Below are 230,686 nucleotides of genomic sequence, written 5' to 3'. Positions count from 1 at the left end.
TTGGTGCTGGTACGGCTGGAATCGGTATCGCAGATCAAGTTAGAGATGCGATGGTTCGCGCCGGATTATCAGATGAAGAATCACATAATCGTTTCTGGTGTATTGACCGTAACGGATTAGTTACAGATAACATGGAAGATCTTCTTGATTTCCAAATTCCATATGCAAGAAAAGAAGCAGAAGTAAGTGAGTGGAAAGAAAATGATATAATCGGACTTGCTGAAGTTGTGAAACATGTACAACCGACAATTTTAATTGGTACATCTACTGTTGCAGGCGCATTTAAAGAAGAGATTATTAAAGAAATGGCTTCTCACGTAGAAAGACCAATCATTTTACCAATGTCGAATCCGACGCCACTTGCTGAAGCAAAACCAGCAGATTTAATTGAATGGACAGAGGGAAGAGCATTAGTTGCAACAGGAAGTCCATTTGAACCAGTTACATATAACGGTGTAACGTATGTAATTGGACAATCAAATAACGCACTTATTTTCCCTGGACTGGGTCTTGGTACAATTGTTGTTCGTGCAAGCGTCATGACGGATGGAATGTTCGCAGCAGCAGCTGAAGCGGTTGCAAGCATGGTAGATACAAGTCAGCCAGGAGCACCTATCTTACCAGAAGTCGAAGAGTTACGTAATATCTCGGAAATGGTTGCGATTGAAGTAGCGAAAGTTGCAGTTGCAGAAGGTGTTGCTAGAGTGAAATTAAGTGATAATGATATCAAGATTGCAGTGAAAGAAGCAATATGGGAACCAGAGTATCGCCAAATAAAAGCGGTAGAAAAGGTTAGAATATAGAAATAAAGCCCGTTTATCATAATAAACGGGCTTTCACTTTTACTATTGAAAAAAAGTATAGGAAGTGGCACTTTTGAATTGGAATCAATTATGGAAGAAAGATATATCCCTTTTAATTATACTAATGGTTGTTGTTCCAATTGCTGGAGAGCTTAATTTTCATCCTTTTAACGATACGTTTCGCGTTAGCTTTGGGACGCCGCTTTTCTTCTTTTTATTACTCTTTTTAAGAAGAATTCCAGCAGCAGCTGCAGGCATTCTTGTCGGTATATGTGTTGTTTTATTCCGTGTATGTCTTGACTGGGTATTGCAAGGTTCATTTCATATGACAGAATCATTTTATTTGCGTTATCCTGTGTTTTTTTATTATTTTATTTATGGAAGTCTTTTTTCACTTTGTAGGGTGAATAAGTTTCATCAGAGACCAATCGTTATTGGATGCCTTGGAATTACAATTGAAATTATTGCAAGTATGTCAGAGCTAGCGATTTATCATATGGTAGTGCTCGGTACAACAATAACAGTTTCTGAAGTGAATAAACTTATCATTATTGCTATTTTCCGCAGTTTCTTTGCGCTTGGCTTTTTAAATATGATGAATTTATATGAAACGAAATTAAAAGAATCACAAGTTCGAAAAGAAAATGAAAAAATGTTAATGCACTTGTCCAATTTATATGTAGAATCTGTTCATTTGAAAAAAACGTTACAAAATGCAGAATTGATTACACAAGAAGCATATCAACTATATCGAAATTTACAAGCGAACGATGCCTCAAATAGTAAAATAGCATTGAAAATAGCAGGAGAAGTGCACGAAATAAAAAAAGATAATCAAAGGATTTTTGCAGGATTATCTAAACTGTTATTAGATAAAAATGTGGCTGAGTATGTAGAAGGACATGAGCTTACAGAAATGATTGTAAGAATAAATGAAAAGTATGCTGAAATGCTAGAGAAAGATATACGTTTTTCTAAACATATAGAAGGTGAGCACGCTGCATATCACGTGTATACAGTGCTATCAATCTTTAATAACTTAGTTGCTAATGCAGTAGAGGCAATTGAAGATAGAGGTCTTATTCGTATTAAGTTATATAAACGAGAGCAACATGTAATCTTTGAAGTAATTGACGATGGCCCTGGTATTGCACAAAAGTATAAGAAATTAGTATTTAAGCCCGGGTTTACTTCAAAGTATGATCAAATGGGAACACCGTCCACAGGAATCGGACTTTCTTACATACACGAAATGGTAACAGAGCTCGGCGGAGAAGTAAGGTTAGAAGACAATGAAACTGGAAAAGGGTGTAAGTTTATCGTTTGTTTACCGGAGTGCAGTTTAAAGCGGGAAGGGGAATAGATTTGTTTTATTATATTGTAGATGATGATGAAGTTTTCCGTTCGATGCTTTCGCAAATTATTGAGGATGGCGATCTAGGGGAAGTAATTGGAGAATCGGAAGATGGAGCGTATATTGAAGCAGAACAGCTAAATTATAAAAAAGTAGATATTTTATTTATTGATTTACTCATGCCAATGAGAGATGGCATTGAAACAGTTCGCCATATAGCACCTTCATACAATGGGAAAATTATTATGATTTCTCAAGTTGAATCGAAACAGCTCATTGGTGAGGCGTATACACTTGGTGTGGAGTATTATATCACGAAACCACTAAACAAAATTGAAGTTGAATCTGTCGTACGAAAAGTAATGGAACGGATTCGCTTGGAGCGTTCCATACATGATATTCAAAAATCATTGAATAACGTGTTTCAGTGGGAGCAGCCGCAAATGCGCAATGAACCGGTGCAAGAAGGGAAAAAGATATCAGATTCAGGACGCTTTTTACTATCTGAACTCGGTATTGCGGGAGAGAATGGCAGTAAAGATTTACTTAGTATGCTGGAATATTTATATGGACAAGAAAAGGCGCAAACATTTGAATTTGGATTTCCTGCGTTAAAAGATATCTTTCACCAAATAACATTAAAAAAATTAGATCATATAGCTTCGGATGCAGATATAGATAAGGAGAGAAAAGCATCTGAACAACGTGTAAGAAGAGCGATTTATCAATCATTGAATCATTTAGCTTCCCTCGGACTAACAGACTTTTCAAATCCGAAATTTGAAAGTTATGCTCCGAAGTTTTTTGATTTCACTGTAGTTAGAAAACGAATGACAGAAATGACAAAGGATGAAATAGCAACTTCTGGCCATATACGAATTAATACGAAAAAATTTATTCAAGTGTTGTATTTTGAGGCGAAACGGCTGATGGAGATAGAGTGAAAAGGTGCTTATAAATAGGCATCTTTTTTTGTTAAATCAACATTTTATATTTTCTCGTGGAGCATGTAAAATGTTAAGTAAGAGAAAATGGTTTTACATTAAGGAAGTGTCAAAACAATGAGTTTTACATTAAATAAATCGATTATAAAAGAAGTATGCGGAGAGACCTCATATAAAAGAGGGGAAGCTTATTATAAATCAAATAAAGTAATCGTGAATCATTATGATGAAACGAAAGAAATTTGCGAAGCGACGGTAAAAGGGAACGAAGATTTTCATGTTACAGTAGAAAAAGCTCAAAAAGGTGATGTAGTTGCGAGATGTAGTTGCCCTTCGTTAGCGTCTCTTCAAACTTACTGTCAACATGTTGCAGCCGTATTAATACAAATCAATTATAATCAGCAAACGGGTGGCATGCTCCCTGCTAGTAGTGAAAATATGAGCGGAAATGATCAATTAACGAATGGGATGTTTCAGTTGTTTGCAGACAAACCACTGAAGCCCAAAAGTAAACAACACCGTTTTGATACACGTGAAATATTAGATGTTGCGTTTATATGTTCACCAGTAGCGACGAAAAGTGGTGGGGCTCTTCTTGGAATTCAGTTAAAACTTGCGAAAACATATTTTATAAATCATATTAGAGAATTTCTTTCTAAAGTGGAGAAGAGAGAGACTTTTCATTGTTCTAATGAATTTACATATACACCAGATGTACATAGTTTCAGGCAAGAAACGGATGCGGTTATTCAGCAGCTGATTAAAATGTATCATAATGAAAAAATGTATGAAGATGCGTTAGAAGTACACGCGAAACAAGATGAAAGTATGATATTTATACCGCCAGCTTCATGGAAAGACATGCTCTCTTCACTTTCTAAAGTTGAGTATGTACAGCTGAAACAAAATGAACAACAGTTTCAGGGATTACAAGTTTCAAACGGTTTATTGCCATTACATTTTGAGTTTACGAAAGGAAATAATGGCGGATTTACACTTCATATAGACGGCCTAAATCGTGTTCAAGTTATGGAAATGTATAACAACGCTCTTTACGATGGGAAATTATATCATTTACCTATGGAAGATTGTATGCGACTTATTGAATTGCAAAAGATGATGAATCGCTCAAATAGCAATCAGTTTTATATTCCTGAAAGTAAGATGGAACATTTCGTAGCGAAAGTTGTGCCAGGATTAATGAAACTTGGAACAGTACGCATTGATGAAGTGATATCAGATCGTGTTGAAACGCCGTCGCTAAAAGCAAAACTGTATTTAGATCGTGTGAAAAATCGTTTGTTAGCAGGTCTTGAATTCCATTATGGAAACGTCATGATTAATCCGCTAGAAGAAGACGGGCAGCCGTCAGTTTTTAATCGTGATGAGAAAAAGGAAAAAGAGATTTTAGACGTTATGAGTGAAAGTGCCTTCGCGAAAACAGAAGGTGGTTACTTTATGCATAATGAAGAGGCTGAGTATAACTTTTTATATCACGTCGTTCCAACGTTAAAAGGCTTAGTTGATATTTACGCGACGACAGCAATTAAATTACGTATTCATAAAGGGGATACAGCTCCTCTTATTAGAGTAAGAAGAAAAGAAAGAATTGATTGGTTGTCATTTCGTTTTGATATAAAAGGAATACCGGAAGCTGAAATTAAAGGTGTATTAGCGGCTCTTGAAGAGAAACGTAAATATTATCGATTAGCGAATGGTTCGTTATTATCACTGGAGAGTAAAGAGTTTAATGAAATTAATCAGTTTGTAAAAGAATCAGGTATTCGGAAAGAATTTTTACATGGGGAAGAAGTGAATGTTCCACTTATTCGGAGTGTAAAATGGATGAACGGACTTCATGAAGGAAACGTTTTAAGTTTAGACGAGTCTGTTCAAGAGTTAGTTGAAAGCATTCAAAATCCGAAAAAATTAAAGTTTACAGTGCCGCAAACTTTACATGCTGTAATGAGAGAGTATCAAATATACGGATTCGAGTGGATGAAAACACTCGCCTATTACCGTTTTGGCGGTATTTTAGCAGATGATATGGGACTTGGAAAAACGTTGCAAAGTATTGCTTATATAGATTCTGTGTTGCCTGAAATTCGAGAGAAGAAGCTGCCCATATTAGTCGTTTCACCGTCATCACTTGTTTATAACTGGCTTAGTGAATTGAAAAAATTTGCCCCGCATATTAGAGCGGTTATTGCCGATGGAAATCAAGCAGAGCGCCGAAAAATATTAAAAGGTATAACAGAATTTGATGTCGTAATTACGTCATATCCATTACTGAGAAGAGATATAAAATCGTATGCGAGGCCATTTCATACGCTATTTCTTGATGAAGCACAGGCATTTAAAAACCCTACAACACAAACTGCAAGAGCAGTGAAAACGATTCAAGCTGAATATCGTTTCGGATTAACAGGGACACCTGTAGAAAATTCATTAGAAGAGCTATGGTCTATCTTTCATGTCGTATTCCCGGAATTATTACCAGGAAGAAAAGAGTTCGGTGATTTAAGACGTGAAGATATAGCGAAGCGAGTGAAACCATTCGTATTAAGGCGATTAAAAGGGGACGTATTACAGGAGCTTCCTGATAAAATAGAGCATATACAGTCATCGGAGTTATTACCCGATCAAAAAAGTCTCTATGCTGCTTATCTAGCCAAGTTAAGAGAAGAAACGTTAAAACATTTAGATAAAGATACGTTACGCAAAAATAAAATTAGAGTTTTAGCGGGATTAACAAGATTACGCCAAATTTGTTGTCACCCTGCTTTGTTTGTTGATGATTATAAGGGCAGTTCAGCTAAATTTGAACAACTGTTAGAGATTTTAGAGGAATGTAGAAGTACAGGGAAGAGAATTCTTATCTTTTCTCAATTCACGAAGATGCTTTCCATTATTGGCCGTGAGTTAAATCGTCAAGCAATTCCATACTTTTATTTAGACGGAAATACCCCTTCGCAAGAACGTGTAGAGCTATGTGATCGGTTTAACGAAGGCGAAGGAGACCTATTTCTCATTTCTTTAAAAGCTGGTGGTACAGGCCTTAACTTAACGGGTGCCGATACAGTTATATTGTACGATTTATGGTGGAATCCAGCTGTTGAACAACAAGCAGCAGATAGAGCATATCGAATGGGACAAAAAAATACGGTACAAGTTATTAAATTAGTGGCTCACGGCACAATTGAGGAAAAGATGCATGAACTGCAAGAGAGTAAGAAAAATTTAATCGCTGAAGTGATTGAGCCGGGAGAAGAGAAATTATCTTCTATTACGGAGGAAGAAATACGAGATATTCTAATGATTTAATATGAAAAAGCTATGCTTTCAAATTTATGAGAGCATAGCTTTTTGTTGTAATAATAATATTTTGTTTTGAACAAAGTAAAGAAATAAGACACTATTTATTTTACTTCTTTGTACCTTTACTTTTGTATGGCTTTGCAGCTGCCTTTTTCTTTGCACTTGATTGCCAACGATTCCATCCTTTACTTCCTGTACCTTGTCCTACACCTTTTTTCGGTTTTGCTTTCGTTTTGCTCATATGATCACTCCGTTATATAAAAATCTTATTTGATAATAGTCAATGATTTAGAAAATACTCTTTATAAATGACTATGATTACTTTAAGTAAAAATAAACTGCTTGAATGTTATAGTATAACATGAATTTGCAAGTAAACTGAAAGGAATTACAAAGAAAATGAAAATAATACGAAATACTGCGGATTCTATATTTCGAACGATTACATTACTTGTTGTGTATATGTTAGTCTCGGTTAGTGAAACATTTTGGGGATTGACAAGGCAAAAGAAGTAAAGAGGGTATATTGGAAACAATCAATAAAGCCGTAAAATAAAGAATTGAAAAATATTTTAAAACTTTTTGTTGACTTTCTTTATTTTTTGTATAGAATAATCATTAATAAAATGTTTCAGAGATGTGACAACAAAACGACTATGAAAGGACGAGTAGTAGTAGGATGTAGTCTAAGCGAGTCAGGGGTGGTGCGAGCCTGATACGAAGCCTATTATGAAGAACCTCCTGGAGTTGCTAACCGAAATCCTTTATAGGAAAGTAGACTTAGCCGGGAACTTCGCCGTTACAAGAAGAACAGTATCGAGATATTTCATCTCCGTACTGTATAAGTGAGCAACCTCTGTTGCTAATTTGGGTGGTACCGCGGAACCAAAGCCTTTCGTCCCAGTTTTTTGGGAAAGAAGGGCTTTTTTTGTTGGCTTCTTTTCACAACATCCAAACATTTTAGGAGGAAACCACCATGTATCAATCATTAATGACAGTAAGAGAGACTCAAATCGCAATTAAGGAAGTTAAAACATTTTTCGAGGATCAATTAGCAAAACGCCTTGAACTATTCCGTGTATCTGCACCATTATTCGTAACGAAAAAATCAGGATTAAATGATCACTTAAACGGTGTAGAACGTCCAATTGAATTTGATATGTTACATTCAGGAGAAGAATTAGAAATTGTGCATTCACTAGCGAAGTGGAAAAGATTCGCATTACATGAATACGGATATGAAGCTGGTGAAGGTTTATATACAAACATGAACGCAATTCGTCGTGATGAGGAACTTGATGAAACACATTCCATTTACGTTGACCAATGGGATTGGGAAAAAATTGTTCAAAAAGAATGGCGCACTGTAGACTACTTGCAAGAAACAGTACAAACAATTTATGGAATATTCAAAGATTTAGAAGATCACTTGTTTGAAAAATATCCGTTCCTTGGAAAGTATTTACCAGAAGAAGTTGTTTTCATCACTTCCCAAGAACTAGAAGATAAATATCCAGAATTGACACCGAAAGATCGTGAACATGCAATTGCAAAAGAACACGGTGCAGTCTTTATTATAGGGATTGGTGATGCACTTCGTTCAGGTGAAAAGCATGACGGACGCGCAGCTGATTACGATGATTGGAAATTAAACGGTGATATTTTATTCTGGCACCCAGTACTACAATCTTCATTCGAATTATCATCAATGGGAATTCGTGTTGATAGTAAATCACTTGATGAACAGTTAACGAAAACGGGTGAAGATTTCAAACGTGAGTATGATTTCCATAAAGGGATATTAGAAGACGTACTACCATTAACAATTGGCGGTGGTATCGGACAATCAAGAATGTGCATGTACTTCCTACGTAAAGCACATATTGGTGAAGTTCAATCTTCTGTATGGCCTGACGATTTACGTGAAGCTTGCAAGAAAGAAAACATTCATCTGTTTTAATAGAATTATGAGGGAGAGTAGCTCAGGGATAGAGCTATCCTCCCTTTTTTGTTGTGTAAACGAGTGGTTTACAGAGAGTTTTACTAATGGTTTCTTTCATTTATATCTCTTTTTATGTAATAATTTGTTAAAGGAGGGGACGTTATGAGCATAGGAGAACAGCTGAAAAAATTACGAGAACTAAAGGGGTTTTCGCAAGAGGATGTTGCTAAAAAGATTGGTGTGACGAGGCAAGCAGTGTATAAGTGGGAAAATGATAAAAGCTTTCCGGATATTGAAAATTTGATTTTATTGAGCGAAATGTATAATGTTACGCTTGATGAATTAATAAAAGGTAATCAAGATTTAAAAGAAAAAATACATATTGATGAAGAAGATGAGGATTTTGAGAAAGAGAATGAATTTGGTTTTTATATTGGATGTGGTTTGCTAATTGTGAGTGCTTTCATTGATTATGAAGGAATGCAAGAGATCTTATTAGGAATTTCACTATTCATGATGGTTTTTTACACTGACATGAAGAAAGTTATTTTGAATGAGTTCCGATCGTTTTTTAATAGAAAAGATATATATGATAAGAAGTGAGAAGAGTCCGTTATATTTCCTAGGAAAGGGTATAACAAGTAATTGAATTGTTTTATAATGATTTTGGGATGTTGATAGTATGTTAAAAAGTTCAAACAAGCATAACCCCGTTCTAAAGCTAGGACGGGGTTAAAAATCTAAGTTTTATTCAACAATAGTGCTCTTTTTATTGAATAAGAATTTTCTTCAAATATTTTCACTTCAGTAAAGGTTTTTTATAAAACATCACCTACTTATTTGTTACCGAGTTCTTCCGCTAAACCGATTAAAATTCCTTCGGTTCCACGAATGTAGCAGAGTCGATACGAGTTCTCATACTGAACTACTTCGCCAACGAGCTCTGCACCATGCTTAGTAAGTCTGGATACCATTTCATCAATGTCTTCAACGGTGAACATGACGCGCAGATAACCGAGGGCGTTTACAGGAGCTGCCCGGTGATCTGCTATAGTAGGTGGGGTGAGAAATCGCGAAAGTTCAATTCGGCTGTGACCATCTGGCGTAACCATCATAGCAATCTCTACGCACTGGGAACCGAGTCCTGTTACGCGACCAGCCCATTCACCTTCAACAGTAGCTCGCCCTTCGAGATTCAAGCCAATCTCCTCGAAGAAAGAGATTGCGTTATCAAGGGATTCTACAACGATGCTGACATTGTCCATTCGTAGTAATCTGTTGTTTGTCATAGTCTTTATCTCCTTATATGTATAAATTTATTATCTAATTATCCTTATAATTATACTAAAATCTCTTCTAAACAAAAAACACCTTGTCACAGTGTAGGAAAATGTGACAAGGTGTTTTCGGGTATAGTATATAACACCTTGTTAACGAACAACACTTCCTAAATCCTCTACTATTGAAATATGCGCGAACTTTATTTCGTGAATGCTATCATTTCAAGAATTTGATAATGTAGTTGCTATTCGATAAAATAACTTCGAGTTTCCCACAAAATATTCCTATCCTGTACGCAAATGGCTCGATTGTTGTAAATAACTTTCTTGTCACTCTATACAAAGCAAACAGCTTTCTATTTATATAGGAAGGAAATAGATTAATATGGGTTTGTAAGCTGTAATCCAAATGTAAAATTAACTCATCTGAACCAAAGGCTCAACTTTCGCCATAAATGATTGATGCAGTGCCTCCACACCTGTTACTAAATGAAGGCGGTCAATAACGACAGACACTTTAATTTCTGATGTACTTACCATTTTAATATGAATATTTTCTTCTTTTAAAGTAGTGAACATATTCGCAGCGACACCTGGGTTAGATACCATACCTGATCCTACAATTGATACTTTTGCTAAATGATTTTCATATTCTACAGATTCATAGTGTAGTGTTTCTTGATTTTGTTCCAATACCTCTAAAGTTTCTCTTAAATCATTAGAGTGGATTGAGAAGGAGAGGTGAACAGTTCCTTCATTTGTAATACTTTGAATGATGATATCTACATTAATATGTGCCGCTGCTAATGTAGAGAAAACTGTTGAAAGTGCACCTTGTTCCAATCCTTTCATTGTGACGCGTGTAATATTATCTTCAAATGCAATACCTTTAACGATTGATTGTTGTTCCATGTTACATTCTCCTTTTACAATTGTTCCGTTTTCTTGTTCCATACTTGAGCGAACTTCTAAAACGACATTATGATTTTTAGCAAACTCAACCGCACGCGGGTGTAATACACCAGCACCGAGGTTTGCAAGTTCTAACATTTCGTCATAAGAAATTTCATCTAATTTATAAGCGTCTTTTACAACTCGTGGGTCCGTCGTGTATACGCCTGTCACATCCGTGTAAATATCACATTTTTTTGCTTTCAGTGCAGCGGTTAATGCAACAGCAGTTGTATCAGAGCCACCGCGTCCAAGTGTTGTAATTTCATGTTCTTCACTGACTCCTTGGAACCCAGCTATAATAACAATCGTGCCTTCGGCAAGATAAGATTGAATACGATCTGTATGAATGTCAGTAATCCGTGCATTACTATGTACAGATTCTGTCGTAATACCAGCTTGCCATCCTGTTAATGAAATTGCATGATAGCCTTTTGCTTGCAGTGCCATCGTTAATAATGAAATAGTTACTTGTTCTCCTGTAGATAGAAGCATATCCATTTCACGTTTACTTGGATTTTCTGTAATAGCGTTAGCGAGTGCGACAAGTTCATCCGTGCTTTTTCCCATTGCTGAAACGACAGAGACAATGCTATGACCTCGTTCATATTCTTCAATAATTAAATTTGCTACATGTTGAATGCGTTCGACGCTTCCGACAGAAGTGCCACCAAATTTTTGAACAATTGTTTCCATTACAAATTCCTTCTTTCGTCTATTTTTAAGAATAGATTAGGAAATATATAAATCCCAATACTCCTGTAGTTACCAGAAAGACAAACAAAAAACACCATCTCAAATAAGTGAGGATGGTGCTGTTACAGGAAAAGGGAAACAGAAAACGGAGCTAATAAAAAAACCGCCAAAAAAGGAATATCATAAAAAATGATATCTCTTTTTTGTAGATAGCTCTTCATACGTACACGTCTGTACATATGACAGTTCTGTTTCTATTCGAAAACAGCCCCAATTGATAAATGCAGAGAAATTTATCAATTTCGGCAATACTTCCTTTCATCTAAGTTCATAGACATCTCTGTGTCTCCATTAGACTACTCATAAGTATCGCAACCTCTATCTCACGTTTTAGGCGAGAGTGTTTGATTTATGAAGTTGTTGGTAACATTTGTTTTATAATAATTTAAATTTTTCGGGGAATCAAGTGTTTTATATATATTTTAAAAATTCTTTCTTTTTTTATGGGGAAGTTTGTGAAAAATGTAGCAAAATAAATTCATTGCATGTACATTAAATTTATAGTGCATTGGAGGTGGAAGAATGAAGAGGGAAAAGCCTATTTATGTTTCGGCAGAAATGAACACAACAATGGAGAAATTATGGGAATATACGCAGGAACCAGATATACATACAGAGTGGGATGCCCGCTTTACTGAAATTTCTTATTTAGAGAAAAAAGAAGGAGAACCACAGAAGTTTTTATATAAAACAAAGATCGGATTTGGACTTGAAATAGCTGGAGAAGGGGAATCAATAGGTGAGATAAGAAAAGAAACGGGTGAAAGAATTTCTTCTTTAAAATTTTGGACAGATAGTAAATTATCTCTTATTCAAATAGGGCGTGGTTATTGGAAGTATACACCGACCGAAGAACACATTCATTTTGAGACGCAATATGATTATGATACGAGGTTTGGTCGTATAGGGAGTGTAATAGATTCCTATATGTTTCGTCCGTTATTAGGTTGGGCGACAGCTTGGAGTTTTGATGCTTTAAAATTATGGTTAGAAAAGGGACTTCATCCTAGATTACTAATTAGAAAAACAATGACATATTGGCTCGTATGTTTTTTATTTGCTTTTGTATGGATGTATCAAGGGATAGTGCCGAAACTAGTTTTTACTCATTCAGAAGAAGTAAAGATGCTATCTGTGATGATTGGTTCAACTGAACATAGTATTTTTGTACTTAAAATAATTGGATTGCTAGAAATTATTTTTGGTGTCATATGGCTGTTGCCATTTCCAAAACAAAAAGTATTTATCGTACATATTTTTATGTTAATAGCCTTAATGATAGCGGCAGGATTTACGAATATCGTAAGCTTTACAGAGCCGTTTAATCCAATTACATTAAATATCCTACTGATAGGGTTATCGATTGTTGGTTATATAAATAGTTTTAATTTACCAAGTGCAAAAAATTGCAAGAGGACGAGAAAGGGATAATGTATGGCTAATATTTATGAGAGATTACTAGGAGATACTTATAAAAAACTTCATCCAGAATTACAGAAGCGGTATGCGATTACAGAAGATAATAGTTTCACAGGGGAAGGAAAGATGGATGAAATTTATGGAGGCTCTTTTTTCGTAAAATTAATATTAAAAATTGCATCGAAATTCCGTATGTTTTTCTCTGAGCGGGGGAAGGAAGTGCCATTTACAATACATAATACTGCTGAGCGAGATGAACATGGACATGAACTTGTGCGGTGGAATCGTACTTTTTATTTTCACAATAAGAAAAGATATTTTAATGCCGTTATGCAGTTGGATGAAGAGAATAATGAAATTGTGGATTGTTTTGGTGAACCGCACATACTTGTTTCTACATTGAATTTTCATATTGATGAGGTGGGGGCAATGCATATTTCTTCAAAGAAACAATGGTTTTTTATGTTTGGAAGAAAAATACCGTTACCTAGATTTTTATACGGAGAGGCAAAAATTGTAGAAAGTTATGATGAAACACTACAATGTTTTCGAATTCATGTACAAGTACGTAATCCGTTAATCGGTTCATTATTTTCATATAAGGGAACATTTGTGGAAAGGAAATAAATAGAATGAAAAATATAATAGTTGGGCTTGCTTGTTATATTATTTTTCTAATATGTGAGTGGTCAAATGTAAACCCAGTTGAAGCAATTATTTTATTATCTATTTTGTTATTTATACCGATGTCATTTTGCATTATTGATAAGAAAACAAGAAATGGATCGTATGTATTCTTTTATAAATTTGTATCGCTTTTATTTCCAATCGCAGCAATTAGTGCAATGCTAGCTTTCGTAACAAATCACTATTTCTTTGCACTACTTTGGTTTGTATATACAGGAATTGTTGCGTTATTTGGTGCAAGTAGATTGCTAGAAAGAGGATGGAAACCGTTAGAAGAGACGGCTATCGATAGTGCGTTTATGTATTTGTTTTTAGGTGGTTTTTGGTTTTTTGCTTCAGTAGCAAAGCTTTCCATTATGGACTTTAGTTCTGATATTGTTTTGCTTACCGCTGCACATTTTCATTATTCGGCATTTTTATTGCCGTTATCAGCTGGTTTAATTGGGAGAAAAAGAGAAAAGAGAAGTAAAGTGTATGATGCTATTATGTTTATCATCGTCATTTCACCTATGACAGTTGCAATAGGAATTACATACTCAAGGGTATTTGAATTTTTTGCAGTGTTCCTATATTTATGTGCGATTTATAGTTATGGTATTTATGTTTGGCGCACGAAATTTAATGCTATTAGTGCAAAGATTCTCCTAATCATATCGTCTAGTACACTCATGGTAACAATTATGTTTTCACTTATATATTCGTATGGGAATTTGACACATGTAATGACGATTACAATTGCTCAAATGGTTTGGATTCACGGTGTTGTCAATGGAATTGGAGTAGCGTTACCAGCATTTGTCGGTTGGATGATTGAAAAGAATGCTCCGAATTATAAATATTACGGGAAACCAATGAGCAGGTTAAGAGGAAATGCGACAGTTGGGGAAGCGTTTTTATATAACAGACATTTAATAGATAGCAAGGAATACAAAGGTTTAGTTGATAAAATGAATGATTTTCATAGTGAGGTATTTGACACGAAGAAGATTCCTTTAAGTATTATTCGATTTTATGAAAATACAAAAGAGTATGAGTTACAATCGCATATTAAATGGAATCGTTGGTTCCGCCCGCTTGCATTTTGCTATGAGAAAATCAGTAAACGTATCGAACAAATACATTTAGGAATGGGCGGCAAGTGGGAAACGATGCATGGCTCTATCGTTGGGATAATAGATGAGAAGGATGGAAGAGAGGATGTAAGGGCTTGGCTAAGAAAAAATGAAGCAGGAGAATCTATTTTTTTAGCTCTTTACTCAAAACATACACATGAGAATGAGACATACATGAATATCGGATTACCTTTACCATATTCGAATATGACAGGGGTTTTGAAATTATGTAATAAGAGTAATGATTTAATCATTACTAGTAAGCTGAGAAGAAATGGTAAGGGAGATGAGGGGATATATTTACATACGCGTTTCTTTACAATACGTTTACCGTTAGCAGAGACTTTTGTTATTAAAGAGGGCACGAATCACATATTAGAAGCTAATCATAGAATGTGGATATTTGGAGTTAAGTTTTTAGAAATTGATTATGAGATTAAGAAAATAGAAGGGAAGTAAGAAAAGCTTGGAGAGATTCCAAGCTTTTTTACGTATGCGTAATTGTCATAGCAACTTGTTTATCCAAGTCTCGGTCCCAAACACGTTGAATTTCAAACGTACCTTTTTCAAAAAATAATGGGAATCTTTCTTTAAACCAATCTTGCATAGGAAGATTTAATGCTGTATCGATTGGTACCCATAATAATTCGCCCTCTGGAGGGTCCATAAGAAGTTCGCCTTCAAATGAATCTGTCCAATAGTTGAATACCATATATCGAACATTTCCCTTCGGATTTACATATTCGTCTAATCCCTTGAAAGTCAAATTAGAAACGTGCAGTCCAGTCTCCTCTTTCGCTTCTCGTATAGCAGCTTGTAATATGCTTTCTGGGAAATCTACTTTTCCGCCAGGAGCTATGTAGCCAGGAAAACCTCGATGATCGGGGCGTTTTATAAGTAAAACTTCATTATTTCGCTGGATCATACACATTGTATAGATGCGGTGCTCGATGTTATGTGAATTTAGAGGCATAATATTGTATTCTCCTTTATATTTATTTTGATAAATTTACCATAACATAATGGTTTCTTATATAATTGAAAAAGAATATTAGAAATTTTTAGTGAAATATTATAAAGTCTATAATCATTTGAAAAGAGGAGAGAGAAATGCAAGGGGAAGTACAAAGAGAAAAAGCTTTGGGGTATGTTGGTAAATTATTGTTGCCAGTTAAAGCGTCACGACATTTTAAGTTTTTGTGGATTGGGCAATTACTTTCGACTTTAGGGAGTTCTATAACGATGGTTATTTTGCCAGTCGTTGTGTATTCATTGACTGGTTCAACAGTTGTAATGGGGATGACAATGGCAATGTACATGCTACCTAATATTCTTGCTTTACCGTTTGCGGGTTTAGTTGTAGATCGAATTGACCGAGTAAAATTAATGTTATTTACAGACATAATCCGCTGTATATTAATGCTATTACTTGCAACACTTATATTTATGGATGTTTTAACAATTCCATTTCTATACGTACTAGTGGCATTATATGGGCTTATGGAAGGCATATTTCAGCCAGCGTATTCAGCTGTAAGAGCAAAAGTATTTGTGCCAGAAATTCGAAACGCAGCTAATGCATTAACACAAATGAGTAATCAAGGTATTCGATTAATTGGACCGGCTCTTGGAGGATTGATCGTTTCAGTTGCATCTGCCGGAATAGGATTTGGACTAGATGCAGTAACGTATTTGTTATCATTTTTTTGTTTATTATTTTTAAGAGAAATAAAGTTTAAAAAAGTAAGACCCATTGAAAAGAGTAAGGTCAATTACAAACAAGAGTTTATGGAAGGTGTTTTCGTTTTAAAAAATCATCCGTGGCTATGGGTTACAATTTTAGTCTTTTCTTTCATAAATATTTGTTATGCGGGAATTATCGTCGTATTAATTCCATGGTTATTTAATGTTCATCATCATTTTGAAGCATACGTGTATGGATTAGGAATGGCATCTTCTGGTGTTGGAGCTGTAATTGCCGCGCTAATATTTGGTGGGAGGGAACGGTGGCATAAACGGGGATTACTTGCCTATGGTGGTGTTTTAATAAGTGGTTGTGCGCTTTTAATAATGCCATTTATTGCTTGGGCACCTGCTTTAATTGGATTAATGGCAATTGAAGGGTTCGGTATGATGATATTTGGACTCATTTGGGAAACAAGTTTACAAGAGCTTGTACCAGAAGAAGCATTTGGAAGAGTGGCAAGCCTTGATATGTTAGGTTCATTTGCTTTATTGCCACTAGGTTATGTGGTTGTAGGCTGGTTAGCTACTGTCATAGGTGGCGAGATAACGATTATAACACTAGCTATTTTAGTACTTGTAACAATTGGAATAGCATTGTCTGTACCAAGTATTCGTCGGTTCGATTGATTATGTAAGAAAAAAGGGGATATGGTATATGAATATAGAAAACCTACATGATTTACTAGTAGATGAGTTGGGATCTAAATATATTTTAGGAGAAAAGGTATTTGAAGCAAAAAATTTCACAGTCTATATCGCTACCCATAGAGGAAATAAGCTAACATATAATCAACTAGTATTGATAAAGAATCTTTGTAACGAAAAGCCTACCGTACATATTTGGGACAAGAAAATTAGTACGGTAGCAACAAAAATGGAAATCACAAAAGAAGTGACAGAAGCGATACAAGCTGGTTTTAAAAAGCAAGAGTAAGCCCTGATCAAATTAGGGCTTACTCTTCATTAAACACAAATGTTTGTTTCATTTTTTCACTCTCATTTACCGGATGGCCATTATACGAGAAATTCTTTTCTTCCCAAGTAATGACGACTTTGAAATTATGGCTGTTAAAGTCTAATGGGAATACCATGTAGTCAGAGCCTGTATGACTTTTAGAAACGTTTCTATTAGGTGTCGTAGGTTTAACAGTAGCTTTAGAGGTAGGATGGTTATCAAGTATTTCTACAGATACGTTTGATACATCATGACCGATGTTTTTTACGAGTAAACTGTACGTATCAAATACACCTTGTTTTGGCTGGATTGCTTGCTTGTTTGAGTTATGAGATTTATCAATTTCAATATACCATTGTTTAGACTGTGAAGAAATTGGTAGTGATGGAAATGTATAAGCACTAGCATGCATCGGTAGTGCTACACAGATAAGTACAAAGAGAGAAAATATTTTTCGTTTCATCTTTAGAGAACTCCCATTCTGTAACGGATTTATTTATTATTATCTTCTTTTTATGAGAGGGTATACCATAATTCAATTGTAAAAAATATAGTCTCTCTTAGTGAATAAGATGGAGGGATTTCTCTTGGGCTAAATAATCGACTGTAACAATTGCGTGATGGATTGGAGCGGTGTATTTATTCATAAAAGGAAAAGTGGATGTAGTTTCCTTAATTCCCGCGATATTTATGACGCTCATGACAGTAGTTTACATTTTAAATGCAAAAATTGGTTTTAATATTTCGCTATATATAACTTATATTGTGGATGCGGTTATTACTGTTATTTTAATTGCTATATTCTTTATGAAAGCTGCGTAGAGATTTTTCTACACAGTTTTTTACAATATGAAAAAATTACCAAAAGTATGTTAAGATAATATTGTCATACAACAAGGGGGAATTGTTTTATGGAAAATGGACATCTTGCTAAAGTAGATTTAATGAAAAGAATAGAATCGAAATCTAAGTATAATAAGAAACTTGAAAAATACCAAAGACGTTTATTAGCACTGCAGCAAATTGTAAAAGAAGAAAAAATTGCAGTTATGCTCGTTATGGAAGGTTGGGATGCGGCTGGAAAAGGCGGAGCGATTAAGCGAGTGACGGAACACCTCGATCCGCGTGGGTTCCAAGTAGATCCAATTGGAGCACCAGCGCCTCATGAAAAACGGTACCATTACTTGCAACGTTTCTGGCGGAAACTACCTCAGTACGGGCAAATTACTATTTTTGATCGCTCATGGTACGGCCGTGTGTTAGTTGAGCGTGTTGAAGGCTTTGCTACAGAGGAAGAGTGGACGAGAGCGTATGATGAGATTAATGACTTTGAAAAACTACTAACAGATGATCATTATATAATCGGGAAGTTCTTCTATCATATTAGTAAAGATGAGCAATTAAAGAGGTTTAAAGATAGAGAGAACAATCCTTTGAAACGATGGAAAATTACAGAGGAAGATTGGCGTAACCGTGAAAAATGGGACGAGTATGTTGAAGCAATGGAAGACATGTTTGAAAAAACAAATAAGCCAAATGCGAAATGGGAAATTATTGCGAGTAATGATAAATTATACGCTCGATTGAAAACGTTGAAAGTGATTATTTCATTAATTGAGGATTATCTCTTAGAACATAATATAGAATTACCTTCGTATTATTATGAGATGAAAGAAGGTAAGACAGAAGGCTTTGAAGCTAATCAAGGTGTAGTTGTAAAATAGTATAAGGTTTGTATATGAAATATAAAGTAGAGATACCCTGTAATGTTGGGAACCCCTCGGTAATAGGCCAAATGTAAACCGTGGGGTTCTTTACATGTATAAATGAATTTCAGCATTTTAAATTTGGGGATATTGTTGTTCTATAGTACATTAACAAGAGATATTAGTTTTATAGAGAGGGTGAGAAAATGATAGATACAGCAGATGCTTCAACAAGTAATCAAACATACACAGCAGAAGACCAACAAAAATTATACAAACGAACATTACTAATCGTCAGCATCTCACAAATGTTCGGCGGTGCGGGATTAGCTGCTGGAATTACAGTAGGTGCACTTCTTGCACAGCAAATGCTTGGGACAGATGCATATGCAGGATTGCCAGCTGCTATGTTTACAATGGGATCTGCGGTAGCGGCTTTCTTTGTTGGGAAATTATCGCAAAAACATGGTCGCCGTATAGGGCTTGCAACAGGTTTTATAGTAGGTGGGCTAGGTGCTATTGGAGTTGTGGGGGCAGCTTTAACAAATAGTATTATTCTTTTACTAGTTTCTTTACTTATATATGGTGCGGGCACAGCTACGAATTTACAAGCCCGTTATGCTGGAACGGATTTAGCGAATAAAAAGCAAAGAGCAACTGCTATTAGTATTACGATGGTAATGACGACTTTTGGTGCAGTTGCAGGTCCGAATTTAGTAGGGGTAATGGGGAGGTTTGCTCATTCAATTGGAATTCCTGAACTTGCTGGTCCGTTCATATTATCAGCAGCGGCATTTATATTGGCGGGTCTTGTCCTTTTTGTTATGCTTCGTCCAGATCCATTAATTGTTGCTAATATGATAGAAATATATAAACAAGAGCATACATATAAAGGGCAAACAGTAACAGAAGAAGCGGCAGAAAACAAGCGAGGAATTACTGTTGGAGCTATCGTAATGATACTTACGCAAATCGTGATGGTTGCAATTATGACGATGACGCCAGTTCATATGGGACATCACGGTCATGGTTTAAGTGCAGTAGGACTTGTAATTGGTTTTCATGTAGGTGCAATGTATCTTCCATCTCTCGTTACGGGAATGTTAATTGATAAAATTGGCAGAACTACGATGAGTATAGCTGGTGGAGTAATTTTACTAGCAGCAGGTATAATAGCTGCAATAGCGCCGAGTGATTCTTTAATACTATTAATTGTTGCTTTGTCTTTACTTGGATTAGGATGGAACCTCGGTTTAATCAGTGGTACTGCTCAAATTGTTGATGCAACTATACCTTCCACACGTGCAAAAACACAAGGAAAGATCGATGTGTTTATTGCGCTAGCTGGAGCTTCAGGTGGAGCGATGTCAGGAATGGTAGTGGCGAATTCGAGCTATGCGGCATTGTCGTTAGTGGGAGGAGTGTTAGCTTTCATGCTCATTCCTGTTGTGATATGGTCTCGAAAAGGAGAAAGAAATTAAAGAGAGGTTCTAGTTACTGACTAGAACCTCTTTTCATACTTTTAACTTAAATCCCACTCCACAATAAGACCTAAATGTGTGAGGCCACCACCAAATCCGTACAGTAAAAGTGTGTCTCCGTTATTTAATTTTCCTTCTTTTCTAGCTAAATCTAGAGCAAGTGGAATAGAAGCTGAAGATGTATTCCCCATGTATTTTACACTCATCAAAGTTTTTGAAATTGGAATTTCGGTTTTCTCACAAATAGATTCAATCATTCGTAAGTTAACACTGTGAGGTACGAACCAGTCTATATCATCTATTTGCATATGTGCGGTATGTAATAGTTCTTTTATACCTGCTGGTACCGTGCGTGTTGCCCATTTATATACTTCTCTTCCGTTTTGCACGATTTTTTCATTTGTTTGCAGTGGTGTGTCATTCATAGTAGTAGATAAGTTTGTTCTGTATAGGTGAATGCCGCCGTCACCGTTTGTTCCCATGTGAGAAGCGATAAAGCTTGGTTTGTTTTCATCTTTTTCTAATAAAATAGCTCCAGCGCCATCACCGAACAGAATACAAGTCGTTCTATCGGTGTAATCAGTAACTTTTGATAATGTCTCTGACGCTACGACAAGTATTTTTTTATGTGATCCAGAAGTGATTAAGCTATTAGCTACATGTAGTCCATATGTGAAACCAGCGCAAGTCGCATTTAAATCAAATGCTATTGTATGAGGTATGTTGAAATATTGTTGTATTTGACACGCGACACTAGGAAATACATAGTCAGCGGTTGTTGTAGCGACGATGATACAGTCGATATCTTCTAAGTTCTTTTTAAATGTTGTACATAAATTTTCAATTGCTTTAATGGCTAAGTGTGAGGAGTATTCTTCTTCGCTAGCGATTCTTCTTTCCTTCATTCCTGTTCTTTGTACAATCCATTCATCATTCGTATTGATCATTTTTTCTAAATCGTTATTAGACAATATTTGATCTGGAACATAAGTACCGATTGCAGTAATACGAGATTTAGAATGCATAGGAACATCTCCTAACTTATTTTTATAACTTGATACTAATATCAGGTTATAAAAATGTCAATAAAGACTTTTATTGTATTGAAACTAGAATCTTAATTTACTATGAAGGAATTTGGTGAGTGGTGTAAAAATAGTATACGAGAAGTTTTAAAAATTGATAATGAAGAGAGTTGGGCTCTTTGAAAAGAATTTTGTATATATTTCCTGTTGTCATTATTTGCAGCTTTATTCTTATTGTTTTAGCAGAGAAGTCTTACGCTTGTGAGTGTATGAAAGCATCACCAGAAGAGAGGTTACAAAAAACTAATGTAGTGTTTGAAGGTAAGGTGTTAGAAGTTCAAGAGAAAGATGGGGAAATGAAAACATTATTTGAAGTGAAGAAAATTTGGAAAGGGACAAGCTCTTCGCAAATTATTATATATACAAGTTTTGGTAGCTGTACATTTCGTTTTGCAGAGGGAGGAGAATATTTAGTCTTTTCTTCTTATAGAGGGGAGGGAAAATTAGAGACATCTATTTGTAGTGGAACACAGAGATTAGATGAGGCAGAGCTGAAGAGAAAAGCCTTAAGTCATATTGCAAAAGAGTCAGCTCCAACGAAGAAAGTGGATTTAAAAGGTGAGATGGTGAACGGTTTAAGTTGGTGGCAAGTTGCTGTTATTTCTATAGGTGTGTTATTGATTATTGCAGTTGTTATTTTTATTGTAAGAAAAACGCGCAAAAAATGACGCTTAAAGTAAAAATATAAAGAATTTCTTTAGCATGAGATAGGTTGTTAAATCTTGTGAAAGCGAATTACTTATGCTACACTTTATGTAACTTAAAATGAACGGAGGGGCTTCCTTTGATCTTAATCAGATTACGTCTCAATACTTTGTGCCAATAATTGAATAGCGCTCAAAGGCTCTGTCTGTGTACAGAGTGAACGGGATTGGTCTGCCTATTTTAAAGGAACCCTTTATTAAGCTTATATGTGAAAAAGAGGGAGGGACGAATACGCCCTCTTTTTGTTTTGCCTTTATAAATAGAATGGGATCGTATAGGTGAACACTTATTGTGGATACGTATATGATTTTGGGACTTTTTGACTATGAAGTAGGAGGAAAATATAACTTTCTCCTGTTTCTTTGGTGAACCCTTATCCGTTTACGAAAACACAGGCAGCGACCTGTGTTTTTTATTTTACGTAATCGAAATGGAGGAATAAATATATGGAAGAATTATTACAAAGAGCAGTTTTAGTTGGAGTAAATTTAGGTAAGGAAGATGATTTTGCTTATTCGATGGAAGAGTTAACAAATCTTGCAGAAGCTTGTGATGTAGAGGTAATTGGGCAAGTGACGCAAAATTTACAACGAGTTAATCCATCCCATTATATTGGAAAAGGAAAAATTGAAGAAGTAGCAGCCTATGTAAATGAAGTAGATGCGAATATGGTAATCTTTAATGACGAATTATCTCCTTCACAAATTCGAAATTTAGAGGCGGATTTAGATTGTAAAGTTATTGATCGTACCATATTAATTTTAGATATTTTTGCGCAACGTGCGAAGACGAAAGAAGCGCAGTTGCAAGTAGAGGTAGCGCATCTTCAGTATATGATGCCTCGTTTAATCGGTCTTCGTGAATCATTAGGAAGACAGAGTGGCGGCGTTGGTACGAAAAATAAAGGTGTCGGTGAGAAGAAATTAGAATTAGACCGTCGTAAAATTGAAGAGCAGATTTCAGTTTTAAATAAGGATTTAGAGGCACTTGTTGCGCAGCGTCAAACACAGCGAAAGCAACGTAAGAAAAATGAAGTACCAGTTGTAGCATTAGTAGGTTATACGAACGCAGGAAAGTCAACGACGATGAATGCGATGCTTGAAATTTATAATGGTACAGAAGAAAAACAAGTATTTGAAAAAGATATGTTATTCGCGACGTTAGAAACATCTGTACGAAATATTGATTTGCCAGATAACAAATCATTCTTATTAACAGATACTGTTGGGTTTGTAAGTAAATTACCGCATCATCTTGTAAAAGCATTCCGTTCAACATTGGAAGAGGTAGCGGAAGCAGACTTACTTATTCATGTTGTAGATTACGCAAATCCAAATTATGAACAGTTAATTGATATTACAAATGAAACGTTAAAGAAAATTGGAGTAGAAAATATTCCAACAATCTATGCTTATAATAAATCAGATATGGTAGATGTTGAAATTCCGAAAGTGCAAGAAGACCGCGTTTATTTATCAGCGAAGAAACATGTTGGAATTGAAGAACTTGTAGAAATGATTCGCTCACACATCTATAAAGAGTATACGAAGTGTGAAATGTTAATTCCGTATGATCAAGGACAGGTAGTTTCTTATTTTAATAATCATGCGCACGTTCTATCTACGAGTTATGAAAACGAAGGTACGAAACTAGAAGTAGAATGTAAGACGAGCGATTACGAGAAGTATAAGCGTTTTGCAATTTAATAAAAAAGGCGATCCTAATATGCTTTAGGATCGCCTTTTTCTTATTCTGTAATAGAGGCCCATTTATAAGAATAAATTCCTGCAAATGGACGAACAACAACATCTTTTACTGTTGGACGTTCTAAATATACAAGTCCTGATTGGAAGATTGGAGCGATAGCTGCATCATCTTCAAGTAAGATTTTCTCTGCATCTTGGAACGCTTTCCAACGTGCTGGTAAGTCTGTTACTAAAGTAGAGCTCGTTTTCTCAATTAATTCGTCGTATTGTTTGTTTGAGTAACTCATCTTATTAAACGGTCCGTCTGTGACGAACATATTTAAAAATGTTGTAGGATCAGGATAATCCGGTCCCCAAGTGGAAAGTGAAATTTCAAAATCGCCATTTCCTTCACGATCTAAAAATGCCTTTACTGGAAGGGGTTGTAATGTGATTTTTAGTCCAGGTAAGTTTTTCTCTAGTTCACCTTTTAAAAACTCACTAATTTTTTTATCGTTAGATTCATCAGTTGTTATGATTGAAAGAGAAGTGTTTTGTAAGTTTGTTTCTTTTTTCGCAGTTTCCCATAGTGCCTTAGCTTCTTTCACATTTGTTTCTACTTTTACATTACTTGTACTGCGAAAATCTTTATTATCAGGTCCTTTTACGAATCCTTTCGGAACGAATGCATTCGCAGGGATAGAACCATTATTTAAAATCGTTGTTGCGATTCCCTGTTTATCAAAAGCAAGCGAAATAGCTTTTCGAGCGTTTTTGTTTGCTAATAAAGGATTCTTTTGGCTAAATCGGAAAAATGTCACGGAAGGACGTTCCATTTTCTTTAAGCTCGGATCTTTTTGATATTTATCAACAAACTCTGAATTAATCGTAATTCGGTCTACTTGTTTACTTTCAAATAAATTAACAGCTGTTGAAGTATCTTTTACGATATTTACATTAATTTCATTTAATTTCACATTTTTATTATCCCAGTAGTTCGGGTTTTTTGTCATTTTATAACTTGTATCATGTTTCCATTCACTTAATTGGAAAGGTCCGTTATAAACTACATTTGCAGCTTCAAGTCCGTAATTTTTCCCTTGTGCTTCTACAACCTTTTTGTTTTGAGGATAAAATGTTGCAAATCCCATTAAACCTAAAAAGTATGGAACAGGGTGTTCTAACTGTACTTCTAATGTTTTATCGTCAATTGCTTTTACACCAAATGAGTCAATTGGCAATTCTTTTTTATTTATTTTTTCTGCGTTTTTAATATCGAACATAATATGTGCGTATTCAGAAGCAGTCTCTGGATTTACGGCACGTTTCCATGCATATTCAAAATCATGAGCAGTTACTGGATCGCCATTTGACCATTTTGAATCGTGTAATGTAAATGTATATGTTTTTCCGTCTTCGCTCAGTTTGTATGATTCAGCTGCTGCAGGACCAGGTTTATTGTCAGGCCCAGGCATATATAATCCTTCCATTACGTTGTTTAAAGCAGCGTAAGAAAACCCATCGGTTGCGATAGATGAATCAAGTGTAGAAATTTCCCCAGCTTCTACAATGTTTAATACTTGTTTTGAAGATTCTTTTTTCTTTTCTCCGGTAGTTGCTGACTCTTGTTTTTGGCCACATGCTGTTAAAAACATAGATAATGTGATTGAGAGTGCAACGATTCCTTTTGTTTTTTTCTTCATAGTTGTCATCCTTTCCTTCATCTCTGCCTTAGTATAAAAGAAAATATAGAAAATTTCTATAAATAAATCCGATAAAACATATAGAGAAAATATATTATGTAAAAAGTGATATTTCTGGAAAAAGAAATGAAACCAGTATAGAATAGAAATGTTTCAAAAGTCAGAATTTATTACACCTGCTGTAATAAATATATATTTTGTACAGGAAGGAGAAATACACATATGCAGGCAGTTTCGCAAAAAAACACAGTAGAAACACCGACAATATACCGAATACTATTTGCGATTAGTTTCGGTCACTTTTTAAATGACTCGATGCAGGCAGTCGTGCCGGCATTGTTTCCTATTTTGGAAAAAACGATGAATTTATCCTATATGCAAGTAGGGTGGATTGCGTTTGCATTAAATATGACGTCATCGATTATGCAGCCGGTTTTTGGTATGTATTCAGATAAGAAGCCATCACCATTTTTATTACCGCTCGGTATGTTTTCGAGTATGCTTGGGATGATTGGACTTGCATTTGCACCGAACTTTATTATTGTTATTATTTCTGTTTTATTTATCGGATTAGGTTCCGCAGTCTTTCATCCAGAAGGTGCTCGTGTTGCTTATATGGCGTCCGGTGCAAAGCGAGGTTTAGCGCAAGCGATTTATCAAGTAGGAGGAAATACAGGGAACTCCTTAGCTCCTATTTTTACAGCGTTAATTTTCGTTCCGCTCGGCCAAATTGGTTCTTTAGGTTTTACCGCATTTGCAGCGGTAGGAATTGTGTTATTAATTTTCGTATCAAATTGGTATAGGAATGAATTAGCAACTGGCGCTGTGAGAAGAAAAAAGAGGGCTGCGCTTGAGGCAGAAAATGCGATTGTCAGTACACATATTAAATTTGTTATATTACTTCTTGTTTTTCTTACTTTTGTACGATCTTGGTACGGTGCTGGTATCGGGAATTTCTATCAATTTTACTTAATTGAGCATTACGGTTTATCTATAAAAAATGCCCAGTATTTCGTATTCGCATTTATGATTGCTGGTGTATTAGGAACTTTCTTTGGTGGTCCACTGGCAGATCGATTTGGAAAGAAAACAATTATTGTATTTTCAATGCTAGGTTCGGCGCCACTTGCACTTTTGCTACCTCACGTGTCGCTCGTGTGGGTTGTACCGTTATTTTTATGTATCGGTTTTATTAGTTCAAGTAGTTTTAGTGTAATTGTTGTTTATGCGCAAGAGCTTGTTCCTGGAAAAGTAGGAATGGTATCGGGATTAATTGTAGGGCTTGCGTTTGGACTCGGAGCTTTAGGATCTGTAGTCCTTGGGAAATTGGCTGATATATATAGTCTACAATTCATTATGTTACTATGTAGTTGTCTACCATTAATTGGACTTACTTCTTGGTTATTACCAAGTGATAAGAAAACGATAGAATAGGGGATGCGCTATGAAATTATGTGAAAACGTAACAGAATTAATAGGGGATACACCTGTCGTCCGATTATCTAAATTTATTCCAGAAGACGCAGCAGATGTGTATGTAAAACTGGAAATGTTTAATCCGTCACGCAGCGTGAAAGATCGTGCTGCCTATAATTTACTGCACGTTGCAGAAGAGAATGGTCTCATCAAACCAGGAGATACAATTATTGAACCGACAAGTGGAAATACAGGAATAGGCTTAGCGATGAATGCAGCTGCTAAAGGGTATAAAGCGATTTTAATTATGCCAGATAATATGTCAAAAGAGCGTATAAATTTATTGAAAGCATACGGAGCAGAAGTAGTTTTAACACCAGCAGAACAAAGAATGCCAGGAGCGATTGCGAAGGCATTAGAACTGCAAAAGCAAATTCCAAATAGTTTTATTCCGCAACAATTCGAAAACCCAGCAAACCCGAATATTCATCGTTATACAACTGCACTTGAAATTTATGAACAAATGGATGGAGAGCTTGATGCATTCGTAGCAACGGCGGGAACAGGCGGAACGATTACTGGGACTGGTGAAACGTTAAAAGAGAAACTACCAAACTTATATATTGCAGTAGTAGAACCGAAAGGATCTCCCGTTTTATCAGGTGGTGTTCCAGGTCCTCATAAACTAGTAGGAACAAGTCCAGGGTTTATCCCGAAAAACTTAAATACAGAAGTGTATAACGAAATTATTCAAATTGCAGACGAAGAGGCTTTAACGACAATGAGAAACTTAGCTAGGCAAGAAGGTTTATTAGTAGGGCCATCTTCTGGAGCTTCTGTTTATGCAGCGATTATGATTGCAAAACGATTAGGCGCTGGTAAAAAAGTTTTATGTATTGCACCTGATACAGGTGAGCGTTATTTAAGTATGGGATTATTTGAATGAAAATGATAGAAACACCTTAATAGTGAAATTGTCACGATTAAGGTGTTTGTTTTAGGTTGGAGAGAGGGGAGAATGACAATGAAACTATTAAAACCAACACATGAATATAGTGAACAAATTTTGGAGTACCGGGAGGCATTTTTAAATGCTGAGGAACAACCACATGGTAGTAGTTCTTTACAAAATTTTGATTCTCTCGATGAATGGTTTGAAAAAGTGAGTATACAAGAAGTGGGAGAAAACTTACAAGCTAATCGAGTACCATCTAGCCAATTTTTAAGTTTTGAAAAAGGGGAACTTATAGGTTTTGTGAATATTAGACATCGATTAAACGAAGAATTATTGTGGGAAAGTGGTCATATTGGATATAGTGTCCATCCGAATAAACGTCGCCAAGGTTACGCGACAAAACAATTAAAACTCGCATTAGATGAAGCGCAAAAGTTAGGGTTGCAGAAAGTGTTAATAACTTGTGATAAAGTTAATATCGCTTCGGCTAAAACGATTCAAAAAGTTGGCGGCGTGTTAGAAAATGAAGTAGTTTCTTCTCATACTGGTGAAATTATTCAGCGTTATTGGGTAGAAATATGATTTAGTGAAACTTTGAAAAGGAAATATAATGCGTAATATCGAAATAGATAAATGGAAAAAATAAGGGTGTACTGCAATTTTAGGGGGAAATGAAGTGGGATTAAAAGAGAAAGCGATAGAAATGTCGGAGATTTATAGGCAAAATCCGAAAGTGGAGGCTATTATTTTAGCAGGTTCAGTAGCTAGAAAGTTAGAAGATGAACATTCAGATATAGAATTACATATTTTATGGTCAGCACCATTAGAGGATGAGGATCGTAAAGGGCCTATTAACCATATTGGTGGAACAATTTTGTCCTATCATCCTTACGAGGAAGAAGAATGGTCGGAAACATATTTGACGAAAGAGGGAATTAAATTAGAGATTAGTAACTTTTTAACAGAAACAGTAGAGAAAGTGATTTCGGATGTGGTGGATCAATATGATATAAGTTATGAAAAACAATGTATCGTATCATCCGTTCATGATGGTGTTAGTTTGTATGGAGAAGAGAAAGTGAATGAATTAAAAGATAGAGTGGTAGCGTATCCAGAAGATTTAGTGAAACGGATGATTTCAGAAAATCTTTGGTTAAGCAATCGCTGGCATAATCGAGAGGCTCTTTTAAAACGAAAAGATTGGCTTATGCTATATGATGTTATGTGTGAAGTACAAAGGAATATATTTGGGATCTTATTTGGTCTGAATAAAATGTATGTACATCACCCAGCATTTAAATGGATGCCGAATAATGTGGAACAAATGAGTATTAAGCCAGAAAACCTATACGAGAGAATGGCGAATACGCTAATAGGGAAACCGGAGTATAGTGTACAGGAGTTAGAAGTGTTAATCGAAGAACTATTACATTTAGTAGAACACCATGTTCCAGAATTAAATATTGCTGAACAACAAAAACGTATTCAATATGCGAAGTGAAAAACGAAGAGATGTAACAAGGGGTTACATCTCTTCGTTTTTATTTCACTAATTTTCCTAGTAATGGTAATCGTTGAATCCTATCACCGAGAATATGTGAAGCAAGTCCGCTCGTAAGGACGAATAAAAGGTAAACAAGTCCTCCTGCAGCGCCACATATAAATACAATGAGAAGTGATTCGATATAAGATTGTCCAGGAATTAACCATTTTAAAATCGTTTTTAAAGCAATTACAACAGCAGACATTGCAGCGGAGTAAATCGTAATAAGAAGTACTGTTTTTGCAGTCTCACCCATTTTGAATTTCGCAAACTTAACGATGCAGTACAACATAATAACATTGGAAACGAGGTATCCAAGAATGGTTCCAAGTACAGCACCGTGTCCGCCAAACAAATGTAAGAGTGGTGTATTTACTAAAACTTTAACGAGAATACCGACTGAGAATGCAATCATCGTTTTTCTTTGATAATCGATTCCTTGTAATATAGCTGCTGAAACTGTGAAAATAGCACTTAATATAGCAGAAGGTGCAAATGAAATTAAATACTGTGATCCATCAAGTGCAATTTTAGGGTCTACATAAACCATGCGGAATGCATCGTAAGCGATGCTAGCAAGACCGAATGCAGCTGGGATAGTGAAGAATAATAAGACTTGAAATATCTTTGAAATTTGTTCTTGTAATTCTTCTAGTTTCCCGCTTGTATAAGATTTCGTTATTGCTGGAATGATCGTTAATGAGAATCCAGTTGCAAGTGAAGCTGGAATCATAATTAACTTTTGGGCATAGTTCGTTATATAAGCGAAAACTGCATTCGCTGTTTCTAAAGGCTCTCCCATTGCTCTAAGGACATCAGCTACAGTGTATTGATCTACTAACGTGTAAAGCGGAATTGCAATACCGACAAATACAATTGGGATTGCATATCGAAGTAGTTCTATATAAATATTTTTTAATGGGATATTCGATGCTCTTGACTTTAATTCTCCTTCGGGAGGCTTTAATCGGTTATATTTTTTCCAGTACATCATTAAAATCGAAACGCTGGCAAGCGCTCCGATAACAGCTCCAAACGTAGCAACTGCAACAGAAGAGGCTACGGAACCTCCTAATAGTTTTGAGACGATGAAGCTACCAACTAAAATGAAAACAACGCGCGCAATTTGTTCTACGACTTGAGAAACAGCACTTGGTTTCATATGTTGAAATCCTTGGAAATAACCACGTGTAACACTCATAGCTGGTACGATAATAAGTGCAAAACTTAATGCTCGCATCGTAAGTGTTACGTCAGCGATAAATTGTGGATCTGGCGTTTTCGAGCGAATAATAAATTGTGATATGTATGGTGCTCCAATAAATAAAATTAAAAATCCTAAAAAGCCCATAAACAACATTAATTTTACGCTAGAGTTGTATAATTTTTTGCTTGTACTATAATCACCAAGCGCATTATGCTTTGCAACGAATTTGGAAACGGCAATAGGGATACCGGCAGTTGAAAAGCTTAATAAAATACCGTACCAAGAGTATGCATATCCATATAAAGCGACCCCTTGTGTTCCCACTAATAGTTGAAAAGGGAAGAAGTATATAAAACCTAATATACGTGAAATCATTGTCGCGCCGCTTAATAAAGCAGTTCCTTTTAAAACTTTTGAAGTAGACAAAATTCTTTCCTCCTACTCGTGCTGTCTTGCATTTGCCCCGCATTAACGGGCAGTAAGACCCCCATCTCAAAATTCAGCGGAAGCAAAGAAGTTAGGTGGGGATCGGGCTGCCCGTAAAAGCCCGATTGGTGAAGGCTAATAATCAGTGGGGATGAACAAAACCCCCACTGATTAAAGTTTCACTTTATCGTATACTACTATAAACCTGTTCGAGAAGTTAATACAGTATAAACCATAAATGTTCTAATACTATTCATTTAAAAGTCATATTTTACATTTTTAAATAGAATGTAATACATAAAAATTCAAAATATAAGTTGACACTATTTTTAATGTGTGATAAAAATGATAGTAATCAATTCGGAAAATAATATTTGGGCAATGAAAGGGTATAGTAGTGAATATCTCCCTATTTCAGAGAGCTGATGGTTGGTGTGAATCAGTATATAGATTATTCATGAAGTTCGTCCTGGAGCATCTTTCATAAATCTCACATTATGAGGAAATGAAAGACGGTAGTTTATACCGTTATCAAATAAAGTGGTGAAGATTGTTTCACAACTAGGGTGGTACCGCGATATTTATCGTCCCTACGTATTTACGTAGGGACGTTTTTTATTTAGGTCTTACTTTGTTGTGGCTTCATAACTAGGGTGGTACCGCGATAATTTATCGTCCCTACGTATTTGCGTAGGGACGTTTTTTATTTAGGTCCTAACTTTGGTGTATCTTCATAACTAGGGTGGTACCGCGATATTTTTGTCGTCCCTACGTATTTACGTAGGGGCGTTTTTTATTACTAGGGAGGACGTGAGCGTATTAGAAAAGAGTATTGATAGAACAATATAAATACTGAACTGAAACAAAGAAAAAGAGACAGAGAGGAGATTAACAAATGAATTCACAGCAATGGACATCGAAATTAGGTTTCGTATTAGCTGCAGCAGGTTCAGCAATTGGTCTTGGGGCGATTTGGAAATTCCCATATATGGCCGGCATCGGAGGAGGCGGGGCGTTCTTCCTTATTTTCATCGGTTTCACATTATTAATTGGTTTACCGCTATTATTAGCTGAATTCGTAATCGGAAGAAGTACACAAAAAGAGGCTGTTGATGCATATAGAGAAATCGCACCAAAAACATTATGGCCATGGTTAGGGAAATTAGGGATTGTAACTTGTTTCATATTACTTTCTTTCTACAGTGTTGTAGGGGGATGGATTTTATTATACTTATGGAATGCAATTACAGGTAGACTATGGGAAGGAAATGGCTCATACGAAGCTACGTTTGGTGAAATCATTTCCAATCCGTATTTAGCAGTTGGCTCGCAGCTATTATTCATCCTTATTACTATTTTTATCGTAAGTAAAGGTGTACAAAATGGTGTTGAAAAAGTAAATAAATATTTCATGCCAGCATTATTCGTTTTATTCTTTGTATTAATCGTTCGTGCACTTACGTTAGATGGTGCTGGAGAAGGCGTTCGTTTCTTCTTACAACCTGATTTCTCAAACGTAACATCAGAAATCATTTTATATGCAATGGGGCAATCGTTCTTCTCATTATCTGTCGGTGTAGCCGTTATGGTAACGTATAGCTCATACTTACCGAAAGAGGAAAGTTTACCGCGTTCAGCATTTTCTATCGTAGCTTTAACTCTGGTAATTACATTGCTTGCAGGGCTTGCAATTTTCCCAGTAGTGTTCGCATTTGGGATGGAACCATCTCAAGGACCGGGGCTATTATTTATCGTACTGCCAGCTATTTTCAGTAAAATGGCATTCGGGAAATTATTCTTCATCGTTTTCTTATTACTATTCTTCTTTGCGACTATTACATCGGCAATTTCGATGTTAGAAATTAGCGTTGCATCTTTAACTGCAAAAGGTAAAGGGAAACGTGAAAAAATGGCTTTAATCGTAGGGTTATTAATCTTCGTTGTGGGAGTACCATCAGCATTATCATTTGGTATATTAGGTGATTTGAAAATTTTCGGAAAGACAATCTTTGATTTAGCGGACTATGCAGTGAGTAACGTACTAATGCCACTTGGTGTTTTATTAGTTTCTATCTTTGTTCCTTTAAAAATGAAGAAAGATGTATTAATGAAAGAGCTTGGTGTAAGTAAAAATAAAGGCTATAAACTGTTCGTATTATGGTTATTCTTACTTCGCTTTATCGCACCAATCGCGATTATTATCGTATTCTTAAATGTACTTGGCATTATTTAAAAAGAAAGGTAGCGTATCGCTCTATGATACGCTACCTTTTTACTTTGCTCTTTTTTGCAGTTCGTTTACTGTTACGAACTGATAGCCCTTCTTAGATAATGAGTCTAAAATACCTTCAATGGTCTGTAAATTTTCATTAGACTCATCATACATAGAGTGCAGTAAAATGATAGAACCTGGTTTTACACTTTTATTAACATACTCAATTTTATCAGCAGCAGATTTATAAAAAGTATCAGGTTCAAGATCCCATGTGATTGTTTCGATATTGTTTTTATTTAAATAATAGGGCAGACCAATTAGCTTTTTCCCGTTAGGTGGTCTAAAATCAATTTCGCCTGTATATCCTGTTTGGCGGATTAATGAATTCGTTTTTTCAATTTCTTCTTTAATAAAAGAAGGTGTTTTAAAAACCATTCTGTTATGAGAATATGTATGATTTCCAAGTTGGTGTCCAGAGTGTGCGATAGCTTCTCCTAACGATAGATTTTTCTCTAATTCATTTCCGATTAAAAAGAAAGTAGCTTTTGCATTGTATTTATCTAGTAGCGGTAATATTTGTTTTACATTGCTAGTAGGGCCATCATCAAAAGTTAAAGCTATCACTTTTTCATCTGTTTCTACTCGGTTTGTTAAATCTCCAAACAATTGAAAACTTCTTGCGTTCATCAATTTGTATGTTCCGAATAATGCTACAGTAATAATGAATAATGTAACGATTGTAATGATTATTTTCTTTTTCATAAAGCAACCTCACTATACTTTTGGATTGGACTAAAAAGTATTATATCAAACTAAGTAATTTCATGCTTTAAAAAGGATGTGGATGCAAGGGGAAGGAATTTATCATATAATAAAATGCAAAAGGTATATTAGGAGGTGTTTATATGGCGATTATAATTCAATTGCCAGACACTGCAGCGTCTCATGCAAAGCCAAGTATGGAAATGGCGATACTTTGCGTGAGGTAGATAAGTAATATACAATCGCCTAAATGAACTTGTATCATTTTTTATATTTGGCTTTGCACCTTATTGAAATGAACCATAAAAAATAAGGGGCGAGCAGAAATGAAATACGTTAAAGCTGCGACGGTTTTACCAGAAAGTTTAATTATTGAAATTCAAAAGTATATACAAGGTGAAACAATTTACATTCCAAAACAAGAAACGAAACATTATAAATGGGGTACACGATCTGGAGGAAGAAAACAACTAGATGAAAGAAATAAAGCGATTAAAGAAGCGTTTAAAAGTGGGATTTCCGTTCATCAACTTGCAGAGGAGTATTTTCTATCCGGAGAAACGATTAAAAAGATAGTGTATTCTAAATGAAGATAAAAGAGTCTAGTTCAAATATTATTTTGAACTAGACTCTTTTTGTTTTGTGAATATTGGATATATTGCGTATGGATGGGGAAGATAATAGAAAAAATGTGCCGTTTTTTTACTAAATAGAATATTTGAGTGAAAAGCAGAAAGGTGACCATCTATGAATCATATTGGACAAATAACGATAGAGCTTTTAATTGGTTTTTTTGTTCTATTAATTGCTACGAAAATATTAGGAAAAACACAAATATCTCAGCTGACGCCATTTGATTTTATTTCTGCTATTGTTCTTGGTGAGCTTGTTGGAAATTCAATATATGATCCTAAAATTAAAGTGTGGTCTATTTTATATTCAGTATTTGTTTGGGTAATTTTAATTTATACAATAGAAGTTATCACACAAAAAATAAGAGGAACAAGAAGGTTTTTTGAAGGGTATCCTTCTATTATTATTCGTAATGGAAAGATTGATCGTGAACAATTAAGTGTAAATCATTTGGACATTAACCAATTACAACAAATGCTAAGACAACAAAAAGATATATTTTCAATCCGAGAAGTGGAGTATATGATTTTGGAACCTAATGGGAACATAAGCGTTCTGAAAAAGAGCAAGTATGAATCACCGACTATAAATGATTTAAGTTTGAAACATAAGCCTGTATACTTACCAATTTCATTAATTAGTGATGGAAAAGTAGTGAAAGATAATTTGAGGGAAGCAGGATTTGATGAAGGATGGCTTTATAAACAAATAAAACAAAAAGGGATTACTAAATTTGAAGACGTATTATATGCAGAATGGAAGACAGATGATGGCTTCTTTTGTCAGGAAATGAAGCGGTAGAGAATAATCGATGTATGTAATATTCGTTTCTAATTTATCTTTTACATATCAAAAAGCTGAATCATTGTATACAATAAAACTAGATCAACAATTTGTATGGAGTGATAAAGATGGAAGCTTTTATTAGAAGTGATCAATATAATTTTATAAAGTCACAAGCCTATATTTTAGCAAACGGGCATGCAACGGCAAATGATAGAGGTGTAATTCAAGCGTTAAAATCACTAGCGATTGAAAAGATAATACATGTATTTGAGAATTTAACGGATGAACAAAAAGAGTTAATGGATACGGTATTAACAGTTCAAAATAGAGAAGATGCAGAATCGTTTTTAATGAAAATAAATCCGTATGTCATTCCATTTCAGGAAGTTACAGCACAAACATTAAAAAAATTATTTCCTAAAGCGAAAAAGTTAAAACTGCCTGATATGGAAGAACTGGATATGAAAGAATTATCTTATTTAAGTTGGATTGATAAGGGATCAAGCAGGAAATTTATTATAGCAAAAAATGATAAAAATAAGTTTGTTGGTCTGCAAGGAACGTTCCAAAGTTTAAATAAAAAAAGCATTTGTTCATTATGTCATGGACATGAAGAAGTAGGGATGTTTTTAGTTGAAATTAAAGGTGATGTACAAGGAACTTTCGTTAAAAAGGGAAACTATATTTGCAAAGATGGTGTAGCTTGTAATCAGAATATGAAATCACTTGATAAATTGAACGATTTTATTGAACGATTGAAGAAATAAAGAAAAAACCTCTAGTATTGAAACTGGAGGTTTTTATTTTTTGAAGAAGTAATAATAGGCTTCTTTTATAGTTGTAAATTTATAAAAAAAATCGGGTCATTTATAATGAAATTAGATAAAAATATCTATTTGGATACAGTTACTTATATGCAAGGAGGTAAAACATGAATTACGAAGAGATATTAAAAGTGAAACGGTGGCCTAAAGGTACGATAGCGGCAGGTCGTGGTCATACAGTTGCTCTTAAATCGGATGGCACAGTTGTGGCAGTAGGGCGAAATAAAGAAGGAGAATGCAATGTAAGCCGTTGGTGTGATATTGAAGCAGTCGCAGCGGGCAATGTTCATATGGCGACGAACACGGGTAATGCCCATACAATCGCTCTGAAAAGTGATAATACTGTGGAAGCGGTGGGGTGGAATAAGCATGATCAATGTGATGTAAACGAATGGCATAATATTGTATCGGTTGCGACAGGGTGGCGTCGTACCCTTGGCCTTAAACCGGATGGTACGGTAATAGCGGTGGGCCGAAATAAAGAAGGAGAATGCAATGTAAGCAGCTGGCGTGATATTGTGGCGGTCACGGCAGGTGACTGGCATACAGTCGGTCTTAAATTGGACGGCACAGTGACCACAGTGGGGAATAATCGATATGGACAATGCAATGTAAGTGACTGGAGTGGTATGGTGGCATTGGCGGCAGGTTATCTTCATACTGTAGGTCTAAAATCGGATGGAACGGTGATGGCTGTTGGTAATAATAAACATGGCCAATGTGATGCAAGCAGCTGGCGTGATATTGTGGAAATAGCGGCAGGGAGTAAGCATACAGTCGGTCTGAAATCAGATGGTACTGTAGTGGCAATGGGTTCGAATGAGTATGGTCAATGTAATGTAAGCGATTGGAGTGATATTGTAGCGATAGCGGCTGGTTGTGCGCATACAGTCGGTCTGAAATCAGATGGCACCGTTGTGGCAGTAGGTGATAATACATACGGTCAATGCAATGTAAGCAGTTGGCACAATATCCGATTGCCCGGTAATTAGTTTTTAATAATGATTTTTTGATATGGAATGAAAATGGTTGTTTTACAATAAATCACTAGTAATATTATTCTATTTTAGGAGTAATTATGGAATAGGATATGTAGATAAGGATCCCTTTTAAAAAGAGGGTCTAAATGGAATTTTTGAACAAGCTTTATTTCAAAGCTACAGTAGAAGAGATAAATAAAGCATAGGAGAGCTGAAGAAATGCTTAAAAAGTTTTTGCTTTCTTTACCGGATGTTTTACTTGTATGCGTTGTTCTCTACATAACATACACAACTACTTTTAGTTTTGGACAGACGTTAGTAATTTCAATTGCAATCGGAATCATTGGTGGTCTTGCTATAAGAATTTTTACGGATTTATTCACATTCATCAAGTGGACAATTAAACAAAGGAAGTCTTGACTATGTTTAATTGCTACTAGGAGGGGATGAAATGAGTAAGAAAAAGAATAGAGTAAAAAACGAGATAGTACTTTGGACATTAACAGCTGTTGTTTTTATCATTGTATGGTACTTTTATCAAAAATAAAAACGCATCGTACTAAAAAAGCACGATGCGTTTTTATTATTTCTTTTGCCAATTTTCTTTTATAAAATCTTCACGGCCAGATTCTTTTTGCTCAGTAGCATATTTCTCTGGGTTCTTTTTATAAAAATGTTGATGGTATTCTTCAGCCTCATAAAAAGGTGCAGCCGGGCGAATTTCAGTTACGATTGGCTCTTTAAACATACCGCTTTCTGCAAGAGCTTGTTTTGATTTTTCAGCAAGCTCTTTTTGCGTTTTATTGTGATAAAAAATAGCAGTGCGATAAGAGGGACCGCGGTCAAAGAATTGTCCGCCATCATCAGTTGGATCGATTTGTGGCCAATATAAATCTAGTAATTTTTCATATGGAAAAATAGAAGGATCGAATGTAATTTGTACAACTTCTAAATGACCAGATGTACCAGCTTTTACTTGTTCATATGTTGGGTTTTCTACATGACCACCTGCATAGCCAGAAAGTACTTTATGAATACCAGGAAGTTCATCAAATGGCTTTACCATGCACCAAAAGCAACCGCCTGCGAAGGTTGCGAGTTCGTATGTTTTTTCGGACATTGTTGTAATCCTCCTAAATATATATGTTTTATATAGTATTATACAAAAATTTTTATTGCGCAATAAAAAAGATTCAAAAATATATGTATTATTAAAAATATTTTCTGAAAACATGTTGACAATGAAAAGAACAACGTCCTATAATACGTTTAACAAATAAAAGTTAATTGAGAATTTTCTAACTTTATATGTTGTATATGCAAAGAAGAGGAAAGTAGATGATTATGATCGTTTCAGAGAGCTACTCCAAGGCTGCGAGAGTAGTAACAATCGAATCATTGAAGATCACCTCGGAGCATCGCTTGCGAAAGGGAAACTGAGTAGAGGGCGGCGGCATCGTCTCCGGTAAAAGGACGGGGGTCTAATTGGACCTACAAAGCTTATATTTCGTGAGAAGTATAAGGAAGCTGAGTGGTACCGCGAAACTCTCGCCTCAGCAATCAAAGCTACTAAATTGTAGTAGTTGATTGCTGAGGCGAGAGTTTTTATTTTAAAAAATAAAATAAGAGAATGCGTAGAAGAGGAGAGTAAATGATAAAAATTGTTTCAGAGAGCTGCCTAGAAGCTGTGAGGGTGGTAACAATTTCATCATTGAAGATCACCTCGGAGTACTACTTTTGAAAACTAGTAAAAAGTAGCGGAGTTGTTTCCGATAGAAAAACAAAAAGTCTAATTGGACTTGCAGAGCTTATATTTCGTGAGAAGTGTAAGGAAGCTGAGTGGTACCGCGATTCCCTCGTCTCAGCAATGGATTGCTACAAGTGTGTAAGTGATCGATTGTTGAGACGAGTATATTTTTAAGGTTTATATACTGAATATTCTGTTAAAAATACTCATCTCAGCAATCGATATAGAAATAGATTGCAAAAATAGAGAGAAAAAAAGAGGAGCGATGTGAGATGGGAAACCAGTACATTTACATGAATGGGGAATTTGTAGAAAAAGAAAAGGCAGTTGTTTCAGTATATGATCACGGTTTTTTATACGGAGATGGTGTATTTGAAGGGATTCGTAGTTACGGTGGAAATGTATTTTGTTTAAAAGAACATGTAAAACGATTATATGAATCGGCAAAATCTATTTTACTTACAATCCCGCTGACGGTTGAAGAAATGGAAGAAGCAGTTTTACAAACATTGCAAAAAAACGAGTATGCGGATGCCTACATACGATTAATTGTTTCAAGAGGAAAAGGTGACTTAGGGCTTGATCCTAGAAGTTGTGTGAAACCGAGCGTTATTATCATTGCAGAACAATTAAAGTTATTCCCACAGGAATTTTATGATAATGGACTAAGCGTTGTATCTGTTGCATCGAGACGTAATACGCCAGATGCACTAGATCCACGTATTAAGTCAATGAACTACTTAAATAACGTACTTGTAAAAATTGAAGCCGCACAAGCAGGAGTGCTAGAGGCACTTATGTTAAATCAACAAGGATATGTTTGTGAAGGATCTGGAGATAATGTTTTCATTGTGAAAGATGGAAAAGTGTTAACACCTCCTTCTTATTTAGGAGCGCTAGAAGGTATTACGAGAAATAGTGTTATCGAGCTATGTGAGCGACTTAATATTCCGTGTGAGGAAAGGCCATTTACTCGCCATGACGTATATGTAGCAGATGAAGTATTTTTAACGGGAACGGCAGCAGAATTAATTCCAGTTGTAAAAGTTGATTCAAGAGAAATTGGAGATGGGAAACCAGGAAGTGTAACGAAACAATTGACAGAGGAATTTAAAAAGTTAACGAGAGAAAGAGGAGTACGTGTTCCAGGACTGGCGGAGAGCTTACTGTAGGGAGAGGAGTTAAGTAAAATGGAGCAGCATACAACATGTGAGAAATTGCATTGTGAAGAAGTGACAGGTGCCGGACACGTTATTCAATGTTTGAAAAAATTAGGTGTAACGACTGTTTTCGGTTATCCGGGCGGAGCGATTTTGCCGGTATACGATGCGTTATACGGAAGTGGTTTGAAGCACGTATTAACTCGTCATGAACAAGCTGCTATTCATGCGGCAGAAGGATATGCAAGAGCTTCTGGAAAGGTCGGGGTAGTCTTTGCTACCTCTGGACCAGGGGCGACAAATTTAGTTACGGGTTTAGCAGATGCTTATATGGATTCGATTCCTTTAGTTGTTATTACAGGGCAAGTTGCAAAACCTCTCATCGGAAAAGACGGATTTCAAGAAGCAGATGTTGTCGGGATTACAGTACCTGTTACGAAGCATAATTATCAAGTTCGTGATGTGAATCATTTATCACGCATTGTACAAGAAGCTTTTTACATCGCCGAAAGCGGGCGACCAGGACCAGTATTAATTGATATTCCAAAAGATGTTCAAAATGAAAATGTAACAAGTTTTTATAAGGAAGTAATTGAGATTCCAGGATACAAACTAGAGCCTATGCCAGACAGTATGAAGCTTAGAGAGGTAGCTAAAGCCATTTCAAAAGCAAGACGTCCACTTCTTTATATCGGAGGAGGTGTCATTCATGCAGGCGGCTCTGAAGAACTCATTCAGTTTGCGAAGGAGAATCGTATTCCTGTCGTTTCCACTTTAATGGGACTTGGTGCATATCCACCGGGAGACTCGTTATTTTTAGGAATGCTCGGCATGCATGGAACGTATGCTGCAAATATGGCAGTAACAGAATGTGATTTACTACTCGCGTTAGGTGTTCGCTTCGATGATCGTGTAACAGGAAAATTAGAACTCTTTTCTCCGCATTCGAAAAAGGTACATATTGATATAGATCCGTCTGAGTTTCATAAAAATGTAACTGTGGAGTATCCGGTTGTTGGAGATGTGAAAAAAGCGTTACATATGTTGTTACATATGCCGACTGATACACAAACAAATGAATGGCTTACGAAAATAGAGGAATGGAAGGAGGAATATCCTCTTTCCTACAATCAAACAGAATGTGAGTTAAAACCACAGCATGTTATTAGCCTAGTAAGTGAATTAACGAATGGTGAAGCGATTGTTACGACAGAAGTAGGACAGCATCAAATGTGGGCTGCGCATTTTTATAAAGCGAAAAACCCAAGGACTTTTCTAACGTCAGGTGGATTAGGGACGATGGGATTTGGCTTCCCGGCGGCAGTTGGTGCTCAGCTTGCGAAAGAAGAAGAACTCGTCATTTGTATTGCAGGTGATGCTTCTTTTCAAATGAACATTCAAGAATTACAAACAGTTGCTGAAAATAATATCCCTGTAAAAGTATTTATTATAAATAACAAATTTTTAGGGATGGTAAGGCAATGGCAGGAAATGTTTTATGAAAATCGGTTATCAGAATCAAAAATTGGATCGCCAGATTTTGTGAAAGTGGCAGAAGCTTATGGAGTGAAGGGGTTAAGAGCAACAAATTCAACAGAGGCGAAACAAGTGATGTTAGAAGCATTTGCTCATAAAGGTCCTGTTGTAGTTGATTTTTGTGTAGAAGAAGGTGAAAACGTATTTCCGATGGTTCCGCCAAACAAAGGGAATAACGAAATGATTATGAAGAGGTGGGAAGAATGAGTCATACTTTTTCACTCGTTATTCATAACGAGCCAAGTGTCTTATTACGTATAAGTGGGATCTTTGCTCGGCGTGGTTATTATATCTCTTCTTTACATTTAAACGAAAGAGATACTAATGGCGTTTCTGAAATGAAACTCACAGCAGTTTGTACTGAAAATGAAGCGAGATTACTTGTTGGTCAGTTAAAAAAATTAATTGATGTACTGCAAGTAAATAAACTATAAGGAGTGAATGGATATGAAAACGTATTATGAGAAAGATGCAAATGTAGAGTTATTACAAGGGAAAACAGTTGCAGTAATTGGTTATGGATCTCAAGGTCATGCACAGGCACAAAATTTACGTGATTCTGGTGTGGAAGTAGTAGTTGGTGTTCGACATGGTAAGTCTTTTGAAGTAGCAAAAGCGGATGGGTTTGAAGTAATGTCTGTTTCAGAAGCAGTTCGAACCGCGCAAGTTGTACAAATGTTATTGCCAGATGAACAGCAAGCACATGTGTATAAAGCAGAAGTAGAAGAGAACCTCCGTGAAGGACAAATGTTACTTTTCTCACATGGATTTAATATTCACTTCGGACAAATTAATCCGCCAAGTTACGTAGATGTAGCAATGGTCGCACCAAAAAGTCCAGGTCATCTCGTTCGTCGTGTATTCCAAGAAGGAAATGGTGTTCCGGCATTAGTAGCAGTACATCAAGATGCAACGGGAACGGCATTAAGTGTAGCACTAGCGTATGCAAAAGGTGTAGGCTGTACACGCGCAGGTGTAATTGAAACGACTTTCCAAGAAGAGACAGAAACAGATTTGTTTGGTGAGCAAGCGGTGCTTTGCGGCGGGGTAACTGCACTTGTGAAAGCTGGTTTTGAAACATTAACAGAAGGCGGATATCGTCCTGAAATTGCATATTTTGAATGTTTGCATGAATTAAAGTTAATTGTTGATTTAATGTACGAAGGTGGTTTAACGAATATGCGCCATTCTATTTCCGATACGGCTGAGTTTGGAGATTATGTAACAGGATCGAGAATTGTTACAGATGAAACGAAGAAAGAGATGAAACGAGTACTTACAGAAATTCAGCAAGGTGAATTCGCGAAGAAATGGATTTTAGAAAATCAAGCTGGGCGTCCAACATATAATGCCATGAAAAAAGCAGAGCAAAATCATCAGTTAGAAAAAGTAGGAGCAGAGCTTCGTGAAATGATGAGCTGGATTCATGCACCGAAAGAATTGGTGAAGAAATAGAGTAAGAGATTATAAGTGAAAAATACGTAAGAGGGGATTTGACAAGATGAGAAGTGACATGATTAAAAAAGGTTTTGATAAAGCGCCGCATCGTAGTTTATTAAAAGCAACTGGTTTAAAAGATGAAGATTTTGATAAACCGTTTATAGCTATCTGTAATTCTTTTATTGAAATTATTCCAGGTCATAAGCACTTAAATGAGTTTGGGAAACTTGTTAAAGAAGCAGTTCGTGCAGCAGGTATGGTTCCGTTTGAATTCAATACAATTGGAGTAGATGACGGTATTGCGATGGGACATATTGGTATGCGTTATTCGCTTCCGAGTCGTGAAATCATTGCAGATTCAGTAGAAACAGTTGTAAATGCACATTGGTTTGACGGTATGATTTGTATTCCAAACTGTGACAAAATTACACCTGGTATGATGATGGCTGCACTTCGTATTAATATTCCAACTGTATTCGTTTCAGGTGGCCCGATGGCAGCTGGAAAAACATCTAAAGGAGAAGTTGTCGATTTAAGTTCTGTTTTCGAAGGAGTAGGAGCTTATCAATCTGGTAAAATTTCAGAAGAAGAATTAAAGGATATTGAAGATCATGGTTGTCCATCTTGTGGTTCTTGTTCCGGTATGTTTACAGCGAACTCTATGAACTGTTTATGTGAAGTGTTAGGGCTAGCTCTTCCTGGTAACGGGAGTATTTTAGCCATCGATCCAAGACGCGAAGAATTAATTAAACAAGCAGCAGAGAAATTGAAAATTTTAGTTGAAAGAGATATTAAACCACGAGACATTGTAACAGAAGAAGCAATTGATGATGCGTTCGCGCTTGATATGGCGATGGGTGGTTCGACAAATACAGTGTTGCATACATTGGCACTCGCACATGAGGCCGGACTAGATTACGATATGAGCCGTATTGATGCCGTTTCAAGACGTGTACCACATTTATGTAAAGTAAGCCCTGCTTCCAATTGGCATATGGAAGATATTGATCGAGCAGGCGGGATTAGTGCCATTTTGAAAGAGATGAGCCGAAAAGAAGGGGTACTTCATTTAGACCGAATTACTGCTACTGGGCAGACGTTAAGAGAAAACATTGCTCATGCAGAGATTAAAGACAAGGAAGTTATTCATTCTCTCGAAAACCCTCATAGTGAAGAAGGTGGATTACGTATATTAAAAGGAAACCTTGCGAAAGATGGAGCAGTTATTAAAAGCGGGGCAACCGAAGTAAAACGATTTGAAGGGCCATGCGTTATTTTTAATTCACAAGATGAGGCGCTTGCGGGAATCATGCTTGGGAAAGTGAAAAAAGGAGATGTAGTTGTCATTCGTTATGAAGGACCAAGAGGCGGCCCTGGTATGCCGGAAATGTTAGCACCAACGTCAGCGATTGCAGGTATGGGATTAGGTGCAGATGTTGCACTATTAACGGATGGACGTTTTTCTGGTGCTTCACGTGGTATTTCAGTAGGGCATATTTCGCCAGAAGCAGCTGCGGGCGGAACGATTGCACTTCTTGAACAAGGGGATATTGTTTGTATCGATGTTGAGGAAAGATTGTTAGAAGTAAGAGTTAGTGATGAAGAATTAGATAAACGTAAAAAAGAATGGAAACGACCAGAACCGAAAGTGAAAACGGGCTGGCTTGGGCGTTATGCACAGATGGTAACATCGGCGAATACAGGTGCAGTTCTAAAAATCCCGAATTTTGATTGAGCCAATTTAAAAGAGATAAGGATGATATGAAATGGTGCAGAAGGTAAAGGAGAGAGTGAAAATTGAAGATATCTTAATGGCCCATAATTGCATGAAAGATATCGTTATTAAAACACCGTTACAACGTGATACAGTGCTATCTGAGAAATATAGTTGTGACGTTTATGTGAAACGAGAAGACTTACAATTGATTCGCTCTTTCAAAATTCGTGGTGCTTACAATTTGATTCAAAGTTTACAGAAAGAACAATTACAAAATGGTGTTGTTTGTGCAAGCGCTGGTAATCATGCACAAGGAGTCGCTTATACGTGTAATTTATTGAAGATTCCGTCAAAAATCTTCATGCCAACAACGACACCTAAACAAAAAGTATCGCAAGTACAATTTTTTGGTGGCGATTTTGCGGAAATTGTATTAGTTGGTGATACATTTGATAGCTCGTTCCAAGAAGCACAGCGCTATTGTGAGGAAAGTAGAATGACGTTCGTTCATCCGTTTGATGATCCGTATGTAATTGCCGGCCAAGGGACAGTGGCTGTTGAAATTATGCATGATATGGAAAAATCAGTTGATTATATCTTTACAGCAATCGGCGGTGGTGGGTTAGCATCTGGTGTTGGTACATATGTAAAAGGTGTTAGCCCTGCTACAAAGGTCATTGGCGTAGAGCCAATGGGAGCTGCATCTATGAAAGAAGCTTTTCTTCAAAATGAAAATGTTGCATTAGAAAAGATTGATAGTTTTGTGGATGGGGCAGCTGTTAAAAAGGTAGGGAAGTTAACGTTTGAAACTTGTAGAGATGTCATTGATGATATTGTTTTAGTGCCAGAAGGGAAGGTCTGTACGACGATTTTAGAATTGTATAAGAAAAATGCAATTGTAGCTGAACCAGCTGGTGCACTATCTATTGCAGCGCTTGACCTTTACAGAGATGAAATAAAAGGGAAAACAGTTGTATGTACGCTAAGTGGTGGAAATAATGATATTGATAGAATGCAAGAAATGAAAGAACGTTCTCTTATTTACGAAGGGTTAAAGCATTATTTCATCATTGAATTCCCGCAGCGTTCGGGAGCGCTAAGAGAATTTCTTGATAAAGGATTAGGGCCAGAAGATGATATTACTCGCTTTGAGTATATCAAGAAACATAATAAGGAAAATGGTCCAGCATTAGTCGGAGTAGAGTTAAAACATAAAGAAGATTATGAGCAATTAATTACTCGTTTTAAAGAAAATAATATTCAATTTGTGGAGCTTAATAAAAACCCTGTTTTGTTTGATCTGCTTATTTAATAGAAGGAAAGAGTTAGTATCCAAATAAAAAAGATAGATACAAGCGGGGAAATATAACGCTTGTTCTATCTTTTTTATATTTAAACTAAATACTCACCATATTCAAGCAGTAGAAAGCTAGATAACCAAAAGAGTATCGCAATACGAATGATTACATACATAGTAAATTCAAAGGTAGTAAGCTTTCGTTCACGTTTTATTTTTTTTAGAAGTCTAACAGAAAAAAATGAACATAAAAGTAGAACGGCTATAGATATTTTATAAATATTCTCTAACAAACTTACATTTTCTAATAAGTCTTTCAGCATGTTCATCACCTATTCTGTAAAGTATGTTACAGAGAAATAGATCTTGCGTTGTCTAGTTCCGTTTGTTTTTTATGTTCCCTGTATCATCAATTTCTACATCATTTGAAATTGTTTGTAAATATTGTAGAGCTTTTTTCTTTTCTTCCTCATTTACAGGGGAAACTTGGTTGTTGCGAATGATGTAAGGGTTGAATGACATTTGGACATCCTTTCCTTTAAAAGTTAAAGTTAATACGCCAGTTTCGGCGCTTTTCCCATTCACATAACTTGGGAATAAAAAGTTACCTAATGAATAAGCGATAGGAACTTTATTATAATACTCAAATCCTTGTAACCAATGCGGGTGACTCCCGACAATCGCGTCAGCTCCTGCTTCAACCATTTTAGGTACATATTGTTTTTGGTATTCTACCGGACGATTTGATTTTTCAACGCCCCAATGCATATAGACGATTAAATAGTCTGCATCTCGTTTTTGCTCTTTAATTGTTTTTGTTACAAGATTTAAATCATATCCGTTCGCAACACCAGGTTTATTGTCACCAGCTACCCAATTCGTATCAGGCATAAATCGAACGAAGGAAAGAAATTTGAACTTTTTCCCTTTTACGGTCATTTCTCGTGCGGTATATGCATCTTTTGCATTTTTTCCGGCTCCAATGTAAGGGAACTTTAATTTTTCCACATGAGAGATTGTGTCTAATAATCCCTCTTGCCCGTAATCAAGTGTATGGTTATTCCCGATATTTACGATGTCATATCCAGTATTTTTAATGGCTTGAAGCGTGGATGGATCACTTTTAATCCAAAACAGTTGTCCAGGAGTTTTCTTTTCTCTCGTTGTAAATGCCGACTCTAAATTAACGAAAGAAATATCAGCTTTTGTTATTTCTTCTTTTACATGTTGGAATGGATAATCAGCTCCGTTTTTTTCAATGACCGGACGTAATTGCCAATCGAACATTGTATCACCAGAGAAGGTGAGGGTAATTTCCGGGTCTTCTATTTTCTTTTCAATTTTTGAAGCGGTTTTACTAGATTTATTTTGCAAATCGGGTTTGTCTTTCGCCTTTGAAGTAAAAGAGTAGTTAATTAATACAACAATTGGTGTAATGCAAAAGGCTATTAACAGAAATCGTTTTAGTAAAGTTTTCATAAATACCTTCCCTTTTGAGTTTATCCCGCAATTAGTGGGCAGTAAAACTCGCGCTAATTAAAGTTTCATTTTATGTATAGCTACAAAAAATTGCGGCTTATGTAGTGGAAAACATTTGTTAATATTCTCAATATTAAGTTAACATATAGGTAACCTGTAAATCAATGAATAAACCAAAATATAGAAATAAAGAATTCGAAGGGTGAAGAATAAGAAATGGTTATATTAGGAGCAGTTGTAAATGGGGTTTGTATTATATTTGGTACTTTACTAGGTAAATTATTTAGTAGGATTTCAGAGAGTATGAAGGGAACAATTATGCATGCAATCGGTTTAGCAGTTACTGTACTTGGACTTCAAATGGCATTGAAAAGTGAAAATTTTCTTGTTGTCATTTTAAGTTTAGTGATTGGTACCGTAATTGGGGAGTGGCTACAACTAGAGGGAAAGTTAAAACTGTTAGGAGATTGGCTAGAAAATAAAGTTGGATCGAAAGGGAAAGGGAGCATTTCAGAAGGTTTTGTAACAGCTACACTTATTTTTGCAATTGGTGCGATGGGGATACTTGGTGCACTCGACAGTGGTATTCGCGGAAATCATGATATTTTATTTACAAAGGCGATTATCGATGGATTTATTTCTATTATATTAACGACAACTTTAGGAATTGGTGTAGTGTTTTCAGCAATTCCAGTTATTTTATACGAAGGCGGTATTGCTGTTTTTGCAACACAAATTAATAGTTTGGTCCCGAAAGCATTAATGAATCAATTTATAGTGGAAATGACAGCGACAGGTGGTATTATGATAGCCGCTATTGGATTGAATTTACTTGGTATTATTAAAATTAAGGTGGCAAATTTACTGCCAGGTATATTGGTAGTTGGTATAATTGTTTCACTTATTTACGGTTACGGTTTAATAGTAAAGTAATAGGGGGTGGAGATACATATGGAGGAATTTCAATTTACGAAACGTGTTCATAACATAATGCATATTGCAGCAGAAGAGGCAGAAAGTAATATTATTCAACCAACTCATCTGTTTATCGGCATGTGTAAAGAAGGTACGGGAGTATGTAGCGAGTTGCATATGTATTTGTTTCGTAACGTGGGTACGGATTTTTTAGAAAAACTTTCATTACGAAAACAAGATGATTTGACGGATCAAGAGTATGAAAAAATAGGACAATATAAGGTATCTTATAAGGTGCTAGAAATTTTACAAATAGCGAAGAAACGTATGGAGCGTTTTCGGCAAGTAATAATAAATGAAGGGCATGTTATAGATGCACTATTTCGCGCGGATACGTTTATTGGAAATGCACAAATACAAAAAGATATATTACGTATTATAGCTGAGCCAAGAGATTTAGCGGTTGATCTAAAATGTTTTGTTCCTACTTATGAAGATATACCTTGTACTATTAGAAAGGCTAACCTTTCTGATTTTGAAAAATTAGCAAGTTTTGTTAATGAGGAATTTGGTGAACGTTGGTTACGTTCAATAGAATATGGATTTCGTACATATAAAGAAAATGTACCTATTTACATAGCAGAAAGAGAAGAAGTGATAGTAGGTTTTGCTTGTTATGATGTAGTGAGAGGAAAGAAAGGATTGTTTGGTCCAATGGGTACAGCAAAACAAAATCGTGTGAAAGGTGTAGGGAGGCAATTGTTACATCGCTGTTTACATAGTATGAAGCAAGATGGATATGAATACGCAATTATTGGACAAGCAGGTCCGGTTGAGTTTTATGAGCGATGTTGTAATGCGCGTTTAATACCAATAATGGATAATTAACCAACTTCATTTAGGTGGAGTTGGTTTTATTATGAAAACAATGTGGAAATGTAGTGATTTTTACTAGAAAATAGCGGGTTTTGTAGTAAATCTTACAAATAAAGCAAATTACTAAACTTTTTAGAAGAAAGGGTGTAGAATGGGTATCTAAAGAAAGAAGGTGTGAAAATGGCCAGCTGGAAACGAAATTTGATGATTTGTTGGCTAGGTTGTTTTACCACTGCAGCCGGTATGAGTTTAGTAATTCCTTTTTTATCTTTTTATATTGAGGAATTAGGAGTAACTGGCACTTCAAGTATTGCACAGTGGTCGGGACTTGCATTTGGTGTAACATTTTTAATGGGTGCGATCGTATCACCAATATGGGGAAAGCTTGGTGATATACATGGACGGAAATTGATGCTGATTCGTGCGAGCCTTGGTATGGCGATTATTATGACGCTTATGGGATTTGTAACGGACGTGTATCAACTAGTCGCACTAAGATTTTTGATGGGAGCAGTATCTGGTTTCCTTTCAACCGCGATGACATTTATTGCAGCAGAAACTCCGAAAGAGCATTCAGGTTGGGCAATTTCCACAATTTCAACTGGGGGCGTGAGCGGTTCTTTACTTGGCCCTTTACTTGGAGGATATTTATCAGAATTAATTGGGATGCGCCATGTTTTTCTTGTTACAGGAGCTTTTTTATTCCTTTCCTTTCTCATCGTTTTTTTCTTCCTACATGAAGAGAATCACTCCGCTCAAGCAAAAAAAGTACAACCGAAAAAAGTATGGACGATGGTTCCAGCCAAGCATTTAATTATTAGTTTATTTGTAACAACATTTATTATTCAACTTGCGAACATGTCAATTCAACCTATTATTACATTGTATGTAAAGAATTTAGAAGGACAAGGAACAGCTCATATTGAAATGATTGCAGGCGCAGTTATGTCAGCGACAGGGTTAGCAGTTATTTTGGCAGCACCAAGACTAGGAAGATTATCAGATCAAATCGGTCCTCAAAAAACGTTAGTTGTAGCGTTGTTTGCTGCAGGAATTATTTTTATCCCGCAAGCATTTGTAACCTCAGCTTGGCAACTATTAATTCTTCGGTTTTTATTAGGTATCGCACAAGCAGGATTATTACCTTCTGTACAAACTCTACTAAAACAACATACACCAACCCCTGTGACAGGACGAATATTTGGATATAATCAATCTTTTCAGTTTTTAGGAAATATGATTGGACCAGTACTTGGTGGACAAATTGCAGCACATGCGGGCTTCCAATATGTTTTCTTCTCTACTTCATCATTATTATTTATTGCGTGCATTTGGGTTTATTTTCATAATAAGAACGAAGAGGTATCAGAGAAACGACATTTGGAAGTTAGTTAACTAAGTGAATAAAAAAGAAAAAGGATGAAGCAACGATTGCTTCATCCTTTTCTTTAAAATTGAAGACAAAGATAGCTTAATGTACCCATCTCGTAACTGCGGTGAATGACTTCACCGTTATTTTCACCGCTTCCCATAGCGATAAATAAAGGTACGAAATGCTCTGCTCTTGGTACTGCTAATTGTGCATGAGGCGCATTGTTCTCCCAATTAAATAAAGCATCTTTATTAGTAGTCTGCATATGTTTAATAATCCAATCATCAAATTCAATTGCCCATTGTTCGGGTGTCGTTTGATTCCATTTCAAAGCTCGTAAGTTATGAACAGTAACACCGCTACCGATTATTAAAATATCTTCTTGTCCAAGCCCTTTAAGTGCTTCTCCAATCTTAAATTGCTCTTTTGCAGGAAGGAATGGATTGACTGAAATTTGGACGACAGGAATATTTGCTTCTGGATACATGCGGTGCAGAAGAGTCCATGAGCCATGATCTAAACCTCTCGTCATATTATGATGGACTGGAATACCTTTGTTTTTAAATTTTGTTTCTAACATAGATGCAATGTTAGAAGAACCTTTCGCACGATATTTGATTTCGTATAATTCAGGAGGAAAACCTCCAAAATCATAAATTGTTTCATATTCGTTATCTGATGAAGAAATCGTTAATGCTTCACTTTCCCAATGAGCAGTGAAAATAACAATCGCTTTCGGTTTATATGTTTCTCCAAGTGTTTTTAAAAACCTTGTATAGTCTGTATCTTGAATAGCAAGCATCGGTGATCCGTGTGCTAAAAATAATGATGGCATCATAATAGAAACCTCCCAAAAAATATAGTAATTACTTTATGTAAGTAACTATATAATTTTATTTCGAATTCGTCAACATAATAGTTATTGAGCTAATTGGAAAAGTGCGGTATTTGTCATAATGAAAGCAATTGCATATAATACATAATAAGAATAATGAATGGATATTCATTTTTTGATATACATAATAGAGTTGGGGGCTGACGAAATGAACGTACAGGAAAGTTTCGTTACGGCATTGGATGGATCGGAAATTTATTTACGTAAGTGGCTACCAGAAAGAGATCCGAGAGGGATTATTCAAATTGCACATGGTATGACAGAACATGCAGGTGTTTATACAGACTTTATTGCTGCGTTATTAGAAGCAGGATATGGTGTTTATGCGCATGATCATAAAGGTCATGGGAAAACAGTGAAAAGAGAAGAAGATTATGGTCATTTTGAACCAAATGTAGGTTGGAATGAGGCTGTGTCTGATGTTATTTTTGTATCAGAAACGATAAGAAAAGAACAGACATGCCCATTGTTTTTACTTGGACATAGTATGGGTTCTTTTTTATCAAGACGTGCTGTACAACTTAAAGGTGAATTATATGATGGATTCCTTATTTCAGGAACTGGTGGAAATCCAGGGCTTTTAGGAAGTATCGGTCATAAAGTAGCGACAATTGAAATGAAATTACGCGGGGAAAAAACGAAAAGTCCGATGCTAAACTTTTTATCTTTCGGAAACTTCAATTCACACTTTAAACCAAATCGTACAAAATTTGATTGGTTATCTTCAGATAATAATCAGGTTGATAAATATATTGCGGATCCGTTATGTGGATTCATTTGTACGACGAGTTTTTATCGAGAACTATTTTCTGGTGTATTAGAAGTAAATAAACTAGAAGAATACAAGAAAACGCCAAAAACCCTTCCGATACATATATTCTCTGGAGACCGTGATCCTGTTGGAGATATGGGAAAAGGTGTAAAAGAAGTATACGAAAACTATAAAAAATGTGGTGTGAAAGACGTGACACTACGTTTATATGAAAATGGAAGACATGAAATGTTCCATGAAGTAAATAGAGATGAAGTATTTCAAGATTTGATTTCTTGGTTAGATGGGCATATTGTATGAGAAGAAACCTCACTTTTTTCAAGTGAGGTTTCTTTGAGGAAATGGAGGAATGGTTATGAGTGAATTTGTAAATAAAGAGTATACAGAAATAGATTTTCAACATGATTTGATTAAAGAAGAGGAATTGAAAAATTGTACTTTCATAAAATGCCGTTTTAGAGGGATAGATGCATCAGAAGTTTCTACTGAAAATTGTAATTTCATAGAATGTGATTTTACCGGTGCTCTTTTTAACGCTTCTATCCATCAAGGAACTACATTTGCAAATTGTAAGTTTGTTGGTGCGAATTTATTCGTATCGAAGTTTGAAGAATGTAAAATGACTGGCTCTGATTTTGAAGAAGCGAATTTAGACGGAATAACTATAATATCGGGCGATTGGTCATATACGAATCTAAGGTTCGCGAACTTAAGTAAACAAATGTTAAAAGGTATACGTTTAATTGAAGCTGACCTATATGAATGTAATTTAGAAAAAGCAGATTTACGTGAAGCGGATTTAACGGGCGCACAATTAGGCAAGGTAAAACTTAGCGGTGCAGATTTAAGAGGAGCTGTAGTTGATAGAGTTGATTTTACAAGTTTCGATTTAAAAAATGTAAAATTAGATATAGCGCAGGCAGTTGCAGTAGCAAGATGCTATGGGGCGAAGGTGAATTAAATTGTTTGTAAAACCGTTCAAATTGTTGAACGGTTTTACAGATCATAATAGTAGTATAATAGTAAATGAGGTGTTAATAATATGGAAGATAAAACATTAGGTATACTACTAGATGTTGTTGGTGAATTGTTTTCAGATGAAATATCAATCGCCGTTTCGAATACGAAAGAATATATTTATTATCGGCCAAGTAAACGAATTGATTTAAAGATTAGCGCTGGGGATCCTATTAAGGAAGGGACGATTGCTCATAAAGCAATGGTAACGAAGCAAAAGACCTCTGAGTTTATTAACCGGGATGTTTTCGGTATTCCTTATCATGGAATGGCCGTACCATTTTCAAATAATGAAAAGATTGAAGGTTGCGTGACGGCAATTTATCCCGCTTTAACGGATGGTAAGTCAGTCGTTACTTTAAAAACAACAGACGGATGGGTTCCGGTTCCTTTTTCAAAAGTCATGTATTTAGAGGCGAAAGATAAAAAAACGTATGTGAATGCAGAAGAGTTAACAGGAACACATAAGTACTCGCTACAAGAATTCGAATACTTGCTTCCGAAAGATTCATTTATTAGATGCCACCGTGCCTTTATTGTAAATGTAAATCATATTAAAGCGATATATCCTGATACGCACTCTACTTTTGTACTTTCGATGGATAACGGAGAGAGGGTACCAGTTAGTCAATCATACGCTAGTTATTTTCGCAAACTTCTAGGGTTCTAGATTATTCTGCTTTAGAACCTAGATTCGCTGTTTTATCTGAATTTTCGGCATTGTATACTGAAATCCCTATTTAGATACTGTTAAAGTGTAAAATAATTATGAATATTCACAGGGAGAGGGATTACATATGGAGAATAATTTAGATAGAATTAGGGATCAACGTCTGAAAGATCGCGTAGTTACACCTGAAGAAGCAGCTTCATGGATTGAAAGTGGAATGACCTTAGGCTTAAGTGGGTTTACACGTGCAGGTGATGTGAAAGCAGTCCCATTTGCGCTTGTAAACCGAGTTAAGAATGATAAATCTTTTAAAGTGAATGTTTATACTGGTGCCTCTTTAGGTTCTGATGTAGATAAATTATTTGCGGAAGCAGGAATTTTAGGGAAAAGGTTACCTTTCCAAGCTGATGCGACTATGCGAAAAGGAATTAATAATGGAGACTTTTTATTTGTGGATCAGCACTTGTCTCATACAGCAGAGTTACTCCGTGCTGACGTTATGGATATAGATGTCGCTATTTTGGAAGCGGTTGCGATTACTGAAGATGGAATGATTATTCCAACCACTTCAATTGGAAATTCTTTGGCGTTTTCTTTAAATGCTAAGTCCATCATTATTGAAATGAATATGGCTCAATCCGCGCAACTAGAGGGGCTACATGATTTATATGAACCAGGTAAACAAGGGGAACGACTTCCAATTCCGCTCGTAAAAACGGACGATCGAATTGGCTCAATCGGTATCCCAATTGATGCTGAAAAAGTGAAGGGAATTGTGTTTACGAACCAACTAGATTCGCCATCGACGATTGTTCCTCCGGATGAAGAAACTGTTATTATGGCACAGCATTTAATAGAGTTCCTTCGAAAAGAAGTCGAAGTAGGGCGATTAACCAATCGCTTAGCGCCGTTACAGTCGGGAATTGGTTCAGTGGCCAATGCAGTTCTACATGGAATGTTAGATTCGGAGTTTGAAGATTTAGAAGTGTATTCTGAGGTTTTACAGGATGCAGTCTTTGATCTTATGGATGCTGGGAAAGTCAATTTTGCTTCCTGCTGCTCGATCACACTCTCAGAAGAGAAAATGCAACAAGTATTTTCTAACTTTGAAAAATATCGTGACAAATTAATGATGCGCCCGCAAGAGATTTCTAATCATCCTGAAATCATTCGTCGCCTTGGATTAATCTCAATTAATACTGCTTTAGAATTAGATATATACGGAAATGTGAATTCTACTCACGTTTTAGGTACAAAAATGATGAATGGTATTGGTGGTTCTGGTGATTTTGCGAGAAATGCACGTCTAGCTATCTTTGTTACGAAATCGATTGCGAAAGGTGGTAACATTTCAAGTATCGTTCCTTTCGTCTCTCATGTAGACCATACGGAACACGATGTAGATGTTATCGTCACTGAACAAGGGTACGCTGATTTAAGAGGACTGGCACCAAGAGAAAGAGTGGAACTGATTATTGAGAACTGCGCACATCCAATGTATCGTGACCAGTTACGAGCTTATTTCGAAGAAGCAAAAACAAGAGGTGGACAAACCCCTCATATTTTAGAAAAAGCTTTTTCTTGGCATACGAATTATGCTAAAAATGGAACGATGCTTGAAGCGGTAGTGGAAACTGTATAGGTGTGTATCGTAAGAAATAGTAAAACGAATGATTGAGTTTGAAGATTAGACTTTCGAAAAAGGGAACGCCAACTTTCAGGGATGGCGTTCTTTTCTTTTGAAAAATTGTTACCTATATGAAGAATTATAAAAGTAATCTCTTATTTATGGAAATAAGAGGTTTTTTAAATTACTTTTCGAATCAGTTTAATAGTTTACATATGAAAGTGAGGAGAAAGAATCATGAAGATAAGAAAAGCGGTATTAAGAGAAGCAAATGAATTAAGTGAACTTGCACTACACTCAAAAGCAACGTGGAACTATAGTGAAGAATTCATACTTGCTTGTAAGGAAGATTTAACAATTACAGAAGAGTACATAAAAAATAATTTTGTATATGTTTTAGAAAACGATAATACGAAGATTGGATTTTTCTCATTTTTACGAAATGATAAAGCTCTCGATTTCCTATACATTCATCCTCGTTACAAAGGGAAAGGCTACGGGAAAATACTTTGGGAGTATGTAATAGAAAAAGCAAATGAATTAGGTTTAAAAAGCTTTACGATTGATAGTGATCCGAATGCAAAAGGATATTACCTGAAGATGGGAGCAAAGTTAATAGGAGAGACACCATCAACGGTTTTAAAGGATCGTTTATTACCTCTTTTGCAATATGATGTGTAAAACTATTAATAGTAGGGGAAGCTGAGAATGGATAATATAAAGCGAAAAAGAATATATGAAGCACTAATCAAATCGTGGTCGATTGAAACAAGTTCAAAGTGGACGATTGAAAATCCAGCAAAGGGACAATGTGGTGTTACAGCTCTAGTCGTTCAAGACATATACGGAGGAGAAATTAAAAAGACAAAAGTAAGAGAGGTGTGGCACTTTTATAACTTTATAGATGGACAGCACTTTGATTTTACAGAGGCTCAATTCAATGAAAACCTGAATTATATGGATGTGGAATCAAATCGAGAAGAAGCATTTGCAGATACAAATGAAAAACAATATAGCATTTTGAAGGAAAAGATAATGAAAGAATTTAAATTATCTTTTGACTCTTAATCTTTAATAAGTTACTATAATGGTGGTAACTTATTAAAGGGAACTTCATAGAGTTGAAAGGGGAAATACTTTTGAAAACAACTTATGTAAACGCTACAATCGTAACGATGAATGAACAAAACGAAGTGATAGAAAATGGATATATCATTGTAGAAAATGATCAAATTATAGATGTAAAGAGCGGAGAGTTCGCTAATGATTTTGAAGTAGATGAAGTAATTGACATGAAAGGAAAGTGGGTTTTACCAGGGCTTGTAAATACACATACACACGTTGTAATGAGTCTCTTAAGAGGTATTGGCGATGATATGTTATTACAACCATGGCTGGAGACGAGAATTTGGCCACTTGAAAGTCAGTTTACTCCAGAACTTGCGGTCGCTAGTACGGAATTAGGATTACTTGAAATGGTGAAAAGTGGTACAACATCATTCTCTGATATGTTTAATCCAATTGGAGTAGATCAAGATGCAATTATGGAAACGGTATCAAAGAGTGGAATGCGAGCTGCTGTTTCAAGAACTTTATTTAGCTTCGGAACGAAGGACGATGAGAAGAAAGCGATTGAAGAAGCTGAAAAATATGTGAAGCGTTACTATAACGAAAGTGGTATGTTAACTACGATGGTTGCGCCGCATAGTCCATATACATGTTCTACAGAACTGTTAGAAGAGTGTGCTCGTATTGCAGTAGAAAATCAAACGATGGTTCATATTCATCTTTCGGAAACAGAGCGTGAAGTACGTGATATTGAAACACAGTACGGAAAACGTCCAGTAGAATATGCAGCAAGTTGCGGTTTATTTAAACGCCCAACAGTTATTGCACACGGTGTAGTATTAAATGAAAATGAGCGTGCATTTTTAGCAGAACATGATGTTCGAGTAGCACATAACCCGAATAGTAATTTAAAACTAGGATCGGGTATAGCGAATGTAAAAGCGATGCTAGAAGCAGGAATGAAAGTTGGAATTGCAACAGATAGTGTGGCATCTAACAACAATTTAGATATGTTTGAAGAAATGCGTATAGCAACATTATTACAAAAAGGTATTCATCAAGATGCAACAGCGTTACCAGTTGAAACAGCACTTACACTTGCAACTAAAGGAGCTGCTGAAGTAATCGGCATGAAACAAACAGGATCAATTGAGGTTGGAAAGTGTGCTGATTTTATTACGATTGATCCGTCTAATAAGCCGCATTTACAACCAGCAGATGAAGTGTTATCACACCTTGTATATGCTGCTAGTGGAAAAGATATAAGTGATGTAATTATTAACGGAAAACGTGTCGTTTGGAATGGCGAATGTAAAACGTTAGATGAAGAGCGTATTATATTTGAAGCAAGTCGTTATAAACGAGGTTTGCAAAGATAGGTATTTTTAGGCTGTGGAGAAAGTCTTCTCCACAGCCTGTTTTTGTGTCTGAACCTTTTTTATGTGTCGACATTGATAAAAAGAGGGAAAGGATAGATTTTTTATCAGTGTTGATTAATAAAACAGAAGAGAATGATTTAGATAAAATCACTAGTTTCAAAAAATCCTTCACGTAATAATGATTATATGAAGGATTTTGATGTTTCTTATTTTTTTGTCTCGTTGACCCATTTAATAATGTCCCGGATGACGTACTCAGGAACATTAGCAGGGATTTCATATTCACTAGGAAGACTTAATTCCCCATCACCCTCCGTGAAGAAATGATTCAATTTTGGGTATTCATTGAACTGAACATTCCTGCGGTTTGAAAGCCCTTCCTGCCATTTTGTATATTCATTTTTTACTGTTACTTGATAATCCCGTGCTCCTTGCAGAATCAGTAAAGGCTCTTTTCGTGATCTTGCCTCTTCAACTGGACGCCACCTTGAAACATCATACATAAAATGAGGCGACCCAAAATTGTAGCCAGCTGGAGGATGGTCAGGATTGAAAGTAGGATCTTGGATAAAAGCGGCCTGTCTTTTTAGTTCATCGATTACTTCCTTTGGCGCCCCTAGGTATTGATTCTGATCAATGGCAATGTCAGTCAATGGGCGTGCAGGTGGTGCGAGTAAGATACTTCCTCTAACAAGTGAGGAAGGTGATTTGCTCAGTATACGCGGCATTGTGCCAGCTCCTAGACTATGTCCAAGAATGAAAATATTATTTGGATCAATGCCTTCCTGCTGCGCCGCTGATTTTGCTGCATATATGGCATCATCTGTAGTATCACGGTCTAACGTAACAGGTTCTGCACTCATCTTTAATGCGTGTTCTAAGGTGCGTTTTTCATAGCGCAACACTGCAATTCCGTTGGACGAAAGGCCCACCGCAAGGTCTCGTAAGATTTTTGTTCCCAGATATGTACTATCGCGATCATGGATGCCAGCACCATGAACAAGAACAACTACGGGTACCTTTTCACCAGGCTTATGTTTCGGAACTGTTAATGTGGCTGGTAACGGATAGGTAGAATTTCCAATGACGATTTCACGTTCTTGATAGGAAGCAGGTTGATCATATCTAGGATGCGGGATAATATAAGATTCCGGAGGCGTCCTTACCCCAACCTCATCTACTTTCCCGCCAGGTGTGAATTTAAGGAGTAACGGTATGGTAGTTCCTTCGATAGTTCCTGAAATTTCCACCGTCTGATGGACCAAGTTTCGTTCTTTTATCACGGGGGTTCCCATGCTTTTTATCCCGCTCCAGTCACTTTGTGTCCACCAGTTTTGTAATGTGTTTGCTGTAAACTTGGATTGAAAAGCAGCAGACGTCAACTGAAGTGCCTCTGGGTACTTACCTTGCTGGAGATATTCAAGGAATAATGATGTACGCTCCGTTAAAGAGACTTGTTTCTTTTCTACAGATGGTTTCTCACGTGTATCTGCGTGAATAGCTGTTGTAAGCGGAAAAGATGAAATGCCTAAAGAAAAGAGTAGGGTAAAGGAAAGTACGGATTTTTGTATTTTATTTTTTTTATTCATGTTTTAACCTCCAATATGTAATGGTAAAAAAACAGGTAGGATAAATTAAGGTTCTGTTGTAACAACCATCTAAATCATTGATATGTCATCTAAAACCAACAGTCCTGGTTTTGTCGTAATCGCTCTGGCAACTCCTAACCTCTCTCTCTTTCTTTCTTCACTTTATATTTTGACTATACGAAACAAAGTTCTCGTTTTTCTTACTTGATCCTTACAAAATCCTTAAGTGTATAAGATTTGTAAAATATCACTTCCTACTTGACCTGGATTCGAAAAAACAAAGTGGCATTGCTGAATGGAGATACGAAGATATCCCAACCAAACTGTACCCTATACGCCTATTCAGTTAGTTATGGGGGAATTTACATGAAACAGAAGAAAAGTTAAAACAAAAAGGGAGGTATGCAATAAGAGATTTTTTATAAACACTTGAGCGAACAGCGCAGATTATACATGCAATCTTTAGCTATCCTTTTTAAAAGGGTAGCTTTTTTTTGAACGAATAAATATTCAAAAGAATGTCGCATCTTTCTGTTCATATTTCTGCTATAATATATAACGCTTTATAATATTTTATACTTAAGGAGAACAATTCATGAAGCGAAAAAAGAGCCATTTAATGGTAATGGCACTTGTTACAACTTTATTATTAACAGCTTGTAATAATAAAGCGAATAAAAGTGACACAGAGGCAAAAAAACAAGTATTAAATGTAACAGTATCAGAAGAAATTCCTTCTCTTGATACTGCGAAAACGATGGATGGCACATCAGCGCATGTTATGCAAAACATATTTGAAGGGTTGTATGTATTAGATGATCAAGATCAGCCTATTCCAGCGGTAGCAAAATCGTTTCAAAGAAGTGAAGATGGTAAAAAATATACATTTGATTTGCGTAAAGATGCAAAATGGTCAAATGGAGACAGTGTGACAGCAAATGATTTTATGTTTGCATGGAAACGTGCAATTAACGCTGAAACAACGTCTCAATATGCGTCCATGCTCTTTTACGTGAAAAACGCGAAAGAGATAAATAAGGGAACAATGCCTCTTGATGCACTTGGGGTTAAAGTTATAAATGATTATAAATTAGAAGTGGAACTAGAGCAGCCAATTCCTTACTTTTTACAGCTGTTAGCATTACCTATTTACTTACCACAGCATGAATCATTTTTGAAGGAACAAGGAAAGAATTATGCATTGGAACCTAGTAATCTCATATATAATGGTCCATTTGTATTAGAGAAATGGAAGCATGAACAAGAGTTTCAATTAAAGAAGAATGCTACATATTGGGATCAAAAGAAAGTGAAATTAGACGAAATAAACTTTCAAATTGTAAAGGATACAATGACGGTTGTTAATTTATACGAAGCTGGTGATTTGGACCGGGTGCCTATTAATTCTCAATTTGTAGACAAGTATAAAGGGAATAAGGAGTTACATATGTCGAGCGATCCTGGAATTGCTATGCTACGTTTTAATGAAAAAAATAATGCATTAGCAAATAAAAAGGTGCGTCAATCTATTTCATTCGCGTTAAATAAAGAGGATTTCGTTGCTCACTTTATTAATAATGGGGCAAAACCTGCAAGTGGGCTTGTACCAGCTGGTCATGTAAACGAAGAGACGGGTAAAGATTTTAGAAAAGAAAACGGAGATCTTTCTTCATATGATTTGCAAAATGCGAAAAAGATTTGGGAAGAAGCGAAAAAAGAGCTTGGAGTAGAGCAAGTAAACCTTGAGTTTTTAACGTTTGAACAAGATAATGCAAAACGTATGGCAGAATATATAAAAGGTGACTTAGAAAAGCATTTGCAAGGATTAACGATACAAATAAAACAACAGCCATTTAAGCAAAAATTACAGTTAGAACAAACCGGAGATTACGATATATCTATGGCAAATTGGGGACCGGACTTTAAAGACCCAATTAGTTATTTAGAACTATTTACGACGGGTAATCCGAATAACAAAATGAATTACTCTAACCTTCACTACGATGAATTAATAAAGAGAGCGAAAAGTGATCTAGTACTAAATCAGAAGAAAAGGTGGGAAGCATTGCAAGAGGCCGAGCGTATTCTGTTAGAGGATGCTGCGGTCGCACCACTTTATCAAATGGGCTCAGCTTACGTACAAAAGGATTATGTAAAAGGAATTGAAAAGCATCAATTTGGTGGTATTTATACTTATAAGAATGCTTATGTCGCTAATGAATAAATACAAAAAACCTTACTTTTTAAAAGTAAGGTTTTTTTCATAGGGCAGGGACATCTTTTGGTGGTGTTCCCAGCATATGAAGAAGAGAAATGAAAAATTGTAGTTACGCATTCATAAGAAGTTGCAACAAATAAGATTGAGCAATTTATTTAAGTAAAAAAGAATAGAAATATAGCATATATGGAATAAGGGAATGCAGTACAGATCAGCATACAAGCATTCTCTTGCTGTAACTATGTTTGTTTTTGAATTATATAAAAAATATTAGATTATATATTTTGTCATTGGTATACTTAAAAGGTAATTGAGGTATTAAGATGAATTGATAGAAATGTTTGTGTAGAATTATTTGAGTATTATAAAAAAAGAGGGACTTAAGTGTTTGATTGGAACGGGGCTTTTTCTATATGAATGAATTGTTATGTATAATACTTGGGGGAAATTAATTTGGGAATCTCAGGGGATCTTTTGAAGCTAGAAAAAGCAGAGTCAAATTTCATGTACCATTAGGTCCTGGTGTAGGTTTTGGGGGGATTTGGTTTAGAAGTTAATGTTAAGGAATAAAGGGGATAATTAGTATGAATAAGAAAGTAAAAAGATTTAAATATTTTATGGTTGTATTAGCCTGTATTGCAATTTTTGGTACAGTTTTACCTAATGCATTAGATCCAAATGAAACATTAGCAGGTAACATCTCAGTTGCAGTTTTTGGTACAATGGGTACTTGTTTATTATTTTCTATTACTTATTTTATTATAAAAACAGCTATTTTAAGAGGTGGGAAATAAGATGGTACAAAATTTAAATTTAGAATTTTAATTCATATACATAAAAAAGGAGAATTTCTATGAAATTACTACGTTTATTTATGATTCTTACTCTTGTTGTATTGTTAAGCGCATGCAACACAGCAACACAAGTCACAAAGGTTCAAAAAAATGGCGAAACGACTTTGAAAATTGGTTCTCTGCAAGGGTATTACGATGTACAAACGCTTAAAGCTGAAAAAGGAAATGTGGAAATCCCTTATGAAGCAGCCGTTGAAGAAGGTACGATTTTATTGCAAGTTACAAAAGATGATAAGGTTATTTATGAAGAAGAAGTCACTTCTCAAAAAGAAGGTCTGCTTTCTTTTGAAGCGTCCAAATCCGGATCATATGATTTAATCGTACGCGTGAAGGGTGAAAAAGAGAAAGCAAAAGAAATTCAAATACATACTAAGCTATGAAAAAAAGGCAAGTGGAATGCAACCGCTTGCCTTTTCCATTGATTCTGTCACAACATATGTTCATTAATTTATGAAGTGATCCGCTGAGTCCTGATGTCTATTCCGCCGAAATTCCTGATGAAGTTAAAATAAGAGATGAACAAAAGAATATGTTACAAACTTGGTATGTTAGTAAGGAAATAGATAACTCTCTTTTACATGATAAAAAGACTGGGTTTGATGCATTTGTATTTGAAAGAGATGTAGATGGTAAAAAGCAAGCAGTAGCATTTAGGGGGACATAGGGTGATGATCTTTTGGGAGAAGGTGCCCCAGCCCTTACTACAAATATTGATTATATGGGGGTAAATAAGTTGAAAAACATTGAAATTCTAAATACATACATCGAAGGGTTTTCTGATGCTCACCCTACGTGGTTAAAGTATCTAATCGAGGCAGAGGAGATACATCAAAACTATGAGAATGTACAGGTACTTGGTGCATTAAAAACAGACGCGGTGTTGTACTATGTACACCGTACGCTGCAAGTGTTAGATGGATTGTCTTTAGATGAAGAAGCGTATCGCATTATTGAAAAGGTACTAACGTATAGTGAGCTTGCAAAGGTAGGCTCTTTAAAACAGCGGGAGCAATGGAAGAAAAACGGGATCAATCTATTGGTACATAACGAGGGTTCTGCTGATATCTTTAGTGATATTCAGTTTATCGAACGTATAGAGACAAACTTAAACGCTACTGAGTATTTGTTTGTTCGAGATTTAATTAGAACACATGGATTAATCGGGCAGTATATCCGCGGGGAGGCTCGTTTGGACTCTCATATTGATTTAATTAACACATATAAAGAAGAATACGGAGACGTTAGGTTAAAGGAGATTTTATACTTTCTTAACCAATGTATTATTGAGGGCGTATCAAAATCTTTGTGGAGTGAAGTAAAGAACGATGTGAAGATTACAATTGATGGGCTATTTGATGGGTATGTGGAGCCGTTTACTTCTCGTATACATAGACTCACGCCAAAACATAAGGAGTCAGTATTTGAAAAAGATATAATTATGGGGAGCGAGAAGAGTGACGTTCAAACGTTCTTATCTGATAAGGATTTGTGGTATGTAGAACCGTCTATGCATGCTCTTAGCTTCGAGGATATTTGGACAGTTTTTGTTATGTTAAAGAACGAGATAGGAACTAGAAAGGTTCAACATATCCATTTCGAGAAATTGATGCAGCAGTTGCACTATGATTTCAAAGGTGAGAAGAAGGACAATGTGTATCGTAAGCGGGTTATTGAGAAGTATCTACGGGAGTACCGTGAGAACGAGAAGCCGAATACAACGCATGTTTCTTTTGAGATGAAAGTCGATAAAGATATGAAGACGGCGTATGTGTCGTTTCAATTTTCTGCTGTAGGTGAGGCGTTAATCACCTTCTGTGTAGAGGCAGAAAAGATAGATATGATGCATGCTCGAGCAAATGTACTGCTCTTTGATTTCTTCGGGTTACGAAAGGACGCATATGATAGATTCCATAACGAAGAAGTGTATTTGGAACATATGAATAGTTCGGCTGATGATAAACGAATTATTCTTGATTATATAAAGGGAGATACGGTTGTAGATGTTGGAGCTGGTGGTGGTGTTATGCTAGACATGATTGAAGAAGAGACCGAAAATAAACGAATCTACGGTATCGATATTTCCGAAAACGTGATTGATACGTTGAAAAAGAAGAAACAGGACGAAGGTCGTTCTTGGGACGTCATTAAAGGGGATGCAATCAACTTAGGTAGCTCGTTTGATAAAGAATCGGTTGATACGATTGTATATTCTTCTATCCTTCATGAACTGTTCTCTTATATCGAGTATGAAGGGAAGAAATTCAATCATGAAGTAATTAAAAAGGGGCTACAGAGTGCTTACGAAGTGTTAAAGCCAGGAGGTCGTATTATCATTCGTGATGGCATCATGAGCGAAGATAAAACGTTAATGCGTGTGATTCATTTTAAAGATGCAGGCGGAATGAAGTTCTTAGAGCAGTATGTCCGTGAATTTAAGGGGCGTATAATCCAGTATGAGGTACTTGCAGATAATATAGTCAAAATGCCTGTTAACGATGCGATGGAGTTCTTATATACGTATACATGGGGCGAGGATTCTTTCGTTCACGAGGTGCAAGAGCAGTTTGGAATCTTTGCGCCAAACGACTATAAGGATTTCGTAAAGGGTATCTTTGGGGATAAAGTAAACATCATTCAAGCTATGAACTATTTACAGGATGGATATACACAACATCTTAGCGAGAAAATCGAGTTTAAAGATGAGTCTGGGAATGCGGTTGCGCTACCGGATAGTACGTTCTTTATGGTTTTAGAAAAGAGGTAATGATGTTGAAAATTTTTAAAAATACAATTTTATTTGCTTTGTGTTTAGTAATTCTTAGTGGTTGTTTTACAAGAGAGGGAACTATTGTTGGGGGTAAAGTTCATGGTTCTTCAGATAGTGTATCTGGTAGTATATCTGGGGATTATAGAAAATTTACCGGATCAGCAACTCAAGATAGGAAAGTTAAAAAAGGTGAGAATTGGATATTTTCTTTTGATGATAAAACTAAAAAAGGAACTATAATTGCTTATGTTGTGGATTCAAATGATAATACAATACTAGAGTTTAATAGTGGCGAAGGCGAAAAAAATATTAAAGTACCTAAGGATGATACATATAAGGTTAAAATTAAAACGGAAGAACATGGTGGGGAATTTCGAATATCATGGAAAAAAGAAAAATAGTTTTGAAGTTGTATTATGGTGGAATATATATTGACATTCCACTCCTAAAGAGGCAAGCTGACTAACGTCAGTGGGATTCTTCCTACCGAAGGAAAAGTCCATTTTTGGTATTGCTGGCGTGCAATATTACGGTGTGCCATCACCAGTATTTTCGAAAAACCTACGCTAAAAGTATGCAGGATTTTATAGAGTTTTTCAGTTAATCCAGTAACAAACGAGAACCCACACTATAATAGAAATGTATAAAAAATTGCATGGATTGATAGAAAGAGGTAGATTCTTTATGAGAGTAGGGATCTGCTTTTTCCTTGCTACTGATAAGTGGAATTATGGTAACTAAAACAGCACCCAACCTTATTTAAATTAGATAAGTTTAGGTGCTGTTTTTAATTACGAACGTTTCGTTTAATAAACTTCAAAATTCCTTTTGAGAGGAGAATAATACTTACTATCCAAGTGATTCCTGATAAGGCCAATTGAGGTGAATTTTCCTCTGATGCCATAGGGTAATTAGAAAAGTTAGGTCCAATTAGAAGGTTTATCAAAAGGAATAAACTTAAAGCAAGTGTTAAGAAGTGTGCAATAAATCAGATGATATTTTTTTGTACTTAATGAGCCAATAAATGAGAAGTATTAAAGAAACTATAATTACAAGACAGGAACCTGTAACTAAATATCCTCTAATCTCTTGTTCCATTGGCATATACATATTGATCACCCATTTCATCTAAGCGTCTATATCTATTTTTAGTATGGGTCATTATTACTTTGGATAGTCCTTAGAGTAATATGAATTACTTCGAATCAGTTGTATATCAATGAGATGTTTGTTTTTGTTCATGTAGTTTTTAGATTCTTTATTTATAGTGTTTTGAATGAATACTTTTCTAGTCATTTTTGAGGGGAATGGGTAAGTTGTGATAAAGTCAATAAAATGAAAGTAAACTAATATTGAAAAGTTTACTTTCATTTTAGAAGAGACTATTCCCTGTTTTCACCCCAGCTATTGCATTTACACTTAAAAACAAGGGGGGAAGACCTGGATGGGTAATTAATACAAAAAGATGAAAATCCCTACAGTCTGTTTTTGACCAAGGGCAATTCTTTTTTTATTTTAGGAAATTTTCAGGTTTGATGAATTCCTATCACTCTTTATTTTTTATGACATTAGGAGAGGCTAGCCCCTCGCTCCACATTTTCAACGTACAATGAAATTCAACAATTACTAGCTAATTCTTAAACCTTTATCCTTATTTACCAACTAGTTTATGCTTTTTTCAAACTTTGCAACAGAACCTACCCTTTACTATTTCTATAGTCTTACTCAAATAAACGATATTCCGTAAAGTTTTGATGGTGATGGGCGGGCCCACACTTAAAATTTTTTAAACTTAATTGGACTTACCATTAAGAGAGCGAGGATTAATGTAATCCATGCATTGCTATATGAAAACAACCCCATACCAGCTAATGGTAATCCAGCAGCTGGAATAGGTAATCCCTTAAAATATCCAATGGTTGGTTTAACACTAAATTTAGCTAATCTTAAAGCACCCATCGTTGGGAAAAGGACAAATGCCAAAGAAGTTAAAATAGATGGTGTTGCTATCGAATGAAATAAAAGTGCAGGAGCAACTCCGAAACTAACAATATCAGCTAAGGAATCCAATTCTACACCAAACTCACTGTTCACTTTTAATTTTCTCGCAATCCTTCCATCAAGAAAATCAAAAACAGCTGAAAAGAAAATGAAAATGGAGGCTACTTCCAAATAGTCATTCATATTCATGGTAATTGAAAAAACACCGCACAATAAATTTCCGATCGTAAATAAATTCGGTACAGCTTTTACCATTTGATTGAACAAGGTTGTCCCCCCTAAGTAGATTAAACTTCACATCTATGTAGCATTTTCTATATATTCTTCCGCTATTCTTAAAAATATATGACCACTGTATGCTAAGTAAATTTCGACAAGAGAAAAGCCGATTTACTGTCCGTTATGTTGGTTTATAAAAATGTTTGATCATTATCGGTACACATTGTTGAACATTAGCACCTGATAGTTGAAGTTTCGTGGAGTTTTTCCTTAATAAAATGAAAACTAATTGTCGCTTTGATCGCACGAAGGAAATGGTCTTGTGGAACGAACTCTTCTACAGAAACGGATACACGCTCATCACGATGTTTTTAAAGCACCCATCATAAAAAATCTCTCTTTGTCCTCTTTTTTATCAGTGTTGACACATGAAAAGACTTTCTCCACAGCCTGAAAAAAACCTTACTTTTAAAAGTAAGGTTTTTTTACACATAAATTCTATTAAACTGATTTTAATAAAGAATAATAATTCGTGTCATAGGGAATATCATCTTGATACATATAATTTTTTAGAACTCCTTCTTTTTCAAACCCTAATTTTAATAGCACTTTATTTGACGCCTCATTTTCAAGGAAGACAATTGCTCCGATACGCTTTAAATGAAGTGTATGGAAGCCGTAAGATATAACTTCAGAAACTGCCTCAGTAGCATATCCATTTCCCCAGTGTTCAGGGAAAAAGGCATAACTTAAATTGGCTCGTTTATGCTCAGAAGACCAATCGTGAAAACCGATGGTACCAATGAGTTCTTTCTTATCTTTTAATTCGATTCCCCACTTTATACCGCTTCTTGTATTGTAACTCAACTTAAAGTTAGTAAGGATTTGTTTCACTTGATCAACATCTTGTAATGGTTTTTGGCCATAATAGCGCAGTACATCAGTATTAGAAAAGCATTGTAGTATACTCGGTGCATCTTCTTCGGTAAGTTCTCTTAAAATGAGTCGATCGGTTTTCAATATAGGAAACATACTTTCACTCCATTTCTTCTGAAACTAGAATGTGTTGTTATTATATAATGTAATCTGAAAATAAAGATTATTCAAGAGGGAAGTATGGTTTTGATTTGTGATAAAATTGATTGTGGAATATATTTCAAAAAGAGGTTTGTATATGGAGAAAAATTCAATTTTAATTGTAGATGATGATCAAGATATTGTTCGATTTGTTAACGCGAATTTAATGCAAGAAGGTTTTAAAGTTTTTAGTGCTCATAACGGGGAAGAGGCTTTAGAAATAATAAATAATAACAGTATTAAACTTGCTATTTTGGATATTATGATGCCACAAATGGATGGTATAGAATTGTGTAGAAGGATTAGAGAGAAACATAGTTTACCAATTATGTTTTTAAGCGCAAAATCATCAGATGTAGATAAGGTAATTGGATTTAGTACTGGAGCAGATGATTATATTGTGAAACCGTTCAGTACAATTGAATTTATAGCAAGAGTGAAAGCTCAATTAAGAAGGTATACATATTTCAATCAAAATGCTGTCCAAGTAATAAAAAAGATAATAAACATTAGAGGTTTAGAAATAGATGAAGTGTCGAGAACAGTGATGTTATATGGAGAAATAATCAACCTTACGAAAACTGAATATGATATTTTGTACTTAATGGCAGGTGCAAAGAATCGTGTGTTTACTATTGAAGAAATATATGAGAGCGTTTGGAAAGAAAGAGCCTATGAAAGTAATAATACAGTAATGGTTCATATCGCAAGATTAAGAAATAAAATTGAAGAGAATCAAAAAGAACCGAAGTTTATTCAAAATGTTTGGGGAGTCGGATATAAAATTGAAGATTAAATCATTACAAGGCATTAGAGCTAAGTTTTTTATCGCATTCATATGTAGCATCTTGTTAGCAACTTTAAGTATAATAGCGTTTCAAATGTTAATTGGAAATATGTATAGTCATGTTACTGCATTAGAAGAAAAATATTCATTTTTATATTTTATAGTTTTTTTAATTTTTATTACAACATACTTTGCATTCATGACAAAAACAATGATGAAAAGATTGTCTGAAATTAACAAGAACGTGAAGGAAATAAGTAATGGTAATTTTGAAATACATATACCTATTTTAAAAAACGATGAGATTGGTGAATTAGCCACGAATGTTAATTGGATGGCCAAAAGTTTAAAAGAGTCTATCGAGAATGAAAAAAAATCGCAGGAAATGAAAAATGAAATGATTAGTAATATTTCTCATGATTTACGAACTCCTGTAACATCGCTAATCGGTTACACGGATCTGTTAGGAGATAAGCTTCATTCAAATGGAGAAGAATGTGAACAGTATGTAAGTATATTAAAGCGAAAAAGTTATGAATTAAAAAATCAAGTAGATGATTTATTAGAATATTGTCAAATAAATTATAGAGAGATTGAATTACATAAAAGTGTAGTAAATATGAAAGCGTTCATTGAACAAATCATGATTGATTTTGTACCACAACTAGATGATGCCGATATGAGCTTTTGTATTAAAGGTGATAAGGATTTACATGTGGAAATGGATGTAGCGCTTATGGTAAGGCTATTCGAAAATGTAATTAGTAATAGTATTATGTACGGGAAAGACGGAAAGGAGATTTTAATTCAAGTTTTTAAAAGAGACATGAACGTTAAAATAGAAATTAAAAATTTTGGACAATGCATTCCGGATGAGAACCTTCCTTACGTTTTTGAGAAGTTTTATCGTGGTGAAAAATCACGTAACTCTCATACGGGTGGAAAAGGAATGGGACTTGCAATTGCGAGAAGTATAGCTGAGCTTCATAGAGGAGATATTACTGTGCGTAGTAATGATAAAGAAACAGTTTTCACTATCGTTTTACCGCAGTATAAAGAAATGTAAGAAAGTCGTAAGTATTTCTTTTTTATGTCGTAATGTTCACTTCGTATCATGTAGAACAAAGATATGAGAGTGGGGATACAACATGTGGAAGAAATATGTATTAGTAATTTTAGTTGCATTTTTAATTATAAGTTGGAGTGTAGTTTATTTAGTTAATGGTGTTATATCAGTCATTGTTTGGTGGAGTATACAAGCCTTTAGCGTAGTATCAATCTTTATTTCGATAGGGTCAGTATTACTATTTGTGTGGAAAGTTATTTTCAGAAAGCGAATAGATAGAACACTACTCTTCATAGTTCTTTTCTCTATAATTGGAGCTTGGCCTTTAGGGTGGTTTGCTAACATAGGCGGACTTGCTTACCCAGCAGATGTACAGACTATGAGTCCTAAAATAGTCGTTCGTTTTCCCTTAAATGAACGAGCACTAGTAGGATGGGGTGGTGATCGGGTAGAAACGAACTATCACGTTATAAAACCGAATGAACGATGGGCATATGATATTCTTATCCCGCCTGCTGAAGTGAAAAGTAGTAAGTTAGGTGACTATGGAATATATGGAGCGAAAGTAATGGCACCAGCTTCTGGAACAGTTGTATCTATCAATAAGGATGAAAAAGATGTAGTTCCGGGATCGGATGATTTTCAGTCAATGGCGGGGAATCATATTTATTTACGACTAGATGAAACAGGGACATTTTTGATGCTTGCCCATTTAAAGAAAGGATCAATTAATGTGAGGGAAGGGCAACATGTAAATGAAGGAGAGGTTCTTGCTCAAGTCGGTAACTCAGGGAGTTCAAGTGAGCCCCATTTACATATTCATCATCAAAGGCAGGATCCATCCAAGGTGAGTATATTTCTTTCGGAAGGATTACCACTTTACTTTCGAACTGAAAAAGGTGCGATAATGCCAGAAAGAGGTACATACATAGGTGGTAATTAGAAGAGAATTACTTCGCCAAAAAAGGTATTCCATTTTTATTGGAATACCTTTTTTCATTACCCTACAAATGTTTGATACAGTAAGAAAATATTTAAAATGATAACGAGTGCAGCGATTATCCAAGCGATAAAAGTTGTTATACGGTGGTTAACGAGTGCACCCATAATTTTTTTACTGCTTGTAAACATAATAAGTGGTACTAACGCAAAAGCAATACCGAATGATAAGACAACTTGGCTCATAACGAGAGCGTAAGTTGGGTTTACACCTAAAGCGATAATAACTAATGGTGGAATCATTGTAATAAATCGGCGTAAATATAACGGAATATGCATTCGAATGAATCCTTGCATGATAATGTCACCAGACATTGTCCCGACTGAAGAGCTAGATAAACCTGCTGATAAAAGTCCGATTCCAAATAAAGCAGCGGATGCAGGACCGACTAAGTTACTAAATTGGTTAAAAGCAACATCAAGATCTTCAACATGCAAGCCGTTTTTAAAGAATAGTGCAGCAGCAACAATTAACATACTTGCATTAATTGCTCCAGCGATAACCATTGCGATAATGATATCAATAAATTCGAAGCGGAAAATCTTTTTCTTTTGTTCATCATTTGTTCCGACTACACGGCGCTGCGTTAAGGCGGAATGTAGATATATTGCATGTGGCATAACGGTTGCGCCTAAAATACCAGCTGCTAATAAGATACTATCCACGCCTTGGAATTTTGGAATAAATAGACCTGAAAGTAAAGGGCTTAATTCTGGTTTTGCGTAGAAGACTTGTACACCAAAAGCGATAACAACGATAAAAATCATTCCTGTTATAATAGCTTCTAATGGACGGAAGCCTCTGCGTTGAAATTCAAGAATAATAAATGATCCAGCAGCTGTAATTAAAGCGGCTGGTAACATTGGAATCCCGAACAATAAGTACAATCCGAGTGCCGCTCCAATAAATTCAGCTAAATCAGTCGCCATAATAACGAGCTCCCCTTGAATCCATAAACCGATGGAAACAGGTTTTGGGAAGTTTTCTCGAGCGATTTCAGGAAGGTTTTTACCTGTAGCAATTCCTAATTTAGCGGATAAAGTTTGGATTAATACCGCCATTAAATTAGAAGCAAGAATTACCCAGAGTAATAAATATCCATATTGTGATCCAGCTGCAATATTTGTCGCGAAATTGCCAGGATCAATATAAGCGACTGAAGCGATAAAAGCTGGGCCTAAGAATGGTAATAGTCTTTTTAAGCCTTTCGTTTGTCCACTTAATGCTAAATGCGCTGATTGAACAGTTGTACTTTGAGAAGGGACTTGTTCATCTTTTGATATATCTTTATTCATAGTAGTTTTCCCCTTTAAAATGTTAACTTGATGAAATTATTGTATTTATTCTTGCTCATTATTTCAATACATTTAAATGTATTAGTTGATAATTTTATTTGAACATAAATGTTTCCTTAGTGCAAATTATATGCCTTTACACAATAAATGGTGTGGTGTTATGAAAAATTGGGAGTTTATGGTGTGATGACGTGGGGAAACATAATGAATTAAAGGGCTATTTTTGAAATTTATGTGAACATAAAGCCTATAATACAGTATATTAATTGATGGAAATGGATTTGTATGATATATAATATATTGGGATTACAACATAACCATAGTGTTTTGATGTGTAATCTTGTTTTTTATTTTTGTTAACTTATAGAAAATAGTATAAAGAGAAGAAAATGGGATGCATAAAACTTTGGATACATTTTCTTATTATATATGTTTTGATATGAACGTTAACTTATACATGATTTTAAAAATTAGATAGGTGGTAGAAATACATTGGCAACTACAAAACCATACAGAGTATTACTATATTACATGTACACAACAATTGAAAACCCTGAAGAATTCGCTGCAGAGCATTTAGCATTTTGTAATTCACTTGAATTAAAAGGAAGAATCCTTGTAGCTAAAGAAGGAATTAACGGAACTTGTTCTGGAACTGTAGAACAAACAGAGAAATACATGGAAGCAATGAACAACGATCCACGCTTTGACGGTATCGTATTTAAAATAGATGAAGAAGAAGGGCACGCATTCAAGAAAATGCACGTGCGTCCTCGTCCAGAGTTAGTTACACTTCGTCTAGAAGATGACATTAACCCACACGAAATAACTGGAAAGTATTTAGAGCCAAAAGATTTTTATGAAGCAATGAAACAAGAAGATACAGTTATTATTGATGCACGAAATGATTATGAGTTTGATTTAGGACACTTCAAAGGTGCAATTAAACCAGATATCGAATCATTCCGTGAATTACCAGATTGGATTAGAGAAAACAAAGAAACACTTGAAGGTAAAAAGATTTTAACGTACTGCACAGGTGGAATTCGTTGTGAGAAATTCTCTGGTTGGTTAGTTCGTGAAGGGTATGAAGATGTAAGTCAGCTTCACGGCGGAATTGTAACGTACGGAAAAGATCCAGAAGTACAAGGCGAGCTTTGGGATGGACAATGTTACGTGTTTGATGAGCGTATTGCTGTACCAGTAAACCAAAAAGAACATGTTATTGTTGGTAAAGATCACTTTACAGGTGAACCTTGTGAGCGCTATGTAAACTGTTCAAATCCAGAATGTAACAAGAAAATTTTATGTTCGGAAGAAAACGAAGCGAAATACTTACGTGCATGTTCTCATGAATGTCGTGTAAGCCCACGTAACCGCTACGTAGTACAACATGAATTAACTGAAGAACAAGTAGCTGCTGCATTAGAACAAATCGAAGCAGGGAAGTAAGCTGAACTTGTGTAATAAAAAAGGGTACTCCAAACGTCATTTTGGAGTACCCTTTTGATATTATCCGGTTCTGTCTTTTGTCGTTTTTTTGTCGGTAAGTCGATATATTCGAAAAATCGCCGATAAAAATTTCAGTAAATGAGAATAATCTTTTTAATGTTTATCATCTTTCTCTTTCACAGCAGAAAGCACAGTTTGTTTTACCCATGCTTTTCTTCGTTTATGTTGTAGACTCCATTGGTATAAACTTTGTGCTCCTAAAATAAGTGAAATGACTATACCGCTTATTGCTATTAAAAGTGCGAAAAATTCAAGTGGCGATGATATTTTGTTTGAATCGGTGTTTCTTAAGAGGTCAATCATAGTAAACCCTAACATTTGGCCTACTACAGAGTAGAGCGTTAAAATTAATAGTAAAAGGCTATCTTTTTTAGAAGCGACATTTTCTTGATATTTAAACAAACTATCAAGATTTTGTTTTGCATTCAAATATAGTACCTCAATGTTAAATAACTTTCTTAAGCGGAAGAAAATATCTTCACTCTGTGATTGGGATACTAACTCTAAAGAGAAGTAATTCGCTGTAAATGAATTAATTGAATAAATTAATTTCTCTATTTCATTTGTATCTTGTTCAATATTTAACTCGGCATAAGCGTTTGCCATTTTTAATAAAACAACTTTATGAAATAGATTTAATAACAAAGCGTAATAAAACTCCCCGTACATTTGACTAGCAAGTTTAGCGAATTCGCGTTCACCTTCGTTTGTTATACATGTGAAAATATGTTCTTCCATAATAAAGTAGCGATTAGGAGCCCATCTTTGATAAGAATGTTTTGTTAAATAATCTTGAATATAAGGAACATTATTTGCGCTAATATAGGGCTTGCCATCGTCTGTTAATCCGGAAAGACTGGAAGCTCGGTATACATCAACTACATGAAGGTCAGACTCTTTGTTTATGGATAATAAAGTTTGTACATACATTCGTTGATCTTCAAAGAATGGGAATGTTTGAAAGTAAGAGCTCCGCAATCTCTTTTTCTCAAAGAAGTCTGTTAAGCCATGAAATAAATCGCCGAATATAAGCTTCTCTACTTGTGAATATTGTTTTCCATTACATTCAATACAAATAGTCTCGTTTGTATCATTTTTAGTTTCAAGTACACGGAAGCGGGCGGCGAATTCGATTGCTTCTGATAATGTCATGTTTGGATCGGTTTCTACTTCTGTCCGAATTGTTAAGAAGCCAAGTTCATAAGGACAGAGTGTTACGTCAATAGAGTGTATCTTGAAGGGGACGGAAATAAGATTTGTTGTTAAGTGTCCAGTTAAGTTAAGGTCTTTAGAATAGCGTTGTAATCCTTTTTGATGCTCTGAGTGAGGAAATAGAATTTTATTTGTAAATGAAAGATAGTATGCTTCCATATTTTGATGTGAAACTTGAAATTTTCCGTAGTATGTATTTTCATTTTCAAGATGATCGAGTCGAAAAGGGCGAAAATCATTTTTCTGTAAGAAAGGGAACATATTTTGTTCATATCCAGTTTTAAAAGAAAACGGGAATATAAATTGAAATATAGCTGTTGCTACATCTTTTTCCTCGATTGTTTGTATTGCCTCCATTTACATTGTTTCCTTTCCATATATGCTATAAAAACAACATGCCCAAATTCATTTGAAAATAACCACTGTTTTATAATCGATTAAGAATGAAAATTCAGCTTATTTAGTAGGGGACATGTATAATGTTATGTATACTAAAAGTTATAAAACTGTATTTTGAAAAGGGGGATGTTGTATGCGTATTTTAGTATTAGGGGCTGGTGGCGTCGGAGGTTTTTTTGGAGGTCGATTAGTAGAAAAGGGAGAAGATGTTACGTTCCTTGTTCGTAGTAAACGGAAAAAACAATTGGAGGAAAGAGGACTTGTAATCCGAAGTGTTAACGGGGATTTTTCCTTCCAACCGAAATTAATAACGAAAGAAGATCGAACTGCTCCATTTGATGTCATTTTATTTTCAACAAAAGCGTATCACTTAAACGAGGCAATTCAAGATTTGAAGCCCTATGTTAGCGAAAAAACTGTCATCATTCCATTGTTAAATGGTATCGCTCATTTATCACAATTACAAAAGGAATTTGGTGTGGAAAAAGTAATTGGTGGTTTATGCTTTATCGAGACGACGTTAAACGATCAAGGAGAAATTGTACAAACGAGTGCTGCCAACAGACTTCTGTTTGGAGAAATCAAGCTTCAAGGTTCAGAGAGAATAAAGCATATTTCTAAAGCATTTGCAGGTACGAAATCTAGTTTTGTTTTAAGTGAAAATATTACGCAAGATATGTGGCATAAATATTTATTTATTACTGTAATGTCGGGTGTGACGACATTAATGCGTGCACCAATAGGACCGATTCGTGAAAGTGAAGGTGGACACGAATTTATCCGAAACTTATTTGAAGAATGTGTGCAAATCATGAGGTCTATGAAAGCTCCAGTTAAGGATGGTATTGCCCAGGAACATATGAAAACAATTGATAAAATTTCGTATGATATGAAGTCATCAATGCAGCGTGATATGGAAAAAGGTTCGTCCATTGAAGGGAAGCACTTACAAGGATACTTACTAGATGTAGCAGAACAATTTTCTATAGAAGCACCATTATTAGGAGCAGTATATCAAAATTTGAAAGTGTATGAAGAAATGACCTTTAACAGATCAGAAATAGAATTGGATGTATGAAAAAATAAAAAAGAAAGCAATATATAAGTGTATTGCTTTCTTTTTTTATGACAAATTATTTATTTCTTTTCGTTCTATCTGTCAAATTTATTTCCTGTTCACGTTTACCGTATAATTGATTAATTTCATTTGCTAACGCATCTAAATAGGAATCGGAAAAAATAGGCTTCTTTTCTTTAGACATATGGGTCTCCTTTATCGATTTTTTAGTATTCATTATGTATATTTACCGGCGGATTATGCGCAATCATTTTAAATTTTTTCTTTTTCAAAATTTTTGTTTACATTTTGAAAATAAAGGAGTATTATAATCCACAGTTTCAATTTTCTAAATCGCTGAAACCGCATGGTACGGGGGACCCGTTCTTACGGATTAGTTCTTAATCCGATGGGGTGAATCCTTGAAAAAGGTAGGGCTACTCATAGGCCCGAATCCGACAGCTAACCTCGTAAGCGTTATATTGAGAAGGAAGGTGGAGCTTGTGCGACAAAAAAAATAATGTCTACAAGTCTATTTCGCTATGGCTTGTAGACATTTTTTGTTTTCTGAAGAAATAGTTGGCTGGCTGTAACAAGCAGCATCGTTCGTACAAAATTATTGGAGAGTGGACAGTATTGGTTTCATCTATTAAAAGATTTTTAATTGGAAGACCGTTAAAATCAACTGAGTTAGGAGAGCAGAAGCTTAATAAAACGAAGGCGTTAGCCATTTTATCTTCTGACGCATTGTCATCGGTTGCATATGGACCAGAGCAAATTTTAATTGCTTTAGCAGGTCTTGGAGCGATTGCTTATTGGTATTCAATTCCGATCGCTATCGGGGTATTAGTATTATTGACAGCCCTTATTTTATCTTATCGTCAAATTATTTTTGCTTATCCGCATGGCGGGGGCGCGTATGTTGTATCAAAAGAAAATTTAGGGATGAATCCAGGGTTAATAGCTGGAGGATCTTTATTAGTCGATTATATTTTAACTGTTGCAGTAAGTGTGTCTGCAGGTACAGATGCGCTCACATCAGCTTTTCCTAGTTTACATGCACATAATGTAATCATTGCGATTATATTTGTTATATTTATTACTATTTTAAATTTAAGAGGGGTAACGGAATCAGCTTCCGTTTTAGCATATCCGGTTTATTTATTCGTTCTAGCACTATTTATATTAATTGGGGTAGGGATATACAATATTTTAACTGGTCACGTTTCACCGACTTTACACACGCCGATTGGAACGCCGGTTGCCGGAATTAGTTTGTTCTTACTGCTACGAGCATTTGCATCGGGTAGTTCGGCTTTAACAGGTGTTGAGGCAATCTCTAACGCAATTCCAAACTTTAAGGATCCTGCACCTAACAATGCAGCGAAAACATTGCTTGCAATGGGTGCATTACTTGCCGTTTTATTTTCAGGAATTGTCTTTTTAGCTTATTATTACGGAATTAATCCAAGTAAGGAAGTAACAGTTGTTTCACAAATTGCTGAACAAACTTTTGGACGTAATTTCATGTACTATTTCATACAAGGTACAACTGCTTTAATATTAATTCTTGCTGCTAATACAGGTTATTCTGCATTTCCACTATTAGCAGTTAACCTTGCAAAAGACAAATTTATACCGAGAATGTTTACGATTAGAGGAGACCGCCTAGGTTACTCAAACGGTATTATTATACTTGGGATAGCTTCGATTATTTTAATTGTAGCTTTCCAAGGGCAAACAGAACATTTAATCCCGTTATATGCAGTAGGTGTATTTATTCCATTTACACTTTCTCAAACGGGTATGGTATTAAAATGGCTTCGTGAAAAACCTGAAGGATGGGCTTTGAGATTAACGGTTAATTTAATTGGTGCAATTATTAGTTTTATCGTAATGAGCATGTTCTTTTTAACTAAATTTGCACAAGTTTGGTCAATCCTTATTTTCTTACCTGCCATCATCTTCTTGTTCCATAGAGTTAAGAAGCATTACGATGCAGTGGGCGATCAATTAAGTTTAAAAACTTGTGAACCACTTGTTCCAATTGAGGGAAATGTAATTGTCGTTCCTGTAGCAGGTATGACTCATGTAGTGGAAAATTCATTAAACTATGCGAAGGCTCTTTCTGCAGATCAAGTTATCGCTGTATATGTTGCTTTTGACAGAGAAGAGGAAAAGAAATTTGAAGAGAAATGGAAGAAGTGGCAACCTGAAGTAAGACTTGTTACCTTACATTCTCACTATAGAAGTATTATTCAACCGCTAACAAAGTTTATTGATACAGTGCAATATAAAGCGAGTGAATCAAATTACCGAGTTACTGTCGTTATACCACAGTTCATTCCGAAAAAAGGTTGGCATAACATTCTTCATAATCAGTCTAGTTTACTCATTCGTGCGTATTTACTCTATAAAAGAAATGTTGTTATTACAACAGTTCCATATCATTTGAAAAAGTAAGAAGATTTTTTAAGGATAGCTTTACGAAAGTGAAGCTATCCTTTTTGTGTATACGCTATGCATAATTGCATATGAACCTAAAAGATATACTGATATAATTTTTAAATCTATAAGTAAGTAGGAGTTTTTGTTGTGATATATGGATATTTCAATTGAAAAAGTGAAGCGGATTATATTTTGAAATAAGGACAGGAAAGCTTGAAAATAAAGGGAATGAAAATACTTCTTTACGATAGATAAATAGCTGTGTTTAAATGACCTTACAGTACAAAACTTACATGAAAACAAAACGGAATTTCATATTTGCTTACGTTATTTAGTTTAAAATGAATAATATTTTTATGTAATATATTCACTGTGTGAATGTGGAAATGGATATGAAATAGAAATTTTATACAATGTTATTCATACTAATCACATATGAAATGTTTTAGAACAATAAGTGAGTACTGTAGCAATAAAAGTTGGGAGAGATGGTTCGTACATGAATCACGGTAAGAACGTTCTCTATTTTAACCATCTCAAATTACGTGCAAGAAAATAGAATAATAAAATGCGATAGTAATAGTTGCTAATACATAGGAGGAGTTAAAGTGAAAAAGACTTTAATTACAGGGTTATTGGTTACAGCAGTATCTACGAGTTGTTTTATTCCTGTAAGCGCTTACGCTAAGGAGGGGCAAACAGAAGTGAAAACAGTATATGCACAAAATGTAATTGCTCCAAATACATTATCCAATTCAATTAGAATGTTAGGATCACAGTCACCACTTATACAAGCATATGGACTAGTTATTTTACAACAGCCGGATATTAAGGTGAATGCGATGAGTAGTTTGACGAATCATCAAAAGTTTGCAAAGGCAAATGTAAGAGAGTGGATTGATGAATATAATCCGAAGCTAATCGACTTAAATCAAGAGATGATGAGATATAGTACTAGATTTAATAGTTATTATAGTAAGCTCTATGAACTAGCAGGAAACATAAATGAAGATGAAAAGGCAAAAGCAGATTTTACAAGTGCATATGGAAAATTACAATTGCAAGTACAAAGCATCCAAGAGAGTATGGAGCAAGATTTATTAGAGTTAAATCGATTTAAAACGGTATTAGACAAAGATAGTAGCAACTTATCAATTAAAGCTGATGAAGCAATAAAAACACTGCAAGGATCAAGTGGAGATATTGTGAAATTAAGAGAAGATATTAAAAGAATTCAAGGGGAAATTCAAGCTGAATTAACGACTATTTTGAATAGGCCTCAAGAAATTATTAAAGGTTCTATTAATATTGGTAAACAAGTATTTACAATTACGAATCAAACTGCGCAGACGAAAACAATTGATTTCGTTTCTATCGGTACTTTAAGTAATGAAATTGTAAATGCTGCAGATAGTCAAACGAGAGAAGCAGCTCTTCGCATTCAGCAAAAGCAAAAAGAGCTACTACCACTTATTCAAAAGTTATCACAAACTGAAGCAGAGGCGACACAAATTACATTCGTTGAAGATCAAGTAAGTAGCTTTACAGAATTAATTGATCGTCAAATCTCAACTTTAGAAACGTTATTAACGGATTGGAAAGTTCTAAACAATAATATGATCCAAATTCAAAAGAGTGTTGAAGAAGGCACGTATACAGATAGTAGTTTACTTCAAAAACATTTCAATCAAATTAAAAAAGTAAGTGATGAAATGAATAAACAAACGAATCAATTTGAAGATTACGTTACAAACGTTGAAGTACATTAAAAATAAGTAACGATATAGGGAGAGAAGAAAAATGACAAAAAAACCTTATAAAGTAATGGCTCTATCAGCACTTATGGCAGTATTTGCAGCAGGGAACATTATGCCGGCTCATACGTATGCAGCTGAAAGTACAGTGAAACAAGCTCCAGTTCATGCTGTAGCAAAAGCTTATAATGACTATGAAGAATACTCATTAGGACCAGAAGGCCTAAAAGATGCAATGGAAAGAACAGGTTCAAACGCCTTAGTAATGGATCTGTACGCTTTAACAATTATTAAACAAGGGAATGTTAACTTTGGTAATGTATCGTCTGTTGATGCAGCTTTAAAAGGGAAAGTGATTCAGCACCAAGATACAGCTAGAGGAAATGCGAAGCAATGGTTAGATGTATTGAAACCACAGCTTATTTCAACGAATCAAAATATCATTAACTACAATACGAAATTCCAAAACTATTATGATACTTTAGTTGCTGCGGTAGATGCAAAAGATAAAGCAACTCTTACGAAAGGTTTAACTAGATTATCAAGTAGTATTAATGAAAATAAAGCACAAGTAGACCAATTAGTAGAAGATTTGAAGAAATTCCGAAATAAAATGACTTCGGATACGCAAAACTTCAAGGGTGATGCAAATCAAATCACATCTATTTTAGCTAGTCAAGATGCAGGGATTCCGCTATTGCAAAATCAAATTACAACGTACAATGAAGCAATTAGCAAATATAATGCAATTATTATCGGTTCATCTGTTGCGACAGCTTTAGGGCCAATTGCAATTATCGGTGGTGCAGTAGTTATCGCTACGGGAGCAGGAACACCGCTAGGAATCGCATTAATTGCAGGAGGCACAGCGGCTGTAGGCGGTGGTACAGCTGGTATCGTATTAGCGAAGAAAGAACTAGATAATGCACAGGCAGAAATTCAAAAAATAACAGGACAAGTTACAACTGCTCAATTAGAAGTAGCGGGATTAACGAACATTAAAACACAAACTGAGTATTTAACAAATACAATTGATACTGCAATTACAGCGTTGCAAAACATTTCAAATCAATGGTACACAATGGGATCAAAATACAATTCTCTACTTCAAAATGTAGATTCAATTAGTCCAAACGACCTTGTTTTCATTAAAGAAGATTTAAACATTGCGAAAGATAGCTGGAAAAACATTAAAGACTATGCAGAAAAGATTTATGCTGAAGATATTAAAGTAGTAGATACGAAAAAAGCATAATCGTATACGAATCGTTAGAGCGTTAAGTATTGATGAATGATTTGAAGCTCCTGTTCAGTTGTGAGCAGGAGCTTTTTATATCCTTATAAAGAAAATAGGTGAAAAGTATGCAAAAACGATTTTATAAAAAATGTCTATTAACGTTAATGATTGCTGGAGTGGCAACAAGTAACGCATTTCCTTTACATCCTTTGGCTGCAGAACAAAACGTAAAAACATTGCAAGAAAATGCGAAAAATTATTCTCTAGGGCCAGCTGGATTCCAAGATGTTATGGCCCAAACGACATCGAGCATATTCGCAATGGATTCATATGCAAAATTAATTCAAAATCAGCAAGAAACTGATTTAAGTAAAATAAGTTCCATTAATAGTGAGTTTAAAGGAAATATGATTCAGCACCAAAGAGATGCAAAAACTAATGCAACGTATTGGTTAAATTATATGAAGCCTCAAATTATGAAAACAGATCAAAATATTATTAATTACAATAATACTTTTCAAGCGTATTATAATAGCATGCTAATAGCGATCGATCAAAAGGATAGCGGAAAATTAAAAGCGGATTTAGAAAAGTTGTATGCAGATATTGTAAAGAATCAAAATGAGGTAGATGTATTACTAAGTAATTTGAAAGCTTTTCGCGATAGAATGGCGAAAGACACAAATAGTTTTAAAGAAGATACAAATCAATTAACAGCGATATTGGCAAGTACGAATGCTGGCATTCCAGCTCTAGAGCAACAAATAAATACATATAACGATTCAATAAAAAAGAGTAATGATATGGTCATTGCTGGTGGTGTACTTTGCGTAGCGTTAATAACATGTCTTGCTGGCGGACCGATGATTGCCATTGCGAAAAAAGATATCGCAAATGCAGAAAGAGAAATAGCCAATTTAAAAGATAGAATTTCTGGCGCACAAGCAGAAGTTGCAATTTTGACTGATGTGAAAAATAAAACAACAAATATGACTGAGACAATTGATGCAGCAATTACAGCACTGCAAAATATATCAAATCAATGGTATACGGTAGGGGCAAAATACAATAATTTACTACAAAACGTAAAAGGAATCAGTCCTGAAGAATTTACCTTCATAAAAGAAGATTTAAATACAGCAAAAGATAGCTGGAAAGACGTAAAAGATTATACAGAAAAATTACATGAAGGCGTGGCGAAGTAAACAGTGGACTAGTTCCGCTGTTTATTTTTTATTGCGTTTTTTGTGAGAGCTGAGCTTGTAATTATATATAAGTTTGTCATGTGTTTTATCAATGTAGCTTTGCGGTAATATTTCTGCATGAATAAAAAAACGCCTATGTTCAAGGAGGATATTTTTTACCCAAACCCCCGAAACAGGAGAATTAGCTTAATTCATTAGAATGTTATACATCATAGAAGTTAATGTATAATGATGGTGATATTGGTATTATTCTGCAAGAAGTTAGAGACAAATTAGTCGGAAAAGAATTTAAATCATTTGATGATTTTAGAGAGGAATTTTGGAAAACACTTGCTGATTCAAGTTATGCTGGAGAATTTAGTCCTATGGATATAAAACTTATGTAAAAAGGTAAGGCTCCTTACTCACCAAGAACGGAACATTATGGTAACTATAATAAATATATATTGCATCATAAACAGTCTATTGATAAAGGTGGAGATGTCTATAATCTAATGATTGTATCTCCTAAAATGCATCAAAATGTTTTAGATCCCGCATACTATTTCGGGAACAAAGGGTTATAAATTAAATGAAAGGATGAAAAATTTGATATGTAAATTGACGAAAACAGAACTGCTTGAGCTTGTAAAAAAAATTTATGATCTTGATTTACCTGAGGATGAGCACAGTAACTATGTTCATCAATTTAATAACTCTGGTGTACCTCACCCTGCTCCAAGTGATTTGATTTTTTGGAATGATGAAGAATTGACTCCCGAAGAAGTAGTAGAAATAACATGGAATTACAAATAAAAACAAAAGTGGGATAAAGCAGCTCCTTTATGAGCCTGTATTATAACCAGAAAATCTATTTAAGATAGCTTTGCATATCCCCGGGGTACAGTTCAAGACGCTATAATTGGCGTCTTTTTTATTCATTAAATTACGTTTGAATCCAGTGCTCGAATTTTTTGCCAAAATCCTAAGTCTAATACATATCATAAAAACATTCAGTCCTTACTTTGTTTATCTCTAAACCAAATTTTCAATGATTGTTTTAAATAAATATGAAGTTTTAAAAAGAAACGTACGTTCTTATTTAGGTTGATATGATATACTAATAATGTAAATATATTCCGTATTTCTGTATCTGAAATTTCAGACATACGAGAGAGTGGTTATTATCATATATAAATGATATAACGATGAATTTATAAAAGAACTAGGGAGGCAGAGAAGATGGCAGTCAGTACATATCAGTTGTTTCAACATCTTAATATAACAGGGGAACAAGAAGAATTAGCGTTACGTTACTTGCAGACGAGAGATGAAGAAGTTTTAAAACATATAGAACAAACGACGATTCGTGACAATAAGCGTAGTGATTTTGCTTGGCAGTTTATGAGTGATTTTAGGAAAGCGTATAAGCAAGACGCAGGTTTTTTTCGGTTATTTTATTACTTGCTTGAAGATCAACTGTTGAATGTTCTTCTCGTGCGCTTTTCATATATGAGTTTTCCAGATATAAAAGTTTATTTTGAAAAAAGCGGTCTTTCATTTGATATTCTTGTAGAATTGGCGTGTAAGTATTTAACGAATCTTTCCCGTTCTGTAAATGAAGCGGATGTTTTTCTTAGAGAATTAATAAGGGAGAATCCAAAGTACATAGAAGAGCAGTTACAAGTTATAACAGGTCGACCAAAGATGGTTTTGCTTCTGCATATGCTAGATGCAGATTATGAGAGATTTCTTACGTACAGTTCTTTATTGGAGGAAGAACTGCAAGAGCATGCGGAGTTTATATTGAAGCTGGACGGGGCACAAGAAAAGATAGAATTGGCGAAAAGATACGTTCAAGGTGAATCTGTTAGTGAAGTTTCTGTTGGCTCATCTTTACCTGATGTGACCTGGCAGCTAGTATTTCGTGTTTATCAGCATTCAAATGTGGCAAGACGATATATTGACTTGTTAGCGAAACGTTCTGTTAAAAACTTTATGGATTATGCAACGAATCATGTGTGTCGTGTTCTTGATCAGTTTGGAAATCATGTAAGAACAAGGGATTTTGATAAACAAGCTTATGCAACTATTCGAAACTTGTGCGAACAATTCAGTGTTTCAGAGGAAAGATTTTTCGCATATCGTCTTACACGACGTCATTTAGGTGTCGTTAACTCCGACAAAGTATATGAATATCAATTATTGCTTCGGATGGTGGAAGAGCAGCCAGAATTTGTTCAGCGTACGCTGCAATATTTAAGTCAAATTCATTATCTTTTCGTGGCGATGCTTTTGGCGGAAAAAGGATACGAATTTAATCGAAACAGAGTACGTGAAGAATTTTTAGCGATTGCCCTTGAGTCGGAATCATCTGACATACGTGATACATATCGTGACTATTTAGTTGGGGAATTATCATTTGAAGATATGAAGCAAGTGCTCGAGAGTTCGAAGCAGCAAAATAATTACCGGGGAATGTCTGTTTTAGCAATTGCACTCCTTTGGGATATAGAGGAAGCAGTAAAGAGGGAAGCAGCGCTCAAACTTCAATTTGGAAATGACTATAATTATAAATTATATGAACTTCTGCACCGGTGTTCTCATAAGGAAGGTTCGCTGGAACAAATGTTGGAAGATCTTCTATCCTACGGTTTATCGAAGGAGAAACTTGTTTATTATTCAGTTAAACAAGCTGCTCGGCACAGTGAGGAGGAAAATAAGGCGAAAGAAGCACTCGTTCGTTTATTTGTAAAAGAACAGGCATATGTGACAGAGACATTTACTGAGTATTCTGCAGATGAACGAATTTTCATTTTGGATGAGTTGGCAAAGAATGATACAGTTAAAACGCGTGCTATTCTTATTCAAAGTCTTGGAGATTCCTCTAAAAAAGTACGTGCTGCCGCAGTCGAGTTTCTTACAAAAGATGTGGAAGCTGCAGAGGATGTAGCGAAGGAATTGAATAGTAGAAAGAAAGTCGTACGCGAAAATGTAATGCAAACACTTTTATACTTTAAATCTGAAAAATATACACAACTTGTGCAAGAAGCTTTGCAAGAAAAGAAAAATGCTTCCTTGATGGAGAAGTTTGCTCCGCTGCTTGGCGATGAAGACCTAGAAGGAGTATCAGGAAGTATCGAAGCTTTTTGTACACGTATTTTAACACCACAAAAAAGAAACGCACTCGTGCAGTGGCTCGGATTTGAACCGCAAATTCGTCTTCGTGATTCCGATGTAATTGCAGATGCAACGCTTCCGCTTGCTTATTTTCAGCAGTATGTATCGGAGGCTGTAATTGAGAAAAAGGAAGCGGTGGAAGTGATAGGTGCAGCTTTAAATGAACAAGATTTGAAAGAAAATATACAAGCGATCTATCAGTTGTGGATTTCTCAAGGAGCGGAGGCGAAAAAGCGCGGTATTCTTTCGATGTATAGCATTCATAGTGATGATGAAATGGCGCTGCTGCTCAAAAAGCAGATTGATGAGTGGGCTGTTGGCATGCGCGGAGCTATCGCTGCAGCAGCTGTTCAGGCGTTGGCGTTGTCTTCGTCACATCTTGCACTTATGACGATTAATACTATAGCATTCAAATATAAACATAAACAGGTGCGTAATGCTGCGAAAGAAGCGTTGAGTCTCGCTGCTAAAACACGGGGTATAACAGAAGAAGAACTAGAGGATCAGCTTGTTCCGGACCTTGGCTTTAATAAACGCGGTGAAAAGACAATTGATTACGGAAGTAGGATGTTTACTGCCTATTTAACGCCCAACCTGAAAATCGAGTTAAAAACAGAAGAAGGAAAACGAATAAAGTCGCTTCCGAAACCAAATGCAAAAGATCATGTGGAAAAAGCAGAAGAGGCTAAGGTGGAGTTATCATCTATAAAGAAACAGCTTCGAAGTATCATTAGTATGCAAACGCAACGTCTTGAAATGGCACTTTCTCTTAATCGTTATTGGTCGCAACATACATGGAAGTCTTTGTTTGTGGAAAATCCAATTATGCAGCAATTTGCTATCTCACTTATTTGGGGCGAGTATAAGGAAGGAAAGTTGCTTGTGACGTTTCGTTATATGGAAGACGGTACATTCAATACGGTTGACGAAGAAGAGCATGAACTTACGCCAGACACTGTTATCGGTCTGATCCATCCGCTAGAATTGTCCAAAGAGGAAAGGGAATTATGGAAGGAACAACTAGAAGATTATGAGGTTATCCAACCATTCCCGCAGATTGTTCGCGAAGTATTTCTGGCGGCGGAAGATGAGAAAGTAACTGTGGAAAGGTTTGGGGGCATTCAAATCAATGGTCGGTCGCTGTTTGGTAAGTTAACGAAGTACGGTTGGAATCGCGGATCAGTTGAAGATGCTGGTGTGTATTATTCTTTCTATAAAGAAGACGCTCGCACAGGGTTAGGGGCGGAGCTTGCATTTGAAGGCGCACCTGTTGGATATGAAGAAGAGGACGATGTATGCTTATTTGAAATTCAATTTTATAAAGCAGGCACAGTGAGCCGTGGTTCATACTCCTATGACGAAGTTGATGATGCAAGACGCATTGTGCCAAATCAAGTACCTAAACGATTTTTTAGCGAAATTTTATATGATATAAAACGGACGACAGAATCGAATCTTGGCCATGATGAAAACTGGCGCAGTAAGCGATAAGAAAGGAAATGACATATGCAGTCTATTAAACCATTAATGGAAGAATTGTATGAAATAGAATTGAATGCGTTAGAAGCGAATGATTCGTTTCCAAAACCACCTAATTGGCGATTGTCACCGCGTGCTGTTCGTACATTTATTATCGGACAAGAAGAACCGCTTCTTTTGGAAGGAGAAGAAGTGGAAATTAGCCGTAAGTTTTATGGGAATGATGCGCTTGTGGAACGAGCGATTGTTACATTAGCAGGGAATCGTGGACTTATGTTAATTGGAGAGCCTGGGACTGCAAAGACGATGCTGAGTGAGCTACTTACTGCCGCAATATGCAGAAATAGCCGTAACACTGTGCAAGGAACCGCCGCTACGATGGAAGATACAATTAAGTATTCGTGGAACTATGCACTTCTTCTTGCGAAAGGACCTGTAAGGGAGGCGCTTGTGCCAGGGCCTCTCTTCGTTGGGATGGAAAAAGGGATATTAACTAGATTTGAAGAGTTAACGCGTTGTCCACAGGAAGTGCAAGATTCATTGATCAGTGTTCTGAGCGATAAGGTGCTCAATATTCCGGAATTTGGAGAACAAGGAATTCTTACAGCAAAGCCTGGCTTCAATATTATTGCGACGGCTAACACACGCGATCGGGGTGTGAATGAGATGAGTAGTGCATTGAAACGTCGTTTTAATTTTGAAACGGTACATCCAATTCAAGATGTAAAACTTGAAGCAAAAATAATAGAGTCACAAGTAACGCGGTTATTAAGGGCATCAGGCATCAAACCAAAAGTGGATCAAACGGTTGTTCAGCTGTTAGCGACTGTTTTTCATGAACTTCGGGAAGGGGTAACTGCTGAAGGAAAACGAATTGATCAGCCATCTTCTGTTATGAGTACTGCAGAAGCGGTATCTGTATATTATCAAAGTGCAATGGATGCGTACTATTATGGAAGTGGAGAAGTGAAAATGGATGCGCTTGTTCGATATTTGTCAGGGACGATTGCGAAAGAAAACAAGGATGATTTAGAAAAGTTGCGCAGTTATTTTACAAGCATCGTTAAGGCGCGAGGTCAAATAGGAGGAGAGGTATGGAAGTCGTTTTTCGAAGCTCGCAATCAGCTGAAGTAAATGCATTGTTTCAAAGAGCTTACAATTTAGATCGGAACGTCGTATACGTGCCAATTCGCCATCATAGTCCCGCGTGCTCTTTTCATATACAAAAGATTGTTAAATGCTATAAACCAGATGCAATTCTTATAGAAGGCCCGATAGACTGTAACACACTTATTCCGCATATTGTGAGTGCAGATAGTAAAGCTCCGATTTGTATATATTGCAGTTATGATGATAAAACGAATGTGCTTGAAAGAGGAGAAAGTGGAAAGTACCGTGCGTACTATCCCTTTCTCGATTATTCGCCAGAACTTGTCGCGCTACGAAAAGGCGCTGCACAGAACATTCCTGTTTCATTTATTGATCTTCCTTATAAAGAATATTTGTTTTTAACGAAAAATAAGGAAGAGAATGGGAAACATGATGAGCAATATTTCTGGCATAGCCAATATGTCCGTATGCTTTCAGAAAAAACCGGGTGCCGAAATTTCCATGAGTTTTGGGAGAAATACTTTGAGTTGCAAGGCTTTCATATGACGAGCGAGGAGTTTGTCCGTCAGTTATTTCATTATTGTTATTATACACGCGCGGACTATACGCAGGGGATGTTGACAGAAGACGGTTGTGAAGCCAGGGAGATACATATGGCAAGAGAAATTGAAAAAGCGCGTAAAGTGTATGACAAGGTGCTCGTTATTACTGGAGGCTTTCATGTGAAAGGGCTTCTTGAATTGGAAGGGAAAAAGAAAAAATTGCCGAAAAGCCCGTTTCCTAAATTGTATGCTAAAAACTATCTTATGCCGTATTCCTTTTTGGAAAGTGATCAGATGCGTGGCTATGAGAGCGGAATGCCTGCACCTGCTTTTTACCAACATATTTGGGAGAACAGCGATGAATCGGTAGCTGAGCAATTTATGATACGAATTGCTAGACAGCTAAAGGTAGAAGGAATATCAATGGCAGATGAGATTGAGGCTGCACGAATGATACGTGAACTTGCACTGCTTCGTGGAAAGATGCAACCCGGATTGTATGAATTAATGGACGCAGTGCGCAGTACATTTGTGAAAGGTGAGATATTCTCGGCCAATAAGCCTTTAGCATTGCTTCAGAAGAGTTTGCAAGGGACAAAGCGTGGGGAATTGTCAAAAGAAGCAGATGTGCCGCCTCTCGTGCATGATTTTCGTGCTTCTGTTCGGTCGTTTCGTCTACCGGCCCGTTCAACTGTACCGCAGGAGACGATTCTTGACATATACAAGAAAGAAAGGCACTTGGGCTTAAGTCAATTTTTTCATTGCCTCGCTTTTTTAGGAGTTCCATTTTGTGAGAAGCTACGCGGTCCTAACTTAGCTAGAAAACAGAATATTAATCTTATGCGTGAAACTTGGAAATATCGTTTTTCAGCACAAGTAGAAAGTGCTCTGATTGATATATCTGTGTATGGCGGAACGGTGAAAGAAGCGGCGCAGGAAATGCTAAGAGCAAAGCTACACAAGGCAAAGGGACGGGCTGGAGAGGTGGCCCTTTTATTGCTAGAAGCCTATTTAAGTGGTTTGTTTTCCGACTTTTCCATGTACACCCAATTTATAGATGAAGCTGTGCAAAAGGATGGAGATTTTGCTTCTATGGCAAATTGTGCTTATTATTTATCACAAATAGAAAAAGCAAATCAGCAAGCGGATTACGCTAGGAATAAAGCACTTTCGTTATTTTCTGTTTTAGATGGGGGCGAACCAGCAATTATTGCAGAAAAGCTTATCGATTTGTATACAATGAAGCCTACAGATCAGCAATTTATTGACGCATTGGAGCTTTATTTGCAAAAGGAAAAAAGAGAAAGTCAAGTAGAGGGAGCAGTATTTGGGCTGTTAACTTCTTTAGGAAAGCGGGAAATCGATGAGGTAATGCAAGTGGCAGAAGGGTATTTTTATGGAAGCGGTGATATGCAAAAGCAAGCTCCGATATTTTTGAAGGGTTTGTTTGCTGGCGCCAAAGATATCTTTTTATATAACGAATCGTTGCTTAGCGGAATGTCTCATGTTCTAGAAGAACTTGATGAAGAGATATTTCTACAAGTGTTGCCACATTTACGCCTCTTATTCAGTCAATTCACGCCGCTTGAAGTGGATACGATTGCTAGACAGATTTCCAAGTTATATGGCGCTACAGAAGAAGCGATAAAAGAAGAACCAATTTCCGAAGAGATGCTGATGTATGTAATGCAGTTAGATCGGAAAGCGAAGGGGATTTTAATAAGACGGGGGCTAGAAGATGGAGAATAACATTTCTTTAAATCGCTGGCGTCTTGTTCTTGGGAAACATGCGGATGATCAAATTACATTTCAGGAAGAAGAACCTGTATACAGAGAAATGGACGAGATGCTGGACTTTTTGTACGAGAGAGAACGCGGAGAAGAGCGCGGTGGATCCTTAGATCCCTCTCAGCTAACAGTGCCGACTTGGATTTCGAAAGTGCGGGAGTTATTTCCGAAAGAAACCATTGAAATTATGGAAAATCATGCGTTAGAGAAATATGAATTAACAGCTCTATTACAGGATAAGCAAACGCTTGAAAAAATGGAACCGAATATGAATTTATTAAAATGCATTTTACAATTTAAAGATTATGTAAAACCGGATGTATTAGACACAGCTAAACGCATTGTAGCGAAAGTCACTGAGGAGTTGCGTCGTAATTTAGAGCAAGAAGTGAAGCATGCATTAAGCGGTAGACCGGATCGAAATCGTTCTAGCCGCGTGCGCACGATGCGCAACTTTGATTTTAAGAAAACGATTCGAAAGAACTTAAAGCATTTTGACAAGGAAACAAACGCCATTCATATTGAAAAACCGTACTTTTACGCTGCCACTAAACATGTTAGCACATGGCGTGTAATCCTCGCAGTAGACGAGAGTGGAAGTATGATTGATTCTGTTATCCATAGCGCAGTTATGGCAGGTATTTTCGCAAGCTTACCGACGATTAAGACAGATTTGTTCATCTTTGATACAGCTGTTGTTGATTTAACGGATCGTATTGATGATCCGGTGGAAACGCTTATGAGTGTACAGCTTGGTGGAGGAACATATATTGCTCAGGCGCTGCGCTACGCAACGAATAAAATTGAGATGCCTCATAAAACAATTGTCGTGCTTGTAACGGATTTATATGAAGGTGGCAGTTACGCTGAAATGTACCGAGAAGCGATGAAGATTGTAGAATCAGGAGCAAAACTGATTGTGCTTACTTCTCTTGATCCGACTGCACAGCCTTTTTATGATAAACAGGCAGCAAAAAAAATGACAGCACTCGGTGCTCATGTAGCAGCATTAACACCAGGGAGGTTGGCGCAATGGATCGCAACAATCATTTCTTAAATGTTCTTTCCGCTATTGATGAAACATATTTAATCGCCATGTCCAACAAAGGAACATATAAGAGAGCAATGAAGGATTTGGCTGCTGCAACAAATATCAAAATAGATTTAGAAGAGGATGCAGCGCAAGTGCATCTTGATGATGAAACTACTGTAACGTTTACGGGAGATATACGCAGTTACTCCTGCACTTGTGAAGCGCGCTCGATTTGTAAGCATGTCATTATGGCTTTATTAGAAGCAAAGAAGATGTACGAAGGTGAAGAAAACATAAAAGTTGATTTCTCTGCCCTTTTGAATGTGAACGTTAGCAATATTGTCTCCGAAAAAATGTGGGCTGAAATGATGTTCCGCGAAACATTTCAGCAAAAGTTTGTTTTGGAAGAGGAGGGTGCTTTAATTGCCTCCTTTCCAGAAGAGGATATAACGGTTCGCTTTCTGACAGCTGAATCGATAGCTGATGCGATTTGTACATGTAAAGCAGAGGGAATATGCCGGCATAAGGCGGAAGCAATATATTGGTATCAAAAAGAGAGAGGAATTTCACATGAAACGAAACAGGTGCAATTTCTTATTATTGAGTCGGATAAGCTATCTATTTTCAAAGAGATGATTGAGCAAATTGTTCACTTTGGATTAACACGTCTTACAGAAAAAACAATCTATGAAATAGAACAACTTTCTGTAAAAGCGCGTTCTTTGAAACTAGCAAAGTTAGAAAATTTATTTCGTAAGCTAGGGACTGATATTAGGCTATACCGAATGAAACATGCATCTTTTCAAATGGCATCCTATCGGCAAACGCTGTCCGCGATTTATGAATACATTGTGTTGTTAGAAAATCACCGTCTGCAAGAGAGTCCGTATCGTTCGGAATATTATGAAGTTCCACCGCTAACTTTGCATGCCTTTGGCGCATTCGGCTGGAAAACGAAGTCCGGTTATGTTGGTGTGACATATTATTTCTATAATCGAGAACAGGAAAAGTGGATCACATACACACAGTCACGTCCCATGTTTTATGAAGGGAGCAACACAACTTCTGAAGACCTCCATGAAAAGCAAGTTCCATGGGGGATTGCAGGGAAGGGATACGAACTGTCTCGTTCATCTCTAGGGTTGAAATATGCAAAGCTTAACGCCGATTTCCAATTGTCATCTAGCTCACAAACAGTAGGGGAAGTAGACGGAAAAACAAATGTAACAGAGTGGCAATCGCTCTTTATAACCTCATGGGAAGAACTACTAAAAAAAGTAAAAGCGAACAGGTTAGAGGCAAGTAAACAAGGAGTCTTTTGTATCGAATTTGCTGAGATGGAAGAATGGGAGTTTCAGAAGCAAGAGCGAAAATGGATTATACCTCTTATTGATAAAAAGGGGAAAGTATTACAAATGCAAATGATGCAACAACCAGACAATGAGCGGACGATTCGACTTGTAAAAATATATTTGGACTCATTACATGTAAAGAGAATGTTAGTTCATCCTTATCAGGAAGGAACAAAGCTCGTAGTTACACCTGTTATTTTATATACAGAAGTAGGAGAAATTATAAATATTACACTTAATGAAGGGGAAACATTTTATGATAGAGTTAGTGCGCATAATCGATGAATTGGAACAAGCTCTAGATGAGATGCTTGTCTCAGGAGCAGGGACGGTACCTCCTTCTTTTTTTCAAGATATAAAACGAAAATGCGAAAAGTATGGTCTTTCTTATGCAGCCGCGCAACTACTTGTCATAGAGGAAGAACGAAACACGGCACGCTTTCTTCATAAAGAAGAAAAAGGGAAATTGACGGAAGCGTTTTGCAAGCTGCAGGAATATATTCAAGTTGTAAAGGCTGAAATGCTACATTTATAAAGATGTGATTGAATAGGAATTTAATTTATCGCGTATTAACGGGCAATAAAATTCCTACCTCGAGATTTAGAGAAGCGCAAGGAAGATAGGAACTGTCCGTAAAAGCTCGAATGCTTCAACTAATAATGAGTGGGGAATAAAGAATCCCCCACTCATTACAGTTTCGCTTTATTCATCATATTAGCAGTGGAGAACAAGTAATCGGAATACCCAAGCCTAGACACCCTGACTTTGAAGAAACTTTCTAAACACCTAATCAGTATTTATCGAAAGTCCTTTCGGATAAGAAACCTGTTGATTTGGTATTAAAATGATTATTAAGCCGTTGTAAACCAATATACGGAAAAATAACTTTCTTCCGTTTCCATAACAAAAAATTCATCATTCCATTCTGGTTCATAAGCATAAGCAATTCGGATTCCTTTAATAGGGAACTCGATAGGTTTAATAAGTGGGGCATATCTGTTTCTCAATTCTGTGAATTCTTCTTGGGATATTGTTTTCAGTTCTTCTTGTTCAGCTCTAAATTTTTGTTCGAATTCCCAAATAGGCATATCTTTAACGTGTTTTCCTTTATACCAAAACCAATGCGTATTTCTTCGTTCAATGAATTGGCATGTTGCTGCAAAATCTTCCAAGGTTTTAATCGTGTCGTAACTGTTTTTTCCTTTGCTATGTTCAAAAACATATATTGTCTCTTCACCACAGCTTGATAATTCATCATCTTCTATTACAAAATATTTCATATGTAACATCTCCTAGCTTCTTGTCTTGTAAATAATTAATCTTTTTCTATACCATATTGAACAAGAATAAAAACTAAAAAACTGTTTATGTAAGAATGGATACATTTTTGTTGGGGTTTTCTATATAAAATTATATATATGTTAGCTAGTTTAGCACATTATTAACGTAAGTGAGGATTATGATGAACTGGATAAAATTATTCACGATTTTAACTCATTGTAAAATATGGAATATCGTAAAAAACTTTTTGCAGACTTAAAGCTAATTTTGCACATAGAAGATTGTGGTATGGTTCACGTACTTATTAAAAAATATGGTAAGAGAAAGATGCATGAAGAAAAACTGAAATGGCTAATTCCGAGTGTTTTTGATCATTTCGAACTTAATTAAAGCTATTATAGAATGATTTCAGTTTGGTAATGGATTTTATGTAGCAAGTATATTCATCACGGTGTTTTTAAATAAATTACATGATTAATAGATTGAAAATAAACATACTAAAATTAGTCAAGTAGTGTTAAAAAACATTAGAAGTACTAAATTTGATACTTACTTAAAAATAACACTTTTGGAACAGTTTCACCATTCATTTAGATATTAACGGAATTATATATAATAAAAATTTTGTTAAAATACGTTATTATTCCTTGTGTAAAAGTAATTCATATAAAAGGAAAAAATTGAAAGGTAGGATCAAAATGATTAGTGGCTTAAAAAAAGCGGCCGTATCTTCATTAAAAGACAAATGGGGATTGGCGGTATTGTCATCGTTTCTTTATCATATTATTTCTAGGGTTTGTATGCTAATTATAGGATTTCCACTGTTGTTTCTTGGTATCTTATTAAGTGAAATAATGAATTCTAGTTTTTCCATTTCAGGAGACGAAAAGTTAAATGCAGCAGGTGCTTTTTCTTATTTACTTGTTTTCGTTGTTCTATTTATTTGTTTAATAGGTGCACAAGGCATTATGAATTATGGGTATCTTAAAGTTACATTGCGTTTAGCGAAAAAAGAATCTACTACAATTGGTGAGTTATTTGAAGGATTTCGAAAAAGTAATGTGTTTAGATCTATAAAGGTGACTACTTTAATGACTGTATACACACTTTTATGGAGTGTATTATTAATTGTACCAGGTATTATAAAATTTATCTCTTATTCTATGGCTTACTATATTTTGTTAGATCATCCAGAATATACGGCGAGTGAAGCAATTAAAAAGAGTCAAGAACTGATGAAAGGACATAAATTAGATTTATTCCTGCTATCGTTAAGTTTTATCGGATGGTTTATTTTAGGGATTATCATCGGATTTTTCACATTTGGTATCCCGTTTCTTTGGATCTATCCATACTACATTACAACAGTATCGCATTTCTACTTGAAAATAGTGAATAGAGATACTGTTATGGAGGAAAAAAAGTTAACTGTTTGATTTTAATTTTGATTCGAAATATTGCATGTATCTTGATTTTATGACAAACACAAAGACTCCATTTTGAAAAAGGGATGATTAAAATGGAGTTCTTTCTTGAAAAGTGGTGTAAAGATTTTATAAAAAAGTTTGATTGTTTTGTTATCTGTTATTTCATTGACGCCCCCATAACTTTAAGTGCGCTTCTTCATAATCATAATAGTTGTAATCATTTTAATCATATATTCCCCATTCAAACAAAAAATAATGGCTATCAGATTGTCCGAATATATAATCATAAACATATCCCTTTTGTACTTGTATTGTTTCAATATGATTCAATCTAATTAAGAGTTCTTTAATAACTTGTTCTGGTACATTCACATCAGCTAAATCCCTTTTAAATCTACTTATAAAATCATTTTTGTTTAATAACTCTAAGCTATTACATACTCTTGAATAGTATGCGTTAATCCAGAAATCTTTTAGTGCGGTTAGCCATTGTTTATCTGAAGGGTCTGGTTCATCAATAATATCCCATTCCTCTCCATCGAACAATTCTTTTTTAAATAGTGCAGAAAATGCCTCTTGAATAGTATCAAATTGATTTTTTCTGGCAAATATTAAGTCTACTTGCTTCACATGTCTATCTTTGAATTCGTATACATCGAATGATAAATTTGATAATCTTACTTTTGCGATCTGTCTGGCAAATAAATTGAGATCATCAAACAATTTTTGAATTTCTTTATTCATCATAATCCTCACCCCTTTTTTAGAGTTCTGGTATCTTAATTATTGATATTTAATTAATCCGTGTTGTTGGTCCACTAAGAAAAAATGAAGTGTAAGTAATTCCTTAATTGAAAGAGACAAAATATCGTAAATTTATTTTAAAAACACAAATACAACTTTTCAGTCTACAACTATTTTTTAACAGTCTAATACTTTATTCTATAGTCTAAAACATTTTTTAAATGAAATAAATATTAGATCCTTTTTTATTTGTAATACGGCAAGGTCTACTTTATTGGAGCGTTTATGGGAGTAAACATCGCTTAAACGCTAAATATTACAGAGTAAATAAGGGGGAATCTGGAGGGAAAACATTTTCTATAAACTTTATACATGTTATCATATTTTCAGCAAGTCAATGAAGCAAAAGTCAGAAGAGTTAAAAGAATTATCTAAACTTTATTTAGAGTTGATGGAAAAATAAGTAGGTTATAGTGTGGACAAAAAGATTTCCCAGTACAATATAATGTAGGTAAAGTGATGATTTATGTAAAAGATGGGGTGGAAATCATACAAGGCGGTTTAGATAAAGGTGAAAAAATGGAAGTTGGTATAGGTAGTGAAAGGTAAGAGACAGCTTCTAAGTTAATAGATGCAGCAAACAAAGAAGCAAAAAAATCTAAGTAACCTAACTGTAGGGAAGTGTGATATATCTACAGACTATCCTATAATTAGTGCAACAAAAAATACAGTTAAAGAGGTAATAGTAAGGGAACTCAATTTAAGTAGCTGTAGAATATAAAAGTTTTATACTAGATTTAAGTATAGAGTTATAAAGTAAATTATCTACAGAAAAATTTTATGAATTCTAAAGTTTAATGCATGATAAAAATCCAGTTCAAAGCTTTTTGATTTCACATATATTCTAAAAAATAACTATTACCAACCTACTAAAACAGAGGTAGCACCACATCGCTATCAAGCTAAGAAAAGCAAATAGCCCCTTTAAGTTGATTGGAATTAGCAATACTCCAAACTGGATAGTATAATTATTTATAATAACAACTAAGACAATCAAACAGATTTTAGTTGAAGAACAAGTCATAATAAAAGGCTGTTTAATATATTTAATAGTTTATGTTCTTTTGTTTTTCTAAATTTAATAGCTAAGAAGAAAATAGGAATTAGAGGAGGGGGAACATTGAGATTTTTTACGATATTTGCATCAAGGAATGATACAAGTGATGTAGAAGGTTTCATTACTCAAGTTTTCAAAAATGGGTTCAAGGTTGACCGCAATAAAAATGAATATACCATTCAATCGAAAAGACTATTTGGCAAAAATAAAATTATTATTCGGGTGGATTCTGAAGAATCATCTCCTGATTATTTTTCCAATAATATTCCTGGAATGATGCACATGTACGATCAAATTGAATTTCAAGAAGAACATCTTAAGAGGAAGGTTTTGGCACAGATTTCTGTAATTAATACCATAATCGCTATAGAGACGAAGAAGGATTATAGTGATGAATACGTGGAGCTGTTTCTTAAATTACTTAATCAGGTAAACGGTATTGGTTTTATCCCTGATCGAACTCTCATCGGGAATGATGGAAAAGTAATTGTATTTCCGGATGGATCCTCTGGTCCTTCAGAATTTACTCCTCAAGCATGTACGAACAAAATAATGGGACAGAATAGTAATTCTACCGATGGGGAGAAAAGAAAACAGAAATCGATAAGCTACCTGCAAGATAAAGGGATTCCATATATCGAAGGATTGCCTCAATTGCCTCCTTTGACAAGTATTCAGTTAAGAAATCGAGAAGAGATTACGAAGAGAGCGGTAGCTTTGTTGATTGTCATACAATATGCTTGTGATGTTGCCCAAGAAGGAGATTCGGAAAATTCCAAAGAGTTTGTCATGGGGCTGCTGAACAAATTTGATGTGGTTGAATCATTAACGAGGCAGGAAAGAAATTTCCTAACTTCAGAGCAACCTGACGCGAAAGAAGCGATACAGATTGCATGGCAGTATGAAGCCCAATGGGTTTTACTTTGGTCAATTGGTCTCGTGAATACACTGAAATTTCCAAAAGAAATCTGTGACTGTCATTATGCAATTAAACTTGTTTCTGGTTGTAGTTCTTTTAATGAATTTTATCAACAAACAAGATTGCGAAGTGCAGAAGAGATTTTGGATGAGGCCGACCTCATTTATCGGCTTCATTGGGCTTGTGTACATGATAGAATTAATGAGAAAGAAGCAACTGCAGGTATGCAGGAAAGTATTGTTATTGAAAGACGAAGGGGCTTGTTTTGGTTAATCAATTATAAAAATGAAGATTGGGATTGCATCTCCATGGATACATAATCTATATTCTTTGTTCTTTGTTCTGTAGAGCTTTTGTATTTTAGATAATAAAATTATTGCTTCATCAGTTCAATCTCTTACAGAAAAACGGATGGAAATTCCATAGGTATGAGAAAAAACAGTTTTTAATATCCTAGGCCTCATATACAACTTTTCTATGTTAAATCACTTGATTCGTACATTTTGAACGGATTTGTTATCGTTACTGCAGAAAAAGCATGAATTAAATATTAATCGATGTACATGTTTCAAGCGTATCTATATTGAGTTTGTAAATCTACACAATAAGTTACCTTGTATATAATAAGTGTAGTAGAAGTTCAGTTAGATAAAATTCGGTAGTCGAATTTTTTTGCATAAAGCTGTATAATGCTTGTAACGAAAAGGAAATACAGGAAAGGATATGTAATGAGTTACTATGGATAAAGATAAACAACAATTAAGCGTTGAAGTTGCAAGGTTATATTATCAATCAGATTATAGTCAGCAAGAAATTGCTAATAAATTAAATATTTCAAGACCGACTATCTCTAGATTATTAAAGTACGCGAAAGAAAAAGGATTTGTTCAAATTAGCATAGCCGATCCATTTGCTGATTTAGATAACGTTGGAAATTTACTGAAAGAAAAGTACAACTTGTTAGAGGCGCATGTCGTTTTTTCACCAGTGCCAGAATATGCAACGATTACAGAGTATATTAGTAAATATGCAGCTGAGTATATGGAAAAGACGGTTAAAAACGGTGATATCGTTGGTGTAAGTTGGGGAATGACGATGTATGAAATCGCTAGAAAAATCGTACCGCAACATGTAAAAGGTGTAGAAGTTGTTCAGTTAAAAGGTGGTATTAGTCATTCGAGTGTAAATACATATGCGAATGAAACGATTGCTTTATTTGCAGATGCTTTTCAAACGACGCCAAGAAATCTACCCCTTCCAGTTATATTTGATAATGCAGTGACAAAAGAATTAGTAGAGCAGGATCGACATATCCATCACATTATCGAAATGGGGAAACAAGCGAATATTGCAATTTTCACTGTAGGAACAGTGCGAGACGAAGCACTATTATTCCGATTAGGTTATTTTGATAAGGATGAAACGAGTTTACTCAAAAAACAATCGGTCGGTGACATTTGTTCAAGATTCTTTGATGGGAACGGAAATATTAGTAGTGAAGAAATTAATAAGCGGACTATTGGAATTGAGTTAGAAGAACTGAAATTAAAGAAACGCTCTATTTTAGTTGCCGGTGGTAATAGAAAAATAAAATCAATTGATGGTGCGTTACGTGGCGGGTATGCAAATGTATTAATTATTGATCAGCATACGGCGAAGGAATTGTTACATTATCAAAAAGATTAAAAATAAAAGGCTTTCTCAAGATGTTAATTTTGAGAAAGCCTTTTATTTTACTATGTATGAATTATGGGAGTGTTTTTTGAATACAAATTGCCTTTTTAAAAATAATTATGGATATTGAGATACATACTACCATTGTTAATATAAAAGTTTTGATTTTAAATATGAATTGTTTCTTAGTTAGAATGCGCTTTATTTACTACAAGAAAATTCCTTTTTGAAAAGAATGAACAAAATTTCAAAAGTGTATTTACATTTGTTCAACTAAGGGTTAGAATGAAGTTGTTAAAAGATATGAGGAGTGAAGATAATGAACATTGCAAAGTTAATTGACCATACAATTTTAAAAGCTAATTCTACAAAAGAAGATGTTATGAAAGTAATCGAAGAAGCAAAGGAATATAAATTCGCTTCTGTTTGTATTAACCCTACATGGGTAAAGCTAGCTGCTGAAGAATTAGCTGGACATGATGTAGACGTTTGTACTGTAATCGGTTTCCCATTAGGAGCAAGCACTACTGAAACAAAAGCATTTGAAACAAAAGATGCTATCGCAAAAGGTGCAACTGAAGTTGATATGGTAATCAACGTAGGCGCTTTAAAAGATGGCGACAACGAACTTGTTGAAAAAGACATTTATGAAGTAGTACAAGCAGCAAAAGGAAAAGCTCTTGTAAAAGTAATCATTGAAACTTGCCTATTAACAGATGAAGAGAAAGTACGCGCTTGTGAATTATCAGTAAAAGCCGGTGCTGATTTCGTAAAAACTTCAACTGGATTCTCAACTGGCGGAGCAACTGCTGAAGATATCGCATTAATGCGCAAAACAGTTGGACCAAACGTTGGTGTAAAAGCATCTGGTGGCGTTCGTACACGTGAAGATGCAGACAAAATGGTAGCTGCTGGAGCTTCTCGCGTTGGAGCAAGTGCTAGTGTTGCAATCGTATTAAATGATGCAAAAGGTGCTACAGATAACTACTAATCATTAATAAAGTTAAGAGCAATAGATACACAAAGTAAAGTGTATCTATTGCTTTAACAATTGAAAAGAATGTAAGCGGATACGAATGGGAGGAAACGGCTTATGAAATACTTAATCGGTATTTTTGGCCTCGTATTGATTTTAGGTATCGCTTGGCTTGCTAGTAATGATAGAAAGAAAGTCAAATATCGCCCAATCATAACGATGGTTATATTACAATTCATTTTGGGGTTTTTATTATTAAATACAAGTGTAGGGAATATATTAATTAGCGGAATAGCAGATGGTTTTGGAGAGCTATTAAAATATGCCGCTGACGGTGTGAATTTCGTATTTGGTGGATTAGTAAATCAAAAAGAGTTTTCATTCTTTTTAAGTGTATTAATGCCAATAGTATTTATATCAGCATTAATCGGTATTTTGCAACACATTAAAGTATTACCTATTATTGTGAAATCTATCGGTCTAGCATTAAGTAAAGTAAATGGAATGGGGAAACTAGAATCATATAACGCTGTTGCTTCTGCGATTTTAGGACAATCTGAAGTGTTTATTTCAGTTAAGAAACAACTAGGATTATTGCCAGAGAAAAGAATGTATACATTATGTGCATCTGCAATGTCTACCGTTTCAATGTCTATCGTTGGATCGTATATGGTGTTATTAAAACCACAATATGTTGTAACCGCTTTAGTGCTTAACTTATTCGGTGGTTTTATTATCGCTTCTATCATTAACCCTTATGAAGTTACTGAAGAAGAAGATATGTTAGAAGTACAAGAAGAAGAGAAAAAGACTTTCTTTGAAGTATTAGGGGAATACATTATAGACGGATTTAAAGTTGCGATTACAGTAGCAGCTATGTTAGTCGGTTTCGTTGCTCTTATCGCATTCATTAATGCAGTATTTAAAGGTGTAATCGGTATTTCATTCCAAGAAATTCTTGGTTATGTATTTGCACCATTTGCATTTATTATGGGTGTACCTTGGCATGAAGCAGTTAATGCTGGAAATATTATGGCAACAAAATTAGTATCAAATGAATTTGTCGCTATGACAGATTTAGCACAAGGAAACTTTAATTTCTCAGATAGAACGACAGCGATTATATCTGTATTCTTAGTTTCATTTGCAAACTTCTCTTCAATTGGAATTATTGCAGGGGCAGTTAAGAGCTTAAATGAAAAACAAGGGAATGTAGTCGCAAGATTTGGTTTGAAATTACTTTTCGGTGCAACATTAGTAAGTTTCTTATCAGCAACAATCGTAGGCTTATTATTTTAATAGATTCATATCATATAAAAAGGAATGGTGATTGTAATGAGAATGGTAGATATTATTGCGAAAAAACGTGACGGCAAAGAATTAACGACTGAAGAAATCAAATTCTTTATTAATGGATATACAGACGGAAGTATTCCTGATTATCAAGTGAGTGCACTTGCAATGGCAATCTTCTTTAAAGATATGACAGATCGCGAACGTGCAGATTTAACGATGGCGATGGTGGAGTCTGGAGAAACGATCGACTTATCAGCAATTGAAGGAATTAAAGTAGACAAACATTCAACTGGTGGTGTTGGTGATACAACAACATTAGTATTAGGACCATTAGTGGCTGCTTTAGATGTACCAGTAGCAAAAATGTCTGGTCGTGGTTTAGGACATACGGGTGGAACAATTGATAAATTAGAAGCGGTAGAAGGATTCCACGTTGAAATTACGAAAGAGCAGTTTATTGATATTGTAAACCGTGACAAAGTAGCTGTTATTGGACAAACAGGAAACTTAACACCTGCAGATAAAAAGATTTATGCATTACGCGATGTAACAGGGACAGTAAACTCAATTCCTTTAATCGCAAGTTCAATTATGAGTAAAAAAATTGCAGCTGGTGCTGACGCAATCGTACTTGATGTAAAAACAGGTGCTGGCGCATTTATGAAAACAGAAGAAGATGCAAAAGAATTAGCACATGCAATGGTACGTATCGGAAATAATGTAGGACGTCAAACAATGGCTGTTATTTCAGATATGTCACAACCGCTTGGTTTTGCGATTGGTAACGCTCTAGAAGTGAAAGAAGCGATTGATACGTTAAAAGGTGAAGGTCCAGAAGATTTAACGGAATTAGTACTTGTATTAGGTAGCCAAATGGTCGTACTTGCGAAAAAAGCAAATACATTAGAAGAAGCTCGTGAAATGCTAATTGAAGTTATGAAAAACGGAAAAGCAACTGAGAAGTTTAAAGAGTTCTTAAGCAATCAAGGCGGAGATAGCTCAATTGTAGACAATCCAGAAAAAATGCCACAGGCGAAGTATGTAATTGATGTACCAGCAAAAGCTTCAGGTGTTATTTCTAACATTGTTGCAGATGAAATCGGTATCGCAGCTATGTTACTAGGTGCTGGCCGTGCGACAAAAGAAGATGAAATTGATTTAGCAGTAGGATTAATGTTACGTAAAAAAGTTGGCGATGCAGTAAAAGAAGGCGAGCCATTCGTAACAATCTATGCGAACCGTGAAAATGTAGAAGATGTAAAAGCTAAAATTTATGAGAACATTTCTATCGCCGAAACAGCAGTTGCCCCTAAATTAGTTCATACAGTTATTACTGACTAATCATAATTACGTTTACTTTGAGGAGGAAATAATATGAATAAGAAAAAATATATCGAAGAAGCAAATAAGATGTTATCAAAAGCATATATTCCGTATTCGAAATTTCCTGTTGGTGCAGCGTTAGTTACGAAAGAAGGTAAAATCTATACTGGTTGTAATATAGAAAATGCTTCTTATGGTTTATGTAACTGTGCAGAAAGAACAGCAATCTTTAAAGCAGTATCAGAAGGTGAGCGCGATTTTAGTTACTTAGTTATTACAGGCGAAACAGACGGACCGATTTCACCATGTGGTGCTTGTAGACAAGTGATTGCTGAATTCTGTGAACCGAAAATGCCAGTTTTACTAACGAATGTAAAAGGCGATGAAAAAGAAGTGACTGTAGAGCAGTTACTGCCTGGTGCCTTTTCAATTGAAGACTTAAAATAAATTAAAAGGTCATTCCACAATTAATAGTTGTGGAATGGCCTTTTTTATTTTCAATAATAGAATGTAATATTTTGTTCATATTCCGTTCATAAACTTTGCGTAAAATGATTGCAGCGAATATAGAAAGTTTACAGCAGGAGGAATAGAATGAAGAAATTATATAATGCAGCATTCATTTACTTAATTATCGGTTTATTATCAGGAGTATTTGCAAGAGAGTATTCGAAAGCACAAGGGATTAAAGGATCCACAATGTTGCAATTAGTGCATACACACGTATTAGTGCTCGGCTTCGTCTTCTTTTTAATTGCTTTAGCTTTATGTAAAGTATTTCATGTCCATGAAACAAAGAGTTTTCATGCATGGTTTGTTGTTTATAATGTAGGAGTAATTTTTACTGTCGCTACAATGCTATGGAGAGGGCTTCTACAAGTAAATGGAACTGACTTTAATGGTTTAAGCCATATGGCTGGATTAGGTCATGTTATTATAAGTATCGGGCTCGTTTGGTTTATGATTTTGCTTAAAAAGTCTTTTAAATAGATAGGAGTGGATAGTATGATAGCACTTTTATCAAGTATTGTAGCAGTTTGTATGGCTGTTGGTATCATGTTTCTTCGCTTTAAAGCAGCGAAAAAACCGGTAACGAAAAAGAAAATTATATTACCGCCAATTTTTATGAGTACTGGTGCAATGATGTACTTCTTACCGGAGTTTCGATTAACATCGTTAGAAATAGTAGAGGCGATTAGTATAGGACTTATTTTCTCTATATTTCTTATTAAAACAACTAAGTTTGAAATAAGAAACGAACATATATATATGAAACCGTCAAAAGCATTCATAGTTATTTTAGTAGGCTTATTGGCTGTACGAGTAGCGTTAAAATCGTATTTAAGTCAATCAATTGATTTAGCAGAGTTAAGCGGAATGTTTTTCTTACTTGCATTTGCAATGATTGTATCGTGGAGAATTGCGATGTATCGCTCGTTTACTAAATTAGAAAAGACAATAAAAAGAGCTGGAATTTCTAAATAGGAATTCCGGCTCTTTTTATGTTTTATACGATTGTTTTTTTAGCTTTGATTTCATTTGCTTAATTTTAAACGTATTTGAGCATCTTGTAATGCGGCTGGTGTAACGTTAAGACCATGTTGATCAACAATTTTTGTGTTTAATAAAATGGAATCTAAACTTCCACGAAATGTTTTTGTATAGTTTTGACGCAACATTTGTTGTTCTTGTTTTTCATCAACTGTTAATCCAGATGCTTTTTCTTTTTTTGATAATTCGTTAATACGGAATAAAATGTTTTTCATTTTGTTCACCTCTTACTTTAAATTAAATTAGTTACTTACTAATTTATAGTTATTTTAACTTTTTTATATGAATATGTCAAGAAGGGTAAAAGAAAAGTAGACACCCGTATTACAGTAAGTAGGTGTCTACAAGGAAAATATAAACCTTAGCTTAATCCATGTAAGTGACTAACAAGTTCTGATGTTTTAGAGAAGAATGGAGAATGATCAGCTTCCAAAGTAATTATTTTCGTGCAAGGAGTTTCTGTATTCATTCGGCGCTGAAAATCAATGGGAATCGCTCTATCTAGAGTCGTTTCGATATAAATACGATCTATAGTTCCGAAGTTCTCTGCAGATATTTTTATCTCTTGCTGGAATGGACCTAGTGGTTGAGGACGCATTTGTTTGAAAGAAGATTCTTTAATAGCTGCATTTTCTGTAGCATTTAAAAATGTTTGTTCAGTCAACTCTGGTATAAGTTCTGCAGTCATGTCATTCTCATTAATTGAGAATTGTGGACCAGCTTCACCATCTAATTTACTACCAAGACTTTCTCCGTTTTGTGGTAAGAATGCACAAAGATATACTAATTTATCGATTTTATTTGGTATAAGTTCAGCTGTTTGCGTGATTACAATTCCACCCATACTATGTCCAACAAGAATAACTTTTTCATTTTGTTGATCTATAGTAGCTGTTACTGCATCAACATAGGAATCTAACGTTACATTTTGGGAGGGAGTCATATCTTTTCCGCTTCCAGGTAAATCTAGTGTAACAACTGTGTGACCTAAAGCCTCAAGCTGAGGTTTTACTAATTCCCATGCCCATTCACCTTGCCAGGCTCCATGTATTAAAATGTAAGTACTCATTTAATCAACACTCCTCTAATGTTTATATGCCTTATTTTTTCGTAATATTGATGGTGTATACTTAGTGTATAGGAAGTGGTTTGATAAATATAATGAAGGTTATTTATAGATGATATAAATATCTTTTATATAAGGAGAACAGAATGAACGTTTTTGATTTTAAAGTTTTTAAAAATGTGGCTCGGTTGAACAGCATTAGTTTAGCAGCGAAAGAATTACATATGACACAGCCGGCTATAACTCATATCATAAACAAATTAGAGAAACGATATGCTTTAACTTTATTTGATCGCTCTAGACAAGGAACGATGTTAACTGAAAATGGAAAAGAATTTTTAGTTTGTGTAGATCGACTTCTAATGGAGTATGAAAATCTTGAAGAAACAGCTTTACAATTGAAAAATAAAAGCTTGTATAAGATTGTACTAGCTACATATCCTTCCGTTACTGTATATTGTTTGGCAGAGTGTATCGAATTAGGTAATTTTGATCAAAGTCAGTATGTACTTGCAGTTCGAGAGGGAAGTTATCAAGAAGTGTTAGATTGGTTGTCTTCTGGAAGTGCAGATTTTTCTATTTCTATAAAAGAAAACTTAATTCCAGGATTTCATTATGATGTCATTGGTGAAGATCCGTATGTTATAGTTTCTTCAAAGTCTGTTCCACCTAACCTTACTAGTAAAGAATTGAAAAATTATCCTTTTATTATGCCGCTTTCTGGTTGCAAAGAAGTGCTTGAACCATATTTGATGAAAAATGAAATAGTAGTTAATAAAGTGATGGAATCAGAAACAATTAGTTCAGCATTAGCACTTGCTTTACAAGTTAACGGTATAACAATTGTTCCAGTATCAGGACTACATAAGCAAATTATTCATGACTTCATCGTGCAACCGATAGAAATTAAAATTCCAAGGCAACTAATTATGCAATGGTCACCTAAAAAAGAGAATGATCCGCTGTTTCTAGCATTTATTAAAAATTTACTAAATCAACTACAACAAAAGAAAAAATGATACAAAAGGTAAGCTCATTTCACTGAAGCTTACCTTTTGTATGTATTACCAATATAGAGCAGTATCATAAAGTCCGATTAAAATAAGGAGAACACCAGTTATACTTTGAATGTTTTTTCCTATTTTTCGACTCTTTTTAAGTAGTGCCCCATTTAATCCAAGGTAGGAGATGATGAACAGTAATATAACGATAGGGAGAGCGGTTCCTATCGAAAAGAATGTCGGAAACAAGTAACCATAATTATATGAGAAAGATAAAGGGATTAACGTTCCGAAAAATAGAACGAACATAGTCGGACAGAAAGCTAAGGAAAAGAAGAATCCAAGTAAAAATGAGCCAACTTCATTTTGTTTTCTTATAAATTTGATCGAGAAGAAATTTCTGCTCTTTATAATACCTGCCAACATTAGCCCCATTAAAATTAATAAAGGTCCGATCATTTTCCTTAACCACGGGAAATACAAAGTTAATATTTGCTGAATCTCTTTTCCTAAGACCCATACTAATAGTCCAAGCGTTGTAAAAGCTATTATTTTTCCTGAAATGAATAACAATATATGTTTCCATGCATGTCCCTTTTGTAAAGATTGATTGCCATAAAGTGTAATAGCACTAATGTTTCCTGTTAATTGGCAAGGAGCAAGGGTACCTACTACGCCTAATAAAAACGCAAATAAAAGAGGTACTGATTTCGTAGCATTCGCGACATCCATTAAAGGAGACATGAGTTGATAGCTCCATTCACTAATTGTTGAAAACACGTTATATTCACCTTTCTAATTAAATTGGAATGCTCCCTCTTTAGTAATCTGCTTCCACGTTTTACCCTCATCTGTAGAAAGGAACACATTTGCTTTCAGTGTAGCAAATACTATTTCAGCTGAATTTTGAGGGTTTTGTGATATGTACATAATTGCATCTTTAGCATCTAAAGATGGAGTTTGTATATTTGTCTCTTCATTTGTAGCAATTGATTTCTTCGTTATGATTTGTTTATTGATAGGGGCGTAAATAACATCTTCATTACTTAATGTAACTGCTGTCGATTCAAGTGATGTAGATAATAGTTCAAATGTATTTCCGTAATCTGTAGATAAGTAAACACCGTCTTTAGCACTTACCGCGACTACACTAGCTTGATCCGGATGTACGGAAAAGGAATGAATCGTACTCGAAAGACCTTTTAACTTACTATTTTTCCAATCTTGTCCGTTGTTTGTACTGAAATAAAAACCTTGTTGTAATTTAGAATTTGGACGCTCATTGTATAAATAAATTGCTTCCGTATTGTATCCGACAGCAAGGTTATGAAAATCAGATTCTCCATAAAATGCTAGCTTTTCAAGGGTATTACCGCCATCAGAGCTTTTCATTAACCCTAAAGGATTTTTTAAATTTGCACCTGGTTCAGGATGTCCGCTGGCAAAAAATCCATTTTTCGTTGCCTGAAAGCCCATATAATCGTGTAGCTGTGTAGTAGTCTCAAACCATTTTCCATTTTGATAAGCTTTTATACCACTATGAGTTGCGATAGAAATACCCGGCATATTTCCTGCATAGCCAATTCCGTGAATGTGCGCGATTTTTCCGGATGTAATTTCTTTATAGAAGTTGGATGGTACTGCAGTTGCAGTTTCTTTATTTTTCGGTTGAGATTGAACCGTTTCTTTTTTCACTGGTGCTGTTTCGGCGTTGCTAGAACATCCTGAAATTATGAATAAAGAAGTAATTGCTAATCCTTTTGCTACATAATGCTTCAAATTTGTAGGCTCCTTTCCTATATATGAGATTTTAAGTATATGGAATAAATGTCAAGAAATTGTGGAGTGTTATGCATAATTAAGCTTGAAAGGGGCCCTAATAATGAAAATTTTCCTTTCTCTATGAGTACTATTAATTGACGAAAAATTATAACAATAATAGAATGAATTGTATTGGATAATTAGATTTACAAGCATACATAGAACGCTAGGGGGATTATTATGAAATCAACATTTTTTGCTCAAAATAGAGAACGATTAGTAAACACATTACCAGATGAATCTATTACTATTTTATTTGCTGGACAAGCACCTCACATGTCAGCGGATGCACATTATAAATTTGTGCCAAATCGAAATTTTTACTATGTAACAGGAATCGATGAACCGAATGTTATTTTCATGTTGAAGAAGTTTGGAAATAGTGTTGAAGAAACACTTTTCATTGAAAAGTCAGATCCAGTAATGGAAAAATGGGTCGGTAAAACAGTTTCTAACGAGGAAGCAGAGAAAATTTCAGGTATAAAGAAAGTTGTATATTTAGATAGCTTTGAAAAGACAATGTCAAATATACTTTTTACAGAAAATGTGAAGCATCTATATTTAGATTTAGAGCGTCGTGAGTGGAATGGGATGGAGACAAAAACGCTAGCGTTTGCTAAACATGTAAGAGAACAGTATCCACACGTTTTAATTGGTAATGTATATCCGAATATTTGTGAATTACGAGTGTTTAAAACAGAAGAAGAAATTGAAATCATTAAAGAGGCAATTGCTGTAACGAAAGAGGGTATTTACAACGTACTTAAGCATGCAAAAGCAGACATGATGGAGTATGAATTAGAGGCTCAGTTTGATTTCACACTGAAATCATCTGGCATTAAGCATCATGCGTTCAATACAATTTTGGCAAGTGGGAAAAATGCTACAGTTCTTCATTATGAAGATAATGATGCACAAATTCAAAATGGTGATTTAGTATTACTAGATTTAGGCGCTCAAAAAGACTACTATAACGCTGATATTAGTTATACATTCCCGGCAAATGGAACATTCTCTAGTCGCCAAAAACAAATGTATAATATTGTATTAAAAGCATTGAAAGAAACAACGAAACTCATTAAGCCAGGAGTAAAATTTGCTGCATTAAATGAGCATACAAAAAAGGTACTAGCAGAAGAGTGTAAAGAAATTGGTTTAATTCAAGAAGACGAGGAACTATCTAAATACTATTATCATGGTGTTAGCCATTTCCTTGGTTTAGATACGCATGATGTAGGAACATATAAAGAGAGAGTATTAGAAGAAGGCATGGTTATTACAATTGAACCTGGTCTTTATATTGAAGAAGAATCAATCGGCATTCGTATTGAAGATGATATTCTTGTAACGAAAGACGGACATGAAAACTTGTCAAAAGATATCATTAGAGAAGTTGAAGAGATTGAAGCGTTTATGAGTAAACATAATGTAAATGTAAAAGAAGACGAAGTTGTTACGAAATAATCATTAGTAGAGGCGCTCAATTTTGGGCGTCTTTTTATTTAGCTCATTGCACATCTCCATATTTTCTTGAAAATCATTTTTTATAATGATTTTGAAAAAGAAAAAGGAGGGGTTTTCTATGAAGCGATTTGTATTAACAGCAGTTACAGTCTCTATCATATCTTTAATTGCTGCATGTTCTGCGACCACAAATACAACAAATGAACATAAAAATATGAGCGATAAAAAAACACCACAGACTGAAACAGCTACAAAACCATTGAAGGTTGAAAAAGGACCAGAAGTTACTTTAATAGCGAAAGAAGAAAAGCAAAAATTAAGTAACGGTGTTATTGTTCCAGTCTGGACATTTAATGGCTCATCTCCAGGTCCAGAAATTCGGGTAAAAAAAGGCGAAAAGGTGAAAGTAACATTGAAAAATGAATTATCTGCACCAGTATCTATTCATTGGCATGGATATCCTGTCCCAAATCACATGGATGGAATTCCAGGCGTGACGCAAGATGCGGTTGAACCAGAGAAAAGTTTCACCTACGAATTTGAAGCGAACGTACCAGGAACGTATTGGTATCACTCACATCAAGATTCTGTAAATCAATTAGATAGAGGATTATATGGTTCTCTCGTTGTAGAAGATACAAATGAAAAGTATGATAAAGATTACACATTAATGTTAGATGAATGGATAACAGATAAAGAAGAGATTAATAAACAGTTAAAAGAAATGACAAAAGGGCAAAAAGGTAATAAATCTAAGGATAATGAAAATACGAAAAAGAATGATGATATGAACGGCATGGATCATTCTGGTATGGACATAAAGAGTGATAAAAAAGACTCTAGTAATATGGGAGGAATGGACCATGGAAATATGAAGATGGAAGGTCATGATATGAGTATGTATGACTTATTCACAATCAATGGTAAAAGTGAGGATTTAGTAGAGCCATTAAAAGTGAATAAGGGAGATAAAGTTCGTCTTCGACTCGTTAATGCTGGTTATCTATCACATGATATACATGTTCATGGTCATGATATAAAAGTAATTGCGACAGATGGTCAACCAATTAACGATCCAATAGTTATAAAGGATCAAGTAATTTCAATTGCACCAGGTGAACGTTATGATGTTGAATTTACTGCTAACAATCTTGGGAAATGGTATGTGGAAGACCATTCAGCAAATAAAGGTGTAAAAGGAATGAAAGCTGTTATTAAATATGATGGCAGCAAAGAGATGAAAGATAAAGCAAACGAAAAAGAAAAATTACCGAAATTAGATATGACGAAATACGGTGCTAAAAAATTAGGTAGTTTCACGTTAAATCAGCGGTATACTGCCACATATAATATGGATTTAAATACGCAAATGAATGGAAATGAAATGGTATATACAATTAACGGAAAGGTATTTCCGAATATTGACCCAATTCCAGTAAAAAAGGGTGATTTAGTAAAAGTAAAATTGGTAAATCGTTCTAAAATGGACAATCATCCAATGCATTTACATGGTCACTTCTTCCAGGTGTTGAGTAAAGATGGAAAATTGATAGAAGGTTCTCCAATTGTGAAGGATACTTTGAATCTAAAACCAGGTGAAGAATATGAAGTAGCCTTTGCAGCAGACAATCCGGGTGATTGGATGTTCCACTGTCATGATTTACACCATGCTTCCGCGGGGATGGTAACAGAAGTGAAATATACAGATTATAAATCTGACTATGTTCCCAACCCAAACATTCCTAATAAGCCAGAATAATATGAAGCAGTTACCCTTTGGATAGCTGCTTATTCATTTTCGGTGCAAGAGTCAATGTATATGTTGATCATGCCCGGGTGAAGGTGAAGGAGTATGATCGGGGAATGTTATGAATACCGAAACAATGATTACCACGCTAATTGAAAGCAATAACAAAAAACGCCGCTGAATAAAAGTAGAAAAGGTTTCTGATAAAAGTTGAATTATACATGACATAGTTATTGTTATAGTAAGTAAAAGGCTAATGAATAGTATACTATGAGCTTGTTGAGCGTTTAACATTTCTGTAATCATTGCTCCCATCATACTTGCCATTACCCCAGAGAACATTCCTTCTAAAGCAGTATACAGGTGAAAACGTAGACCGACTAAAAAGCCGATAAATCCACTAATCAAAATAGCAAGCAAAGTAGAATATAGTAATTCCCCTTTAAATAGAATACCTAAATAAAAACCTATACTTAAACCGATACTCATACTAAAAGACATAATAAATACCATATACTCCATTAGGGTACCCTCACGTTTAGAAATATATGATGTAATAATAATCGAGATACAACAAAGTGTTAAGGCAGTTAATGTATAAGCAAACATCATGATACCTCCCTGTCCTATCGTTCACTTCATCATATGTTCATATGGAGAGTACTTATGCTTATTTATATCTGCATATTATCTGCACAATTTAATAAATGTAAGTAAGTAGGTGCTTAATTTTTTGAGCATCTTTTTTATTTGTGAGCATGAGAAAGAAATTGTTATATAACGAGTTTCTATTGTGAAGCCATCAAGAATAAGCGTATAATATTATAGTTATCCCATTACTGGGAGTAACCCGTGAATGATAAATAAGATTGTTCTTTTATCATCGCCTCTAAACAGATAGACAATGAAAGTAACACTGGAATACAGATAGGGAGTTATAAAATGAAATTAATTATTGCCGAGAAACCAGATCAAGGTTTGGCTCTTGTTTCACAATTTAAATATCGCCGGAAAGATGGATATTTAGAAGTAGAAGCGAATGAGTTATTTCCAAATGGAGCGTACTGTACATGGGCAATTGGTCATTTGACGCAGTTATGTAATCCAGAGCACTATCACGCAGAGTGGAAAAAATGGTCACTTAATACGTTACCGATGATTCCAGAGCGTTTTCAATTTGAAGTAACAAAGTCGAAGTATAAACAGTTTAACGTTGTGAAACAGCTGTTACATAATCCGCAGGTAACAGAAATTATTCACGCGGGCGATGCCGGGCGTGAAGGGGAATTAATCGTACGAAACATTATTAATCTTTGCAACGTACAAAAGCCGATGAAGCGTCTTTGGATTTCATCTTTAACGAAGCAAGCTATTTACCAAGGGTTTAAAAACTTGCTTGATGAATCAGATACAATCAATACGTACTATGAGGCGTATACAAGGTCATGTGCGGATTGGGTCGTTGGTATGAATGCATCGCGTGTCTTTAGTATTTTGCTAAAGAAAAAAGGAATGAATGATGTATTTTCAGCTGGTCGTGTACAAACACCGACACTCGCATTAATTGTAAAGCGTGAAAAAGAAATAGAGAACTTTAAGTCAGAGCCATTTTGGGAAGTGTTCGCAACCTTTAATATGGAAGGAAAGAAGTATGAGGGGAAATGGGAGAAGGATAGTGAATCCCGCTTAAAGGACCCTGATATGGCAAATAAAATTGCGGCATTTTGCCAAGGGAAACCAGCTGTAGTAAAAGAAATGAAAACGGAGCGTAAAGAGTTTCAGCCGCCGTTTTTATTTAATTTATCAGCACTGCAAGCGACAGCTAATAAAGCTTTTAAATTTTCACCGAAAAAGACGCTTGATATAACACAAGCACTATATCAAAAAGGGATAGTTTCTTATCCTCGTTCAGATTCTAACTATGTTACACAAGGAGAAGCAGCGACGTTCCCTGATATTTTACAGAAGTTAAGTCAGTTTGATGAATATAAAAATTTATTACCGGCTCCGGTTGAATCGATTATGAATAATAAGCGTTATGTGAATGAAAAGAAAGTAACAGATCACTACGCAATTATACCGACAGAGCAAGTTACAAATCCAAGTAGATTATCAGGTGATGAAAAGAAAATTTACGATATGATCGTAAGAAGACTGATTGCGGCGCATTATGAAGTAGCAATCTTTGACTATACAACGATTGTAACGCTTGTAGATGAACGTGCTGAATTTATTTCAAAAGGAAAACAGCAAATTCAAGAAGGATGGCGTAAAGTTATTTTCCAAGACGATAAAGATGACGAAACAATTCTTCCAATTGTAGCTGAAGGTGAAGAAGGAAAAGTTGTAAAGGTAAAAGTAAAAGAAGGAAAAACACAGCCACCGAAGCGTTATACTGAAGGACAACTTATTACGTTAATGAAAACGGCCGGTAAGTATTTAGAGAATGAAGAGTTAGAGAAAGTATTAAAGAAAACAGAAGGTTTAGGTACTGAGGCAACGCGTGCAGGTATTATTACGATGCTGAAAGACCGTAAATATATAGATGTGCAGAAGAACCAAGTGTACGCAACCGATAAAGGAAAAGTATTAATTACCGCAATCGGAGACAAAATACTAGCTTCACCAGAAATGACAGCGAAATGGGAGCAGCGCCTTGCGGAAATTGGTGAAGGTACCGCTTCTCCCGCTACATTTATGGAACAAACGAAAAAGCTATCAGCTAAAATTATTGAAGATGCAGTGGAAATGTCTGAGAAATGGGATTTCACTGGACTACATGTTGAATCGATTGAACGAAAAGGATCGAAATTTACAACAGGTAAAAAGGTTGGTAGCTGTAAAAAATGTGATGGCGATGTGATTGATAAGTCAACGTTTTACGGTTGTTCTAATTACAACACGACACAATGTGATTTTACCATCTCGAAGAAAATATTAAGCAAAACAATTTCGCAAAAGAATATGACAAAGCTTTTAAAAGGTGAGAAGACCGATTTAATTAAAGGCTTTAAAAAGGGCGAGAAAACATTTGATGCGAAGTTAGAGTGGAAAGATAATAAGATTAATTTTGTGTTTGAGAATTAAGTGGCTTTAGCAAATACAAGGTTTTGTAAAAGGTTAGATTTAAAAAATATGGATAGAAAAGAGAGAGCATGACAACTTTATGTCATGCTTTTTTATTTTGTAATTACAGGATTTTGTGTGCTAACAATAAAAAATATTTGAAAAGATAGTATTAAATAGGATGTTTATAGTATCTTTATCATTTCTTTTATATAAAGGAAAAATAAGCAATTAAGAGCACAACTGAAAGTATTTTATACTGATGTATGTGAAAATATGCAATAAAAATATTATCTAAAACAATAAAATTTTATTGTAAAACGATAAAATTTATATTAAAATCAAAAACAGAGTAAATAAGTGTGGTGCTTTTTATAGAAAAGGTAACAACGTTATTTTTAAAATTAGAGGAGGTATAAATATGGACATTAACAATGTGATTATTGAAAATATGGATAACCCTCATGAGTTGGAGAGAATGTATAGAAAAGATCCGAAATCTTTTAAAAAGTCATTCTCACAAGCATGGGCCCAAAACCCTGATTCTCAGGTTCTAGGTGCTTGGTATGAAAGGTTGCATTTCAAGGAGACGGCAAATAAAGAAAAAAAATCGTTGTTTCAAAAAGGTTTCTTATTCATGGGCATGCTAGCTATTCTAGCTGGGCTAAGTACCAGAATCATTTTCCACTTTGTCGAGCAGGAAGCAATCGCTCCAATTAACCTAGCTTTTGGTGTAATTCCTTTTATTGCTGCTTATTTTATTTACAATAATACGCCGAAAAAAAGTATTATTTATTTCCTTGCAGCGTTGTTCTTAATTGCCGGGTTGTATCTTAATATGTTGCCATTAAATTATAAAGACAGCAGTATCCTTGCGTATTTACATCTTCCTATATTGTTATGGGTCTTAGTAGGACTTGCGTTTACGGGAAATGAATATTCAAAAGGCAGTACAAGATTAGCTTATATTAAATTTAATTTAGAATATTGTCTTCTCTACGCGAGCATGGCAGTGAGTGGAATGATACTAGCAGTATTCACTATGCGATTATTTAGCTTTGTTGACTTGGATATAGGAGAATTCTATTTTAGTAATGTTGTTTTATTTGGAGCTGCCGCTCTCGCTGTAGTGGCTGCATATTTAGTATCAATGAATCTTAAACTTGCTAAAAATATTACACCATACATATCTAAAATTTTTAGTCCGCTCGTCCTGATCACATTGTTGATCTATCTTATAACGGTTATATGGGTTGGGAAAAATCCGTTCTTGGACCGCAATTTCCTAATGGCCTTCAACGGAATACTCCTTGGTGTATTGGCTGTTACTATATTTTCTATCGTTGAGAGTGACTCAGACGAGAAAAAGAACATTTCAGATTATATAAATTGTGCCCTAATTGTTTTGGCGCTTATTATTGACACTGTGGCATTATCAGCTATCGTATTCAGACTTTCTTCTTACGGTATTACACCTAATAGACTTGCTGTTTTAGGCGTAAACATACTGATTTGGGCAAATCTCATTTGGATTATGTTTTCCTATATGCGTTTTCTACAAAACAAATCAGGACCGAGAGCTATCCAAGATGCCGTCACGAAGTATTTGCCAATCTACGGACTTTGGGCAGCTTTCGTTATATTTACGTTTCCTTTAATTTTTAATTAGAAAGGCTTTATTAACGTAACGACAAAATTGTTAAAAGAGGATGATAGATGTCATCTTCTTTTAACTGTATAGAAAAACATATTGAAATTATTTTGATGTAAAATATAATGAATTTAGATAATTAAATAAGAAACTTCTTATTAAGAGAGGTGGAGGGACTGGCCCTTCGAAGCCTCAGCAACCTAATGTTAAATAAAGGTGCTAAATCCTGTAGGGTCTAAAAGTCCTAATAGATAAGAAAATGGGTATAAGTAAACCTTCTTCTTATTTTGAAGAAGGTTTTTTGTCATATAAATGGAGAATTAGAAAGGTGGTGATACAGAAGCGAAAGAATTAAAGAAAATATAGAAGAAGAAACCGGAGGGCGTAGTGAATAATCAAGTTGGAAGTTTAAAAGAGGATAGCACTAGTGATAGTATTTGGAGCAATAAAGTTTTTTCGTATTTTTTCTTAGCAAGTTGTATTTCTTTGATAGGCAATTCAATGGTTACGCTCGTTTTACCGTTATGGGTAATGAAATTAACGAATTCTCCAATACTTGTTTCTGGGGTAAACATTGCAATAGCAACGACGGCAATTCTGTTTGCACCTGTAACAGGAACGTTAGCAGATCGAATGTCGCGAAGAAAGCTTATGATAATTGCGGATGTTATGAGATGTATCGTTATGATTTTAATTGCAGTTATAGCATTTTACAATAAAATGCTATACATTCCGTTACTACTTTTACTTATTATACGTTCGATGGGGAGTGCCTTATTTACACCAGCTTCAAATGCAGCATTAGTAACATATGTGGAAGAAAAGCATGTTCAACAGGCGATTACACTGAGGCAAATATCAATACAAATCATATCGGTTGCCATTCCTTTAATGGCGAGTTTTTTAATTAGTATTTTTAGTTTTCATGGAGTATTTGTATTAGATTCACTCACATTCTTTATATCTTTTTTAATTTTAATGAACATCAAATTTCCACGTGAGTTGAAAATAGAAAAGAAAAAGCCTTTTTACGAAGACTTTAAAGAGGGCTTCTCCATATTTAATAGTAATCAATCATTGAAAACATTGCTTATGAGCGCTGTGGTTATTAATTTACTTGGAGCGGCGTGTATGCTTTCACTACAAGTAATAGTTGTTAGAGAAATGGACCTTTCTACGGGATGGTATAGTATAGTTTTTGCGGCATCACCGATAGGGATTTTAATAGGAGCATTTATTACTAAAAAGATTCGTACATATAAAACGATTACGACTGCTTTTATATGTACTGCTATTATGGGGATTTTTAATGCTGCAATGGGTACGACGTTAAATCCGGTATTATTTTCAGTTTATTATTTTTTATCAGGAATTGCATTTGGAGTGAGTAATGTATATTTTGGAGTACTGTATAGAAAATTAATTCCAAATGAAGTGCAAGGGAGATTTTTTGGTTTTTTAAATTCATTATTATTGGTATCAACTCCAGTTGGAATTGCAATAACAGGGTATTCATTAGAGTCAATTTCAGCTTCTATTCTATTTATTATAATTGGTATTATTACGTTTTTAGTTTCAGTTATTTCGTTTGTGATGATAAATAAGAAATAAGTGTTGTATGAAATTTTTCAAAAACAAAAAACGTCCCATAACAGGACGTTTTTTATTATGTATATTGTTGTTTTCTCTTAATAAGCAACAACACTTGTGAAACACAAGCAAGTACTGGCAGTTCAATCAACGGTCCAATAACTAACGCGAGAGCGATAAGAGGTTCGTCTGGAAAAGCGGTCACAGCAATAGCGAGTGCAACAGGTGAGTTTCTTGCTAAAGTTGTTAAGTTTAGACTTACTGTATCTTTATAAGATAAACGCATCATGCGTCCGATAAATTGTCCGAGTACAAAATTAATGATGAAGAACAATAGAACAGGAATGAGTAATAATAAAACGACTTTCATATTTTGTAGTAAATATTTTCCTTGTGATGCAAACATCGCTACTATTGCTAAACTTAAAAATACAATTTGGGCAGAGCTGAAAAACGGAATGAGTTTATTCTCGAGTGTTTCAGCTTTTTTCATTTTATTCATAATGAATTTTGTAGCGTGTGCAAGTAAAAATGGTAAGACGATTACGATAACAATACTTTCTACTAAAACAGAAACTGCTACAGTCTTCATAACACCAGCAAATAAAAATAAATAAATGGGAAGGAGTAGTACTTGCAAAATTAAATTTACCGGTAAAATCGCTGTAGAAAGTGCTACATTACCTTTCGCTATTTCAGTAAAGATTAAGTACCAATCTGTACATGGAGTAACCATTAACATAATAAATCCAACCCAAAGTGCTGGATGATCGGAAAGAAATAGTGCTCCTAATCCCCAAGCGAGGAGAGGTGTCCATACAAAATTAATAGTAAGGCTCGTTCCAGCAAATTTTAAATTACGAAATCCATTTTTTATTTCTTTTAAAGGGATGCTGAGGAATAATCCATATAGCATGAAAAATAAGAAGGGAACAATAAATTTGTCTGAATACATATGTATGACATTAAATTGTCCAAGTATGATGCCGCATGTAACAGCAAAAAGAATAATAAAAGTTTGAATCTTTTCTATAGTGCTCATGAATAAATCCTTTCTAAATATGAATTTTCCTCTCTAAGTTTATTATACAAGTAATAAAGTCGTATTTGGTGTTCAATTGTATTTTAGTTAATATTTTTAATTCGAGATTTAAATTAATATTAAAAGTTACTTGACTAAAGTAAGTGGCTATATTACAATCACTTACATAAGGTAATTAAATAACAAAAAGTTTTGATTAGCTTTATTTAAGGTATCAATTGGAACTTTTTATTAGAATAAGAATTTTTATGATGATGAATAATGAATATGATAAGAAAGTTTAGGTGAAGAAAGTGGGATTATTTAGCTCGTTATTTGGTAAAAAAGAAGAAAATACAAAAGTAGAGGGGAATAAAAAAATGTCAAAAGTATTATTTGTAAAAGCAAACGATCGTCCAGCGGAGCAAGCAGTTAGTTCAAAAATGTATGAAACATTTGTAAGTACTTATAAAGAAGCAAATCCGAATACAGAAATTACAGAGTTAGATTTATTTGCATTAGATCTTCCTTATTACGGAAATATTGCTATTTCAGGTGGATACAAACGTAGCCAAGGTATGGAGTTAACAGCTGAAGAAGAGAAGGCAGTTGCTACAGTAGATCAATATTTAAATCAGTTTTTAGAAGCGGATAAAGTTGTATTTGCGTTCCCATTATGGAACTTTACAGTACCAGCACCATTAATCACATATATTTCATACTTATCTCAAGCTGGAAAAACGTTTAAATATACAGCTAATGGTCCAGAAGGTTTAGTTGGTGGTAAGAAAGTAGTTGTGTTAGGTGCTCGTGGTTCAGATTACTCTTCAGAACAAATGGTTCCAATGGAAATGGCAGTTAATTACGTAACAACTGTACTTGGATTCTGGGGGATTACAAATCCAGAGACGGTTGTAATTGAAGGACACAATCAATATCCAGATCGCTCACAACAAATTGTTGAAGAAGGTTTAGAAAACGTTAAAAAAGTAGCTGCGAAATTTTAATTTATGATAGTAAATGGAAAAACCAACATGGATGACCATGTTGGTTTTTTAGTCTATTTTCTATGTTAAAAAATGTATATTTATAAAATAAAAGAAAAGTTTGAAAATAGTATTGCAAAATATTATATAGCAAACTATAATGAGTTCAAGAATAGTTGATACTTAAATTAAATATTCAGAAAATTCAATTAGTTAAAATTGGAAAATGAGATAAGGAAATTTGAATGGAGGTTATATTATGACGAATAAAGTACCGTTTTCGTTCATAGTAGTTATTGGTTTAATGTTATTTGCACTATTTTTTGGAGCAGGAAATTTAATTTTCCCGGCAATGCTTGGTCAATCGGCAGGAGAAAATGTATGGATTGCTAACGCTGGATTTTTAGTAACTGGTGTTGGATTACCATTACTAGGTGTACTAGCATTTGGTTTTTCAGGTAAAGATGATTTACAGTCATTAGCAAGTCGTGCTCACCCAGTGTTCGGGATTGTGTTTACAACAGTTTTATACTTAGCGATCGGTCCGTTATTTGCAATACCGAGAACAGGAAATGTATCTTATGAAATTGGTCTTAAGCCGTTTATGCCAGAGGGAGTAGGTTCTACACCTTTAATTCTTTTCACAATTATATTCTTTAGCATCACTTGTTTTTTTTCGCTAAATCCTGCGAAAATTGTCGATATTGTTGGAAAAATCTTAACGCCAATTAAGTTAACTTTCATCGGTATTTTAGTAATCGTTGCTTTTATACATCCGATTGGAGATATGCAAGCACCGGTAGAAGCTTATACATCACATGCATTCTTTAAAGGATTCCAAGAAGGATACTTAACAATGGACACGCTCGCATCATTCGTATTCGGAATCATCATCATTAATGCAATTAAAGAAAAAGGTGCGAAAACGAAAACACAAATTATGGTCGTTTGTGCAAAAGCGACAATCATTGCAGCATCTATTTTAGCAATTATCTATACAGCTCTTTCTTATATGGGTGCTTCAAGTGTTGCGAAGCTTGGACATTTAGAGAACGGTGGAGAAGTATTAGCGAAAGTTTCTAACTACTATTTTGGATCATATGGCGGAGTATTATTAGGATTAATGATTACAGTAGCGTGTTTAACAACTAGTGTGGGACTTGTATCAGCATGTTCTTCATTCTTCCATAAGTTATTCCCAAATGTTCCTTACAAAGCAATTGCAATCACGCTATGTGTATTTAGTGCAATTGTTGCAAACGTAGGATTAACACAATTAATTGCAGTTTCTGTTCCAGTATTAACAGCAATTTATCCACTAGCAATCGTATTGATTTTCTTAACATTCTTCCATTCATTATTCAAAGGACGAGCTGAAGTTTATCAAGTGAGTTTAATCGTAACATTTATCATCAGCTTATTTGATGGATTAAGTGCAGCTGGAGTTAACATTGAAGTAGTGGGCCAAGTATTCACTAAAATCCTACCGATGCAGGAAGTAGGATTGGGCTGGATCTTCCCAGCGATTATCGGTAGTTTTATCGGATATGGCATTAGCGTTTTAAAAGCAAAAAATCAAGTTCAACCAGCAGCAAATACAAATAAGAAAATTGGTTAAATAAAAAAGTTATAGAATTTTTGATTCTATAACTTTTTTTGTTACTATTAATAATGAGAAAAAATAAAGTAGTAGGGGAAATAAAATGAAAAAAACAATTGATCATATCGGCATCGCAGTTCGAGATATAGATAGTACGATACGTTTTTATGAAAAGGTGTTGTTAGGCACTTTAATAGATCGTTACGTAAGTGAAGCACCTGGTGTTGAAAGCGAAGTAGCCATTCTTGAAGTGGATGGAGATAGAATCGAATTACTTGCACCGACAAATAACACCACTTCACCAATTGCCCGATTTATAAAACAAAAAGGTAAGGGTGTTCATCACGTTGCGTATCGTGTCGATGATTTAGATGTAGCTTTAGAAGAGTTAAAAGAACAAGGTATTCGAACGTTAGAGCATACACTTCGAATTAATAAACACGGCAGAAGATTAATATATCTTAACCCAGCGGATACAGAGGGAACAATCATTGAATATTGTGATTATCCGGAAGAGAAGTAAAGAGACTTTATTATTGAAGAAGGGTATTACGTAATAACGTAATACCTTTTTTATTTATGTATTTCACACTTTCTTCACAAATGATTCACGATAACTTTTCTTCTTCAAGAACTTACATAAATATATTTTATGATATAATAACAATCGACTTTAAAAATGTAAGTTGTATCCGTGAAGGTAGTTACTATTATATTAGAAGTTTAGAGGTGAGAGAGAAATAAAGAGTTATACTGTATAGAAGTTTATATTTAATCAGGTTAATATTTCTTCAAGTAATCGACTTGAGAAGTAGATGTAATGAAAATAGAGCAATGAGGAAGAAAGAAGTGAAATGAGTGTGAAAGTAATGAGAAGGTTAGGGGCATGGTTATTAATTGCATGCGTGCTTATTATATTGATGCCGAAAAGTGCATCTGCTCATGCGTACATTGTGAAATCAAATCCTGCTGAAAATGAAACGTTGAAGAAAGCACCAGCTGTTGTAAAAATTGAATTCGATGAGGATATACAAGTTTCACATTTTAATACATTGTTTGTAAGAGATACCTCAGGTACAAGAGTAGATTTAAAAGATGCTCATATTGATAAAAGAAATAAAAAACTATTAGAAGCTGGATTAAAAGATAATCTCAAAAACGGTCTCTACTCTATTCAGTGGAAAGTGATTTCTGCTGATGGGCATCCCATTCAAGGAGTTATTCCGTTCCGCATTGGGGCAGTAGAAGCTGGAACAGAAGATATACAAGTAGAAGAGATGGGTTATGTCCCGCAAATTGATATGATTATGGAACGTGGAATTCTATATACAAGTTTCTCACTATTTATAGGAGTGCTATTCTTTAACCTTATTATATATAAAGGAAATGCAACCTCGGTTCGATCAAGGAGTAAGAACATAATATGGATCTCCTTATTTGGGATATTTATTAGCTTGTTATTCAATTTACCATTGCAAGCGAAAATAAATGCTGATGTTTCATGGCTAGAAGCATTCGATCCTTTACTATTAAAAGAAACATTACAGCTTTCTGTTTTTAGTTACGTATGGCTCACTCAAATGACTCTTATTAGTTTGCTTATAATCGTTACGTATTTTGCGATGAAGCGTGAGAAGTTGTCGTCGTTTAAGGTATGGAGCATTCCAATAGTATTGTTTATCGGGATACTTGTTATGAAAGCCTTTAATAGTCATGCATATGGTTTAAAGTTTAAAGAAATTGCTGTCGTTATGGATTTTCTACATTTATTTGCAGCTTCATTATGGATGGGCGGTCTATCATCCATTATTCTTCTTTTACATAAAGAGGAAGACAAGTGGAATATGTATTGGGATATGATTAAGCGTTTTTCACCTTGGGCAACAGGTGCTGTCATCGTGATTTTAATAACAGGTCTTTTTAACAGTACATTTTTTATTCCAACAATCCACTCGTTATTTGATACGAAGTATGGATTAGCTTTATTAGCAAAGATAATTTTATTCATTTTCATGGGGATATTGGGAATTATTCATTATGTGAAAGGAAAAATGAGAGCGGAGCAAGGATTAGGCGCTACGGTGAAAGTAGAGTTTATCATTGGAATTATCATTTTCGTAATCGTAGCTTTTATGACAAACGTACAAACACCACCGATGCCTCCTACTGGACCTTTTACAGAGAGTAAACAATTAGATAATGGATATGAACTTACGCTAAATGTAAGTCCTAATAAAGTAGGGCAAAATATATTCCATATTACTTTAAAGGATGAGAACGGACAACCTGTTACTGATATGGAGCAAATTATATTAACGACTCAATCGTTAGATATGAATATGGGAAAAGGATCATTTAAAGTTTCGGCAGTTTCACCGGGAGAATATGAAGCGGAAGGTATGTATATTAACATGACAGGCAACTGGAATATACAGGTACATGGATTAACAAAATCACTTGATAGCTTCGATACTGATTATAAATTTATTGTAGGTGGCAGATAAAGTGAAACTTTAATCAGTAGGGGTATCCCCCACTGTTTAATAGCCCGCACCAATTGGGCTTTTACGGGCAGCCCCCCGCCTAACTTCTTTGCTTTCGCTGAATTTTGAGGTAGTCATACTGCCCGTTAAAGCGGGGGAAAGAGACGTTATAGATGAAAAGGAGTAAATAGAAAATGAAACGTATAAAAAAATTAGGAACAACAATGATAGCAACAGTAATTGCAATGGGAATTTTTTCGTTACCTGTTAGTGCGCACGTAACTGTGAAGCCAGCAACTTCTGACATTGGCTCTTGGGAGACTTACACGATAAAAGTACCAGTTGAAAAAAATGTAGCAACGACAAAAGTTACACTGAAAATACCGTCTGGAGTAGAGTTCCAACAGTATGAACCAGTGCCAGGATGGAAAGTGGAGGAGCAAAAAGATAATGCCGGAAAAGTTAAAACCGTAGTATGGGAAGCGACAGGAGAAGGGATTTTACCCAATCAGTTCCAGCGATTTACTTTCGTCGCTAAAAATCCGGATAAAGAGCAAAAAATAGCTTGGGATGCATACCAACAATATAAAGACGGAGAAATTGTTGAATGGACAGGCGATGAAAAAGCTGAAAAACCACATTCACTTACTACAATTGCAAAAGGTACGTCATTAACAGGAGAACATGGTGAAGTGTCTAATGTAGAAAAGAATGAAGGTACTAGTAATATGCAAGTAATAGCGATTGTTTTATCTATTTTGGCGATTGTATCGTCGGTAAGTGCGTGTGTATTTGTAGTACGTCGTAAAAAGTAAGATATAAGAAAGAGCCTACAAACAGTAGGCTCTTTCTTATGTTTATTTCACTTCAACCTGCTGCCTTACAGCAAGTGTTTTCGGCTTTATATTTACAAAACAAATACTCACAACAATAAATAATAGACCAATAAACAAGCTCATTGTAATGGCTTCATGTAAGAAGATTGAACTTACAATAATAGCGATAAGGGGGATAAGGAATGTATAGGCCCCAACTTTACTTGCCTCACCAGCTCCAACAAGTGTGAAGTAAGCAAGCCACCCCATTGCAATAACAAAGAATGAAATGAAGAGCAGTACACTAACAAACGGTATACTCCAAGCGATACTAGACCAGCTTTCAAACTCTGATCCAAATCCAATTAAGCAAAGGCCGCCAATAATAAGTTGCAGTGTTACCATCCAAATGGCATTAACGCGGTGACCAGTCTTCTTAATAAATACTGTGCCAAGCGCCCAGCCAATAGCACATCCTAATGCGAGAAGGATTCCAATAATAGAAATATGTCCAGTTAAACTACTAGAGCTAATAACACCTACACCAATAAACCCAAGAACAAGGCCGAAAATTTTTAAGCCGTACATAGATTCTTCAAGCCAAATCCATGAGAAAATTCCGAGTAAAACAGGTTGTAGAAAGACAATGGCAGAAAATAACCCAGCAGGCATATATTGAAGGCCAACAGTTTGTAACCCGTAAAATATAATGATGTTAAGTAAAGAAGAAATAACGTATAAATGCCAAGTTTCTTTTAAATGTAACTCTTTGTATTTCGGTAAAGCGAAAAGAAGTAAAATGAATCCTCCAATTAAAGTTCGAACGCCTGCAAATAAAACGGGTGGTGTATAATGCAGGGCAAACTTAGATAAAGGCCAATTGATTCCCCACATGAAAACGAGAAACGTAAGGATTATGGCTGTCTTAGTTCGAGAAAGCTGTGTCACTGTAAAACCTCCTTGGTGTTATTCATCTCACTATGATATGATATCGACTGTGATAAATAAAATGAATCTTTTTTATAAGGAGTATAAGTGATTAGTTATGACCATTACACAACTGCAAGTATTAATAAAAACTGTTGAGTTAGGTAGTTTTACGAAGGCTGCTCGGGTGTTAAATATGACGCAGCCAGCTGTAAGTCATGCCATTTCAAGTATTGAGTCAGAGTTAGGAGTTACTATTCTTATACGTGATAAACGAAAAGGATTACTTGTTACGGATGTAGGAAACAGAATTCTTGTACATATTAGAGAGATTTTGAACGGCGTAGAGAAGATTGAACAAGAAGTTGCGATGGAGAAAGGACACGAAGTTGGGACGATTCGAATTGGTAGTTTTCCGAGTGCATCTGCACATTTCTTACCCAAAATGATAAATCTTTTTAAGGAGAAGTATCCGAACCTAGAAGTAGTTCTTTGTGAAGGGACGATTAAAGAAGTTGAAGATTGGTTAGTATCGAGGGTTGTTGATATAGGAATTGTTATTTTGCCTAATAAAGATATGGAGATTGTCCCATTAACGAAGGGGAAAATGGTTGTTATCTTAAGAGAGGATCATCCTCTTTGTAAGAAGGGATCTATTACAATTAATGATTTAGAGAATGAACCAATCATATTATGTAAGGGCGGATACGAACCACCCATTATTGATATGTTTAAACAAGCCAACGTACCACTTCGGGCTGAATATATAATTTCGACAGTTACTACTGCTTTAAATATGATTCAAGAAGGGTTAGGTATTGCAATATTAGCTGAATTATCTTTAACGAATTTACCAAAGAATGTGCAAACGAGAGAATTGGAACCGCAAGTATGGAGAGAAATTGCTTTAGCTGTTCCTTCATTAAAGGATTCTTCAATCGCTGTGCAACTATTTATTGAAGAATTTCAAGCGCTATTTGCAGAATGAAAAAAAGTGTCTCATATATCATAATGGGACACTTTTTTAATTTACTTATAAAAAATCTATGAAAAGGATTGACTTATCTTTTCGTTGTAACTATAATGATTACATCGAGGTGGTAATCACGATGAAAATTAGTAGCCGCTTTTCTATAGCTGTTCATATTTTATCTATTTTGAAAAACAATCCATCTTCACTTTGTACTTCAGACTATATGGCTGAAAGTGTCAATACAAATCCAGTAGTGATTCGTAAAATTATGTCGTACTTGAAACAAGCTGGTTTTGTTTACGTAAACCGAGGTCCAGGTGGCGCAGGGTTATTAAAGGATTTACATGAAATCACATTGTTAGATGTGTATCATGCAGTAAATGTAGTAGAAGAAGACAAACTATTTCATATTCACGAGCAACCAAATCCAGATTGTCCAATTGGAGCAAATATTCAATCGGTATTAGAAATTATTTTAATTCAAGCACAATCCGCAATGGAAGAGGTTTTGAGAAATATTACGATGGGCCAGCTGTTTGAAACTCTGCAAGAAAAAATAAATGCTTAAATAATATTTATATTTTTTTATCATTAATGTAACTTATTTGATTACAACTAAAAGGTAAGGTGTAAAAGTTATGACTGTAAAAATGAAAGTATACTCAGATTTTATATGTCCATTTTGTTTTTTAGCAAAAGGTCCGTTAGATGAAGTAGCGAAAGAAAAAGGTGTAGAAATTGAATGGATGCCATTTGAATTACGTCCAAGTCCATATTCAAAAATAGATCCATGGAATGAGCCAGAAAAATTAGGTTCATGGGATGCTTTCATTCTACCGACAGCGAAGAAATTAGGAATCGATATGCGCTTGCCGCGTGTTTCACCGCATCCATATACACATTTAGCTTTCGAAGGGTGTCAATTTGCGAAAGAACGTGGACTAGGAAATGAGTATCATCACCGCGTATTCACAGCATTTTTCCAAGAAGAGCAAAACATTGAAGATATTGATGTGTTAACAAAATTAGCGGTAGAAGTAGGTCTTCCTGAAGCTGAATTTAAAGAAGCTTTAGTAACTCGTAAATATAAAGAAAAGCATCAAGAAGCAATTCAACACGCATATGATGAAGCGAATATTATGGCTGTTCCAACTGTCATGATTGGAGATGAAGTCATTCAAGGGCTCGCTAGTAAAGAAACGCTACAAAGAGTCATTGATAAAGAAATTGAAAAAGATAAAAATTCATTTGAAGGTATGCAATGTAATACAGATGGATATTGCTAATTCGCTTGTTATGAAATAACAAAATAAATTATAAAACAAATATTTGGAGGAATTAATATGTCAGCAACTACAACAAACTTAAAAGAAGCAATCGTGAACCGTCGTTCCATTCGTAAAGTAACAAAAAACAATGCAATTACGAAAGAAAGAATTGAAGAGGTTTTAAAAACAGCTTTACACGCACCAACATCTTTCAATATGCAAAGTGGCCGTATGGTCGTATTAATGGACGGAGAGCATGAAAAGTTTTGGGATATTGTTAAAGAAACACTAAGAGCCCGCGTACCAGCAGAAAACTTTGAAGCGACTGTAGAAAGATTAAAAGGTTTCCATACAGGTGTTGGGACTGTGTTATTCTTTGAAGATCAAGCAACAGTAGAAAAAATGCAAGAAAATGCACCATTATATAAAGATCAGTTCCCATTCTGGTCTCATCAAGGAAATGCAATGTTACAACATACTGTATGGATGTTATTATCAGCTGAAGGAATTGGCGCATCATTACAACATTACAATCCAATTGTAGATGCTGAAGTGAAAGAAAATTGGAATATTCCAGCAGAGTGGAGCTTAGTAGGACAAATGCCATTTGGTGAGCCAAATGAACAACCGGGAGAAAGAACATTCTTACCTACTGAAGATGTAGTGAAATTTTATTAATAAATTTAATATATAAAAATTTAGATAAACGAAAAGACAGTACATATTAGCATATATGTACTGTCTTTTCGTATGTAATGTTAAACTCTTACTGCAAGAACAATTTCCTTCATATGAATCGAAGTCTTTCCTTACAAGTAAAAATCTATTATGTTTATTATTTTGAAATGACAGTAAACATCCCTGTCATGTTTGGTGAGTAATCTTTAAAATCAAACTTTTCATAGAACGATTCTTTACCTTCTGATGCAAATAAACCGACAAACGCCTTATCAGGGGCGTTCTCATGTAAGTATGCAACTAAACGATGCATGATTTCTTTCCCAATACCATGTTTCTGATAATCTGGATGAACTACTATATCTTGAATATAGAAATAGATAGATCCATCGCCAACAATTCTCCCCATGCCGATAATTTGTTCATTATCTTTGACTGTGATGCAGTGAATAGAATGCTTCAGTGAAGTTTCCGCCACTTCAAAATTCATATAATTAGACCATCCAACAGAATCACACAAATATTTGTACTCTTCCAATGTGGGAATGTTATGTTTAAACTCATATGTTTTCAAAATGTATCCTCCAAGTCCTTAAATTCAACAAGTATATAAATTTGACATTTTTTGATGTTTTCCTTCTCTTACACAACTGAATTCCCTTTTAGCTACTGAATTTCGTACAGTTTCCTTATTTGCATTTGTGTTAATTTATAGGATTTTAGGGAAGAAATATAAGAAATAATGCAGTAGGAAGGGCTGTGGAAAAATGAATGACGAGAAAAAATATACAGTGGTAGGTACTGATGTTGAGGAAGTAAAGCGTTTAAATAAAAATTCAGGATTAACTTATAATCAAGTAAAGGAATTATTAGCGAAGCGAATGCAAAAAAGAAACGATTAGATTGAAATAATTAAGTTTTTCATTTAGCATTTTGTCTAGAGAGTTACGTAGAATATAACTCTCTTTTTTATATAGAAAGAAGCTACAACTGAGCAACTTTTAGAATGGAGGAAGCAACATGAAGAAATGGATAAAGATAACGCTTTCTATCACGGGAGGTATTGTCCTATTAGCATGTGCCGGTGGATATTATGTGTATAAAAATTATTTTCCAAAGGAACCTGAGCGAATCGTATATGATAAAGATAGAGTGTTAAAACCGATACATAATCAGCTGAAAGGGATCAACATAGATAATGTAAAGATAAAAGAAAAAGAGGTTGTAAATGCGACTGTAGATGAGCTTCAAAAAAAGATTGATGATGGGAAATTATCATATGAAGAATTAACGAGTGTATATCTTTTTAGAATACAAGAGCATGACCAAAATGGAATATCATTAAATGCTGTTACAGAGATTAATCCAAATGCAATGGAGGAAGCGCGAAAGTTAGATAAAGAAAGGTCTTTCAATAAGAAGTCTAACTTATATGGCATGCCAGTCATCGTAAAAGATAATGTACAAACGGAAAAGGTGATGCCGACAAGCGCGGGAACTTATGTGTTAAAAGATTGGATTGCAGATGAAGATGCGACGATTGTGAAGAAGTTGAAAGAAGAAGGTGCTTTTGTTTTAGGAAAAGCGAATATGTCTGAGTGGGCAAATTATTTATCCTTTACAATGCCTAGCGGATATAGCGGGAAAAAAGGACAAAATTTGAATCCATACGGTCCGATTACGTTTGATACATCGGGATCAAGTTCAGGATCTGCTACAGTAGTTGCGGCAGATTTTTCACCACTTGCAATCGGGACGGAAACGACTGGATCAATTGTCGCACCAGCGACGCAGCAATCAGTAGTTGGGTTACGCCCATCACTAGGTATGGTGAGTAGATCAGGCATAATTCCGTTAGCTGAAACACTTGATACTGCAGGACCGATGGCAAGAACGGTAAGGGATGGGGCAACGTTATTTAACGCAATGGTAAGTTATGATGAAAAAGATGCTATGACAGAAAAAATGAAAGATAAAGAAAGAATTGATTATACGAAGGATTTATCAATAGATGGATTGAAAGGGAAAAAAATAGGGGTTCTTTTTTCAATAGATCAACAAGATGAGAATAGAAAGGAAGTAGCAGAAAAGATTAGAAAAGACCTTCAAGACGCCGGTGCGATATTGACTGATGATATTCAGTTAAACGATGAGGGTGTAGATAATCTGCAAACATTAGAATATGAGTTCAAACATAATGTGAACGATTATCTTTCACAGCACAAAAATGTACCAGTAAAATCGTTAGAAGAGATTATAGCGTTTAATAAAAAGGATAGTAAAAGACGAATGAAATATGGACAAACATTAATTGAGGGCTCTGAAAAATCTGCTATAACGAAAGATGATTTTGAAAAAGTAGTGCAAACGAGTCAAGGAAATGCAAGAAAAGAGCTAGATAGGTATTTAGTAAAAAAAGGTTTGGATGCTTTAGTCATGATTAACAACGATGAAGTTTTGCTATCAGCTGTAGCTGGCTATCCAGAATTAGCGGTGCCAGCAGGATATGATAACAATGGAGAGCCAGTAGGTGCGGTGTTTGTTGGGAAGCAATTCAGTGAGAAGGAACTATTCAATATTGGTTATGCGTATGAACAGCAGTCTAAAAATAGAAAATCACCTAAATTGTAAAAGGTTAAACGAAAAAAAGAGCTCCACTGAAGTAAGTAGGGGGGCTAATATAAATAGAATCTAACAATATAAAAGAAAAAAAGGATTCTTCTCAATTAGTAAGAAAGATTGTCTATAGAAGTTCATAAAATGTAATATATTCAATTTCCATCCACTGAAGGGGGAGGTTAAATCTTAATGAATGAAGTGAAAAATTTCTTTCGAAGTAGAGGGTTTCAACGGTTTCTCGTTTTAATAATAGTAGCGTTAGTATTATATGGTTTAAAAAGTATGATCAATTTAATATTAATTACGTTTATACTGACATTTTTAATGGATCGATTTCAACGTTTTATTTCAAAGAAATTGAAAGTGAACCGGAAAATTGTTATCGCCTGTTTGTATATCATATTAGTTTCCTTTATTGGCACGACATTGTATAAATATTTACCTGTGTTAACGATACAAATTTCACAATTGATTTATCAATTTAAATTGTTTTTTCAAAATCCACCTGATAATGAAATCATTAAATATGCACTTTCGACAATTAACGGAATGGAAGTATCAAAGTATATAGAACAAGGTGTAGATGTTATCTATCAATCGATAGCAAACATAGGGAAGGTAAGTTTACAAATATTATTGTCTCTCATATTAAGCTTATTTTTCTTGTTAGAAAAAGAGCGTATTATTACCTTTACTTCTAAATTTAAAGAGAGTAAGCTAAAGATTTTTTATGAGGAGATTGCATATTTTGGCGAAAGGTTTGCAAGATCGTTCGGTAAAGTAATAGAAGCACAGTTTTTAATTGCAGTTGTAAATTGTATTCTTACTGTCATTGTATTAATTGTTTTAGGATTTCCGCAGCTACTCGTATTAGCTGTTATGATTTTCCTACTCGGATTGATTCCAGTTGCAGGTGTGATTATTTCTTTATTTCCACTTTGTATCATTGCTTATAACGTAGGCGGAGTTATGTATGTAGTATACATACTTGTGTTCATTACAGTCATCCATGCTCTTGAAAGTTATTTTTTAAATCCGAAGTTTATGTCTGCGAAAACGAATTTACCAATCTTTTATACATTTATGATTCTCATCTTTTCAGAACATTTCCTTGGAATATGGGGGCTTATTATCGGGATACCGATTTTTATCTTTTTCTTAGATGTACTTGATGTAAATAATGAGAAAGCGATTAAAAAATAATGGAAAACAACCGATGTTTTCAAGGAACGAATACATCGGTTGTTTTTATTCTAAAAAATGTTAATTGACAGTGGTTAATAAATAGTAAGGGTGGGACGCCACTGATTAAAGCTTCACTTTATTCTTTCTTAGCAGGTGGAAGTTTAATAAATCTATTTGCAATTAAAGCTATAATAACAGCAGTAAAAAGAAATAATGCGATTATGCCAATTCCCATACCTGCCCATCCTCCGATAAGGAAGATACTAATCGGTATTGTTAATAAGCATATAATAAGTAGAATGAATCCGAGATTTTTTTCATATTTTTGAGTTGGAAATAGAGTCCTGATGATTAAAAAGAGGAAAAGTATTAGGGATGAAATAGCCAATAAGAGGACTACAATTGTCCAAGAGTCATTCATGAAATCACTCCTTAATATTATGAATAATATTAACCTATATCATAGGGAGAGGGATAGTCAAAATAAAAAAGCAATCCAAAATAAATTGGATTGCTTTTTACTATACATATTAAAGAACTGGAGCCATTGTTTCTTTCAACACTTGAACAGAGTGATCGAATTTTAATTCTTCTTCTTCACTTAATTCCACTTCTAAAATTTCACGAACACCGCCGCGATTTAAAACAGCAGGTACACCGATATAAACATCTTTTTGACCGTATTGACCTTCTAAGTAAGCTGATACTGTTAATACGCTATTTTCGTCGTTTAAAATTGCCTTTGTAACACGTAGAAGTGACATACCAATACCATAGTAAGTTGCACCTTTTCGCTCAATAATATGGTAAGCCGCATCACGAACGTTTATGAAGATTTTGTCTAAATCTTCTTGCGTGTATGTGTTGTCTTTATCAAGAAGCGTTTGTAGTTTTTGAATACCAACTGATACGTGACTCCAAACAGGAAGTTCCGTATCACCATGTTCTCCGATAATATAAGCATGAATGTTGTGTGGACCAATATTGAAGTACTCACCTAACATATAGCGGAAACGAGCAGAATCAAGTGTTGTACCAGAACCAATTACGCGTTCTTTTGGTAAACCAGATTCTTTCCAAGTTACGTAAGTTAAAATATCAACAGGGTTAGTTGCGATTAAGAAGATACCATCAAATCCGCTATCCATAATACTACGAACGATTTGTTTAAAGATTTTCGCGTTTTTCTCAACTAAATCTAAACGTGTTTCGCCTGGTTTCTGTGGTAATCCAGCTGTAATGACTACAAGATCAGCATCTTTACAATCTTCGTAGCTGCCTTTCCATACTCTAGTTGGAGCTGGTGCAAAAGGAACAGCATGACTTAAATCCATTGCTTCTCCTTCAGCTTTTGCCTCGTTTACATCAACTAAAACAAATTCTTCAGCTACAGCTTGGTTAATCATGCAGTAAGCATAACTACATCCAACTGCTCCTGTTCCTACTAATACAACACGGTTAATACCTTTTTTCATTTCAAAATTCCTCGCAATTTCATTGATTTTATTATGTAAGAAAATACGTCTTACTTCTATAGATTCATATCTAGTTTATTACATTTTATAAAAGATATTCAAGTATTTGAAAATCTATCCGTGCAATTTCTTGCACGAAACATAGGAAGTAAGTTAACCGAATATAATGCAATAAAATCCTTTATCGAAGGGGAAAAGGGCATGATGCAGCCATTAACGATGGAAAGAATGCTCCATATTATTAATGTGGGGCTCGTTAAAACGAATAATCCAAAGCAGATTATTATTGCTGGTGCAGGAATTTCAGGATTAGTTGCAGCATCGTTATTGAAAGAAGCAGGGCATAACATAACAATTTTAGAAGCGAATAATCGAATAGGCGGAAGGATATATACGATTCGTGAACCATTTAGCTCTGGTTTATATTTTAATGCAGGACCAATGAGAATTCCTGAAACACACGAGTTAACTTTAGCTTACATTCGTAAATTTAAATTACCGTTAAATCTTTTTATAAATAAAACCGCTTCCGATATTATATATACGAATAATATTAAAACGAGATTGAGCGTGTTTGAAAAAAATCCAAGTATACTTGGGTATCCCATTTTAGAGAACGAAAAAGGAAAAACGGCAGAAGAGCTAATGTTAGTAGTATTAGAACCAATACTTAATTTTATAAAAAAAGATCCTAATAAAAACTGGATCATCGTTGAAAAAAAGTATAAAACATATTCACTCGGATCATTTTTAAGTGAGTATTATTCAGATAGAGCAATAGATATGATTGGGGTACTTCTAGATATGGAAGCATATATGGGAATGTCTTTAATTGAAGTATTACGTGAAATGCTCTTTTTTACTTCAACGACAAAATATTATGAGATAACGGGCGGAATGGATGCATTACCCAATTCATTTTTGCCACAGCTAAAGGATAATATTTTTATGTCGTATAAAGTAGAAAAAATTATACAGGAAGATAATAAAGTGATGATGCAAGTAACAAATGAACAAACGTTAAATCCATTTATGGTAACAGGCGACATTGCTATTATCACAATTCCATTTTCAGCGTTACGATTTGTAGAAGTTCAGCCATATTGTGTATTCTCTTATTTTAAAAGACGAGCAATTCGTGAATTAAATTATATTGATGCAACTAAAATTGCGATAGAGTTTAAAAGTAGATTTTGGGAGAAAGCGGGACAGTGTGGTGGGAAATCTATTACAGATTTACCTATACGGTTTACATATTATCCGAGTTATGGCATTCATACACCAGGGGAAGCTATCGTTTTAGCGAGTTATACGTGGGCAGATGAGGCGTTAACATGGGATAGTCTTCCGCAAAGAGAGCGTATTCGTTACGCATTAAAAAATTTAGCGAAAATATACGGCGACATCGTCTATAGTGAGTTTGTTACTGGAACATCTTTTAGCTGGGGTCAAAATCCGTATTCTTGCGGAGCATTTACGGCCTTCGAACCAGATCAAGAGCTAGAGTTATTTCCGTATATTACGCCGCCAGCTGGCAAAGTACACTTTGCAGGAGAGCATACAACATTAACCCACGGATGGATGCAAGGAGCAATAGAGTCTGGAATTAGAGTTGCTTATGAAGTAAACGAACAATGAAGATATATTTACAAATCACTACTCTTTTAATAAAATAATAAATATAAATCGTAATTATTACGCTTTGAATATGTTTGAAATAAAGAAATGGATGGTCGATCAAATGAATAAAGTAGAAATTCATATATTAGGTGGCTTTTTAGGCAGTGGAAAATCAACATTATTACAAAATTTATTGTTAGCGGAGAAAAAGAAAAATAGAAAAGTTGCAGTATTAATGAATGAAATTGGTGAATACTCGGTAGATACAGATATTATTGGAAAAGAGAATGTTTTAAGGGAACTTCTAAAAGGATGTATTTGTTGTACGTTGAAAGAAGAGCTTGAAATACAGTTGCATTCGTTATATCAGCAAGAAAGACCAGATGTCATTTATATAGAAACGACAGGTGTTGCGCATCCAATTGAAGTATTAGATGCGTGTGTATCACCAATTTTAGCACCTTTCCTAGAAGTGAAATCAATTGTCGTCGTTTTAGATGCAGTAAGGTGGTTAAATCGAAGAGTATTAAGTGCAAACGTTCAGCAATTATTGCATGAGCAACTGAAGTTTGGTAGCCACATTTTAATTAACAAATCAGACTTACTAACAGATGCGGATAAGAACAAAGTAATTGAAGAAGTGAAAGCAATAAATAATCATGCGAAATTGTTTGAAACAAAATATTGTAATATATCTTTAGAAGACATAGAAGAAGCTGAATTTACGAATGATGGGGAGCATGAGACACTACATGTAAAACAGCATTTACATATACAAACGATGACATATCAATTTACGAAATCGATTGATCAAGATAAATTATACGAATGGCTTTCGAATTTACCAGATAGTATTTATCGTGTAAAAGGATTTGTGAAATTCCATGGAGATAAATACCCGCATCTATTCCAATATTCATTTGGGGTACCAACTTTACTGGAACAAGATTTCGGTTTCCCGACGAACTTGGTAGTAATAGGAGAAGGGCTAGATAAGAAACAATTGGCTGAAGGGTTAGAGAAAGTAGAACTCAATTCTAATTAAGATTAAAGGACTAACTTCAAAATAAGTTAGTCCTTTTTTGTATGTAGAAAAACGCTTGCGGATTTTGTCTAATAAAAATAATTGAAAAATTCAGAAATATATTTATAATCAAATCTAAGAGGTGATTCAGGTGTCAGAAAAAATAATAATGGATGTAAAAAACCTAACAACAAAAGGGTTAGAAACGAGAGAGAAATTATTGTGTGCTGCAGAAGAGGTGTTTGGTAGTAAAGGGTATTACGAGGCTTCTATCGTGAATATTACACAAGAAGCAAAGGTAGCGCACGGAACTTTCTATAATTACTTTCCATCTAAAAAAGATATATTTGATGAATTGATCCGCAGATTGAACCGTGAGTTACGCTTAATTATTAAAGAAGAAATGAAGGGAATATCAAGTTATGAAGAGGCACAAAGAAGAGGTTTTCAGGCTTTTTTTCGGTGGGTGAAAGATCGACCTAATCTATATAACATTGTACAACAGGCAGTAGTTGTTGATGATAACTTATATAGATGGTACTATGCAAAGCTCGCAAATGGATTTTTAAAAAGTTTATCGGCTGGTATGGAAGCGGGAGAGTTTAAACAACTTGAGAAAGAAACAATTGCGTATTGTCTTATGTCAATTGGGCAATTTCTAGGGATGCGATGGGGTTATTGGGAAGAGAAAGATGTTCCGGAAGATGTATTTGAAGCAGCGATGTCATTAATATTTGAAGGATTGAGAAAGAGATAAGGGAGTGGGAAAATATGCAAGGCATTGCTTATTGGATTGAAAAACGGTCCTATTTACATCCAGATCGCATTGCCATTATTACAGAAGAGGAGGAAATAACATATAAACAGTTACATGAGTATGTAAGTAAAGTAGCAGCATATTTAATTTACGACTTACATGTGCAAAAAGGAGAAAGGATAGCTATTTTATCACAAAATAGCTTGGAATATATTGTACTTTTGTTTGCTGTAGCAAAGGTAGAATGTATTGCTGTTCCACTTAATATACGGTTAACAGAAAATGAACTTATATTCCAGTTAAAAGATAGTGGAACTACAGTTTTATTTGTAGAGGAAACATTTCAAAATATGGCACTGTCAAAGCATAAGGTATCGTGCGTACAAAGAGTTATTTCGATTGAAAGTTTAAAAGAAATAGAAGATAGAAAAAGTTACAACTTTGAAGAGATAAATGAAAGCGCATCCTTTATTATATGTTATACATCAGGTACAACAGGAAAACCGAAAGGAGCTGTACTTACACAAGAAAATATGTTTTGGAATGCGCTTAATAATACATTTGCGATTGACTTAACTATTCACGACCGCTCCATTGTATTATTACCTTTATTTCATATTGGTGGGATTGGTTTATTCGCATTTCCAACTTTATTTGCAGGTGGCGTAATCATTATTCCAAGAAAATTCGAACCAACTGCAGCTCTTTCCATGATAGAAACACATAAAGTGACTATAGTGATGGGAGTACCTACAATTCATCAAGCATTAATGAATTGCGCAAAGTTTGAAACTACAAATTTACAATCAGTTCGCTGGTTTTATAACGGTGGTGCACCATGTCCAGAAGAGTTGATGAGAGAGTTTATAGATAGAGGATTTTTATTTGGGCAAGGCTTTGGCATGACTGAAACATCACCAACCGTATTTATGCTTTCAGAAGAAGATGCAAGACGTAAAGTAGGTTCAATTGGGAAACCGGTTCTGTTTTGTGATTATGTACTTATTGATGAAAACAAAAATAAAGTTGAGATTGGTGAGGTTGGAGAGTTACTTATAAGAGGACCAAATGTAATGAAAGGGTATTGGAATCGGCCAGATGCAACAGAAGAAACGATTCAAGATGGTTGGTTATATACGGGAGATTTAGCTAAAGTTGATGAAGATGGTTTTGTATATATTGTCGGCAGAAAAAAAGAAATGATAATTTCCGGTGGTGAAAATATTTATCCACTTGAAGTAGAGCAGGTCATTAATAAGATTTCGGGGGTATATGAGGTAGCGGTCGTTGGTAGGCAACATGTAAAGTGGGGAGAGATTCCAATTGCCTTTATTGTGAAAAAGAGTAGCAGTGAATTAACTGAAAAGGAAGTCATTGAACATTGTCGTTTATTTCTAGCAAAATATAAACTTCCAAAAGAAATTGTGTTTCTAGAGGAATTGCCTAAAAATGCAACTGGTAAAATTCAAAAAGTACAGTTAGCAAATCAATTGAAAAGTTGGTGAAGAGATGACGATGTATAGCACAGGTCAACAGGCATCATGTAGTAAAACAATAACAGAAACGGATTTTGTATTATTTGCAGGTTTGAGTGGGGATTTTAATCCAATTCATATTGATCATGAGTATGCGAAACAAACTAGATTTAATCAAAGAATAGCACATGGTTTACTAACTTCAAGTCTATTATCACAATTGTTAGGTGTTCATTTACCAGGAAAGGGTTCTGTTTATATGGAACAAACTATTAAATTTACAGCACCAGTTTTTATAGGAGATACGATTACAGCTACGGCAACAGTACAAGAATTTATGATAGAAAAGAGAGTTTTGAAATTGTTAACGGAGTGTCATAACCAAAAAGGAGATTTAGTATTAACTGGTGTAGCGACTATGCTGGTGCCAAAAGAAGGAGGAGTAGTCTAATGAATATTGGGATTGAAGCGACTGGTGTTTTCTTCCCAAAAGACGTAGAGACGGCCGCAGACCTATCTCAAAAAACAGGTATCCCTGAGAATATTATTATAGAAAAGTTTGGATTATATGAAAAACATGTCGCAGACGAAACGATGCATGCATCAGATTTAGCTATTGCTGCTGCAAAGCCAATATTATTACAAGTAGATCCTCAATCTATTGATGTAGTCATTTATTTTGGCAGTCCACATAAAGATTACCACGTATGGTCAAGTGCCCCAAAAATTCAGCATGAACTTGGATTAAAAAATGCTTATGCTTTTGAAATTATGAATGTTAGTTCTTGCTTTCCTATTGCTCTCAAAGTCGCAAAAGATATGCTCTACTCCGATAACTCAATTGAAAATATATTATTAGTAGGTGGGTGTAAAGAATCTCAAATTGTAGATTATGATAATCCACGCTCACGTTTTATGTTTAATTTCGCTGATGGCGGAAGTGCAGCTTTAGTGAAAAAAGACGCTAGAAACGGTGAAATATTAGGAAGTGCGATTATAACAGATGGTTCATTTCATGAAGATGTTCGTATCCCCGCTGGTGGATCGAAGCAGGTTGCGAGCTATGATACAGTTGAGAATCGACAACATTATATTGATGTAATAGATCCTATTAGTATGAAAGAACGTCTAGACCGGGTTTCAATCTCTAATTTTGATAAGGTTATTCGGGAGGCGTTAAGAAAAAGTGGATATACTCCTAAAGATATTAAAGTATTGTTACCACTGCATACAAAACGTTCTATGTTAATAGAATTGATACAGGGGCTAGGGCTAGCAGAAGAACAAGTTGTATATTTAGATCATTATGGACATATGTCAGCGCTTGATCCTTGCATTGGTCTTCACTTTGCAAATGAACAAGGAAAATTACAGGCCGGAGATATTGCAGTAGTAGTTAGTGCAGGGACTGGGTATACGTGGGCAGCTACTGTGATTAGGTGGTGAAAAAAACTAGATGAGTATATGCTAAATGGAGGTATTTGGAAAGAGGCGGCGAATGTAAAGGTACTTCATTAAATTTTTTTAACAGATTTGTTTGTATGATTCAAAGGAAAAGTCATAATTACGGATGGGTAACTTTGGCGTGTTTGACTCTATCAGAAAGTAAAGTATGGGGAGGATCACAATGTCGATGAAAAAACGTAAATGGCTAAGAATGATGGCTACTGGTTGTGTGTTAGGTTCGTTATTAATAACGGCAGCTTGTTCAGGAAAGAAAACAAGTACAGAGGATGAAAAGACGATTAAGGTAGGGGTTCTTGCATCATTAACAGGTCCATTAGAATCGTATGGAAAACAAACCATGAACGGATTTGAATTAGGCTTAGACTATGCAACGGGTGGAACAGGGAAAGTGGAAGGGAAGAAGATTAAGTTTGTTGTAGAAGACACGGAAACGAAAGCAGATGTAGCAGTTAAAAAAGCTACGAAGTTATTAGAAGAAGAGAAGGTCGATTTTTTAGTCGGATCGTCTAGTTCAAGTGATACATTAGCTGTTCTACCACTAGCTGAAGAATATGAAAAAATAATGGTTGTAGAACCGGCAGTAGCTGATAGTATTACCGGGAAGAACTGGAATAAATATATTTTTAGAACAGGTAGAAATTCATCTCAAGATGCAGTCGCTGGTGCTGCGGCAATTGCTAAAAAAGATGTGAAAATAGCAACGTTAGCACAAGATAATGCTTACGGCCGTGAGGGAATTGCGGCATTTAAAGCTGGAGCGAAGAAATTAGGGGCAAATATTGTAAACGAGCAATACGCAGATACAAATTCGACTGACTTCACTGCAAATATTCAAAATATCATTAGCTCAAAACCAGATTATTTATTTATCGTTTGGGCAGGGGCAAACTCACCTTGGAAACAGTTAAAAGATATGAATGTGGAAGCGCAAGGCATTAAAATTTCTACAGGTGCACCAGATATACCGGCATTAAAAACGATGGATGCGTTAGTAGGAATGCAAGGTTTTTCTGTTTATTACCATACACTTCCGAAAAATAAGGTGAATGATTGGTTAGTGGAAGAACATAAAAAACGATTTAATGGTGCGGTGCCAGATTTATTTACAGCAGGAGGAATGTCTGCGGCAATTTCAATTGTAGAAGCTTTAAAGAAGACAAAAGGTGATACAGATGTAGATACATTAATTAAGAAAATGGAAGGAATGGAATTTGATACACCGAAAGGAAAGATGAAGTTTAGAGAAAAGGATCACCAAGCGATGCAGACACTGTATTCTATCACATTGAAAAAGCAAGATGGTGTTGATTATCCGGTGCCAGTATTAGAGCGAGAATTAACGATGAAAGAGACAGAACCACCAGTTCAAAATAAATAGACTTAATTTTCAGTTTTTTGTATAAAGAGGGGCAAACCCTCTTTATACGTATTTCTTTCATACTTAAAGCTTTAAAGGGAGGGATTTCGTGACACATTTGCTGGAAACGAAAAATCTTAGCGTATCTTTTGGCGAGCATCATGTTATTAAAGATGTGAATTTAACAGTACAAAAAGGAAAGCTCATTTCCATTATTGGACCAAATGGTGCAGGAAAGACAACGTTATTTAATTTACTAAGTGGACAAATTTCTCCAACAAAGGGTGAAGTATATTTTAAAGGGCAAGAGATTACAAAATTATCAATTTCAGATCGAACTCGATTAGGAATTGGTCGTTCTTTTCAACTTACAAATATATTTCCAGAGTTAACGGTACTTGAAAATGTTCGTTTAAGTGTTCAATCATTTGTTCAAGATTACTATAGTTTTTTTCCGAGTACGGCAAAATTTAAGCAACAAGTTGGAGAAGCGAGACGTTTTTTAAAAACAGTATTACTTCATGAGAAAGAACATGTATTAGCAAAAGATTTAGCACATGGGGAAAAACGAAAGTTAGAGCTTGCGATGTTACTAGCTTTAAAAACGGATGTATTACTACTAGATGAGCCGACGGCAGGTATATCAGTTGAGGAGGTACCGGCTATTTTACAAGTGATTGAAAATATTAAGAAACATCCAGAGAGTACAATTGTACTGATTGAACACAAGATGGATATGGTACTAGGTTTATCAGACCACCTTATCGTTTTATTCCATGGAGAGTTATTGGCTGAAGGTTTGCCCGAAGAAATGATGAAAGATGAGCGTGTACAAAGTGCTTATTTAGGGGGATTATATAGTGGCACTATTACAAGTGAATAATATAGAGACGTATTTAGATCAGTTTCATATTTTACAAGGGGTTTCTCTTGCTGTTGAGAAAGGAACGATTACTGTACTGTTTGGAAGAAATGGGGCAGGGAAGACTACGACATTACGTTCGGTTATGGGGTTTCACCATATCGCACACGGTGAAATTTATTATGATAGTACACAAGTGAATGGATTGTCTACACATTTAATTTCAAGGAAAGGAATAGGGTATGTACCAGAAAATCAAGGCATTTTTCACGACCTGACGGTAGAAGAAACATTCGCTCTTGCCAGAGGAAAGGGAGAAGAAGCGGAAGAAAAAATAGACTGGATGCTGGAACTATTTCCAGATTTAAAGCAATTTTGGCACAAAAAAAGCGGACTCTTAAGCGGAGGGCAAAAGCAAATGCTAGCAATTTCAAGAGCATTTATTAATAGTGATGGTTTATTACTTATTGATGAGCCGAGTAAAGGCTTGTCCCCTATTATGATAGAAAAATTAATGATAGCCATTTTGAAAATGAAGGAGAAAACAACAGTTTTACTCGTTGAACAAAATTTTATGATGGCTAGTCAAATTGGGGATTACTTTTATATTATGGATAACGGAAGAATTGTTCATAACGGTTTTATGCATGAATTAAAAGAGGATAAGGAAATGTGTCACAAATATTTAGGAATCTCTTAACATGAATCCGGGGTGAGAAGGATGGATGTGTTAATCAATTTATTTGTAAATGGGATTTCAACAGGGATGCTTATTTTTTTATTAGCATCAGGTCTTTCACTTATTTTCGGTCTAATGAGCGTTCTAAACTTCGCACATGGTGGTTTATTTGCGTGGGGAGCGTTTACAGGTGTTTGGCTATTTAATATGACAGGTAGTTATGTATTAGCATTAATTGGAGCAATAGCTATGGGCATGTTCCTTGGGTTCATTTTAGAAAGATTTCTAATTAGACCGGTATATGGAAATCATGTTCGCCAGCTTCTAGTTACGCTTGGGGGAATGCTTGTACTTAGTGAATGTATTAAAGTATTTTGGGGACCAAATCCAATTGGAGCAAAATTACCGTTATGGTTACAAGGAAGTTTTACATTTGACGGCGTTATATTGATTAAATATCGTCTATTCGTTATTTTAATTGGGATCATCATTTACATTGCCTTACTATTATTGCTCAAAAAAACAAAGATAGGTCTTATGATACGCGCAGGTGTAATAGATAAAGAGATGGTTCAAGCGCTCGGTATTAACATAAAAGCGATATTTTCTTTCGTCTTTTTATTAGGAGCAGGGATGGCAGCGTTGGGAGGCTTCTTATTAGCACCGTATTCAGGCGTTATTTTCGCCGAGATGGGTATGCAGTATGCGATTTTAGCTTTCATAGTAGTAATCATTGGAGGGCTAGGAAGCGTACAAGGTTCAGCAATCGCTTCTTTAATTGTCGGATTAGCTGGTGCTTTTACAGCGTATTTTATACCGGATTTATCACTTGCAATCAATATGTTAATGTTACTATTTTTCTTAATAGTGAAGCCAACTGGTCTTGTTGGTGAAAAGGGGTGAAATGGTGAACAGCACATCAAATCGAATTAAAGTATACTTCGGAGTATTTATGCTCATTTGTTTAAGTGTATTTCCATTCGTAAATGATTCACGGAGCTTGTTAATTTTGTTCACTCAAATCTTCATCTTTGCTATTTTTGCAATGAGTTTTGATGTATTGCTTGGATATACAGGAATTGTATCGTTCGGTCACTGTATGTTCTTTGGAATAGGAGCATATGGCGTAGCGCTTTTATTTGATCGGCAAGGAGTATCCATAACGAATTTTTTTATAGGGATAGTAGCTGCAATTATCATTTCAGCCATTGTTAGTTATATAATCGGTTTGCTTTCTTTACGGCTGAAAAGTCATTTTTATGCAATGTTAACACTTGCTATTTCACAGTTATTTTTCGTACTTGCTGAAAAGTGGCGCGGGCTTACTCATGGAGGGGATGGTTTTACATTTGGTGTACCAGACTTATTCCGTGATCGTTTTAACTTTTATTATGTAACCCTTATATGTTTAATTGTCATTTTTATTCTGTTACGTCTTTTTACCAAATCTTCTATTGGAAAAGTATTAAAGGCAATTTCACAAAATGAACAACGTGTTGAAGCACTAGGATATAAAGTGCTTCATTATAAAATTATTGCTAGCATTGTTGCAGGAGTAGTAGCTGCGATTAGCGGTGGTTTATTTGTTATCACATTGCGTTTTGTTAATACGACAGTATTTTCAATTGAAATGACATTAAATGCATTGTTGATGACGATGATTGGCGGAGTTGGAACGTTAATTGGAGCGATTGCTGGAGCTGGAATTATTGAATCACTGAAATATTATTTATCAGAACTAGCCACAGAGTTTCCGATTTTTGAACGATGGACGATTATTCTCGGTTTATTGTACATTATCGTATTGCTAGTTTTCCCGAAAGGATTAGTTGGCACGGTTAAGGGACTGAAGAATATGAAACGGAATAAGAAGGAGAAAAGTGCAGAAGTGGAGCAAAATGTGTGAAAAATCAATTGTATAGAATATGAAAATCCCTCTTTTAAATTCGTAAAGGAGGGATTTTTATTGGCGTATGTAATTAGTTAGTTTGATAGCTCTTCTATTAATCAAATAGTTCATCAGGGATTTGTTTTAAAGAGTTATGATTTGTAAAAAAATGAACAGCTAATTTCTCAATTGGAATATCTTCAATTGGTTCCAATTTATCATTTCTAATCGGTAAAAAGGCTATCCCGTTGCCATCGTTTATAAAATCTTCAATGAGTGAATAAGAATCTAATTGTTGAAGTTGATGCTGAGATAGATTATTTTCTTTTAGAAATTGTATCGTCCTATTTCTAAAAGGGCACTTTTTGTCATTGCTAACGAAGAAGAGTTCCTTTGAAAAGTCAATGGTACACTTTTCTTTCGCTTTTAATAAGCCTATAGAAATTGAAGTGGAAAATACTTTTTTAAACGCTGTGTCCGGGTAATCCTCATAAGTAATGACCATATCAACTTTTTGTTGCTGCAGTAATTTTTGCAAATGACTACTATTTTCTACATATATTTGATAATTCCTGAAATTTTCTTCAATGCGCTTACTTAAATAATTAGTCAAAATAGATTGTGACGTCGCGATTATATAAGAAGAACCACTCATTTTAATTTGATCTTTCGCTTCTTCTACTAGAGTTAATATTTGATTCGTGTAGTCTAATAAAATGTCACCAGAAGGTAGTAAGGAAACGCCTTTGTTAGCTCTATGTAGTAAAGGTGTTTCTAACTCTTGTTCTAATTTTTTGATTCGCTCAGTTACGTTTGGTTGAACATACCCTAACTCTTTCGCAGCTTTACTAATAGAACCTTCGCTAGCTACAGTTTTGAATATAATAAGATCATTTATTTCCATTTATCACAGCCCCTTATACGATATCATTATAAATGATACCAAACATAATTTATACCTATTTTACGTTAGTCAATCATCGCCTTATCATTGTGTATATAAGATGGAAAGTGAGTGATAAACATGATTGGAATGCAATATAAGGTCATTTTGCCAAAAGATTATGATATGGAGATTATTAGGAAAAGGGTAGAGGATAATGGGTATAAAACGGATGGTTTTCAAGAATTGAATTTCAAAGCATATTTAATGACTGAGGCAGGTAAGCATGGGAATTTCTATAACTGTTATGCACCTTTATATATTTGGAATGGTCATGAAGGGATGAATAAATTTATTTTTGAAGGGTATTACGATAATATTTTACAATCGTTTGGGTGGCAACAAATAAATATAGGTGTTCCATTAGTTGTTAATCTAAGTGATGATTTTAAAAAATGCAGATATGTTGTCGAATATACGGGGAGTATCCCTCAAAAGAATTCATTGATTGGGACTCAATTTAACATTTTGAATAAGAATGCCCAGAATACAGAAAATTGTAAAGGGAATGTAATAGTGTATAACCCAGATAAGTGGGGATATAGTCAGTTTGAATTTTATGAAGTAAAGCCTGAAATTGAAGAGATGGAGGATATTACAATATATGAGGTTTTACACATTTCACAGTAGATGCGGAATTGAAATATAAATAAATTATTTATAAAAAATCCATGTTGATTCATGTAATAATGTTCAAAATGGATTTTTCTTAATTATCTTATGTATATTCAAAACAAATTACTGCTTTTCTTAATTCTTTATTAAAGAATAAGTAAATACGATCGGCACCATAAGCTTGAAAATAATATCCTGTAACAAATCCAACATATGTAAATGGATGTCCATATTCATCTTTTGGTACATTTAGAAGATTCGTAAAGTCAAAAATTTCGTCTTCGTTATCGCAGTCTTCTAATAATTCTTTACCTTCTTCTGTCATAAAACGAACATCATTTAGGATACCATTTACCACGGGATAATTTAATCCCCAGCCATTTGTTTGTTTTTCGGCAAACTCTTCTTCTAATACTTCTACAGATGTAAATTCTTTTCCAAAGCTAGAATAAGGATAAATTTTTTGATTACGTTGAAAATATTCTTTACGGATTTGATAATTTCTTTCATTACTCTCGTAGGCTTGTTCTATTATGTCAGAATTATTTTGTTCGATTTTGAAATAATTCCAATCCGCTTCAAATTTATATTTTCCATTAATGACATCGAACCCTAATGTATCTGCTTTCGTAAAATTTGTGTGAAATGGTTTGGTAAAATCACCAACGCAACCATCATGGATTTCTTTTGCTGACACAATATGTAACCATTCTTCTGATTCCGGTTCAACACATTGTAAATTAATAGAGCAAATGGGTAAAAAGTGTTTTTTATGCTGTTCCAAATCATCATAAAATATGTCCTCATATTCAGGAAATGGTTTTATAAATCGTTTAGAAATTTGCATGTTATCCCCACCTTTTTATGATTGTTTTATTTAATTGTATCATTATATTTAGTTTTTTGTTCGCAAATTAAAAACACTCATACTTATGAGGGGGAAAGAGTACGTTAATAAGGTGTATATTTCATTTTGGAGATAATAAAATGTAACTATTTAATGATGTGAATTCCCGAACAAATTGTGTCAGAAAGCAAAAAAATGCATAATAAGGATTAGGTATTTGAGCTTAAATCTTTTTACATAGAAAGGTAGACCAGATATTACACAAGTGATGCATTTGGGTATAACATATTGTTTTAAGTTAGGTGTATGAAAAATATAATTATCTCTTGCATTACTATCACTTGAGTGGTAAATTGATAGTAAGATTCACGATAGGAAGTGATCAAACATGCGTGATAATACGATAGGGTCATTAATATGGTTACGTTTAATACGATTCACGAACCAAAGTAATCAGATGTCAAATGAGTTTTTAAAACGTTTTGATTTAACGACAGCTCAATTTGATGTTCTTTTGCAAATACGTACGTATCAGCCATTAACACAAATGGAGTTAGCTGAAAAGGTAACTGTTACACAAGGCGGTATTTCTCGAATGTTAACTCGTCTTGAAAAAGAAGGATATATTGTACGAAAACAGGATTGGAAAACGAAAACAATTAGTCTTACAGAGCAAGGGGAAGCAGCTTTAGAGAGAGCATTGCCAGAGCAACTTGCATTTCAATCTTCGTTTTTTGATGATGTATTAAATGAAGAAGAGCAAAAAATATTATACGAGCTGATGACGAAAGTTCATAAGCATAGTGAAAAAAAAGAATTACCACAAGAGTAATTTTTTTTACGAAATCAATTGACTAATCAAGTGATGTTGTAAGGAATAGAGAGATACATTTGAATTACCGACGTTTTTAGAAGAGAAACTAATACCACTTCATTAAAGGAGAGAGTAATGATGGAAAAATACCGTATGGATACAAGTAAAGGAATGGAGTTTGGATTATATTCGATTGGGGATCATGTTTTAAATCCGCATAATGGAGAGAAAATTAGTGCAGAACAAAGAATTCATGAATTAATTGAAACAGCTAAGTTAGCGGATGAAGCTGGACTGGATGTATTTGCTGTCGGTGAAAGTCATCAAACGCATTTTACGACGCAAGCTCATACAGTTATTTTAGGAGCTATTGCACAAGCTACGAAAAATATAAAAATTGCAAGTTCAGCAACGATAGTAAGTACATCTGATCCGGTACGAGTATATGAGGACTTTGCTACAATTGATTTGATTTCTAATGGACGTGCAGAAATTGTGGCTGGCCGTGGATCGCGTATTGGAGGATATAGTTTACTTGGTTATGACGTGAATGATTATGAAGAGTTATTTGAAGAGAAGATGGATCTTTTATTAAAAATTAATAATGAGGAACATGTAACATGGAATGGACAGTTCAGAGCACCACTTGCACATGCATCGGTTATTCCAAGAGCTAAAAATAATAACTTACCAATTTGGCGTGCAGTTGGTGGCCCACCAGCTAGTGCGATTAAAGCAGGACGTGCAGGTGTACCAATGATGATAACAACACTAGGTGGTCCAGCTATTAACTTTAAAGGATCAGTAGATGCTTACCGTGAGGCTGCTGAGAAAAGTGGGTTTGATCCAGCAAGTTTGCCAGTTGCAACAACGAGTTTATTTTATACAGCAAAAAATTCACAAGATGCACTTAGTGAATACTATCCTCACATTAATGCTGGTATGCTTACACTACGCGGTGGTGGGTATCCGAAACACCAATTTACAAATGCAATAGATTACCGTGACGCGTTAATGGTTGGTAGTCCGCAACAAATTATTGAAAAAATGCTTTACCAATATGAATTGTTTGGGCAACAACGCTTTATGGCACAAATTGATTTTGGTGGTGTACCATTTGATAAAATTGAGAAAAACATCGAATTAATTGCTACTGAAATTTTGCCGGCTATTAGAAAACATACAGCAAAATAATTTAAAAAATACCGAGAGTCTAATCGATTCTCGGTATTTTTTATATATTAATTTAGTTTGAAAAAATGACAAAAAAATGAATTTTTAGTATAGAGAGAGAGCGGGTGTTTTCTATTTTTGAATAACATTATTTTGTGTTTGAATTTTAAAAATACATTTTTCTCTTGACAAAAAACTAACTAATTTCCTTGTTGGTTCAGAGGACATTTTTTTGCGTAAAAGTCAAGTGTATGAAGAGAAAAACGATTATTTTATTGATATGAAAGTAAGTCTTATATTAAAAAAATACATTTTATTAATGAGAAAAATCTAATTCAAAAAAATGACAAAAGACATATTTCAGACAAAATGATGTCAATAATACGTCAAAAATCAGCTGAATTTACTATGCAGGTATATTATACAATTCGATTAACGGATAAAACACTACTGAAATAGTGAAAAGGTAAATTTTATGAGAAAGTTCTTTTGTAATTATCTTAAAAACTGAAAATTTATATTTTCTAAAAGTACATAAACAAATTTATCTTTCTAAGATTTGAGTTGTTTTATTCATACAACTCAATCGAAAATACGATATAAAAAATTATGAAGGAAGTGATTGTAGTATGGAAACGCTCGAATTGGCACGAATACAATTCGCATCAACAACGATTTTCCATTACTTTTTTGTTCCGCTGTCTATTGGTTTAGCTTTTATCATTGCGTTAATGCAAACGTTATATGTGGTAAAGGGACAAGAAATTTATAAGAAGATGACGAAGTTTTGGACGCAAATATTCCTTGTAAACTTTGCGGTAGGTGTAGTAACTGGTATTCTACAAGAATTCCAGTTTGGTATGAACTGGTCAACCTATTCACGTTTCGTAGGTGATGTGTTTGGTCCATCACTTGCGATTGAAGGTTTATTAGCATTTTTCATTGAGTCTACATTCTTAGGTTTATGGGTATTCGGTGAGGATAAATTACCGAAGCGAATTCACCTTTTATGTATTTGGCTCCTTTCAATTGGAACAATGTTATCAGCATTTTGGATTTTAACTGCAAGTGCATTTATGCAATCGCCAGTAGGATATGAAATGGCAGCAGATGGACGTGCACAAATGAATGATTTCTTAGCAATTATCCAAAACCCACAATTATGGGTACAATTCCCGCATACAATTACAGCGGCAATTGCAACTGGTGCCTTCTTTATTGCAGGTGTGAGTGCATGGAAAATAACGAAAGCTCAAGAAACTGAAGTGTTTAAAAAATCGTTCCGCATTTCTATCATTGTTGGAACACTTACGACAGCGCTTGTATTATTCTTCGGTCATGCGCAAGCACAACAATTAATTAAAACACATCCAATGAAAATGGCAGCAGCTGAAGCGTTATGGAATACGAGTGAAGATCCAGCGCCATTTACAGTATTTGCGAAAATTGATGCAGAGAAGAAAGAAAATTCGTTTGAAATTCAAATCCCTTATATGCTAAGTCTATTATCATATGATAAATTTAGCGGTCAAGTAGAAGGGATGAATCAAATTCAAAAGCAATATGAAGAAAAATATGGGCCTGGAGATTATATTCCACCAGTACACACAATGTTCTGGAGTTTTAGAGCGATGGTAATGAGTGGAACATTTATGCTGCTTCTAGGAGCGTATGGATGGTTCTTATCAAGAAAAGATCGATTAGCTGAAAAAACTTGGTATTTAAAATTAATGGTGTATGCAATTTCACTACCGTTTATCGGTAATACAGTAGGATGGATTATGACTGAAATGGGACGTCAGCCTTGGGTAGTTTTCGGTGTTATGAAAACGGAAGATGCTGTATCTCCAAATGTTACGTTCGGAGAAGTGTTATTCTCTTTAGTTTCATTTACATCACTATATTTAATTATAGGTGGAATTACTATTTACTTATTCGTTCGTATCATTAAAGGACATGAGAATAAGAAAACGAAACAGGATTCTCAAAGCCATGATCCATTTGATAAGGAGGAAGAGTATGTTATCTCTTAATGTGTTGTGGTTTATCATTATTACAGTTTTATTCGTAGGCTTCTTTGTACTTGAAGGTTTCGATTTCGGTGTAGGTATAGTTTCAAGATTTTTAGGGGAAAACGATTTAGAGAAAAGAATATACTTAAATACAATTGGTCCATTTTGGCACGCGAATGAAGTATGGCTTGTTTGTGCTGGTGGAGCTATGTTCGCGGCATTCCCGCACTGGTATGCAACTTTATTTAGCGGGTTTTACATACCGTTTGTATTTATGCTTCTTGCTTTAATTATAAGGGGTGTTTCCTTTAAATTCCGTGCGAAAATAGATAATCATAAATGGAAAGGTTTTTGGGATTGGGGTATGTTTTTAGGAAGTTTACTACCGCCTATCCTTTGGGGAGTTGCCATCGCTAACTTTATGGTAGGTATTCCAATTGATGAGACAAAAAATGCTGTAGGTGGATTCTTACAATTACTTCATCCATTTGCATTACTTGGAGGAGTTATGTTCCTTCTGCTATGTATTGTTCACGGATTGCAATTCCTTACTATACGTACAACAGGTAAGTTAAGAGAACGTGCACGTATTGCTGCGTTGAAAATTGCACCACTCGCAATTATAGTACTTCTTATTTTTGCCGGTGTAGGGTTATGGAAAACAGATATTTTCACTGGTCATGGTACAGAGTGGATTATGCTTCCGATTGGAGCTTTTGTAGCATTATGTGCGTCAACATTATTAAATAAAAGAAGAAGAGATGGTTGGGCTTTCGTTATGACGAGCTTAACAATCATTTTACTAAGTGCGAGTGTGTTTGCCGGCATGTTCCCACGTGTCTTAATTAGCTCGTTAGGGTCAATATACGATTTAACAATTTATAATGCAGCATCAGGAGATTATGCACTAAAACTGATGACGTATTTTTCAATTGCTATATTGCCATTTGTTTTGGGAAGTCAAATATGGAGTTTCTATGTGTTTAGACAACCTGTTAAGTCAGATAAAGATTTGGAGTACTAATGAAAAGAAAAAGAGGACTTCCGTCGTATCCTGGTAGCCGAGTTTTATATGTAGTGTTAACAATCATTAGCATTTTAGAAGCTTTTAGTATTATTGCACAAACAGTGTTTTTAGCACGGGCTATTACGTTCTTATTTCAGGGAGAAACAGTACAATCTGTGTTAAATGAAACTGTTTATTTTGGAATCACGTTTGCAGTACGTCACATGTTGGTTCGAATATCGCAAATATTAGTGGAACGTTTTGCTGAAAAAACAGGATCGCTACTGAGAAAACAATTAATAGAGGCGTATTTCACGTTAGGTCCACGGTATGTTCAAACTGCTGGAACAGGTCATCTGGTTACCTTATCGATAGAAGGTATTGAGAAATTTAAAACATATATTGAATTAACAATTCCTAAAATGATTAGAAGTAGTATCATACCGGGACTAATTGTACTATATGTTTTTACGTTAGATATTGAGTCTGGAATCATTTTAGTTGTAACGATTCCTATCGTAATTATATTTATGATCCTACTAGGATTAGCAGCACAGAAAATGGCGGATAGCCAATATGAAACATATCGTGTACTTTCTAATCATTTTGTAGATACGTTAAAAGGATTAGAAACATTAAAGTATTTAGGTAAAAGTAAACAGCACGAAGGAAAGATTGAAAAGGTAAGTAAAAGATATAGAAAAGCAACGATGCGTACTTTGCGAGTTGCTTTTCTTTCTTCTTTTGCATTAGATTTCTTTACGAGTTTATCAATCGCATTTGTGGCGGTCGGATTAGGGATACGTTTAATAGACGGGACAATTGTACTATTGCCAGCCCTTACGATTTTAATTTTAGCTCCGGAATATTTCTTGCCGATTAAACAAGTTGGAGCAAATTACCATGCTACGTTAGATGGACAACTTGCAATGGAGCAAATAGAAAAGATTTTACAGCAACAAAAAGAAATAGGAAAGAAAGAATCTAATGTAGATATCATATGGAATTCATCTAGTAACTTGAAATTACAAGATGTAAAAGTAAAGAATGATGAATCTGAAAAAGAGATATTAGAGAGAATTGATTTTACTTGGAAAGGTAACGGTGCTATTGGTGTTATTGGTGAGAGTGGAGCGGGGAAATCAACACTAATCGACGTATTAGCAGGATTTTTAACTCCTTCTGGTGGAAAGTTGATTGTAAATGGTGTTGAAATTGACGGGTCTACTCGTGAAGATTGGCAAAAGAATATTGCTTATATTCCGCAGCAACCTTATATTTTCCCGCTTTCATTAAAAGATAACATTTGTTTCTATGAAACAAATACAACTGATGAAGAAGTGGAAAGAGTTATTAATGAAGTTGGTCTTCGTTCACTTGTTGCATCGCTTCCGAATGGAATGTACGAAAGAATTGGAGAAGGTGGACGTATGCTTAGTGGTGGACAAGAACAACGTGTCGCTATGGCACGCGCACTTCTAAGTAAAAAGCCAATTATTTTATTAGACGAGCCTACGGCACATCTTGATATTGAAACTGAATTTGAAATAAAACAAGCGATGTTACGTCTGTTTGAAGGTAAGTTAGTATTTCTTGCAACACATCGTCTTCACTGGATGAAACAGATGGATCATATTCTTATTTTAAATAAAGGGGAAATGATAGAAAGCGGAACGTATGAAGAACTTTTAAAGAATGAGGCATTACATTTTCACAGGAAAGAGAGGGGATAGAGATGAGTAACTGGATTAAACCTTATATACAGCAAAATAAAGGTAGAATGACTTTAACTATTTCCCTTGGTCTTCTTGGAGTTAGTTCAGGTGCGATGTTACTTTTCATTTCAGGTTATTTAATCTCTAAATCTGCTCTTAGACCAGAAAATGTAATGGTTGTATATGTTCCTATCGTTGCAACACGTGCGTTTAGTATAGGACAAGCGGTATTTCATTATTTGGAGCGTTTAGTTGGACACGATGTCGTACTACGCATATTAGAAAAGATGAGAACGAAACTATACAGAATAGTAGAACCGCAGGCGTTATTTTTCCGTTCGCGATTTCAAACGGGCGATATGTTAGGTATATTATCCGAAGATATAGAGCATTTGCAAAACCTATATTTACGTACAATATTTCCTAGTCTATTAGCATTAGTTGTATATAGCATATTCGTACTTGTTATCGGTGCATTTGACGTAGTATTTGCACTAATTGCAGCATGTATGTTGGCTATTATCGTCTTTCTGCTTCCGTTTGTATCATTACTTTTAATGAAGCAACATCATGTTACTTTAAAACAAGGAAGAAGCCGTTTATATCAACAATTGACAGACGCTGTTTTTGGATTATCAGATTGGCAAGCAAGTGGTAGAAAAGATGAATTCATCGATAAGTATGTAGAGCAAAATGCTCAGTTGTTAAAAACGGAAAAAAGAATGAAGCGCTGGAATCATATTAGGGACAGTATCATTCAATTAGTAGTGGGGATTGTAGTTATTTCAATGATCATATGGACTGGAAATGAGGCGGCAAGTGAACAGATTGCACCTACCGTTATTGCGGCTTTCGTCTTAATGACGTTATCAGTCACAAACGCGCTTATTCCTCTTTCAGATGCTATCGATCGAATTCCATCATATGTAGAATCTGCTCATCGTCTAAATAGAGTAGAAGCTAATGATGTTTTACAGGATGAAAAGGAATTACATGGAGATAAAGATTATGTTGCATCAAAACATATAGACATTGAATTAAATCATGTATCGTATCGTTACCCAGATAGTAATGAATTTGTATTGAAAGAAGTATCACTGCAAATAAAGGCAGGAAAGAAAATCGCCATTTTAGGAAGAAGTGGAACAGGAAAATCTACTTTGTTAAAATTGTTAGCAGGTGCGTTAAGCCCGTTACATGGTGAAGTTTTATTGAATAGTGAACAGGCTCATACGAATCTTTTATCAAAATATATTTCTGTATTGAATCAAAAGCCGCATTTATTTGATACGACAATTGGAAATAATGTGCGAATCGGTAAACCAGAGGCTACGGATGAAGAGATATGGACAGCTTTAGAGAAAGCACAATTAGCTTCGCATATAGCTTCTCTTCCAGATGGATTGCAAACAAAAATGTATGAAATGGGAAAAAGGTTTTCTGGTGGAGAAAGACAACGGGTTGCTTTTGCTAGAACGCTAATGCAAGAGGCTCCAATTATTGTACTTGATGAACCTACGATCGGCTTAGATCCAAAGACAGAACTATCTTTAATAGAAACAATGTTTTCTGCAACAGAAGAAAAGACTGTTATTTGGATTACACACCACCTTGTAGGAATTGAACATGTAGATGAAGTTATATTCCTTGATCGTGGTCAAATTGTGATGCAAGGTAGTCATGAACAACTTCTGAAAGAAAACGAGAAGTATCGTAAGCTGTATGAGTTAGATAAAGGAATATAGTTTGAATAAGTAATAGTTGTAAAATAGCTACGCCTAATGGTGCAGCTATTTTTTTGTTAAGAAATATATATTCTTTTTAAGGTATAGATTTATCCCGCTATTTGCAGGGAGTAAGACTCCTATCTTAAGATCCGGCTGATGTGAGGAAGTTAGGTGGGAGATTAACTGGACGTAAAAAAACGATTGGTGAGGGGGCTAATTAGAAAGGATGGAGAAGCCCCCTCTAATTAAAGTTTCGTTTTATTTGCCTGACATTATTTTACGATAGAAATCAAATGAATAAAAAGCAGCTAATCAAATGCTTATGTTATTGAATATGTATATTTAGGAGTGAAAAGTAGGATATTTTGTTATGGGCTTGCATAAAAGTATAAAGGTTTCATACGGTTTAAGTAATGTGATATTATGTCGCGTATATAACTAATATGCGAAAAGGTGGAGGGAAAAGATGGGGAATCGTTTTGAAAAAAGTGAAGAGGCGATAGAGCGAATTCCATTGGTAAGTGTATTAATTCCTACTTATAATCGTCCTGGCTACTTTGAAAAAGCATTGTGTAGTGTATTACAACAAACATATTCTAATATAGAAATTATTGTTGGAGATGATAGCACGAATGACGAAACGGAAAATGTGTTACAAAAATACTTATGTGATCATTCAAATATTATTTATATAAAAAACAGGTCAACTCTCGGACAATTTGAAAATGCGCTAATGTTATTTAATGAAGCGAACGGTGAGTATATAAATTTTTTAATGGATGATGATATATTTCATATGAATAAAATTGAAAAAATGATGAAGTATTTTTTCAATGATTTAGATAATGAAATCAAGCTTGTAACATCTCATCGTCAAGTAATTGATGATAAAGGGAAAGAACTACGACATATTTATTCAACTGTCTGTTTATTTGAAGAGGATACGATTATAGAGGGAACAGAATTAGGAAATAGGGTAATTGTGGATCAAAAAAATTATATTGGAGAACCGACAACAGTTTTATTTCGTAAAAATGATTTACAAGAACCGTATGGGATTTTTGATAAGAGAAGGTATCTATGTAATGTAGATATAGCCTCATGGTTATCTTTATTAAGTAAAGGAAAAGCAGTATATATAGCGGAGACACTTAGTTACTTCCGATTACATTCAGGTCAACAGTTGAATGAATCTAATAAACTTATGGATGGAGTAGAGGATTTTTCACATAGTATTATAGTTGGAGAAAAGTATGGTTTTTTATCTACTGAAAAAGAGTTATATAAAGCGATAACTAATTTTCTAGATTATGCAAGAAAATTTGTTCCACCATCAACATTATATACATTAGACTATTACCGAAAAATTAAGCGAAAGGAAATAAATATAGAAAAGAAAAAACAGTATCGGAATAACAACTCTCATTTACCGAAAGTCAGTATACTAATTCCTGCCTATAATAAACCACATTACTTGGAATTAGCTCTTAAAAGTGCTTTGAATCAAACATATGAAAATATCGAAATAATAATTTCTGACGATAGTACAAACGGTGAAGTTCAATCGATGATCCAACCATATTTAAGTGAATATGAATGTATTACATATGTTAAAAATAAACCTCGATTAGAAGCAGAGAACTTTAATAAGTGTATAGAACTTGCAAATGGAGATTATATAAACTTTTTATTAGATGATGACTTATTTCATCCTGAAAAGATTAAAAGAATGATGTACTGTTTTTTTAGTCTAGAAAACATTTCGTTTGTGACGTCATATCGTGAATTAATTGATGAGAATGGAAAAGTATTATCACCATCAACATTGAATGTGAAAATCGCCAAAGAAACTACACTTTTTGAAGGGAAAGAATTAGGGGATTATATGTTAAAAAACTTAAAAAATGTAGTTGGTGAGCCTACAACAGTTCTGTTTAATCGAAAATTTTTGGGAGGGGATTTTGGGTGTTTTAAGGGGAAGGGTTACTCTGCTATTAATGACATTGCAACATGGCTAGATATGATGAGGAAAGGGAAAGTAGTTTATATAGAGGAACCTCTTAGTTATTTTAGACAACATAGTGGGGAAAATCAAAAACAAATGCAATTTACATTAAAGACAATTGAAGAATGGATTGAATTAATAATAGATGCATATAATAGTGGGTTTTTAAATTGTGAGCAAGATTATAAAGAGTGTTTAACTCATTGTTTGGAAAATGCCGTTTTAATAATTAAGGATGTGGTAAAAAATAGTCAATTAAATCAAATTGATAATGAAAAGATAGAGAAGGAACTAAATAAGTTAGTTAATCGTATATTTGAGAAAGACGTCTGCTATTGTCAATTTTGCAATCAACAATTTGAAAAATTTTCTCCTTGGCCAGAACATTACGCTTTTCCAAAATACAAATTCGAGATGTGGAATAAAGATACGGGGATTTGTCCGGTATGTGATTCGATGGACCGTGAAAGGTTATATCGTATATATATTGAAATGGAAACGGATTTATTAAGTGGAAATGATACTATGCTTCATATTGCACCAGAAGCGAAGTTAAGAAGTTGGTTTGCTCAGTATAAAAATATTATATATGTGTGTGGAGATATTGAACCAAAGGATCCATTAATGCAGGAAATTGATGTTACTAGAATTCCATATGAAAATGATACATTTGATGTGATTTTATGTGGTCATGTATTACAGTACGTTCAAGATGATGAAAAAGCGATGAGAGAGTTATATAGAGTTTTAAAAACAAATGGATGGGGAATTATTCAAGCTCCAATCGTAATGAATGTAGATATTATTATAGAGAATGAATTAATTTTAACGCCAAAATTGAGAAAATTAGCTTTTGGTCATGAAGAACATGTAAGGATTTATAATCAATCGGGATTTATACAACGATTAATGAATGTAGGATTTAAGGTTGAATTGTATAACATAGCTGAAAAACAAGGAATGAGAAGTGCGAGGAAATTTGGTTTATCTGAAACTGATGTACTCTATATTGTCCGGAAATGAAGAATTGAGGGGAATTGAAATAATTCGCATAATACGGATTATGGACAGTTAAATCAAAGTTTTGAAGAAGCATTAAACTTTAAAAACAGAATTAATGCTTCTTAATTTTAATTATAGAGCGATGTGCATCTTATTTTTAGGTTTTAAATTTAGCTGACAAAGGCAATACTGAGCCATAGTGAATGTAAAGTTGGAGGGCGAGTGTATATGTTTGAAGAGGATGGAATTGTTTTAATTATGGAGCCTGCTGATGAAAGAAACTTGAGGAGATTTATTTTTTCAGTGCCAAAGTCAGTGTATGAAAAGAAGGGGCTTACATTACACTATGGAGCAGCTATAGGACAAGGATATATGGAAATAATTGAAGATATTATTAGCGTACACATAGAAGTAGATGTTGTAACGATTATAGGACATGTAAGAGTCTAGATAGTCATTTGAAAAAGGGTATAGGCAATTTGGCTAGAAGTTATGATAGAGAAAATTGTAGACAATTATAAAGACGAAGGGAGTCTAAAATGAAAATCAAATCAATTTTATTAGTTTGTATAGTTTCAATTGGTTTAATGGGATGTTCACTAGTAGAGCAAGGAAAGAACTCCATAGATTATGCTCAAAAAGCTACAGACTATGTAAATGAAATAAGTGCATTTGCAAATGATGCACCAGCATTAGCTGAAAAGGCTGTTAATGATAGTGAGGCTCGAAAAGAGTTAGAAACGAAGCTTAGTGAAATTAAACAAGATATACCCGCTTTCAATGAATTAACACCACCTGATGTAGCAAAGGATCTTCATCAGCAAATCGTCGGATATAACGAAAAGTTAAATACATTAATTGATACGGCAATGACGAAGATAGAAGAAGGAAAAGTGGATGTAGAGCAATTTAAAAACTCTGAGCTTATGCAGACGATAGATCAAGTTCGTGATTTGAAAGAGAAGGTTCAAAATTTAGGGCAATAATAAAAAGCTCCGGTTGTAATAACGGAGCTTTTTTATGTTTTCTTCCTATAATATAAGCTTTTTTTATCCGCCAATTTGCCAGGCAGCCCAATTGGTGAGGGCTGATTAAAGTTTCAATTTATATCTTCCATTTTTCTAAAATATGTATTGTTTTATTAGTTGCATTCATGTTCACTTGAACACCTATAGGCATAGTAATCATTGGATGGGTATGACAACAATCAAAGTCAGCTAGTAAAGGGATTCTTTGGTTTTGCAGTACTTCTAATAATATTTCGTAAGGTTTGCGATTTGTACCACAATCATCAAATTGCTCATGTTTTCCAAGAATAATACCTGAAACTTTATCAAATACACCGTTAACCTTAAGTGATGAAAAGCTTCTTTCAATAGTAGCTGCATCTTTTGAGCTATCCTCAATAAATAGAATATCGCCTTCTTGAATACATGGCATATAAGGGCTGCCCAAAATTCCTTGTATTGTATTTAAGTTGCCGCCAATAACACGTCCAGTAGCTTGTCCGTTTGTTACAGAAATCCAATTATTTTGTCTAAGTTCTTTTTCTTTTGTTTTCTCTTCCCAATTAATAAATTCATCTGACCAAAATAAAGGTTGTTCTATGTTGTAAGGAAGCACTTGATCATGCAGTAATGTTTCTGCAAAATATTTGTATGTATAATCTACAAAAGGCTCAAATTCTCCAAAGGAGGGAACGAGCGCCGGACCGTAAAAGGTAGGAATTCCTGTTTTTGCATAGATCCCTAGTAATAAAGCTGTGGCGTCTGAATAGCCAATCATTATTTTAGGGTTATTTTGAAAAGTGTCATAATCAATATAAGGTAATAAGGAATTAGAATTCATACCGCCAATAGTTGACATGATACAAGAAACATCAGGGTTTCTTATCAAGTCATTTAGTTCCTCTGCACGTTCTTGTATGCTTCCAGAACGATAATAATCATATCGACCTGTTAGTGAACCTTCTAATATATGAAATCCTTTTTGAAGTAAGTAAGATTTTGCACGTTCGAATCTTTTGGGAGAAGTGTAGGTTACTGGTGAAGAAGGTGAGTAGATCCCAATTGTGTCTCCGTATTTTAATGATTTTGGAAGTATCATTTGCATGAATCCCTTCTATTTAAAAAATTTTATTTATGAGGATTTATCGGTGAATATTCTTATATTTCAGTGTTTTCATTGTAACATAAATGCATTGAAATAATAATTGCTATAGATGAATAAATATGCTTTTTACCTTGACGATATAAAGGGAAAGTTGTTATGGTTGAATGTGAGTGTATAAAAGGTTTGCTAAAGGAGTTTTGAAATGAAGCGGTTAAAATGGGGAAGGATAACGATCCTATTAGTTTTTATTTTAGGGGTATGTTGGTTCTTATTCCAAGGAACTCAAAAGAGTACAGCAAGTGCAGAGGGACCACCTTTACAAGTGGCAGAATTACCTGAAACAGGATTAACTGAAAAAGTAGTGCCACCAAAGTACATCCCACCCGAAATTGATGCAAAAGCAGCTATGATTATCGATGCGAGTAATGGAGATATTATTTATCAACATAATGAAAATGAAGCTTTTGCGCCAGCTAGTATGTCCAAGATGATGACAGCGTACCTTTTATTAGAAAATGTACATAATGGGAAAATTCGTTGGGAAGATCCAGTGAAAATGAGTGCGAAAGCGGCACAAACAGAAGGTGCGAGAATCCCAGTTCAAGTGAATGACACATTGACTGTTAAAGATCTGTTCCATGCATTAATGATTGAATCAGCAAATAATTCGGCTGTGGCGCTAGCGGAACATATGGCAAAAACGGAGAAAGATTTCGTTCAAATTATGAATGCAAAAGCGAAGCAGTTAAAAATGTCGGATTATGCTAAATTCGCAAATGCATCAGGACTACAGGAACCTGATGGAAGTGAGACGAAGATGACAGCTGCTGATGTAGCAAACTTGGCGTATCATCTTATAAAAGATTATCCAGAAATATTAGAAGTGACTCACTTACGTCAAAGTCAGTTAGCATTTAATAATATTAATGTTATAAGTACAAATGATATGTTAAATAAAAATAACAAAGCTTTATATATAGAAGGAATAGACGGATTAAAAACAGGATTTACAGATAGCGCAGGGTATTGTTTTACGGGTACAGCAAAACAAGGTGATACTCGTATTATTACAGTTGTAATGGGAACGAAAGGTAAAACGAAGCGTTTTACAGAGACGAATAAGCTAATGTCTTATGCATTTGGCTTAGTTAATTAAGTGAAATACTGAGTTAGATCATCATATCAGAAAGGCAGTTTGTTGTTACCTATTATCGGTAACAATAAATTGCCTTTTTATTTTTAGCATTAGGAAATAAAAAGGTAAAAAATGTGAGTGTTATTATTTGAGTTTATTATTGTTTGTTGATAGTATAAAGTTAGAAGCTTATTAATGATAAGTTTTAAGAGGCGAAACATGATGTATACATATGAAAAAGCCTCAAATGAAAATTGGAGGGAATTATGATGGCAAAAGATTTTTACTCAGCAATTGAAGACAGAAGATCTATTTATGCAATTAGTAAAGAGCAAGTAGTTTCTGATGAAAGAATTCAAGAAGTGATCTATCATGCTGTAAAACATACACCTTCAGCTTTTAACTCTCAGAGCGCTCGCGTTGTCGTCTTGTTAGGAGAACAGCATGATAAGTTATGGGATATTACGAAAGAAGCGTTACGAAAAATTGTACCTGAAAATAACTTTGCATCTACTGAAGAAAAAATGAATGCATTTAAAAGTGGTTATGGAACAGTTTTATACTTTGAAGACAGTCAAGTAGTGGAAAAACTACAAGAAAACTTTGCATTATACAAAGAGAATTTCCCAACGTGGTCACAGCAATCCTCAGGAATGTTACAATTTGCAATTTGGACAGCTTTAGAAATCGAAGGATTTGGTGCTACATTGCAGCATTACAATCCGTTAATTGATGAAGAAGTAAGAAAAGAATGGGGAGTTCCAGAAAATTGGAAACTTACTGCACAAATGCCGTTTGGTAAACCGGCGGTACCTGCAGGCGAAAAAGAATACCAACCTTTAGAAAATCGTGTGAAAATTTATAAATAATGTAGGAATGATAAAAGGTGAACAGGGATACAACCTGTTCACCTTTTATAAGTAATAAGGATTTTTTTGATAGGAATTTTTCATCTGATTTTTTAATTCGATTTTACGTGTTTCAATAGTTGATATTTTTTGTAAGGTAATAATTGAAACGAATTGAAAAAAAGCATAGTACAGCTCTATATTTTTACTTATAGGATCATCTATTATGTTTTTCATACATATACCTCCTTTTTTATCCCACTATTTAGGGGCAATAAGACTTCCATCTCAAAATTCAATGTACCGACCTGAAAAAGTTCGATTGGTTTCAGTGTAGAGTAAATAAAATTTGTATGGATTAAAATACTACTATTATATATGATAATGTAAATGTCCTGAAAATTCCATAGACAGTGAAAAATGGGTAGTGGAATGTGTATTTTCGTCAAATTAGAACACGATTTTTGAAGTTAAATCTTACAAATTGTCAAATCTTTTAAAAGTGATAGGTAGTATCAAAAATAGTTTTCTAAAAATATTATACTATTGATAAAAAAAGTATTTTTTGTCATGATAAGAGTATGCTTCATGGCAGGAACTTTACTAGGAAATACATTCTTTGCATTGTATTAGATTAATAGAGTTTTTAAAAGTGGATAGAAAATATATATTAAGATAATGAATGAAATGTCGAATTTTCAATGAAATACATAAAAGAATTGAAAAAAGCATTGCAAAAACAATAAGTTTAATGGTAAAGTTCACATGAAGTTCACACGGAATTCACTTCATTCGTTTAAAATGAACTCTGTGTGAAAAATAAAACTCTTGTTAAAAAATGGAACTTGATGAATATTTTACTTTGATAATATTGTAAAGTATTAAGTTTATAATTTTTTTTTAAGAGGATAGTAGGGAAAGGAAGTAAAGACAACTTATGAAAAAAGTAATTGCAGGTTTAGCAGCAGCTTCTGTAGTAGGTGTTGCAGTTCCAGGAATGGATTCTGCTCATGCACAAGTTTCAAACGAAGCGCTAAAAGAAATTAATGGACAAACTCAAACTCAAACTCAAACGACTGTAACTGAAACAAAAACTGTAGAAACAAAATCCGACTTAAAATACACAGTAACCGCTGATGTATTAAATGTTCGTTCAGGTGCTGGTACAGGACATAACGTGATTTCTAAAGTGAAATCAGGTCAAGTACTACAAGTAATTGGACAAGAAAACGGTTGGTTCAAAGTAACTGTAAACGGCCAAACTGGTTATGTAAGTGGTGACTTCGTAACGACTGGTGGTAAAACAGGAACTACTGTTCAACAAGGAACAGGTACTTACACAGTAAACGTTTCTTCACTTAACGTACGTACAGGCCCAAGTACATCTCATACAGTATTAGGTTCTGTAAATAAAGGTAAAACAGTACAAGTTGTAGGTGAAGTACAAGATTGGTTTAAAATCAACTTCAATGGTGGAACTGGATACGTAAGCAAAGACTTCGTAACAAAAGGTGGTTCTGCTGTATCTAACCAAACACAACAACCAACTACAAACAACAATACTACTACAGTTCAAACTGGTGGTTCTTATGTTGTTAACACTGGTGCTTTAAAAGTACGTACAGGCCCAGCTACATACAACGCTGTAATCGGTGGCGTAACACAAGGTAAAGTATTAAACGTTACTGGCGCTGAAAATGGTTGGTACAAAATTAACCATAATGGCCGCACAGGTTACGTAAGTGCAGACTTCGTTAAGTTTGTAAAAGGCGGAGTAAACAACGTTACGAATAACAATAACGTTACAAATAACGTTCAACAACCAGGTAAAGACGTACAAAAACCATCAACAGGTGGAGATACATCTTCAATCGCTGGATTCGCTAGATCTTTAAATGGTTCACCATACAGAACTGCTGGTACAACACCTGCTGGTTTTGACTGCAGTGGATTCATTCACTACGTATTAAATCAAACTGGTCATAAAGGCGCTCGTCAAACAGTTGCTGGATACTGGAGCTCTAAAACAAAAACTAGCAATCCACAACCAGGTGATTTAGTATACTTCCAAAATACTTATAAATCAGGTCCTTCTCACATGGGTGTTTACTTAGGAAACGGTCAGTTCATTAGTGCAGAAACTGATGCAACTGGTGTACGTATTAGTTCTGTAAACAACTCTTACTGGAGCAAGCACATGTTAGGTTACACAAAAGCATACTAAGAAAAAGTAGTTTTATATACTTTTCGTATAGAGAAAAGGCTTTCCAGGGAAACTTGGGAAGCCTTTTTATAGTTGAATAGATTGGGAATGTCGTAGTTTTTACTGTAATTTCCCATTCAAAAATCGGGCGTATAGGTCATGAAAGTAGTTGGGACGAAATAGGTTTGCTGCATGTCCTGCTAACGGTATTTCTTTATATAAAACGTTAGGAAGAATGGACTTTAAATCAAAAAGACAAGATTTATAGAGATGATCATGTTCACCCATTACCCATAATATAGGGTGGGGAAGTGATTTTAATTTCGATTTTAAATCGAATTCTAAACGATGTCGTAATGATTGCGCAATAATTGATGAATGTAATTGTAATCCGAAACGGTAATAAATATTTCTAGAAATGACAGCGAATGGATTAGCCTTCAGTATGCCACTTGGAAAAATGGTATTTGCGTATTGAGAGAGCCATTTAGAGTATTCGTCTCCGCGCTTCTCCCAAAATTTTTGAAATACGTTATATAAAAGGGATGGATTATTATAATGTCCACCAATATGACAAATGCTTACTACTTTTTCTGGGTGCATTTGTGCAAAGATTGTAGAAATATAACAGCCATAACTTAGAGCGCAAATATGAGCTTTTTGAATACCTTCTTTTTCATATAAGTTCAATAGTTGATCTACGAGGCGCTGTAATGAAAATTCGATAGCTTCTCCTTTATCATCGCCGTGACCTAATAAGTCATAAGTAATAATGTTGTAAGCGGCGGAAAATCGTTTATGCTCTTTTTTGAAGGCACGACGATTGCCAACTAAGCCGTGAATAAAAATGATTGTTTCCTTTTCGGAATGTATATTTGTTTGCAAAAAGGATACTCCTTTCAATAACGGGAGATTTATACAGTATTGTAAATTGGTTATCTATAATCCACATAGAATAATATTAAGTACCAGGTAATAATATCAGATGTTTATATCTGTTGTAAAGATGCGTTGACATGTATATTTTGTAAAAACAGAAAAAGTGTGTTTACATTCAGTTTACATTTGTATTGTATTCTATTTTTAGAAAGAACAGTTTGGTTTAACACGAGGAGATGAACATAAATGGAAGTTAGAGATGAGATGAAGAAAGAAGGGAGCTGGAGGCAGTTTTTACGCCTTATTCAAGATACAAATCCTCCAAAAGGGATTCTTGCTTTTGCGTTATTAATGAGTTTGCTTTCTACGGGAGCGAGTTTATTTATTCCAATGTTAACGAAAGGGCTAGTAGATAATTTTTCACTTTCGTCAATTAGTACAGGACAAATTGTTGGGCTAGTTGCCTTCTTTATTATGCAAACTATAGCGGCAGGATTGTCTATATATTTATTAAATTATATAGGACAGAAGATTGTAGCTGGATTGAGAGAACGTTTGTGGAAAAAGGTGCTTATTTTACCGGTAACTTATTATGATCAAAATAGAACAGGGGATACAATTAGCCGTATGACAAATGATACAGGAGTTGTGAAAACATTAATTTCTGAGCATTTGTCAAACTTATTAACAGGCGGTATTTCAATTGTCGGTTCATTAATTGTATTATTTGTTTTAGATTGGAAAATGACACTTTTACTTTTAACGGTTATTCCATTATCAGTACTCATTTTAGTTCCACTTGGACGAAAAATGTATAAGATTTCAAAAGCACTTCAAGATGAAACGGCTTCTTTTACTAGTGTATTAACACAAGTGTTATCAGAAATTCGTTTGGTGAAATCTTCAAATACAGAAAAAAGAGAATATGAAACTGGAAATAAAGGTATCGAAAAGTTATTACAATTTGGTTTGAAAGAAGGAAAAGTGCAAGCGTTAATTTCACCAGTTATGTCGTTTGTTTTAATGGCATTGCTTGTTATTATCGTAGGGTATGGTGGAATGCGTGTTTCTAGCGGTGCATTAACAACAGGGGAACTAGTAGCGTTTATTTTATATTTAGTTCAAATTATAATGCCAATGAGTCAATTATCTATGTTCTTTACACAATTCCAAAAGGCAATTGGTGCAACGGAAAGAATTAATACAATTTTAGAATATGAAGTAGAAGATCATGAAACTGGTGTGAAGGTTACAAATGCTAAGCAGCCAATCGTACTTGAAAATATACATTTCGAGTATAACGAAGAAGAGCAAGTTTTAAAGAATATTGATTTCACAATTGAATCAGGAAAAGTAACAGCAATCGTAGGACCAAGTGGTAGCGGGAAAACGACGTTATTCTCACTATTAGAACGTTTTTACGAGCCAACTAGCGGTGCTATTAAATTAGGGAAAGACTCAATTACGAGTTATTCATTGCAATCATGGCGACGTCAAATTGGTTACGTTTCACAAGATAGTCCGCTAATTGATGGAACGATTCGTGATAATATTTGTTACGGTGTAGAGGGTGAAGTGACAGATGAAGAAATTGAAAAAGTAGCAGCGATGGCATATGTTGATGCATTTATTCATGACTTACCAAATGGATATGCAACAGAAGTTGGAGAACGTGGTGTGAAGCTTTCTGGAGGACAAAGACAGCGAATTGCGATTGCTCGGGCGTTACTTCGAAATCCACAAATTCTTATGTTAGATGAAGCAACTTCCAGTCTAGATAGTAAATCAGAGTCTGTTGTTCAAAAGGCTTTAAATAACTTAATGAAAGGCAGAACAACGTTAGTTATTGCACATAGACTTTCTACTGTTGTAGATGCAGATAAAATCATTTTTATTGAAAAAGGGAATCTTACAGGAAGCGGTACACATGATGAATTATTACAGACGCATGATATGTATCGTGAATTTGCAACGCAACAATTGAAAATTAAAGAGGGCGCATTATAAAATGAATAATCAGTGGGGAGTGTACTCCGCTGATTATTTATTTGTAAAAACTGTATAAAGGATGCTAAGTAGAAAGGAAATGGTTCCTTTGATACCTAAAATTTTAATCGTAGACGACGACCCGCACATTAGAGAACTTGTTTCTGTTTTTTTAGAGCGGGAAGGTTTTCAAACATTAGAGGCGATTGATGGACTAGATACACTTCGAAAAATAGACGAAGTGAAAGTCGATATGGTTATTCTTGATATCATGATGCCGAATATGGATGGATTTGATGCATGTTTTGAATTAAGAAAATACTATGATATCCCGATTTTGATGCTAACTGCTAAAGGGGAAACGTCTCAAAAAGTAAAAGGATTTCACCTTGGAACGGATGATTATCTTGTAAAACCATTTGATCCTATAGAACTAGTAGTGAGAGTTAAGGCGTTATTGAAACGTTACCAAATTACAGTGTCGCAATCGATTCAAATTGGGAATGTACTGTTAAATCGTAAAACATTTGAAGTTACAGCTGGAGAACAAACGGTTACGTTACCGTTAAAAGAATTCGAATTGCTCTTTACTTTAGGTTCTAAAGCAGGGAGAACTTGTTCAAGAGAGCAATTAATTGAAGATGTATGGGGATATGATTTTGAAGGGAATGAACGTACATTAGATGTTCATATTAATCGGTTACGAGAGAAGTTCCAAGAAGAGAAGTCGAAATTTAGTATTAAAACAATAAGAGGATTAGGGTATCGTTTAGAGGTAAGTAGATGAGAAAAAGAAAACGAATGAGTAAGTTGAAGATGCTGAAAGTAATGGGAGCGGTAATAGCACTTTTTTCTTTTCTCACTATAATTTGGTCTATAGCCTTTTATGTATCATCAAGTGTAATGAATGCTCTTGAAATACAAGTATCGCCTTTTGTTACTTTTCTAATTAGTGATATGGTCGGCTTTATATTTATTGTTCTTATTTGGGTATTAATCGGGGTATTAATGAGACCAAAGCGAGAGGCAATGATTTGGACTATTATTGAACCGATACAAAAAATTGCAAAAGGGGACTTCTCCGTAAAAATAAGGAATGAAGAGAAATATGATGGAGAAATTGGTGTGCTCGTAAAAAGTATAAATGATATGACAGATGAACTGAATGCGATGGAGAAAATGCGCCAGGAATTTGTATCGAATGTTTCTCATGAAATACAGTCACCATTAACTTCTATAAAAGGATTTGCTAGAGCATTACAAGATAACAATCTTTCCGAGGAAAAAAGAAAGCATTACCTTACTATTATTGAAACGGAAACAACGAGATTATCTAAACTAAGTCAAAATTTACTGAAACTCACCCTATTAGAGTCGGAAGAGTATACGCCAGAAAGAATGACTTATCGATTAGATCAACAGTTAAAGCAAATTGTGTTAAATAGTGAACCGCTCTGGGCTGAAAAAGAAATTGAGTTAGAACTTAATTTAGAGAAAGTACACATTACTGCTGATCAAGAAAGTATGAGTCAAGTTTGGATTAATTTAATTCATAATAGTATTAAATTTACTCCAAGTGGTGGCACAATTACAATCCAGTTAAAAGAATATGAGAAAGTAGTGGAAGTGTTTATTCGCGATTCGGGAATTGGTATATCCAAAGAACAGAAGCAGCATATTTTTGAACGTTTTTATAAAGCGGACACTTCACGAAATCGTACGTATGGAGGGAGTGGCTTAGGGTTGGCCATCGTAAAAAAAGTACTCGATCTTCATCAAGGAGAAATAAAAGTCGAGAGTGAGGAAGGGAATGGGACGGAATTTATTGTGTGTATTCCTAAATATAAAGAGAAATAGTGTTAGGAGGATATCTTCTAACACTATTTCTCTTTATACATACATTTACCATTGCTGCAGCTATATTGATAAGCTTTTCCTTCGCTATTCATACGATATGAGTAATCAGATTCTTTATCTTTCTTAAAGTCAACGTATGCTTCTGCACCGTTTTTATCATCATCTATATCAATGAATTGAACGCTTCGTATAGAATAATCCTTTTTTTCACTTAAACCTCTTTCTTGTAAGTTTGTATGAATACCTTTTATTAATTGGTCGAACAGTGACCAATTTAAATTAAGATGCTCAAATGATTCAGTATGTCTTCCTAAAATGCCATTGTCTTGTATTATTTTATTATTATTATCGTATGTATAAGAGTATGTAAAATAGGGTTCGTCTTTATATACTACCTCTGCATAATAGCCGATATTATAAATGGGAGTATATTTTCCAGTTATGCTTTGTATTTCTTCTTGCTTATAGTTTTTTATAGTATGGAGATAATTGCTAGTATCTTTTTCTATTACTTTATAATTTAGTGGATTACCAAATATAAAGTACATCGCAAAAAATATGATACATAGTCCGACTGCAGTTAGTGACAAGAACCATTTTTTTCTCTTCATACACATACACTCCCCTATGCTGGATTTATTTTTATTTTACATGAATAATGATAAAAATATGAGACTTATAAATAAAAAAGTTTCTATCATGCCTTTCGAGAGGACTCCCACCTCTAAACGTAAGTGAAGGTGGTGAGGTGAATCGAAAGAAATATTTTATTTTCAAGAAAAACAGAAACATACGTTCTATTTTTGCTGTAATATCCTTAACAAGGAGGTGAATAAAATGGCAAAAGAAAATCCATCAAACTATAAAACTCTTCAAATCTGGATTAAAAAAGGGCATCGTATGTATTCTTATTTTCAAGAATGTTGTCATAACGCTAAGAACATGTACAACACCACAAACTTTTATATACGCCAGGTGTACACTGGATTAACACAAGAAAAAGAGTTGCAGCCTTTGCAAAAAGAAGTTCTGGCTAATATTCATAAAAATATTGGTAAGATGAATGACACACAACTTCTTGCCTATCAGAAGAAATTGGAAAAAGAGAAATTAAAGCCTAAAGAAGAACAGAAAGAGATTACATGTAATTTGTTTTCAGAACCTAATTTTGAAAAACCTTATGTAGATTACAACTTTCTAGATGCACTATTTAAGGCTATGATTCAAAATGATTATCGAACTTTGCCTACGCAATGTAGCCAGTCAATCATGAAAGGTTTGTTCCAAAATTGGAAATCTTTTTTTGCTAGTTTAAAAGACTATAAAAAGAATCCAAACAAATATGCTGGAACGCCTAGGATTCCAAAGTATATTCGTTCTTCTGAAAAAGAGATTCTGTATACAAACCAAGATTGCATCATTAAAAACGGTAGATTTTTAAAGTTTCCAAAGACGAAATTGCAATTAAATATTGGGAAACTAGGTTTCACTGAAGGTAAACTGAAACAAGTTCGTGTGATTCCAAAATACAATGAATATGTAGTGGAATTGGTAATTGATGTTCCTTCTGAACAACAAATGATTGAAGAGAATGCACGTTATATGAGTATTGATTTAGGGATTGATAACCTTGCAACCATCGTAACAAACACAGGTATGAAACCTGTCCTTGTTAAGGGCAAACATGTCAAAAGCATAAATCAATATTACAACAAAATGAAGAGTCATTTTACAAGCATTCTTAGAAATGGGAAACAAACTAATGAAGGACCTTTTACTTCTAAAAGGATAGAAAAACTTCATCAAAAACGTTACTTGAAAATAAAAGACGTCTTCCATAAAGTTAGTCACCATATCGTAAAACTAGCTCAAGAAGAAGAAGTTTGTAAAATCGTTATTGGTCAAAACAAAAGTTGGAAACAAGAAACGAATATGGGAAAAAGAAATAACCAATCGTTTTGTCATATCCCACATAGTTTATTGATTCAAATGATTACATACAAAGCAAATGCTGTAGGCATTCAAGTTGTTGTAACTGAAGAATCATATACATCGAAAGCAAGTTTTCTGGATAACGACTTCATTCCAACGTATGGAGAAAATGACCAAAATACAACTTTTTCAGGAAAACGAATAAAGCGCGGCATATATCGTTCAGCAAATAAAACTTTAATTCATGCAGATGTAAATGCTGCGGCTAACATTTTACGAAAAGTAATCCAAAATGCATGGACAAATGGGATAGAGGGGTTAGGCGTGAAACAGCTCGCTAATGTGTTAACTCCCCTGACGTTAATCGTCCGTTAGGTCAAAACGTTAGAAACCCCCACTTCAAGCTTTGCTAAGTGGGGGAGTGTTCATAGTTACCTACAAGTAACCTACGCACATGAAAGTGCATCATTGCCTTTTTACATAAATATAGTTACACTTTTAATATAATAATAAACAACTGAGACGATTAAGGAGTGTTATACTTGGCAGAATTATTACAAGGTAAAAATGCTTTAATTACAGGCGCAGGTAGAGGTATTGGTCGTGCTGTAGCAATTGCATTAGCCAAAGAAGGCGTAAACGTAGGTCTTTTAGCTCGTTCAGAAGAAAACTTAAAAGCTGTAGCGAAAGAAGTAGAAGCAGAAGGCGTAAAAGCTGTTATTGCGACTGCTGATGTTTCTTCATATGAAGAAGTGACTACTGCGATTGAGACATTAAAAAACGGTTTAGGCTCTATCGATATTTTAATTAATAACGCTGGTATTTCTAAATTTGGTAAGTTTTTAGAATTAGACGTTGCTGATTGGGAAAAAATCATTCAAGTAAACTTAATGGGTGTATACTATGCAACTCGTGCAGCTTTACCAAGCATGATTGAACAACAATCTGGTGATATCATTAACATTTCATCTACAGCAGGACAAAAAGGTGCACCTGTAACAAGTGCATATAGTGCTTCTAAATTTGGTGTTCTTGGCTTAACAGAATCGTTAGCGATGGAAGTTCGTAAACATAATATTCGTGTAACAGCTTTAACACCAAGTACAGTAGCAACTGATATGGCTGTAGATTTAGGATTAACTGATGGAAATCCAGATAAAGTAATGCAAGCAGAAGATATTGCAGAGTTTATCGTAGCGCAGCTGAAATTAAATAAACGTACATTTATTAAATCAGCTGGACTTTGGTCTACTAATCCGTAAGGGATAAATGTATAAACAAAAGAAGGGACATCTATTCTGTAATGGAGGAGATGTCCTTTCTTTATTTTTGTATATGAGACAAAATTTTCGGTATAATCGAAAGTGAATGGTAAAAAAGTATTGAGAAATTGAAGGGGATGGTATTTACATGAGTACGATTGAGAAATGGACGGCTGTTGATCAGTATGTGAGTGATGTATTAATACCGAGAGATTCTACATTAGAAGAAGCTCTTCAAGCAAATGCTGCAGCTAATTTGCCGGCACATGATGTATCGCCAACGCAAGGTAAGTTTTTAAAACTATTAGTACAAATTCAAGGAGCGCGTAACATTTTAGAAATTGGTACGCTAGGCGGATATAGTACGATATGGCTTGCGAGGGGGTTGCTATCTGGGGGCCGAGTTGTTACATTGGAAGCAAATGAAAAACATGCAGAAATTGCACGTAACAATATTGAGCGTGCCAATTTGAATGATAAAATTGAAGTACGAGTAGGATTAGCTTTAGATTCTTTACGACAAATCAAAAATGAGAATTATGAACCATTTGATTTTATTTTCATAGACGCTGATAAACAAAATAACCCTACCTATTTTGAATGGGCACTGAAACTATCACGCCCTGGTACTATAATTATTGGGGATAACGTAGTACGTGAAGGAGAAGTTATTGACAATACGAGTAAAGATCCTCGCGTACAAGGGATACGTCGCTTCTATGAATTAATAGCTGCAGAGCCACGTGTAAGTGCTACTGCGCTTCAAACTGTAGGAAGTAAAGGGTACGATGGGTTTGTAATGGCAGTCGTAAAAGAGTGATACGGTTCGAAAGTCTATTACACTTATAGTAGAGTTTAGGGGGAGTGAGAGATAATGAATGAAGCAGCACAACAATACTGGGCGGAGTATTGGAAAGATGCTGAGATACCAAAATCGGTGAGTGCATGGAAATTTGGTGATACCCCAAATCGTCTTGCTAAGCAAGTAGTTGACGGAACGAAAACGACAACTTGCTCTGCATATCTCTTCTATGAATTAAAGAATATACCGTTACCAACTACAGAGGACTACTCTGTTATTTTGGATCACGATGAAAATCCGGTAGCAATTGTAAAAACGATTGAAGTAACAATAGTACCTATGAATGAAATTACAGAAGAGTTTGCAATTGCTGAAGGGGATGAAAGCTATAAAAATTGGAAGGAGATTCATGAAAGATATTTCAGAAGTAAATTGAATGAAGTGGGTCATGATTTTTCTGATGATATATTGCTTGTATGTGAACGATTTAGAAGAATAGATATAAAAAAATAGGAGGAGAGAAAATGAAAAAGATGTTTCAAAAATTATAACATGTATCGTGTACAACACAGTTAGCTCGTGGACCTCCAACATACATAACAATATAAGTTTGTATAAAAATTGGAGGTTAGGAATAGATGAGAACTGAAAAAGAAATGCTAGACTTAATTATAAATACAGCAAAAGAGGATGAAAGAATTCGAGCAGTTATCATGAATGGATCACGTGTAAATCCAAATGTGAAAAGAGATTGTTTTCAAGATTATGATATTATTTATGTGGTAAGAGATATACAATCTTTTACGTCTAATCATAATTGGATTCATAGATTTGGAGAATTAATGATTGTACAAATGCCGGAGGAAATGTCGTTACTTCCAGCAGACGAAGACGGGAAATTTCCGTATTTAATGCAGTTTATGGATGGGAACCGAATCGATTTAACGTTAGTTCCAGTTGATTTGATAGATACATTCGTTGGGCAAGATAGTTTAAGTAAACGTCTTCTTGATAAAGATGATTGTATGGATGAATTTCCACCAGCAAGCGATAGGGATTACTTAATAAAAAAGCCTACTGAAAAAGAGTTTTTGGATTGCTGTAATGAATTTTGGTGGTGTAGTACGAATGTGGCAAAAGGGTTATGGAGAGAGGAACTTTCTTATGCGAAAGGAATGCTTGATGGTCCGGTGCGAGATATGTTTATCGTAATGCTAGAATGGCATATTGGTATGAAAACAGAATTTACAGTTAATGCAGGGAAGTTTGGAAAGCATTTTGAGCAATATATTGAAAAAGATATGTGGGAGCAATTTAAAAGGACCTATTCGAATGCTGAATATGAAAACATATGGGAGTCATTTTTTGTAATGGGAGATATGTTTAGGAAAGTTGCGAACGAATTTGCTAACGCTTATGGATATCAATATCCGCAAGTTGATGATGACAGAGTGACAAGTTATTTAAAACATGTGAGAACATTACTGAGAGATAGTAAAGTAATTTATTAGTTTTAATGAGTAATAAGACTGTCCTAATTAAGGACAGTCTTATTTTTGTTTATGAATAAGAATTTCTCTAACAAAGTGCAGATGAATCACATATGAAATTTTAGGGAGGTTTTTATCATGTATTATTTTTATTCGCCAGAAATGTTTGCTCCATATCAATGGGGACTAGAACGAGATGTTTCGTATGCTTATATGCCATATCATTCATTTTATTATGGAGACAATATAAGCTCATTGCCGTACGTATATATCCCTCAAAACTATGAAGTACAAATGAAAGAAGATCGTGGATCGTGGACACCATTTTCGTGGGTCGAAAAATATGCTTATGCATTTTCAGGACCGTACAATAAAGCGGAAGTTGCTCTTACATTTGATGATGGACCAGATTTAGAATTTACGCCGAAAATTTTAGATAAGTTAAAACAACATAATGTAAAAGCGACTTTTTTCCTGCTCGGTGAAAATGCAGAAAAGTTTCCGAATGTAGTAAAGCGTATTGCGAATGAAGGGCATGTAATTGGTAATCATACGTACAGCCATCCAAATTTAGCGAAAGTAAATGATGCTGAGTATCGTAATCAAATTATAAAAACAGAAGAAATATTAAATCGTTTAGCTGGTTATGCACCGAAGTTTATACGTCCGCCGTACGGTGAAATACTTGAAAATCAATTGAAGTGGGCGACAGAGCAAAATTTTATGATTGTACAGTGGAGTGTTGATACGGTTGATTGGAAAGGAGTAAGCGCTGATACGATTACAAATAATGTGTTAGGGAATTCATTTCCAGGTAGTGTCATACTGCAGCATTCCACTCCAGGCGGGCATTTGCAAGGATCTGTAGAGGCGCTAGACAAAATTATTCCGCAGTTAAAAACGAAAGGGGCACGCTTTGTAACGCTACCAAGTATGTTCCAAACATCGAAAGAGAGAAAATAAAGTGAAATGTAAATCAGTCGGGTTTTGTCAATCATCCACTGATTATTAGCCATCGCCAAGCAAATAGCAGGATAAAGAATAGGACACCCATCTTATTTAAGCCGGGTGTCCGTTTTTTATAAACTATTATCTTTTAGCAATTCTTTTCCTTGTTCAACAACAAATTCGTAATATTGAAGGTCATAAGGGTAAATATCTTCAAAAGTTATCATTATCGGTTTATTGTTTAAAACAGAAATAGCCGTTAAAGATGAAATCTCTCTTTTTAATAGTTGTAAAAAAGAAGTTGCATGTATTTTCATCACATCGTCTACTTCTTCACCTGGTGCAAATGGTAGTGGTTGTATTACTTTATGAAAATACATATGACAAAATTCACGATCAGTAAGGTTTGAAATTTCATAATCTATTTTAAATATTCCTTTGTATGCTAAATCAGTAGTTTGAAAGGAAAGCCCTAATTCTTCTTCAATTTCACGAAGACCGCCCATGTCTACTTCTTCATCATGCATAATATGTCCAGCTGAGGTAATATCCCATATATTCGGAGCTTCTTTTTTATTTTTAGAGCGTAATTGGAAATATAAAAACATATCTTCAGCATCTTTTTCTACAAACCAGCAATGAAATGTTTCGTGCCAATCACCGTCACGATGTACTTCATCACGTAATTTCTTCCCAAGTATATTTTTTTCAGTATCAAATATTGTTAACCACTCTGTCATTTTAATTCCCCTTTCTGCAAATTTTATTATACAATATTTGTATTGAATTTTGGGAAAATAAAGAAAAAGGAGTGATTATACGTGGGGATAGAGAGTAAGGAAATAAAGTCGATTATTTCAACAGAGGAAGAATTACGGGAAATATTGGGGCAACCAAGTGAGCGAGCGTTAAAGAAAGTTATTTCATCACTAGACCACCATTGCGTAGATTTTTTGTCTAAATCTCCTTTTCTAGTATTATCTACTGCAAATAAATTAGGAGAGTGTGATGCTTCGCCGAGAGGAGACGCACCTGGATTTGTATACGTATTAAATAATAATAAAATTATCATTCCAGAAAGACCAGGCAACCGTCGTATAGATTCCATTTTGAATATTATTTCAAATCCGCACGTAGGGTTACTCTTTTTGATCCCTGGTCTTGGGGAGACACTCCGAATAAACGGCCGAGCATTCATTACAAACGAGGAAGAAATTTTGCAAGAAATGCAGGCAAATGGACGCAATCCGTTACTTGGAATTGTTGTTGAAATAGAGGAATGCTATATTCATTGCGCGAAAGCTTTTATTCGTTCAAAAATGTGGGATTCAGAGTCATGGCTAAATAAAAAGGAGTTACCTTCAGCAGCAAAAATGTTGCTGGAGCATGCAAAAGTGAATGCTTCAGAAGAAGATGTTGCACGTTCTTTAGAAGAAAGTTATACGAAAAGATTGTATTAAAAAACTTTGTTAATATAGTTTCGGAAGATGGATATCTACGCGTTTTAGAATGGTATATTTATATATGAACCGTTGATTTATAAACTAGAAAAATAACAAAATAGGTAAATCGAGTGGCAATTGCAAAATGTTATTGTGAAATATAATAAAAAATGATTTTGAAAATAGTTAGTAAAAATAGGCTTGCTTTTTAAAAAGTTGGTAACTATAATAAGTTAACAAATAGACATGAACGAAAAAGTAACGATAAGGACACGGAATCATTTTTACGGTTTACAGAGAGGGAAGCCAAGGGTGTGAGCTTCCTAACACGAGAAATGATTTTACCACCTTTGAACTTCAATAGTGAACGAGCAATCTAGTAATTATTGACGGTATCAGCCGTTATCTGAACTTGAGCAATCTAGTGGGAAATCAGTCTAGATTGGAACAAGGGTGGAACCACGAAAACACATTCGTCCCTTTCCTAGGGATGAGTGTGTTTTTTTATGGAATTAAGGATTGAAAATTTAAAATAATTTAAAAATAGTATTGATTTTGTTTTTTATGCGAGTATAATGAGTTAACAAATAAACATGAACGAAAAAGTAACGATAAGGACAAGAAATCATTTTTACGGTTTACAGAGAGGGAAGCCAAGGGTGTGAGCTTCCTAACACGAGAAATGATTTTACCACCTTTGAACTTCAATAGTGAACGAGTAATCTAGTAATTATTGACGGTATCAGCCGTTATCTGAACTTGAGCAATCTAGGAGGGAATACGTCTAGATTGGAACAAGGGTGGAACCACGAAAACACATTCGTCCCTTTCCTAGGGATGAGTGTGTTTTTTTATTACTTTGAAAGGAGGTGCTGTAACATGAAACGATTCGTACGTACGGAAATAACCACCACCTGCATGACCCAAAAGCAGAGTAAGGTGATTTATAGGTGTAACAATTAAACTTTTAGGAGGAGATTAGAAAATGAATAATGTTATTAATGTTGGAGTGTTAGGTTTAGGTACGGTCGGAAGTGGTGTTGTCCATATTTTGAAAGAGCATTATAAAAAAATTGCACTTGATACAGGGTATGAAGTGAAGGTAAAGACAGTCGTTGTACGTGACTTAGAAAAAGAACGTGATGTTTGCATTGATGGAATCGTAGTAACAAGTCATGTCGATGAAGTTCTAAATGATTCAAATATTGATATTGTAGTAGAGGTAATGGGCGGAATTGAAGAGGCAAAACAGCATATTGTTAAGGCTTTACGAAATAAGAAACATGTCGTAACAGCAAATAAAGATTTAATGGCTGTATACGGTGCAGAGCTTCTTCAACTGGCGAACGATAATGATTGTGATTTATGTTATGAAGCAAGTGTAGCGGGTGGTATTCCGGTGTTAAGAGGATTAACAGACGGATTAGCTTCAGATCAAATTGAAAAAATAATGGGAATTGTAAATGGTACAACAAATTATATGTTAACAAAGATGAGTCAAAATGGCTGGTCGTATGAAGAGGCTTTACAGGAAGCGCAAAAATTAGGTTTTGCAGAATCGGATCCAACAGCGGATGTAGATGGACTAGATGCAGCGAGAAAGGTAGCTATTCTTGCAAACTTAGGTTTTTCAATGAATGTTTCTTTAGATGATGTGCAAGTAAGAGGGATTCGAAAGGTCGAAAAAGAAGATTTACAAATGGCTGAAAAGTTAGGGTTTACTATGAAATTAATTGGGAAAGCAGAGAAACAAGGATCAGCCATTCATTTAAGTGTAGAACCGACTCTTTTACCAAATCATCATCCATTATCGAATGTCAATAATGAATTTAATGCAGTATATGTTCATGGTCAAGCAGTAGGAGAAGTAATGTTTTACGGACCTGGAGCTGGGAAATTGCCGACTGGTTCTGCTGTAGTAAGTGATATTATTTCAATCGTTAAAAATATGAATCAAGTTCAGAAAAATAAAAGTGTGTTAAAAGAACCAGAGCCATACGAGTTACAAGGGGATGAAGAAGTCGTTTCGAAGTATTTCTTACGTATTTCATTACGAGATGAACCTGGGATGTTGCAAAAAATAACAGAATGTTTCGTTAATTATTCTGTAAGTTTAAAAGAAGTTATTCAATTACCTTTAAATCGTGAACTTGCAGAAGTCGTTGTTGTGACACATCAAACTTCAAAATATCAATTTGAACGAGTAATAGGAGCGATAGAAGATGTCGCGAGTGAAATAAACAGTTATTACATTATTGAGGAGGAAAAACAATATGTATAAAGGACTATTAAAACAATATGCTTCTTATTTACCGGTAAATGAAAACACACCTGATGTGAGCTTAATGGAAGGAAACACACCTCTTATTCCGTTATTAAATATATCAAAACAATTAGGGATTCAGTTATACGGTAAGTACGAAGGAGCGAATCCAACAGGTTCTTTTAAAGACCGTGGTATGGTAATGGCAGTTGCAAAGGCGAAAGAAGAAGGTTCGGAGGCAATTATTTGTGCATCTACAGGTAATACATCAGCATCGGCCGCAGCATATGCGGCACGCCTCGGAATGAAATGTATTATCGTAATCCCAGAAGGGAAAATTGCACATGGAAAATTAGCTCAAGCAGTCGCCTATGGTGCTGAAATCATTTCAATAGAAGGGAATTTTGATGATGCACTTAAGGCTGTAAGAAATATTGCTGCGGAAGAGCCAATTACATTAGTTAATTCAGTAAATCCTTACCGAATTGAAGGGCAAAAAACAGCAGCGTTTGAAATTTGTGACCAGTTACAAAGTGCACCAGATGTTTTAGCGATTCCTGTTGGGAATGCTGGAAATATTACAGCATACTGGAAAGGTTTCTGTGAATATGAGAAAGAAAAAGGCTATAAGAAGCCAAGAATTCACGGATTTGAAGCGGAAGGAGCAGCAGCAATCGTAAAAGGACATATCATTGAAGAACCTGAAACAATTGCAACAGCGATTCGCATCGGTAACCCCGCAAGTTGGTCGTATGCGGTAGAGGCTGCCGAACAGTCTCAAGGTGAAATAGATATGGTATCAGATGAAGAAATATTACATGCGTATAGATTATTAGCAAAAACTGAAGGGGTTTTCGCTGAGCCAGGATCAAATGCTTCATTAGCAGGCGTAATTAAACATGTTCAATCTGGAAAAATCAAAAAAGGAGAAACAGTTGTTGCAGTTTTAACTGGAAACGGCTTGAAAGATCCTGATATCGCAATCTCTTCTAATACATTAGACATTGCAAGTGTTTCAAATAATATAGAACAAATTAAAGAGCATATTAAAGGGGTGATTATGTCGTGATACCATTAAGTATTCGTGTTCCTGCTAGTACAGCGAATGTTGGACCTGGATTTGATTCAGTAGGAATAGCTTTGTCATTGTATTTAAATGTAGTAGTAAAAGAGAAAGCTGATAAATGGCAAGTAATCCATTCCTTTGAAGAGTCGATTCCGACAGACGATAAAAATTTAATCGTTAGCACGGCATGTAAAGTAAGTCCTTCTTTATCACCTTATATAATAGAAGTTACTAGTAATATCCCACTAACAAGAGGGCTAGGAAGTAGTGCTTCAGCAATTGTAGCAGGGATAGAGCTTGCGAATCAACTTGGTAATTTGAACTTAACAGCTGATCAAAAGGTTCAAATTGCTACAAATTTTGAAGGACATCCAGACAATGTTGCTGCTTCCATTCTAGGGGGAACTGTAATCGGGGCACTTGATGGAAAGAATGTTTCGGTTGTAAGAATTGAAAGTAAGGAATTAGGGGTAATTTCTCTTATCCCAAATGAAGAGCTAAATACAGATGAAAGCCGATCTGTATTACCAGATATGTTTCCGTTTCATGAAGCAGTTAAGGCTAGTGCGATAAGTAATGTATTAGTAGCTGCATTTTGTCAAAAGAAGTGGAAAGTTGTAGGTGAAATGATGGAAAGAGATCATTTTCACGAGCCGTATCGTTTAGAACTTGTACCGTTATTACCATCTATTCGTAAATGTGCAAAAGAGTTTGGAGCATACGGTACAGCGCTTAGCGGTGCAGGCCCATCTATTTTTATACTAACGCCATATGATAAACGTCAAGAAATTGCTAAGCAATTAGCGAGAGTATTTACGTCTATGAAAGTGTGTGAGCTAGAAATTGATCATAGAGGGATTACTGTAAATAAGAAAGAACATATTGGATTATAAAGAAAGCTAGCATCGCTAGCTTTCTTTACGTTGTAAATATCTTTTCAGTTGGCATATAAAAGAAGAGTAATAATGTATAATTTAGTAAAGCGTGTATTAATTTTGGAGGTGATTGTATGAAGAAAGAGTCACCAGAAGAAAAAAGAGAACGCATAAGGAAAAGTGAATTGAAAAATAATCCTACCGGTTCTTTAAAAGATGGACTCAACAGAGCTGAAACAGGTAGTCCAGTTGATATGGCGGGTGGTATGAATTGGAAAGGTACAGCGCTAGTAATTTTAGTGCTAGTTTTAGGATATATTATATACACTTATTTTTTTAGTTAAGAAATGCATGTAAAAGTTTTGAATTATTTGCTTTTATAAGTAGTGAGGATGAAAAAACACGATATTGTACTACATATATTTTAAGCAGGTTATAGTAGTCCATATACACTTATTTTTAAGACTCAAAATAGAGCTAGCGTTATGCTGGCTTTATTTTTTTGCCACATTCCTGTAACAAAGCCCCTGTATATTCAGTGGTGGAGGTGCAGAAGATGAAAAAAATGATAGCAATATGTCTTCTTACAACGATGTCATTTTCGACTTTAGTCGGGTGTGATGTAAAAGGTAGCAATGCTGTACAAGAGTCTAAAATAAAGAAAGCGACGTATAAAGAGTTCACTTACGATGTAAATCCAGAGACTTTCACGTTAACTGTAGAACATGATGGCGTAAAGGAACTGGCGTCACAGCCCTTGCCGAAAATGAAGGTGTCGAATGTAAAAAAAGATAAGGATCGTACATCTTGGGAATATCCAGATCAAAAAGTAAAAGTGAATCTAGAGAAGAAAAAAGATCACTTAAATATTGAAGTGGAATCGACTGGTGCAGAAAGCTTTACGTGGCCGAAAGTACAAGCTGAAAATTATACACTTCCGTTATGGGAAGGGAAGCAAATTCCGAGTAATGATGAAAAATGGAAGAAGTTTTTAAAGGATGATGCATATTCATTTGCTGAATCATTTTCTATGAAATTTTTCGCGTTAAATGGTTCGAAATATTCGATTGTATATATTGCGAACAATATATTTAATAATGAATTGAAATTTCATTCGGATCCGAAAATAGGATTTGAGTTTATACATGAATTCCCGCGTATAAATAAAAATAAAACATATGGATTTCAAGTATATGTGACAAATAATGATGTAGTAAGTATTGCTAAACTATATAAAGACAATATCGCTCGAAAAGGTGAATTTAAAACATTACAAGAAAAGGCTAGAAAAAATAAAGAGATAGAAAAGCTTTACGGCGCAGCTCATTTTTATTTTTGGAATCAAAATGGCTTATCAGAAAGTAATGTAAATTGGCCGAAGATAAGAGAGCAAATAAATAGTCCTGTGTTTAGTCATATAAAAGAGCTTATTCAAAAGAATAGTTCGGAGTCTGGAGAACTGATTGTATTTGATCAAGTAAGTAAACAAGATTTCATTGATAAGTACCAAAAAAATGTTATTTTGCGTTATGTAAATGAAGTATTATCAATGAAGGAGTTGTATAAAGAAGATATTTTCCCGAAAGTTGATCAGAAGGCTAGTGAGTTATTAAACAAAGGTGTAGATCATTTATCAAAGATGGAGTTATATAACTTAAATAAGCATGTATTAAAGTCAGTGCTCGGTGATGCGGTTGAAGAAGTAAGTAAATGGGGTAAGGCAGATGGAACGGATATTATAAAGGAAATGAAAGCGGCAGGAATAGACAATGCATGGATTGGATTGCCGAACTGGGAGCAAGGGTATATGCAGCCTGATTTCGTGACAGAAGCTAAGAAAATGGGATATTTAGTTGGTCCGTATGATTCTTACCATTCTATTCACGAAAAAGCTGATAAAAATTGGAATACAGCTTCTTTTACTGATCCATCGTTATATGAAGAGGCAACTGTGACGAAGAAAAATGGAGAAAAGGTGCAAGGGTTTTTAGGTAGAGGGCGAAAATTAAATCCAATTTTATCTCTTCCTAGTGTAAAAGAACGAATGAACGATATATTACAAAATGGACCTAAATACAATTCATGGTTTATTGATTGTGATGCAACAGGTGAAATTTATGATGACTATTCGGCCAAACATATAACGACACAAGAACAAGATTTAAAAGCAAGGTTACAACGAATGGATTATATTGCGCAAGAAAAAGGTATGGTAGTTGGTTCTGAAGGAGGAAATGATTTTGCAAGTAGCACGATTGCATTTGCTCACGGCATTGAAACGCCAGTTATTAAATGGGACGATGAAGATATGAGGAAAAACAAAACCAGTCCGTATTATGTGGGTGGATATTGGTCGCCGAATCAAAATGTTCCAGAAAAATATGCGAAACAAGTACCGTTAAAAGAAGAGTATAAACAAGTATATTTAAATCCTGTATATTCAGTACCATTATATAAATTAGTATACAATGATGCTGTAATTACAACGCACCACTGGGAATGGGGAAGTTTGAAAGTAAAAGATGAGGTTGGAAACCGTATGTTATACGAATTGTTGTATAACGTTCCTCCGTTGTACCATTTAGATGAAGTAGAATGGAATAAGCATAAACAAGAAATTACACAGCATCTGAAAGTTTGGAATGAAGTTCATGCAAAGGCAGTAAAAGAAGAAATGACGAACTTTGCATATTTGTCAGAAGATAAATTAGTCCAATCTGCTTCATATGGAAAAGATATTAAAATTATTGTGAATTTCTCAAATGAAGAGATAGAAATAGATAAGACGAAACTAAAAGCAAAATCCGCTTTCATTTATAATGATGGGAAGAAAACAATGTATACACCGCTTGAGAAATAATAATATGAAATTTATTATTGCATTACTAATTTTGCTCTTTATTCTTGCTGATTTTTTTAGGTGGAAATCGAACGATTCGAAATGAATGAATTTATAAATCTTTAATTTCAGATATTGCGAAGTGTTAAATATTTGAAGTTGGAAAATAGTGACTTGCCAAAAATAAGCACGAGAGTATAATGTGAAATGGGATATATGTTGGATTTATGAAGTAACCTTACAAAATTGTAAGGTAATTGAAAGGAAATTCAATATGAAGATTACTAGACATACATTATACTAGGGAAAGTGAAAGAGAGGCGAATGGATATGAGCTCTGAATTAGAACAAAATACGAGAAGTAGTAAAAAACGTTCTAAAAGAAAATCAATAAAATGGTTCATTATAATTCCATTTTTCTTACTTGTTTTTGGAGGAGTAGGATATGGGTCGTTAATATATAATAAAGCAAAAGCAGTGGTAAGTGATGCATATGCACAAATTGATAAGTCATCGAAGCGTGATAAAGAAGTTGAACCTTTAAAAGATAACATCTCTATTTTAATTATGGGTGTAGACGGTAGTGAAATGCGAAAAAGTCAATATGGTGAAGCCGTTCGAACAGATGCACTTTTATTAGCAACAATTAATAAAGATGATAAATCAGTTAAATTAGTAAGTATTCCGCGTGATTCACGTGTTTATATTCCATCTAGAAAGAAATTAGATAAAATTACACATGCACACGTATTTGGTGGTGTTGAAAGTACACGAGATACGGTGGAAAGGTTCTTAAATGTTCCTGTTGATTATTATGTGAAGTTTAACTTTGAATCATTCGTACAAATTGTCGATTCACTTGGTGGTATTGATATTGATGTACCAGTTACTTTCACAGAACAAGATAGTAAAGACCAAGCGGGTATGATTCATTTAGAAAAAGGCTTCCAACATTTAAATGGAGAACAAGCACTTGCACTTGCAAGAACGCGTAAAATTGATAGTGACGCAATGCGTGGACAAAGACAACAACTTGTAATAGAAGCAATTGCAAAAAAAGCGATGTCTGTCCAATCAATTAGCAAAATGGGTTCTTTACTTGATGCGGTTGATAAAAATATGAAAACGAACTTAACTTTCGATGATATGCTTGCGATTACAAAAAATATGGCAGGATCTAATTTAGAAATGGAAAAAATGCAAATAGAAGGTACGGATAAACGTATCGGAGGTATTTATTATTACATTCCAAACGAAAAAAATGTAAAAGATATTTCAAAAAAATTAAATGAGCATTTAGGTGTAACACCAAAACCAGTTCGAAATGAATAATAAAAAAAAGATTGGCCTTTGCCAATCTTTTTTTATCCCTTTTGGAAAGAAGACTCCATCTGATTTGTGTTACGGGTGAAACCCAACAATTCAGGTGGAGATGAATTGCCGTCAAAAGGTAGGTTGAACTCTTTTGTTTCGTTCATAACAATTTTTCAGGGCGAATGTTTGTTTCTTTTGTCTTACGATATAATCTGTCGTATATAAGGAGGGTATATATTGTAAGACAACGAAATTGGATAATAATCATCATTTGGTTACTTGAGTGAAAAATAATTTTAATGAACTCTCTAAGAAAGGTGGTGAAAACAATGGCTAGAAAGAAAGCAGTGAAAGTATTACGTAAACAAAAGAAAAGAGAAACTATGCAACGTTTCACGCAGAAACAAAATATCGGACGAGCTTGCCTGACTGCAAAAGAATTCCGCTTACTGCAACGCATGTCACATAGTTCAAAAGCATTGCGAAATGTTGGGTTGTACACGATTAAACAAAGTTATTTGAATAATAATAAAACGGCTACTGTAAAAGAAGTGGACACTGCTATGCAAGCCGATATGAATTACTGGGGCATGCAATCAAACTCTGTTCAAGCAATTCGTAGAGCCTTATATGCAGAAGTAAAGAGCTTTTTTAAAGCGTTGGAAAAGTGGAAGGGAAATCCTGAGAAGTTCACAGGACGTCCTAAGTTTCCGAATTATTCTCGTTCAACTGACAAACGAATTATTGAAATCTATCAAGTTCCAAAAGTGGATAATAACGGGTATTGGATAATTCCGATGAATGTTGCATTCAGAAAAAAATTCGGTTCCATTAAAATACGTATGCCTAAAAATGTAAGAAATAAAAAAATCTCCTACATTGAGATTGTACCGAAGCAAAAAGGTCGGTTCTTTGAGGTGCATTACACATATGAAATGCACGTTTCTCAAATGAAGAAACAATCCACGACTACGAGTAACGCTTTGAGTTGCGATTTAGGTGTAGACAGATTAGTAAGTTGCGTGACAAATACAGGTGATACATTCTTAATTGATGGAAAAAAACTAAAATCCATTAACCATTACTTCAACAAAATGATACGTAATCTACAACAGAAAAATGTGGACAATGGAATTTCAAAACGTATTGTAACGAATAAAATGGCTGCACTTTGGCATAAACGGGAAAGGCAAATAAACGGTTACATTTCACAAACTGTAGGTCTGTTGTTCAAAAAAGTGAAAGCATTGGGTATAGATACGGTTGTCGTAGGATATAACGCTCGTTGGAAACAAAAATCTGATATGGGAAAAAAGAATAATCAAACATTTGTTCAAATCCCATTTCATAAACTGCTTGCAGCAATTGAGAATAAATGTGTAAAAGAAGGCATCCGATTTTTGAAACAAGAAGAAAGCTATACTTCAAAAGCCAGTTTCCTAGACAAAGATCCGGTTCCAGTTTGGTCTAAGGAAGATAGGGCGCATTATCGCTTTAGTGGCAAACGAATCACTCGTGGTCTGTACCAAAGTAAAGCAGGAACATGTATCCACGCTGATATGAATGGTGCGTTGAATACATTGCAAAAATCAAGAGTGGTACAATTGGATGAAACTCTTAAAGTAAAAACGCCGATTCTATTAGAAGTGCAAAAACGTAAGGCTGTTGCTTCGAGCATAGCTTAGTGGGTGCGTCAACCATCCATGTGTACTCGACTTGTCGGGGCTTGTAGCACACGCCGGATTCATCTGAGTGGTGGCTTCTTCCATAAGGAAGAATTGCTCTTTTTCGAAAGGGTGGTGCAAGTGGGAAAACAATAGTTTGTTGCCAGTACCAACCAAAAACATACTTGGGGTGTTACCGTAAGGTGGCATGAATGCTAGAGCGTCAACTGTCTAGCGATAGACGAAAAGACCTAGCGTTCTAACTCAAGCCCCCACTGAAACGTTTCATCTCAGTGGGGATAGTTGACCGGAATGGATTTGTAACTTTTCTGTAACGATTTTTTATTTTAGAAAAATTATACTCATATGTATGAGAATATTGGAGAAGCAAAAAGTAAAAAGAAATAATTAAAATCTGTAATAAGGAAAGATATCATATGCAGAAATGGATAGGCATTATGGGAATCATTTTTATGTTGACTGGATGTAAAATGTCTGAAGCTCCAACAAATTTAATGGAAGCTCCTGCCAATGAAAAATGGATTAATGAACTAAAAGAGCAAATTGATAAAGATTTGCCTGTTAATTATCGATTGCTTACTCCAATGTCTAATAAAGATAAACAGATGATTTGGTCAATGGATTTTAAACAAGATAATAAGAAAGAAGCCATCATATTTTATAAATTGCCGAATGAAGATCACAGCGTATATTTAGCTGTATACGAAAAAAACTTGAATAGTTGGAAAGAAAAGTCCACACATAGATTTGATGGTGGAGATGTAGATATCGTTGAAGTCGGTGATTTTACAGGGAACGGGAAGCGAGAGTTGTTAATAGGAATCTCTCTAGATCGTGAATCGTTAGAACATGTTATGTATGTTTTTTCAGAAGAAAATGACGATATGAAGGAAATATATAATCGAAATTATACGAAGTTATTCATAGAGGATCTAAATAAAAATGGATTGAAAGATTTAAGTCTTGTTACGTACGAAAAAGATGAGAAGTTGACAGTTGAGTTCATTGAACAATTTAAGACTTTATCTGAAGTGTCATTCGATCCATTTATAAATAGCATTCAAAGAATACAAATGGGACGTATTTCTAAGTCATTAAAGGCGATTGTAATTGATGCGGGAACTGGGGCTCATTCAGGTATAACGTATGTAGCAAAATTTGATGAGGATCATTATGAGGTATTACCTATAGATGGGAAAGAAGATTTGTTCAATGAATATGTTGTAGAAAGTAAAGATGTTAATGAAGACGGCATTATTGAATTTGTTCGTACTGTACGTCCAAAAGGTTGGGAGGATAAACCACATGGTGATAGTTTGCTTTTTGAACGTTACATACAGTGGAGTGAATCTGGAATTAAACCAATTGAAGAAAGATATATCGATATAGAAAAAGGGTATTATGTGAAAATTCCTAAAGAGTTAATAGGAAAAATTACGATACCAGATGAGCAAAAGGAATTAAATTCTCAAAAGTTTTTGGAGACAAGTACAAATGAACTATGGCTTGAAGTTCATATATTTAAGCGAAAAGAATGGTTCAAAATAAAAGGATACGATGCAGCAGTTAAAACAGCTTCTCACGTATACGCTGTACCGAAACAACCGCAATTTGAAAAAGTGAAAAAATATGTAAAGCCGCTAGCGGATTATCAACAAGAGTAGGGAGGTGGAAATGATGCCAACAATTTTAGTTTTAGAAGATGAAATGCCTATTCGTAGTTTTATCGTCTTAAATTTGAAACGTGCTGGATTTTATGTGTTAGAAGCTAGTACTGGAGAAGAGGCGTTACAGATTTTACGTGAACATTCTGTAGATGTAGCACTGCTTGACGTAATGTTACCGGGCATTGATGGTTTTCAAGTTTGTAAAGCAATCCGGGAAGAAAATAAAAAAATAGGTATTATTATGTTAACCGCACGCGTACAAAATGAAGATAAGGTGCAAGGACTAGGAATTGGTGCAGATGATTATATAGCAAAGCCGTTTAGTCCAGTGGAATTAACTGCACGTATACAATCGTTATTAAGAAGAATAGAAGTACATGATGAAAAAGCACATACTATCACATCTGGCCCGTTTTCGTTAAATATAATAGAAGAAAGATTATATAAAAGTGGAAAATTAGTTGATTTAACCCCTACAGAGTATATGATATTACAGTATTTAATGAATCAGGCTTCAAAGCCGGTTTCACGTGATGAGATTTTAAATATGATTTGGGGAACGAATTATGTAGGTGAGACAAAAGTAGTAGATGTAAATATGAGGCGGTTACGTCAAAAGATAGAATGTAATCCATCAGAACCTGAATTTATTCTTACTGTGTGGGGAAAAGGATATGTGTGGAAGGAAAGTATAAGATGAAAAGAAAAGTGACTTTATATTTTATGACGGTCATTATACTTATGCTTGTATTATTTGAAGTAGTATTTTCAGTTTCTATTTATCGATATTATTACAATGGCATTGTACAATATATAGAATCTCATGCGAAGACGAGTACACGATTTTTCTCTGAATACAATTCGTTATACTTTATTCGTTTGCAAGAATATAGTGGTGACATCATTAGTAGTTTTGAATTAGAAGGAACGGAATTGCAATTAATCGATCGGCATGGTTCGGTTATACAATCTTCAAGTGGACAAAAGATAGAAGATAAAGTAGTTATTCCGTATTCGTTACTAGAAGGAGAAATGTATCATCAAGTCACTACTACGAAAGACAATGTGAAACAATTGGAAGTGATTAGTCCACTTATCCATCAAGGGCAAACTATAGGTGTTTTAAAATATACGACTGTATTAACGCATGTAAATGCTAAGATTATTGAAATTATTATGTTTACTATTTCTGTAGGTATTGTTATTTCAGGAATTGTATTCTTAATCAGTAGACGATTAGCAAATTCGTTTGTGAAACCTATCGAATCTATTATTCATGCTTCTTCACAAATTGCAGAAGGCATATTAAAGGAGAAAATTAAAGAGGATTATCCTGGTGAATTAGGGGAGTTAGCACACAGTTTAAATCATATGTCTGATAAAATAGAAAAAGCGGAACAGATGAAAAATGAATTTATTGCTTCTATTTCTCATGAAATACGAACGCCTTTAACAGGCATTAAAGGTTGGAGTGAGACGTTAAAAACGGTAGATCATTTAACGGAAGAAGAGATAAAGCAAGGCATGGGAATTATTTCAGGTGAGACAGACCGATTGATTCACTTAGTAGAAGAATTGCTAGATTTTTCAAGATTACAATCAAATCATTTTAATTTATATAAACAAAAGGTGCAATTATACGATATACTAGAGGAGACGATTTGGCAATTAACTCCTAACGCTGAAGAGAAGCAAATGCAATTTATTAAAACTATAGAACGAATTGAATTGATAGGAGATCGAAATAGGCTAAAGCAAATTTTCTTGAATATTGTTCAAAATGCAATTAAATATTCACATAAAAATGGTACAGTATATATTGAAGCGACCAAAAATGAAGGACAAGCAGTGATAAAGGTGAAAGACGAAGGGATTGGAATTGCTAAAGAGCATTTACCATATATAGAACAGTCATTTTACCAGATTAATAACCACATTACAGGTGCGGGTCTTGGTTTAGCTATCGTTAAAAAAATGGTAGAGCTTCATGGAGGTACACTTGGTATTATAAGTAAAGAAGGAATAGGTACAACCATTTTGATAAAACTCCCATTATAATACATATAAAGTCTGTTTATATAGTGTAATAAAATAAATAGATGTATAATTATATTGGGTGATTTATATATAAGATTAATAGGGAGAGGAATTCGATAGAATGGAAAAAGCTTTTAAAATTAAACGAGTAGTAGTCGTTTTAATAGCGATTGCAGCAGTAGCTATTGGGTATTTCATGTTTCAATCCATTACTTCACCAGCAAAGGCTGTTGCAAAGCAAGAAAACGTAGTACAGCTTGCAAGTGAACAACCGAAAGTAGAAATGAATAAAACGGCACCAAGTCGTTTTAATGGAAAAGAAAGAAAAGTTGCTTATCTTACATTTGATGATGGCCCAGGGAAATATACGGCTGAATTGTTAAATATGTTAAAACAGCATGATGCGAAGGCGACGTTCTTTTTAATTGGAGCGAATGTAAAAGAATTTCCGGATTTAGTGAAACGTGAAAATGCAGAGGGTCATTATGTAGGTATGCATAGTATGACACATAATTTTGCAAAGCTATATAAAAATGGTGAGTATGTAAATGAGATGAAAGAAGATCAAAGCTTAATCGCAAATATTATTGGAAAATCACCTAAATTAACACGTCCACCATACGGTTCGATGCCTGGATTAAATGAAGGACTTCGAAATAAAGTGGTAGAGGGCGGTTTTAAAGTATGGGATTGGACAATTGATTCCTTAGATTGGAAATATAACAAAATGCAAGTTGATGCAGCTGCAGCACAAATTGCTCAAAATGTATTAACAAATGCAACAAAACCACAAGAAGTCATTTTAATGCACGACATTCACCCACAATCAGTTGCTGCTGTGCCAGCAATTTTAAAAGGGTTAAAAGAAAAGGGTTATGAGTTTGAAGCTTATCATGAAGAGAGTCACTTCCCAGTGAATTTCTGGCATGATAACCGTATGTAATGGAGGAATGAACGTTGAAGTATGGAAAAGTAGCAGTAGTCGGAGCACTATCAGTAGGACTATTAACAGGTTGTTTTGGTGAAAAACCAGAAGAAAGTCTATATACAGCTTTTGAAACAGCGGCGACACAAGAAAAATCATTAGTTGATGAAGCGAAGAAGTTAGAGAAGTTAGAGAAGGAAGGTCAAGAACTATATTCTCAAATTTTACAAGAAGGTAAAGATCATAATGACGCTGTTATGAAGAAAATAGAACAAGCTACTGCAAATGTAGATGACCGTGAAAAAGTATTGAAAAATGAGAAAGAAATGCTAGAAAAAGCTCATAAAGAAACGAAATCTGTTCAGGGAAATATAGAGAAGCTTGAAGATAAGAAGTTACAAAAACAAGCGAAAGCAGTAGAAGAGTTGTATAAAAACCGTTATGATGCATTCCAAAAGATGAATGAAAATTATACGAAGGCGTTAGCGACTGAAAAAGAACTGTATGAAAAATTAAAAGTAAAAGAAACGAAATTAAAAGAGATTGGTGAAAAAGTTAAAGCTGTTAATGAATTAACTGTGGGAACACAAAAATCAAAAGAGCAATTTAACAATTTTACAAAAGAGTATAATGACAGTAAATTAGCATTCTACAAAGATGCAGAGATTAAGATTAAAGATCAGAAATAAAGAAGAATCTTAACCGTAATAAAAAGCCGGAGAAACATCGTCATAAATGTTTTTTCGGTTTTTTACGTTAAATGAATAGAAAAGACTGGAATTGATATCATAAAAGAGTTATAGTGAATTATTCTAAGGGAAACATTGTAAAGTAAGGAGAATGGAAATATGTCATATGAATTTTTACTCAAATTAGGTTTAGCACTCTTTTTAGGATTATTCATCGGGATAGATAGGCAGCTAAAGAATAAACCACTTGGTGTGAAAACAAGTATGGTTATTTCTGTAGCAAGTTGTTTAATTACGATGGTTTCAATTGAATCAGTACATGTATATTCTGTTCCAGGGCATACAAATATGGATCCAATGCGTCTAGCTGCTCAAATTGTGAGCGGGATTGGTTTTCTTGGGGCAGGTGTTATTTTACGAAGAAGTAATGACGTTATTTCTGGATTAACGACAGCTTCTATGGTGTGGGCAGCTTCAGCTTTAGGTATAGCAATTGGGGCGGGCTTTTATTTACAAGCGACGGTTGCTATGATTTTAATTATTTTAGCGATTAACGTACTTCCGCAACTTGTGAAAATTGCAGGTCCGTATTCATTAAGACAAAAGGATTTATCTATAAAAATTACAGTAAAAGAGCATCATGAGTTAGATGGTATATTTAAGCAAATTAAAAATTTAGGTATGCATGTGAAACGGGTAAAAATTAAAGATATTGATAATGGAGCATTTCAGCAACTGGAGATGGTTATTTTAGCTCCGGAAAATTTGTATACGACGGAGTTATATAGTTCACTAAAAGAGATTGATCGTGTTGTTTCAGTTGAAGTGGAAAGTAGATAATTGTGAAAAAAAGAGTGAGGTGAATGCACTCTTTTTTTATTTGGATTTTTAAGGGAATGAATTGATATAATGATGAGTAACGAGGGGGAGAAATGATGGGAATCCATATTAGAAGGGCGATAAAAGATGATATACCAGGTATAGCAAAGGTACATGTTGATAGCTGGAAAACAACGTATAAAGGGATATTTGCTGACGAATTTTTAGAAAATATAACATATGAGCAACGAGAAAAACAATGGGAAAACATTTTTCAACAAGAAGATAAATCCCAATATAGATTTGTAGCAGAGACGTTAGATGGTATAATAATCGGATTCATTGACGGGGGAGTTGAAAGAAGCGGTGCATATAATTGTGATGGGGAATTATATGCGATCTACCTTTTACAGTCGTATCAAGGAATGAAAATAGGACAACAGTTATTTCAAGCTTTATTATCGGAATGTATAAACAATGATATGCAATCACTTTTAGTTTGGGTTGTTACGAATAATCCTTCTAAAAAGTTTTATGAAAAATTTAATCCTGAAAAAATTGATACAAAATTTTTAGAGAGAGTACAGGTAGAAGAGACAGCTTATTGCTGGAGAGAGTTGAATTTGTTATACAGACAGTTATATAGCTTAGTATAAATAATAATATTATGTAAATAAAAAGTGGAGAAAGGTATACCAAATAAGGTATACCTTTCTCCATTTTTTGATGGATTTATAAAAAATAGTAGGTAATTAGTTTGAAAGCAAGAATATTTTTTAGTGTATTTTTAACTAGATTAAAGAAAAGATAGAAAAAAAGAAAAATTAAATCAGATAAAAAAATTCTGAAATATACTATTGAATTGAATATCGTTATCAATTAGAATCATAATTGATAACGACATTCAATTATCGGTTATTATATAAAATTTCGATAGCTTTAATATAAAGAGGAGGACCAACATGCAGCATGCGAAACAAATCGCAGAACATGCAACATTACAAAGCTTTTTAAACTGTTATTTAAGAGAAACAGGGAGTGGAGAATGGATTACAGAGGATGAAAGAATGGAAAGTATCTTCAGTAATACGTTGAATAGAGATACAGTCCCCACATATTTATGTTGTCGGCTATTGGCACAAAACATTACTTTGTACGGAGAGGTTATATATAAATCACCGACAGATCGTCATTTGTTTGGAGAACAATTTTACTATCAAATGGGAGAAAATAAGAATGTTATAAAAGCAGATTACGTTACTGTTATTACGTTTTTAATAAAAGAAATGTCTATGAACTATGGAGATGGTACAAACCCTGCTGAACTTATGCTTCGAGTTATCTGCAGTTGTAAAAATATTGAAGAATTTACAAAAGAGAGAATAGAAGATACATCTGCATTATACGGTTTCCATACATCCTTTATAGAGGCGGAGCAATCTTTATTATTTGGACATTTAACGCATCCAACCCCAAAGAGTAGACAAGGTATATTGGAATGGAAAAGTGCAATGTATTCTCCAGAATTAAAAGGTGAATGTCAGCTTCATTATTTTAGGGCACATAAAAATATAGTAAATGAAAAATCATTATTATTAGATTCTACAACAGTAATTCTAAAAGAAGAGTTGCGTAGTGATGAGTTGATTAGTAAGGAATTTATAGCGAAGTATTGTAATGAAGATGAATATTCATTAATCCCAATTCATCCGCTTCAGGCAGAATGGCTATTACACCAATCTTACGTAAAGGATTGGATAGATCAAGGCGTACTTGAATATATTGGTCCTGCCGGTAAGTATTATATGGCAACATCATCACTTAGGACGTTATATCATCCTCACTCAAAATATATGCTTAAGTTTTCATTTCCAGTAAAAGTAACAAATTCAATGCGCATTAATAAATTGAGGGAATTAGAGAGTGGTATTGAAGGAAAGAACATGCTAAATACAGCAATTGGTGAAGTGTTAGAAAAGTTTCCAGGTTTTGATTTTATTTGTGATCCAGCATTTATTACATTAAATTACGGAGCAGAAGAATCCGGATTTGAAGTGATTATACGAGAGAATCCTTTTTATAGCGAACATGCAAATGATGCTACATTAATTGCTGGACTAGTTCAAGACGCTATACCTGGAGAACGTACTCGTTTATCGAATATTATTCATAAACTAGCAGCTATAGAAAATAGAAGCTGCGAAGAAGTAAGTTTAGAGTGGTTTAGACGATATATGAATATTTCTTTAAAGCCGATGGTATGGATGTACTTACGTTATGGTGTTGCATTAGAAGCTCACCAGCAAAATAGTGTTGTTCAGCTAAAGGACGGTTACCCAGTAAAATATTATTTCCGTGATAATCAAGGGTTTTATTTCTGTAATTCAATGAAAGAGATGCTTAATAATGAGTTAGCTGGTATTGGAGAACGTACTGGGAATTTATATGACGACTATATTGTAGATGAAAGATTGCGTTACTACTTAATTTTCAACCATATGTTTGGACTCATTAACGGATTTGGTACAGTTGGATTAATTAAAGAGGAAATTCTTCTCTCGGAATTACGATCTGTACTTGAATCATTCCTTCCTTATAATCGTGAACCTTCTACCTTTTTAAGAGAATTGTTGGAAGAGGATAAGTTGGCATGTAAAGCAAATTTATTAACGAGATTTTTCGATGTCGACGAGTTAAGTAACCCTTTAGAACAAGCAATTTACGTACAGGTACAGAATCCACTCGTTAGAGAAGTGGCTGTTCGTTCATAAGTAGCGTTAAAATTTCACGTAATACAAATAATGGTATTTTTCATGAGGTGGAGGGGGTTATGAGAGTGGACATGTATCATACGAAAATATTGAAAGCGCTTGAATCAGAAGATTACATTTCAGTGCGAAGAAGAGTGTTACGACAAGTAGTAGAGTCGTTAATTTATGAGGGGATCGTTAGGCCAGTTCGTATAGAAAACGAAGAACAAATTTTTTTTCTTATACAAGGACTTGATGAAGACAACAAAAGTGTCACGTACGAATGCTATGGAAGAGAACGAATGACATTTGGACGTATCGCTATAGATTCATTAGTAATAAGAGTTCAAGAGGAACAACAAGAAATAAAATCAGTCTCACAATTTTTGGAAGAAATTTTTCGAGTTGTTAACGTAGAACGAACGAAATTAGATTCGTTTATTCATGAATTAGAACAAACGATATTTAAAGACACAATTGCACAATATGAAAGACATAATAAGGTGAAATATACTCAAAAGTCGTACGATGACTTTGAAAGCCTTTTAATAGACGGTCATCCATATCATCCTAGCTATAAAGCACGCATTGGATTTCAATATCGTGACAATTTTCAATATGGATATGAATTTATTAGGCCGATAAAACTCATATGGATTGCAGCACATAAGAAGTATGCGACTGTAGGTTATGAAAATGAAGTGATTTATGACAATATTTTAAAAGGTGAGATAGGCGAGCATAAATTAGAAGCGTATATGGAACGAATTCACAGCGCGGGATGTGATCCAAAACAGTACGTGTTTATACCGGTTCATCCTTGGCAGTGGGAGAATTTCATCATTCCAAATTATGCTGATCATATACAGGATAAATATATTATTTATTTAGGAAAATCAGAGGACGATTATTGCGCGCAACAGTCAATGAGAACATTAAGAAATGTTACGAATCCAAAGAGACCGTATGTAAAGTTATCGCTGAACATACTTAACACTTCAACACTCCGTACGCTGAAACCGTATTCAGTTGTGAGTGCACCAGCTATATCGAATTGGTTAAGTGATGTCGTAAGTCAAGATTCTTATTTAAGGGATGGATCACGTGTAATTTTGTTAAAGGAATTTTCGAGTGTAACGTATGATACGAATAAGAAAGCTGCATATGGTTCATTAGGATGCATTTGGCGTGAAAGCGTTCATAAATATTTTGATGAGCAAGAGGATGCTGTTCCCTTTAACGGTTTATATGCAAAAGAGAAAGATGGGATACCAGTTATTGATGCATGGCTAAACAAATATGGGATAGAAAATTGGCTACAATTACTTATTCAAAAAGCGATTATTCCAGTTATACATCTTGTTGTAGAGCATGGGATCGCGTTAGAATCACACGGACAAAATATGATTTTAGTTCATAAAGAAGGGCTACCTGTCCGTATTGCATTAAAAGATTTCCATGAAGGACTTGAGTTTTATCGTCCATTCTTAAAAGAAATGAATAAATGTCCGGACTTTACTAAAATGCATAAAACATATGCGAATGGAAAAATGAATGATTTCTTTGAAATGGATTGCATCGAATGTTTGCAAGAGATGGTACTAGATGCACTGTTCTTATTTAATGTAGGAGAATTAGCTTTCGTACTTGCGGATGAATATGAATGGAAAGAAGAACGTTTTTGGATGATGGTAGTCGAAGAAATCGAAAATCATTTTAGAAAATATCCACACTTGAAAGATAGATTTGAAAGTATTCAACTATACACTCCTACATTCTATGCTGAGCAATTAACGAAGCGTCGATTATATATGGATGTGGAATCGCTTGTTCATGAAGTTCCAAATCCATTGTATAGAGCAAGACAACTTAACAAACAAAAATCAGTTGCTACAGGGGGAAATTATGCTAATCGTTAATAAACAAGAGTATAGCAAAAGTGATTTTGATTTGAGATTACAAGTTTATGAGGAAATGGAACAATTTCAAGAAGCAAAGGGAAATAGATTTGCTCTTTGTCTGAAAGATCCATTCGATATTATTACGCTTGTGTTTTTCTTAAAAGAAAAGAAATCATCAGTAATACTTATACATGAAGATACGCCAAAAGAAACGGCCATTGAAATGGCAAAGCGTGCAAATTGTATAGGAATTTTATATGGAGAATATGGCGATTTTACGAAATTAGATGTAGTGAACGCTTTACTAGAAGAGCCTTCTTTATTGCAATATAGTTCTGGAACTACGGGAGAACCGAAACTGATTCGTAGAGCATGGACGGAGGTTGATACAGAAATTACTGCTTATAATGAAGCTTTAAACTGTGAAGTAGATGAAGAGCCGATCGTTATGGCTCCTGTTTCACATTCATACGGACTAATATGTGGTACGTTATCTGCAATTGCAAGGGGAAGCAAACCTATCATCATTACGAATAAAAATCCTAAATTCGCATTGAATGTAGTTCGCAATACAGAAAAACATATCATATATGCAGTACCACTTATGCTCCATATTATGGGGAGTTTTCCTGTAGGAACGTTTCAATTCCATAAAATTATGACGTCTGGAGCGCCTTTGCCAGAAGCATTGTTTTATAAACTAAAAGAAACGACAACATATATGATGCAACAATACGGTTGTTCTGAAGCAGGTTGTATTAGTATATGTCATGATATGAAAAGCCATTTAGATTTAGGAAATCCACTACCTCATACGAGTATAAGCATAGGTTCAGATGAAAATATACCCGAAGAAATCGTAGTGAAAATGAACGATAAGGAAATTTTCACGAAAGATTTAGGGTATAAAACTGAGCGTGGTCTTCATTTTATGGGGCGTATGGATGATGTAATTAACGTTTCAGGATTAAAAGTCTTTCCTATAGAAGTAGAAGAAACGATGCTTCGACTGGAAGGTGTTCAAGAGGCAATTGTATATCGAGGGAAACATCCTGTCATAGGCGAAATTGTTAAAGCGAAAGTGATCTCACATATTGATCCCGTGCAAATAAGAGAATGGTGTATGCAGCACTTACCTTCTTATAAAGTTCCACATGAAATTGAAAGTGTAACTGAAATTCCGAAAAATAAAACTGGAAAAGTAAGTAGAAAGTTACTAGAGATGGGAGAGGTTACAGCATGAGACGTGAAACATTAAAAAATGAAGTGTTGAAAATTATGACAGAAAAAATGGAACTGAAAAATGTAACGCATTTAGAAGAAACGATGCGTTTAAACCAAGATTTATATATAGATTCGGTAATGATGTTACAACTCATAGTTTACATAGAAATAGATTTAAAACTATGCGTTCCAGAGGATGAGGTAGATCCAAAGGCATTTCTTACTGTAGGATCTTTGCTTGATTTTATGGAGGAGTTACAGCCGCTACAGGAAGTAAATGTGAATAACTAACCTTTAGGAAAGTGGATGAGAGTATGACTTCAATTAAAGTGCACTGTTTAGTGAGTTGTTTTTGTGAAATTATAAAAAGGCGTAGCGATATTGATTTTCGTCCATTTTATTTTGGACTATGGGATGGAGATTTTGATATTACAGAAGGCGGAATTATTTCATATCACTCTGAAAACATTAACCATGATAATTACTTACTATGGTATGAAAAATTGTATGGTATGAAAGTGAACGAATGGTACGATCATGCAAAAGATAAAAATAGCAATGTAGAAATATTTTTAGAATTAGTAGAAAATAAGCCGGAAAATCGTTATGTCATTGTAATGGTTGATATGTCTCTACTACCAGAGAGGGAAAATAAATTTCATCAAAAACCGTTTCCACATTATTTAATGATATCAGAGACAGAGAAAGAAGAAGAGTGGTTCATGCTAGATCCTGATTTTCGCTGGGAAGGGAATATGGAAAGAGAAAAAGTGCTTCACTCTGTTCAAGATAACCCATTTGGTGGAGGTTATTTCATTGATGTAGAAGGAATTCAGGAGCCAACGCTAGAAATGGTAGCAAGTTATTTCCTGGAAACTTTCAAAAGAAACGACAATGAACTGACTATGGAATTGAAAAATATAATTGTAAAAATGGCAAATGAAGAAGAAGGTTATTCGCTTCCGGGTCTTGTAGCGGCAGTGAAGCAAATACCAGTACTTGCAATTCGTAAATATAGTTATGAACATGCCTTTGCATACTTCCGTGAAACGTTGCAATATTCGGAGCAAGAATTTGATTATTGGTGTGATCGGGTAGAAGATATTGTACAAGGATTTACAAATGTACAGTATCGTGCAATCAAAATGGCAATGACGAATAATAAAGGTATGTTAGTATCAATTGTTGAAAAAATGGATGAAATGAATGCAATTGAACTGCAAATTAAGGCTGAATTAGAGAGACAGTTTTTGTTATGGAAAGAAATGAAAACAAACCAGTCTGTCTTAGCGTATTAAAAAGCTAGCTGAATTTAAAATAAGGGAGTTCAAACCTATGAGATATTCGTTATGTACTATTTCCTTTCGTCATCAATTAATTTCATTTACTGATATTGTTCAATTTGCATATGAAAACGGTTTTGAAGGAATTGAATTGTGGGGGACTCATGCACAAAATTTGTATATACAAGAGTATGAAACGACAGAACGAGAATTGAATTGCTTAAAGGATAAAAACTTGGAAATTACGATGATCAGTGATTATTTAGACATATCATTATCGGCAGATTTTGAAAAAACGATAGAGAAATGTGAACAACTTGCAATACTAGCTAACTGGTTTAAAACGAACAAAATTCGTACGTTTGCTGGACAAAAAGGAAGCGAAGATTTCTCGGAACAGGAAAGGAAAGAGTACGTAAAGCGAATTCGCAACATTTGTGATTTGTTTGCTAAGCATAATATGTATGTACTTTTAGAAACACATCCAAATACATTAACGGATACGTTGCCTTCTACTTTGGAATTATTAGAGGAAGTAAATCATCCGAATTTGAAAATAAACCTTGATTTTCTTCATATATGGGAGTCTGGTGCAAATCCAATAGACAGTTTCCATCGACTAAGGCCGTGGATACAACATTATCATTTTAAGAATATATCGTCAGCAGATTATTTGCATGTATTTGAGCCCAATAATGTATATGCGGCAGCGGGAAGCCGAATTGGTATGGTTCCGTTATTTGAAGGTATCGTAAATTATGATGAGATTATTCAGGTAGTGAGAGATACTGACCATTTTGCTTCACTCGAATGGTTTGGACATAATGCAAAAGATATATTAAAAGAAGAAATGAAAGTATTAAGGAATAGAAATTTAGAAGTAGTAACTTCTTAATATGAAATGATGTAAGAGTCTCTCATTGTAGAGACTCTTTTTTAAAAATATAAATAACCAAAAATTACCATGTATTTAAATTAAAATTTAACACAATTTATATATAAATAAGGAGGTGATTGGTAATGGCTAGAAATCGTAATTCTAATCAATTAGCATCACATGGAGCACAAGCGGCTTTAGATCAAATGAAATATGAAATCGCACAAGAGTTTGGTGTACAACTTGGCGCTGATACTTCTTCACGTGCAAACGGTTCTGTAGGCGGTGAAATTACAAAACGCCTAGTAGCGATGGCAGAACAACAACTTGGTGGCGGATATACTCGCTAATTGTAGAAGGTTATAGGAGAAAGGAAGGATTCTTCCTTTCTTTTTTTTTCAATTAATTGGTATGGATATATTCCGAACTGGATTCAAAGAATAGAAATAATACTATATTTTCCCCAATTTCTTTTGTTGTGAATGGGAAATAGTAAAGATGTAATAGCCCTGGTGGAATGAAAAATTACGTTCCAGCAGGGCTATTATATGGTAAGAAATATATGATGAAAGGTTCCGAAGTCAACATGTTAAAAAAAGAAAACTGTTGTTTAATTGCGCTTGCATCAGTTCCACTTGTTATGACATTAGGGAATTCAATGCTCATTCCAATCCTACCGACTATCGAAAAGAAATTACATATTTCATCGTTTCAAGTATCCATGATTATTACAATTTACTCTATCGTAGCTATTTTACTTATACCGATTGCTGGTTATTTATCAGATAGATGGGGCCGAAAGATGGTAATGGTTCCGAGTTTGCTGATTGCGGCTATAGGAGGAGCGATAACTGGTTGGGTATCTTGGAAAGTTGATAATCCCTACACTTGGATATTGATAGGTAGAGCGATTCAAGGTATTGGTGCTGCTGGTGCAATGCCAGTTGTTATACCGTGTGTTGGTGATTTATACAAGGATGAAAAACAAGTTAGTACTGGTTTAGGAATCATTGAAACATCGAATACATTTGGAAAAGTACTGAGCCCTATTTTAGGATCTGCTCTTGCAGCCATTGTATGGTTCTTACCATTTTGGGCGATTCCAGTTTTATGCGTAGTATCAATCGTTTTATTGCTTGTTCTTGTAAAGGCAAAGAAACAAGAAGGCGAAGTACCACCACTTAAAGAGTTTATTCAATCAATTATCTCTACGTTTCGAGAAAAGGGAAGATGGTTAATTGCCATTTTTGTATTGGGTGCAATTATTATGCTTATTTTATTCGGAATTCTCTTTTATTTGTCGACTATACTGGAATCAAAGTATGACATTCATGGTATATGGAAAGGTTGTGTGCTTGCTATTCCGTTACTTGTACTGTCACTTAGTTCATATATGGCTGGTAAAAAAATTGGAGATAATCAAACTGTTATGAAGAAGTGTATTTATATTGGCTTTTTATTGGCAGCTGCAGCAGTCATCATTCCTTTATTTATAAAAGGGATCTATTTACTACTTCTTTGTCTCGTTATTATGGGGTTAGGAATTGGTATGGCACTCCCATGTTTAGACGCCCTAATTACACAAGGAATTGAAAAGGAGCAAAGGGGAACGGTTACGTCATTTTATAGTTCCATGCGATTTATCGGTGTAGCAGCTGGGCCACCTCTATATTCTTTTTTCATGAAAGGCACTGACCATGAAGTGTTTTATTTAACAAGTATATTCGCTGGTATTGGTGCTGTTATAGCAATCATTTGGATTAAACCAGCAAAAGATGCAAAGACGGTAAAACAGAGATCGGAACCTACTTCATAATTTGTAAGAGAATTGCATGATGTATTAAGTAACATGCAATTCTCTTTCGTGCATTAAGAATAAATGACTTGTTTTAACATATAAAGCGCGACACCCCATATGATGAGACCAGAAAATTTATTTAATAATACGATTGTCTTTCCAGTTGAGTCTATTCTTTTTAGAAATTTCCCCGCTAAAGCTAAGCTTATAAACCAAATCCAAGAAACGATAATAGTTGTAAGTGTGAAAGCCCATTTTTCACTTCCTATGTATTGAATAGAATTTGTTCCAATTACACCGATTGTATCTAAAATTGCATGTGGATTTAATAGTGAAACCGATGAAGCGAAAAGGATTTGCTTTTTTAATGGCATGATGTTTTCTTGTTTTATATCGTTGGAAGGGTTACTTCTCCAAATAACAAAGCCCATATATAGGAGGAAGAAAAATCCAATTATATATAACGTGTTAGTTAGCCAAGAAAAAGTAAGGAGTACAAGGGAGACACCCTGCACCGCAATTAATATGAGTAACGTATCACATATAGAGGCAGTTAATACTACAGGGGCTGCCCTCCAAATGTTTGGTTGGCTCGCACCTTGGTTAAAGACGAAAACATTTTGGACACCTAATGGAATGATTAGGCCAAATGCAAGAATGATACCATGAATAATTGCTTCACTCATCATATTACCTCCTATTTTAATTCATTATGATAGTGTATATTATATAGAAGAAATGAAAATTTGTATCCATCCATATGGTTGGGGAGGTTACCAACCAAAAAGAATATAAGGTGATATGATGGAAAGATTCGTTTGGAAACCTAATATGTCTCTAGCGACTCCTTTGTATAAACAAATAGAAACGTATATAAAAGAAAGAATCGTTAATGGTGAATGGACTGTTGGGACGAAATTACCTTCACAAAGAGATTTGGCGCATACATTTGGTGTGAACCGGAGTACAATTGTAATGGCTTTTGATGAACTAGTGGCAAAGGGGTACATTGAAGGGAATGGCAGGAAAGGAACAATTGTTGTAAATAATAATAAGAATACTTCAACAACGTACGCACCCCCGCCTAATTGGCAGTCTTATGTAGAAACAGGACTTCATTATCCGAATCTGCCTGCTATTCAAGAGATTAACCAAGCTGAATTTTATCCGCATGTAATTCGTTTAGGAACAGGTGAGCTCGCGCCAAGTCTTTTGCCTGAAAAAAAGGTGAAAGATATTATGAATAAACTTTTAGCATCAAAGGTGACGCTTGGTTATGAAGAGCCGAAAGGAAATCTCTCTTTAAGGGAGAAGATTGCGGACTATTTAAAAGGACATGGTATTTATGTAACTCCTGATTCTATATTAATTGTTTCAGGAGCAATTCAAGCATTGCAACTTATTTCTATGGGGCTTCTTCCAAAAGGGGCATCCATCTTATTAGAAAAACCATCCTATTTATATTCGCTTAATGTTTTTCAATCAGCAGGAATGCGTTTCATTGGAATACCAATGGATGAGAACGGTTTACATGCATCATATATTACAAAATATAAGAAGCAATTTAATGCATCTATTTTATATACAATCCCGTCTTTTCATAATCCGACGAACTTTAGTATGAATGCGAAGAAACGAATAGAAGTGCTGGAAATATGTAACGAAATTGGATTGCCTATTATAGAGGACGCGGTATATCAAGACTTATGGTTTGATGAGCCTGTTTCAAAGCCTTTAAAAGCATATGATAAAAACGGAATTGTACTACATATCGGGAGTATGTCTAAAGTTATTAGCCCAGGATTAAGAATTGGATGGATTGTTGGATCTGAGCCTGTTATTCAAAGATTGGCAGACATAAAAATGCAAACAGATTATGGTTCAAGTTCTATTTCTCAGCAAATTGCAGCGGAATGGTTTACAAATGGATTGTATGATGAACATTTACAGTTTGTAAGAATTAAATTGAAAAAACGCAGAGATTTTATGCTACAAATGTTAGAGAAATATTGTCATGATATAGCAACATGGTATGAACCGACAGGTGGTTTTTATGTTTGGTTACATATGAATGTACCCGTTTCAAACCGTAGCTTATTTGACAAAGCTTTGAAAGAAAAGATTTTATTAAACCCAGGTACTTTGTATGATAGAAGTGCAAACCAATTTTTGCGCCTATCATATTCATACGCAACGTTAGAAGAAATGGAAATAGGTATAAAAAAACTTGCACAACTAATGAAAAAGTAAGAGGAGAAAGTAATGAAACAATATGTAATTTGCCAAATTATCAATGGAGAAAAATATTTAGCTGCATATGCGGAGACAAAGCAGGATGCAATTGAAAAAGCAGAATTGTTAGGATTACGAACGGGAAATCGATACACAGTTATTACTGCGGAGGAAGCGGAAGGGTTAACGTATCCATAAGCAATGTATAATAATTTATGCAGGAAGTAAATAAGCCTAGTAATATATGATATTACTAGGCTTATTTTTTTTGAAAGCGTTATGTGTTCTCGTATGAAAAATAATAGTATTATGAGTCAAGTTGACGGAAATACCGATTTGTTTTTCGGTCTTGATTTCCATTTCTATATTCATCAATATATTGTCTGAAGTTCCAAGATTGTAAAAACTTATTTGCGGCGTTATAGCCAGAATTGTAAAGCCACTCTTTTTCTTCCTTTGTTAACTCAAAGTTTGTACTTGTAATGGATCCCGTTGGAATTGTAATTGTTCTTGCTTTTGATTCCTTATCTAAATGACGTAAATCGTGGGCTTGCATCATTGTTTTAAATAGTCCTTTGAACATAGAGATAGGCTCGTTATAGTGGGCAGGATCAGCTTGAATCTCATCTTTTACAAAGTGAAATCCAAAAGTCGGCCAGCGAGGAGAGTTAGGTGAGTCGAAAATCCAAATTGGGTAATTGCTTAAAATCCCTCCATCAATCATATAACAAGGTTGCTTCCATTTTGGAGTTCTCCATTTTACTGGTTCAAAGAAGAAGGGGATTGTACTACTCATTCTTACAGCTTTAGCAATAGAGAAGCGATAATTTAAAAATCCGTAGTTTGGTAAGTCATCAGGAAAGATAACCATTTTACCATTACTTATATCAGAAGCGATGATTTTAAGCTTATTTAAATCAGGTAAATCTGTAAATAAGTGAACTCCTTTTTTTCGAAGTAATTCTTCAATCCATTCTTCTATAAAAATATTAGAGTAAATACCAAGAGTAGTCCATGCGCTTAATCCTTTTCCAATAAACGGGATTCTGTCAACAAAGGTTCTCTTCGTAAATTTATTATAATCAATGTCAGTTATAATCGTTTTTAGTTCTGAGCAAGAGTATCCTGCTGCTAGGAGCGCAGCGATAATCGAACCAGCTGATGTGCCAGCTACACGTTCCCATTCATAGCCTTTTTCAGCTAACGCGCAAATTGCCCCGACATGCGCAATTCCGCGTACACCGCCTCCTTCAAAAACACCATCAATTTTCATTAATCATACTTCCTTTCGAATAAAAGATTTGAAAATGGCAAAAAAGCACGTATTGTACGTGCTTTTTTACAATAGTTTTTAAATTTACTAGCAGCCTACAAAGCCACCCCAACAGCTAGCTCCGATGATGATTAGAAGGATAAATAAAACGATTAATAAAGCGAAACCTCCATAACCACATCCACCACAACTACCGCCGTAACCGTAACCGCCGCAACTATATCCGTAACCCATGTGGAATTCCTCCTTAAATTAAAAATAAAAATGAACGAGGGGAAAATGTACTGGAAGAAATAATGAACTATCGTGTTTGTAGGAACAATGTATACTATGCTTTTTTATACTTGTTCGCGTATGGAGGAAGAGCCCGTTTTTTGGGAGGCTTGTTGTTTTTACAAAGAATGGAGTATAATCTTTGTGCGATGATACAAATAAGTATGTAAATATAAGGAGAATTTATGAATAATAAAATTGAAGTATTAATTGATAAATATGGGCTGACACATTTAAAAGAGGAACTTATTCATACTGTATTTCCTTGTGTAAAAGTTGTGCCAAAGCAGGAGAAAACAGTTGCGAAAGGTAGTTCGAAAATGGGAGGAGTTCCTGATTTACCAGCTTCATTTGAATATCCAATGTATAAAGGAAATCCGTTACAATTTATCGCTCAATTTAATTTAAATGATTTACAAAATGTTGGTATAGATCACAATCTTCCTAAGACAGGGATGTTATATTTCTTTAGCATTGAAAATTACTTTGAAGAAGATGTGAATCCAACTGAAGCGGGGCGTGTGCTTTATTATGATGTTCCTGTAGAGCAATTACGAAGAGCAGATGCATTGCAAACGAATTATAACCAGTGTGCAACTACTTTTGAACTAACGTATAAATTGCCAGAGCTTTTTATTGAAGATGAGGCTGATTCAGATCGTTTCTTGCAATTACTTGAAGAGCTAATCCCAGACAACTACGATAACCATCAAATGTTTGGCGAGCCATTCTCTGTACAAGATGAGGTATTGTACGAGACTGGACAATATATGGACATAGACCCGCAGCAAATGACGCTTTTATTCCAAATTGATTCAGATACTAAAAATTGTAATATGATGTGGGGAGATTTAGGGATGCTTTATTTCTGTATTGGAAATGAAGACTTGAAAAATCGACGTTTTGAAAATACATGCTGTGTATTACAAACTTGTTAATGAAAAAGGTTGTTCTTGTAAAAAGAACAACCTTTTTACAATGTTAAATATGCATAATCTCATATGACCTATACGAAAAAGTATTGTATACTCTGAAACTATACGATACTTTTTCGTATAGTTATAGAATGTAAGGAGTGACGAGATGGGAAAGACAAGTAAGTATGTGACAGCTGCCGCACTTTGTTCAACTATAGTAATGGGGGGCTTACACGCGTCATCTGTATCTTATGCAGCTACGAATCCAACTGTAGCGACATCACAATCAGATGTAAAGTTGTTAAATGATTTCAGAAAAGAATTAAAAAAACAGATTGATAATCGAGAAGAAAATATTACAATCACATATAAAACAAAAGATAGAAATGCTAGAAATATTATGGACCAATTGTATGGTGAATTTAATAAAATTGTAGATGCAGATGAGTATGTAAAATATAATGTAGCGTCTACTAGATATTCTATTAAAGGGTTACCAGGAAACTATACGTTTACACTGCAAGTGAAATACCGTGAATCAAAAGAGCAAACACAATATGTAAAATCTCAGGCAAAAGCAATTATCGGTTCAATTGTAAAACCAGGGATGGATGAGAATGAGAAAGTAAAAGCTATTCATGATTACGTTGTAAAACACGTATCTTATGATACGTCTTATCAAGCGTACACAGCATATGAAGCGTTAGCGAACCGTTCTGCCGTTTGCCAAGGATATACGTTATTAACGTATGAATTGCTAAAAGAAGCGGGTATCCAAAATCATATTGTAACAGGTACAGGAAATGGACAAGCTCACGCATGGAATTTAGTAAACATTGAAAACAAGTGGTATCATCTTGATACGACATTTGACGATCCAGTGCCAGATAAAGCTGGGCGCGTAACATATTCATATTTTAATATGTCTGATGAGCAATTAAGTAAAGATCATGAATGGGATCGTAGTAAATATCCAGCAGCAACTACAAGTTATTTTGGTGAATTAACAAACAAAATAAAAGCTGGTAGTTCGAAAACTCCCGTATACGAGCAAATGTTAAAAGATACTAATTTAAAATATTTATCAGCACAATATGGGGCTGAAAATTATAATGAATTTAAGCAAAAGTTGCAGCAACAATTCGCTTCTAAGCCAGAAAAAGTAGAAGTACGATATAAGCAGTCTATGGATGGAACAATGCAAGATATAAAAAAAGTGTTAAATGAAATAAATTGGCCAAAAGGTGCCAAGCGTGTATCTTATCAAGTAGCACCATATAGTGCAATGGCAGATTATTCATTAGCGACAATTACATTTACTTATTAATTAAGAAGAGCATCTTGGAAAGGTGCTCTTTTTATTATGTATCACTCCAAAAAACAGAATTGTGTGATAAAATATAAAAAGGAAGGATGTGGGATTTGAATGAATTTGTTCGAAAGTAATATTTTTACATTGATATATACTTGTTTAGTAATCGGACTTATCGTTTTGTTTTTCCTATCATTTACTTTGTTCCTTAGAAGATTATTGCAAAGCAGCGCTGCAAAAAAACAACAAGTGATGCATATGAATCAGAAGCTAGATCGAATGATTGAATTGCTTGAAAAAGATAAGAAATAGCGATAGAAGATGTATGAAAAGGAGAAGCGGATGGCTAATTATATAAAAAAATTACGTGAAAAAGTAGGGCACGACTGTGTTCTCATAAACTTTGCGGGTGGTTGTGTGTTGAATGAACATGGAGAAGTATTACTGCAAAAAAGAGGTGATTTTAACGCTTGGGGATTTCCTGGCGGTGCAATGGAAATCGGGGAATCTGCCGCAGAAACTGCGGTTCGAGAAATAAAGGAAGAAACAGGTTATGATGTAGAAATAAATGAGCTTATCGGAGTGTATACAAAATATTTTCAAACATATCCAAATGGAGACAGAGCCCAGTCCATTTTAATATTCTTTTCATTCTCAATTATCGGAGGAGAGAAAAAAGTAGACGGTGATGAAACGTTGGATTTGAAGTTTTTCCCGCTAAACAAAATGCCACCATTGTTTAATCAACAACATGAGGATTGTTTGCAGGACTTACTAGAGAAAAGAGTAGGGATGTATCGTTAATATAAAAAAAGAAGCTAATGGGATTAGCTTCTTTTTTTATATTGTATTTATTTCCACCAATCATCAAACATTGATGCTGGAACTTGTCTCTTATGTTCACTTACTTTGTAACGCTTCTCAATCTTCTCAGCAACATCAGCTGGAACTGCTTTACCTTCTAAATAGTCATCTAATTGATCATACGTAATACCTAACTCTGTTTCATCAGCTTGACCTGGTTTTTCATCTAATAAATCAGCTGTTGGCATTTTTAAGTAAAGTCGCTCGTCCGCACCTAATTCTTGTAATAGAGCGCGTCCTTGACGTTTTGTTAATCCAGTTAATGGTAATAGGTCTGCACCACCATCTCCGAATTTTGTGAAGAAGCCCGTTACAGCCTCTGCAGCGTGATCTGTTCCAATCACAAGTAATCCTTGTTGACCGCCGATTGCGTACTGCGTAACCATACGAATACGTGCTTTCACGTTACCTTTATTGAAATCAGTTAATGATTCACCCAATAAGTTTTCGTATTGATTTGAGAAAGCATCAACTGTTGAAGCGATATCAAATGCAACAGATTGATCCGCTTGAATAAATTGTAATGCTAATTGCGCATCATCTTCATCTTTTTGCACTTTATAAGGTAGGCGCACAGCGATAAACGTTGCGTTACCACCTTCATTACGAATTTCCTCCACTGCAAGCTGAGCTAAACGTCCAGCTAATGTAGAGTCTTGTCCGCCACTAATTCCAAGTACAAACCCTTTCGCACCCGTTTTTTTTACATAATCTTTTAAGAAATCAACACGTTTACGGATTTCTGCTTTCGGATCAATTACAGGCTGAACATGTAATGCTGTCATAATCTGTTCTTGTAATGTCATTATGTTTCCTCCTATTCGTATTAAAGCGGTAAATAAGTTTATATGTATATTGGTACATACTTCTATCCTTTATTATTTCGCAAAACTAACGAATATACAATAGGATGCGTGTATGAATATGAATGTAGTCATTATAATGAAACTGCTTCGTTTAAGCAATTTTTTTGAAACCTTTCAATAATGTAAGGTTTTTGTCATTTGAATCGATGGAAGGTATTTCCGTACTTTACTAATATAAGAACATAGTTAGTAGAAGGGCGGAGAAGTAATATGAATATTAGAGAACTCGCATATCGGAATGTGACGCGAAATAGACGAACATATTCAGCGTATTTTTTAAGTAGTGCATTTGCTATTATGGCCTTTTTTGTGTATTCATTTTTTGCGTTTCATCCGGCATTAAGTGCTGGAGAATTGGGCCAGTACGTGTTCGTAAGTATGTCTTTTGCACAGTCCATTATTTACTTATTTACATTTTTCTTTATTTTATATTCGATGGGAATGTTTTTAAAAACGAGAAAGCGTGAATTAGGAATTTTAATGATGTTAGGTATGACGAAATATCAATTAAAGCGTCTTATCTTCTTTGAAAATATTATGATTGGGATAGGGGCAATTGTTTTTGGAATTCTTGCAGGAATGTTATTTTCTGGAATGTTAATATTGGTAGCTCCGATGATATTAAAATTAGATATTTCCTTAGCCTATTACATACCAATGAAAGCAATTATTGTAACGAGTATTATGTTTTTCATATTATTTATAATTATTTCATTGTTTAGTGCAGGAATGATTCAAAAAAATAAAATTATGAAATTGTTTAGAGGGTCAGCGGAAGCGAAGCCGGAACCGAAAGCATCTATTATTTCTTCTATATTAGCGGTCATATTGCTTAGTGCCGGATATGCAGGAGCGCTTATGTCACACGGCGCAATGGTATTTATCATGATGATTCCAGTTACAACGGTAGTCATTATTGGTACGTACTTGCTGTACAAGCAGTTGAGTGTCTTTATTATTAGACTATGTAAAAAAAGTAAACGTTTCTATTGGACACAGACAAATATTATTACGTTGTCAGATTTAGCTTACCGTATGAGAGATAACGCAAGAATGTTCTTTATTGTAACCATTATTTCAACTGTAGCGTTTTCAGCAATAGGTACATTAGTTGGTTTCGCATCAATGATGAAAGGAATTATGGAGAGACCAATTGCGTTTCAATACCACTCTAAGCAAGGAAATAGTAATGAATTACAGCATGTGAAGATGATTGATGAAGGATTAAAGAAACATAGTATAGCAGCTTCTAAAACTACTATTTCAACGAAAAAGGCGGAGGAGCAGTCGTTAAGAAGCGCCATTTTCATAAAAGAATCAGATTATGAGGAATATGCGAAATTAACAGGAGAACCATTTCAAACTGTAGCAAATAAAGAAGTTTTATTTTTGTTTGTCGATATACCAGGACCACCAATGAAAGAAAGAAAAGAAATTACTTTACCACATTTGAACGATCCTTTAAAAGTGAAAAAAGTTAATACTTCTTCATTAAGTAAAATACTAAGAGGTAACGTTTATGTAATCTCTAAAAATCAATATGATGCATTACAAGATGGATTTAAAGAGGAAAAAGATTATGTGTACAAAACAGAAGGAACGAAAGATGAAATTGAGGTTGGTAAAGAACTTACTCATCAGATGAAGCCTTATGAAGAACATGCAACGTTTAGTGCAGAAGAGTACGAACAAAACCAAAGTTTACAAATCGCAGGACCAATTTTATTTGTAGGTTTCTTTATTGGTATTGTATTTTTCGTATGCGCAGGAAGCTTCCTTTACTTCCGTTTGTTTTCTGACTTGGAGGATGACACTCGTTTGTTTGAAATGATTCGAAAAGTAGGCTTAACGAGTGGAGAATTATCGAAAGTAGTTACAATTCGATTGGCACTTTTATTCTTCGTTCCAATAGGTGTTGCAACATTACATGGGGCAGTAGCGTTAACTGCACTGGGACAGATGTTTGAGTACTCATTATTTAAAGAAAATATGATTGTATTAAGTATTTTCGTAGGAATTCAAGTTGTATATTTCTTACTGATACAATCTCGTTATTTAAAACAATTGAAAGAGAGATTACGTATTCGTTAAATGTGTTTTTTTAACTTGAGTACAAAAATTTCTAAAAAGAGGCAGGTATTACCAAAAAGTGATAAAATGGAAAGAGCGAGGTGGAAAAAATAATAGAAAGTAAGGGGGGAGTAATATGAAAGCAACAGGAATTATTCGAAAAGTAGACGAATTAGGACGAATTGTTATTCCTAAAGAGTTACGAGAAGTATTAGGGATCCAAATCAAATCACCACTTGAAATTTTCGTAGAAGCAGATAAAGTCATTTTACAAAAATATCAACCTTACAATGCTTGTCAAATAACAGGTGATGTTTCAAATCAAAACATATCATTAGCAAATGGAAACATTACTGTTAGTATAGATGGAGCGAAACATTTAATAAAAGAAATAGAGAAGTTTTTAAACAAGAGTGAGGTTTAGTCTTAATTTATATTATTTTTTAAATTTCATATCATTCTTTAAAAACTATGAAAGGACCATTAAATTGGTCCTTTTATTTTGGTTATTAGTTGTACCAATCGGATTTTTGGTGCTTAAAAATTACGAGATAAATCAAAGAGTAGTATAAAATTAGTAAGCTATATTGAGAAATATTTTTAAGGAAGGAAAAAGAAACAAATAAAACGAATGTTACATTTAAACGTTTTCAAAAGTGGTCTGAAATGAAAATAATATATTTTCAGGAGGGATTACGATGAGGAACAGTAGTACAGCGAATAAACAAAAAGGTATACAATTGATTCCTTTTACAGTAGACAAGGTGATTGAACAAGTAAATGAAATTCCACCAGGTGTACAACTCATCCATGCTCCACAAGTATGGGAGAAGAGTGCGAAAGGAAAAGATATTGTCGTTGCCGTATTAGATACAGGGTGTGATATGAATCATATAGATTTAAAGGATCGCATTATCGGCGGAAGAAATTTCACGAAAGATTACGAAGGGGATCCAAATGTTTATCTTGATAACAACGGACATGGTACTCATGTAGCGGGGACAATTGCAGCGACTGAAAATGGTGTCGGTGTTTTAGGAGTGGCACCACTTGCTAAAATGCTAGTGTTAAAGGTTTTAGCGGGAGATGGTTCTGGGAGTTATGAGCAAATTATTGAGGCGATTCATTATGCTGTAAATTGGAGAGGGCCTAATAAAGAAAGAGTTAGAGTCATTTCCATGTCACTTGGTGGCCCGCAAGACGTTCCGGAATTACATGAAGCAATTCAAAATGCGGTAAGACATGATGTTCTCGTTGTATGTGCTGCTGGAAATAATGGAGATTGCGATGATAACACGGAGGAGCTAGACTTCCCAGGTGCTTATTCTGAGGTAATTGAAGTTGGTGCTGTTAATTTAGAACGGAAAATCGCATGTTTTAGTAATTCAAATCAAGAAATCGATTTAGTGGCGCCAGGCGATGGAATATTATCTACGTATCCTGAAGGGAAATATGCTGTATTAAGTGGTACTTCTATGGCGACACCGCATGTTGCTGGAGCGCTGGCCTTACTCATTAAGCAGTGTGAGAGAGAATATGGTAGAAAGTTATCAGAGCCAGAAATATATGCACAACTTATTAAAAGAACTGTACCTTTAGGGTATGAACGTACATCTGAAGGTAATGGATTAATAGATTTATTAAAAGAATAGCAAATACTAAAAAACATCTCCTATTCATAGGAGATGTTTTTTAGTATGGTTTTGTTGCATGTACTGGGGAATCTAGTATTTAATTTTTTTTTACGAAATGTATATTAGGCTGGTGGTTATGCCGTACGTCTGTCCATAAAATTATAAAAGGTGCATGGAACTGGCATCGCAACAACATAAACCGCTATAAGGCTAGAGGAGGTATACACTGATGATATATCAAGCTATTCAGCAGTTAATTGATCGTGCAATTGAAATTCAATTGATTGAACAAGAAGATGCAATATATGCAAGGAATAAAATCCTTTCCTTACTTCGTTTAGATGATTTTGTAGTGGAAGCGTCAGCGCCCGCAAAGAAAGCAATTTCGGAGTTATTGGAAGAGTTAATTGAATATGCTTGCATGCATAAAGTCATTGAGGGAGTACTGGACGAGAAGGAGATTTTAGCAAGTGCAATTATGGATGTTTTTATGTCCAAACCGTCAGTTATCAATACATTATTTTCTGAAAAATACGAACAAAGTCCGAAGGCTGCGACAGATTATTTCTATGAATTAAGTAAAAACAGCGACTATATCCAAATGAAGCAAATTGCCAAAAATATAAATTATAAAGTAAATACGGAATATGGTGCCATTGATATAACGATTAACTTATCAAAACCGGAAAAAGACCCGAAACAAATTGCTAGAGAAAGAGTGTTGGAAAGTACAAATTATCCAAAATGTTTACTCTGTATAGAGAATGAAGGATATAGGGGCAGAATTGGACACCCTGCACGATCGAATCATCGTATGATTCGTATGAACCTTACAGATGAAAGCTGGTTTCTACAGTATTCTCCGTATATATACTTTAATGAACACTGTATTGTATTGTCCTCAGAACACCGGGATATGAAAATTGACCGTAAAACATTTTTACGTTTGTTAAAATTCGTAGAAAAATTCCCACATTATTTCCTTGGTTCCAATGCAGATTTGCCAATTGTAGGAGGGTCCATTCTAACACATGACCACTATCAAGGTGGAAACTATGAATTTGCTATGGCAAATGCATCAAACGACCTAATTTTTGAACTCACCAACTTTCCAGAAATGCAATGTTCTGTTATTAAATGGCCTATGTCAGTTATTCGCTTAAGAAGTAACGACATAGAACAAATAGTAAATGCAGGGGAGTACATATTAGAGAGGTGGAAGGGGTATAGTGATCCATCTGTAAATACATTTGCATTTACGAATGATGTTCCACATAATACGATTACGCCGATTGCTCGTTACCGGAATAGTATGTACGAATTGGATCTTGTTTTGCGGAACAATCGTACAAGTGACGAACATCCACTAGGTATTTTTCACCCTCATGCGGAAATACAGCATATTAAAAAGGAAAATATCGGTCTGATTGAAGTAATGGGATTAGCTGTACTTCCTGCGCGTTTAAAAACAGAACTTCAGGAAGTGGAAAAATTTTTACTTAACATTCCAAGCGATATTCCAACGCCTCATATACGATGGGCAGAACAATTAAAAATAAAATATGACAATCGAATACATGAACAAAATGTACAGGGGATAGTAAGAGAAGAATTAGGACGTAAATTTATACAGGCGCTTGAAGATGCTGGTGTTTTTAAACGAGACGACGAAGGGATATCGGCGTTTAAACGTTTTATTCAGACCTTAAATTAGGAATGGACTTAGTAGTTATAGTGATTACAAAATGACCTAATTATATGATAAGGGAGGTAATAATATGGAGGAGTGTGAGCATAAGCAACTACAGGAATTGAAACAGGTAGGTGGCCCTATATTAATGGTTTGTATAAAATGTAATCAAATTATTAAAGTAAAAAAGAATTAAACGCATGTATTCCTAGTGTGTGATGAACAAAGTCCTCATTGATTAAAGTTTTACTGTATGAAAAGAATAGAAAAAACTAAAAAAACATCCCATATTCATGTGGGATGTTTTTTTAGTATGGTTCTGTCGCATGTATTACGACATCTAATAAACCGGGGAATCTAGCATTTAAGTCATCTTCACGAATTGAAATGAAACGTTGTGTGCCTTCAAGGCGTGTATACATAACACCGGATTCACGTAAAACCTTGAAATGGTGAGATAAAGTTGATTTCGCAATTGGAATGTTTAACGCACCACAAGATTGTTCATTTTTCTCTAGTAGCATAGTTACAATTTGTAAACGAATTTGATCGCTAAGTGCGTATAAGACAGAAGAGAATTGAATTTCTTCTCGATTTGGATGATAGAGAGTACGCATTTTTTCACCTGCTTGTATAAGTTCATATATTTGCACTATAACATACAAAGTGGTATATTTCTATTGTTCGAATATATTCGAACAATAGAAATATAGGGGGAGAAAAAATGAATTATACAAAATTGCAAAAGGCAGGACCTAATATTTCAAAGTTGGGGCTAGGAACAAACGCTGTAGGGGGACATAATTTATATGCTGATGTGAATGAGGGAGAAGGAAAACAATTAATTGAAGAAGCTATTCAGCAAGGGATTACATTTTTTGATACAGCAGATTCATACGGATTCGGTAGATCAGAGGAATTGGTAGGGGAAGTATTGAAAGGAAAACGCCACGAAGTTGTACTTGCTACAAAAGGTGGAATACAGCCGTTATTAAATGGAGAAGTTTATATTAATAATGAACCAAGCTATTTAAGAAATGCTGTGGAAAATAGCTTAAGAAGATTACAGACTGATTATATTGATTTATATTACTTACATTTTACAAATCCTGAAACAAGTTACATAGATTCAATTGGAGAGCTTAATCGCCTAAAAGAAGAAGGGAAAATTCGTTCAATTGGAATATCTAACGTTAATGTAGAGCAATTAAAAGAAGCGAATCAGCACGGACATATAGATGTTGTACAATCACCATATAATATGTTAGATCGTAATGCTGGGGAAGAACTTTTGCCGTATTGTATAGAACCAAGTATTTCATTTATTCCGTATGGGCCTCTTGCCTTTGGGATACTAGGTGGAAAATATACAGAAGATTTCAAATTGAACGAAGGGGATTGGCGTCAAAGTGTAAATCTCTTCGAAGAAAATACATACAAAAGTAACTTTAAGAAAGTAGAAATGTTAAAAGGCTTAGCTAAAGAAATGAATCTTGAAGTATCGCATTTAGCTTTAGCGTGGCTTCTAAACAAAAAAGGAATTGATACTGTTATTCCTGGTGGGAAACGAGCGGAGCAAATAAGAGAAAGTGTAAGAGCGGTGGAAGTTTCATTGAATGAAAAGGTTATGAAAGAGATTGAATCTATTTTAGAAGCTTAGTTGAAAAGAGGGGGAGTTCCCTCTTTTTATATAAAAGGAGAAGATTTAAATGAAAAGAGTACTAGCTGTATTCTTTACGATAATGTTTATGATTGGTACAGATACTTTCTTAATTTCACCACTTTTACCGACATTACAACAGGTATATCATGTTTCAACTGAGTTGTCAGGGTGGATGGTAAGTTCATATGCTTTAGGATACGCTGGATTTGCACTTATTGCTGGTCCTATATCAGATGGCTTAAACAGAAAAAAAGTGATGGTAATAGGAATGAGTTTTTTTGCGTTAAGTACGTTTTTATGTGGAATGGCACCGGGTTTTCTATGGATGCTAGCATTTAGATTTTTAGCAGGTGTAAGTGCAGCCTTTGTATCTCCACAAGTGTGGGCATCTATTCCGCTCCTTATAGAGAAGGAGCAAATTGTAAAGGCGATTGGGATTGCAACAGCAGGGTTATCAATCTCTCAAATTTTAGGTCTACCAGTAGGGTCGTATTTAGCAATGATACACTATACTACACCATTCTTCGTCATTGGTATATTATCAGCACTACTTGTCATTCTTATTTATGTAGTATTACCAGAAATACAACCGGTTCATATAGGTGGAAATAAAACAAATATCTTAAAACGCTATAAACAATTACTTACAGATTCAAAGGTTTCACTTTCTTATTTTGCATATTTTGTTTTTCAAACTGGTAATTTTGCTGCATTTTCATTCTTTGGTGTATGGCTTTCCATTCAATTTGGCTTACAAATTCATGAAATAGGAACAGCTATGCTCATATTAGGATTAGGGAATTTAACTGGGAATATTTTTGGTCCTAGAATCGTAAATAAAATTGGTTATAACCTTTCTTTCTATGGCGGCATTCTATTTACAGCAGTGCTATATGTATTACTTCCTCATGTAAAGAACATTATATTTGTGGAGTTATTATTCTTTGTTTTATTTTTTGTGACAGGAATTTTGTTTGTATTGATGATGAGGCACTTACAAAACATGTCCAGTGTAGCAAGAGGAACAGGAGCAGCTCTTGCTAATGCTTCGATGTATATTGGTCAAATGATAGGAGCGGCAATAGCAGGACTGCTATTTGCTGCATCTCACAATTTTATATTTGTAGGTAGTTTTACTGCTTTCCTATATGTAGTCGCTTTATTATTGTTTAGAAAAAGTGAAAAACTTACTGAAAATCATGAAACAGGAATTGCGTCATAAAGCCTGTTCAAATAAAAAATAGCTGTATTTCTTCGGTTGAGGTGACATCAAATAAAACGAGTACAAGAAGTGCAGTTAGTGTAGCAATGAAAATGTCAGTTGAAAACCAAATATGAAATATATTAAATCAATATTAGAAGAGTAATAATACACGAAGTAGTTTTTAAGTGCAGAAGCTACAGAAAGTAGAGAAATAGTGTATAGGCATTGTAACAAAGTTATGGAGAATCCAAAAATAAAAATCCCTACAGAGATAGGGATTTATATATCGGCATATAGTTCCTTGGAAAAGGATATACTTAGTATAACATATAGGACTACTTATATTTGTGAAGTAGATGTGAAAGTAATGTGAAAAATGCTGGAAGAAAAACACTATTTAAATAGAGGATAATGTAGATAAGAGTATGGATTTTACATGAAAATCATGTTATATTTCTACTTATCTGTTAAAAATTACATAGTTTTATTTTATTGGGGATAAAAGGGGAGAGATTTACATGCAATGGTATTTGAAAGCTCTAAAGAATTATGGGAATTTTAGTGGTAGAGCTACACGAAAAGAGTACTGGATTTTTAGTTTATCCAATATCGTAATTTTTTGGCTACTGTTGTTTTTATCATCATTTTCAGAGGTGTTAGTTGCTATTATTGCGCTGCTATTTATGTTAGTAATGATTATACCAAGTTTTTCGGTTGGCGCACGTCGGTTACATGATATTGGGAAAACAGGATGGTGGCAATTATTAAATTTTGTACCATTTGGTAGCGTTGTTTTACTTGTATTTTTTATCATTGAAAGTGAAGAAAATGACAATCAATACGGACCAAATCCGCATACAAAGTTAAAAGAAGCGATTTAATAAACTTATTTCGTTTATAGCATTACTAGTTCAACAAATTTTGCTTAATTTATCTATTCTTAAAATGGTTTACATGAGGTTATATGATTAGGTTGATCTAAGCCAATATGACTTTTGGAGCAGTAAAAATGGGAAGAATAAAAGCAGGGTGAAAGTATTATGGTAAGAAAAAATTTCTAAATAAAAAGCACTGTTTTAGCTAATGTAGCTAAAACAGTGCTTTTCTTTTTGATTGAACAGTTGCTGCATTTTCATCATGTATGCCTGCATCTTTAATAATTCGTTGTTTTGCTTTATTTAATAGATGGTTTACTGCTTCACCAAAATAGTTAGCTTCGCTTTTTGTGCGGGCTTCTCGTAAACATTTATAGTTTTCTAGCAGTTCCTCTTTTTCAGTGTTTGTTAAGAAATCTTCTACTTTCTTTTTTGTCATACGAAACACCCTTTCTTCTGACAAACGACGCAATAGAAAATATTTATTTTTCATTATAACAATAATTTTTAAAGAAAGTATAGATTAACGTCGTAATAATTTGTCAATTTCTTGAATCTTTTCATCAGCTTTCCCGATTTGCGTGTTTTTAGCCTGCTCACCACCAAGCGCTTGGTGGAGTAAGAAAGTCTGACCAGAAATAGCAGTCACAATGGATACTTTAATAATTTCTTTTATTAAGGTGACATCGAATAAAACGAGTCCAAGAAGTGCAGCTAGGCTGCCAGTGAAAATATCAGTCAAAAACCCAAAGTGAAAAAAAGTTTTCAAACGGCGTGGAAGCAATAACTTACCTTGGTTATTGATTAGATGGGAAACGAAACCAGTAATGCCACCAACGAGTACAGCAGTTAGCCATTGATACATTTCCATCGAATCCACTCCTTTTAGTGAATAAGATTCGATCATTTTATATTGATTCCTTTTAATATTTCATATAAGCACATTGAGAAAGTTTGTTTGGGTGTATCACCTATTCAATTTAATTATAACAGAAAAATCTGATATATTTCAGTCTATTATTTGAAGCGTATATCCATTAATGTGAATACAGAAAGGGGTGCGTGATATGAATATAGATTATCGAATAAGAAGTGTAGATGGTTATACAAAAAATATAGGGGAATTAGTAAGCATGCTGGAGCATACGAGGGCTGTAACATTACAGGAAATAAACGATCTATCAGTTGAGCAATTAGATTCAATTATGCCAAGTGGAGGGAATTCCATCGGAGCTTTATTAAAGCATATTGCAGCTATTGAAAAAGCACATCAGCTGATTTCATTTCAAGAGCGTGACTTTACAAAAGAAGAATTAGAAATATGGGAAGACGCACTGTATTTAGGGGAATCGGGGAGAACGATTCGTGGACATAACATACAGTATTATGTACAACTTCTACAAAGTGTTCGAAAAGAATCTCTGAAGTATTTGAGTGAACAAGATGATGAATGGCTTATGTCAGAAAGAAAGTGGCCTAACGGTGTAGCGCATAATCAGCACTACCTTTGGTTTCATGTGCTAGAAGATGAGATTAGTCACCGTGGACAAATTAGAATGATGAAAAATAAATTATTTGAAAATTATGTTAAATAAAGTAGCTTTTTAAATAAATATTCCATATAATGAGAGTAATTAAAATGAGAACGGGGTGATGTATTATGGCGAAAATAACTTATATAAATAATAAACCAAATACAAAGGTGGATGGAAAGGGCGAGACTATATAAGTGAGCGCACGATCCTTCCACTTAGCTTAAACTAGGGAGGATATCAATTTGAATCAAAATATTTTAGAATCGTTCGGCTGGGATTCCTTTTTTGAGGAACAAGCTGTAGAGAACTTTGAAGTAGGACGTATTTTACTTGAGCATAAGCATCTATATCGAATTATTTGTAATGATGGTGAATATATGGCAGAACTGTCTGGAAAATTTCGACATGAAGCAGTAACGAAGGGAGATTATCCAGCGGTTGGTGATTGGGTGTATATAAAGAAAATAGAGAATGAAAAGAAAGCAATTATTCATCGCATTTTTCAGAGAAGAAGTTCTTTTTCTAGACAAGAGGCTGGTAATCGAACGGAAGAACAAGTAATAGCAGCAAATGTAGATTATCTATTTTTAGTGAATGCACTTAACCATGATTTTAACGTAAGAAGAATAGAACGTTATTTACTATTAGCGTATGAAAGCGGTGCAATGCCTATTATTGTCTTAACAAAGAGTAGCTTATGTGAAGACGTGGAACAGAAAATTGTTGAAACGGAAGCGGTGGCAATTGGTGTTCCGATCTTCGTCGTTGATAGTTTAGAGCATGCTGGTATTGAATCGTTGCAGCAATTTGTTTCTTCAGGAAAAACAATTGCTTTAGTCGGGTCATCGGGGGTTGGGAAATCCACTTTGTTAAATGCACTTATAGGAATTGAAGTAGCAAAAACAGGAGATATTCGTGAGGAAGATAGTAAAGGAAGGCATACGACAACTCATCGTGAATTGTTCCGATTACCGAGTGGTAGTTTAGTTATTGATACTCCGGGTATGAGGGAGCTGCAGCTTTGGGAAGGAAGCGATGCAATTCAAACAACATTTTCTGATATTGAAGAACTAGCAAAAACGTGCCGTTTTAGGGACTGTAAGCATGAAAATGAGCCAGGGTGTGCAGTGCATAATGCAATTGATAACGGAATTATTACGATACATCGTTTGCAAAGCTATAAAAAATTACAAAGAGAACTGGCGTATTTTATGAGAAAACAAGATGCTATTCTTGCAAGAGCAGAGCGTGATAAGTGGAAAAAGATTTCTAAACAGCATAAAAAAATGTAAAAAGCCAAAGGGTGGTTCCCTTTGGCTTTTTGTAATTGTAAATTTTATAATAATATTATTCATATATATAGACAAAGGGAACTTAATTGTTTAAACTTTACAAAGTATTCATCATAATAGGTTATGGAAATAATAATTAGGGAATGGGAAATATTTATAATTTACTAGATTTAACTTTTGAAATTGAAAAGCAGGAGGTTTGTAATGGGTAGACTATTAAATTGGTTTCGTAATATGAAAGTAGCAAAAAAACTACTAATTTCATTTTTTGTCATTTTAATTGCGGCTGTCTCTATTATCGGAGGCATGTCTTATCAAACGGCTAAAAAGAATTTTGAATCACAAATTACGAGCAGTGCTCACGACAATATAAAAATATTAGATAATTTAATCAATCAAATGATTGATGCGAAATTTAATGATGTGAATAATTTTGCACGGGTGATTCAAGGTAATATGTATCAAGGGGATAATCAAGATGAATTAAGAAAAATGTTATCTCAATATATCAATTTGAATAAAGATGTTGAACAAGTATACGCTGCTGGGAATGATAAGAAATTTGTGCAGGAACCAAATATACAAATGGCAGCAGACTATGATCCAACAGAACGTTCTTGGTATAAAGATGCAGTGGCCAAACAAGGTGGTATTGTAATTACTGAGCCGTATAAGGCGCAAGGAAATGGACATATTGTCGTAACGATTGCAAAACAAACAGAAGATAAAAACGGTGTTGTAGCGATAGATTTAAGTTTAGATAATTTATTAAAAACAACAAAGTTAATCAATATTGGTAAAAAAGGATATGCTTTCATTTTAGATGGGAAACAAAAAATAATTGCACATCCTCAAGAAAAATCAGGAGAAAAAGCAGCTGATTCTTGGGCGAAGAAAATTTATGAAGATAATCATGGCGCTTTTTCATATACGTATGACGGTAGCGAAAAACAAATGGTATTTGCTACAAATGTAAAAACAGGTTGGAAAATCGGCGGGACGATGTACTCAAATGAAGTAATTGAAGCTGCACAGCCTGTATTTTATAATATGTTAATTGTTATGTTCATTGCATTAGTTATAGGCGGGGCACTTATTTATTTTGTGACACTTTCTATAACGAAGCCATTAAAAAGATTAGTTGCGACTTCTAAAGAAATAAGTGAGGGAGATTTAACGCAAACAATCGATATTCATTCTAATGATGAAATTGGCCAACTTGCAAAAGGATTTAATGAGATGACAGATGCATTGCGAACGTTAATTGGAAGAATTAATACTTCGGCTGGACATGTTGCAGCAGCATCAGAAGAGCTAACAGCAAGTGTAAGACAGGCCAGTGAAGCGACTGAGCAAATTACGATGGCAATGGATGAAATATCGAGTGGGGCAACAACGCAAACAACAAGTGTAGAAAATGGTGCAATGTTACTATTTGACGTAACAGAAGGAATTCAGCATGTAGCAAATAGTTCATCATCGATTAATAAGGCTTCTGCTCATACTCGTGAAAAAGCAGAAGATGGTGGAAAACTCGTCGGAAAAACAGTAAATCAAATGCAATCTATTGCAGAATCTGTTTCACAATCAGATGAAGTTATACAGTTACTAAATAATAAATCAAAACAAATTGGTGACATACTAGAAGTAATTCAAAATATTGCAGATCAAACAAATCTTCTAGCTTTGAATGCAGCAATTGAAGCTGCAAGAGCAGGAGAGCATGGAAGAGGATTTGCAATTGTTGCAGATGAAGTACGTAAATTGGCGGAGAAGTCTAGCGTTTCTTCTAGTGAAATTAGTAAATTAATATGTGAAATACAAGATGACATGAGTAAGACAGTAAAATCTATGGGGCATGTAAATGAAGAAGTTCAATCTGGACTTGTTATTGCGAATGAAACGAAGCAAAACTTTACTGAGATTTTACAATCTACAAATGAAATTGCGAATCAAATTAAAACGATGGTTGAAACGGCTAACGGGATGTCAAAAGGTGCCAATGAAGTGTCTATTTCGGTAGGTCAAATTGCAATGACAGCGCAGAATAATGCGACGAGTACTCAAAACGTTGCAGCATCAGCCGAAGAACAACTAGCGTCCATTGAGGAGATTAGTTCTGCGGCTGGTACATTATCTCAAATGGCTGAAGAGTTACAAGGGTTAATTGAAAGATTTAAAGTTTAACAGAGGACAGGCTATCTTCAAAATAGCAGTATGCTATTGGAGTAGTCTGTTTTTATTATGTAAAATTAAATGGGGATGGAGAGTATCTTTATGATATGTAAAGGTATATTTTGTATAATATTTGTCGAAAAATAGAGGTATTTGTTAACTTTGTGTATAATTATAATCATATAGAATACAAATAAAGGAGATTAGTATGGGAGTGTATTGGGGGACAAAAAGACATTCTTGGCTTAGCTATGTCTCATTTTGGCTAAGTATTTCATTTTTTATTGTTTTTCTAATTGAAGTGTTTATTTTAAAAACACTTTCGAATAATTCGGTGCAAATTGTTAAATATTTTTATTTTATATTTGTACCAGTAAACATCTTACTTAGTTTAAAGTTACTCTTTAAGAAGAATGAAAAGAAAGCATTGCCTATTTTTAGTTTCATTGTCTCTTTATTATTTACAATTTTAATACTAGTATTAGCGTTAGCAGCTACTGGGAAATTCTTTTAAGAAGAGTGATATAAGTCACTCTTCTTTTTTTTGTTTTTGCAAGCAAATAATAAGTGGAAGATGGATAAAAAATGCATTTACTTAAGTGTGATATTACTTGAAAGCTATAGAAGAGTATTAAGAAATGAAATAGGAGATAATTCACACAGTAATGAAGAGAATCAGTTATTTTATATGCATCTAAGAAGCAAATGAATACGGTAAGAACGGTGATATATGGTACAATACATATGGATAGTGATAGAGATAAAGGGTATATAAAATACTCATCGTTTTTAGTAAGAGAGGGGTTATCTTATGCTATACGAGGATTTGATGACATTATTTCAAGCAGCTCCGAAAGAAGAAAGTAGAGGCGGCTGGAAATATATAATCCAGGAACAAAATGATAAATATGAAATTGTTGATGAAATGTTGAAAAATCAAATGAATGTTGAATTGTATTTTAATGAATATGATGAGGTGAAAATCACTTTATATAAAGATGGAATGCCTATTTCTACTGTGCAAAGAATTGCGATTTCAAAAGTTGAATTAGACGAAGATGAAGAAGGGATTCAATTCGTTTTAGAACGCATGCCTAGTCGGATGATTCGGTTGCAATTAAAGCCATATTTGGCATTGGAAATGGGGCCGTACTGGGAAGTTTGTGATGATTGTGAATGAACATAAAAGAAGCATCCAATAATATGGATGCTTCTTTTATGTTTTTTGAAGTTGTTTAAAAGCAATAATCGGAAGTAAAATGATGCTGACCCATCCGATTATAGGATATAAAATGTGGAGGAGTTCACTATAACCAACGTAACTAAAGCAATAACTAATTAGTAAAATGAAGAAAATAATATTGTTATTTTTCCATCCAGTAATTGATTGCATTTGTTTTGTCATTCCGAACACATTGCCAACTAAAGTTGTGAACACTTCACCGAAAATGATAAGGACAAAGAAAAAGTGAAAAGTTGCATTGAATTTTCTTATCACTTCAGCCATTGGGATATTATATTGATAAAATTGATCTACTGATAAGATAGCTAAATGACTGCATAATAAAATTAAAGAAAGTCCTGCACCACCTAAAATACCACCCCATAAAATGGCCTTTCGATCTTTTACTTCACTGGCTAACGGGACGAGAACGCTTTGGGCGAGAGAAAGATTTAAGGCGACATATGTAATAGGACTAGTAATCCACTTCATACTCCAGCTTTCTGCAGGAATAGTGTTACTAATAGGAGTTGTGCTGTGAAAAAAAGTTGTAATAGCAAGTCCGATAATAAAAATCATCATAATAGGTACGACAAGTGTATTAACTTCAAAAACCCCTTGTAATCCGCGGCTACCTATAATGAGACAGGCGATTACTGTAATGAAAATACCAAGTTGTCTTGGTAAACGAAGCTGCTCTTCAAATACCGCCCCAGCTCCTGATAACATAACGCTCGTTACACCAAATAATACAAGTAATAATAGTGTATTTACAACATTTCCAAATACATCTCCAAATAAATATTTGTTAAATTCTTGCGCTGAAAATGCACCGATTTGTGATGAAAGTAACATCATCTTTGTGCCAAGCCAAATAAAAAAAAATCCACTTACACATATGCCGATTGTTCCATATAATCCGTTCACTGTAAAAAATTCAACAATTTCTCGTCCAGTAGCAAATCCAGCTCCAACGACTGTTCCAATATAAGTAGCAGCGACTTTCTTTGCTACTTGCCACTGTTGATTGTCCATGTTATCCCTCTTTCTACTACGATGAGCTTGATTTACTATTATGCATATGTATGAGCTTGGACAATTAGACGTATGAAGTGTTTGAAAATATACATGAATTAAAAGATATTAGGGAAGTATTAAAGGTGTTAAAACTTTGCTACATATGAGCCGATCGTTCGAAAGGATAGGGAATGTATGGTAAAATGTAATTAGATTATTAAAAGATAATCATTATAAAATGATAAGAGGAGTGGATTGTATGAGTACGAAAACAAATGTTGTTGAAGTATTAAACAAGCAGGTAGCAAACTGGAATGTGTTATATGTGAAACTACATAATTATCACTGGTATGTGACAGGACCACACTTCTTTACATTACATGAGAAATTTGAAGAGTTTTATAATGAAGCTGGAACAAATATTG

Annotated in this window: 211 protein-coding genes, 3 pseudogenes, 3 riboswitches and 6 other annotated features (2 of these 223 cut by a window edge); of the genes and pseudogenes, 168 read left to right on the top strand and 46 right to left on the bottom strand. The window is 34.7% G+C overall.

Translation table 11 applies throughout. From position 1 onward, the window contains the following. The 4 genes from malS to QCI44_RS19345 all read left to right on the top strand — a co-directional run. A protein-coding gene (malS, locus tag QCI44_RS19360) for an oxaloacetate-decarboxylating malate dehydrogenase (protein ID WP_016088437.1) crosses the window boundary here: on the top strand, positions 1–803 show its end. It extends 910 nt beyond the left edge of the window; the window shows 803 of its 1,713 coding nt (coding positions 911–1,713); its start codon lies beyond the left edge, outside the window; its stop codon occupies positions 801–803. Between the two features lie 64 nt (positions 804–867). Then, positions 868–2,166 (top strand): sensor histidine kinase, encoded by a 1,299-nt coding sequence (locus QCI44_RS19355; RefSeq protein ID WP_088083582.1) that lies wholly within the window; start codon positions 868–870, stop codon positions 2,164–2,166. 2 nt (positions 2,167–2,168) lie between these two features. Next, positions 2,169–3,101, top strand: a complete 933-nt coding sequence (locus QCI44_RS19350; protein WP_088083583.1) for a response regulator — start codon at positions 2,169–2,171, stop codon at positions 3,099–3,101. Between the two features lie 117 nt (positions 3,102–3,218). Next, positions 3,219–6,425 (top strand): DEAD/DEAH box helicase, encoded by a 3,207-nt coding sequence (locus tag QCI44_RS19345; RefSeq protein WP_098985837.1) that lies wholly within the window; start codon positions 3,219–3,221, stop codon positions 6,423–6,425. A 100-nt stretch (positions 6,426–6,525) separates the two neighbouring features. Here the strand turns inward: QCI44_RS19345 and QCI44_RS19340 are convergent, their stop codons facing one another. After that, positions 6,526–6,660 carry a DUF3934 domain-containing protein gene (locus tag QCI44_RS19340; RefSeq protein ID WP_000047588.1) on the bottom strand — a complete coding sequence of 45 codons (135 nt, stop codon included), beginning with the start codon at positions 6,658–6,660 and terminating at the stop codon, positions 6,526–6,528. A gap of 406 nt (positions 6,661–7,066) precedes the next feature. Continuing rightward, positions 7,067–7,325: a binding site (T-box leader), on the top strand. Between the two features lie 70 nt (positions 7,326–7,395). Here QCI44_RS19340 and asnA point away from each other — a divergent pair. Both asnA and QCI44_RS19330 read left to right on the top strand, forming a co-directional pair. Further along, positions 7,396–8,379: an aspartate--ammonia ligase gene (asnA, locus tag QCI44_RS19335; RefSeq protein ID WP_016088433.1), complete on the top strand. Its 984-nt coding sequence runs from the start codon at positions 7,396–7,398 to the stop codon at positions 8,377–8,379. A 144-nt stretch (positions 8,380–8,523) separates the two neighbouring features. Further along, the gene (locus QCI44_RS19330; protein WP_016088432.1) at positions 8,524–8,964 is read left to right on the top strand and encodes a helix-turn-helix domain-containing protein; all 441 of its coding nucleotides are present in this window, start codon (positions 8,524–8,526) and stop codon (positions 8,962–8,964) included. 233 nt (positions 8,965–9,197) lie between these two features. Here the strand turns inward: QCI44_RS19330 and QCI44_RS19325 are convergent, their stop codons facing one another. Both QCI44_RS19325 and QCI44_RS19320 read right to left on the bottom strand, forming a co-directional pair. Further along, positions 9,198–9,650, bottom strand: a complete 453-nt coding sequence (locus QCI44_RS19325) for a VOC family protein (protein ID WP_000184018.1) — start codon at positions 9,648–9,650, stop codon at positions 9,198–9,200. Between the two features lie 408 nt (positions 9,651–10,058). Continuing rightward, positions 10,059–11,288, bottom strand: coding sequence for an aspartate kinase (locus QCI44_RS19320; protein WP_016088431.1), 1,230 nt, complete (start codon positions 11,286–11,288; stop codon positions 10,059–10,061). A 202-nt stretch (positions 11,289–11,490) separates the two neighbouring features. After that, positions 11,491–11,677, bottom strand: a riboswitch (Lysine riboswitch). 193 nt (positions 11,678–11,870) lie between these two features. Here QCI44_RS19320 and QCI44_RS19315 point away from each other — a divergent pair. The 3 genes from QCI44_RS19315 to QCI44_RS19305 are packed head-to-tail and all read left to right on the top strand — an operon-like array spanning position 11,871 to position 15,025. After that, a complete protein-coding gene (locus QCI44_RS19315; protein ID WP_016088430.1) occupies positions 11,871–12,779 on the top strand; it encodes a DoxX-like family protein in 909 nt (302 codons plus the stop codon). Positions 12,780–12,782: 3 nt separating this feature from the next. Continuing rightward, positions 12,783–13,394: a DUF4166 domain-containing protein gene (locus QCI44_RS19310; RefSeq protein WP_016088429.1), complete on the top strand. Its 612-nt coding sequence runs from the start codon at positions 12,783–12,785 to the stop codon at positions 13,392–13,394. Positions 13,395–13,399: 5 nt separating this feature from the next. After that, the gene (locus QCI44_RS19305; protein ID WP_116363151.1) at positions 13,400–15,025 is read left to right on the top strand and encodes a YndJ family protein; all 1,626 of its coding nucleotides are present in this window, start codon (positions 13,400–13,402) and stop codon (positions 15,023–15,025) included. Between the two features lie 28 nt (positions 15,026–15,053). On the opposite strand, the gene QCI44_RS19300 is transcribed toward QCI44_RS19305, so the two are convergent. Further along, entirely contained in the window at positions 15,054–15,539 is a 486-nt protein-coding gene (locus QCI44_RS19300) for an 8-oxo-dGTP diphosphatase (protein WP_116363150.1), read from the bottom strand. A gap of 137 nt (positions 15,540–15,676) precedes the next feature. Here QCI44_RS19300 and QCI44_RS19295 point away from each other — a divergent pair, with 137 nt between their 5' ends. Together QCI44_RS19295 and QCI44_RS19290 are read left to right on the top strand one after the other, a co-directional pair. Next, entirely contained in the window at positions 15,677–16,939 is a 1,263-nt protein-coding gene (locus QCI44_RS19295; RefSeq protein WP_353811408.1) for an MFS transporter, read from the top strand. Positions 16,940–16,967: 28 nt separating this feature from the next. Further along, complete coding sequence (locus QCI44_RS19290) at positions 16,968–17,246, top strand: hypothetical protein (protein ID WP_016088425.1); 279 nt, start codon at positions 16,968–16,970, stop codon at positions 17,244–17,246. Positions 17,247–17,265: 19 nt separating this feature from the next. Here QCI44_RS19290 and QCI44_RS19285 read toward each other — a convergent pair whose 3' ends face one another. Beyond that, positions 17,266–17,730 carry a hypothetical protein gene (locus QCI44_RS19285; RefSeq protein ID WP_116363149.1) on the bottom strand — a complete coding sequence of 155 codons (465 nt, stop codon included), beginning with the start codon at positions 17,728–17,730 and terminating at the stop codon, positions 17,266–17,268. Between the two features lie 110 nt (positions 17,731–17,840). On the opposite strand from QCI44_RS19285, the pseudogene QCI44_RS19280 reads away from it, so the two are divergent. From QCI44_RS19280 to QCI44_RS19270, 3 genes and pseudogenes are all read left to right on the top strand, one after another. Continuing rightward, positions 17,841–18,089: pseudogene (locus tag QCI44_RS19280) on the top strand (carbon starvation CstA family protein); the annotation flags it as partial. Between the two features lie 89 nt (positions 18,090–18,178). Continuing rightward, positions 18,179–18,991: a polyphosphate kinase 2 family protein gene (locus QCI44_RS19275; RefSeq protein WP_116363148.1), complete on the top strand. Its 813-nt coding sequence runs from the start codon at positions 18,179–18,181 to the stop codon at positions 18,989–18,991. A 188-nt stretch (positions 18,992–19,179) separates the two neighbouring features. Beyond that, on the top strand, positions 19,180–20,454 hold the full coding sequence (locus QCI44_RS19270; protein ID WP_116363147.1) for an MFS transporter: 1,275 nt from the start codon (positions 19,180–19,182) through the stop codon (positions 20,452–20,454). 41 nt (positions 20,455–20,495) lie between these two features. Here the strand turns inward: QCI44_RS19270 and QCI44_RS19265 are convergent, their stop codons facing one another. After that, a complete protein-coding gene (locus QCI44_RS19265; protein ID WP_064056731.1) occupies positions 20,496–21,479 on the bottom strand; it encodes a ketoacyl-ACP synthase III in 984 nt (327 codons plus the stop codon). A 179-nt stretch (positions 21,480–21,658) separates the two neighbouring features. On the opposite strand from QCI44_RS19265, the gene QCI44_RS19260 reads away from it, so the two are divergent. Together QCI44_RS19260 and hflX are read left to right on the top strand one after the other, a co-directional pair. Next, positions 21,659–22,207, top strand: a complete 549-nt coding sequence (locus QCI44_RS19260; RefSeq protein WP_116363146.1) for a cobalamin biosynthesis protein CbiN — start codon at positions 21,659–21,661, stop codon at positions 22,205–22,207. A gap of 483 nt (positions 22,208–22,690) precedes the next feature. Continuing rightward, positions 22,691–23,950 (top strand): GTPase HflX, encoded by a 1,260-nt coding sequence (gene hflX / locus QCI44_RS19255; protein WP_000391873.1) that lies wholly within the window; start codon positions 22,691–22,693, stop codon positions 23,948–23,950. Between the two features lie 41 nt (positions 23,951–23,991). Here hflX and QCI44_RS19250 read toward each other — a convergent pair whose 3' ends face one another. Continuing rightward, entirely contained in the window at positions 23,992–25,632 is a 1,641-nt protein-coding gene (locus tag QCI44_RS19250) for a peptide ABC transporter substrate-binding protein (protein ID WP_353811407.1), read from the bottom strand. 222 nt (positions 25,633–25,854) lie between these two features. Here QCI44_RS19250 and QCI44_RS19245 point away from each other — a divergent pair, with 222 nt between their 5' ends. The 4 genes from QCI44_RS19245 (at position 25,855) to QCI44_RS19230 (ending at position 29,504) form a co-directional block, all read left to right on the top strand. Beyond that, a complete protein-coding gene (locus QCI44_RS19245; protein WP_001149431.1) occupies positions 25,855–27,066 on the top strand; it encodes an MFS transporter in 1,212 nt (403 codons plus the stop codon). Between the two features lie 10 nt (positions 27,067–27,076). Further along, positions 27,077–27,994 carry a cysteine synthase A gene (cysK, locus tag QCI44_RS19240; RefSeq protein WP_000762271.1) on the top strand — a complete coding sequence of 306 codons (918 nt, stop codon included), beginning with the start codon at positions 27,077–27,079 and terminating at the stop codon, positions 27,992–27,994. 78 nt (positions 27,995–28,072) lie between these two features. Beyond that, entirely contained in the window at positions 28,073–28,585 is a 513-nt protein-coding gene (locus QCI44_RS19235; RefSeq protein WP_033659660.1) for a GNAT family N-acetyltransferase, read from the top strand. Positions 28,586–28,679: 94 nt separating this feature from the next. Next, entirely contained in the window at positions 28,680–29,504 is an 825-nt protein-coding gene (locus QCI44_RS19230) for a DUF4037 domain-containing protein (RefSeq protein ID WP_016088414.1), read from the top strand. A 40-nt stretch (positions 29,505–29,544) separates the two neighbouring features. Here QCI44_RS19230 and QCI44_RS19225 read toward each other — a convergent pair whose 3' ends face one another. Further along, entirely contained in the window at positions 29,545–31,179 is a 1,635-nt protein-coding gene (locus QCI44_RS19225) for a putative polysaccharide biosynthesis protein (protein ID WP_000107874.1), read from the bottom strand. Between the two features lie 372 nt (positions 31,180–31,551). Beyond that, positions 31,552–31,774: a binding site (T-box leader), on the top strand. Positions 31,775–32,074: 300 nt separating this feature from the next. On the opposite strand from QCI44_RS19225, the gene QCI44_RS19220 reads away from it, so the two are divergent. Then, positions 32,075–33,412 (top strand): sodium-dependent transporter, encoded by a 1,338-nt coding sequence (locus QCI44_RS19220; protein WP_001088202.1) that lies wholly within the window; start codon positions 32,075–32,077, stop codon positions 33,410–33,412. 39 nt (positions 33,413–33,451) lie between these two features. On the opposite strand, the gene QCI44_RS19215 is transcribed toward QCI44_RS19220, so the two are convergent. After that, positions 33,452–34,156 (bottom strand): polysaccharide deacetylase family protein, encoded by a 705-nt coding sequence (locus QCI44_RS19215; protein WP_116363145.1) that lies wholly within the window; start codon positions 34,154–34,156, stop codon positions 33,452–33,454. A gap of 326 nt (positions 34,157–34,482) precedes the next feature. Here QCI44_RS19215 and QCI44_RS19210 point away from each other — a divergent pair, with 326 nt between their 5' ends. The 5 genes from QCI44_RS19210 (at position 34,483) to QCI44_RS19190 (ending at position 37,799) form a co-directional block, all read left to right on the top strand. After that, positions 34,483–34,746, top strand: a complete 264-nt coding sequence (locus QCI44_RS19210; RefSeq protein ID WP_016088411.1) for a CD3324 family protein — start codon at positions 34,483–34,485, stop codon at positions 34,744–34,746. Between the two features lie 157 nt (positions 34,747–34,903). Then, positions 34,904–35,590 (top strand): DUF421 domain-containing protein, encoded by a 687-nt coding sequence (locus tag QCI44_RS19205; RefSeq protein ID WP_001015533.1) that lies wholly within the window; start codon positions 34,904–34,906, stop codon positions 35,588–35,590. 110 nt (positions 35,591–35,700) lie between these two features. Next, on the top strand, positions 35,701–36,342 hold the full coding sequence (locus QCI44_RS19200) for a FusB/FusC family EF-G-binding protein (protein ID WP_000387080.1): 642 nt from the start codon (positions 35,701–35,703) through the stop codon (positions 36,340–36,342). A gap of 164 nt (positions 36,343–36,506) precedes the next feature. Continuing rightward, positions 36,507–37,391 (top strand): RCC1 domain-containing protein, encoded by an 885-nt coding sequence (locus tag QCI44_RS19195; protein WP_016134141.1) that lies wholly within the window; start codon positions 36,507–36,509, stop codon positions 37,389–37,391. Between the two features lie 207 nt (positions 37,392–37,598). Then, positions 37,599–37,799: a hypothetical protein gene (locus QCI44_RS19190; RefSeq protein WP_016088409.1), complete on the top strand. Its 201-nt coding sequence runs from the start codon at positions 37,599–37,601 to the stop codon at positions 37,797–37,799. A 163-nt stretch (positions 37,800–37,962) separates the two neighbouring features. Here the strand turns inward: QCI44_RS19190 and msrA are convergent, their stop codons facing one another. After that, on the bottom strand, positions 37,963–38,499 hold the full coding sequence (msrA, locus tag QCI44_RS19185; protein WP_016088408.1) for a peptide-methionine (S)-S-oxide reductase MsrA: 537 nt from the start codon (positions 38,497–38,499) through the stop codon (positions 37,963–37,965). Between the two features lie 193 nt (positions 38,500–38,692). Continuing rightward, positions 38,693–38,938: a binding site (T-box leader), on the top strand. Between the two features lie 67 nt (positions 38,939–39,005). Next, positions 39,006–39,246: a binding site (T-box leader), on the top strand. Positions 39,247–39,398: 152 nt separating this feature from the next. Between msrA and ilvE the strand changes: the two genes are divergently transcribed. Genes ilvE through ilvA form a run of 6 tightly spaced genes read left to right on the top strand, consistent with a single transcriptional unit; the run spans position 39,399 to position 46,291 of the window. After that, complete coding sequence (ilvE, locus tag QCI44_RS19180) at positions 39,399–40,298, top strand: branched-chain-amino-acid transaminase (RefSeq protein ID WP_353811406.1); 900 nt, start codon at positions 39,399–39,401, stop codon at positions 40,296–40,298. An 18-nt stretch (positions 40,299–40,316) separates the two neighbouring features. Then, positions 40,317–42,029: an acetolactate synthase large subunit gene (gene ilvB, locus QCI44_RS19175; RefSeq protein ID WP_353811405.1), complete on the top strand. Its 1,713-nt coding sequence runs from the start codon at positions 40,317–40,319 to the stop codon at positions 42,027–42,029. Further along, positions 42,026–42,256, top strand: a complete 231-nt coding sequence (locus QCI44_RS19170) for an ACT domain-containing protein (RefSeq protein ID WP_002108560.1) — start codon at positions 42,026–42,028, stop codon at positions 42,254–42,256. Before ilvB ends, QCI44_RS19170 begins: the two co-directional genes overlap by 4 nt. A gap of 13 nt (positions 42,257–42,269) precedes the next feature. Then, positions 42,270–43,277 (top strand): ketol-acid reductoisomerase, encoded by a 1,008-nt coding sequence (gene ilvC / locus QCI44_RS19165; protein WP_016088406.1) that lies wholly within the window; start codon positions 42,270–42,272, stop codon positions 43,275–43,277. A gap of 46 nt (positions 43,278–43,323) precedes the next feature. Further along, entirely contained in the window at positions 43,324–44,997 is a 1,674-nt protein-coding gene (gene ilvD, locus QCI44_RS19160) for a dihydroxy-acid dehydratase (protein ID WP_016088405.1), read from the top strand. Positions 44,998–45,028: 31 nt separating this feature from the next. Beyond that, positions 45,029–46,291: a threonine ammonia-lyase IlvA gene (gene ilvA, locus QCI44_RS19155; RefSeq protein ID WP_088083594.1), complete on the top strand. Its 1,263-nt coding sequence runs from the start codon at positions 45,029–45,031 to the stop codon at positions 46,289–46,291. A gap of 80 nt (positions 46,292–46,371) precedes the next feature. Here the strand turns inward: ilvA and QCI44_RS19150 are convergent, their stop codons facing one another. Together QCI44_RS19150 and QCI44_RS19145 are read right to left on the bottom strand one after the other, a co-directional pair. Next, positions 46,372–46,599, bottom strand: coding sequence for a hypothetical protein (locus QCI44_RS19150; protein ID WP_016134143.1), 228 nt, complete (start codon positions 46,597–46,599; stop codon positions 46,372–46,374). Positions 46,600–46,651: 52 nt separating this feature from the next. Next, a complete protein-coding gene (locus QCI44_RS19145; RefSeq protein WP_000854525.1) occupies positions 46,652–47,755 on the bottom strand; it encodes a CapA family protein in 1,104 nt (367 codons plus the stop codon). Between the two features lie 216 nt (positions 47,756–47,971). Between QCI44_RS19145 and QCI44_RS19140 the strand changes: the two genes are divergently transcribed. The 3 genes from QCI44_RS19140 to QCI44_RS19130 all read left to right on the top strand — a co-directional run bounded on the left by QCI44_RS19140 (position 47,972) and on the right by QCI44_RS19130 (position 50,941). Beyond that, complete coding sequence (locus QCI44_RS19140) at positions 47,972–48,688, top strand: DUF554 domain-containing protein (protein ID WP_016134145.1); 717 nt, start codon at positions 47,972–47,974, stop codon at positions 48,686–48,688. Positions 48,689–48,706: 18 nt separating this feature from the next. Next, positions 48,707–49,558 (top strand): GNAT family N-acetyltransferase, encoded by an 852-nt coding sequence (locus QCI44_RS19135; RefSeq protein WP_016134146.1) that lies wholly within the window; start codon positions 48,707–48,709, stop codon positions 49,556–49,558. A 168-nt stretch (positions 49,559–49,726) separates the two neighbouring features. Further along, positions 49,727–50,941 carry a multidrug efflux MFS transporter gene (locus QCI44_RS19130; RefSeq protein WP_016088400.1) on the top strand — a complete coding sequence of 405 codons (1,215 nt, stop codon included), beginning with the start codon at positions 49,727–49,729 and terminating at the stop codon, positions 50,939–50,941. Between the two features lie 53 nt (positions 50,942–50,994). On the opposite strand, the gene QCI44_RS19125 is transcribed toward QCI44_RS19130, so the two are convergent. Next, positions 50,995–51,756, bottom strand: coding sequence for a DODA-type extradiol aromatic ring-opening family dioxygenase (locus tag QCI44_RS19125; RefSeq protein WP_016088399.1), 762 nt, complete (start codon positions 51,754–51,756; stop codon positions 50,995–50,997). Positions 51,757–51,961: 205 nt separating this feature from the next. Here QCI44_RS19125 and QCI44_RS19120 point away from each other — a divergent pair, with 205 nt between their 5' ends. From QCI44_RS19120 to QCI44_RS19090, 7 genes are all read left to right on the top strand, one after another. After that, complete coding sequence (locus QCI44_RS19120) at positions 51,962–52,885, top strand: alpha/beta hydrolase (protein WP_088083598.1); 924 nt, start codon at positions 51,962–51,964, stop codon at positions 52,883–52,885. Between the two features lie 55 nt (positions 52,886–52,940). Beyond that, positions 52,941–53,546: a pentapeptide repeat-containing protein gene (locus tag QCI44_RS19115; protein ID WP_088083599.1), complete on the top strand. Its 606-nt coding sequence runs from the start codon at positions 52,941–52,943 to the stop codon at positions 53,544–53,546. A gap of 81 nt (positions 53,547–53,627) precedes the next feature. Next, entirely contained in the window at positions 53,628–54,272 is a 645-nt protein-coding gene (locus QCI44_RS19110) for a LytTR family DNA-binding domain-containing protein (protein ID WP_088083600.1), read from the top strand. Positions 54,273–54,399: 127 nt separating this feature from the next. Further along, positions 54,400–55,914 (top strand): succinyl-CoA:acetate CoA-transferase ScpC, encoded by a 1,515-nt coding sequence (locus tag QCI44_RS19105; RefSeq protein WP_016088396.1) that lies wholly within the window; start codon positions 54,400–54,402, stop codon positions 55,912–55,914. Between the two features lie 222 nt (positions 55,915–56,136). After that, positions 56,137–56,580 (top strand): GNAT family N-acetyltransferase, encoded by a 444-nt coding sequence (locus QCI44_RS19100; RefSeq protein ID WP_016088395.1) that lies wholly within the window; start codon positions 56,137–56,139, stop codon positions 56,578–56,580. A 27-nt stretch (positions 56,581–56,607) separates the two neighbouring features. Beyond that, a complete protein-coding gene (locus QCI44_RS19095) occupies positions 56,608–56,967 on the top strand; it encodes a YunG family protein (protein ID WP_088083601.1) in 360 nt (119 codons plus the stop codon). 53 nt (positions 56,968–57,020) lie between these two features. Continuing rightward, positions 57,021–58,346 carry a bifunctional S-methyl-5'-thioadenosine deaminase/S-adenosylhomocysteine deaminase gene (locus QCI44_RS19090; protein WP_353811404.1) on the top strand — a complete coding sequence of 442 codons (1,326 nt, stop codon included), beginning with the start codon at positions 57,021–57,023 and terminating at the stop codon, positions 58,344–58,346. Positions 58,347–58,552: 206 nt separating this feature from the next. Here the strand turns inward: QCI44_RS19090 and QCI44_RS19085 are convergent, their stop codons facing one another. Further along, positions 58,553–59,935: an alpha/beta hydrolase gene (locus tag QCI44_RS19085; RefSeq protein ID WP_016088392.1), complete on the bottom strand. Its 1,383-nt coding sequence runs from the start codon at positions 59,933–59,935 to the stop codon at positions 58,553–58,555. A gap of 595 nt (positions 59,936–60,530) precedes the next feature. Between QCI44_RS19085 and QCI44_RS19075 the strand changes: the two genes are divergently transcribed. The 6 genes from QCI44_RS19075 (at position 60,531) to QCI44_RS19050 (ending at position 66,175) form a co-directional block, all read left to right on the top strand. Continuing rightward, positions 60,531–62,159, top strand: coding sequence for a peptide ABC transporter substrate-binding protein (locus tag QCI44_RS19075; protein WP_016134148.1), 1,629 nt, complete (start codon positions 60,531–60,533; stop codon positions 62,157–62,159). Between the two features lie 578 nt (positions 62,160–62,737). Further along, on the top strand, positions 62,738–62,947 hold the full coding sequence (locus tag QCI44_RS19070; protein WP_001036929.1) for a hypothetical protein: 210 nt from the start codon (positions 62,738–62,740) through the stop codon (positions 62,945–62,947). A gap of 59 nt (positions 62,948–63,006) precedes the next feature. Next, a complete protein-coding gene (locus tag QCI44_RS19065; RefSeq protein ID WP_016088390.1) occupies positions 63,007–63,387 on the top strand; it encodes a BA_1872 family lipoprotein in 381 nt (126 codons plus the stop codon). 149 nt (positions 63,388–63,536) lie between these two features. Then, positions 63,537–63,671, top strand: a complete 135-nt coding sequence (locus QCI44_RS19060; protein WP_016134149.1) for a hypothetical protein — start codon at positions 63,537–63,539, stop codon at positions 63,669–63,671. Positions 63,672–63,725: 54 nt separating this feature from the next. After that, positions 63,726–65,771, top strand: coding sequence for a class I SAM-dependent methyltransferase (locus QCI44_RS19055; protein ID WP_033659822.1), 2,046 nt, complete (start codon positions 63,726–63,728; stop codon positions 65,769–65,771). Between the two features lie 2 nt (positions 65,772–65,773). Further along, positions 65,774–66,175 carry a hypothetical protein gene (locus QCI44_RS19050; protein WP_016088388.1) on the top strand — a complete coding sequence of 134 codons (402 nt, stop codon included), beginning with the start codon at positions 65,774–65,776 and terminating at the stop codon, positions 66,173–66,175. 1,375 nt (positions 66,176–67,550) lie between these two features. Here the strand turns inward: QCI44_RS19050 and pssA are convergent. Both pssA and QCI44_RS19040 read right to left on the bottom strand, forming a co-directional pair. Further along, complete coding sequence (gene pssA / locus QCI44_RS19045; protein ID WP_016088387.1) at positions 67,551–68,042, bottom strand: CDP-diacylglycerol--serine O-phosphatidyltransferase; 492 nt, start codon at positions 68,040–68,042, stop codon at positions 67,551–67,553. 453 nt (positions 68,043–68,495) lie between these two features. Continuing rightward, entirely contained in the window at positions 68,496–69,026 is a 531-nt protein-coding gene (locus QCI44_RS19040; RefSeq protein WP_016088386.1) for a GNAT family N-acetyltransferase, read from the bottom strand. A 142-nt stretch (positions 69,027–69,168) separates the two neighbouring features. On the opposite strand from QCI44_RS19040, the gene QCI44_RS19035 reads away from it, so the two are divergent. The 3 genes from QCI44_RS19035 to QCI44_RS19025 all read left to right on the top strand — a co-directional run bounded on the left by QCI44_RS19035 (position 69,169) and on the right by QCI44_RS19025 (position 71,867). Further along, a complete protein-coding gene (locus tag QCI44_RS19035) occupies positions 69,169–69,867 on the top strand; it encodes a response regulator transcription factor (RefSeq protein WP_098985829.1) in 699 nt (232 codons plus the stop codon). Continuing rightward, positions 69,857–70,924 (top strand): sensor histidine kinase, encoded by a 1,068-nt coding sequence (locus QCI44_RS19030; RefSeq protein WP_016134154.1) that lies wholly within the window; start codon positions 69,857–69,859, stop codon positions 70,922–70,924. Before QCI44_RS19035 ends, QCI44_RS19030 begins: the two co-directional genes overlap by 11 nt. A gap of 82 nt (positions 70,925–71,006) precedes the next feature. Beyond that, complete coding sequence (locus QCI44_RS19025) at positions 71,007–71,867, top strand: M23 family metallopeptidase (protein WP_016134155.1); 861 nt, start codon at positions 71,007–71,009, stop codon at positions 71,865–71,867. 56 nt (positions 71,868–71,923) lie between these two features. Here QCI44_RS19025 and QCI44_RS19020 read toward each other — a convergent pair whose 3' ends face one another. After that, a complete protein-coding gene (locus QCI44_RS19020) occupies positions 71,924–73,219 on the bottom strand; it encodes an Nramp family divalent metal transporter (RefSeq protein ID WP_001030665.1) in 1,296 nt (431 codons plus the stop codon). 492 nt (positions 73,220–73,711) lie between these two features. Between QCI44_RS19020 and trhO the strand changes: the two genes are divergently transcribed. After that, a complete protein-coding gene (trhO, locus tag QCI44_RS19015; protein ID WP_000246226.1) occupies positions 73,712–74,671 on the top strand; it encodes an oxygen-dependent tRNA uridine(34) hydroxylase TrhO in 960 nt (319 codons plus the stop codon). Positions 74,672–74,824: 153 nt separating this feature from the next. Here trhO and QCI44_RS19010 read toward each other — a convergent pair whose 3' ends face one another. Beyond that, complete coding sequence (locus tag QCI44_RS19010) at positions 74,825–76,300, bottom strand: hypothetical protein (protein ID WP_016134156.1); 1,476 nt, start codon at positions 76,298–76,300, stop codon at positions 74,825–74,827. A 175-nt stretch (positions 76,301–76,475) separates the two neighbouring features. Here QCI44_RS19010 and panE point away from each other — a divergent pair, with 175 nt between their 5' ends. Then, positions 76,476–77,420 (top strand): 2-dehydropantoate 2-reductase, encoded by a 945-nt coding sequence (panE, locus tag QCI44_RS19005; protein ID WP_016088381.1) that lies wholly within the window; start codon positions 76,476–76,478, stop codon positions 77,418–77,420. Between the two features lie 55 nt (positions 77,421–77,475). On the opposite strand, the gene QCI44_RS19000 is transcribed toward panE, so the two are convergent. Next, on the bottom strand, positions 77,476–77,604 hold the full coding sequence (locus tag QCI44_RS19000; protein ID WP_000031869.1) for a hypothetical protein: 129 nt from the start codon (positions 77,602–77,604) through the stop codon (positions 77,476–77,478). 140 nt (positions 77,605–77,744) lie between these two features. Next, positions 77,745–77,891, top strand: a riboswitch (cyclic di-AMP (ydaO/yuaA leader). A 144-nt stretch (positions 77,892–78,035) separates the two neighbouring features. On the opposite strand from QCI44_RS19000, the gene QCI44_RS18995 reads away from it, so the two are divergent. The 12 genes and pseudogenes from QCI44_RS18995 to QCI44_RS18940 all read left to right on the top strand — a co-directional run bounded on the left by QCI44_RS18995 (position 78,036) and on the right by QCI44_RS18940 (position 95,041). Further along, entirely contained in the window at positions 78,036–79,862 is a 1,827-nt protein-coding gene (locus QCI44_RS18995) for an APC family permease (protein ID WP_016088380.1), read from the top strand. Between the two features lie 593 nt (positions 79,863–80,455). Then, positions 80,456–81,616 carry a non-hemolytic enterotoxin NHE subunit A gene (gene nheA, locus QCI44_RS18990; protein ID WP_016134157.1) on the top strand — a complete coding sequence of 387 codons (1,161 nt, stop codon included), beginning with the start codon at positions 80,456–80,458 and terminating at the stop codon, positions 81,614–81,616. 31 nt (positions 81,617–81,647) lie between these two features. After that, a complete protein-coding gene (nheB, locus tag QCI44_RS18985; RefSeq protein ID WP_016088378.1) occupies positions 81,648–82,856 on the top strand; it encodes a non-hemolytic enterotoxin NHE subunit B in 1,209 nt (402 codons plus the stop codon). A 107-nt stretch (positions 82,857–82,963) separates the two neighbouring features. Beyond that, on the top strand, positions 82,964–84,043 hold the full coding sequence (gene nheC, locus QCI44_RS18980; protein ID WP_016134158.1) for a non-hemolytic enterotoxin NHE subunit C: 1,080 nt from the start codon (positions 82,964–82,966) through the stop codon (positions 84,041–84,043). Between the two features lie 215 nt (positions 84,044–84,258). Then, a pseudogene (locus QCI44_RS18975) lies at positions 84,259–84,609 on the top strand (WXG100 family type VII secretion target); the annotation flags it as partial. A gap of 22 nt (positions 84,610–84,631) precedes the next feature. Next, positions 84,632–84,838, top strand: coding sequence for a bacteriocin immunity protein (locus QCI44_RS18970; protein WP_016088376.1), 207 nt, complete (start codon positions 84,632–84,634; stop codon positions 84,836–84,838). 426 nt (positions 84,839–85,264) lie between these two features. Next, complete coding sequence (locus QCI44_RS18965; RefSeq protein WP_016134160.1) at positions 85,265–88,693, top strand: DUF4132 domain-containing protein; 3,429 nt, start codon at positions 85,265–85,267, stop codon at positions 88,691–88,693. Positions 88,694–88,708: 15 nt separating this feature from the next. Then, positions 88,709–89,815, top strand: a complete 1,107-nt coding sequence (locus QCI44_RS18960; RefSeq protein ID WP_016134161.1) for an ATP-binding protein — start codon at positions 88,709–88,711, stop codon at positions 89,813–89,815. Further along, entirely contained in the window at positions 89,776–92,082 is a 2,307-nt protein-coding gene (locus QCI44_RS18955; protein ID WP_088083604.1) for a DUF5682 family protein, read from the top strand. The genes QCI44_RS18960 and QCI44_RS18955 overlap by 40 nt, the downstream gene beginning before the upstream one ends. Then, a complete protein-coding gene (locus QCI44_RS18950) occupies positions 92,072–93,178 on the top strand; it encodes a VWA domain-containing protein (protein WP_016088372.1) in 1,107 nt (368 codons plus the stop codon). Before QCI44_RS18955 ends, QCI44_RS18950 begins: the two co-directional genes overlap by 11 nt. Next, positions 93,154–94,791 (top strand): SWIM zinc finger family protein, encoded by a 1,638-nt coding sequence (locus QCI44_RS18945; protein ID WP_353811403.1) that lies wholly within the window; start codon positions 93,154–93,156, stop codon positions 94,789–94,791. The genes QCI44_RS18950 and QCI44_RS18945 overlap by 25 nt, the downstream gene beginning before the upstream one ends. After that, positions 94,763–95,041, top strand: a complete 279-nt coding sequence (locus tag QCI44_RS18940) for a hypothetical protein (RefSeq protein ID WP_016088370.1) — start codon at positions 94,763–94,765, stop codon at positions 95,039–95,041. The genes QCI44_RS18945 and QCI44_RS18940 overlap by 29 nt, the downstream gene beginning before the upstream one ends. 317 nt (positions 95,042–95,358) lie before the next feature. On the opposite strand, the gene QCI44_RS18935 is transcribed toward QCI44_RS18940, so the two are convergent. Beyond that, the gene (locus QCI44_RS18935; protein WP_000873462.1) at positions 95,359–95,787 is read right to left on the bottom strand and encodes a hypothetical protein; all 429 of its coding nucleotides are present in this window, start codon (positions 95,785–95,787) and stop codon (positions 95,359–95,361) included. Between the two features lie 699 nt (positions 95,788–96,486). Here QCI44_RS18935 and QCI44_RS18930 point away from each other — a divergent pair. Beyond that, positions 96,487–97,224: a DUF975 family protein gene (locus QCI44_RS18930; RefSeq protein ID WP_016134164.1), complete on the top strand. Its 738-nt coding sequence runs from the start codon at positions 96,487–96,489 to the stop codon at positions 97,222–97,224. A 213-nt stretch (positions 97,225–97,437) separates the two neighbouring features. Here QCI44_RS18930 and QCI44_RS18925 read toward each other — a convergent pair whose 3' ends face one another. Next, complete coding sequence (locus QCI44_RS18925; protein WP_016136637.1) at positions 97,438–97,959, bottom strand: hypothetical protein; 522 nt, start codon at positions 97,957–97,959, stop codon at positions 97,438–97,440. 388 nt (positions 97,960–98,347) lie between these two features. Here QCI44_RS18925 and QCI44_RS18920 point away from each other — a divergent pair. The 9 genes and pseudogenes from QCI44_RS18920 to QCI44_RS18880 form a co-directional block, all read left to right on the top strand. Continuing rightward, positions 98,348–98,568 (top strand): annotated as a pseudogene (locus QCI44_RS18920) (hypothetical protein); the annotation flags it as partial. 571 nt (positions 98,569–99,139) lie between these two features. Then, on the top strand, positions 99,140–100,315 hold the full coding sequence (locus tag QCI44_RS18915; protein WP_353811402.1) for a DUF4272 domain-containing protein: 1,176 nt from the start codon (positions 99,140–99,142) through the stop codon (positions 100,313–100,315). Positions 100,316–100,733: 418 nt separating this feature from the next. Further along, a complete protein-coding gene (locus QCI44_RS18910; protein ID WP_000356569.1) occupies positions 100,734–101,681 on the top strand; it encodes a DNA-binding transcriptional repressor DeoR in 948 nt (315 codons plus the stop codon). Positions 101,682–101,988: 307 nt separating this feature from the next. Then, positions 101,989–102,660 carry a deoxyribose-phosphate aldolase gene (gene deoC, locus QCI44_RS18905; protein ID WP_016088364.1) on the top strand — a complete coding sequence of 224 codons (672 nt, stop codon included), beginning with the start codon at positions 101,989–101,991 and terminating at the stop codon, positions 102,658–102,660. A gap of 102 nt (positions 102,661–102,762) precedes the next feature. Then, positions 102,763–103,944, top strand: coding sequence for a NupC/NupG family nucleoside CNT transporter (locus QCI44_RS18900; protein ID WP_000876170.1), 1,182 nt, complete (start codon positions 102,763–102,765; stop codon positions 103,942–103,944). Positions 103,945–103,980: 36 nt separating this feature from the next. Further along, entirely contained in the window at positions 103,981–105,282 is a 1,302-nt protein-coding gene (locus QCI44_RS18895; protein WP_002108542.1) for a pyrimidine-nucleoside phosphorylase, read from the top strand. Between the two features lie 33 nt (positions 105,283–105,315). Next, positions 105,316–105,711, top strand: coding sequence for a cytidine deaminase (locus QCI44_RS18890; RefSeq protein ID WP_016088363.1), 396 nt, complete (start codon positions 105,316–105,318; stop codon positions 105,709–105,711). Between the two features lie 147 nt (positions 105,712–105,858). After that, positions 105,859–106,254 carry a DUF2871 domain-containing protein gene (locus QCI44_RS18885; protein WP_016088360.1) on the top strand — a complete coding sequence of 132 codons (396 nt, stop codon included), beginning with the start codon at positions 105,859–105,861 and terminating at the stop codon, positions 106,252–106,254. 15 nt (positions 106,255–106,269) lie between these two features. Then, positions 106,270–106,749 (top strand): CcdC family protein, encoded by a 480-nt coding sequence (locus QCI44_RS18880; protein ID WP_016088359.1) that lies wholly within the window; start codon positions 106,270–106,272, stop codon positions 106,747–106,749. 50 nt (positions 106,750–106,799) lie between these two features. Here QCI44_RS18880 and QCI44_RS18875 read toward each other — a convergent pair whose 3' ends face one another. Continuing rightward, a complete protein-coding gene (locus QCI44_RS18875) occupies positions 106,800–107,030 on the bottom strand; it encodes a DUF896 domain-containing protein (RefSeq protein ID WP_000789775.1) in 231 nt (76 codons plus the stop codon). Between the two features lie 146 nt (positions 107,031–107,176). Next, a complete protein-coding gene (locus QCI44_RS18870) occupies positions 107,177–107,884 on the bottom strand; it encodes an alpha/beta fold hydrolase (protein ID WP_016134167.1) in 708 nt (235 codons plus the stop codon). 143 nt (positions 107,885–108,027) lie between these two features. On the opposite strand from QCI44_RS18870, the gene QCI44_RS18865 reads away from it, so the two are divergent. Beyond that, positions 108,028–108,900, top strand: coding sequence for a LysR family transcriptional regulator (locus QCI44_RS18865; protein ID WP_016134168.1), 873 nt, complete (start codon positions 108,028–108,030; stop codon positions 108,898–108,900). 45 nt (positions 108,901–108,945) lie between these two features. Here QCI44_RS18865 and QCI44_RS18860 read toward each other — a convergent pair whose 3' ends face one another. Both QCI44_RS18860 and QCI44_RS18855 read right to left on the bottom strand, forming a co-directional pair. Beyond that, positions 108,946–109,662, bottom strand: coding sequence for an urease accessory protein UreH domain-containing protein (locus tag QCI44_RS18860; RefSeq protein WP_229188525.1), 717 nt, complete (start codon positions 109,660–109,662; stop codon positions 108,946–108,948). A 15-nt stretch (positions 109,663–109,677) separates the two neighbouring features. Next, complete coding sequence (locus tag QCI44_RS18855) at positions 109,678–110,661, bottom strand: F510_1955 family glycosylhydrolase (RefSeq protein WP_016134170.1); 984 nt, start codon at positions 110,659–110,661, stop codon at positions 109,678–109,680. A 222-nt stretch (positions 110,662–110,883) separates the two neighbouring features. On the opposite strand from QCI44_RS18855, the gene QCI44_RS18850 reads away from it, so the two are divergent. Continuing rightward, on the top strand, positions 110,884–112,167 hold the full coding sequence (locus QCI44_RS18850; protein ID WP_016088354.1) for an aminopeptidase P family protein: 1,284 nt from the start codon (positions 110,884–110,886) through the stop codon (positions 112,165–112,167). 118 nt (positions 112,168–112,285) lie between these two features. Then, a complete protein-coding gene (locus QCI44_RS18845; protein ID WP_016134171.1) occupies positions 112,286–113,926 on the top strand; it encodes a multicopper oxidase family protein in 1,641 nt (546 codons plus the stop codon). A 51-nt stretch (positions 113,927–113,977) separates the two neighbouring features. Here QCI44_RS18845 and QCI44_RS18840 read toward each other — a convergent pair whose 3' ends face one another. Then, a complete protein-coding gene (locus QCI44_RS18840; protein ID WP_016134172.1) occupies positions 113,978–114,523 on the bottom strand; it encodes a hypothetical protein in 546 nt (181 codons plus the stop codon). A 333-nt stretch (positions 114,524–114,856) separates the two neighbouring features. Between QCI44_RS18840 and topB the strand changes: the two genes are divergently transcribed. From topB to QCI44_RS18825, 3 genes are all read left to right on the top strand, one after another. Continuing rightward, on the top strand, positions 114,857–117,001 hold the full coding sequence (topB, locus tag QCI44_RS18835; protein ID WP_016134173.1) for a DNA topoisomerase III: 2,145 nt from the start codon (positions 114,857–114,859) through the stop codon (positions 116,999–117,001). A 400-nt stretch (positions 117,002–117,401) separates the two neighbouring features. After that, positions 117,402–118,649 (top strand): DUF4153 domain-containing protein, encoded by a 1,248-nt coding sequence (locus QCI44_RS18830; RefSeq protein ID WP_016088350.1) that lies wholly within the window; start codon positions 117,402–117,404, stop codon positions 118,647–118,649. 134 nt (positions 118,650–118,783) lie between these two features. Continuing rightward, positions 118,784–118,889, top strand: a riboswitch (SAM riboswitch). A gap of 129 nt (positions 118,890–119,018) precedes the next feature. Continuing rightward, positions 119,019–120,242 carry an MFS transporter gene (locus QCI44_RS18825; protein WP_016088349.1) on the top strand — a complete coding sequence of 408 codons (1,224 nt, stop codon included), beginning with the start codon at positions 119,019–119,021 and terminating at the stop codon, positions 120,240–120,242. 55 nt (positions 120,243–120,297) lie between these two features. Here QCI44_RS18825 and QCI44_RS18820 read toward each other — a convergent pair whose 3' ends face one another. Further along, a complete protein-coding gene (locus tag QCI44_RS18820) occupies positions 120,298–121,263 on the bottom strand; it encodes an arsenic resistance protein (protein ID WP_016088348.1) in 966 nt (321 codons plus the stop codon). Positions 121,264–121,556: 293 nt separating this feature from the next. On the opposite strand from QCI44_RS18820, the gene QCI44_RS18815 reads away from it, so the two are divergent. From QCI44_RS18815 to QCI44_RS18795, 5 genes are all read left to right on the top strand, one after another. Further along, positions 121,557–122,249 carry an FMN-dependent NADH-azoreductase gene (locus tag QCI44_RS18815; protein ID WP_353811401.1) on the top strand — a complete coding sequence of 231 codons (693 nt, stop codon included), beginning with the start codon at positions 121,557–121,559 and terminating at the stop codon, positions 122,247–122,249. Positions 122,250–122,487: 238 nt separating this feature from the next. Then, positions 122,488–123,846, top strand: coding sequence for a branched-chain amino acid transport system II carrier protein (brnQ, locus tag QCI44_RS18810; protein ID WP_016088346.1), 1,359 nt, complete (start codon positions 122,488–122,490; stop codon positions 123,844–123,846). A gap of 85 nt (positions 123,847–123,931) precedes the next feature. Beyond that, positions 123,932–124,351 (top strand): VOC family protein, encoded by a 420-nt coding sequence (locus QCI44_RS18805; protein WP_000750833.1) that lies wholly within the window; start codon positions 123,932–123,934, stop codon positions 124,349–124,351. A gap of 331 nt (positions 124,352–124,682) precedes the next feature. Then, positions 124,683–126,332: a copper resistance CopC/CopD family protein gene (locus QCI44_RS18800; RefSeq protein WP_016134174.1), complete on the top strand. Its 1,650-nt coding sequence runs from the start codon at positions 124,683–124,685 to the stop codon at positions 126,330–126,332. Positions 126,333–126,505: 173 nt separating this feature from the next. Then, positions 126,506–127,126 carry a YcnI family copper-binding membrane protein gene (locus tag QCI44_RS18795; RefSeq protein ID WP_016134175.1) on the top strand — a complete coding sequence of 207 codons (621 nt, stop codon included), beginning with the start codon at positions 126,506–126,508 and terminating at the stop codon, positions 127,124–127,126. 42 nt (positions 127,127–127,168) lie between these two features. Here the strand turns inward: QCI44_RS18795 and QCI44_RS18790 are convergent, their stop codons facing one another. Then, positions 127,169–128,074 carry a DMT family transporter gene (locus QCI44_RS18790; RefSeq protein ID WP_016088343.1) on the bottom strand — a complete coding sequence of 302 codons (906 nt, stop codon included), beginning with the start codon at positions 128,072–128,074 and terminating at the stop codon, positions 127,169–127,171. A gap of 97 nt (positions 128,075–128,171) precedes the next feature. Here QCI44_RS18790 and QCI44_RS18785 point away from each other — a divergent pair, with 97 nt between their 5' ends. The 4 genes from QCI44_RS18785 (at position 128,172) to QCI44_RS18770 (ending at position 130,972) form a co-directional block, all read left to right on the top strand. Further along, on the top strand, positions 128,172–129,041 hold the full coding sequence (locus QCI44_RS18785) for a LysR family transcriptional regulator (protein ID WP_016088342.1): 870 nt from the start codon (positions 128,172–128,174) through the stop codon (positions 129,039–129,041). Positions 129,042–129,162: 121 nt separating this feature from the next. Further along, positions 129,163–129,594, top strand: a complete 432-nt coding sequence (locus QCI44_RS18780) for an Rrf2 family transcriptional regulator (protein WP_016088341.1) — start codon at positions 129,163–129,165, stop codon at positions 129,592–129,594. Positions 129,595–129,664: 70 nt separating this feature from the next. Then, positions 129,665–130,312, top strand: a complete 648-nt coding sequence (locus tag QCI44_RS18775) for a DsbA family oxidoreductase (protein WP_016088340.1) — start codon at positions 129,665–129,667, stop codon at positions 130,310–130,312. Positions 130,313–130,369: 57 nt separating this feature from the next. Next, complete coding sequence (locus QCI44_RS18770; RefSeq protein WP_016088339.1) at positions 130,370–130,972, top strand: nitroreductase family protein; 603 nt, start codon at positions 130,370–130,372, stop codon at positions 130,970–130,972. Positions 130,973–131,129: 157 nt separating this feature from the next. Here QCI44_RS18770 and QCI44_RS18765 read toward each other — a convergent pair whose 3' ends face one another. Next, positions 131,130–131,546, bottom strand: a complete 417-nt coding sequence (locus QCI44_RS18765) for a GNAT family N-acetyltransferase (RefSeq protein ID WP_016134176.1) — start codon at positions 131,544–131,546, stop codon at positions 131,130–131,132. 193 nt (positions 131,547–131,739) lie between these two features. Here QCI44_RS18765 and QCI44_RS18760 point away from each other — a divergent pair, with 193 nt between their 5' ends. The 3 genes from QCI44_RS18760 (at position 131,740) to QCI44_RS18750 (ending at position 134,794) form a co-directional block, all read left to right on the top strand. After that, on the top strand, positions 131,740–131,874 hold the full coding sequence (locus QCI44_RS18760; protein ID WP_016088336.1) for a hypothetical protein: 135 nt from the start codon (positions 131,740–131,742) through the stop codon (positions 131,872–131,874). Between the two features lie 118 nt (positions 131,875–131,992). Then, positions 131,993–133,603, top strand: coding sequence for an amidase family protein (locus tag QCI44_RS18755; RefSeq protein WP_016088335.1), 1,611 nt, complete (start codon positions 131,993–131,995; stop codon positions 133,601–133,603). A 177-nt stretch (positions 133,604–133,780) separates the two neighbouring features. Beyond that, positions 133,781–134,794, top strand: coding sequence for an AI-2E family transporter (locus QCI44_RS18750; RefSeq protein WP_016088334.1), 1,014 nt, complete (start codon positions 133,781–133,783; stop codon positions 134,792–134,794). Positions 134,795–134,912: 118 nt separating this feature from the next. Here the strand turns inward: QCI44_RS18750 and QCI44_RS18745 are convergent, their stop codons facing one another. Together QCI44_RS18745 and QCI44_RS18740 are read right to left on the bottom strand one after the other, a co-directional pair. Beyond that, positions 134,913–135,197: a YesK family protein gene (locus QCI44_RS18745; RefSeq protein ID WP_016088333.1), complete on the bottom strand. Its 285-nt coding sequence runs from the start codon at positions 135,195–135,197 to the stop codon at positions 134,913–134,915. Positions 135,198–135,306: 109 nt separating this feature from the next. After that, entirely contained in the window at positions 135,307–136,251 is a 945-nt protein-coding gene (locus tag QCI44_RS18740) for an L-lactate dehydrogenase (protein WP_016088332.1), read from the bottom strand. A 201-nt stretch (positions 136,252–136,452) separates the two neighbouring features. Between QCI44_RS18740 and QCI44_RS18735 the strand changes: the two genes are divergently transcribed. The 11 genes from QCI44_RS18735 to QCI44_RS18685 all read left to right on the top strand — a co-directional run bounded on the left by QCI44_RS18735 (position 136,453) and on the right by QCI44_RS18685 (position 147,398). Further along, the gene (locus tag QCI44_RS18735) at positions 136,453–137,889 is read left to right on the top strand and encodes a flavin monoamine oxidase family protein (RefSeq protein ID WP_353811399.1); all 1,437 of its coding nucleotides are present in this window, start codon (positions 136,453–136,455) and stop codon (positions 137,887–137,889) included. 103 nt (positions 137,890–137,992) lie between these two features. After that, complete coding sequence (locus tag QCI44_RS18730; protein ID WP_016088330.1) at positions 137,993–138,916, top strand: CobW family GTP-binding protein; 924 nt, start codon at positions 137,993–137,995, stop codon at positions 138,914–138,916. A gap of 130 nt (positions 138,917–139,046) precedes the next feature. After that, positions 139,047–139,652 carry a TetR/AcrR family transcriptional regulator gene (locus QCI44_RS18725; protein WP_016088329.1) on the top strand — a complete coding sequence of 202 codons (606 nt, stop codon included), beginning with the start codon at positions 139,047–139,049 and terminating at the stop codon, positions 139,650–139,652. Positions 139,653–139,666: 14 nt separating this feature from the next. Then, a complete protein-coding gene (locus tag QCI44_RS18720; protein ID WP_016088328.1) occupies positions 139,667–141,157 on the top strand; it encodes an o-succinylbenzoate--CoA ligase in 1,491 nt (496 codons plus the stop codon). Between the two features lie 4 nt (positions 141,158–141,161). After that, positions 141,162–141,578, top strand: coding sequence for a MaoC family dehydratase (locus QCI44_RS18715; RefSeq protein ID WP_033659664.1), 417 nt, complete (start codon positions 141,162–141,164; stop codon positions 141,576–141,578). After that, the gene (locus QCI44_RS18710) at positions 141,578–142,573 is read left to right on the top strand and encodes a 3-oxoacyl-ACP synthase (RefSeq protein WP_016134177.1); all 996 of its coding nucleotides are present in this window, start codon (positions 141,578–141,580) and stop codon (positions 142,571–142,573) included. The genes QCI44_RS18715 and QCI44_RS18710 overlap by 1 nt, the downstream gene beginning before the upstream one ends. 181 nt (positions 142,574–142,754) lie before the next feature. Continuing rightward, positions 142,755–143,972: a substrate-binding domain-containing protein gene (locus tag QCI44_RS18705; protein ID WP_000062015.1), complete on the top strand. Its 1,218-nt coding sequence runs from the start codon at positions 142,755–142,757 to the stop codon at positions 143,970–143,972. An 88-nt stretch (positions 143,973–144,060) separates the two neighbouring features. Beyond that, positions 144,061–144,834 carry an ABC transporter ATP-binding protein gene (locus tag QCI44_RS18700; RefSeq protein ID WP_016088324.1) on the top strand — a complete coding sequence of 258 codons (774 nt, stop codon included), beginning with the start codon at positions 144,061–144,063 and terminating at the stop codon, positions 144,832–144,834. Continuing rightward, entirely contained in the window at positions 144,812–145,513 is a 702-nt protein-coding gene (locus QCI44_RS18695) for a branched-chain amino acid ABC transporter ATP-binding protein (protein WP_016088323.1), read from the top strand. The genes QCI44_RS18700 and QCI44_RS18695 overlap by 23 nt, the downstream gene beginning before the upstream one ends. 21 nt (positions 145,514–145,534) lie before the next feature. Further along, positions 145,535–146,395 (top strand): branched-chain amino acid ABC transporter permease, encoded by an 861-nt coding sequence (locus tag QCI44_RS18690; RefSeq protein WP_033659665.1) that lies wholly within the window; start codon positions 145,535–145,537, stop codon positions 146,393–146,395. Between the two features lie 49 nt (positions 146,396–146,444). Next, positions 146,445–147,398 (top strand): branched-chain amino acid ABC transporter permease, encoded by a 954-nt coding sequence (locus QCI44_RS18685; protein ID WP_016134179.1) that lies wholly within the window; start codon positions 146,445–146,447, stop codon positions 147,396–147,398. Positions 147,399–147,495: 97 nt separating this feature from the next. Here the strand turns inward: QCI44_RS18685 and QCI44_RS18680 are convergent, their stop codons facing one another. Further along, entirely contained in the window at positions 147,496–148,284 is a 789-nt protein-coding gene (locus QCI44_RS18680) for a LysR family transcriptional regulator (protein WP_353811397.1), read from the bottom strand. A gap of 120 nt (positions 148,285–148,404) precedes the next feature. Here QCI44_RS18680 and QCI44_RS18675 point away from each other — a divergent pair, with 120 nt between their 5' ends. After that, the gene (locus QCI44_RS18675; RefSeq protein WP_064449347.1) at positions 148,405–148,953 is read left to right on the top strand and encodes a DUF4865 family protein; all 549 of its coding nucleotides are present in this window, start codon (positions 148,405–148,407) and stop codon (positions 148,951–148,953) included. Between the two features lie 88 nt (positions 148,954–149,041). On the opposite strand, the gene QCI44_RS18670 is transcribed toward QCI44_RS18675, so the two are convergent. Continuing rightward, complete coding sequence (locus QCI44_RS18670) at positions 149,042–149,785, bottom strand: hypothetical protein (protein ID WP_016088318.1); 744 nt, start codon at positions 149,783–149,785, stop codon at positions 149,042–149,044. Positions 149,786–150,173: 388 nt separating this feature from the next. Here QCI44_RS18670 and QCI44_RS18665 point away from each other — a divergent pair, with 388 nt between their 5' ends. From QCI44_RS18665 to QCI44_RS18625, 9 genes are all read left to right on the top strand, one after another. After that, positions 150,174–150,617, top strand: a complete 444-nt coding sequence (locus QCI44_RS18665) for a MarR family winged helix-turn-helix transcriptional regulator (RefSeq protein ID WP_001205523.1) — start codon at positions 150,174–150,176, stop codon at positions 150,615–150,617. A gap of 120 nt (positions 150,618–150,737) precedes the next feature. Continuing rightward, complete coding sequence (locus QCI44_RS18660) at positions 150,738–151,793, top strand: LLM class flavin-dependent oxidoreductase (RefSeq protein ID WP_016088317.1); 1,056 nt, start codon at positions 150,738–150,740, stop codon at positions 151,791–151,793. A 608-nt stretch (positions 151,794–152,401) separates the two neighbouring features. Continuing rightward, a complete protein-coding gene (gene cydA, locus QCI44_RS18655; RefSeq protein WP_000448880.1) occupies positions 152,402–153,805 on the top strand; it encodes a cytochrome ubiquinol oxidase subunit I in 1,404 nt (467 codons plus the stop codon). Next, positions 153,792–154,808, top strand: a complete 1,017-nt coding sequence (gene cydB / locus QCI44_RS18650) for a cytochrome d ubiquinol oxidase subunit II (protein WP_353811396.1) — start codon at positions 153,792–153,794, stop codon at positions 154,806–154,808. Before cydA ends, cydB begins: the two co-directional genes overlap by 14 nt. Further along, positions 154,808–156,523 (top strand): thiol reductant ABC exporter subunit CydD, encoded by a 1,716-nt coding sequence (gene cydD, locus QCI44_RS18645; RefSeq protein WP_353811395.1) that lies wholly within the window; start codon positions 154,808–154,810, stop codon positions 156,521–156,523. Before cydB ends, cydD begins: the two co-directional genes overlap by 1 nt. Positions 156,524–156,525: 2 nt before the next feature. Then, entirely contained in the window at positions 156,526–158,250 is a 1,725-nt protein-coding gene (gene cydC, locus QCI44_RS18640) for a thiol reductant ABC exporter subunit CydC (RefSeq protein ID WP_353811394.1), read from the top strand. A gap of 448 nt (positions 158,251–158,698) precedes the next feature. After that, positions 158,699–161,260 (top strand): glycosyltransferase, encoded by a 2,562-nt coding sequence (locus QCI44_RS18635; RefSeq protein ID WP_098561112.1) that lies wholly within the window; start codon positions 158,699–158,701, stop codon positions 161,258–161,260. Between the two features lie 207 nt (positions 161,261–161,467). Then, complete coding sequence (locus QCI44_RS18630) at positions 161,468–161,689, top strand: hypothetical protein (RefSeq protein ID WP_098486461.1); 222 nt, start codon at positions 161,468–161,470, stop codon at positions 161,687–161,689. Positions 161,690–161,778: 89 nt separating this feature from the next. Continuing rightward, a complete protein-coding gene (locus QCI44_RS18625) occupies positions 161,779–162,225 on the top strand; it encodes a DUF6376 family protein (protein WP_087982909.1) in 447 nt (148 codons plus the stop codon). Between the two features lie 118 nt (positions 162,226–162,343). Here the strand turns inward: QCI44_RS18625 and QCI44_RS18620 are convergent, their stop codons facing one another. Next, positions 162,344–163,345 carry a S66 family peptidase gene (locus tag QCI44_RS18620; RefSeq protein WP_098591667.1) on the bottom strand — a complete coding sequence of 334 codons (1,002 nt, stop codon included), beginning with the start codon at positions 163,343–163,345 and terminating at the stop codon, positions 162,344–162,346. Between the two features lie 208 nt (positions 163,346–163,553). Here QCI44_RS18620 and QCI44_RS18615 point away from each other — a divergent pair, with 208 nt between their 5' ends. Further along, positions 163,554–164,507, top strand: a complete 954-nt coding sequence (locus QCI44_RS18615; RefSeq protein WP_098058004.1) for a D-alanyl-D-alanine carboxypeptidase family protein — start codon at positions 163,554–163,556, stop codon at positions 164,505–164,507. Between the two features lie 245 nt (positions 164,508–164,752). Next, a complete protein-coding gene (locus QCI44_RS18610; RefSeq protein ID WP_098561111.1) occupies positions 164,753–165,355 on the top strand; it encodes a nitroreductase family protein in 603 nt (200 codons plus the stop codon). A 45-nt stretch (positions 165,356–165,400) separates the two neighbouring features. Here the strand turns inward: QCI44_RS18610 and QCI44_RS18605 are convergent, their stop codons facing one another. Continuing rightward, entirely contained in the window at positions 165,401–165,571 is a 171-nt protein-coding gene (locus QCI44_RS18605) for a DNA mismatch repair protein MutT (RefSeq protein ID WP_098561110.1), read from the bottom strand. Between the two features lie 700 nt (positions 165,572–166,271). Here QCI44_RS18605 and entFM point away from each other — a divergent pair. After that, positions 166,272–167,558 (top strand): enterotoxin EntFM, encoded by a 1,287-nt coding sequence (entFM, locus tag QCI44_RS18600; RefSeq protein WP_098486458.1) that lies wholly within the window; start codon positions 166,272–166,274, stop codon positions 167,556–167,558. 99 nt (positions 167,559–167,657) lie between these two features. Here entFM and QCI44_RS18595 read toward each other — a convergent pair whose 3' ends face one another. Continuing rightward, a complete protein-coding gene (locus tag QCI44_RS18595; protein WP_016088304.1) occupies positions 167,658–168,422 on the bottom strand; it encodes an alpha/beta fold hydrolase in 765 nt (254 codons plus the stop codon). A gap of 240 nt (positions 168,423–168,662) precedes the next feature. Between QCI44_RS18595 and QCI44_RS18590 the strand changes: the two genes are divergently transcribed. The 3 genes from QCI44_RS18590 to hitS all read left to right on the top strand — a co-directional run bounded on the left by QCI44_RS18590 (position 168,663) and on the right by hitS (position 172,259). Next, positions 168,663–170,423 carry an ABC transporter ATP-binding protein gene (locus tag QCI44_RS18590; protein WP_353811393.1) on the top strand — a complete coding sequence of 587 codons (1,761 nt, stop codon included), beginning with the start codon at positions 168,663–168,665 and terminating at the stop codon, positions 170,421–170,423. Between the two features lie 88 nt (positions 170,424–170,511). After that, positions 170,512–171,189: an envelope stress response regulator transcription factor HitR gene (gene hitR, locus QCI44_RS18585; protein ID WP_353811392.1), complete on the top strand. Its 678-nt coding sequence runs from the start codon at positions 170,512–170,514 to the stop codon at positions 171,187–171,189. After that, positions 171,186–172,259, top strand: coding sequence for an envelope stress sensor histidine kinase HitS (gene hitS, locus QCI44_RS18580; protein WP_016088301.1), 1,074 nt, complete (start codon positions 171,186–171,188; stop codon positions 172,257–172,259). Before hitR ends, hitS begins: the two co-directional genes overlap by 4 nt. 23 nt (positions 172,260–172,282) lie before the next feature. Here the strand turns inward: hitS and QCI44_RS18575 are convergent, their stop codons facing one another. Further along, positions 172,283–172,876, bottom strand: a complete 594-nt coding sequence (locus QCI44_RS18575) for a DUF3139 domain-containing protein (RefSeq protein WP_080120050.1) — start codon at positions 172,874–172,876, stop codon at positions 172,283–172,285. A gap of 220 nt (positions 172,877–173,096) precedes the next feature. On the opposite strand from QCI44_RS18575, the gene QCI44_RS18570 reads away from it, so the two are divergent. From QCI44_RS18570 to QCI44_RS18545, 6 genes are all read left to right on the top strand, one after another. Further along, positions 173,097–174,566 (top strand): RNA-guided endonuclease InsQ/TnpB family protein, encoded by a 1,470-nt coding sequence (locus QCI44_RS18570; protein WP_353811391.1) that lies wholly within the window; start codon positions 173,097–173,099, stop codon positions 174,564–174,566. 167 nt (positions 174,567–174,733) lie between these two features. Then, entirely contained in the window at positions 174,734–175,453 is a 720-nt protein-coding gene (locus QCI44_RS18565; protein ID WP_000818985.1) for a 3-ketoacyl-ACP reductase, read from the top strand. 148 nt (positions 175,454–175,601) lie between these two features. Beyond that, complete coding sequence (locus tag QCI44_RS18560; protein ID WP_016134189.1) at positions 175,602–176,273, top strand: O-methyltransferase; 672 nt, start codon at positions 175,602–175,604, stop codon at positions 176,271–176,273. 54 nt (positions 176,274–176,327) lie between these two features. After that, entirely contained in the window at positions 176,328–176,768 is a 441-nt protein-coding gene (locus QCI44_RS18555) for an ASCH domain-containing protein (RefSeq protein WP_016134190.1), read from the top strand. A 125-nt stretch (positions 176,769–176,893) separates the two neighbouring features. Beyond that, positions 176,894–177,766: an aminoglycoside 6-adenylyltransferase gene (locus QCI44_RS18550; RefSeq protein ID WP_016134191.1), complete on the top strand. Its 873-nt coding sequence runs from the start codon at positions 176,894–176,896 to the stop codon at positions 177,764–177,766. Positions 177,767–177,883: 117 nt separating this feature from the next. Next, positions 177,884–178,708: a peptidoglycan-N-acetylglucosamine deacetylase gene (locus tag QCI44_RS18545; protein ID WP_016134192.1), complete on the top strand. Its 825-nt coding sequence runs from the start codon at positions 177,884–177,886 to the stop codon at positions 178,706–178,708. A gap of 116 nt (positions 178,709–178,824) precedes the next feature. Here the strand turns inward: QCI44_RS18545 and QCI44_RS18540 are convergent, their stop codons facing one another. Next, entirely contained in the window at positions 178,825–179,433 is a 609-nt protein-coding gene (locus QCI44_RS18540) for an NUDIX hydrolase (protein ID WP_016088295.1), read from the bottom strand. Between the two features lie 81 nt (positions 179,434–179,514). Between QCI44_RS18540 and QCI44_RS18535 the strand changes: the two genes are divergently transcribed. The 23 genes from QCI44_RS18535 (at position 179,515) to bcbE (ending at position 206,165) form a co-directional block, all read left to right on the top strand. Next, positions 179,515–180,153: a pyridoxamine 5'-phosphate oxidase family protein gene (locus QCI44_RS18535; RefSeq protein ID WP_016088294.1), complete on the top strand. Its 639-nt coding sequence runs from the start codon at positions 179,515–179,517 to the stop codon at positions 180,151–180,153. A 234-nt stretch (positions 180,154–180,387) separates the two neighbouring features. Next, positions 180,388–180,619: a binding site (T-box leader), on the top strand. 115 nt (positions 180,620–180,734) lie between these two features. Then, positions 180,735–180,966: a binding site (T-box leader), on the top strand. A 154-nt stretch (positions 180,967–181,120) separates the two neighbouring features. Beyond that, positions 181,121–182,416 (top strand): homoserine dehydrogenase, encoded by a 1,296-nt coding sequence (locus QCI44_RS18530; protein ID WP_016134193.1) that lies wholly within the window; start codon positions 181,121–181,123, stop codon positions 182,414–182,416. Then, complete coding sequence (gene thrC, locus QCI44_RS18525) at positions 182,409–183,467, top strand: threonine synthase (RefSeq protein ID WP_016134194.1); 1,059 nt, start codon at positions 182,409–182,411, stop codon at positions 183,465–183,467. Before QCI44_RS18530 ends, thrC begins: the two co-directional genes overlap by 8 nt. Then, positions 183,464–184,357: a homoserine kinase gene (gene thrB, locus QCI44_RS18520; protein ID WP_016088291.1), complete on the top strand. Its 894-nt coding sequence runs from the start codon at positions 183,464–183,466 to the stop codon at positions 184,355–184,357. Before thrC ends, thrB begins: the two co-directional genes overlap by 4 nt. A gap of 116 nt (positions 184,358–184,473) precedes the next feature. After that, on the top strand, positions 184,474–184,683 hold the full coding sequence (locus tag QCI44_RS18515; RefSeq protein ID WP_016134195.1) for a DUF6366 family protein: 210 nt from the start codon (positions 184,474–184,476) through the stop codon (positions 184,681–184,683). Between the two features lie 212 nt (positions 184,684–184,895). Next, a complete protein-coding gene (locus QCI44_RS18510) occupies positions 184,896–187,199 on the top strand; it encodes a glycoside hydrolase (RefSeq protein ID WP_016134196.1) in 2,304 nt (767 codons plus the stop codon). A gap of 309 nt (positions 187,200–187,508) precedes the next feature. Then, positions 187,509–188,510, top strand: a complete 1,002-nt coding sequence (locus QCI44_RS18505) for an LCP family protein (protein ID WP_016088288.1) — start codon at positions 187,509–187,511, stop codon at positions 188,508–188,510. Positions 188,511–188,821: 311 nt separating this feature from the next. Beyond that, positions 188,822–190,177, top strand: a complete 1,356-nt coding sequence (locus QCI44_RS18500; RefSeq protein ID WP_098486445.1) for an RNA-guided endonuclease TnpB family protein — start codon at positions 188,822–188,824, stop codon at positions 190,175–190,177. A 416-nt stretch (positions 190,178–190,593) separates the two neighbouring features. Beyond that, positions 190,594–191,841 (top strand): hypothetical protein, encoded by a 1,248-nt coding sequence (locus QCI44_RS18495; RefSeq protein WP_016088286.1) that lies wholly within the window; start codon positions 190,594–190,596, stop codon positions 191,839–191,841. A gap of 13 nt (positions 191,842–191,854) precedes the next feature. After that, positions 191,855–192,544: a response regulator transcription factor gene (locus tag QCI44_RS18490; protein ID WP_033659669.1), complete on the top strand. Its 690-nt coding sequence runs from the start codon at positions 191,855–191,857 to the stop codon at positions 192,542–192,544. After that, positions 192,541–193,902, top strand: coding sequence for a sensor histidine kinase (locus QCI44_RS18485; protein WP_016088284.1), 1,362 nt, complete (start codon positions 192,541–192,543; stop codon positions 193,900–193,902). Before QCI44_RS18490 ends, QCI44_RS18485 begins: the two co-directional genes overlap by 4 nt. 100 nt (positions 193,903–194,002) lie before the next feature. After that, a complete protein-coding gene (locus tag QCI44_RS18480) occupies positions 194,003–194,824 on the top strand; it encodes a peptidoglycan-N-acetylglucosamine deacetylase (protein ID WP_016088283.1) in 822 nt (273 codons plus the stop codon). 14 nt (positions 194,825–194,838) lie between these two features. Beyond that, positions 194,839–195,495, top strand: a complete 657-nt coding sequence (locus QCI44_RS18475) for a YkyA family protein (protein WP_098486444.1) — start codon at positions 194,839–194,841, stop codon at positions 195,493–195,495. A 159-nt stretch (positions 195,496–195,654) separates the two neighbouring features. After that, positions 195,655–196,335 (top strand): MgtC/SapB family protein, encoded by a 681-nt coding sequence (locus QCI44_RS18470; RefSeq protein WP_016088281.1) that lies wholly within the window; start codon positions 195,655–195,657, stop codon positions 196,333–196,335. Positions 196,336–196,430: 95 nt separating this feature from the next. After that, on the top strand, positions 196,431–196,970 hold the full coding sequence (locus QCI44_RS18465; protein WP_016088280.1) for a GNAT family N-acetyltransferase: 540 nt from the start codon (positions 196,431–196,433) through the stop codon (positions 196,968–196,970). A 306-nt stretch (positions 196,971–197,276) separates the two neighbouring features. Continuing rightward, the gene (locus QCI44_RS18460) at positions 197,277–199,085 is read left to right on the top strand and encodes an IucA/IucC family protein (protein ID WP_353811390.1); all 1,809 of its coding nucleotides are present in this window, start codon (positions 197,277–197,279) and stop codon (positions 199,083–199,085) included. 59 nt (positions 199,086–199,144) lie between these two features. Continuing rightward, positions 199,145–200,983 (top strand): IucA/IucC family protein, encoded by a 1,839-nt coding sequence (locus QCI44_RS18455; protein ID WP_353811389.1) that lies wholly within the window; start codon positions 199,145–199,147, stop codon positions 200,981–200,983. Continuing rightward, complete coding sequence (locus QCI44_RS18450) at positions 200,970–202,208, top strand: AMP-binding protein (RefSeq protein WP_353811388.1); 1,239 nt, start codon at positions 200,970–200,972, stop codon at positions 202,206–202,208. Before QCI44_RS18455 ends, QCI44_RS18450 begins: the two co-directional genes overlap by 14 nt. Beyond that, positions 202,205–202,480 (top strand): petrobactin biosynthesis protein AsbD, encoded by a 276-nt coding sequence (gene asbD, locus QCI44_RS18445; protein ID WP_016088276.1) that lies wholly within the window; start codon positions 202,205–202,207, stop codon positions 202,478–202,480. Before QCI44_RS18450 ends, asbD begins: the two co-directional genes overlap by 4 nt. Positions 202,481–202,503: 23 nt before the next feature. Continuing rightward, on the top strand, positions 202,504–203,487 hold the full coding sequence (locus tag QCI44_RS18440) for a DUF6005 family protein (RefSeq protein WP_353811387.1): 984 nt from the start codon (positions 202,504–202,506) through the stop codon (positions 203,485–203,487). A 37-nt stretch (positions 203,488–203,524) separates the two neighbouring features. After that, positions 203,525–204,367 (top strand): sugar phosphate isomerase/epimerase family protein, encoded by an 843-nt coding sequence (locus QCI44_RS18435; RefSeq protein WP_353811386.1) that lies wholly within the window; start codon positions 203,525–203,527, stop codon positions 204,365–204,367. A gap of 125 nt (positions 204,368–204,492) precedes the next feature. Further along, positions 204,493–204,699 (top strand): alpha/beta-type small acid-soluble spore protein, encoded by a 207-nt coding sequence (locus tag QCI44_RS18430; protein ID WP_000113545.1) that lies wholly within the window; start codon positions 204,493–204,495, stop codon positions 204,697–204,699. 236 nt (positions 204,700–204,935) lie between these two features. After that, the gene (bcbE, locus tag QCI44_RS18425; protein ID WP_033659825.1) at positions 204,936–206,165 is read left to right on the top strand and encodes a bacillibactin exporter BcbE; all 1,230 of its coding nucleotides are present in this window, start codon (positions 204,936–204,938) and stop codon (positions 206,163–206,165) included. 53 nt (positions 206,166–206,218) lie between these two features. On the opposite strand, the gene QCI44_RS18420 is transcribed toward bcbE, so the two are convergent. Further along, the gene (locus tag QCI44_RS18420) at positions 206,219–206,833 is read right to left on the bottom strand and encodes a LysE/ArgO family amino acid transporter (protein ID WP_016134206.1); all 615 of its coding nucleotides are present in this window, start codon (positions 206,831–206,833) and stop codon (positions 206,219–206,221) included. Between the two features lie 118 nt (positions 206,834–206,951). Between QCI44_RS18420 and QCI44_RS18415 the strand changes: the two genes are divergently transcribed. Then, on the top strand, positions 206,952–208,397 hold the full coding sequence (locus QCI44_RS18415) for an aminotransferase-like domain-containing protein (protein WP_016134207.1): 1,446 nt from the start codon (positions 206,952–206,954) through the stop codon (positions 208,395–208,397). Positions 208,398–208,409: 12 nt separating this feature from the next. Further along, positions 208,410–208,577, top strand: a complete 168-nt coding sequence (locus tag QCI44_RS18410; RefSeq protein WP_016088270.1) for a DUF3933 family protein — start codon at positions 208,410–208,412, stop codon at positions 208,575–208,577. Between the two features lie 109 nt (positions 208,578–208,686). On the opposite strand, the gene QCI44_RS18405 is transcribed toward QCI44_RS18410, so the two are convergent. Both QCI44_RS18405 and QCI44_RS18400 read right to left on the bottom strand, forming a co-directional pair. Continuing rightward, positions 208,687–209,652 carry a patatin-like phospholipase family protein gene (locus QCI44_RS18405; RefSeq protein ID WP_016088269.1) on the bottom strand — a complete coding sequence of 322 codons (966 nt, stop codon included), beginning with the start codon at positions 209,650–209,652 and terminating at the stop codon, positions 208,687–208,689. A gap of 87 nt (positions 209,653–209,739) precedes the next feature. Further along, entirely contained in the window at positions 209,740–209,886 is a 147-nt protein-coding gene (locus tag QCI44_RS18400; protein ID WP_000540425.1) for a YjcZ family sporulation protein, read from the bottom strand. A gap of 224 nt (positions 209,887–210,110) precedes the next feature. Here QCI44_RS18400 and QCI44_RS18395 point away from each other — a divergent pair, with 224 nt between their 5' ends. The 4 genes from QCI44_RS18395 (at position 210,111) to QCI44_RS18380 (ending at position 212,958) form a co-directional block, all read left to right on the top strand. Beyond that, on the top strand, positions 210,111–210,863 hold the full coding sequence (locus QCI44_RS18395; RefSeq protein WP_353811385.1) for a YwqG family protein: 753 nt from the start codon (positions 210,111–210,113) through the stop codon (positions 210,861–210,863). Between the two features lie 145 nt (positions 210,864–211,008). After that, positions 211,009–212,169: a transglutaminase domain-containing protein gene (locus tag QCI44_RS18390; protein WP_016088267.1), complete on the top strand. Its 1,161-nt coding sequence runs from the start codon at positions 211,009–211,011 to the stop codon at positions 212,167–212,169. A 99-nt stretch (positions 212,170–212,268) separates the two neighbouring features. Then, positions 212,269–212,466, top strand: coding sequence for a DUF4083 domain-containing protein (locus tag QCI44_RS18385; RefSeq protein WP_001048106.1), 198 nt, complete (start codon positions 212,269–212,271; stop codon positions 212,464–212,466). A gap of 30 nt (positions 212,467–212,496) precedes the next feature. Then, a complete protein-coding gene (locus QCI44_RS18380) occupies positions 212,497–212,958 on the top strand; it encodes an NUDIX hydrolase (RefSeq protein WP_000035010.1) in 462 nt (153 codons plus the stop codon). A gap of 47 nt (positions 212,959–213,005) precedes the next feature. Here the strand turns inward: QCI44_RS18380 and nadE are convergent, their stop codons facing one another. Next, the gene (gene nadE / locus QCI44_RS18375) at positions 213,006–213,824 is read right to left on the bottom strand and encodes an ammonia-dependent NAD(+) synthetase (RefSeq protein WP_000174908.1); all 819 of its coding nucleotides are present in this window, start codon (positions 213,822–213,824) and stop codon (positions 213,006–213,008) included. A 270-nt stretch (positions 213,825–214,094) separates the two neighbouring features. Here nadE and QCI44_RS18370 point away from each other — a divergent pair, with 270 nt between their 5' ends. From QCI44_RS18370 to galT, 4 genes are all read left to right on the top strand, one after another. Then, a complete protein-coding gene (locus QCI44_RS18370) occupies positions 214,095–215,975 on the top strand; it encodes an FtsX-like permease family protein (protein ID WP_353811383.1) in 1,881 nt (626 codons plus the stop codon). Positions 215,976–216,090: 115 nt separating this feature from the next. Next, positions 216,091–216,378, top strand: coding sequence for an AbrB/MazE/SpoVT family DNA-binding domain-containing protein (locus QCI44_RS18365; protein WP_353811382.1), 288 nt, complete (start codon positions 216,091–216,093; stop codon positions 216,376–216,378). Positions 216,379–216,652: 274 nt separating this feature from the next. After that, positions 216,653–217,606 (top strand): serine protease, encoded by a 954-nt coding sequence (locus tag QCI44_RS18360; RefSeq protein ID WP_001246218.1) that lies wholly within the window; start codon positions 216,653–216,655, stop codon positions 217,604–217,606. Between the two features lie 211 nt (positions 217,607–217,817). Then, on the top strand, positions 217,818–219,302 hold the full coding sequence (gene galT / locus QCI44_RS18355) for a UDP-glucose--hexose-1-phosphate uridylyltransferase (protein WP_353811381.1): 1,485 nt from the start codon (positions 217,818–217,820) through the stop codon (positions 219,300–219,302). Positions 219,303–219,586: 284 nt separating this feature from the next. On the opposite strand, the gene QCI44_RS18350 is transcribed toward galT, so the two are convergent. Continuing rightward, a complete protein-coding gene (locus QCI44_RS18350; protein ID WP_001259916.1) occupies positions 219,587–219,895 on the bottom strand; it encodes an ArsR/SmtB family transcription factor in 309 nt (102 codons plus the stop codon). A 107-nt stretch (positions 219,896–220,002) separates the two neighbouring features. Here QCI44_RS18350 and QCI44_RS18345 point away from each other — a divergent pair, with 107 nt between their 5' ends. From QCI44_RS18345 to QCI44_RS18335, 3 genes are all read left to right on the top strand, one after another. Further along, the gene (locus QCI44_RS18345) at positions 220,003–220,938 is read left to right on the top strand and encodes an aldo/keto reductase (RefSeq protein ID WP_016088261.1); all 936 of its coding nucleotides are present in this window, start codon (positions 220,003–220,005) and stop codon (positions 220,936–220,938) included. Positions 220,939–220,987: 49 nt separating this feature from the next. Then, complete coding sequence (locus tag QCI44_RS18340) at positions 220,988–222,163, top strand: MFS transporter (RefSeq protein WP_016134213.1); 1,176 nt, start codon at positions 220,988–220,990, stop codon at positions 222,161–222,163. A gap of 500 nt (positions 222,164–222,663) precedes the next feature. After that, entirely contained in the window at positions 222,664–223,026 is a 363-nt protein-coding gene (locus QCI44_RS18335) for a DUF805 domain-containing protein (RefSeq protein WP_016134214.1), read from the top strand. 208 nt (positions 223,027–223,234) lie between these two features. On the opposite strand, the gene QCI44_RS18330 is transcribed toward QCI44_RS18335, so the two are convergent. Further along, positions 223,235–223,459, bottom strand: a complete 225-nt coding sequence (locus QCI44_RS18330; protein WP_000162691.1) for a hypothetical protein — start codon at positions 223,457–223,459, stop codon at positions 223,235–223,237. A gap of 84 nt (positions 223,460–223,543) precedes the next feature. After that, the gene (locus tag QCI44_RS18325) at positions 223,544–223,891 is read right to left on the bottom strand and encodes a DUF4257 domain-containing protein (RefSeq protein WP_000426320.1); all 348 of its coding nucleotides are present in this window, start codon (positions 223,889–223,891) and stop codon (positions 223,544–223,546) included. Between the two features lie 196 nt (positions 223,892–224,087). Here QCI44_RS18325 and QCI44_RS18320 point away from each other — a divergent pair, with 196 nt between their 5' ends. From QCI44_RS18320 to QCI44_RS18300, 5 genes are all read left to right on the top strand, one after another. Next, a complete protein-coding gene (locus QCI44_RS18320) occupies positions 224,088–224,615 on the top strand; it encodes a DinB family protein (protein ID WP_016088257.1) in 528 nt (175 codons plus the stop codon). A 182-nt stretch (positions 224,616–224,797) separates the two neighbouring features. Continuing rightward, a complete protein-coding gene (gene rsgA / locus QCI44_RS18315; protein WP_016088256.1) occupies positions 224,798–225,847 on the top strand; it encodes a ribosome small subunit-dependent GTPase A in 1,050 nt (349 codons plus the stop codon). A 204-nt stretch (positions 225,848–226,051) separates the two neighbouring features. Then, positions 226,052–228,034, top strand: coding sequence for a HAMP domain-containing methyl-accepting chemotaxis protein (locus tag QCI44_RS18310; protein ID WP_353811380.1), 1,983 nt, complete (start codon positions 226,052–226,054; stop codon positions 228,032–228,034). A gap of 196 nt (positions 228,035–228,230) precedes the next feature. After that, positions 228,231–228,536, top strand: a complete 306-nt coding sequence (locus tag QCI44_RS18305) for a hypothetical protein (protein ID WP_016088254.1) — start codon at positions 228,231–228,233, stop codon at positions 228,534–228,536. A gap of 297 nt (positions 228,537–228,833) precedes the next feature. Then, positions 228,834–229,202 carry a DUF3979 family protein gene (locus QCI44_RS18300; protein WP_016088253.1) on the top strand — a complete coding sequence of 123 codons (369 nt, stop codon included), beginning with the start codon at positions 228,834–228,836 and terminating at the stop codon, positions 229,200–229,202. Between the two features lie 36 nt (positions 229,203–229,238). Here the strand turns inward: QCI44_RS18300 and QCI44_RS18295 are convergent, their stop codons facing one another. Then, positions 229,239–230,279, bottom strand: coding sequence for a YkvI family membrane protein (locus QCI44_RS18295; protein ID WP_016088252.1), 1,041 nt, complete (start codon positions 230,277–230,279; stop codon positions 229,239–229,241). Positions 230,280–230,520: 241 nt separating this feature from the next. On the opposite strand from QCI44_RS18295, the gene QCI44_RS18290 reads away from it, so the two are divergent. Beyond that, on the top strand, positions 230,521–230,686 hold the 5' end (the start) of the coding sequence (locus tag QCI44_RS18290; protein ID WP_000105195.1) for a Dps family protein. It continues 278 nt past the right edge of the window; the window shows 166 of its 444 coding nt (coding positions 1–166); it begins with the start codon at positions 230,521–230,523; its stop codon lies beyond the right edge, outside the window.

Source organism: Bacillus cereus group sp. RP37 (assembly GCF_040459695.1).
Classification (GTDB): domain Bacteria; phylum Bacillota; class Bacilli; order Bacillales; family Bacillaceae_G; genus Bacillus_A.
Note: the sequence above shows the minus strand (reverse complement) of the source record. Positions and strands in the feature narration are given on the sequence as shown.

What these genes read in the sequence shown, in the direction of transcription:
- QCI44_RS19345 (WP_098985837.1), top strand. Translation starts at nt 3,219, where the DNA reads ATGAGTTTTACATTAAATAAATCGATTATAAAAGAAGTATGCGGAGAG.
- QCI44_RS19340 (WP_000047588.1), bottom strand. Translation starts at nt 6,660, where the DNA reads ATGAGCAAAACGAAAGCAAAACCGAAAAAAGGTGTAGGACAAGGTACA.
- asnA (WP_016088433.1), top strand. Translation starts at nt 7,396, where the DNA reads ATGTATCAATCATTAATGACAGTAAGAGAGACTCAAATCGCAATTAAG.
- QCI44_RS19330 (WP_016088432.1), top strand. Translation starts at nt 8,524, where the DNA reads ATGAGCATAGGAGAACAGCTGAAAAAATTACGAGAACTAAAGGGGTTT.
- QCI44_RS19325 (WP_000184018.1), bottom strand. Translation starts at nt 9,650, where the DNA reads ATGACAAACAACAGATTACTACGAATGGACAATGTCAGCATCGTTGTA.
- QCI44_RS19320 (WP_016088431.1), bottom strand. Translation starts at nt 11,288, where the DNA reads ATGGAAACAATTGTTCAAAAATTTGGTGGCACTTCTGTCGGAAGCGTC.
- QCI44_RS19315 (WP_016088430.1), top strand. Translation starts at nt 11,871, where the DNA reads ATGAAGAGGGAAAAGCCTATTTATGTTTCGGCAGAAATGAACACAACA.
- QCI44_RS19310 (WP_016088429.1), top strand. Translation starts at nt 12,783, where the DNA reads ATGGCTAATATTTATGAGAGATTACTAGGAGATACTTATAAAAAACTT.
- QCI44_RS19305 (WP_116363151.1), top strand. Translation starts at nt 13,400, where the DNA reads ATGAAAAATATAATAGTTGGGCTTGCTTGTTATATTATTTTTCTAATA.
- QCI44_RS19300 (WP_116363150.1), bottom strand. Translation starts at nt 15,539, where the DNA reads ATGCCTCTAAATTCACATAACATCGAGCACCGCATCTATACAATGTGT.
- QCI44_RS19295 (WP_353811408.1), top strand. Translation starts at nt 15,677, where the DNA reads ATGCAAGGGGAAGTACAAAGAGAAAAAGCTTTGGGGTATGTTGGTAAA.
- QCI44_RS19290 (WP_016088425.1), top strand. Translation starts at nt 16,968, where the DNA reads ATGAATATAGAAAACCTACATGATTTACTAGTAGATGAGTTGGGATCT.
- QCI44_RS19285 (WP_116363149.1), bottom strand. Translation starts at nt 17,730, where the DNA reads ATGAAACGAAAAATATTTTCTCTCTTTGTACTTATCTGTGTAGCACTA.
- QCI44_RS19275 (WP_116363148.1), top strand. Translation starts at nt 18,179, where the DNA reads ATGGAAAATGGACATCTTGCTAAAGTAGATTTAATGAAAAGAATAGAA.
- QCI44_RS19270 (WP_116363147.1), top strand. Translation starts at nt 19,180, where the DNA reads ATGATAGATACAGCAGATGCTTCAACAAGTAATCAAACATACACAGCA.
- QCI44_RS19265 (WP_064056731.1), bottom strand. Translation starts at nt 21,479, where the DNA reads ATGCATTCTAAATCTCGTATTACTGCAATCGGTACTTATGTTCCAGAT.
- hflX (WP_000391873.1), top strand. Translation starts at nt 22,691, where the DNA reads ATGGAAGAATTATTACAAAGAGCAGTTTTAGTTGGAGTAAATTTAGGT.
- QCI44_RS19250 (WP_353811407.1), bottom strand. Translation starts at nt 25,632, where the DNA reads ATGAAGAAAAAAACAAAAGGAATCGTTGCACTCTCAATCACATTATCT.
- QCI44_RS19245 (WP_001149431.1), top strand. Translation starts at nt 25,855, where the DNA reads ATGCAGGCAGTTTCGCAAAAAAACACAGTAGAAACACCGACAATATAC.
- cysK (WP_000762271.1), top strand. Translation starts at nt 27,077, where the DNA reads ATGAAATTATGTGAAAACGTAACAGAATTAATAGGGGATACACCTGTC.
- QCI44_RS19235 (WP_033659660.1), top strand. Translation starts at nt 28,073, where the DNA reads ATGAAACTATTAAAACCAACACATGAATATAGTGAACAAATTTTGGAG.
- QCI44_RS19220 (WP_001088202.1), top strand. Translation starts at nt 32,075, where the DNA reads ATGAATTCACAGCAATGGACATCGAAATTAGGTTTCGTATTAGCTGCA.
- QCI44_RS19215 (WP_116363145.1), bottom strand. Translation starts at nt 34,156, where the DNA reads ATGAAAAAGAAAATAATCATTACAATCGTTACATTATTCATTATTACT.
- QCI44_RS19210 (WP_016088411.1), top strand. Translation starts at nt 34,483, where the DNA reads ATGAAATACGTTAAAGCTGCGACGGTTTTACCAGAAAGTTTAATTATT.
- QCI44_RS19205 (WP_001015533.1), top strand. Translation starts at nt 34,904, where the DNA reads ATGAATCATATTGGACAAATAACGATAGAGCTTTTAATTGGTTTTTTT.
- QCI44_RS19200 (WP_000387080.1), top strand. Translation starts at nt 35,701, where the DNA reads ATGGAAGCTTTTATTAGAAGTGATCAATATAATTTTATAAAGTCACAA.
- QCI44_RS19195 (WP_016134141.1), top strand. Translation starts at nt 36,507, where the DNA reads ATGAATTACGAAGAGATATTAAAAGTGAAACGGTGGCCTAAAGGTACG.
- QCI44_RS19190 (WP_016088409.1), top strand. Translation starts at nt 37,599, where the DNA reads ATGCTTAAAAAGTTTTTGCTTTCTTTACCGGATGTTTTACTTGTATGC.
- msrA (WP_016088408.1), bottom strand. Translation starts at nt 38,499, where the DNA reads ATGTCCGAAAAAACATACGAACTCGCAACCTTCGCAGGCGGTTGCTTT.
- ilvE (WP_353811406.1), top strand. Translation starts at nt 39,399, where the DNA reads ATGGGAAACCAGTACATTTACATGAATGGGGAATTTGTAGAAAAAGAA.
- ilvB (WP_353811405.1), top strand. Translation starts at nt 40,317, where the DNA reads ATGGAGCAGCATACAACATGTGAGAAATTGCATTGTGAAGAAGTGACA.
- QCI44_RS19170 (WP_002108560.1), top strand. Translation starts at nt 42,026, where the DNA reads ATGAGTCATACTTTTTCACTCGTTATTCATAACGAGCCAAGTGTCTTA.
- ilvC (WP_016088406.1), top strand. Translation starts at nt 42,270, where the DNA reads ATGAAAACGTATTATGAGAAAGATGCAAATGTAGAGTTATTACAAGGG.
- ilvD (WP_016088405.1), top strand. Translation starts at nt 43,324, where the DNA reads ATGAGAAGTGACATGATTAAAAAAGGTTTTGATAAAGCGCCGCATCGT.
- ilvA (WP_088083594.1), top strand. Translation starts at nt 45,029, where the DNA reads ATGGTGCAGAAGGTAAAGGAGAGAGTGAAAATTGAAGATATCTTAATG.
- QCI44_RS19150 (WP_016134143.1), bottom strand. Translation starts at nt 46,599, where the DNA reads ATGCTGAAAGACTTATTAGAAAATGTAAGTTTGTTAGAGAATATTTAT.
- QCI44_RS19145 (WP_000854525.1), bottom strand. Translation starts at nt 47,755, where the DNA reads ATGAAAACTTTACTAAAACGATTTCTGTTAATAGCCTTTTGCATTACA.
- QCI44_RS19140 (WP_016134145.1), top strand. Translation starts at nt 47,972, where the DNA reads ATGGTTATATTAGGAGCAGTTGTAAATGGGGTTTGTATTATATTTGGT.
- QCI44_RS19135 (WP_016134146.1), top strand. Translation starts at nt 48,707, where the DNA reads ATGGAGGAATTTCAATTTACGAAACGTGTTCATAACATAATGCATATT.
- QCI44_RS19130 (WP_016088400.1), top strand. Translation starts at nt 49,727, where the DNA reads ATGGCCAGCTGGAAACGAAATTTGATGATTTGTTGGCTAGGTTGTTTT.
- QCI44_RS19125 (WP_016088399.1), bottom strand. Translation starts at nt 51,756, where the DNA reads ATGATGCCATCATTATTTTTAGCACACGGATCACCGATGCTTGCTATT.
- QCI44_RS19120 (WP_088083598.1), top strand. Translation starts at nt 51,962, where the DNA reads ATGAACGTACAGGAAAGTTTCGTTACGGCATTGGATGGATCGGAAATT.
- QCI44_RS19115 (WP_088083599.1), top strand. Translation starts at nt 52,941, where the DNA reads ATGAGTGAATTTGTAAATAAAGAGTATACAGAAATAGATTTTCAACAT.
- QCI44_RS19110 (WP_088083600.1), top strand. Translation starts at nt 53,628, where the DNA reads ATGGAAGATAAAACATTAGGTATACTACTAGATGTTGTTGGTGAATTG.
- QCI44_RS19105 (WP_016088396.1), top strand. Translation starts at nt 54,400, where the DNA reads ATGGAGAATAATTTAGATAGAATTAGGGATCAACGTCTGAAAGATCGC.
- QCI44_RS19100 (WP_016088395.1), top strand. Translation starts at nt 56,137, where the DNA reads ATGAAGATAAGAAAAGCGGTATTAAGAGAAGCAAATGAATTAAGTGAA.
- QCI44_RS19095 (WP_088083601.1), top strand. Translation starts at nt 56,608, where the DNA reads ATGGATAATATAAAGCGAAAAAGAATATATGAAGCACTAATCAAATCG.
- QCI44_RS19085 (WP_016088392.1), bottom strand. Translation starts at nt 59,935, where the DNA reads ATGAATAAAAAAAATAAAATACAAAAATCCGTACTTTCCTTTACCCTA.
- QCI44_RS19075 (WP_016134148.1), top strand. Translation starts at nt 60,531, where the DNA reads ATGAAGCGAAAAAAGAGCCATTTAATGGTAATGGCACTTGTTACAACT.
- QCI44_RS19070 (WP_001036929.1), top strand. Translation starts at nt 62,738, where the DNA reads ATGAATAAGAAAGTAAAAAGATTTAAATATTTTATGGTTGTATTAGCC.
- QCI44_RS19065 (WP_016088390.1), top strand. Translation starts at nt 63,007, where the DNA reads ATGAAATTACTACGTTTATTTATGATTCTTACTCTTGTTGTATTGTTA.
- QCI44_RS19060 (WP_016134149.1), top strand. Translation starts at nt 63,537, where the DNA reads ATGTTACAAACTTGGTATGTTAGTAAGGAAATAGATAACTCTCTTTTA.
- QCI44_RS19055 (WP_033659822.1), top strand. Translation starts at nt 63,726, where the DNA reads ATGGGGGTAAATAAGTTGAAAAACATTGAAATTCTAAATACATACATC.
- QCI44_RS19050 (WP_016088388.1), top strand. Translation starts at nt 65,774, where the DNA reads ATGTTGAAAATTTTTAAAAATACAATTTTATTTGCTTTGTGTTTAGTA.
- QCI44_RS19040 (WP_016088386.1), bottom strand. Translation starts at nt 69,026, where the DNA reads ATGTTTCCTATATTGAAAACCGATCGACTCATTTTAAGAGAACTTACC.
- QCI44_RS19035 (WP_098985829.1), top strand. Translation starts at nt 69,169, where the DNA reads ATGGAGAAAAATTCAATTTTAATTGTAGATGATGATCAAGATATTGTT.
- QCI44_RS19025 (WP_016134155.1), top strand. Translation starts at nt 71,007, where the DNA reads ATGTGGAAGAAATATGTATTAGTAATTTTAGTTGCATTTTTAATTATA.
- QCI44_RS19020 (WP_001030665.1), bottom strand. Translation starts at nt 73,219, where the DNA reads ATGAATAAAGATATATCAAAAGATGAACAAGTCCCTTCTCAAAGTACA.
- QCI44_RS19010 (WP_016134156.1), bottom strand. Translation starts at nt 76,300, where the DNA reads ATGGAGGCAATACAAACAATCGAGGAAAAAGATGTAGCAACAGCTATA.
- panE (WP_016088381.1), top strand. Translation starts at nt 76,476, where the DNA reads ATGCGTATTTTAGTATTAGGGGCTGGTGGCGTCGGAGGTTTTTTTGGA.
- QCI44_RS19000 (WP_000031869.1), bottom strand. Translation starts at nt 77,604, where the DNA reads ATGTCTAAAGAAAAGAAGCCTATTTTTTCCGATTCCTATTTAGATGCG.
- nheB (WP_016088378.1), top strand. Translation starts at nt 81,648, where the DNA reads ATGACAAAAAAACCTTATAAAGTAATGGCTCTATCAGCACTTATGGCA.
- nheC (WP_016134158.1), top strand. Translation starts at nt 82,964, where the DNA reads ATGCAAAAACGATTTTATAAAAAATGTCTATTAACGTTAATGATTGCT.
- QCI44_RS18965 (WP_016134160.1), top strand. Translation starts at nt 85,265, where the DNA reads ATGGCAGTCAGTACATATCAGTTGTTTCAACATCTTAATATAACAGGG.
- QCI44_RS18960 (WP_016134161.1), top strand. Translation starts at nt 88,709, where the DNA reads ATGCAGTCTATTAAACCATTAATGGAAGAATTGTATGAAATAGAATTG.
- QCI44_RS18955 (WP_088083604.1), top strand. Translation starts at nt 89,776, where the DNA reads ATGGAAGTCGTTTTTCGAAGCTCGCAATCAGCTGAAGTAAATGCATTG.
- QCI44_RS18950 (WP_016088372.1), top strand. Translation starts at nt 92,072, where the DNA reads ATGGAGAATAACATTTCTTTAAATCGCTGGCGTCTTGTTCTTGGGAAA.
- QCI44_RS18945 (WP_353811403.1), top strand. Translation starts at nt 93,154, where the DNA reads ATGGATCGCAACAATCATTTCTTAAATGTTCTTTCCGCTATTGATGAA.
- QCI44_RS18940 (WP_016088370.1), top strand. Translation starts at nt 94,763, where the DNA reads ATGATAGAGTTAGTGCGCATAATCGATGAATTGGAACAAGCTCTAGAT.
- QCI44_RS18935 (WP_000873462.1), bottom strand. Translation starts at nt 95,787, where the DNA reads ATGAAATATTTTGTAATAGAAGATGATGAATTATCAAGCTGTGGTGAA.
- QCI44_RS18930 (WP_016134164.1), top strand. Translation starts at nt 96,487, where the DNA reads ATGATTAGTGGCTTAAAAAAAGCGGCCGTATCTTCATTAAAAGACAAA.
- QCI44_RS18925 (WP_016136637.1), bottom strand. Translation starts at nt 97,959, where the DNA reads ATGAATAAAGAAATTCAAAAATTGTTTGATGATCTCAATTTATTTGCC.
- QCI44_RS18910 (WP_000356569.1), top strand. Translation starts at nt 100,734, where the DNA reads ATGGATAAAGATAAACAACAATTAAGCGTTGAAGTTGCAAGGTTATAT.
- deoC (WP_016088364.1), top strand. Translation starts at nt 101,989, where the DNA reads ATGAACATTGCAAAGTTAATTGACCATACAATTTTAAAAGCTAATTCT.
- QCI44_RS18900 (WP_000876170.1), top strand. Translation starts at nt 102,763, where the DNA reads ATGAAATACTTAATCGGTATTTTTGGCCTCGTATTGATTTTAGGTATC.
- QCI44_RS18895 (WP_002108542.1), top strand. Translation starts at nt 103,981, where the DNA reads ATGAGAATGGTAGATATTATTGCGAAAAAACGTGACGGCAAAGAATTA.
- QCI44_RS18890 (WP_016088363.1), top strand. Translation starts at nt 105,316, where the DNA reads ATGAATAAGAAAAAATATATCGAAGAAGCAAATAAGATGTTATCAAAA.
- QCI44_RS18885 (WP_016088360.1), top strand. Translation starts at nt 105,859, where the DNA reads ATGAAGAAATTATATAATGCAGCATTCATTTACTTAATTATCGGTTTA.
- QCI44_RS18880 (WP_016088359.1), top strand. Translation starts at nt 106,270, where the DNA reads ATGATAGCACTTTTATCAAGTATTGTAGCAGTTTGTATGGCTGTTGGT.
- QCI44_RS18875 (WP_000789775.1), bottom strand. Translation starts at nt 107,030, where the DNA reads ATGAAAAACATTTTATTCCGTATTAACGAATTATCAAAAAAAGAAAAA.
- QCI44_RS18870 (WP_016134167.1), bottom strand. Translation starts at nt 107,884, where the DNA reads ATGAGTACTTACATTTTAATACATGGAGCCTGGCAAGGTGAATGGGCA.
- QCI44_RS18865 (WP_016134168.1), top strand. Translation starts at nt 108,028, where the DNA reads ATGAACGTTTTTGATTTTAAAGTTTTTAAAAATGTGGCTCGGTTGAAC.
- QCI44_RS18850 (WP_016088354.1), top strand. Translation starts at nt 110,884, where the DNA reads ATGAAATCAACATTTTTTGCTCAAAATAGAGAACGATTAGTAAACACA.
- QCI44_RS18845 (WP_016134171.1), top strand. Translation starts at nt 112,286, where the DNA reads ATGAAGCGATTTGTATTAACAGCAGTTACAGTCTCTATCATATCTTTA.
- QCI44_RS18840 (WP_016134172.1), bottom strand. Translation starts at nt 114,523, where the DNA reads ATGTTTGCTTATACATTAACTGCCTTAACACTTTGTTGTATCTCGATT.
- topB (WP_016134173.1), top strand. Translation starts at nt 114,857, where the DNA reads ATGAAATTAATTATTGCCGAGAAACCAGATCAAGGTTTGGCTCTTGTT.
- QCI44_RS18830 (WP_016088350.1), top strand. Translation starts at nt 117,402, where the DNA reads ATGGACATTAACAATGTGATTATTGAAAATATGGATAACCCTCATGAG.
- QCI44_RS18820 (WP_016088348.1), bottom strand. Translation starts at nt 121,263, where the DNA reads ATGAGCACTATAGAAAAGATTCAAACTTTTATTATTCTTTTTGCTGTT.
- brnQ (WP_016088346.1), top strand. Translation starts at nt 122,488, where the DNA reads ATGACGAATAAAGTACCGTTTTCGTTCATAGTAGTTATTGGTTTAATG.
- QCI44_RS18805 (WP_000750833.1), top strand. Translation starts at nt 123,932, where the DNA reads ATGAAAAAAACAATTGATCATATCGGCATCGCAGTTCGAGATATAGAT.
- QCI44_RS18800 (WP_016134174.1), top strand. Translation starts at nt 124,683, where the DNA reads ATGAGTGTGAAAGTAATGAGAAGGTTAGGGGCATGGTTATTAATTGCA.
- QCI44_RS18795 (WP_016134175.1), top strand. Translation starts at nt 126,506, where the DNA reads ATGAAACGTATAAAAAAATTAGGAACAACAATGATAGCAACAGTAATT.
- QCI44_RS18785 (WP_016088342.1), top strand. Translation starts at nt 128,172, where the DNA reads ATGACCATTACACAACTGCAAGTATTAATAAAAACTGTTGAGTTAGGT.
- QCI44_RS18780 (WP_016088341.1), top strand. Translation starts at nt 129,163, where the DNA reads ATGAAAATTAGTAGCCGCTTTTCTATAGCTGTTCATATTTTATCTATT.
- QCI44_RS18775 (WP_016088340.1), top strand. Translation starts at nt 129,665, where the DNA reads ATGACTGTAAAAATGAAAGTATACTCAGATTTTATATGTCCATTTTGT.
- QCI44_RS18770 (WP_016088339.1), top strand. Translation starts at nt 130,370, where the DNA reads ATGTCAGCAACTACAACAAACTTAAAAGAAGCAATCGTGAACCGTCGT.
- QCI44_RS18760 (WP_016088336.1), top strand. Translation starts at nt 131,740, where the DNA reads ATGAATGACGAGAAAAAATATACAGTGGTAGGTACTGATGTTGAGGAA.
- QCI44_RS18755 (WP_016088335.1), top strand. Translation starts at nt 131,993, where the DNA reads ATGAAGAAATGGATAAAGATAACGCTTTCTATCACGGGAGGTATTGTC.
- QCI44_RS18750 (WP_016088334.1), top strand. Translation starts at nt 133,781, where the DNA reads ATGAATGAAGTGAAAAATTTCTTTCGAAGTAGAGGGTTTCAACGGTTT.
- QCI44_RS18745 (WP_016088333.1), bottom strand. Translation starts at nt 135,197, where the DNA reads ATGAATGACTCTTGGACAATTGTAGTCCTCTTATTGGCTATTTCATCC.
- QCI44_RS18740 (WP_016088332.1), bottom strand. Translation starts at nt 136,251, where the DNA reads ATGAAAAAAGGTATTAACCGTGTTGTATTAGTAGGAACAGGAGCAGTT.
- QCI44_RS18735 (WP_353811399.1), top strand. Translation starts at nt 136,453, where the DNA reads ATGATGCAGCCATTAACGATGGAAAGAATGCTCCATATTATTAATGTG.
- QCI44_RS18730 (WP_016088330.1), top strand. Translation starts at nt 137,993, where the DNA reads ATGAATAAAGTAGAAATTCATATATTAGGTGGCTTTTTAGGCAGTGGA.
- QCI44_RS18720 (WP_016088328.1), top strand. Translation starts at nt 139,667, where the DNA reads ATGCAAGGCATTGCTTATTGGATTGAAAAACGGTCCTATTTACATCCA.
- QCI44_RS18715 (WP_033659664.1), top strand. Translation starts at nt 141,162, where the DNA reads ATGACGATGTATAGCACAGGTCAACAGGCATCATGTAGTAAAACAATA.
- QCI44_RS18710 (WP_016134177.1), top strand. Translation starts at nt 141,578, where the DNA reads ATGAATATTGGGATTGAAGCGACTGGTGTTTTCTTCCCAAAAGACGTA.
- QCI44_RS18705 (WP_000062015.1), top strand. Translation starts at nt 142,755, where the DNA reads ATGTCGATGAAAAAACGTAAATGGCTAAGAATGATGGCTACTGGTTGT.
- QCI44_RS18690 (WP_033659665.1), top strand. Translation starts at nt 145,535, where the DNA reads ATGGATGTGTTAATCAATTTATTTGTAAATGGGATTTCAACAGGGATG.
- QCI44_RS18685 (WP_016134179.1), top strand. Translation starts at nt 146,445, where the DNA reads ATGCTCATTTGTTTAAGTGTATTTCCATTCGTAAATGATTCACGGAGC.
- QCI44_RS18680 (WP_353811397.1), bottom strand. Translation starts at nt 148,284, where the DNA reads ATGGAAATAAATGATCTTATTATATTCAAAACTGTAGCTAGCGAAGGT.
- QCI44_RS18675 (WP_064449347.1), top strand. Translation starts at nt 148,405, where the DNA reads ATGATTGGAATGCAATATAAGGTCATTTTGCCAAAAGATTATGATATG.
- QCI44_RS18670 (WP_016088318.1), bottom strand. Translation starts at nt 149,785, where the DNA reads ATGCAAATTTCTAAACGATTTATAAAACCATTTCCTGAATATGAGGAC.
- QCI44_RS18665 (WP_001205523.1), top strand. Translation starts at nt 150,174, where the DNA reads ATGCGTGATAATACGATAGGGTCATTAATATGGTTACGTTTAATACGA.
- QCI44_RS18660 (WP_016088317.1), top strand. Translation starts at nt 150,738, where the DNA reads ATGGAAAAATACCGTATGGATACAAGTAAAGGAATGGAGTTTGGATTA.
- cydA (WP_000448880.1), top strand. Translation starts at nt 152,402, where the DNA reads ATGGAAACGCTCGAATTGGCACGAATACAATTCGCATCAACAACGATT.
- cydB (WP_353811396.1), top strand. Translation starts at nt 153,792, where the DNA reads ATGTTATCTCTTAATGTGTTGTGGTTTATCATTATTACAGTTTTATTC.
- cydD (WP_353811395.1), top strand. Translation starts at nt 154,808, where the DNA reads ATGAAAAGAAAAAGAGGACTTCCGTCGTATCCTGGTAGCCGAGTTTTA.
- cydC (WP_353811394.1), top strand. Translation starts at nt 156,526, where the DNA reads ATGAGTAACTGGATTAAACCTTATATACAGCAAAATAAAGGTAGAATG.
- QCI44_RS18635 (WP_098561112.1), top strand. Translation starts at nt 158,699, where the DNA reads ATGGGGAATCGTTTTGAAAAAAGTGAAGAGGCGATAGAGCGAATTCCA.
- QCI44_RS18630 (WP_098486461.1), top strand. Translation starts at nt 161,468, where the DNA reads ATGTTTGAAGAGGATGGAATTGTTTTAATTATGGAGCCTGCTGATGAA.
- QCI44_RS18625 (WP_087982909.1), top strand. Translation starts at nt 161,779, where the DNA reads ATGAAAATCAAATCAATTTTATTAGTTTGTATAGTTTCAATTGGTTTA.
- QCI44_RS18620 (WP_098591667.1), bottom strand. Translation starts at nt 163,345, where the DNA reads ATGATACTTCCAAAATCATTAAAATACGGAGACACAATTGGGATCTAC.
- QCI44_RS18615 (WP_098058004.1), top strand. Translation starts at nt 163,554, where the DNA reads ATGAAGCGGTTAAAATGGGGAAGGATAACGATCCTATTAGTTTTTATT.
- QCI44_RS18610 (WP_098561111.1), top strand. Translation starts at nt 164,753, where the DNA reads ATGATGGCAAAAGATTTTTACTCAGCAATTGAAGACAGAAGATCTATT.
- QCI44_RS18605 (WP_098561110.1), bottom strand. Translation starts at nt 165,571, where the DNA reads ATGAAAAACATAATAGATGATCCTATAAGTAAAAATATAGAGCTGTAC.
- entFM (WP_098486458.1), top strand. Translation starts at nt 166,272, where the DNA reads ATGAAAAAAGTAATTGCAGGTTTAGCAGCAGCTTCTGTAGTAGGTGTT.
- QCI44_RS18590 (WP_353811393.1), top strand. Translation starts at nt 168,663, where the DNA reads ATGGAAGTTAGAGATGAGATGAAGAAAGAAGGGAGCTGGAGGCAGTTT.
- hitS (WP_016088301.1), top strand. Translation starts at nt 171,186, where the DNA reads ATGAGAAAAAGAAAACGAATGAGTAAGTTGAAGATGCTGAAAGTAATG.
- QCI44_RS18575 (WP_080120050.1), bottom strand. Translation starts at nt 172,876, where the DNA reads ATGTGTATGAAGAGAAAAAAATGGTTCTTGTCACTAACTGCAGTCGGA.
- QCI44_RS18570 (WP_353811391.1), top strand. Translation starts at nt 173,097, where the DNA reads ATGGCAAAAGAAAATCCATCAAACTATAAAACTCTTCAAATCTGGATT.
- QCI44_RS18560 (WP_016134189.1), top strand. Translation starts at nt 175,602, where the DNA reads ATGAGTACGATTGAGAAATGGACGGCTGTTGATCAGTATGTGAGTGAT.
- QCI44_RS18555 (WP_016134190.1), top strand. Translation starts at nt 176,328, where the DNA reads ATGAATGAAGCAGCACAACAATACTGGGCGGAGTATTGGAAAGATGCT.
- QCI44_RS18550 (WP_016134191.1), top strand. Translation starts at nt 176,894, where the DNA reads ATGAGAACTGAAAAAGAAATGCTAGACTTAATTATAAATACAGCAAAA.
- QCI44_RS18545 (WP_016134192.1), top strand. Translation starts at nt 177,884, where the DNA reads ATGTATTATTTTTATTCGCCAGAAATGTTTGCTCCATATCAATGGGGA.
- QCI44_RS18540 (WP_016088295.1), bottom strand. Translation starts at nt 179,433, where the DNA reads ATGACAGAGTGGTTAACAATATTTGATACTGAAAAAAATATACTTGGG.
- QCI44_RS18530 (WP_016134193.1), top strand. Translation starts at nt 181,121, where the DNA reads ATGAATAATGTTATTAATGTTGGAGTGTTAGGTTTAGGTACGGTCGGA.
- thrC (WP_016134194.1), top strand. Translation starts at nt 182,409, where the DNA reads ATGTATAAAGGACTATTAAAACAATATGCTTCTTATTTACCGGTAAAT.
- QCI44_RS18515 (WP_016134195.1), top strand. Translation starts at nt 184,474, where the DNA reads ATGAAGAAAGAGTCACCAGAAGAAAAAAGAGAACGCATAAGGAAAAGT.
- QCI44_RS18510 (WP_016134196.1), top strand. Translation starts at nt 184,896, where the DNA reads ATGAAAAAAATGATAGCAATATGTCTTCTTACAACGATGTCATTTTCG.
- QCI44_RS18505 (WP_016088288.1), top strand. Translation starts at nt 187,509, where the DNA reads ATGAGCTCTGAATTAGAACAAAATACGAGAAGTAGTAAAAAACGTTCT.
- QCI44_RS18500 (WP_098486445.1), top strand. Translation starts at nt 188,822, where the DNA reads ATGGCTAGAAAGAAAGCAGTGAAAGTATTACGTAAACAAAAGAAAAGA.
- QCI44_RS18495 (WP_016088286.1), top strand. Translation starts at nt 190,594, where the DNA reads ATGCAGAAATGGATAGGCATTATGGGAATCATTTTTATGTTGACTGGA.
- QCI44_RS18490 (WP_033659669.1), top strand. Translation starts at nt 191,855, where the DNA reads ATGCCAACAATTTTAGTTTTAGAAGATGAAATGCCTATTCGTAGTTTT.
- QCI44_RS18485 (WP_016088284.1), top strand. Translation starts at nt 192,541, where the DNA reads ATGAAAAGAAAAGTGACTTTATATTTTATGACGGTCATTATACTTATG.
- QCI44_RS18480 (WP_016088283.1), top strand. Translation starts at nt 194,003, where the DNA reads ATGGAAAAAGCTTTTAAAATTAAACGAGTAGTAGTCGTTTTAATAGCG.
- QCI44_RS18470 (WP_016088281.1), top strand. Translation starts at nt 195,655, where the DNA reads ATGTCATATGAATTTTTACTCAAATTAGGTTTAGCACTCTTTTTAGGA.
- QCI44_RS18465 (WP_016088280.1), top strand. Translation starts at nt 196,431, where the DNA reads ATGGGAATCCATATTAGAAGGGCGATAAAAGATGATATACCAGGTATA.
- QCI44_RS18460 (WP_353811390.1), top strand. Translation starts at nt 197,277, where the DNA reads ATGCAGCATGCGAAACAAATCGCAGAACATGCAACATTACAAAGCTTT.
- QCI44_RS18455 (WP_353811389.1), top strand. Translation starts at nt 199,145, where the DNA reads ATGAGAGTGGACATGTATCATACGAAAATATTGAAAGCGCTTGAATCA.
- QCI44_RS18450 (WP_353811388.1), top strand. Translation starts at nt 200,970, where the DNA reads ATGCTAATCGTTAATAAACAAGAGTATAGCAAAAGTGATTTTGATTTG.
- asbD (WP_016088276.1), top strand. Translation starts at nt 202,205, where the DNA reads ATGAGACGTGAAACATTAAAAAATGAAGTGTTGAAAATTATGACAGAA.
- QCI44_RS18440 (WP_353811387.1), top strand. Translation starts at nt 202,504, where the DNA reads ATGACTTCAATTAAAGTGCACTGTTTAGTGAGTTGTTTTTGTGAAATT.
- QCI44_RS18435 (WP_353811386.1), top strand. Translation starts at nt 203,525, where the DNA reads ATGAGATATTCGTTATGTACTATTTCCTTTCGTCATCAATTAATTTCA.
- QCI44_RS18430 (WP_000113545.1), top strand. Translation starts at nt 204,493, where the DNA reads ATGGCTAGAAATCGTAATTCTAATCAATTAGCATCACATGGAGCACAA.
- bcbE (WP_033659825.1), top strand. Translation starts at nt 204,936, where the DNA reads ATGTTAAAAAAAGAAAACTGTTGTTTAATTGCGCTTGCATCAGTTCCA.
- QCI44_RS18420 (WP_016134206.1), bottom strand. Translation starts at nt 206,833, where the DNA reads ATGAGTGAAGCAATTATTCATGGTATCATTCTTGCATTTGGCCTAATC.
- QCI44_RS18415 (WP_016134207.1), top strand. Translation starts at nt 206,952, where the DNA reads ATGGAAAGATTCGTTTGGAAACCTAATATGTCTCTAGCGACTCCTTTG.
- QCI44_RS18410 (WP_016088270.1), top strand. Translation starts at nt 208,410, where the DNA reads ATGAAACAATATGTAATTTGCCAAATTATCAATGGAGAAAAATATTTA.
- QCI44_RS18405 (WP_016088269.1), bottom strand. Translation starts at nt 209,652, where the DNA reads ATGAAAATTGATGGTGTTTTTGAAGGAGGCGGTGTACGCGGAATTGCG.
- QCI44_RS18400 (WP_000540425.1), bottom strand. Translation starts at nt 209,886, where the DNA reads ATGGGTTACGGATATAGTTGCGGCGGTTACGGTTACGGCGGTAGTTGT.
- QCI44_RS18395 (WP_353811385.1), top strand. Translation starts at nt 210,111, where the DNA reads ATGAATAATAAAATTGAAGTATTAATTGATAAATATGGGCTGACACAT.
- QCI44_RS18390 (WP_016088267.1), top strand. Translation starts at nt 211,009, where the DNA reads ATGGGAAAGACAAGTAAGTATGTGACAGCTGCCGCACTTTGTTCAACT.
- QCI44_RS18385 (WP_001048106.1), top strand. Translation starts at nt 212,269, where the DNA reads ATGAATTTGTTCGAAAGTAATATTTTTACATTGATATATACTTGTTTA.
- QCI44_RS18380 (WP_000035010.1), top strand. Translation starts at nt 212,497, where the DNA reads ATGGCTAATTATATAAAAAAATTACGTGAAAAAGTAGGGCACGACTGT.
- nadE (WP_000174908.1), bottom strand. Translation starts at nt 213,824, where the DNA reads ATGACATTACAAGAACAGATTATGACAGCATTACATGTTCAGCCTGTA.
- QCI44_RS18370 (WP_353811383.1), top strand. Translation starts at nt 214,095, where the DNA reads ATGAATATTAGAGAACTCGCATATCGGAATGTGACGCGAAATAGACGA.
- QCI44_RS18365 (WP_353811382.1), top strand. Translation starts at nt 216,091, where the DNA reads ATGAAAGCAACAGGAATTATTCGAAAAGTAGACGAATTAGGACGAATT.
- QCI44_RS18360 (WP_001246218.1), top strand. Translation starts at nt 216,653, where the DNA reads ATGAGGAACAGTAGTACAGCGAATAAACAAAAAGGTATACAATTGATT.
- galT (WP_353811381.1), top strand. Translation starts at nt 217,818, where the DNA reads ATGATATATCAAGCTATTCAGCAGTTAATTGATCGTGCAATTGAAATT.
- QCI44_RS18350 (WP_001259916.1), bottom strand. Translation starts at nt 219,895, where the DNA reads ATGCGTACTCTCTATCATCCAAATCGAGAAGAAATTCAATTCTCTTCT.
- QCI44_RS18345 (WP_016088261.1), top strand. Translation starts at nt 220,003, where the DNA reads ATGAATTATACAAAATTGCAAAAGGCAGGACCTAATATTTCAAAGTTG.
- QCI44_RS18340 (WP_016134213.1), top strand. Translation starts at nt 220,988, where the DNA reads ATGAAAAGAGTACTAGCTGTATTCTTTACGATAATGTTTATGATTGGT.
- QCI44_RS18335 (WP_016134214.1), top strand. Translation starts at nt 222,664, where the DNA reads ATGCAATGGTATTTGAAAGCTCTAAAGAATTATGGGAATTTTAGTGGT.
- QCI44_RS18330 (WP_000162691.1), bottom strand. Translation starts at nt 223,459, where the DNA reads ATGACAAAAAAGAAAGTAGAAGATTTCTTAACAAACACTGAAAAAGAG.
- QCI44_RS18325 (WP_000426320.1), bottom strand. Translation starts at nt 223,891, where the DNA reads ATGGAAATGTATCAATGGCTAACTGCTGTACTCGTTGGTGGCATTACT.
- QCI44_RS18320 (WP_016088257.1), top strand. Translation starts at nt 224,088, where the DNA reads ATGAATATAGATTATCGAATAAGAAGTGTAGATGGTTATACAAAAAAT.
- QCI44_RS18310 (WP_353811380.1), top strand. Translation starts at nt 226,052, where the DNA reads ATGGGTAGACTATTAAATTGGTTTCGTAATATGAAAGTAGCAAAAAAA.
- QCI44_RS18305 (WP_016088254.1), top strand. Translation starts at nt 228,231, where the DNA reads ATGGGAGTGTATTGGGGGACAAAAAGACATTCTTGGCTTAGCTATGTC.
- QCI44_RS18300 (WP_016088253.1), top strand. Translation starts at nt 228,834, where the DNA reads ATGCTATACGAGGATTTGATGACATTATTTCAAGCAGCTCCGAAAGAA.
- QCI44_RS18295 (WP_016088252.1), bottom strand. Translation starts at nt 230,279, where the DNA reads ATGGACAATCAACAGTGGCAAGTAGCAAAGAAAGTCGCTGCTACTTAT.